Here is a 229,282-nt window from a genome sequence, read left to right as displayed (position 1 = left end):
CTTTCATTATGACTTGCCGATGGCGTCCGCCCAGGTCAAATCCGCGCTGTTGCTGGCAGGGCTTTACGCCCAGGGCGAGACAGCGGTGACGGAACCGGCGCCGACCCGCGATCACACCGAACGCATGCTCTCCGGTTTCGGTTATCCGGTGCGCAGTGAAGGGCCGCTACGCGCGGTCACCGGGGGCGGCGCCCTGCGCGCTTGTCATCTGGAAGTTCCGGCGGATATTTCTTCTTCCGCGTTCCTGCTGGTTGGCGCTTCCATCGCGGCGGGCAGTGACGTGCTGCTGCCTCATGTCGGCATCAACCCGACCCGTACCGGCGTGATCGATATCCTGCGTTTGATGGGGGCCGATATCACCCTGGAGAATCAACGTGACAGCGGCGGCGAGCCGGTGGCGGATCTGCGGGTCAGAAGCGCGCCGCTCAAGGGTATCGAGATTCCCGCCGAGCTGGTGCCGCTGGCCATTGATGAATTTCCGGCGATCTTTGTCGCCGCCGCCTGTGCTGAAGGCGACACCGTGCTGCACGGCGCCGAGGAACTGCGGGTGAAGGAGTCCGATCGCATTCAGGTGATGGCCGACGGCCTGAGCGCCCTGGGCGTGGATCTGGAGGTGTTCGAGGATGGCATCCGCATTACCGGCGGTGTTCTCGGTGGTGCCGAGGTGGAATCCCACGATGATCACCGGATCGCCATGAGCTTCGCCATTGCCGGGCTGCGCGCCACGGCGCCGATCACCATTCGCCATTGTGCCACTGTGGCCACCAGCTTCCCCGGGTTCGCCGACCTGATGCGGTCGCTGGGGCTGGGCCTGGAGGTTCGATGATTCCTATTATCGCCATTGACGGACCGGTTTCCTCCGGCAAGGGCACCGTGGCGCGGCGGGTAGCGTCCGCGCTGGGCTGGCATCTGCTTGATTCCGGCGCCCTGTACCGGGTGCTGGGGCTGCATGCGCGACACCAGGGGGTGGCCCTGGATAACAAGCTCGAGCTGGTGGACCTGGCGGAGAATCTGCCTGTCCGGTTCGTGGAGCGGGGCGGGGACACCCGCGTGGTGCTCGAGGAAACCGACGTCAGCGAGGAGATCCGCCAGGAAAGCGTGGGCGAACTGGCCAGCCAGGTGGCGGTGTTGCAGCCGGTTCGCGATGCCTTGTTCGCACGTCAGCGGGCGTTCGCCCAGGCGCCGGGATTGGTGGCGGACGGTCGTGACATGGGCACGGTGGTGTTTCGTGACGCCCCGCTGAAGATCTATTTGACCGCCAGCGCCGAGGAGCGCGCCCGGCGGCGCTACAATCAGTTGAAAGAAAAGGGGTTTGATGCTACCCTCGCGGCCCTTGTGGAGGATATTCGTACTCGTGATGAGCGGGATATGAAGCGCTCCGTGGCACCGCTGAAACCGGCGGAAGATGCCCTGGAGCTGGACTCCACGGACCTGACTGTGGATCAGGTGGTCGCGCGTATCCTCGATGAGGCAGCGGCCCGCTCACTGATCTGACGATCAGGCACAATTGGTTTTCAGAGCCCGAACCGGCTCTTTAAACGGCTTCGGACGCGCCCTGATTGCGGTGGTGCGGCTGGAGCCGTTGCTGCATAACGAACGCCAGCCCCTTACAGTAAACCAGCTTGGGGTGGTGATCGCTTTATCCATAACCCGCGTCTGCTGGCTGGCGCGTGTATCGTGAGACGTTTTTTCATGACTGAATCTTTTGCCGAACTTTTTGAAGAAAGCCTTAAGGACCTGGACGTTGCCCGTGGTTCCATCATCCGCGGCACCGTGGTCGCCATCGACAGCGACTGGGTGGTGGTCAACGCCGGTCTGAAATCCGAAGGCATCATCTCCCGCGACGAGTTCATCAGCGAGAGCGGTGAACTGGAAATCGCCGAAGGCGATGAGGTGGAAGTTGCCGTTGACGCCATCGATGATGGCATGGGCTTCACCCGCCTGTCCCGTGAGAAAGCCAAGCGCGCCGAAGTCTGGGGCGAACTGGAAGTGGCTTTCGACAAAGACGAGATCGTCAAAGGTCAGATCTCCGGCAAGGTCAAAGGTGGTTTCACCGTGGATATCGGTCCGATCCGCGCGTTCCTGCCAGGCTCCCTGGTGGATATCCGTCCGGTTCGCGATGTCACCCACCTGGAAGGCAAGGATCTGGACTTCAAAGTCATCAAGCTGGATCCGAAGCGCAACAACGTGGTGGTTTCCCGCCGCGCGGTCATGGAAGCGGAACACTCCGCCGAGCGCGAAGCTCTGCTGGAATCCCTGCAGGAAGGCATGGTGGTCAAGGGTATCGTGAAGAACCTGACCGACTACGGTGCGTTCGTGGATCTGGGCGGCATCGATGGCCTGCTGCACATTACCGACATGGCCTGGAAGCGCATCAAGCATCCCAGCGAAATCGTCGAAGTGGGCCAGGAAATCGAAGTCAAGGTACTCAAGTTCGACCGCGAGAAAATGCGTGTCTCCCTGGGCCTCAAGCAACTGGGCGAGGATCCGTGGCACGACATCGTGCAGAAGTACCCGGAAGGTGCCCGCGTCAAGGCGCGTGTTACCAACCTTACCGATTACGGCTGCTTCGCCGAGATCGAGGAAGGTGTGGAAGGCCTGGTTCACGTTTCCGAAATGGACTGGACCAACAAGAACATCCACCCGTCCAAAGTGGTAGAGATCGGCGACGAAGTGGAAGTGATGATCCTGGATATCGACGAAGATCGCCGTCGTATTTCCCTGGGCATCAAGCAGTGTCTGTCCAATCCGTGGGAAGCTTTCGCCACCAACTACCAGAAAGGCGACCGCATCTCCGGCAAGATCAAGTCCATCACTGACTTCGGCATCTTCATCGGCCTGGAAGGCGGTATCGACGGTCTGGTGCACCTTTCCGACATCTCCTGGGAAGAAGCCGGCGAAGACGCGGTACGCAACTTCAACAAGGGTGACGAGCTGGAAACCGTGGTTCTGTCCATCGATGCCGAGCGCGAAAGAATTTCCCTTGGAATCAAGCAGTTGACAGACGATCCGTTTGCTCAGTATGTTGCTGCAAACGAGAAGGGCAGCATCGTTAAGGGTACGGTCAAGGCCGTGGACGCCAAAGGCGCCACCGTCGAGCTGGCTGAAAACGTGGAAGGTTACCTGCGTGCCAGCGAGATCAGCCGTGATCGCGTTAACGACGCTTCCCAGGTTCTCAACGTGGGTGACGAGGTGGAAGGCCGGATCACCAACATCGACCGTAAGAACCGTTCCATCAATGTGTCCGTGCGTGCCAAGGATCAGGTTCAGGATCGCGAGGCCATGGACAACCTGCAAGGCCAGGAAGCCAATGCTCCGAAGACCATTGGTGACCTGATCAAGCAGCAAATGGAAAACAGCAACGAGTCATAACGGCTCCTCCCGGGGGCCGGCCACGAGGCCGGCCCCGCTGGGCAGGGAGCCCAGGGGAGTAGGTTGTAATGGCATCTGCGTTAACCAAGTCCAAACTCATCGCTCGGATCGCCAGAACTTACACCAGCAATGATCTCTCCACCAAGGACGTGGAACTCGCCATCAAAGCCCTGATCGACTACATGGCCGACGCCATGGTAGAAGGCGAACGCATCGAGATTCGGGGTTTCGGCAGCTTCTCCCTCCATTTCCGCGCCCCGCGCGTGGGCCGTAATCCAAAGACCGGCGCCAGCGTGGAGTTGCAAGGCAAATACGTTCCCCACTTCAAATGCGGCAAGGACCTGCGTGAACGGGTCAATCGTGCCATGCAGGACGATGACGGGGGCGACCATAACGAGCACCGGAGCGAGCGGCGCCACCATGCCAGCCACAGCGCCAAGGCCATCCGGGGCTGATACCGACGACACCGGGGCCTGACCGACATGCGAACTCTCTACCGTGCTCTGTTGATTCTGGTACTGCTGGCCATTTTCCTGGCCGCATTCTTCTTTGTTACCGCCAACACTCAAATGGTGACTCTGGATATGTTGATCCAGGGATGGCGCTGGCAGGTCAGCCTGGGCGTGCTTGCCGTGGGTCTGCTTGCCGTGGGCCTGTTGGCCGGGCTGCTCACCGGGCTGGGCTTTAAAGGACTGCGTGGGTTGTTTGGAAGCCGTTCATGAGTGAACCCCTATGGCTGATACCGCTGTTCTTCTTCGCCATCGCCATGGGGTTCTTCCTGGGGCGGCGTGAAGGCAAGCGGCGGCAACGGCGGCGCATGGCGTCGCTGTCCCAGGAATACGTGGCCGGGCTCAACTTCCTCCTCAACGAGGAGCCGGACAAGGCGGTGGAAGCCCTGCTCAGCAGTCTGGAAGTCAGCCCCCAGACCCTGGAAACCCACCTCAGCATGGCGCGCCTGTTTCGCAAAAGAGGCGAGTTCGACCGTGCCACCCTGATCCACTCCCACCTGCTGGAAAGCGGCGATTTGCCGCGGCCCACCCAGGAGCAGATCCAGCTTGAGCTGGCCGAGGATTATTTCGCCGGCGGGTTGTTCGACCGCGCCGAGGAAGTGCTGCTGGAAATGCTCGACCAGGATTGTGAGCAGCGCGAGCAGGTAACGCGTCAGCTGATGAAGCTCTATGAGCAGGAGCGTGACTGGCCCAATGCCATTGCCATGGGCGAGCGGCTGATCAAGGGCGACGCCAAGATCGCGCCGATTCTGGCCCAGTATTGCTGCGAGGAGGCGGAAGGGCAGGTGGCCCGTAGCGAACTGGGGCCGGCCCGCCGCACGTTGCGCCGCGCCCTGGGCTTCGATAAGGAGTGCGTGCGCGCCAGCGTCGATCTGGGGCGCCTGGAAATGCGCGAACAGAATTGGGAAGCGGCCATCGCCGCCTTCCGCCGCATCTGGGATCAGGACCGCGACTTCTTCGATGAATACCTGGACGATCTGCGTCAGTGCTATGAACAACTGGAGCAGGAAGAGGACTTCATCCGCATGCTCGCCGACTACAGCGCCGAGCATCCCAGCACCGCCCGGGTGCTGGTGCTGTCCGGTCAGCTCAAGGAGCGCTATGGCGATCGTGAAGCGGCCAAATTCATCGCCGAGTACATGCAGGCCAACCCCTCCGTTCGGGGGTTGGATCGCCTGATCGATATGAATCTGCAGGTGGCTGATCAAAGCGAAGCCCGTGAACAGCTCGAATTGCTCAAGCAATTGACGCAAAGGCTGATGAGCGACCGCACCATCTATCAATGCCGTCGTTGCGGCTTTACCACGCCGCTGTTGCAATGGCGCTGCCCGAGTTGCCGCCGCTGGGGCACCATCAAACCGCGATCCGAAGGAGACGCCAAATCGTGACCCCCAGCAGTCCCATTATCGTTGCTCTGGACTACCCTCGCGCCGAGGACGCCCTGGCCATGGCGGCGCGGCTGGACCCCGCCCGGGTACGGGTAAAAGTGGGCAAGGAGCTGTTTACCCGGGCCGGTCCCGATGTGGTGAGAGCGTTACAGGACCAGGGCTTTGACGTGTTTCTGGACCTCAAGTATCACGACATCCCCAACACCGTGGCCGGCGCCGTGCGTGCCGCCGCCGAATTGGGCGTGTGGATGGTCAATGTGCATGCCAGTGGCGGCAAGCGCATGATGAGCGCCGCCCGGGAAGCGCTGGAAGGTGCCGCCCGCCGGCCCTTGCTTACCGCGGTGACGGTATTGACCAGCCAGACCAGCGACGATCTGCGTGAAGTGGGCATTGCCCGTGCCGCCGAGGAGCAGGTGATGGCACTGGCGCGATTGACCGAGGAGAGCGGTCTGGATGGCGTGGTCTGTTCCGCCCTGGAAGCACCGGTGCTGCGTCGCGCCCGGGGCGAGAACTTCCTGCTGGTGACACCGGGCATTCGTCCCGAGGGCAGTACCAGTGACGATCAGCGCCGCATCATGACCCCGCGCCAGGCCCGCGAGCAGGGCGTCTCCTACATGGTTATCGGCCGCCCTATCACCCAGGCGGCGGAGCCGGCCGCGGTGGTGGACGAAATCCTACAGAGTTTGTCCTGAAACACTGACGATAACTGTCTGAAATGGCGGACAGCCTGCTCCGCGCGTCCCGTTTAGAGTGTCTTCTCCAACAACAAACCTTAAGGAGAAGGGAATGAAACTCTATCGTGCATTGTGTTTGGTGGCGGCGTTGCTGGGATCGGCGGTCTGGACCCAGACCGCCCAGGCAGCGGAGGATCCGGCGCTGGACAGTGCCACGGCTTCGGCGGTGGTGGAACAGACCATCAACCTGAATCAGGCCACGTCGGCGGAACTGCAATTGCTCAAGGGCGTCGGCCCGAAGACCGCCGAGGCGATCATTGCCTGGCGGGAACAGGAAGGGCCGTTTCAGGATGTGGAGCAGTTGCTGGCGATCAAGGGCATTGGTGAGAAAACCCTGCAGGCGATCCGCGACCGGCTGACGTTGTAAGTGAAACCCGGCTCCCGGCTTGTCCGGGAGCCATGGTAGTAACAGGTCTTTCGCTGCCCTGGCAGCGAATCAGCGCTGGATGTGCCGCCGTATAGGGCGGGCTGGCACCAGGATACGGATGGGGCTTACACCGGCCGCTGACTCCGCGGAAACTCGCACAGATCGGCGATGATGCATTCTCCGCACTTTGGCTTGCGAGCCACGCAGGTGTAACGCCCGTGCAGGATCAGCCAGTGGTGACAGTCACGCTTGAATTCCTCCGGGACGACCCGGAGCAAGCGTTGCTCCACTTCGTTGACGTTTTTCCCCGGTGCGATGCGGGTGCGATTGGACACGCGGAAAATATGGGTGTCCACGGCGATGGTGGGCTCACCGAAGGCGGTGTTGAGCACCACGTTGGCGGTTTTACGGCCGACGCCGGGCAGCGCCTCCAGAGCGGCGCGATCACGCGGCACTTCGCCACCATGAAAGGCGAGCAGCTGCTCGCACAGTTTAATGACGTTATTGGCCTTGGAATTAAACAGCCCAATGGTTTTGATGTATTCCTTCAAACCGTCCACGCCCAATGCCAGAATCGCTTCCGGCGTATTGGCCACCGGAAACAAGCGATCGGTGGCCTTGTTGACGCCGACATCGGTGGCCTGGGCGGACAGCACCACCGCCACCAGTAACTCAAAAGGGGTGTTGTAGTTCAGTTCCGTGGTGGGGTGAGGACGCTGTGCCCGCAGACGGCGGAAAATTTCCGTGCGTTTCTCGCGATTCATGCCTGCTCCTGAATCAGATCGCCGCAGTATAGCGAATCAGGGCGCTATCGCCACGTCGGAACGAACCGGACTTCCCCGCGTCAAAAACAGATTGCCCATGTCCCCGGTAAGAGGGCGAAGGAAAAGGGAGTGAGTATGCAGTTTTCCGCCATGGAAACCCTGATGGTGGCCCTCATCGTATTGGTAGTGGGGCAGTTATTGGTTCATCGGTTCCGTATTCTGTCCGACCTCAATATGCCGGAACCGGTGGTGGGCGGGCTGCTTGCCACGCTGCTGGTCACCGGTCTGCAGCTGGCGGGTGTATCGCTGGCCTTCGATGATGCTCTGAAAGGCCCCGCCATGCTGTTTTTCTTCGGCGCGGTGGGCCTGGCCGCGGATTTTCGTTTGCTGCGCCAGGGTGGCTGGCCGATGCTGGTGTTCGCGATTCTGGTGATCATCCTGGTATTTCTGCAGGACGTGGCCGGTGTCCTGATGGCCAAACTGCTGGGACTGTCACCGTTCTACGGCCTGCTGGGAGGCTCGATCACCATGACCGGCGGCCACGGCACGGGTATCGCCTGGGGCGAAGTCTTTGCCAATAACTTTGGTATTGACGGCGCCAGCGAACTGGCCGCGGCGTCCGCTACTTTTGGTCTGGTATTCGGGGCGCTACTGGGTGGGCCATTGGCAATGATGCTGATTCGGCGCTATAGGCTGCAGGTCCCCGCTGGCCGCGAGGATGGCGAATACGATGGCGCGGAAAAGCCCCGTCCCATTGCCGCCGCCAGTGTGGTGCGTATTCTCATGCTGTTGTCCATCGGTGTGGTGGTGGGTTCCGTGGCGGAACACTACTCCCAGCACTGGGTGCGCCTGCCGACCTTCGTCTGGGTGCTGTTCGTCTGCATTCTGCTGGGTAACCTGGCCCGCCGGCTGTGGCCGGTGAATGACGCCACCATCGAGATGGTGGGCAACACCTCGCTGAGCGTGTTTCTTGCCATCACGCTGATGAGTCTGCAGTTATTGCAATTGGTGGATCTGGCGCTGCCGATGCTGGCCATGCTGCTGGTTCAGGTGGCGCTGGCGGTCAGTTTTATTGTTTTTGTCACGTTCAGAGTGATGGGCCGGAACTACGATTCCGCGGTGCTGTGCGCCGGCCATTGCGGTTTCGCCATGGGTGCCACGCCCACCGCGGTGGCCAATATCCAGGCGGTGACGCAGCATCACGGTCCCTCGCCGTTGGCCTTCATCATCATTCCGGTGGTGGGCGGTTTCATCGTCGATATCGTCAACGCCACCATCATTCAGGGGTTCGTCACTGTACTCGGTGGCTGAAAGGCAGTTGACAGTTGATAGTGGACAGTTGACCGCGGAAAAATAAAAACAGGAATATTGCAAACACCTGAGCGACCCCCATTCGCTTGCAAGCAAGCTGCCCACAGCGGCTAAAGATCAGGCTGTTTTGTCTTTTCTTTGTCTTTTCGCTGTCAACTGAAAAAAAGGCCGCTGGAATCCTTTCCAGCGGCCTTTTTGATGGTGAGCGCTTTTTCGGTTTTGCGTCCTTACTGGGTGATGACGTGGCCGTCCTCAATACGCAGCCGGTCACCCGGTTTGTTGTCCATTTTGATGGTGTCTTTCTTACCGTCGAACACGTAAGTGACCTCGTAGCCCTCCACGGAGCTCTTGTTGTCCATTACCGTGTTACAACGCCGCTCGGTGGTGGTGACGGTGTTGTTTTGCTGCATTTTCTTCTGCGCCTGGTTGCCGGCGATACCGCCAACGATGGCACCACCCGCGGTGGCCGCGTCCTTGCCGCTGCCGCCACCGAACTGATGGCCGATCACGCCGCCGACCACGGCGCCAATGGCGCTACCGGTAATACGATGCTGATCCTTCACCGGAGCCTGACGTTGTACCGCCACGTCCTGACAGACCTCGCGGGGTTCCTGCCATTTCTTGACGATGGGTTCCACGTTCGTCACCTCGGCATAGCCGGACTGTTTCGGGGCTATTGCCTGGTAGGCGCCATATCCGATCCCGGCCACGGCAACGGTACCCACGACGGTCAAAGCGACAAGGGCTGCACTCTTCATGGGGGGTCTCCTTTTATTAAAGTTTGCCGTTGTATGAGCTTATTATCGTGGATTTTGGCCGACCCGTTGTATAACAGTAGTAAAATCGCGACTGGCGGCACACCAAATTTTTGGTTATCAGAGCGGCTTTTCAGGCGAAAGAAAGGTGAAACCGGCGTGACCCGCCGGTTCCGATCAACTGACTTTACCGGTGGTGCGGACGCGGCGGCTGCCGGAGGAGGAAGGGGCCTCTCGGCGCTGTTTGGCGGCTTTCATCCGTTTGTCGATGACATTCTTGCCGGCGATGATCAGACCCAGCCCCAGGAAGGCCCCGGGGGGAAGGACCGCGAGCAGGAAGCCGCCGTAGTTGGGGATGATCTCGATTCGCAGCTGTTCCGCCCAGGGGCCGAGCAGCAATTGCATATTGGCGAACAGGGTGCCGGCGCCAACCACTTCGCGCAGGGCGCCAAGAATCACCAGCACGATCAGAAAACCCAGGCCCATCATGAAACCGTCGGTCACCGCCGGCAGCAACGCGTGCTTGCTGGCGAAAGCGTCGGCGCGTCCGAGCACGGTGCAGTTGGTCACGATCAGAGGAATAAAGATCCCCAGAATCTGGTACAGCTCGAAGGTGAACGCCTGCATCAGCATCTCGATCACCGTCACCATGGCGGCGATGATCATGACAAAGGCGGGCAACCGTACGGCGTCGGTGACATAGTGACGGATCAGCGACACGGCGGCGTTGGACCCCATCAGCACCACCAGCGTGGCCAGGCCCAGACCAAGAGCATTGACCACAGAACCGGTCACCGCCAACAGTGGGCACAGGCCGAGAATCTGCACGGTGGCCGGATTGTTATTCCACAACCCATCGCGGGTGATCTTGCCGTAATCCACGTCAGCCATCACAGCTCTCCGTTGTCTGCGCTTGGGCGGGCGCTTTGAACACCTCATCTCCGTGCGCCTGATAGTAACGCAGGGCGCCATGCACGGCGCTTACCACCGCCCGGGGAGTGATGGTGGCACCGGTGAAACTGTCAAACCGGCCGCCGTCCTTCTTCACTGCCCATCCCGAAGCGGACGGCTGCTCGAGGGAAGTGCCGTTGAATCCCAGAATCCAATCGGATTTGCGGATTTCGATATTATCGCCCAGCCCCGGGGTTTCATTATGCGGTGGCACCACGCGCACGCCGAGTACGGTGCCGTCACGGTCGACGCCGACGATCAAACGGATATCACCACCGTAGCCGTCCGGCGCCACCGCTTCCAGTACCGCGCCGCTGGCCTCGCCGCCAAGACGGGCACGGTAGAGATGATGCTCGCCGTGGCCCAGTAAGGGGTCGGTAACGGTAATGCTGTCATCCAATAACGGATTGTCGTGCCGGGCCGGTGGCATCACCTGGGCCAGAGCGTCCGCCAGGGCGGCTTGCCGGTTGCACTCCACCCGCTGCCGGGTGGCTTGATTGGTCAGCGCCAGAGTGGCGGCGGTGCCGATGGCGAACAGACCGAGAATCACCGCGTTGCGGGTAATCGCCTGGCCAATCATGAGCCGGCTCCCCGCTTGGCGCGCTCGTGGCCATAGGTGCGCGGCCGGGTGTAGTAATCAATGAACGGGGCCGCCAGATTCAACAGCAGCACCGAGAACGCCACCGCGTCCGGATAGCCGCCATAGGTGCGGATCACCCAAATCAGTATTCCGATCAGCGCGCCGTAGATCAGACGCCCACGTGAGCTGGTGGCGGCGCTGACCGGATCGGTGGCGATGAAAAAGGCGCCAAGCATGGTGCCGCCGGAAAACAGATGAAACAGCGGATCGGCATAACGCAACGGGTCAATCTGCCAGGCGATCAGCGCCGGCAGGGCAAGGCCAGCGAGAAAGGCCAGCGGAATATGCCAGCCGATCACGCGACGGAACAGCAGGTATAGCCCGCCAAGCAGAAACGCCAGATTGACCCATTCCCAGCCGAGCCCGGCCCAGCGACCATGCAAAACAATCATGCGATCCAGCGCATCGGCGTTGCCGGCGAAGGTGCGAAAGGTGTCCAGAGGGGTTGCCCCGGAAAGGCCGTCAAGCGCGCCATGCCCGAGGAACTGGAATACGCTTTCCAGAACATCGGGAGTGCGATAGGGAGCGCCGCCGACCCAGTTGGTCATCGCTACCGGGAAGGAGATCAGTAGCAGCACGTAGCCGACCATGGCCGGGTTGAACGGATTCATGCCCAGGCCGCCGTACAGCTGCTTGGCGACGACAATGGCGAACGCCACACCGATAAACGTCAGCCACCAGGGCGCGGTGGGGGGCAGGGCCAGAGCCAGCAGCACGGCGGTGACCACGGCGCTGCCATCGCGCAAGTACAATGCAATGGGACGGCCGCGAGCACGCAGCATGGCCGCTTCACAGAGTACCGCCACCAGTATCGCCCAGACCACATTCAACAAAGTGCCGATGCCGAACAAAAGTGTCAGTATCGCCAGGCCGGGCAGGGTGGCGTAGATTACCTGGCGCATCACCATGCCGGTGTCGACGGGACCCCGGGTATGGGGCGATGAGGCGTTGATCAGCGCCATGTGCGTTGCGCTCCTGGTGTTCCGATAGGATTCATTCTTCCGTCAGCCCGTGTTCTTCCAGGGCCTGTTTCAGGGCCCGCCGCGCCAGATGAGCGTCGTGTTCCAGGGTGCCCAGCTCCGAGGTCAGTCGTTTCAGGGTGTCTTCGTCGGCGGTATCGCGCAGGCGTTTCAACTCGTCGCTCTTGTCCCGCAGCGCTGTTTCCGCGCGGGCGGCGTCCAGCTTGAGGGTTTTCAGATCCTTGCCGGTATGGGCGAGCAGCGATGCCTTGGTTTCGTCCATCAGGGCATCCAGGGCATCGCGGGTATGGTCGGCTTTGCTCTTGAGCTTCTCCACTCGGGCTTCCATCGCGGCCAGATCCACGGCGCCGTCGCGGCGGGCCCGGTCGAGGGCGGAATGGGCTTCCTTGTATTGCTTGTGCGCCATCTTGTAGGCGGTCTTCAAGGCATTCAGGCGTTTTTGCTGCTTGGCTGCTTCTTCGTCGCTTGCGGACGCTTGGCCACCGGCGCCGGCTGGTTCGGTTGTTGTCGGCGCGGCAGCGGCGGCCGGGGACGGCGCTGCTTTTGGCGTGGCGGGCGCCGCGGCCTTGGCGTCCCGCAGCTGTTGCTTGAGTTCGTCCGCCTTGGCCTTCAGGCGGTCGGCTTCGGCGCGCAACAGGGCCGCGTCATCGGCTTCGTTTTGTTCCGCCTCCTTGGTTGCCTTCACTGCCGCCTTGTAGGCGGACGAGGCTTCGGCCACTGCTTTTTTCAGTGCTTCCACCGGATCCGGGGCGGCCATGGGGGCGCTGGCGGGCTGACCGGCACGGGCATCACGCAGGGCGGCCTTGAGCCGGTCCGCCTCTGCTTTCAGGGTTTCCGCCCGGCTTTGCAGCGTGGCGGCATCCTCCCGCTCTTCCGCCAGCGCGGCCTTGGCTTCGCGCAGAGCGTTCTTGTAAGCGGCGGAGGCGTCGGCGACCTGCTTCTTGAGGTCCGCCTCGGCCTTGGGGTGGGTGTCGGTGGACGGCGGCGCGGCCTTGCCGGCGTCACGTACCGCCGCTTTGGCCTGATCCGCGGCGGTTTTCCGCTTCTCCACTTCGGCCTGATAGCGGGTCAGATCCGGATCACCCCGGTTTTCCGCTTCCTTGGCGGCCTTGACCGCTGCTTTATAGGCCTTGGAGGCGTCCAACGAGGCTTGCTTGAGGGCAGCGGCGTTGTCACCGGCGGCTGCGGGAGCGCGGTTGGCCTGTTGGCGCGCGCGGCGGCGTGCCTCTTTCTCGGCCTGCTCCTTTTCCACCCGGGCCTGGCGGGCCTCGAACCGCTCACGGGCGCGGTCCGCCTTGGCTCGCTCCGCCGCCTGGATACGGATCTCGCCCTTGGCATAGCGGTAGTACTGCACCAACGGAATATGGCTGGGGCAGACATAGGCGCAGGCGCCGCACTCGATACAGTCCATCAGGTTCTGCTGTTGAGCCCGCTCCAGGTCGTCGTTCTTGGCGTACCAGTACAGCTGTTGGGGTAACAGGCTGGCGGGGCAGGCATCGGCGCAGGCGCCGCAGCGGATACAGGCCTGCTCCGGCTCCGGCTCCGGCAACAGATCGGTGGATGCGGCGATCAGGCAGTTGCTGGTTTTCACCAGCGGGATCGCCGGATTATGCAGAGTGAAGCCCATCATCGGGCCACCCAGCACCAGCCGTTGCAGCCGGGTCTTGTCGACTCCGGCGTGCTGCAGCAATTCCGCCACCGGGGTGCCGAGCAGAATCTCATAGTTGCCGGGCCGTGCCACCGCGTCCCCGGTCACCGTGGTGATGCGGCTGATCAGCGGCTCGCCGTCGAACAAGGCCCGCTTCAGAGCGTAGGCGGTGCCCACGTTCTGGCACACCACGCCTACCTGGATCGGCAGGCCGCCGCTGCCCACTTCCTTGCCGGTGAGCAGCTGTATCAGCTGTTTTTCGCCGCCGGAGGGGTACTTGGTGGGCACCACGCGGACGTCGATATCGGCGCCGACGGCGGCAGCGCGCAAAGCGGCGGCGGCTTCCGGTTTATTGTCCTCGATGCCGAGCAGGGTCCGTTCCGGATTCAGCAAATACTGCAGTACCTGGATACCCTGGACGATATCCGCCGCTCTTTCGCGCATCAGGCGGTCGTCGGCGGTAATGAAGGGTTCGCACTCGACCCCGTTGACGATCAGTTCACGCACGCGCTGATGATCGCCCAGTGACACCTTCACCGAGGTGGGGAAACCGGCGCCGCCAAGGCCGACGATGCCGGCTTCGGCGATGCGCTCCAGCAATTCACCGGGGCTCAGCGCGAAAGGGTCATCCAGCGGCGCCCGGTCTCCCCAGCGGTCCTCGCCGTCCGGTTCCAATACCAGACATGGGGCGTCCATGCCGGAGGGGTGCTGGATCGGACGCGGTCCGATGGCAACGACGGTGCCGGACGTCGGTGCATGGACCGGGGCGCTGACGGCACCGTTGCCTTCGGCCAGATGCTGTCCCTTGAGCACCTTGTCACCAACCTGGACCAAGGGCCGGGCGGGGGCGCCGATATGCATGTTCAACGGCAATATCAGTTGCGAAGGAAGCGGGCCGGGGAGGATCGGCGTGGTGTTGGATTCGCTTTTGTGCTCCGGCGGATGAATGCCGCCGGGGAAGTCGAAAATTTCGCGGGTGCCGCCCCGGAACAGTCTCGCCAACATCACAGATTCACCACGTCGATGCGTTGTTCGGGGCTTTGGCCGGCGCCGGCCGGCCGCTGCCAGGTCCAGGTGCCCAGGGTCGGGGCCACCGGCACCATGTCGATGCAGTCCACCGGGCAGGGTTCCACGCACAGATCGCAGCCGGTGCACTCATCGACGATCACCGTGTGCATCAGTTTGGCGGCGCCAACGATGGCGTCCACCGGGCAGGCCTGGATGCACTTGGTACAGCCGATGCACTCGTCCTCGCGGATGTAGGCCACTTTCTTCACCGTGGCATCCTCGCTGCCGTCGTCGTCCAGCGGCAGCACTTCGCGGCCAAGCAGTTCGGCCAGCGCTTCCACCGTTACCTCGCCGCCGGGCGGGCAGCGGTTGTGTTCCTCGCCGTTGGCGATGGCTTCGGCATAGGGACGGCAGCCGGGATGGCCGCATTGGCCGCATTGGGTTTGCGGCAACAGGGCGTCGATCTGATCGACGATGGGATCACCCTCGACCTTGAATTTCTCCGAGGCGAAGCCCAGCGCGGCGCCGAACACGGCGGCCAGGGCCAGCAGCGCGGCGATGGCAATCAGGATCGTGGTCATGATCGCGCCTCCGGAGACGCCGGGCGCTTGGTATCCCGTCTCTTCATATCTTCACCAGCCCGGAAAACCCCATGAACGCCAGTGACATCAGACCGGCGGTGATCAGGCCGATACTGGGTCCGCGAAACGCTTCCGGCACGTCGGCGGCGGCGATCCGCTCACGCATGGCGGCGAACAGTATCAGCACCAGGGAAAAACCGAGGGCGGCGCCGAACCCATAGGTCAGTGAGGTCATGAAGGTGGCGTCTTCCTGGCGCACGTTCAGCAGCGCCACGCCAAGCACCGCGCAGTTGGAAGTGATCAGCGGCAGGAACACCCCCAGCACCCGATACAGCAGCGGGCTGGCTTTCTTGACGAACATTTCGGTGAATTGCACCGCCACCGCGATCACCAGAATGAAACTGATGGTACGCAGGTATTCCAGCGACAGCGGCTGGAGGATATAAGCCCAGGTGAGATAGGCGAGCACCGACGACAGCGTCAACACGAAAGTGGTGGCCAGGGACATGCCGATGGCGGTCTCCACTTTGTTGGAGACACCCATGAACGGGCAGAGGCCCAGGAACTGGACCAGCACGAAGTTATTCACCAGCACCGCGCTGACAAGAATGAGCAGGTAGTCGGTCATCACAGGAGCCCGTCCGGCCGCTCGACGCCAAGGCGCCGCGGGCCTGTTTTCTCACCAGTTTATGAAGGCGGCATAGTATGGGACAGGGAAATATGCCGAACAAGACGGTTTTGTTTACCCTACCCGGCGGTTTCGTTATAAGAAAGCGCCTCTCAGGCAGGATTATGCCGCGATGACCCGCTTCCGGGTTTGTTGTGGATCAAGCGGCACTCAGTCATCCGGCTCGAATTCGGCATCGCGGCCATCGGCGCCCAGATGCCGGATTCGCGCCGGAGCGCCGTCGGCATCCAGCCAGACCCGGCCAATGCCGGCACGGTTCAGCAGGCGCCGGCCGGCTTCATGGGGATCGGGCCGGTAGGGCGTGACCGCCAGCCGTCGGCGTTTGGTAAAGGCGTTAAGTGGCGACCAGGGGGCATAAAGCCAGCGGTTGAGCCGGTCGAACCATTCCAGCAGCCGCTCCGGGAAACGGTTGCGCAGGCCGCTGTCGGTGATCTGCCAGATGCGCGGGCCGCCGTCGCGGTGACGGATGCGGATCCGGTAGACGAAGGAATAGTGCACATCCCCGGACAGGATCACGTAGTTGGCCGGGGTGCGGGAGTGCCGAAAGATATTCAACAGAACCCGCGCGGCCCCCGGGTGCGCCATCCAGTTTTCGGCGTCCACCATCAACGGCTTGCCGATCAGAGTGAACAGCCGCTGCACGGTCTCGATCAATTTCACGCCGAACATTGGGGCCGGTGAAACCACCACCACGGCTTCCTCGCCGAGCAAGGCTTGTTGCAGTTCGGAGAGCGCCTCCCAATCCAACAGCCCGGAAGGACGGGTAGGGCGGCGCTCGCTGCGCCAGCGGCGGGTGCGGGTATCCAGTACGATCAGTTTGGGCGTGCCCGGCCATTGGTAATGCCAGCCATCAAAACGCAGCAGGCGGGTGATCAGCGCGTCCTGGGACGCCATCACCAGAGCGCCGGTGCCGTCGCCGAGCAGCGCGGCGGCGTCATCGATCAGAGGCGCCACCCGGTCCGGCGCGTTGCCCCAGCCCTGACAGAGCAGGTAGGCGATCAGGGCGTTGCCGATGATGCGGCGTGAAAAGGGCTGGCCGTAGGCGGTCAACTCCCAGTCGGCGGTCAGATTCCAATCGTCGGTGACATCGTGATCGTCGAAGATCATCAGCGTCGGCAGATGGGCCAAGGCCCTGGCCACCGCTGGCATCTGTTCCCGGAACGTGGCCAAGGCCCGCGCTTCGCGCTGATACTGTTCCTGGTCGGTGGCGTCCAGGAGAGGAGGGCGCGGCTCGGCCAGATGCCAGGGGGTCGGCGACCAGGCCAGCAGATACATGGCGATCACCTCGGCGAATGTGACCAGATGGCGGTCGGCGCTGGCGGTGGTGAAGATTGGCTTGCGCACGCCGCCGAAAAAGCGTTTGCGCAGGGCGCGGCCACTTTCCACCGCAGGTAGCAGGCGTTGCCGGTGGAAGCCGTCATGGTGTTGGTAAAGCGCCTGGCTGTCGCCAACGCGGGCGCCTTCCAGGGTTTCATCGATCAGCCCGAGCCGCTCAATCAGGGCGTGGACGGTGGCCAGCATCGGCATGGCCACGTCATCGGCATAGATCTGATCGCCGGTGAGCAACAACAGGTTAGGGCGCGTTTCGGGATCACCGAGCGAGTCCGCCACCACCTGATCCGCCCGCGCCAGCCCGTCCGGCCCGGGCTGGTGGGGCTTGCGGCAGGAGCCGTGCAGCAGATTGGTAAGACGCGGCCGCCATACCAGGCTGGGACGGCGCTGGCCGGCGTGCAGCAAATGGGGCGCCCAGTCCGCTACCGCCCCGTGGCCATGGACGATCAGGTCGTAGCCGACTTCCCGTCCCTCGGGCAATGAAGAGGTCAGTGGCAGATCGATCAGGTGCAGTACCGCCGCGGCGCCGACCGGCAGCCTGCGGCAGTTGTCGGCGTTCAGAGGCCATTGCCGGTCCGGTTGTGCGCCCTGCGGATCCGTTTCGAACAGGTGCAGATGCAAATCCAGATCGTGGGAAGCAACCAGCCACAGAACCAGGCGTCGTTCTTCCAATCGTCTCAGAATTGGTCCGGCCAGGACCGGCGGCAGCTCCGGGGTACTGGACATCAACCCTCCTTCTCATGCAGGGTAGCGAAGGCGCGAGAATCACGGATAGCGCCCGCCCCAGCGGCGGGCAGTTGATGTTGAACAAGCGTAAAAAGTGTCGTGTTTTCCATACCGCACCGCGTTTTTCCCGGGGGAATGAGATAGGGTACACGGCGTATCGGACCTGAAGATGAATTTCAATGGAGATGTTATGAAACTTTTTCGATTGCTCGGCGTGGCCCTGACCGCTTTGACTCTGAGCTTGCCGCTGGCCGCTCAGGCGCAGCAGGCTGGGCAGCCGGATGAAGTGGCGCAGCTGGCCAGTCTGGTCAATCTGACCGACGATCAGCAGAAGGAAATCCGTGGTCTGATTCAGTCCACCGATGCCGAGGTCCGCAAGCTCCAGGCGGAAGCTCGCAGCCTTCAGGAAAAGCTGCAAGGCGAAGTGAAGCCCGGTTACAGCGAGCGCAATATTACTCGCACGGCGAAGAAACTGGGTGAAGTGATGGGCGAGATCACCGGTAAAACGGTATTGCTGCAAGCTCAGGTGGAATCGGTAATGACCGAAGAGCAACGCGCCGAGCTGCAGAAGAAAATGGAAGAGCAGCAGCGCCAGATGCAGCAGCGTATGCAGCAGATGCAGCAACAGCAACAACAGCAGCAACGCTAAAGCGCGGTTGCCAGCCGATAAAAAAGCGGGCCCTATGGCCCGCTTTTTTTTGGGAGGGGAGACACATCGCGGAATAACGGGGTGAGTCTTCCCGCGGTGTTCAGCCCACTTCCATACCGGGTTCGGCGCCGCTGTCCGGAGACAGCAGGAAGATATCCTCGCCACCGGGGCCGGCGGCCAGAATCATGCCTTCGGAGACACCGAATTTCATCTTGCGTGGCGCCAGGTTGGCGACCAGCACCAGTAACCTGCCATTCAATTGTTCCGGGCTGTATTTGGCTTTGATGCCGGAAAACACAGTGCGCTCGCCAAGCGCGCCGACATCCAGCCGCAGACACAGCAGTTTATCGGCGCCTTCCACATGGGACGCTTCGATCACCCTGGCGACGCGCAGCTGCACCTTGCTGAAATCGCTGATATCAATGTGACCCTCGCTTTGCGCCGCCGCCCCGGCTGTTTTGTTGTCTTCCTTGTTCTTTGCCGCCGCCGGCGTGGAATCCTTGGATGCTTCCAGCATGGCTTCGATATGGGCCATATCCACCCGCGCCATCAGCGGAGTGAACTTGTTGATCGGGTGCTCCAGCAGCAGCTTATCGGCGTCCGCCCAGGTCATCGGCTCGACCGCCAGGAATTGCTCCGCCCGCTCCGCCAGACCCGGCAATACCGGCTTCAGATACAGCGTCAGCAGGCGGAACACGTTCAGGGCGGTGGTGCACACGGCCAGCACTTCCTGTTCCCGGCCTTCTTCCTTGGCCAGGGTCCAGGGGGCCTTGTCGGCGATATAGCCATTGGCGTGATCGGCCAACGCCATGATTTCCCGCATCGCCTTGCCGAATTCCCGTTGTTCATAGAACTCAGCGATGCGGGGCGCCGCTTCCTGGGCTTCCCGCACCAGCAATGGATTATCCAGCTGAGCACTCAGAGTGCCGCCGAATTTCTTGACGAAGTTACCGGTGCGGCTGGCGATGTTCACCACCTTGCCGACCAGATCGGTGTTCACTCGCTGGGCGAAGTCGGTCAGGTTGAGATCGAAGTCGTCCACCCGGTTGTTGAGTTTGGCGGCGAAGTAATAGCGCAGGTACTCCGGATTCAGATGCTCCAGATAGGTGCGTGCCTTGATGAAGGTGCCGCGCGACTTGGACATCTTGGCGCCGTTCACGGTGACAAAGCCATGGCTGAAGATGGCGGTGGGCTTGCGCAGCCCGGCGCCATCCAGCATCGCCGGCCAGAACAGGCCGTGAAAGTTGATGATGTCCTTGCCGATGAAATGATACAGCTCGGTCTTGGAGTCCGGCTGCCAGTATTCATCGAAATCCAGCCCTTCGCGCTCGCACAGGTTCTGGAAACTGGCCATGTAACCAATCGGGGCGTCCAGCCACACATAGAAGAATTTGCCCGGATAGCCGGGAATTTCAAAGCCGAAGTAGGGCGCCTCCCGGGAGATATCCCAGGGCTGCAGATCTTCCATCCATTCCTGAAGCTTATTGGCCACGCCTTCCTGGAGGGAGCCGGAGCGGGTCCATTCGCGCAGCAACGGTTCGAACTGAGGCAGGTCGAAGAATAACTGGGTGACCTCCTTTTCCACCGGAGTGGCGCCGCTGATGGCGGAATAGGGCTCGATCAGCTCCGCCGGCGAGTAGGTGGCGCCACACACCTCGCAGTTGTCGCCGTACTGATCCGGGGATTTGCATTTCGGGCAGGTGCCGCGTACGAAGCGGTCCGCCAGGAACATGCCCTTTTCCGGGTCATAAAGCTGGGTGATGGTCTTCTCGACGATGTAGCCGGCGTCCTTGTTCCGTTGGAACACCATTTCGGAGAGCGCTTTGTTCTCCGGACTGTGGGTGCTGTAGTAATTATCGAAGCGGATCAGAAAGTCGGCGAAATCCCGTTCGTGATCGGCTTTCACCTGGGCGATCTGCTGCTCCGGCGTGATGCCGTTTTCCTGCGCCTTGAGCATGATGGCGGTACCGTGAGCGTCGTCGGCGCAGACATAAAGGCAATTGACGCCACGCAGTTTCTGGAAGCGCACCCAGATGTCGGTCTGAATGTACTCCAGCAGATGACCCAGGTGGATCGGGCCATTGGCATAGGGCAGGGCGCTGGTAACCAGGATCTTACGGGTTTGGTCGCTCATGAAAGACTACATCGTGGACGGAATCGGACCGGCTATGATACTGGCCATGGCGGTTATTTTCACGCCCGATTCGGCCGCGCCCGCGGATACAAAACAGGGTTGGGGGGGACTCGCGGAAGAATCCCCTAAGGCGCGCTCAGATTGGCGATGGCCCGGTTGCGTTGCAGCGCCTCCATCACCTGGTCGCGAGAGACCGGTTTGCTGAGGTAGTCGTCCACGCCGGCTTCCCGAGCTTTCTGCACGTAGTCATTGGTGGCGTGGGCGGACAGCGCGATGATCCAGCTCGGGTCCACCTCCCGGTCCGCCTCGAACTGGCGGATCTCGCGGGTGGCCTGATAGCCATCCATGACCGGCATTTCGCAGTCCATGAAGATCACGTCCCAGCCCCCCGGCGTCTGCATCGCGTGCTCCAGCGCCTGGCCGCCGTGGTCGAGGAGGGTGGCGTGAATGCCCAGTGAACGCAGGATGGAGTCGATCACCAACTGGTTCACGGCATTGTCTTCCACCACCATGACGTTCAGCCGTGACAACGGTGAGCCGGTGCTGGCGGGACGCGGCCCTGTCTCGGGGGCGGCCGGTTGCTGCTGCCGCAGCAACTGGCCCAGGGTGCTCTTCAGGCCCCGGGACGACACCGGTGTTTCCAGCAGCAGCATGTCTTCCGGCAATTCGCCTTCCAGTTGGGCGCCAATGGTCTGCAGGATCATCAGGGGCGGATTGCCGAAGGCGCGTCGCGCGGCCAGCAGGTCGTCGCACAGCTGCAGGTTGTCCTCCGCCGCGATCAGGAGATCCACCTCAAGGTCCGCCGGGCGGGTGTTCAAGGCTTCGCGGGCATCGCTGTTCTCATACACTTGCAGGCCCCAGCGGGTGAGCAACTGGGACAGGCTCAACGACAGGGCCGCGTCCTGATTGAGCAACATGACCTTGCGGCCGGCCAGAGGCCGGTCCTGCCGTGGACCGCGCTGAACCCGCGTGGGCAGGGTCAACCAGAAGGTGGCACCGCGCCCCAGCGAGCTGGATACGCCGATCTCGCCGCCCATCAACTGCACCAGCCGTTTGCAGATGGTCAGACCAAGCCCGGCTCCCTGGGCCTTGTGGCGGGCGCCATGGGGGCTCTGGTTAAACACCTGGAACAGATTGCGCTGCTGCGCCTCGTCCAGGCCGATGCCGGTGTCCACCACTTCCATCATCAGCACACAATAGCCCTGATCGTCGGGTGGCTGACGCACGGTCAGGTGTAGCGCCACCTGGCCGCGATCGGTGAATTTGAAGGCGTTGCTGAGCAGATTGGTGAGAATTTGCTTCAGGCGGATCGGGTCGGCCTGGATGTACTGCGGCACCCGCGAGTCGATGTAGGTGTACAGAGGCAGCCGTTTTTCGTTGGCGCGGGCGGTGAACAGCCGCACGCAATCGTCCACCAGAGCCTCCAGGTCCACTTCCTGAAGCTCCAGTTCCAGCTTGCCGGATTCGATACGGGAGTAATCGAGAATGTCGTTGATGACCGTGACCAGGGATTGGGTGGACTGGTAGATGGTGTCCACATACTGACCCTGCTGGTGCGTCAGATCAGTACGCCGCAGCAAGTCGGTCATGCCGATGATGCCGTTCATGGGGGTGCGGATTTCGTGGCTCATGGTGGCCAGGAACTCGCTCTTGGCCTGGTTGCGGGCACCGGCCTTGAACGCTTCCATCTCGGCCACCGCCTTGTCGCGCACGGAATGGGCGTGGGCCTCCTTGAGCCGGGTGATACGCCGCGCCAGCGCCAGGGACAACAGCACCACGTCCAGGAACACGCCGATTTGCGCCAGATTCTCGGTGAGCGTGGTCCGTGGCAGTACACCGTACTTGTTCAGCGCCATGGTGGCGGCGCCGACCATGAAGCAGGTCCAGGCCAGCGTGAAAATACGCGCGTCGGGATCGCCGGCCAGAGCCCGGGCCACCGCCACCGCCATGATGCTGATATCCATGACCAGGATCGCCAGCACGCAGATCGGGATGAGCGTATCGCGGCTGATGAAGGGCGCCGCCAACAGCAGCACCACTCCCACCGTCACCAGCCCCCTGAGCAACTGGGCCAGCGGTGGTGCCCGCTCCGCCAGACTGAGGAAATTGAGGCTGAACAGCGATGGCATGATAACGATCAGTGGCAGCAGATAATGCACCGAGTATTGACTGATCAAAGCGGAACCCGGCCACAGATATTGCTGGCTGAACCCGTGTAACGTTGCCATGAACAGCGTCACCACCAGGGACCAGCAAACGTACAGCAGATAAACCCGCTCGCGGATGGTGAAGAACAGCACCAGATTGTAGAGAATCATCACCAGCATGCCGCCGAAGAACAGGCCTTGCAGCAGGGTCCTGTGCTGCAACTGCTGATGAAAATGTTCGGAACTGAGCAACTGCATGGGCAGTTGGATGCTGTGGGCGGAATCCACCAGCATCAATACGGTGCGCGGTTCGCCGGCGGGCAGGGTTAACGGGAACGCCGGCAGGGCGTGATGGTCCGGGCGCGCCTGGAAGGGCAGATCGATCCCGGCCCGGTACTCCGAGAGCAGCGCATTCTGCCCGTCCAGCACGTACACTTGTAGCCGCCCCAGCAGGCCGTAGGGGATTTCCAGGCGCCAGTCGGTGCGCGCCGGATCGCGGTTCTCCACCGCCAGCCGGAACCAGCAATGGTCCCGGGTGAAGCCGAGATTGGGGGCGTGCTCACCGGCAGGTTGCCAGGGCCAGCGTTGCAGATCGCGGGTCAGGGTGTCGCGGTCGGGCACCTGGTTGGCCGGAGCGCAGAAATAGCCGAGGTGGGAATAGGGCGAGAGGTCATCGTCGCCGTGGTTGATGACCACCGCTTCCGCGGCGTGCGCGCTTACCGACAGCAGCAAGATGAGCAAGCCGGAAAGTGCGAGCCAGATTGAGCGGTTTGCTGCGTCCTTGATCAAAATCGTTGTAACCCGATGAGGCGATCCATCTGGATAGTATTAATTAAGTATGGCGGCCTTGCCAGCTCGGAATAGAGAGGAAAAAATCGCCGGGAGCGATTTTTGACGTCGCCTTGGCGACGGCCCACAGGGTGACCGCCATGGACGGTGGTCACGAAAAATCGCCGGGAGCGATTTTGACGTCGCCTTGGCGACGGTCCGCGGGATGGCCGCCATGGATGGTGACCACGCAAAACAGGGGGAAATGTGAAAGTCCACTCATTTTCGGTGGGACCCGTGGTGGGAGCGGTAGCGCCACGGCGGGTGCGTATTTTGGGGGTGATGCCAAGCGCGTCGCTGGTGGCCGGGGAGAAAAAGGCACTGGGGCGGATTCGCTGGCGCCGCGAAGGGGAACACCATTGGCGCGGACCGAAGCATTTTCGTATCAACGGCAATTTCGACAGCAGCGGCGTGGTGGTGCTTTCGGAACTGGAACCGGGATGCCGTTACCAGTTCCAGGCCGGCTGGGTCAGTGACAGTGCCGTGGTCGATACAGCATTACAGTGGGACGGAGCCGACGAGGGGACCTTCCGTACCTCGCCGCTGGATGAAACAGCGCCGGCCCGGTTCCTGTTCGGCTCCTGTTGCTATCGCTTCGTCGGACCCGACCGGGAGGTGGAGGACGCCCGGGCCGACCGGGTGTTCGCCACCATGGCCGGTGTCGCCGAGCATGAGCCCACGGATTTCGTCATGTTTGGCGGCGATCAGGTCTATGCCGATGCCACCTGGCGGCTGTCGGCGGCGTCCACCCAGCAGCATTATTTCGACCTGTACCGGCAGAGTTTTGGTCAGCCCAACATCAAGCGGCTGATGGCCCGTTACAACCAGCACATGATCCTTGATGATCACGAGATCGAGAATAACTGGCCGGCGCGGGCGGACGCCGATCTCTGGACCAGCAAGTATCCGGCGGCGATCAAGGCCTATCAGATCTATCAGGCGTCGCATTCGCCAGCGGTGCCGCTGAACGACGCCGGTACCCGCCTGGACCGTGATCCGGATGCGCTCTGGTACCGCTTCCGCTGGGGGTGCGCGGACTTCTTCATGATGGACCTGCGTACGGAGCGAGTGCTGAGCCGCTGGCCATGGCAGAAGCGGATTACCTCCAAGGCACAGGAACAAGCGGTGCTGGAGTGGCTCAATACGGAACCTGACCGAATCAAATGCCTGGTGTCCTCGGTGCCGCTGTTCCCGGAACAGCGCTGGCCGTTTCGCGGCAACGACGCCTGGGAAGGGTTCCGGGGCCAGCGTCAGCGGCTGCTGGAGGGTATCCGTGATGCCGGCTGTCGACGGGTATTGGTACTCAGCGGCGATGTGCACGCCTCGCTTTACGCGCGCCTGGACGCCCGTGGCCGCGCGCCGGTGCATGCCTGGATCTGCTCCGGGCTGTTCTGGCCCACCGCGCTGATGGCGTTTCGCTGGTACCGGCCGATGATCCGTGATCAGCACAGCCTGCGCGGTTTGAGCCGGTTATCGATGGGCAAGGTGTCAGTGCCCGGCGAAGTGCATAGCCGTGATGCGTTCTCGCGGATCGTGCTCGATGACAACGGGGCATCGCTGACCGCCTATGACCGGCATGGCGATCCGCTGCCGCGGGTGGGCCGCGAAATCCAATGGTGACGGCGGTTTTGCCCCGCTCGTTACCTGGGCCATAATGGCGCCCCTTTTTTCGACCGGAGCCGTCATGACCGAGCCTTCCCCCGGCCAGGTATTGCGAGAAAAACTGAATCAGGAAACCGCTCCGATACGCTGGTCCGAGTTGCAACCGTTTTTCGCCCGGGGCCAGGTGGTGGCGGTGGCCGCCCACCTGGACCTGATCGATGTGGCGGCGGCGTTCGCCGAGGATCAGGCGGCGCAAATCGCCGCCTGGCGACACAGCGGCGAAGTGGATCTGGTCCAGGATGAGCAGGCCAGGGACTGGTTCGCGGCCGATCAGGAGTTATGGACCCTGGTGGTCAAACCCTGGGTGCTGGTCCAGCCGATACCGCTGCACTAACTCTTCCTCCGGCGCCATCCAAAGCGCTTGCGTTGGCTCTGATCTGTCCTGATAATACTGTTCAAAAGAACAGTATTTTGAGGGCGGATCATGGCCAACCAAGCTGGTAATCGGGGTACCCTGAGCGAATGCCCGGGTCGTTTCGCGGTAACCCGGATAGAACGGGACGAGCCTCCGACGGCGCGGCCCACTCGCTACCACCGGGAAATCGCCCGTTCCGTTATTACCCATAATCGCAGCCCGGATCTGCACTTTGACAGCAGTATCAATCCCTATCGGGGCTGCGAGCATGGCTGCATTTACTGTTTCGCCCGCCCCAATCACGCCTATGTGGATCTGTCCCCGGGGCAGGATTTTGAAAGCGAGATTTTTTGTAAGGACAACGCCGCCGAGGTGTTGCGTGATGCGCTGCGCAAGCCGGGCTACCGTTGCCGCCCGCTGGTGATCGGTACCGCCACCGATCCCTATCAACCGGTGGAACGGGAGCGGCGCATTACCCGGGAAATCCTGCAAGTGTTGTCCGATTGCGCGCACCCGTTCAGCCTGATCACCAAAAGCGCTCTGGTGCTGCGGGATCTGGATCTGATCGCGCCGATGGCACGGAACGGGCGGGCCAGCGTGGCGGTGTCGGTGACCACCCTGGACAATACGGTGAAGAATCAGTTGGAGCCACGTGCCACCGCCGGCCGCGAGCGGGTGCGGGTGGTGCGGGAGCTGGCCCGGGCCGGTGTGCCGGTGACGGTGCTGGTGGCGCCGTTGATTCCGTTCATCAATGATCACGAACTGGAAGATATTGTCGAGCAGGTGGCCGCCGCCGGCGCCCGCAGCGCCGGTTATGTGGTGCTGCGTCTGCCCCATGAACTGGGCGCTCTGTGGGAACAGTGGCTGCGGGAGCATTATCCGGATCGCGCCGGGCGGGTGATGGCGACGTTGCGGGAGCTGCATGGCGGCGCCGCTTATGACAGCCGTTGGTTCCATCGTCATCAGGGCAAGGGGCCTTGGGCGTCGTTGTTGTCCCAGCGGTTCCGCAACGCCTGCCAGCGTCACGGTCTGGCGCCCCGGGAAGGTTTCAAGCTGGATGTTTCCGGTTTTCGGCCTCCGGGCCTGGAAGGCCAGATGAGTCTGTGGGGGGATTAGAATTTCTCCGGCGTTCGCGGTCTGCGCCATTTTGAACAGGCTTTTACGAATCGACACTTAAATATGCAGTGAAAAAAGCGTTAACTGAGGGCATCTGAACCATCGACGGAGCGGGGTATGGAAGCGGTACTGATCACCGGCGCCAGTGCCGGTATTGGCGATGCTTTCGCCCGGCAATTGGCGGCGGAAGGGTACAACCTGGTGCTGGCGGCGCGGCGTTTGCCGGCCCTGCGGCGGCTGGGCGAGGAACTGGCGGCCTCGTTCAATATCGAGGTGGTGGCGCTGGAATGCGATCTGGCCAGACCCGATGCGGTATCGCGCCTGATACACGACCTGGATACCCGCGCCATTCGTCTGGTGGGGTTGATCAATAACGCCGGTTTCGGGGAGCGGGGGCCATTCAAGGATCTGCCGTTGTCACGGCAGATGAACATGATTCAGGTGAACGTCAATTCGCTGGTGGCGCTGACCTGGCAGGTGCTGCCGCAACTGAGCAATGCCCGCGATGCGTTCATTATCAACGTGGCCTCCACCGCCGCCTTTCAGGCCGGGCCGAACATGGCGGTTTACTACGCCACCAAGGCGTTTGTCCTGTCCTTCAGCGAAGCTCTGCATGAGGAATTGCGCGGGCAGGGTATTGAGGTCAGTACGCTTTGTCCTGGTGCCACCCGTACCGAATTCGCCGAGCAGGCCAACATGAGCGGGACCCGGCTGTTCAGGGCCGGTACCATGCAGCCCCGCGATGTGGTGCGTAAGGCTCTGGAGCACCGGCGGCGGGCCATCGTGGTAACCGGCTGGCGCAACCGGTTGCTGGTGTGGCTTGGTAAATTCTCCCCGCGCCTGGTGACCCGTCGTATGGCCGCCTGGTTGCAGGCCTGATGGTGAGGAGACCGATCGTTGTCGTTGTTGTGGAATCGGCCGGAGCGGCCAAAAGCTACCCTGGTGCTGGCCCACGGCGCCGGGGCGCCGATGGACAGTCCGTTTATGACCGGCATGGCGGAACTGCTGGCGGAGCGGGGTATTCAGGTGGCCCGCTTTGAATTCGATTATATGGACCGGCGGCGGCGCGAAGGCGTCAAGGCACCGCCGGACCGGGCCGGGAAATTGCTGGCGAGGTTCGATGCCGTTGTGGGCGAGGTGCTCAAGGAAAACAGCGCCGGACTGCCGCTGTGGATTGGCGGCAAATCCATGGGAGGCCGCATGGCAACGCTGCTGGCGGCGGACACCGGAGCGGTCGAACAGCCCTGGGCCGGCGTGGTGGCCCTGGGCTATCCATTCCATCCGCCGGGGAAGCCGGAGCGTACGCGCACCGAACACTTGCCGCTGTTGTCGCGGCCGACGCTGATCTGCCAGGGTGAGCGGGACCCGTTCGGCAAGCCGCCGGAGGTGGCCGGTTATGCGCTGGGCAACCGGGTGACGGTGACCTGGCTGCCCGATGGGGATCACGACCTGAAGCCGCGCAAATCGGCGCCGGTAAGCCATCAGGACAACCTGCGTGAGGCGGCGGACCGTATCGTTGAGTTCATCGATGCGCACTAGTGAAGTCAGGCGTCCCGGGCCGGTTTTTCGGTAACCCAGAGGTGAATGGTACCGGCCACCACGACGGTACCGTCGTCGCGACGGGCGGTGACGGTAACCGGCAGGTCCGGGCCGTTTTCCCAGGCATCGGCGTCCACTTCGGCGGTGGCGACGATGTCGCTGCTGGCCTTGGCCGTGTAGCGCACGTCCATGCCCTTGGGAATCCAGCGCAGGTGTTTGGGAATGGATGCCTCGGCCATGGCGCCCATGGCGGCTTCCAGGGCATTACAAATGGCGATGACATGAACCGTGCCGATGTGATTCTCCACTGCCTTGCGTTTTTTGATGTGAACTTCGCAGTAGTTGGGACGCAATTCGGCGATCAGGGGCCGGACGGTGCCGAAATAAGGCGCCTTGCGGCTGAAAATCAGGGAAAACAATTCCCGCCCCTTGGGAATCCGGCGGGTTTTGCGGTACAGACTAAGCAGATAATTGTCGCTCATGGGGGCTCTCCAGAAAGGAAGGCCCCGATTGTGCCGGCGCTGATTCCCGGCACAATGGCCGTGGAAACCTCGGCGGCGGTCTCGTCGTCGATAATTGAGCCGGGCCGGGGTTTGGCGGGCGGTATCGACAAAGGCTATCTCGGGACAGTAATAGTGCTCTCACGGACGCAAGGAACAGGAGACTGACATGGACACCCCATTACAGTGGTGGCGCCGCCAGGGCTGGGGCCGGCGTACGGTGGTGATCTGCCTTTTCCTCTACGTGTTGTATCTGGTGGTGGTGGGACTGATTCTGCCCGGCTGGCTGCGCGGCAAAGCGGAGGAGGAATTGTCCTCGTTGCTGGGTCGGACGGTAACGGTGGAAAAGGTCAGTCTCAATCCCTTTGTCTTATCGGCCACCGTGGAAGGGTTCGATATCGCCGACGACCGCACTGACACTCTGTTGGGGTTTCAGCGTCTGTTCGTCAATGCCCAGTTCTGGTCTTCGCTGTTCCATTGGCGCCCGTGGGTCAGGGAAATCAGCCTGGATGGGCTGGACGCGGGGCTGTGGCGGGGCAAGGGCGGCGAGCTGAGTATCGACGATATTCTTGCCAGGCTCTCACAACCGGCCGCCGATGCGGACAGCGCTGATACGGATAACGCCGATAAGAAGAGCCCCGATACCGTGGCGGACAGCGAACCGGAGCAGCAAGACGTCGCGCCAGAGCAGGAGCAACAGGAACCTCAAGAGCCACAGGAGCAGCCGGTAGCGGAAGAAACACCGGCCGGCGAGGCTGACGGGGCGCAACAACAGGAATCCCCGGTGCCGGCGCTGACAGTGGATGTGCTGCAATTGACCGCCGGCCAGGTGCGCTTCATCGACGCCACCGGCGAGGAACCGGTGACGCTGACGCTGCCGGTGGAATTCAAGGTCGAGGATCTCACTACCCGGACGCCGGAGCAGGAAGACAATCGCTATGCCCTGAATATCGAGGGGCCGGATGGTGGCACGCTGGAATGGAGCGGTCGCTTTAATCTCCTGCCGTTGAGCACCGATGGGCAGTTGAGCATGACCCAGGTGGATCTGGTGTCCTTTGCTCAGTTGCTGCGCTCCCAATTCGATTTCCGTATTCCGTCCGGCCATCTGGCGTTGAGCGCGGATTACCGGTTCTCGGCGGAACAGGGGCAGGGACTGACGGTGAGCAACGGTTCTTTGGAACTGGATAACCTGGTGATCCGCCGTGCCGGTCAGGAAGAGGCCAATCTGACCCTGCCACGCATCGCCGTCAACGGTGTAAGCCTGGATACCGTGGCCCGTGAGGTAACGGTGCCGGAAGTGCGCATCAGTGACGCGGTGGTGAAAGCGGAGCTGGATCAGGAAGGGCTTGATCTGGCCACCCTGTTCCTGCCGCGTAACGCGTCCGAAGAGGACGATGAAAACACCGAAGACAGTGCCGGCGCACCCTGGCGGGTAACCTTGCAAACGGTGGCGTTGGAACAAGCGCAACTGACACTGCTGGACAAAACCGTGAATCCAGCCACGCCAGTGGCGCTCACCAACACCAATCTGACCGTCACCGATGTGACCGTGGGCGACCAGATCAGCTGGCATTGGCAGGGCGACGCGCTGCTGGCGGAGAGTGGCCAGCTCAATCACAGCGGTGAAGGCAGTCTGTCGCCGCTGAACGTCTCCGCGGCGATCAAAGCGGACGCTATCCCGCTTCCGGCGTTCGCTCCCTGGGTGAAACAGGCGGTGCCGATCACCGTTCGCAGCGGCCAGGCCAGCGCGGACGTGAAGGTGGATGTGTCCGGCGAGCAACCGGTGGTGACTGTGTCCGGCGGCGCCGGATTGAACAACCTTGACCTGCTTGAAGGCAATGGCCAGAGCTTCGCCAAATTGGCGGCGATGCAGGCCAGTGGTGTGTCCGTCAACACCGCCGAGCATCGCGCCACGGTAGCGAATATTGATATCAGCGGCTTGGATCTGGTCAATCGCGTTGACGCCCAGGGCCGGGACCTGGTGTCGCGGCTTGGCACCGGCGGTGGTGGCGGTGACGCCGGCGGGCCGGCCTGGCGGGTCGGCCTGAAACAGGTCCGCGTGAAGAATTCGAAGCTGGCGCACAACGATGCGTCGCTGTCGAAACCGTTCGCCATTTCCCTGGAACAATGGAACAGCACGGTGCGCAACTTCGACACTGGCGGAGGCCGTGCGGCGATCACCCTGAACGGCAAGGTGAACGGCAACGCGCCTTTGAAAGCGGAAGGCACGGTGTCACCGGATCCGTTGTTCCTGGACCTGAAAATGGATTTCCAAAGCTATGGCATGGAAGGGCTGACCCCCTACACCGGGCGCTTTCTCGGCTACGCGGTGCGCCGCGGCCTGTTGAGCGTGAACTCCACGGTGAAGATCGAAAACAATCAGTTGGAAAGCCGCTCCACGGTGGCCGCCGACCGCTTTTTCCTGGGGGACCGGGTGCAGAGCGATGAAGCCGTGAATGCGCCGGTGCGGCTGGGTTTGTCGGTGCTGCGTGATTCCTCGGGCATGATCAATCTTCCGCTGAACGTGTCCGGAGACATGAACGACCCCAGTTTCAGTGTTACCGGGCTGGTCTTCACGGTGATCAAGAACGTCTTGGTGAAAGCCGCCACAGCGCCATTCTCGCTGTTGTCCAGTCTGGCCGGTGGCAAGGATCTGGAGCAGATCGCGTTTCCCGCCGGCGAAGCCATGCCCGGTGCGGAAACCCGGCAGAATCTGGCGACCCTGAATGACGTGCTCAGCAAAAGGCCGGGCCTGTCGGTGGCACTCAGCGGACAAACCAATGACGAGGACCGGGCCGCCTTTGCTCGCCAGGCCCTGGGCGAGCAATTGAGTGAAGGTCTGTTCCGCGGCGACTGGCCGGGGGAGCAGGCCGCTCTGGCCGATAGCCGTTGGGGCAAGCGCATCGTCAAGGAATTCGAAAGCCGATTCGATACCGACAGCGCCGAGTTGGGCGTCGAAGGCCGGGATGACGAGGCCGATGCCCGCCGTGCCCGGCTGGCCTGGGAGCGGCTGGTGGACGCCGCCGCCAAGGATGTCAACGCACAGACGCTGCGGACACTGGCGGCCCAGAGGGCGGAGAACGCGCGTAACGAACTGGTTGAGCAGCATGGGCTGGATGCGGGCCGCGTTCGTCTCGGCGAACCGGTCGTGGACGGTAAACTGGCTGGCATTCAACTTGGGCTGGGCAACGATTAAATGAGTCTGATCTGGGAGCAGCAGCACGACGGGGTGTGTTATCAGGTACGTCGCCGGCGAACCACTTTGGAGCTGTACGCCAATGGGGTGCAGCACTCCGAATTCCACCCCCGCCGTTTGGTCACCGGCAGTGTCTGGGATCTGTTGTGGTTGCCGGCGTTATTGGGAGAACCGGAACGGCTGCGGCGGGTGCTGGTGCTGGGTTTGGGAGGCGGCACGCTGATCCCGCCGCTGCGCCGGTTATTGAAACCGGAGTGTCTGGTGGCGGTGGAAATGGACCCGTTGCATCTGACCGTGGCGCGGGACGTGTTTCAGGTGATCGACGATGATATGGAAACCGTGGAAGGCGACGCGGTGCAATGGTTGCGTGATTACCAGGGGCCGCCTTTCGATTTGATCATCGAGGACCTGTTCGCGCCCAGTGACGAATCGGTAACGCGGGCGGTGGCGGCGGATCGCGACTGGTGCCACAGCTTGAGCCGGCATGTCTCCGAGCATGGCGTATTGGTGATGAACTTCGGTGATTATCGCGAATTTCGCGACAGCCACGCGGCCGGTTCCGCCGCCATGGCCGGTTGGGCCAGCCGTTTTCGTCTGTCCTGCGGGGATTGCCATAATGCGGTGGTGGCGTTTTCCCGATTGCCGGCGCGCAGCGTTCACTTGCGGCGCCGGGTGCAAGCGCATCCGGCGCTGGCCGCGTCCGTGCGCGACGGGCGCCTTAACTATCATATCCGCCAGTTGAACTAGGCTGCTTCCCACGGACCAGACCACGAAGCCACTGTAGGAGCTTGCCCGCAAGCGAATATCCCGAGAATGCCTGAGAAATACCCATTCGCTTGCAGGCAAGCTCCTACAGTAGCTTCGTAGCCCTTTTATTATTTCCTCGCCAGTGCCTCATCGCTTTGCAAAAGCGCCTGGGAATAGTCCACGTCGCGTTCCGCCGGGGTGGTCAAATGCACTTTCTCGTTTGGGGCGTGTAGACCGGCCAGCAGTACCCGGTAGGTGAGCACCGCCTGCACATACTCGCGGGTTTCGCGGAAGGGAATGGACTCGATCCACACATCCATCGGGCGGCTGTCGCTTCGTTCCGGCAGCCACTGCGGAATACGGCCCGGACCGGCGTTGTAGGCGGCCAGGGCCAGAATCCGGTTGCCATTGAACCGGTCCAGCATATCGGAGAGGTAGCGGCTGCCCAGATTGATATTGGTCCATGGATCAAAAACCTGATCACGGGATGGTGCCGGCTGCTCCTCATCCAACGCGACCTTGCGGGCGGTACCGGGCATCAGCTGCATCAGTCCCATGGCGCCGGCATGGGACTGGGCGCGGGGATTGAAGGCACTTTCGCGGCGGGAAATCGCCATCGCCAGCCACGGGTCCAGTTTGTGGCGAGCACTGGCGCGGGCGAATTCCTGGCTGTAGGCGGCGGGAAAGCGCCAGGCCAGCGTGTCCCAGGCCTTGGCCTGGATGGATGCCTGTACGGTCAGATCGTACCAGCCCTGCTCCAGCGCGTACTGGGCCAGGCGGTCCTGATGGGGGCGATCGTTGTGCAACATCAGCCAGTGCCATTCTTTCCAGGCGGCACCGTACTCTCCCATGTCACGCAGCAAACGCACACGGATCACGCCGGGGGGCAGGCTGACATTGGCATCGGGCTGGTAGGCCCGCTGATTGAAGCTGTAGGTCTGTCCGAGCTGGTCGGCGGCCAGAAAACCGTAGAAATTCCGTTGCTCGGCGGCCTGCTGCCATAGCGGTGTCGCTTGGTTCCGCTGGCCGTTTTCCCAGGCGGCGCGGCCGGCCCAGTAGCGCCAGCGGCTGTCGGCGGCTTCCTCGGCGGGTAACTGTTGAATCCAGCGCGTCACGGCAGACCAGTCCTGCTCGATGATGGCGCGGCGAATACGCTGGTCCAGCAGGGCGGTATCGGGGTGATCCGACAACCATTGGTCCAGCCAGTCCTGATTCTCGCGAACGCCACGGATCGTGGAGTAAAAAGCAATCCGGTCGCCAGCGGCGTTACGCAGCCGCGCATCAGTGAGCCCCCATCGTCTGGCTCTTTGTTCGAAGGCCTGGCGGGCGCCGCTGGTATTGGTATAGGCCATGCGCTGCAGCGCCGCGGAAACCAGCTCCTGACGCCGGATATCGGGTAGTGTCGCCGGCAACTCTCCGACCTTATCTGGATTGTGATAAAGCTGCTCCAGCCATTCACCGGCGGTTTGATAAGGTTCGTCCAGCATGCGCTTGAGGTAGCGCATCAAACCGGTGGCCCGCGCTTCGAACGCCAGCTGCATGCGTTGCCAGATTTCCTCCTGGCCGATGACGCCGGCGGCCTGGGCGGCTTCGAACAGCGGATCACAGGCGGAAGGGCGGGATTGGCCGGCCAGCCAGATTTCACGGGCGTCTTGCAGCGCCGCGTCGCGATCGCGGCGCAATTGCGCCCTTTGATAGTAACAGCGTGCTTCGATGGCGCTGGGAGGGGTGTCCATGGCCTCGGCGGCGGCGTCCCAGCGGCCTGCTTTGGCATAGGCGATCAAGGCAATCTGGCGGATGTCCGCTGGCAACGGGGAGCGGGGATAGCGGTTTTCGTAGTCGCGCAGACGCGATGGATTCAGTTCCGGCAGGTCCCTGCGCAGGTGGTGGAATTCGAGATAATCGCGCAGCGGATAATCCTGGGCGATGCGTGGTTCCAATTGCGCCAGTGTTTCCCAATCATTGTCGCGAGCTGCCCGCAGCGCGTCCTCGAAATTTGTGTTCACGGGTTGTGCGGCGCATGCCAGGGCGCTACAAGCGAAACTGAAAACCAGTACGGCGCGACGGATCATCCTGCCTCCATTCGTAGGGTGATCTCACCATTCTAGCGAGACGCGACCGCCGGGCGTGCGCGGCGAATGTAAAACTTGAGGTGGCGCCGCCGCCGGGGTTTATACTGTCGCCCCTTTTTTCGCCTGCCCTGACCGGTGACCGTGATGGAAAACAGCACAAAACTTTTGCAACGTCAGGCGTCCGCGCTGGCGGCTCGCCGGGCCGGGGTGGTGGAGGCCGATGACGCGGCCCTGGCCGATCTGCCTGCGGCCTCCCTGTGGCTGCATGCCGATGATTTTACCGTGGCGGCGGATCAGTGGCGGCCGTTGCCGGAAGTGGCCGAGGACACCGATTTGTTGATCCTGCCGTTGCCGAAGGCGGCGGACCGCATGACGCTGCTGTTGCGGCATCTGGCCGGCGTGATCCGCAAGCCGCTGCCGCTGTGGCTGGTGGGGCCGGCCAAGGGCGGAATCCGTGGCGGTGTTACCCGGCTCAAGGGCTTCGCCGATGACATCCAACTGCTCGACAGCGCCCGCCACTGCAAACTGTATGAGGCGCAACTGAGACCTGGGCCACCGCTATCCCTGGCGGAGCAGGCCGCGGTGATCGAGGTGCGCGGTGCACGGGTGACCAGTTACCCCGGCGTGTTCAGCCACGGCCGCCTCGACGAAGGCAGCGACTTGCTGCTGGATGCCCTGGAAGCCGCCGATGTCGGTGGTGGCAAGGCTTTGGATATCGGTTGCGGCGCCGGTGTGCTGACGGTCTGGCTGGCCCGGGCCGGCTGCCGGGTGCAGGCGTTGGATCCAAGTGCCACGGCGGTGGCCGCCGCTCGGGCCACTCTGGCCGATAACGGGTTGAGCGCCGAGATACAGGGCGGCGATCTGTTTGACGGCATCACTGGTCGCTTTGATCTGCTGGTGACCAACCCTCCGTTCCACGATGGCCGTGAGCGTACCACCCAGATCACTCGCCGTTTAATCCGGCAGGCGCCAGAGCATCTGCAAGCGGATGGGGAACTTTGGCTGGTGGCAAACCGGGAATTGCCCTATGCCCAGTGGCTGGACGACGCTTTCCGGCAAGTGACCGTGGTACGGGAAACCAATCGCTTCCGGGTTTATCGGGCCCGCCGCTGATCAGGCTCTCAGCATCCCTTCCGCGCGCATCCAGTCGATGCATCGACGCAGCATGACCTCCAGTGGTACCTGATCATCAAAGCCCAGCTCCCGTACCGCCTTGGCGCCACTGACCCTGCTGCGCGTGGAGACCAGCGCCACCTTTTCCGGCGTCAGACGGGGCTCGTTACCGGTAAAACGGGCGGCGATGGGAGACAACTGTCCCAGCAGGCCCAGTGCCCAACGCGGCGTCACTTTGCGGGGCGCCGGCCGGCCCAGCAATCGCCCGATGGTTTGCGCCAGTTCCAGAAAACTGGCCTCGACGCCGGCCAGGATGTAATTGTGTCCGTCCCGGCCCGCGTCCCACGCCGCCAGATGGGCACGCGCTACTTCCTCCACCGCGCCGAAATTGCCACCGCCAGGGGGAACACCGGGCAGGCGACGCTGGTCGATCAGGCCGATCATCTGCGACCAGTTGTGCGTATCGCCGGCGCCAATGATGGCGCAGGGGTTGAGGATCACCGTACTCAGGCCCTGACGGGCGCCATCACGGACTTCTTCTTCCGCCAGATATTTGGTGCGGTTGTAACCGATCCAGTCGTTGGCGGCGTTGGACGGAGTCTCCTCATGGATAATGCCATCCTGCTGGCCCCAGGCGGAAATCGAGGAGGTATGAATCAGCCTGCCCGCCTGGTTGCGCAGGGCGGCGGTGACCACCGCCCGGGTGCCCATGACATTGTCCTGATACTGCTGATCGCGGCGGCGGCGCCAGAGACTGGTGTTGCCGGCTACGTGGAATACCGCGTCCACCGCGGGCGGCATCACCAGCGTGAGCTCGGTAGCGTTGGTCAGCGGCGCGTGAACAATCTTCAGGCCCGCCTCCCGCAGCGCCTGGCCATCGCTGCCCGGGCGTAGCAGGGCGGTGACTTCCCAGCCTTGTTCCACCAACAGGCGGGCAAGATGGCCGCCGAGAAAGCCCCGGGCTCCGGTGATAAAGGCGCTGGGCATGGTGTCGCTCCCCGTTCATGATTTGTCTCCGGTTATCGCCTAGCGCGAGGAGCGTGTAAAGCCCGGACCTTCTTCGCGCAGGCGCAGGAAACTGGCGAACCGGGGCAGGCCGTGGCGGGTGTGGCCGTGATATTTGTAGGTGACAACGCTGCCAATGGCCGGAGGCCGTGCTCGCAATGCATCGCTGAATCCGGTGCCCAGACGGAAATGACGCCCGCCGGGCGTTTTCACCAGCAGCGCCCCCATCATTCCGGTGTACTTGCCTTCGCCGGGGATCACCGCGACTACTTCCGCTTCCGCGTCCAGGTAGGGTTTCACCTTGAGCAGATCGTCGTTGCGTTCGCCCCGGTAGGGCGCGCCGCCACGATGCAGCATCAGGCCTTCTCCGCCCGCCGCCGCCACCCGCTCCAGATCGCGCATCAGCGTGGCGTGGTCGCGTCCCCGGCGCTGGTCGACCATATGCAGGTGGGGCAGGGCGGCATCGTCGATCAGTTTGCGCAGGCGCGGCAGGCGCTGATCGAACGGGCCCGGGGATGAGGGCAGGTCGAACGCCATGAAATAAATGTGCCGCCAAGGCTCCGCCGACGGCGTGCGCCGGTTGAGTATCCCCACCAGCTGGCTGAAGGTGCCGCGCCCCATCCACAGCTCGCCGTCCAGGGGCTGCGTGGGAAAACCTTCGGTAAAGCCCGGTGGGGTATCGATCACGTTGCCGTTGCGTGACAACAACTGTTGGCCGTCCCAGAAAGCGCGCACGCCATCCAGTTTCTCGCTGACCCAGTAACCGGTCAGATCAATGCCTTCTTGATAAATATTCGCTTGCATCAGCGCCGGTGCTTTCGCCGCCCGGGCCGCCGCCGCCATTATCAGAGCAGCGGCGATCAGTAACGCGCCGATGAAGTACAAAATTGGGCGGGACATCCTTGTTCCTCCTGGTCATCCATTGACGGAGCCAGTGTAGAAGAAGGGGCCGGCCGGGAATGCAGGACCAGGCTGAAATACGTGTAGGACTATTACTGCCCGCCAATGGTGATTTGCCGACAAGACCGCGAAACAGGTGGCCGGCCGCCCCATAGAATTCCGGGCGACTAAGCCTTCCTGGGTTCTTGGCCCAGGTGTCTGTGCCCGGTTTGCTCGCCGGGGGGCGGACTGAACAATCGGGGAGCGCCGTGGTGGGGCTGATGAATCAGGTTCAGCCGGCTGCTGCGTGCCCGCCGCACGCTCAGCGATGATGGCGCGGACAAACTCACCAGGGTGCCGGCGCCGGCACGCACTGCTTTGTGGATCAATTCCAGGCCGCAACGGCTGGTGATGGCCAAAAAGCCGCTGCCGGGATCCAGACCCGCGCGGACGCAGGCGCCGATCAGCTTGTCCAGGGCGTTATGACGGCCGATGTCCTCGCGGCACAGACGCGTTTTACCAGCACCATCCACGTAAACCGCCGCGTGCATGGCGCCGCTGTCGCGGGCAAGAGCTTGTGTTGCCTGAAAGCGTTCATGTAACCCCGCCAAATGGGCCAGCGGCGGCAGTGGCGCCGTGTCCCGTACGGGCAGTGGCGGCAAGGCCTGATCCAGGGCTTCCACCCCGCACAGGCCGCAGCCGCCGCTGCCCGCCTGGCCGCGGCGTCGGTGTTTGAAGGCGGTGAAGGCTCGGCTGCTTAAAGTCACTTCAACCTGGATCGCGTCTTCCTGCGGCGTCAGATCGATGCCGTGGATCGCCAGGGGGCTATCCACCAGTCCCGCGGTCAGTGTGAAGCCGGTAACAAAATCCTCCATATCGTTGGGGGTCGCCATCATTACCGCGTGATTGATGCCGTTATAGCTGATCGCCACCGCTACTTCGGCGGCAAGCGGCTGATCGCCGGACACGGCGTGAGGGCTGTATTCCAGATAATCGTAACGGGGGGACGGATCCACCAGAGCAGAATCTTCATTGGAGGAACGCCCGGCGCCGGGCCGGGAAGACGTCATGGTCGCTACCTCATGCGTTCAGGACGTATCCTGCGTTGTTCTGTCATTCAGGCTCTCAGAATAGGCCGATTCGGACCCCGGGTCCAAAACGTCAGAGGCTTTGTTCAGAGCCGGTTATTGCTGCAGTTTGTCCAGCAGTTTCGCCAGAGTGGTTACCTCGGCGGCGGTCAGCCGCTGTCCCAGACATTCCTGGATAACCCGGCCATAGACCGGCCACATGCGTTGCAGCAGCCGGCGGCCGGAGCGGGTGATCAGAACCCGGTTGCCCCGGCCATCCTCCGGACTGGTCCGCCGGGTCACCAATGCCTCCTTTTCCAGGCGGTCAAGCAAGCGGGACAGGTTGTGCTTGGGCAGCAGCATGCGCTCGCCGATCTCGTACTGCCGCAGGCCGTGCCGTTTGCGATGCAGTTCCAGCAGCACGTCATACCATGCCAGGGGAGGCAGATCCGCTGCTTTCAGTGCCGATTGCACCTGTTCCTGCCATTGCGTATGAACGCGAAGCAGCCGGGCCCAGGCGGCAATCGTTTGTTCCGTGGGAGTCGTATTCATGTTCACCAGAGTAACGGCAAGTGGTTGCAAGTGCAACCGGTTGCGAGTAGGGTTGTTTTGGTTGCATTTGCAACCAAGTGAAAAGGAGTGAAACCATGAACGACAGCATTCAACGTGATGAACTGAAACGGCGTCTGGATAACGGTGACCCCATGGTGCTGGTGGAGGCCTTGCCGGAACGGCATTTCCATAGCGGTCATCTGCCCGGGGCGATCAATATCCCCCATGAGGAGGTGAGTGCCCTCGCCGGCACGGCACTACCGGACAAGGACGCCACCATCGTGGTGTATTGCGCCAATACCGGTTGCCAGAATTCGCGCATTGCCGCCGGTTTTCTGCGCGGTGCCGGTTACCGGAATGTATTGGAGTACGTGGAAGGCAAGGCGGACTGGCAGGAAGCGGGCTATCCACTGGAGACCTGACGCCGCCGGCAGGGGGAGGCGCCGCCGTGCTTTTGGCGGTGCCCCCTCGTTTTCCATCTCAGAGAGGTCATCGCTGTCGGCGTTTGAAGCCACCTTTGATCGACAAAAAGGGGTTGATTTTTGATCGCCGCTCCCTGATGTTGGATCAAGTCTGTTTACGGATCGGGGAGGGCCGGGCGGTGCAAACCAGAGCGGCGCCCCCGTGGAGAACGACACCAAAACCGATACTATTCGATAACAAAAGGTAGAGGCTAATGATGGATATCAGCACCACCCTGCTGGGGCAGATGGCGATCGCCTGGGCTGTGCTCTGTGCAGTGAGTTCCTATTTTCTGGCACGCAAGAAAGTTCGCGCACCGGTTCTTGCCGCCGTACTGGGACTGTTCATGTCCCTGGTCCCCCCATTCGCCTTGGTGTACATGGCGGTGTTGGCGTTCTTGCGGCCGGAGCCGCGGCACAGCCAGGTTTCCGCCTGACCTCCTGGTTGTCTGGGCTTCTCCACCAAAAGTGGGTGACGCCATGGCCGAGTTACCCTTGGTGACCCGGATACCCGCTTGGGCATTCGGGCAACAGAGCGCGCGCCTGTGGAAAATGCCGTGAGACAGTGGACATGGCATAAGGCGTTAATTATATTGCCGTTTCGCCAAGGCGGGTGTAGCTCAATGGTAGAGCAGAAGCTTCCCAAGCTTACGACGAGGGTTCGATTCCCTTCACCCGCTCCAAACTGAAAGGGTCGCCTTATGGCGGCCTTTTTGGTTTGGCGTGGCTGGAGGTCATGGATTGACCCCTCCGGTTCGACGTCTCGCCGTATACGGCGAGCGGACGTCGCCCTGGCGACGGTCCCGCGCTGGCGCGGGATGCCTCTGGCACATTCCCTTCACCCGCTCCAAATCTTCCTTTCTCCCGCAAATAACACCTCCGTCACCAGCAGGGTGGAACGAGCCTTGTCAGGATGCGGTATCCTCTCTTCCTGGAAAACGATTCTGAAGACCAACGGATGAAGGACGTGACATGAGGAAGTGGTTCTGGGGAGTGGCGGTGCTCTTCTTGCTCGCTGGTTGTGGTGGCGGCAATGATCTGACGGCGGTCACGCTGGACAAGTTCACGGTGATGTTGATCGACGGCAAGGAGAGGAAGGCCGCGATCTGCCTCAGGAAGCTCAATGCCCAGGGGGACGGCATGATTGCGGGTTGTGGTGAGTGGACGCCGATCGGCGTAGTGCATAAAACGCTTTAGTTAGGCGACTGGCGGTCTGGCCGAACTTCTTCGCCTGTTCTCTCTTTTCCATGTGTGTCTTCCTTATGGTAACAATTAAAGTTACGATAAGGCGAAACGGCGGCAAGGAATCTCCTGTGTCCTCTTTTTCCGATCCCGGGTCCGTTGCCCGGTACGCTGAAGGTCCGGTCAGACAGGTGCCGGGTTTCCATGCGCTGCAGAGAATGGCGGAGTTGCTGCTGGCGGAGCGCGTCCCCGAACAGGGGCATGTTCTGGTGTTGGGCGCTGGTGGTGGCCTGGAACTGAAGGCCTTCGCGCAAGCCCGGTCCGGATGGCGTTTTTTGGGCGTTGATCCCTCGGCGCGGATGCTGACGCTGGCGGTGGATACGCTGGGCCCGTTCGCGGACCGTGTGGAGCTTCTCGAGGGCTATATCGACCAGGCGCCGGACATGGCTTTCGACGGTGCCACCTGCCTGTTGACCTTGCACTTTCTATCGATGGAGCAGCGTCGGCACACGCTTGAAGCGCTGCGGTGCCGCTTGAAACCCGGGGCGCCGCTGGTGGTGGCCCATCACAGTTTTCCCCAGGACGAGGATGAGAAACTGCGCTGGCTGAAGCGTTATGCTGCTTTCGCGGCGTCGTCCGGGGTTGCCGGAGTTGATGCCGAAAGAGCCATCGAAGCCATTGGCGCCCGGCTGCCCTTGCTTGCCCCGGAGCAGGAGGAGGCTCTGTTGCGGGAAGCGGGCTTCGAAGGGTCTGAGCTGTTTTACGCCGGATTCACCTTCAAGGGCTGGGTTGCTTACGCTCCTTGAAGCCGGTTAGAGCCGGAATGCCTCCAGCCGTTCCACCTGCAAGCGCAGTCCGTCTTCACCCAGGTAGTGCGCGAGTTTGCCCTGTCTAACCTTTTCCAAACTCGTACGCAATGACGTCAACAGTGCTTGTTTTTGTTGCGGCAGGGTGGCGCGCTGCTGTACGGACAGCTGTTCGGCGATGCAGTGGGCGCTGTCGGGGACACCATGGAGGACGCAGCGCAGTGTTGCCTGTACCGAGGCCTGATCGGGGTGGGTCAGCAGGCGGGCCACCAACGCCTTGGGGACAGGACCGTTAACGTCGTCCAGCAGCCGTTCGGGGAGCGGTGGATTACGCTCAAGCAGGGCTTGAAAGACTGACCAGGCATTGTTGATAACAGCCAGGGAAAGCGGACCCATGTCGCCGCGTAACGGAATATCCAGCGCGACACCGCGCTCGAGCAATTGCCTGAGCAGGGCGGCATCGTCCTGTTGAATAGCGTGACTCAGAGCCAGCGTGGCAAGAAGAGGATTGTCGCTCAGGGTGCCGGTTTCCAGCGCGCCCCGCCAATCCAGCACGGCTTGCCGGTAAAAGTCGATGACCTTATCGGCCAGAGCGGCGGGCAAGTCATGGTCCTGCCGGCGGGAGTCCAGATACTCCAAGAATTCCAGACCGGTATCGGCGCTGTCGTCGGAGACCGGATCTTTTTCCAGTCCAAGGCATTGAAAAGCCTCCCGCAGAGTCGGTGCTATGGTGGCCAGGCCGTCCTCGTGCATGGCGTGGCGCCAGGCTGGCGGCAAGCCCATTTTCCAAGCCAGGGTGTGGCCGTAATCCAGGGCGTTATGGTCGGTGACCACATAGATGCGGTCGCAGTATTCGAAGCCACCGATGGGCAGGGCTTCAATTTTGCCGTCCCAATTATGTCCACGCGCCTCGGCGGCTTCTTCAGCAAGCGCCTGTTCGTGCTCGATCCAGCCGGGCAGATCACGATAGCCTTCGCTGTCGTGGTAGAACAGCTCGGCCCAGGAAATCGCTTCCTGATTGCCCTGCATGGTCAAGCGCAGATCGTAGTCCAAGCGGCCGCCAGCGGTGAGCCGCCAGAGCGACAGCAGGTCTTCGGGCAGGGAGCCACGAATGCGCTGGCGAATGTCCCGCAACGCATCCTCGCTGATGGGAGGCCGTGCTTCAAAGATGACGCGGTCGGCCCAGATCACGATATCGTGCTTACGCAGTTGCTGAAGTTCATCCTGGGTGAAGGTGTTGGAGAGATCCATTCCGGTTCGGTGCGGTGTCCAATGGGAAAGTCAGCTTACCATGACGCGGGCCAGGGTTTGCTGACCATGGCGGGGGGAGTTACAAGCCCATCAAAAAGCCGAAGCCCGCGCGAACACGGACTTCGGCTGTTCAGGCCGCCGCTCTGACAGAGGGCGGAACGGTTCAGCTGGTTTTCGGTTGCTTGACCATCCGCAGATAGGGCTTTTTCTCATCCCAGCCTTCGGGGAACAGCTTTTGTGCGTCCTCGTTGCTGAGCGAGGGAACGATGATGACGTCGTCGCCGTCGTTCCAGTTCACCGGCGTCGCCACTTTGTAGCCATCGGTGAGTTGCAGGCTGTCGATGACCCGCAGAATCTCGTCGAAGTTGCGGCCGGTGCTGGCCGGGTAGGTAATGGTGAGACGGATCTTCTTGTTCGGGTCGATGACAAACACGCTGCGCACGGTCAGGGTGTCGTTGGCGTTGGGATGGATCATGCCATACAGATTGGCGACCTTGCGGTCGGCGTCGGCCAGCAGCGGGAAGTTCAGAGCCTGTCCCTGAGTTTCCTCGATGTCGCCGCACCAGGCATTGTGATCATCGAGCGGGTCCACTGACAGACCGATGACCTTGGCGTTGCGTTTCTCGAATTCCGGTTTCAGCCGGGCCACTTCTCCCAGCTCGGTGGTGCACACCGGGGTGAAATCCTTGGGATGGGAAAACAGCACCACCCAGTTGTCCCCGGCCCATTGGTGGAAGGAAATCGGACCGTCGGTGGACTCCTGGTTGAAGTCCGGCGCGGTATCACCCAATTGCAGTGCCATGCTAAGCCTCCTTTTTGTTTGGCTGATAGCCATGTTGGCTGACAGTTATGTTGGTTGACAGCTCCAGAGAACATAGAGGTTCATGATGACGCTTTAAAGGGGGCGGCAAGACGGAATTGCGCTAAGCATCTTCTCCGTGCTTATTAGTGCTCTTAGTGCGACAGATCGTTGGCGCTGACGCGCCGGTGTTCCGGATCGTCGGGGGAATACGCCAGTTGCAACCGGTTGAGCGTGCGTTCCTCCAGTTGATCCAGCCGTTGGCGGCAGGCCAGGAAGGTCCGGCTGATACGGGTGGAGTTGCCGATCATGTCGAGTTTGGGCCAGGTGGTGCGTTCGCCCAGACTGATGAAGTTGCGCACATCGTCCATGCTGGGGTTGCGCAGTATGCGCAGCAGATTCAGCGGCTGGCGTGGCGGGATCAGATTGATGTCGCCGATGTAGCGTTGCTTGACCACGTTTTGCGCCTTGCTGATCAGCAGCCCCAGATCGTTGGAGCGCACCCGCCGCTGCGCCAGTTCCAGTGCGTAGTTCAGATTCATGGACAGGTTGCGCACGCCCCAATCGGCCAGGGTGCTGAAGCTGGAATCGGTGCTCTCGCTGCGTGACAGGAACGGCACTACGTGGGGATTGGTCTGGCTGACGATGGAGTGGTTGACGCCGAACAGGCGTGCCAGACGCCGCACCGGCAGGTCATCCTGGATCGAGCCGTCGACGAATTTGCGCCCGGGAATGTAAGGGACCCGCTCGCCGTCGATGTTCTTGGCCCACAGGCTCACCGGAGGGTAGATGCCGGGAATCGCGCAACTGGCCAGGGAAGCCTTGCGGATCAAAACGTTGGGTGAGGTGCGCCAGTTCAGCAGCCGACTATGCTGGTTGCGGTCATAGGGGCTGACGGTGATGTTGATCTCGCGGCCGGTCTTGCGATAGGCCTCCTCGAAGGTGAGGTCGGGAATGTTCTCTTCCAGGCAAGCTTCCAGATGATCGCCGTCCAGTACCGGCGTGCCGCGTACCAGGCCCTTCCAGCCGGCGGCGCGGAACGCTTCCAGATAAAGGTTCTCCGGGCGCAGTTTTTCCGCCAGTTCATCATTGCTGTGCGTGCCCACCACCGACGCGACGATACTGCCGGCGCTGGAGCCGGAGATCACGCACGGTAACAGGCCCTGTTCCCACAGGCTTTTCACCACGCCCACATGGAATAGCCCGAGGGCGGCGCCGCCGGACAGCATCAGGCCGCTCTGGCCGAACGCCTGGCCGGTGGTTTCGAAGAAATCCAGTTTCTGTTTCAGGCCAAATTGTTCGAAGGACTCGTCGCACAGATAGTTCAGGGCGGCGCAGACTTCGTCCAGGTAGCGCTCGATCAGATGCTTGGTACCGACCCGGCTGTGGCGGTACAGCGCCGGATTGGAAATGTTGCCGAGATTGCCGTGCAGGCCCTCGTGGAGGTGGAACACCAGCTTGTTGACATTGTGCCGCTCGCGGGCCTGGCGAATTTGCCAGAGCCGGTTGCGGATCAACTCGTAATCGTAGTGTGGGGAGCGGTCGATGTCCTTCCATTCATCGGCGCCGGATATCCGGTCGTGTTCCAGACTGGCTTCCAGCCACGCCTGATAGGTGGTGGCGTTGGCGATGTCGCGCTCGAGTTGCTTGAGCGTCCGATTCATGCGGATCTCCCTGGCTGACGACCGGCCCGTGGGCGGGCCGCCGATCTCGCTGCCGGCCCATGGGCGGACCGGAGATGTTTATTGTTGAGTACTTCGTGTTGAGTACTTCGTGTTGAGTGTTCCGTGGTTACGCCAATGCATGACTAGCACAACCGGATTGCGATTCAGTGTAGCCGTCCCTTCCGGCGGCATCGCTTCTGAATTGTCGGACAATACCGCAAAAAGTGACATTGACCGATGGCAGAGTGGCTGGCGGCGCGGAGGTCAGGCCGACAGTGAGTGTATTGGCGGGAAACAGGGTAACCACAGGGCCTCCACCATCTGGGGGGCCCTGCGGAAAAGAGGATCAGCGCAACTGGAAGGTAACCATGACCTGAGCGCTCAGGTCCTGCTCACCAGGGCGATAGCTTTCCTGTACCGCGTCCTTGGCCATGGCGGCACGCATCATCGGTACCGGATGGCTCTGGCTCTGCACATTGATGGTAATGGCCGGGCCGAGCTTGCGGTCCGCTGCCTTGGCGACGATTTCAGCCTTGGCGCGGGCATCTTCCACCGCTGCTTCCAGCGCCTGCTGGTTCAGCTCGGCGGCGTTGCTGATATCGGTGCCGGCCGGGGAAATGTCCTTCAGGCCCAGTTTGGTCAGGCCGTCGGCCAGTTCCGCATAGACCTCGATTCCCTTGACCTGGAAGCGCACTTCCCGCGCCACTTCATGGCCGATCAGCTTGCGTTCCGGCTGGTACTGCCACTGCGGGGTAACGCGAATATCGGTAGCGGTGACGTCTTTCTCCTCGATATCCAGGGAATCGGCCAGATCCAGCATGGCCTTGACCTGATCGTCCACGCGACCCTTCATGGTGGCGATGTCATCACCGGTTTCCCGGGCCGTTGCCTGCAGATTGAAAATATCCGGCTGACCGCTGACGTTACCCTCGCCGGACACGGTAATGGTGTCGCGCTCTCCGGTGGCGGTGCCGCTGTCCGTGCCGCAGGCGCTCAGCCCCAGAACGGCCAGAGCGACGACGAAAAGAGCCGGTTTGTTGCGCATTGTGATACTCCCTTATTCATTGGTTATGAGGTAATTCCGGTTGCGACCTTGGTTGTGTTACCGGGGAACTTTATCATTCCTGGTTCATCATCAGGAGGTTCCATGGCGGAAGTCGAACAGGCGGTTAGACAGGTTCTTGGCGATTTGATCCCGGAAGATTTGCAAACCGACCTGATCAGCGCCGGCGCCCTGTCGGCGCTGCGGGTGGATCAGGATCAGGTGCGGCTGGAGATTACCCTGGGCTACCCCTGCGCATCGGTGCTGCCGGCGCTGCGCGAGCGTATTCGTGCCGCGGTGGAGGAGGTGATCGAAGGGCGTCGTCTGCTGCTGGCGGTAACAGTGGCGATCAAGCCGCACCGCGCCCAGGGTGGCATGCCGGCCATGGCTCAGGTGACCAATGTGATCGCGGTGGCGTCCGGCAAGGGCGGGGTGGGCAAATCCACCACCGCGGTGAATCTGGCTCTGGCACTGAGCCGGGAAGGCGCCCGCGTCGGTATTCTCGACGCCGACATCTTCGGCCCCAGCCAGCCGCTGATGCTGGGGCTGCCGGAGGGCACGCGGCCACAGGTGCGTGACGGCAATCGGTTCGTGCCGGTGGAGGCCCTCGGCCTGCAAAGCATGTCCATGGGCTACCTGATCACCGAGCAGACACCGGTGGTCTGGCGTGGCCCCAAGGCCAGCGGCGCGCTGACGCAAATGATGCAGCAGACGTTGTGGCACCAACTGGATTATCTGATCGTCGATCTGCCGCCGGGCACCGGTGACATTGTGCTGACGCTGGCGCAGAAGGTGCCGGTGGCCGGCGCCGTGGTGGTGACCACCCCCCAGGATATAGCCTTGCTGGACGCCACCAAGGGGGTGGAGATGTTCCGCAAGGTGGATGTGCGGGTATTGGGCATCATCGAGAACATGGCGGTGCACGTGTGCAGCCAGTGCGGCCACCAGGAGCATGTGTTCGGGGAAGGTGGCGCGCGGCGGCTGGCGGACCGTTATCACACCGAGGTGCTGGGGGCATTGCCGTTGTCGCTGAAGATCCGCGAGCAGGCCGATAGTGGCCGGCCCACCGTGGCGGCCGAGCCCGACGGCCCGGAGGCCGCGCTGTATCTGGCGGCGGCCCGGCGTCTGGCGGCGCGGCTGTCGCTCACCGAGGAAGGCAAACGAGGTTTCCCGAAAGTGGTCACCCAGCATTGAGGCCGAAGGGACTCCTTCTGTACCATTGGCCGATTCACCCCATCACTGGACAAGGCTTGTCATGAGTATTAAATCCGATCGCTGGATCTCCCGCATGGCCCGCGAGCAGGGCATGATCGAACCGTTCGAGGCCGAGCAGGTGCGCGTCGACGGCGAGGGCAACAAGCTGATTTCCTATGGCGTGTCCAGTTATGGTTATGACGTGCGCTGCGCCGACGAATTCAAGGTCTTCACCAACATCCATTCGGCCACGGTGGACCCGAAGCACTTCGACGAGAAGAGCTTCGTCGATATCAAGGGCGATTCCTGCATTATTCCGCCCAACTCCTTCGCGCTGGCGCGGACTGTGGAGTATTTCCGCATTCCCCGTAACGTGCTGACCATCTGCCTGGGCAAATCCACCTATGCCCGTTGCGGCATCATCGTCAACGTCACGCCGCTGGAACCGGAATGGGAAGGGCACGTGACCCTGGAGTTTTCCAACACCACCACGCTGCCGGCGAAAATCTACGCCAATGAAGGGGTGGCGCAGATGCTGTTCCTGGAATCCGACGAGGAGTGCGCGGTGTCCTACATGGACCGCGGCGGCAAGTACCAGGGCCAGCGCGGCGTGACGCTGCCGAAGGCCTGATGTTTGAAGTTCACCCTTTCCCCTCAAGGGAGAGGGTGAAAAAACGGTCAAATCCGGCGGAGCCTCAATTCCCGTAGTCGATCATGATCAGCTCGCCGCGCAGTAGCGTGCTTTCAATATGGCGGGCTTTCACCACCATGTAGTCCTTGGCCGGTGCCACCCAGAACAGGGTGCGGCGTTTCTCCTTGCGGTCGCCTTTGCGGCGCTTCTCCACGATCAGCGTGTCCAGTTCCCCCATGGGGGTGTCCAGGGTTTCCCGGTCAATGACGATGAAATGATGCTGGCGGATACGATCGCCGTAGACGCTGGTGGCGGTGTATTCCTTGTCGCCGGTGGCGAACACGCAACGGGCCCGCAGTAACATGGTCAGCTCGTCCAGGGCATCGGCGGGGATATCGAAACTCTCCTTGCCCTCCTTACTGTCGCTGTTGACCGCTCTGGGCGGTGACCAGGAAAAATCGGTGTGGTGATAGCGGTGCTTGCCGAATCCCTGGAACTCATGCACGTAACGTTCGGTGCGCGGTTCACAGTCGTTCCATTCGAACCAGCTCTCCTCTGTATTGGTGAGCATGAAGGAGTCCGCTTCGAACAGCATGCGGTAACGATCTTCTCCCGGCGCGGGTTCCAGCACCAGGGTCGCCTTGATGGGCGTCGGAATCTTGTTGACGTGGATGCGGTATTCGGCGGCGAACGGTGCCAGCGGCTCGGCCAGAGCAGCACCGCCAGGTAATGCCAGAGCCAGTGCCAGGAGCGCGGCACGCATCATGGTAGCGCTCCCTGCAGGGTCATCACGTGGCGGCCGTCCTCGTTTTCCTGCACCAGTTGCACCAGCGTATAGCCGTATTCCGGTGCGAACCACAGCCAGGTCTGCCGGGGGCTGTTGCCGCTGCGGTCGCGGCGTACCTTGACCGTGGTGACAGGCTTGCCGTCGAGGCTCAGGGTTTCCTCGCCCTCGACCAGATAATGCTGGCTTTCCAGTTCCCGCTCATCGGCCACATGCAAGGTCAGATCCCGTTCGCCCCGGGCCAGCCGGCACTGCAGGGCCAGGGTCAGGGAAATTTTGTCAGTGACCGCCGCCGCCGGCACCGGGTATTGGCGATCCGCCTTGCCACTGCGCTTGGCGGTGGCGGTGGCGCCGCCGGCCGGGATACGGACTTCGGCTTCCTTGAGCTGGCCGAGTCCCTTGCGCCGGTAACCGTAGAAACGGCTCACCGGCGTGCACCCGTTCCAGACGAAACGGGAGGTCTCGCGAATTTCGCCGAGCACATTGCTGGCCACCACGTCCATCTGCCATTGTCCGTCGCCGAGGGCTTTCAGCGTCCGGTTGGCGGTGACCGCGAAGGGAATGCCCTGGGCCTTGAGCCGGTATTGCAGCTGGAACGGAGTGATTGGTGGTTCGGCGGCGATGGCCGGGACCGTCGCCAGGGTCAGCAGCGCCAGCAGGGCGCTAGTGAGAAGCCTCCGGCGCCCATTGCCGGCCTTGTGGGGGTAGGATTTCGCCATCCAGTGCCACTCCCTGTGTGGTCAGACGCAGACGACCGGCGGCCCGCCATTGCAGGACCTCCGGATAAAGTCCGTGCTCGTATTCCTGTACCCGTTTGGACAGGGTTTCCGGGGTATCGTTCGCCAGTATCGGTAAGCGCGCCTGAGCAATCAACGGGCCGCCATCCAGTTCCTCGGTGACGAAGTGGATCGAACAGCCGTGTTCACGATCGCCGGCTTCCAGCGCCCGGGCATGGGTGTGGAGCCCGCGGTGCAGTGGCAGCAGCGAAGGGTGGATGTTGATCAGCCGGCCGTCATAGTGCCGCACGAAGTCACTGGAAAGGATGCGCATGAAACCGGCGAGCGCCACGGTATCGGCGCCATGGGCATCCAGCTCGCGGATCATGGCGTGATCGAACGCGGGCCGGTCCGGGTAATCGCGATGATCGATCACCGCCGTGTCCACGCCAGCCTGGCGCGCCCGCTGCAGGCCGCCGGCATCGGCCCGGTTACTCAGCACCAGAGTAACGCGGGCCTCCAGGGAACCGGCGTCGATGGCGTCCAGAATGGCTTGCAGGTTGGTGCCGGAACCGCTGATCAGCACCGCCAGACGGTGGGTCACGGAGTGAGCCCCTCCATCACCACTTCCGGAGCGCCGTCGTGGGAACGGATGTCACCGATCAGAATCGGCTGTTCGCCGGCGGCTTCCAGCTCGGCCACCGCCTGATCCACGTGGTCGGCGGGCACCACCACCACCATGCCGATGCCGCAGTTGAAGGTGCGGTACATCTCCATTTCCGGCACTTGCCCTTGTTCCCGCAGCCACTGGAATACCGGCGGCCAGGTCCAGGTATTGGTGTCCACCACCGCGCGCGTGCCGTCCGGCAGCACCCGCGGCAGGTTTTCCGGCAGCCCGCCGCCGGTGATGTGCGCCAGAGCGTGCACCGGCACGGACTTGATCAGGGCCAGCAGGCTCTTCACGTAAATGCGGGTGGGTTCCAGCAGATGCTCGATCACCGGCTTGCCGTCCAGATCGGCGTTGGTGTCACCCTGTTCGAGAATGCGGCGTACCAGGGAGTAGCCATTGGAGTGAGGGCCGGAGCTGGCCAGACCGATCAGCTTGTCGCCGGCCTGGACGCGGCTGCCGTCGATGACGCCGTCGCGCTCCACCACGCCGACGCAAAAGCCGGCCAGGTCATAATCCTCGCCCTGGTACATGCCGGGCATTTCCGCGGTTTCGCCGCCCACCAGGGCGCAACCGGCCTGCACGCAGCCTTCGCCGATGCCTTCCACCACCCGGGCGGCGGTGTCCACATCGAGCTTGCCGGTGGCGTAGTAGTCAAGAAACATCAGCGGTTCGGCGCCGCCCACCACCAGATCATTCACGCACATCGCCACCAGGTCGATGCCGACGCTGTCATGGCGGTCGTGATCCATGGCCAGACGCAATTTGGTGCCGACGCCGTCGGTGCCGGCCACCAGCACCGGGTTCCGATACCCTTCCGGCAGAGCGCAAAGAGCGCCGAAGCCTCCCAGACCGCCCATCACTTCGGGCCGGCCGGTGCGCTTGGCCACCGGTTTGATTCGTTTTACCAGCTCATTGCCGGCATCGATGTCCACGCCGGCGTCGCGGTAGGTCAGCGGCCGTTTCTGTTCGCTCATGGGGCACTCCAGATGGTGAAGGCGCGTATTCTAGCAATCGCGGACCAGGAGTGGAAACGGGCCGACGGACGGTTCGCCAGCAGCGTTCGGATAGGGGATAATGGCGCGCCCAATCGAGGCCCGCTGGACCGAACTGATGACCCGATTACTGTGCTGCGTACTGTTATTGCTGGCCCTGGCGCCGGGCGCGGGGGCCGATACCCTGGGGCAGGTGTCGCTGCCCGTGAACGATGGGCCCGGTGGTGAGGCGCCCGGCGACGAGGCGCTCCGTGACGGACTGGAAAGACTGACCCGGCGCCTGACCGGCCGGGCCGAGGTGGCCGACCTGCCCGGCGTGGCCGGGGCTCTGGCCACACCGGATCGCTGGTTGCAGGCTTACCGCTATCAGCAGGAGGGCGATGCCACCCGGCTGGAACTGGAATTCGACGGCGCCGCCCTGCGCCGTTACCTGGCCAACCAGGGCGCGCCGGTGTGGCGGGGGGAGCCGCCCACGGTGCTGGTGTGGATGGTGGCGGGCAGCGGGCGTGGCAACGTGGTCAGCGCCGGTGATGATCTGGCCGATGCGATGACGGACGTGGCGGCGCAACGCGGCGTGACGCTGCGCTTCCCGGCTTGGGACGAACAGGACCGCGAAGGGCTCTCGGTGGCGGATATTCGTGGCCGTTTCGATGAGCCGGTGCTGGCGGCGTCGCGCCGTTACGGCAGTGATTGGGTAGCCACCGCGGTGCTGTACGACGGCCGCCAGGAGACTCTCAACTGGCGTTTGATGGAAGGCCGCGAAACGGTGACGCAGGATCGTGACAGTGGTGAACGCGGGGCCTTGCTCTCCGGCATGGTGACGGCGGTGGCCGATACCCTCAATGAGCGCTATGGCGATGAGATCCGCACCGCCGACGGCCAGCAAAAGGATCCGCCGACCGCGTTGCCCACCACGTCCGTTGGCACTGGGCCGGCGGTGGCCGGTGGCCCGGCGCCGTCCGCCACCGGGCCGGACAGTTTCGACGACATGACGTTGCTGGCGGTACGCGGTGTCAGCTCCCTGCGTGACCTGACCGCTTTGCGTCAGGCGCTGTCCCAGGCACCCGGCGTGGCGTCGGTGGAGGTTCGTTCCCTCGACGGCGATCAGGTGTTGATTCAATTGAGCCCCGCGGGGCTGGCGCCGGCCCGCGATGTGGCCGGCCTCAGCGAATGCGGGGAAAGTCAGGGGCGTGCCCTGTATTGCTGGCAACCATGACCAACCAGTTACCGCTGGCCCTGCAATTGCGCGAAGGGCATGACCTGGACAATTTTCACGCCGGTGATAACGGCCTCGCCCTGGCCTCGGTGAAAGCCGCGGCTCAGGGTGAGGAACATCAGGTATTGCTGTGGGGCGGCGAGGGCCAGGGCAAGAGCCATCTGTTGGAAGGCGCGGTGCGCCACGCTCAGGCGCTGGGCCGTTCCGCCTGTCTGCTGCCGGCCAAGGAGTTGTTGCCGCTGGTGCCCGATGTCTTTGACGGCATGGAACAATTCACTCTGCTGGCGCTGGACGACGTTGACCGTTTCGCCGGCCAGCCGCGCTGGGAAGAAGCCCTGTTCCACCTGTATAACCGCGTCATGGCCGGTGGCGGCGTGCTGCTGTTTACCGCTTCCGCTTCACCGGCGGCCACGCCCTGGCAACTGCCGGATCTGGCCACGCGGCTGGCGGCGGGACCGGTGATCCGGCTGCAACCTTTGGATGAACAGGCGCTGACGGAATTGGTGGTGCGGCGCGCCGGCGAGCGTGGTCTGCGAATCAACGGTGAAGCCGCCCGTTATCTGGCCATGCGCAGCGAGCGCTCACCTGCGGCGCTGCTGGAGCGGCTGGCCACGCTGGATCACATGGCGCTGGCCCGTCAGCGTGCGCTGACCATCCCTTTCATCAAGGATGTTTTTGATTGGTGACCCCGGCGGGGATCCGCCTTTTTTCCTATACTAGCGAAACAGCACCGAACACCCTCGCGTGATCTCGTGATCACCACCAAGTCGATAAGGAGACGCTATGGATATCAGTTCCGGTTGGGATCTAGTCATCATCGGCAGTGGACCGGCGGGGGAGGCGGCGGCGATGCAAGCGGCCAAGGGCGGACTGCGTGTTGCCATGATCGAGAGCCAGAACCGGGTTGGCGGTAACTGCACGCATTGGGGCACGATCCCCTCCAAGGCGCTGCGCCACCAGGTGCGTCAGGTGATCCGCTCGCAACGCAATCCGTTGCTGCGTGGTCTGATCAATCCGCGTCAGGTGCAGTGGCAGGACCTGATCCGCCGCAGCGGGGAAGTGATCGACTCCCAGGTGCAAGTGCGCACCGACTTCTATATTCGTAACCGGGTACGTTTATTTTCCGGGCTCGGTTATATCCAGGGGCCGGGCGAAGTGCGCGTGGACGATCCGGTTGGCCGTCAGTGGCTGTTGCGTACCCGCAATATTCTCATCGCCACCGGCTCGCGGCCTTATCATCCGGCGGACGTGGACTTCGACCATCCGCGCATATACGACTCCGACACCATCCTCAACATGGCGCATACACCCCGCAACATCATCGTCTATGGCGCTGGCGTGATCGGCTGCGAGTATGGCTGCATGTTCACCGGCCTGGGCATGCGCGTGGACCTGGTCAATAACCGGCAGCATCTGCTGGATTTCCTCGACACGGAAATTTCCGATGCGCTCAGCTACCACCTGCGGGATCAGGGGGCCACGATCCGTCACAGCGAGGAATACTCGCGGATCATCGCTGACGACGACGGCGTTACTCTGGAATTGCAGTCCGGTAAACGGCTGCGCGCGGATGCGCTGCTATGGTGTAACGGCCGCTCCGGCAACACCCAGGATCTGGGTATCGAGAATCTGGGGCTGGAAGCCAACAGCCGGGGGCAGTTGAGTGTGGATGAGCGCTACTGCACGGCGGCGGAGAACGTTTACGCGGTGGGTGATGTAGTCGGCTGGCCGTCCCTGGCCAGCGCCTCCTACGACCAGGGACGGTTCTGTGCCGAGGGTATCGTCACCGGCGGCCCGGTGAAGCAGGTGGAAAATGTGCCCACCGGTATTTACACCATCCCCGGTATCAGTTCGGTGGGGCAGACCGAGCAGGAACTGACGGAATCGAAGGTGCCCTACGAAGTGGGGCAGGCGTTCTTCAAGAATCTGGCCCGGGCGCAGATCACCGGTGAGCGGGTCGGCATGCTGAAAATTCTGTTCCACCGCGAGACCCTGGCGGTGTTGGGGATTCACTGTTTCGGTTACCAGGCGATGGAAATCGTGCATGTGGGGCAGGCGGTGATGCGCCAGCCGGCGCCGAACAACACCTTGCATTATTTCGTCGACACCACCTTCAACTATCCCACCATGGCCGAAGCCTACCGGGTGGCGGCGATCAACGGTTTGAACCGGGTAAGGCGGTGAAAAAAGCCGGAGGATTTTGGGGGGCTCATGGCGGTTTAGGCGGAACTGGCATTGCCCTCCATCGTGGACAGCGGAGCCGCTAAGCGCGGGAGTCGTGCCGACCGCTGGTATCTCACAATCGTTGTCCCGTTAAACCCCAAGCCTGTTGCGGGCTTTGGAGAGGTAAATTCGGAGGCCACTACGAAGCCGCTGTGGGAGCTTGCCTGCAAGCGAGTGGGCTTCCGGGCCCCAAGATTCGCTTGCAGGCAAGCTCCCACAGCGGCTTCGTAGCTCTTTCTGTGCCAGCGGTCGACCCGCCTACCTCTGCGCGCGGCTGCGCTCGTAGAAAAACTCCCGGTTTTTCTGTCGCGCGTCGCTGCTTTTCTTCAACAGCGCCAGGGTGACGCCGGCGCCGCCCTGATTCTGCGGCGCGCTATGGAAGGCCAGCACTTCCGGATACTCGGCCAGCCAGTGCAGCACGTAGCTTTTCAGCAGGCCGGGGCGTTCGCTGTGCTGGCCCTTGCCATGGCTGATTTGCACGGTGCGTAACCCCTGCGCCTGAGCCTCCTGGAGAAAGCGGAATACCTGCTCGCGGGCATCGAGCAAACGAACCCGGTGCAGGTCCAGATGGGCCTGAGTTTCGTACTTGCCCAACCGTAGTTTCCGGAACACCCCTTCCTGCACGCCGTTTTTCTTCTGCCCGACGATGTCGTGGGGGCCGGCTTCCCGAACAAACTCCGGCAAGGTTAGCGGATTGCCGTCCCGGGCGGCCCGGGCGGTGGCGGCGGCGCGGCGTTGCTGCTGGGCCAGGCTGGGGGGCTGAGGGCGGCTGAGACGCACGCGGCCATCGTCCTTGAGCGGTGCCACACCGGTCATTTCTTTGCGAAATAAGTCGTCGCGAAACAGATCGTCGTCATGGTCGTTCATGGCACCCTCCGGACACGGAACTTTATGGGGATAGTACACAAAGTAGGGGGCCGTGGCAGTGGCTGGATGGTCGTCGGCGATGGAGGCGCGTAGGGCGGAATTCGGGGAAAAGCACCACAGGGGGTATGCGAGCATACCCCTTGAGGACCGGGAGAAAAGGTCGATCAGTGCGAGGGACGCGGTGATCGGGGGCGACCGGGGGCTTCCAGAGCCTCGTCATCGGTTTGATGGCGATGCTTCTTGGCGTCCCGCTTGCGACGTTCCTTCGCTACCCGACTATGCTCTTCTTGCCATTCTTTGGCGTCGTAGTCATCAAAGTGGCGACGACTCATGTTCTGTACTCTCAAAAAAGATCCGTAATACAAACACTCGTAGTAACAGGCGCGGCAAAGCCGCAACACCTATATATCACTGAACCCGGCGGCGGAGAAGAGGCGCAACGCAATATTCATACGACCCTGTTCATACTGCCCGGGGCGCGGTATCGGGTTCCTGGTAGGCGTAATCCAGGTATTCCAGGATCGAAGCCGATTCATAACGCTCCTCGCCGGTGTTCGGATCCACCAGATACGGGATCGCCACCATGTCGGTGATGGTGATCAGACGCCGCCGGTTGCGCTGGCTGGGCCGGTAATTCAGGTTCAGGCGGTCGCGTACCGCCGGCAGCACCCAGTCCATCCACTGGTCCCGGCCGCACTGCCGGATCAGATACGGCAGTTGCATCTCACACAGCCGTTCCCGCACCAGGCGCGCGAACGGGCTGGCCTCGAAGGAGTACAACTCCAGCGGCCGTTCCGCCAAGCCCGCCGGGCGGGCGCGCAGTCCACGGCGGCCTCGGGGCACCGATGCGGTGAACGACGACACGAGTCGCAAGCGGGAGGCCAGCCCGCGCCCGGGCGGCAGGCGGTCGCCGTATTCCCGGTGCAGGTAATCGATAATGTCCTCGGACTCATAGAGCGCCGCGCCGGTGTTTGGATCCATCAGGAACGGGAAGCGGGTTTGTCCGCCGAGATTTTCCACCAGAGGCCGGTAACGGTTGCCGCCTTTGGGACAAGGGAAAATCAGTACGTCCAGATCCAGCTCGGTGAGCGTTTCACGCACCAGCCGGCAATAGGGACAGGCTTCGATGTCGTACAATTCCAAAGGCTCTTCCGGCTGCTTGTCACGCGGGCGGGTGGCAATGCCCCGGCCATTTTGCGCGGCGCTGGAAGCCAGTGAGCGGACGATATCCAGATATGACATAAGGCTCCTCCTTGTTCCGCTCTACCTTGGCCATGACGCCACGGCGGAACAATGGCCCTGGCGCCGGTAGGATCATGAACAGGCTAAGGGGCGCCAGGAGCGATGCCGCCATCAGGCCGATTGTTGCCGCGGTGCCTGGGTCAGCGCTTCTTCGTACAGCCGGTCCACGTAGGGCCAGTTGACCACTTTCCACCAGGCGTCGATGTAGTCCGGGCGCTTGTTCATGTAGGTGAGATAGTAGGCATGCTCCCACACATCACAACCCAGAATCGGCGCACCGCGCACCTCGGCGGTGTCCATCAGCGGGTTGTCCTGATTACCGGTGGCGCTGATCGCCAGGTCCCCCTCCCTGGTAACCAAAAGCCAGGCAAAACCGGAGCCGAACTGATTGATGCCGGCGTTGGCGAAAGCCGTTTTGAACTCGTCGAAGGAACCGTACTTGACCAGCAGAGCGTCTGCCAGCGCGCCCACCGGATCGCCGCCGCCATCCGGTGACATCACATTCCAGTACAGGGTGTGGTTGTAATAGCCGCCGCCGTTGTTGCGCACCGCCGGCGGGTGTTGGGAAACGCGGGCGAAAATGGTCTCCATTGGTTGTTGTTCCAGATCGCTGCCGCGAATGGCGGCAACGAACTTGTCGTAATAGGTGCGATGGTGGCGGGTGTGGTGCACGCGCATGGTGGTCTCGTCGATCACCGGCTCCAAGGCGTCGTAGGCGTATGGTAAGTCCGGAAACTCATGAATCATGGTAACTACCTTCTAACGTTAAAAGACGTGTGGCGTCCTCCAGTGCCCGCTGCTGATGTGGATCGAGCGGTCCGGCGCCGGATTGATGCAAAGCCAGCAACCGTATTCTCAACCGGCCAAACTCGCCCAGCGCGCAGCCGCCGATACCCCGTGACAACGCTCCGTTCATCCACAGGGCCAGATGCAGACAGCCTTCCAGCAGGACATCCCGGATCAACTCCGGCCGTTCGCGCCGGGCGTGGGTGTCCGCGAGGTTCTGAATGGCGATGGAATACAGAATCAGGGCGTGGGTGTCGGCGGGGCGCCGGCATTGGAGGGCGGTTGCCAGGACGCTGATGGCCTGGCGGTAGCGGTCCTGAGCTTCGGCGTAGCGTTGCGTGGCGAAGGCTTCGTTACCTAGCCGGAGCAGGGCTTTGCTGTCCATTCCATAAATAGTAATGCGAATTACTATCATTTAAAAGCATGAAGAAAAGCAAAATGCTGTCTTTTTCGCTCAGCATCCGTGATCGCTCCCGTCATTGTGGCCGTTCCGGCCCTCGGGCACTCTGTTCGCCTCAATATCTGTTCACCTCAATAATTATCGTTACCCCGGAACGCCGAGCCTGCTCAGGCCGCGAGGGCGAGAGGAACGCTTACATGACCGAAGCCTATATTTACGATGCCATCCGCACCCCCCGTGGGCGCGGCAAGAAGGATGGCTCCCTGCATACCGTCAAACCTCTGGATCTGGTGGTGGGGCTGATCGATGAATTGCGCGATCGCTTCCCCAACATGGACGTCAACCGCATCGACGATGTGTTGCTCGGCGTGGTCTCGCCGGTGGGGGACCAGGGCGCCTGTATCGCCAAAACCGCGGCCCTGGCCGCTGGTCTGCCGGAAACGGTGGCGGGCTATCAACTGAACCGGTTCTGTGCGTCCGGCCTGGAAGCGGTTAATACGGCGGCCCAGAAAGTGGCGTCCGGTTGGGATGATCTGATTCTGGCCGGCGGTGTTGAAGCCATGAGCCGGGTGCCGATGGGCTCCGACGGCGGCGCCTGGGCCATGGATCCGATCACCAACTACGAAACCGGCTTCGTGCCTCAGGGTATCGGCGCCGATCTGATCGCCACCATCGAAGGCTTTTCCCGTCGCGATGTGGACGAATTCGCCGCCGAATCCCAGGCCCGTGCCGCCAATGCCTGGGAAAAAGGCTATTTCCAGCGCTCCGTGGTGCCGGTGAAGGACCGCAATGGTCTGGTGGTGCTGGACCGGGACGAGCATGTGCGCGCGGGCACTACCGCCGATGTGCTTGGCAACTTGAATCCGTCGTTTGCCGTCATGGGCGAAATGGGCGGCTTCGACGCCGTGGCGCTGCAGAAATACCACTGGGTGGAGAAGATCGATCACGTGCACACCGGTGGCAACTCCTCCGGCATTGTCGATGGCGCTTCGCTGGTGGCCATCGGTAACGCCCAGGTGGGCAAGGATTTCGGCATGACGCCGAGAGGGCGGGTGGTGGCCACCGCCATTAGCGGCGCTGATCCCACCATCATGCTCACTGGCCCGGCGCCGGCCTGCCGCAAGGTACTGAAGAAAGCCGGCATGACCATCGATCAGATCGACCTGGTGGAAATCAACGAGGCCTTCGCCTCCGTGGCCATGCGTTTCATGAAGGACATGGGCCTGAGTCACGACAAAGTGAACGTCAACGGCGGTGCCATCGCCATGGGCCATCCGCTGGGGGCCACCGGTGCCATGATCATGGGCACCGTGCTGGATGAGCTGGAACGCCGTGACCAGAAGTACGGACTGTGCACCCTCTGCGTGGGCGGTGGCATGGGGATCGCCACCATCATCGAGCGCCTGTGAGCCGGACGGAGAGAAAAGAATCATGAATGAGCAAACCTCTAACGACAAAGAAAGCACCATCCGCTGGGAACAGGGCGCGGACAATATCGTCACCCTGGTCCTGGATGATCCCAAGCAATCCGCCAATACCATGAACGAGCGCTATATGCGTTCCATGGCCGCCACCGTCGAGCGGCTGGAAAAAGAAAAGGACAACATCACCGGGGTGATCATTACCTCGGCGAAGAGCACCTTCTTTGCCGGCGGCGATCTGAACGATCTGATCCAGGTAACGCCGGAGCGGGCGGCGGAATTTTCCGCCGGTGTGGAAACCGCCAAGGCACAGCTGCGCACCCTGGAAACGCTGGGGATTCCGGTGGTGGCCGCGTTGAACGGCACCGCCCTGGGCGGTGGTCTGGAAATCGCCCTGGCCTGTCATCGCCGTATCGCACTGAACAATCCGAAGGCGGTATTCGGGCTGCCGGAAGTCACTCTTGGGCTGCTGCCCGGCGGCGGCGGTGTGGTACGCACCGTGCGCATGCTGGGGATTCAGAACGCCCTGATGCAGGTTCTGCTGCAAGGCCAGCGCCACAAGGTGGACAAGGCCAAGGCACTGGGGCTGATCGACGAAGTCGTGGATACCCCGGAAGCGATGCTGGAACAGGCCCGTGCCTGGATCAAAGCCAATCCCAAAGCCAAACAACCCTGGGACGAGAAGGGCTACAAGATTCCCGGCGGGGCGCCGAACAACCCCGGTTTCGCGCAGAACCTGCCGGCGTTCCCCGCTAATCTGCGCAAGCAGCTCAAAGGCGCCAATTATCCGGCACCACGCAATATTCTGGCGGCGGCGGTGGAAGGCGCCCAGGTGGACTTCGACAACGCCATCAAGATCGAGGGCCGTTACTTCGTTGAGCTGGCTTGCGGTCAGGTGGCGAAGAACATGACCACCGCCTTTTTCTTCAATCTGCAGGCCATCAACGCCGGCGCCAGCCGTCCCAAGGATGTGCCGAAATACACAGCGCGGAAAGTGGCGGTGCTGGGTGCCGGCATGATGGGCGCGGGGATCGCCTACGTTACCGCCCGTTCCGGTGCCGAGGTGGTGCTCAAGGATGTCTCATTGGAGAACGCGGAGAAAGGCAAGGCGTACTCCGAGAAGCTGTTGGACAAGGCGGTAGCCAAGGGCAAGATGAGCAAGGAAAAGAAAGAAGAAATCCTTTCCCGTATTACGCCCTCCGCTGACGTTAAAGATCTGCAAGACGTGGACTTCGTTATCGAAGCGGTGTTTGAAAACACCGAACTGAAGCACAAGGTGTTCCAGGAAATCGAGGACGTGGTCAACGCGGACGCGGTACTGGGCTCCAACACTTCGACGCTGCCGATCACAGGCCTGGCGGAAGGGGTGAAGAAACAGGACAACTTTATCGGCATCCATTTCTTCAGCCCGGTGGACAAAATGCCGCTGGTGGAAATCATCCGTGGCGAGAACACCAGCGACGAAGTGCTGGCCAAGGTGTTCGACTACACGCTGCAAATCAACAAGACCCCGATCGTGGTCAACGATTCCCGTGGCTTCTTCACCAGCCGGGTGATCGGCACCTTCATCAACGAGGCCATCGCCATGGTCGGCGAAGGGCAGAACGCCAACTCCATCGAGCAGGCCGCCACCCAGGCAGGCTATCCGGTGGGCGCGCTCAAGCTGATCGATGAGATCAACATGAAACTGTCCCTGAAGATCGCCGGTGAGTACAAGCAGGCGGCGCAGGCGCAGGGTGACAGTCCCCAGGCTCATCCCGCGCTGGCGGTGATGGAGAAAATGGTCAACCAACTGGAGCGCCCCGGCAAGCTGGACGGCAAAGGGTTTTACGACTATCCGGAAAATGGCAAGGCGCATCTCTGGGCTGGTCTGAAGGAGCAGTTCCCGGCCCTAGAAGCGATTCCGTTCAAGGATATGCAGGAGCGGATGTTGTTCGCCGAAGCCCTGGAAACGGTCAAGTGCTTCCAGGAAGGGGTGATCGAGTCTGTTGGCGACACCAACATTGGTTCCATCTTCGGCATCGGTTTCCCGGCCTGGTCCGGCGGTGTGGTGCAGTATATGAACCAGTACGAGGGTGGCCTGCGCGGCTTCGTGGCCCGTGCCGAGGAACTGGCCGACCGCTACGGGGAGCGTTTCAATCCGCCGCCGCTGCTGGTGGAAAAAGCGGAGAAAGGTGAGATCTTCAAATAGCCCGCTTTTGCGTGAGACACCAAAGCCCGGGTCGTTTGATCCGGGCTTTTTGCGTTATGGGGGCGGCGGTGCGCTCGATAACCATTCTGGTTGCGATTCGTTTCTCTGCTACCTGTAATCTAACTCTTTGAATTAAATGAAAAAATCTTCGGCGGGGCTGGCGCGCCGCAACAGGGCGCGTCATACTGTGCGCGTATTCCGGCTAGCTGTAATTCGAGGAGTTTTCCATGAAAGGCCACCCTGATGTGATCAAGTGTTTGCAGGAGCTGCTGCGCGGTGAGCTGGCCGCCCGCGATCAGTATTTTCTGCATTCACGCCAGTACGAGGATCAGGGGTATGGCCGTCTCTATGAGCGCATCAACCACGAGATGCAGGAAGAGACCGAACACGCGGATGCCATTCTGCGGCGGCTGTTGTTCCTGGAAGGCGTACCGGATATGACGCCCCACGCCATGTCTCCGGGCCGTACCGTCATGGAGATGCTGGAGGCGGATCTGCGTCTCGAATACAAAGTGCGGGAGGATCTGGCCAAAGCCATGGCATTGTGCGAGTCGGTGGGGGATTACGTGACCCGCGAAATGCTGCGCCAGCAATTGCAGGACACGGAAGAGGATCACACCCACTGGCTGGAGCAACAGCTCCGTTTGATCAAGCACATCGGCGAGGAAAACTACCGCCAATCGCAGATGTCCTGATCCGGCGTCATCGGATCGCCGGGCGGTGCCACGGCGATCACTCGCTTCCTAATATTTGCACAAAGTCGGCACGGTGTTTGCGCATTACCGGCCCATCCTGGTTCCATCAAGAGGAAACAGGAGCCGACCATGAAAAGCCGCAAAACTCTCGCTCTCGCCCTTGTTGGCAGCTTGCTGCTGTCGTCTTCTCTGGCTTGGTCGCAGCCGGGTAAAGGACCTGATCAGCGGGCCCCCGCGGGCCATCACGGGCCGGCTAAGCAGGCCCATCAAGGTCCTTCCCATGGTGGTGAGCATCGTCCTCGCCATGCCGACTGGAAGGGAAAGCTGTTGCCCAAGCGCTACCGCGAACCTCGTTACGTGGTGAAGGAGTACGGCCGTTATGGACTGCCGGCACCGAAGCCGGGCCACCACTGGGTAAAAGTGGATAATGACTTTCTGCTCACCGCCATCGCTACCGGCGTCATTGTCTCCATCATCGCCGGCTCGTAAGGGCCGGTTTGTCACCACTCCCCTGTTAATGGAATGATGTTAGTATTGTTCCATTAACTTGTGCTGAGGGTGGAAAAGGATGGCGGCAGCAAGGAAACCCACGCGTCGTAAAAAGAGCAAAGCGGAAGAGATTTCCGGAACCAAATTGGAGTTGACGCTGGCGGCGGAGAAGGTTTTCGCCATGAATGGGGTGCAGGGGGCTTCTCTGCGCCAGATTCGTGAGGAAGCCGGGCAGAAAAACGAATCGGCGATCCACTATTACTTTGGTTCCCGGGAAGCGATCATTGAGTCCATTCTGGCGATGCGCTCCAAGCCGATAGACGCGGACCGCCATGCCATGTTCGAGGAGGCCCGCCGTCAGGCGGCCGGTAAGCCTCTGTCCACGGAACAGATTATGCGCTGCGGGATGATGCCCCTGGCCCGTTATTTGTTTGGCACACAGGAACCCGGATATTACCTGCGTTTTTTGGTGCAATTGCGCATGGAGCGGAGTACCTGGCTTCACTTTAACGAAATGTATGGCGCGGGTATGGAAAAGTGTCTGGATGCGCTTAAGGAGGCCAAACCCTATTTGCCCAAGGCGATCGTCGAGCAACGTTTCCTCAGTATGTTATTCATGCACACCAATGGCATGGCGACGATTGAGCGGATTCAGTCGGAAAAAGGCGAGAGCTTTCGTCGTGAGGAGGCTTGGATTCGGATTGAGGACATCATTGCCTGCAGCGCTGCCATGTACGATGCGCCGTTATCGCCGGAAACACTGGAAGCGATTCGTGGAGCCTCCGAGTTGTATGACCTGCCTTCCTATACGGACATCGCCATGATACAGAAAGCCGGCACCGGCGACGATCAATAACGCCGCCGGTATCCCTACCCGTCAACCAATACCAACCCGGCGGCCGGGATAACCCGGGTCACCATCGTCGCCCAGCGCCTTTAGTGAGGCATTGGCGGCATCGGTAAAAATGCCTCTGGCCATCAGCGAGGTCTCCGCTTTGGCCCGTTCCTGATTCACCGCCGCGCGAACCCGGTGAGCCTCCTGATTATCCGGTTCCGCGCGCACCGCCATTTCACTGAGGTGGCCGGCCAGGCGCAGATCACCCTGGTCAAGGTGTCTGGCCGCGGCCTGCGTCAGCGCCTGTGCTCCACCACAGAGCTCCGCCAGGGCGCCGCTTAACGTGTCCGGATGCGCTGGTTTCAGATGCGCCGGATTGCCATCATACCAACCGCCGTACAACCGCCAGACGTTGCGAATCAGAAACTCGGGGTCGTCGTAGGTGGGATGCAGGTAGGGTCTGTCAAGCAGACCCTCGGGCAGAGTGACCTGTTGCACGATATCGGCCAGGGGCAAGCCCTGGTTCATGCCCTCCAGAGTCTGGTCATGGATGGTCTCCAGGAAAGTGGCGGTGTCGTCCAGTAACGTGGCGACACGGTCGGCACCGAACACCGCCGGTCCGTGGCCGGGCACCAGCACTTCCGGCTTCTTTGCCGCCATGGCGCGCAACGCCTGCGCCCATTGGTGGGCAAAGCGCTGAACCTTTTGCGGGTTGCCGGCATTGGGTGCCGCCCAGATGATGAAATCCCCGGTGATAACGGTGCGATCTTGCGCAATCCAACTCCAGGTATGGTCGTCGGTTTCGCCCATGCCGTGGTTGAGTTCCACCTGGCAGTCGCCACATTCCAGAATCATCTGCTCTTCATAGAAGCGGTCCGGGTAGCGGTATTCTTCCGGCCAGTGGAAGCCCGCCACCTTGAACTGCCGGCCGTTGATGCGTGCATTCCATCCAGCGCTGTTCTGATAGCGCTCGAAACGGCGGCGGATGTTGGCCTGGCCGATGACCTCGGGTTTGGGTTCCCCGGCCTGTTGCGCTTCCTGGTCGAACAGTGGTGTGCCAAAGGCGTGGTCCAGATGGCCGTGGGTATAGACGACATGACGGATGGGCTGGTCCGACCAGGCGCGGATCGCCTTATGAATGGCGGCGGCGGTATTGCGGCTGCCGCTGTCGAACACCACCAGGCCCTTTCCGGTATTGAGAACGGTAACGTTGCCCACCACGCCTTTGGACGCGATGTAAGCCAGGTGGTCGTTGATCGGTATGACCTGACTGCCATGCAGATGACGGTTCCAGTCGCGGCCGAAATCAAACCGCTCCCAGCAGGCATCGCCGATGGTTCTTAGTTCTTCGTTGATCACTTGAGGTCTCCTCCGAGGGTGAAAATCAGGAACAGAGTGTTACCTAAAGTAATGCCGGAACATTAGAAAAGATAGACAGAATTCATGTTCCCACATTATTTTTTTGGAGGGACGGCTTCAATCCAAAGGATAAAGACATGAGTCGAGATGCCTTCGAGGTGTGATTTTACGCGCCGACACCTGTGCGTTACAGGTGTCTTGTTATGTGGTTAAAATCAATAAAAACAGATAGTTATGGTTCGAAGGAAATGAGAATTTACATCTTGAACGGCCGTTCACCGATTCCTGAGGGAGTAGAATAGGGCAATGAATAAATTGTCATTCTTTCTGCGGTGATAACGACTATCTAATTGACAGTCATTAATTGGGCATGATCTGATGAGCACACAACAAAACCAAGGCGGACTTCGATGTCCGCGGGAGAGGGAGAGTGCTCACAGATTCAAGTCGTCGGCTTGGCCTGGCGATTGCCGTGGCTCTGGCCGCCATCAGTATTTATACGTCTCTTTTCGGAATCTTTGATCCGAGCTATCAGCGTCCGTTGACGTTCGCTGCGTGTATTCTCGTCGCCGTACTGGTCAAGCCGCTGGTGGTGGTGAATCCGCCACGTACCGCATTGATTCGAACCTTGTTCTGGCTCATCGACCTGGTCCTGGTCGGTGCGATTCTGTTGGCGGTTGCCCGTTTCCTGGCCTTCGCCGGTGATATGGAAAACATGCTGGTTGACTACAGCCGCACCGATCAGTTGATCGCACTGGTGGGCGTAGTGGCGGTAATTGAACTGACCCGCCGGGAGTTCGGCCTCGGACTGTCCTTGTTCGCCGGTGTGACCTTGCTGTACTGCCTGTGGGGCGATCTGTTGCCTGACGCCTTGCGGCACGCCGGTTTCTCCCTGGATCAGATCATGCAGGGAATGTGGTACGGCTTCAGTGGTGTATTCGGCACGCCGGTGGCGGTGATGATCGAGTTGCTGTTCATCTACATCATCTTTGGCGTCATGCTCGAGGCTACCGGTGCTGGTCCGGCGCTGGTGCGTATGTCCATTCGTGTCACCGGCCGTCTGCCCGGTGGTCCGGCCCATGCCGCGATCTTCGCCAGCATGCTGTTCGGCACCATGTCCGGCAGTGTTACCGCCAACGTGGCGGGGACCGGCGCTTTCACCATTCCCATGATCAAGAAGCGTGGTTTCAGCCCGGCCTTCGCCGGTGCCGTTGAAGCCGCCGCTTCCACGGGTGGGCAGGTGATTCCACCGGTCATGGGCGCCGCCGCTTTCATGATGGCGCAGCTTACCGGCACGCCTTATCTGTTGATTTGCGTGGCGGCGTTATTGCCGGCGGCGTTCTACGTAATCGCTCTTTTCGCGGCCGTGTACTACGAGGCTCGCCGGCTTGGCATAAAGCCCACTCCGGAACATGAATTACCGGTGCTGACCAAGGACGATTGGCTGCGGTCGTTGATGTTCGTGGCGCCGGTGCTAACGGTGATTCTGGTGTTGGCCGCGGGCCGCTCACCGGCCATGGCCGGGGTGTGGGCGACGCTGGTGGCAATGGTCTTTGGCTTCCTCAATCCGGAGATCCGCCGCCGTCCCTGGGCATTGATTGGCGCCTTGGCAAAGGGGGGCGTGGCCGGCTCGCGCATCATGATCGCGGTGGGCGCCATTGGTATCGTCATCGCCGGCATGGATCTGACGGGTCTGGGGCTGAGCTTCGCACAGGCGGTGGCCGGACTGGGCGAGAGCAGTTTGCTGTTGAGTCTGATACTGACCGCGCTGGGCTGCCTGGTTCTTGGCATGGGCATGCCGACCTTGCCGGCCTATCTGATCATCGTTCTGGTCATGGGCCCCGCGCTGACCAGCTTTGATGTACCGCTGCTTTCCGTGCATCTGTTTGTTCTTTACTTCGGTGTGTTGTCCGCCATCACTCCGCCCGTGGCCCTGGCGGCCTTTGCAGCGGCGCCATTGGCCGAGGCCAACCCGATGAAAGTGGCCATGCTCTCCGTACGTCTGACTCTGGTCGGATTTCTGGTGCCGTTCCTGTTCGTATTCAATCCGTCGCTGCTGTTGATCGTGGAGGGCTTTGATCCATTGGATCTGGCCTGGGGCGTGGTGCGCCTGACTCTGGTGGTGTGGGCGGTAACCACGGGATTCGCAGGGTTTGGCGGTGAGCGGCTGGGCATGCTGGCGCGGATTCTGAGACTGGTGGTGGCGGCATTGCTGATGGCGCGCGGCACCTCGGTGGAACTGGTTGGTCTGGCTCTGGCGCTGCTTATCCTGTTGTTTGATTTCATGCCGCACCGCAGGCCGCGTTGGCTTGGTTGCGCACCGGCGGATAAGTGAAAGACAGATAAGTAGAAGAGAGAGGGGCTCGGAGTCCCTGGAAGTAAGGGGCTCAGCAGAGCCCCCAAAAGGAGAAAAGAATGTTTGGATTGAGAACGATAAAACGGGCGGCCTGTGTACTGACCGCCACCCTGGCGCTGGGCCAAGCCGCGCAGGCGCAGGAGAGCCATCTGCGTATGCAGACCGCCACGCCCGGCTCGGGATACTACGTTTTCTCCGTTACCTTGCAGTCGGTTCTGCAGAAGAAACTGCCGGTGAAGATCAATATGACGGCCGGCGTTACCGGGCCGCGTTCGCCGCTGGATGCGGCGCGCGGGCAGACGGATCTGTTTATCAGCAGCCCGTCCATCAATCATTTCATGCGCACCGGCACGGGTATGTTCGCCAAAATGAAAACGGCGCCAGAACTGTACAAGAACGTCAGACAGATCATGACGTTCCCGGCCGGTCCCTACCATATCGTGGTCCACGAAAAATCCGGTATTCGCTCCCTCGAGGACATCAAAGGGCGTCGTATCTTTCTCGGCGCGCCGGGTGGCGCGGCTACTCTGGTGGCCATCTCCATTGTCGAAGGCGCCACCGGCTATGAGGCTGGCACGGACTATGAGCTGGCAAAACTGGATTGGAACTCTGGTCTGCAGGCTTTCCAGGATGGACATGTGGACATGTTGGTAATGCCAACGCAGCTACCGTCCGCTTCGATGGAGCAGATGGCATTGCTTGAGAAAGTCCGTTTCCTGGGGATTCCCGATGACGCGTTCGAATCCGACCAGATGAAGAAAATCATGGCCCTTCCCGGGCGGACCCGGGCCACCATCCCCGCCGGTATTTACGGTGCAAATCAAACCAACGAGACGGACGTAAGAACCATCGGTTCCTGGGCTGGCCTGGGTACCCGCAAGGAGCTGGATGAAGAGCTGGTGTACCAGATCACCAAAACCTTGTTCGAGAACCTGTCTGCTTTCCATGGCGCCGCGAAGTTCATGGAAGAGATCACCCTGGAGAATGCTCTGACGGAGATGAGAACCCCGTTGCACGCCGGCGCGGTTCGTTATTACCGGGAGGCCGGCGTTGACCTTCCGGATCACTTGATTCCACCGGAGGCACGTTAATGAGCGCAGTATCAGAACACACTATCGAAGATCTGGATCGTCTGTTCCGGCCCCGCTCGGTGGCGGTCATCGGCGCCAGCGCCACGCCGACGAAAATCGGCGGCCTGCCGATCGCGTTCCTGCTCGCCCAAGGCTTCGAAGGGCCGATTTTCCCGATCAACCCGAAGGCCTCGGAAGTGCAGGGGCTTAAGGCCTACGCCCGCATCGGTGAAGTAGCCGGGCAAGTGGATCTGGCCATCGTCGCGGTGCCGGCGGCGCTGGTCGATCAGGCTGTGGACGAAGCCATTGCCGCCGACGTCAAAGGTATTGTCCTGTTTTCATCCGGCTTCGCGGAGATCAGCGAGGAAGGGCGCCTGGCACAGGAAGCCCTGATGGCTCGTGCCCGCGCGGCCGGTGTTCGTATTCTTGGACCGAACTGTCTCGGTTTCATGAATCTTTCCGAGAAAGTGTTCGCGACGTTCTCACCCGTGGTGGGGCAAGGCGTGACGCCAAAAGGGCGTATCGGCCTGATCAGTCAGAGCGGTGCCTATGGCGCCTATGCCTTTACCTTGGCCCGTCAACGCGGTTTGGGGTTGAGCTACTGGATCACCACCGGCAACGAAGGCAACGTGGATTTCGCCGATTGCCTGAGCTGGCTGGCGCGGGATCCGGACACCGATGTGATCCTGGGCTATATGGAAGGTTGCCGCGACGGCTGGAAACTGGAAGCCGCCCTGGCCGAGGCCCGCGCCGCTGGCAAGCCGGTGGTGATGACCAAAGTGGGGCGCACCGATATCGGTGCCCAGGCCGCCGCGTCTCATACCGCCGCGCTGGCCGGCGAAGATGCGGTCTTTGATGCGGTGTTCCGCCAGTACGGCGTGTATCGGGCTTATTCCATCGAAGAGTTTTTCGATGTGGGCTACGCCTTTTCCGTGGCGGGTATCCCGGGCGGGGAAAACCTCGGTGTGTTCACGGTGTCCGGCGGTGCCGGCGTGCTGATGGCGGACGCCGCCGCCGATGAAGGGCTGGCGCTGCCAGAGCTTAACCAAAAAGCTCAGGACCGCATCCGGGAATTGGTTCCGTTCGCCGCGCCACGTAATCCGGTGGACATCACCGGGCAGATCACCAACGACATCGGTCTGTTCGAGACCAGCCTCGACATCATGCTCGAGCAGGGTGATTACCACCTGGTCGCCGCCTTCCTGGCCGCGGCCGGTCAAGGTCCCATGGGGGAGCACATCGCCGAGCAGATCGGCCGGGTTCGCGACCGGTATCCGGATCGGGTGTTCTGTGCCGTATCGGTATTCAAGGAGCCGGTGCGCGCCTTGCTGGAACGTAATCGCTGTCTTGCCTTCGAGGACCCGACCCGTGCGATTCGCGCGCTGTCCGCCCTGGCCTGGTTTGCCCGGCAACAGCAAAAACCGGCGGTGCCGGTGGATTCGCGCGGGGCCAGCGTAACGTTGCGCACCGGCAGTTATTCGGAGGCGGACAGCTTCCAACTGCTGGCCGACTTCGGAGTGCCGGTGCCGGAATCCCATCTGGTCGCCGATGGGGCCGAGGCCCAGGTCCGTGTCGCACAAGACTCCCGCGTCTGGGTGGCGAAAATCGCTTCCCCCGACATTCTGCACAAATCCGACATCGGTGGTGTGCGCCTGAACCTGCGTGGCGCCGAGGCCGTTGGCCAGGCCAGCGATGAGGTGCTCGCCGCGGCTCGCCGTGCCTGCCCTGAGGCTCGCATCGATGGCGTGCTGCTCTCGCCAATGGAAGAACAGGGCGTGGAATGCATCGTCGGCGTGCAGCGGGATCCTGCCTTTGGGCCAGTGGTGATGCTGGGGCTCGGTGGCGTATTGGTGGAGGTGCTCAAGGACGTCAGCTTCCGCAGCGCGCCGCTGAACCGGGACATGGCCATGGACATGATCAACGAGCTGCGTGGCAAAGCGATTCTCGATGGCGTTCGCGGGCAGCCGCCGGCGGACATCGGTGCCCTGGCCGATCTGCTGGTGAACGTGTCGCGCTTTGCCGTGGCCGCAGGGGACGGCCTGGAAAGTCTGGACATCAACCCGGTGCGCGTGCGTGCCGAGGGGCGGGGCGTGGTGGCATTGGATGCCCTGGTCATAGGGCGCTGATATCGGGCGCTCGAAATCAAGTAACAGCTAGATAAAACAACAAATCGGGAGATTGGAATGAAACTTAAACATCCTTTGATCCGCTGGGCGAGTGGTCTGGTGCTCCTGGCAACCGTATCGCTGGCCAGCTACGCCAATGCTGATGCCAATCTGCGGATGCATACCGCTCAGCCAGGGTCGTCCCCTTATGTGTTTTCGGTGACGCTGCAGTCGGTGCTGCAAAAGCACTTGCCGGTTCGCATCAACATGACGTCCAGTATGGCGTCCACCCGTTCCACTCTGGACGCCGCCAAGGGGCAGGTGGATCTGTACATTGGCAGTCAATCGATCAATCACTTCATGAGCACCGGCACGGGCATGTTCAGCAAAATGTCCAGCGCGCCGGAGCTGTTCAAGAACATCCGCACCATCATGAGCTTCCCGCTCGGACCGTACCACATCATGGTGCACGAGAAATCGGGTATCCGTTCGCTCAAGGACATCAAGGATCGCCGTGTCTTCATTGGACCGCCAGGTGGGGCCGCGACCCTGGTTGCCTTGTCCATCATCGAAGGGGCCACCGGCTACAAGGCGGGTGAGGATTATGAGATGGCGAAGCTGGACTGGAACTCCGGGCAGCAGGCCTTCCAGGACGGTCAGGTGGATATGTATATCGGTCCGACCCAGTTGCCGTCGGCCTCCATCGAGCAAGTAGTGCTGCTGCAAAAGGTCCGTTTCCTGGGGATTCCCGAGGAGGCCTTCGATAGCGAGCCGATGAAGCAAGTGATGTCGTTGCCCGGCCGGACCATTGCGGAAATTCCCGCCGGTATCTATGGCGAGAACCAGACCAACGAAGGTCCGGTGAAAACCGTCGGTACCTGGGTAACCCTGGGTACACAGAAGGATTTGGACCCCGAACTGGGATATCAGATCACCAAAACCATCTTCGAGAATCTTCAGACGTTCCACGACGCCGCCAAGTTCATGGATTCCATAACGCTGGAGAACGCACTTAATCAGGTGAACACGCCGCTGCAGGCCGGGGCCTTGCGTTACTACCGGGAAATCGGCCTGGACGTGCCGGATGCGATGGTGCCGCCGGAAGCCCGTTAAGACACGCGGCAAAAATAACCTGGACATCCTCCCGGAGTCTTGCTGCCGGCATTGAGCCCGGGCGGTCTGGAGGTGCCCTTTGAAAAAGAGTAAGAGGAAGCAACATGAGCAGTGAATTTACGCCGGTGTCGCCGGCCGAGCTGAAGTCCGCCGCCAAGCGCGCGTACATCTACACGGTTCCGTTGGTGATCATGGAAACCACCCGTAAATGGCGCATGGGAGCCGGGGCCAACGTCTTCAACCATGCCCGCAAGCTGCTGACGCACCGCAGCCGCTGGGTAACCACGCCGAATAACGACACCCTGTACTCCGATGCCTGGCTGGATCTTTCCAAAGGGCCGGTAAAGATTACCGTGCCGGCCACCGGCGAGCGCTACTTCTCGCTGGCGTTCATGGACATGTACACCAACAACTTCGACATTCTCGGTACCCGTACCACCGGGAATAACGGCGGGGTTTATACCGTGGTCGGTCCACATCAGGCGGTGCCGGAGGATGCCACCAATGTGGTCCGCGCACCGACGCCCAGAGTTTGGGCGCTGGCGCGTATTCTGGTGGATGGCCCCGACGATCTGACAGCGGCCTGCGCCGTGCAGGACGGTTTGTTCGTCCATGAGGGCGCGCCCTCCGAGGATGTGGCACCGGGGGATCCGGTACAGCGTTCCGCCGGCTGGCGTGAGTATCTGGCCACCGCCAATCGCCTGTTGCGCCGTGAGCCGCCTCCGGTCACCGATGGCCTGATTCTGGAGCAGATTCGTGCTCTGGGTATCGGCCCGGACCAGGTGTTCGACGCGGAGGCTTTCGATCAGGAGCAGGCGGAAGCGATTGAACAGGGTGTGGACGAGGCCAAGAACTGGCTGGTTCAGATCCAGCGCGCGCGCCGCAGCGCCATTGACGGCTGGACTTATCCCAGCATGCGCAATGGTGATTATGGCCAGAATTATACGTTGCGCGCCGTGGTATCGGTGGGTGGCCTGGGCGCCTTACCGCTGGAAGAAGCCATCTATATGCGGGCCGAAGGGGATGCCGAAGAGGGGCTGTTCGATGGCAACCAGAACTACCGTCTGCATTTCCCCGCCGGCGCCATGCCGCCGTTGAATTCGTTCTGGTCCCTGACGCTGTACGAAGCCATGGACGACGGGCAGTTCTTTTTCGCCGATACCCCGTTGCGTCGTTACGCCGTGGGGGATCGTAGTCCCGGTCTGCAATACAACGAGGATGGCTCCCTGGATCTCTGGATCGGTGCGCGCAGTCCCGGCGCGGATCGCGAAAGCAACTGGCTGCCTGCCAACGAGGGGCCCTTCGCCCTGTTTTTCCGAGGTTACATGCCCAAGGCGGATCTGATGGAAGGCCGTTACAGGCTACCGCGCGTCGAGCGTCTGTAAACGCTGAATCACCAGTTTTCCCTTTTTCCAACGGCACCACCGGTGGCCGTTACGGGCGCCCCTGTGCCCGCCACCGGTGACAACGCAGGAGATATGTCATGACGGGCAACAGTAACAAGAAGGAATCGCCGATCCTTGGCGAATTTCTGCTCGCCAACAAGGACCTCAAGACGATCGCACCCGGTGTCCATTTGCTCGGAGGGCAGGGCAATAGTGTAGTGGTGGAAACCGCCAATGGCGTGGTGATCACGGACTCCGGCCCCGGCGGCAAGATCACCCGGGCGATGATCGAACACGTTCGCCAACTGACTGATAAGCCCGTGCTGGCCATTGTCTATAGCCACGGTCATCTGGGTTACAACCACGGTGCGCACAGCTGGCTGGCGGACGCCGCCGAGCGCGGTCATCCGCGGCCGAAAATGGTGGCTCAGGCCAACCTGCCGCGCCGCTATGACCGCTACCAGGAGACCTGGGGCTTGCAGGCGCATCTCAATGGGCTGCAGTTCAATTCCCAATTTCCGGAAACCGCGCCGGAAAAATGGTTCACCTATCCGGACATCACCTTCCGCGAACGCCACGTCATCGATGGTGGTGACCGTCAGGTGGAGATCCTGGAAGCGCCTTCGGAAACCGACGACGCCATGGCGTTGTGGTTGCCGGAGGAGAAGATCCTTTATGCCGGACCGGCCTTCATCAAATCCATTCCCAATATCGGCACACCCTTGCGCACGCTGCGTGATCCGGTGCGCTGGGCGGAAACCATGGAAAGGCTGCTGGCGCTGGAGCCGGAAATGCTGATTCCCGAATTCGGCAGGCCGATTGAAGGCCGGGAAGCCGTTCGTGAAGCCATGACCCTCACCATCAAAGCTTTGCGCTATCTGCGAGAGGAAACCGTGAAGCGGATGAATCGCGGTATGACCGAAGCGGAGATCCTGCACGACATCGCCTACCCGGATGAGATCTTTGGCCATCCGTTGATGAAGCCCAGCTACGGCATGCCGGAGTACATCGTGCGCGATATCTGGCGCTCCGAGAACGGCTGGTGGGACCGCAATGCCACCCAACTGCATCCGGGGGAGCCTGATGCGGTGGCGGCCGCGCTACGCGAGGCAATCAGTGACCCCGAACAGGTGCTGACGGTGGCACGGCGCAAGCGGGAGGAAGGCCAGCCGCAACTGGCTTTGCATGTACTGGATCTTCTGTCTCCGGAGCGTAGCCAGGACGAAATCGGAGCTCGTGCCCGCGCACTGAAGGCGGAAATTCTGGAACAGCTGGCGGAGGCCTCTCCGTCTTTTGTCTCCGCGCAAATCTATCGTTCGGTGGCGACGCGACTAAACGAGAGATAACCCCGGGTTTTGACCCGTACTAATGAAACAACAAACAAATCGCCGGGAGCGATTTTTGACGCCGCGCCAGCGGCGGCCCGCAGGGTGGTCGCCATGGACGGTGGACCACAAAAAACGATTCGAGGAGAAACTAATGACAATCCGTCCTCTTTTCACTGCGGCAGGCTCCGGTCTGCTGATGGCTTTGCTGCCACTGTCAGCACAGGCTGCGGATATTCAAGTTCTGGAAGACGTTATTCATCCGGAACAGGCGATTAAAAAGAAAATGGAGTTGTATGGGGCGCTGCGCATGTCGGTGGACTACGTGGACTCCGATGTCAGTGATGCGCAAGCGGACACCTCGCCGCTGCTTTCCGAAGGCGGAATCGGTGTCTCCAGCAACACCACGATGATTGGCTTTCGCGGTGAGGTGCCTTACAACGAGGATTATACGTTCCTCTGGCAGTACGAGCAGCAGGTTGACATGGATGACACCGACGGTAATGACGTCTGGACCACCCGTGACAGCTTTCTGGGATTGGGTACACCAGTAGGTACTTTCCTGGTGGGACGCATCAACACGCCATTCAAGAACCTGGGAGTGTCGTATCTCGGTTATTTCAACACCACGGTGGCTGACTCCCACGCTATTCTCGGCGCACCCTCGGCGGGCGCCGGCGGCCGACTGGATTTGTTCGGCGCTAACAGCCTGAACTGGAAGTTCCGCCTGGCTGGTGTCAACGTGGCTTTGCAGTATGCGGCTGATCAGGCCGGCTCTGTTAATGGCGCGGATGATAATGATCGCGACAGTTCAAGCATTTGGTTGGACTGGAAGGGGGGCGGACTGCAGTTGAGCAGTGCCTATATTCATTACTCCGATTTTGCGACCACGGGGAGCCTCGATGCTTGGCGTGTGTTCGCCAAATATAAATTCTCGGCTTTGACTCTTGGTGCTATCTACGAGGATATCAGTCCGGATGATTTCGCTTCTCTTGATCGTGAAGCCTATGGATTGCAAGCCCAATATACGGTAGTGCCACGTTGGAATCTGGCTGCGCAATGGAATCATGCTGAAGAGTCGGAGGCCGGAGACGATGAAGCGGATCAATACAGCGTTGGTGTATTCCATTCCCTCAGTGATTCGGTACTGCTGCATGCCATGTACACGGTGACTAAAAACGGTGACAACGCCGCCTACCGAGGCGTGGATTATGCCCACGGCGACAAAGTGGGCACGTTGGCCGGGCGAGATCCGTGGGCTTTGTCCATCGGCGCCCAGTTGAAGTTCTGAATGCCGTTGTCCACTGGATGCGGTGTGTTCTCCGGACATCCTCCACGTTGTCCGGGCGGTGTCGAGACTCTCCGGGGCGGACGCTCTCCCCATCGCCGGAGTAGTGTCGAATGTAGTGCCGATGATGACACCGCCTGCCGTGTCCTTTTTCGCGCCGGCCCTTGGCCGGCGTTTTTTTATGACCGCCGTCCGTGGCGGTCACCCTTCGGGCCGTCGCGGAGCAACGTTAAAAATTGCTCCCGGCAATTTTTAACCCTCCAGGGCAGACGGGGCAGTTCAGTGGCCCCAAACCCCGTAAACCATCAACAGGAGTGCTTGAAGATGACGGATCTGAGCCGATCGGAGGAAATCCGATTCCGACAGGAGATTCGCGAGTTCGTGGCCAGTGAAGTGCCAGAGTCTATTCGCCTGAAAGTGGCGCAGGGCAGGGACGTCAGCCGTGACGAGACGATCGCCTGGCAACGCAAGCTGGTTGCCAGGGGCTGGGGCGCGGTGCATTGGCCGAAACGCTGGGGTGGCACGGACTGGAGTCTGCAAAAGCGATTTGTCTTCGAGGAAGAGATGGCTTTGGCCGGAGCGCCATCCATACCGCCTTTCAATACCCGCATGCTGGGGCCGATCTTGCTGGAATACGGTACCGAGGAGCAGAAGGCGCGTTTTCTGCCCGGTGCCCTGAATATGGATCAATGGTGGTGTCAGGGGTATTCGGAACCTTCCGCTGGGTCGGATCTGGCGGCACTGCGGACCCGGGCGGTTCGTGAAGGGGACTACTATCGCGTTAACGGTGGCAAGATCTGGACCAGCTATGCCCACTATGCCGACTGGATGTTCTGTCTGGTTCGCACCGATCCCGAAGCCAAGAAGCAGAAAGGTATTTCCTTCCTGCTGCTGGATATGCGTAGCGAAGGGGTCAGTGTCGAGCCCATCCATCATTTCTATGGTGCGCACTTGCTCAATCAGGTGTTGCTGGAAGATGTAAAAGTGCCGGTGGAGCAACGTATCGGCGAGGAGAACACCGGTTGGACCACGGCCAAAGCTCTGCTGGAACACGAGCGGCTGGCCACCTCCCGCCACGCCGAGGCGCGGCGCAAGCTGGGGCGTCTGCTGGCGTTGGCCAAAGCCAACCAGGACGAATCCGGAGCGCTTTATCAAAGAGCTGATCTCAAAGCGCGCATCGCCGAGGTGGCGGTACAGGTGAAGGCTCTGGAATTCGCCACTCGCCGCGGTTTGGAAATGCTGATTCGCGATGGCCGTATTGGTGTCTTCGCCTCATCACTCAACCTGAAAGGGGTGGCCATTAACCAGGCGGTGGATGAAGCGATCATGGACATCGCCGGTATCGATGCGCTCGCCGCCGATGCCGCCTATGACGGCTTGCCCCGGGACCTGTTGAACGATGGCGGTGATGCCCGCTATGTGGCGGAGTCCCGCTACTACCTGCGAGGACCGGCCATCGCCGCCGGCTCCAATGAAGTGCAGCGCAATATCATCGCCAAGCACGTGCTCGATCTGTGAGGTATCCCATGGAATTTATGTTGACCGAAGAGCAGCAACTCATCGAAGACACGGTGGCACGGTTGCTGGAAAAGCAATGGGACCCGCGCCGGGATCAGGCGCTGCTGTCCGCCGACGTGGCCCGCCTGCCCTTGTGGCATGAGCTGGCTGAGTTGGGTCTGTTGGGGATCGCGCTACCCGAGGAGCACGGCGGTGGCGGCATGGGGCCGGTGGAGCTGACGGTGTTGTGCCGTCGTTTTGGCCGGGACCAACTGCGCTCGCCTTTTCTCTCGTCGTTGATTCTGGCCGGCACCGCGTTGACGTGCTCGCCGAGGGGTGCCTTGCGGGATCAATGGTTGCGACGGTTGGCCGCCGGCGAGGCAACTCTGACACTGGCCACATTGGAAGATGGGGCCGGGTATGACCACCATCACACGGCAATAGAGGGGCAGCGATGCCAGCCGGGCTATATGTTGAATGGCCGAAAAAGAGCGGTGATGGATGCCGCTGGTGCCGACGCGTTCATCGTTTCCTGCCGGTTGGATGGTGAGCTCGCGCTGGTGCTGCTGGCGCCGGAGACAGAAGGAATGGCGGTGGCGCCTTACGCGGCCTTTGACGGCAGCAGCCTGGCGACGCTCACCTTCAATGATGCTTTGCTACCGGAAGAGGCGGTGCTGGCCCGCGGGGCGGAGGCGCGGGCGGCGCTGGAAGCGGCGCTGGCGCAGGGTGCCCTGGCCGCGGCGGCGGAAACTCTGGGCGCGTGCGAGGGCGCCCTGGAACGTACTCTGGACTATCTGCGATTACGCGAACAGTTCGGGACCAAACTGGCCCGCTTTCAGGCTTTGCAACATCGTGCCAGCGATCTGCATGCGGATCTGGAAATGCTGCGCTCGCTGGTGTCCGGTGCGGCACAAAGTCTGATCCACGAACCGACCCACGCCGACGCCTTCGCGGCAATGGCGCTGGCGGTACCGGTGGGTGATCGCGTATGCCGGGAGGCGATTCAGATGCACGGCGGCATCGGCATGACACTGGAACTGGGGATCGGCCGTTATCTGTTACGCGTGAATGCACTGAGCCGGCTGCTCGGTGACGCCACGTATAACGGTCAGCTTTATCTCGAACGTATGGAGGCCTGAGACGATGACGGAACAAGCGGTATTGATGGAAACCCGGGAAGCAGTGGCGGTGGTCACCATCAACGCCTATGCCATGCGAAACTCCATGGGCGCGCCCGGCGTGCGTGAGGGACTGTTGGAAGCCATGGAGCGGTTTGAAAACGACGATAGCCTGCGCGTCATGGTGTTGACCGGGGCGGGGGGTGTGTTCTCCGCCGGCGGTAACCTGGATGCGCTGCGCCGTATCCGCGACGTGGAAAAAATCCGCCAGCGTCTGGAAGCGGGCGGCCCTTTGCTGCAACGCATATTGACGTCGGAGAAACTGTATATAGCAGCGGTGGAAGGTCCCGCTTTCGGTGCCGGTCTGGGGCTGGCCGCCTGTTGTGATTTGATGGTGGCCGCGGAGGGCGCCCGTTTCTGCGCCGCGCAGATTCGTGTTGGCGCGGCGCCGGATGGCGCCCTTTGGTGGGCGCTGCCTTTTCGCGTTGGCGCTGGTCGGGCGCGGAGGATTCTGCTCACCGGTGAGGAAGTGTCACTGGACGAAGCGATTCATATCGGTCTCGCTGACGTGCGCGTGGAGCAGGGCGCGGCTCTGGAAGCCGCACTGAAACACGCACGCCGTCTCGCCGCCGGGCCGCCGTTGGCTCAGGCCACGATCAAGCGGTTGTTCACCGCGCTGCCGGTGGATCTGGTGGAGCGCCTGCGGGTGGAGCGGGAAACCGCGGCGAAAACGTTCGCCTCCGAGGACTTCGTCGAAGGCGCCAGCGCCTTTCTGGAAAAACGCCGGCCTCACTTTAGAGGATGTTGAGCGGCTGGACGTGAAAGCATCGCGCCCCTTTCTCAATGTGAGGGGCCTCTATTTTTCCACAAAATTCGGGTGGCTTCGGTGTTTGCGCGCTGCATTCGCTGGCAAGTCAGCTTCCCACGGCGGCTCCGTAGCTCCAGCCTGTGGGAAGCTGCCTTGGCAGCGAATCGGCGTGCAAGCGGCTTGCTGCGCTGCCCTGAAAAGAAAAACCAGGCCTCCAGCCAGGGCGTGGCCGTTACCTTGCTTTGGGGTAGTGTCCTGTCTTTGACCCAGAGGTTCGCCAAACAACCAAGAACCTTCGACTTGACCTTTATAGCAACTGAGAATTATTCTCATATTCTGAATTGGCTATAGCGTACCAACGACGGAATCCCGCAGGGGAGGGGCGAACGGATGGGGGCGACGAGCTACCTGAAACGCGATCTGGTGGCGGTGCTGTACAGCGATCACCACGGCTGGCTGCTGGGTTGGTTGAGAAAGAAACTGGGCTGTTCACAGCACGCGGCGGATATGGCCCATGATACCTTCGTAAGAGTGCTGACCTCCTCCTCGGATCTGCAGGGGGTGCGTGAGCCTCGGGCCTTTCTTACCACCATCGCCGGCCGTCTGATCATCGACGATGCCCGGCGCAAAAAGGTGGAGCAGGCGTACCTGGAAACCTGGATGGCGCTGTATGGAGATTGCGCCGCGGCACCGTCGTCCGAGGAGCTGGCGACGGTGGTGGAGCTGCTCACGGAAGTGGCGGGCTGGTTGGAGAGCCTGCCGGAGAAGCCCCGTCAGGCCTTTATAATGAGCCGGCTGGACGGGCTGTCCCATGCGGAGATCGCCGAACGGCTCGGCGTCTCGGTGAGCATGGTGAAGAAATACGTGGCGCAGGCGTTATTGCACTGCCTGGCTCTGAACGAGACCGATTGAAGCGTGACCGTGGAAGACGAAGCGCCTTTTTTGCCTGAGGCGGCGGAATGGATCGCCACTTTGCACTCCGGGGCCGTCACCGAGGAAGAACGGGAAGCCTGCCGCCGCTGGCGTCGGGCCGACGTCCGTCATGAGCGTGCCTATGTGCGCGCCGAATCCCTGTGGCATCGTCTCGAACCGGTGTCCGGGCGGCATCGCCCGGAAGCCGGCCCGGTGCTGGGTAAAGTGCTGGGACCGGTGCGTCGCAACCGCCGCACTAGTTTGCTGGCGCTGGCCGGGCTGCTTGGGCTGGGTCTGGCCTGGTGGCCGCTATGGTCCTTGAATCTGACTTCCGATTACCACGCTGCCGTTGGGGAACAGCGTCAGGTGACCTTGCCGGACGGCAGTTCACTGATACTGAACAGCGGCGCCGCCGTTGATGTGGATTACGATGGCGACGAGCGTCGAGTGATTCTGCGCGATGGCGACGTCTACGCCACGGTGGCGCCAGACCCCGACAGACCCTTCGTGGTGGCCACCGGCCTGGGGTCGGCTCGTGCCCTGGGAACCCGTTATGCCGTCAGTTTGCGTGACCGGAACATGGCGGTGGTGGTGACCGAATCCAGCGTGCAGGTGTGTGCCGCCACACCGCCCCCGCCGGCCCGCCACGCCTGCGTCGATGCTCATGCGGGTCAGCGCACCGCCACCGACGGAAAGAGCATCAAATCACCGCGCGGCGTCGATGTACGCCTGGCCACCGCCTGGCTGGACCGGCGTCTGGTGGCCGACGACCAGCCTTTGACGACGGTGTTGGAGGAATTGGCGCGTTATCGATCCGGGCTGTTGCGATTCGACGATCTGGAATTGGCGGGGCTGCGTGTGTCCGGTGTCTTCCCGCTCGACGATACCGATCAGGCCTTGGCGCTGCTGGCCGACTACCTGCCGATTCAAGTGACCAACTACACCCGCTGGCTGACCGTGATCGGCCGTCGCTGAACGGCTTCGTAGTCCAGTCTGTGGGAAGCTGCCTGGGCAGCGAACTGGCGTGCCGAGGTGCCATTCCACAATTATGGGGCAGTGCTGGTCCGTGGACTGCTCGCGCAAAAAGGTCTGGCGTCCGAGCAAAATTTTCCCCAATCACTGTCCCTTTCCCGATCTCGCCCGTCATCACAGATGAACAAGGATGAGAATGGGAATTGATATTAATGCAGCGCTGTCTCCGACCCCGCTTCGCCATGGGCATCCTGGCGGCGGTCTTTCTGCTTGGCGGCCCCGGCCAGACCCGGGCGCAAGCCGAGGCGTCATCCGTGACGCAAAGGCACTATCAGATACCCGCTGGCGCGCTGGCACCGGCGTTGAATCGCTTCGCGCTGGAAGCCGGAGTGGTGATGTACTTCGATCCCGGTCTCACCGAGGGCAAACACACTCGCGGACTGCGCGGACACTATTCAGTGCCGGATGGCTTCGCCGCGCTGCTGCTCGGGACCGGTCTCAGCGCCGAGCCGGAAGCGCGAGGGCAATATGTATTGCGCCAGGAAGGCGGGGAGGGCGGCGACCACGCCAACCCGTTGCCGCGGGTGACCGTCACCGGTGAGCTGGACCCGCGCGGGCGGGCCTATCGCACGCCGGGGTCCATGACGATTATCTCCCGGGACCAGATCGACCGGATGCCGCCGCGCAATACCTCCGATGTGTTGGCGGCGGTGCCCGGCGTGCATACCTCGCAAAGCCGCCAGGATCCAGGGGTGTCGGTGAATATTCGCGGCCTGCAGGATTTCGGCCGCGTCAATGTGATGATCGACGGCACCCGGCAGAACTACCAGCAAAGCGGCCACGGCAGCAACGGCCAGGTGTACGTGGATCCGGAATTGCTGGCCGGCGTGGATATCAGCAAAGGCCCCAGCTCCGGCGCCGGCGGCGCGGCGGTGATCGGCGGCATGGTCAACTTCCGCACCCTGGACGTGGACGATCTGCTCGAGCCGGAGCAAAAGGCCGGCGGGCGCGTCAACGCCACCACCGGTGACAACGCCTACCATTTTTCCGGCAGTGTCGCCGGCGCCGTACGCGCCAGTGACAATGTGGATCTGATGGCGGCGGTGAGCCGCAAGAACGTGGGCGCGTTCAAAAAAGGCAAACGGGGCGGCAACAGCGGCGGCTACTGGCACGGCACCAGCCAGTTCACCGGTCAGGAACAGTGGTCCGCGTTGCTGAAAAGCACCTGGCGTTTCGCCGACAACCAGTCCCTGAAATTCAGCTACATCGGCCTGCGAGCGGATTTCGATGAAGGCAGCAATACTGCGCCCGGCAGTGACGCCACCGATGAAAACCAGATCCACTCCGACACCTTCCTGATCAACTATGCCTTCTACCCCGGCAGCCGCTGGTGGGACCTGGACGCCAGCCTCTATTACACCCGCACCCGCAACGATGAATATCGCCCGGACGATCCGGACGACGACTACGGCGAGTTTGATCTGCGCTACGAAACCAACACCGTCGGCGGCACCCTGGTGAACCACATGCAGGTGCCCGTCGGCGATTGGCGCGGCTCTCTGGACTTAACCTATGGCGGTGAGTTTTACCACGACTGGACCCGACCGGATAACAGCGGTGATGAGCGCGGCGCCGATTGGTTTGCCGGCCCGACGCCGGAAGGGGAGCGTTCCGTGATCAGCGCTTTCACTACCGCGCGCCTGGCCCATTATGACGGCTGGGAATTGACCGGCGGTGTGCGTTACGACTGGTTCCGGCTCGAAGGCGACGGCGAGATGTTTGTTGGGCGGCAGGAGAACGAAGACGGCGTGCGCCCGCCCTACACCCTTTTGTACAGCCAGTTTGATGTGGCCCGCCACGATGGTTTTGTCTCGCCGACGTTAAAAGCCGCCTGGCAGGTGGCCAACCCGCTGCAGTTGTTTGCCAGCTACGGCCAGGGCGTGCGGCCGCCGGCCATCACCGAGTCGATCATGTGGGGTGCTCATATCGGCAATACCTTTCCGTTCTTTCCCAATCCCGGTCTGGAACCGGAACGCTCCCGCACTTGGGAAGTGGGGGCCAATCTCAACTGGCAATCCTTGTTCAAGAACGGTGATCGCCTGCGCATGAAGACCGCCTGGTTCGACACCCGCGTCAAGAAATACATCACCCAGGGCTTGGTGGTCGGGCCCGCCTCCGAAAACGGGGAATCCCAATCCCTGGCCTTCGTCAATCTGCAAGATGAAGTGCGTTTCTACGGTCTGGAATGGCAGGCCGAGTATGACGCCGGCGGTTATTTCCTCGAAGCCAGCTGGACGCGGACCCTGCACGATTTGGGGCGAGGTGGTTACGACCCTTACCCGCTTGGCTGCTTCACCGGTTGTCCGCCGACCAGCCATGGCGACGCCAATGGCGGTGGCATGTTCTATCTGTTGCCGCCGGTGAAGAAAGGCACCTTGAGCGCCGGTCTGCGGCTGCTCGATCGCAAACTCACGCTCGGCGCCCGGGCCCGCTACGAAGACAACGATGGCCGCGGCGGCAGCGCCTACGAAGACGTGGTGGACTGGACCGTCTACGACGCCTGGGCCAGCTACCAGCCCAATGATCGCCTCACCCTGCGGCTCGCGGTGGACAACCTGCGCGACCGCAACTACGCCGAACTCAACGGCCTCTCTTACTGGATCGCGCCGGGCCGCACCGTTACCGGCACGGTCTCACTGAAATTTTGAAGGAAGGAGTGTTTTGATGACACCGCATTCATCACGAAAATTCCGGCCGGTTCTGGCCGGTGTCGGCGCCACGCTTTTATTGATGTCGTCTTCGCTGCTGGCGGCAGTGACCCCGGAAGTATTGCATCGGTTTTCCAATTCCTCCGGTATGAAGCCGGCGTCGCCGCCGGTCAGGGTGGAATCCGAGGATAGAGCCTGGTTGTTCGGTGTCTCCCCGCCCGGCTCGAGCCCTTTAGTGAGTTATTACACGTATCCACTAAGCGGAGCGGAAGATGACTTCGCGGCCGCAGACCTGCCTCTGACCGGGATGGGATCCCAACCTTCGCCGCTGGTGACGGATGGTGAAAGAGCGCTTTTCCTCATCAACCCAACATGCATGGGGGAAACGTGTCTCGGCGACCCGGACGTGTATGCGTGGCGCTCGGGGGAGGAGCCAGCATCCTTGATCACGTCACCGGAAAATCCGGCGGAAGAGTACGGATCGGATCTTAGGCCCCGTGGTGTGCCCGCGCTGGATGCGCAAGGCAATCTCTACTTCGGCGGTGGCGGAGGGAGCTCCGGTAACGGCCTGTTCCGGCTCTCTCCGGAAGGGCAACTGGTTGAGCTGGTGGACTTTGATAACCATACGGAAGGTCGCTATTACCCGCTTGGGCAGCGCCCAATCGCCTTGCTCATCGATCAGGAAGAGAACGTTCTTTACGGCCTGGCGGGACGAGACCAGTCCGACGGCGTTGGTGATTCCGAGGCGATTCCCGCGGACGACGAAAGTATGGGGACGTTGTTCTCCATTGATCTTGCCAATGTCGAGACCGACGGTTCCACCACGGTGACGCTGCTGCGCACCTTTGCCAGGGAGGCCGATGGATGTTCGGCAGCGAGTGTCGACAGCTGTTTCCACGGCAGCCATACCGCGCAGCACGCTTTGCTGCGGGTCGGGGCGTGGTTGTACGGCACGTCCTTCAACACGATATGGCGTTTCCAGCCTGATGACAGTGACAGCTTTGCCGTTGTGCATGCTTTCGGGGAAGAGGTTGGCGACGGCCGTGTGCCCTGGGGGCCATTGGTTCTGGCGGCGGACGGCAATCTTTACGGCACCACTCGCCGTACCGTGGCCGAGGCCGGCGCCGTGGAAGGGGCTGGGGTTCTGTTCCGTGTACGCATCGGACAAGCCGATGATCGTTCCGACGACGAGTATGAAGTACTGCATGTCTTTGACGTGGAAGCCGACGGCGCCTTGCCGGCGGGACTCAGCGCCGGTGCCGTCGATGGAACGGTGCAGACCTTGTACGGCGCCACCTCTCGGGGGGGGCAGGCTGGTAATACCGTTTCCGCCAATGACGCCGATGGCTTCGGCACTTTGTTCGCCGTTGATATCGATCTGCCCGTGCTCGCGGAGATCGAAATCAGCGCCGATCCGCAAACCCTCACCCTGGGCGAAAGCACCACCCTGACCTGGTCGGTGCGCAACGCTAATAACTGCTCGGGGGAAGACGACTGGGCGGGGGTGAAAGCCACCGAAGGCAGTGAAACCTATACCCCCTCCGTGGATCGCGAATACGTTCTCACCCTGGCCTGCATGGATGCCAATGACGAGCGGGTGGAAGCGAGTGTCACCGTGACCGTGGAGCCGGCGGAAGATGGCGGAGACGGCGATGGCGATAACGGCGATGACAGTGGCGGCGGCTCTTCCAGCGGCGGTGGAGGCGGCGCTTTGTCCCTGTTATGGCTGTCCGCTCTGGTGTTATTGACGGTACGCCACCGTCGCCGCTTCTCTCTCTGATTTTTGTCGGCGGGTGCGCCCCGCCGGCCAAGGAGCAGCCGAACGCCAGCCGCGCCGCCAGCCTCGGACGCCCCGCTGCAAAAGAACGCGGCGGGTCACCACCCCGTAACGGGGCACATTAAACAGAGCTAAAGGAGTACCTGTAATGAGCGTAACCGTAACTTACTCAGCAACGTTCGGTAATTATAGCGGCACTTATGGGCCTGACGGGATTAACGGTTGGAATGGTACCGATGGCCTTTTCACCGATGACTCCACGACAACGGTCTTCAGTGAAGAGAACGGCTTTCTTCCCGCTTTCAACCGCCTTTTCCAGATCGCCGATCACAGTGAAAACCCGGGTGCTTTTGCCGGTGATGAGGATCCTGATCCGATCGTGGATCTGGGCTTCTGGGGTTCTCTGGGCACTTTCTCGGGTACCCAGTATGCCTCTTCCGGCGAGTACGCAGGGCTGGATCTGGGCTTTATCGTCGAAGCGGCGGACGGTTCTTATCTGAACTACACCTTCTTCGCCAGCCCTTCCCACACGATCTATGGAGAAATCGGATCCATCACCTTCGGACTGGGCCTGCAGCAGGATAGCAACGGCCTGTACTACTTCGACGAGGAACTGGTGACCATCGATGATCTCGACACCGTTGGCCTCAACGGCGGCGTGGATGGCAACGGTGACGTCATCGACCGCGCCACTGGTCTCAACGATACCCACAACATCGTCAATGGCCTCAAGGATGGGGATGCTTCCGCGCTTTGGGCCGCGTTGGACGCGGCTGGTGTGAGTTCCTCCACGGCGGAGGTACTGGGCGTTTCCGAAACCACCGAAGCCGAACTGGAACTGGCCGCCTGAGTATAACGGCCTGATTGACCGGTGTTCGCTCTTTGGTGAGCGGACACCGTTTTTTATAGAGCAGGAATGAATACATGCGACGGTTAGGACTCTGTTTGCTCTCGCTTTGCGCCTTGGTACTGGCGGGCTCGCCGGCCAGTGCGCTGGAACCCACTATCCTGGCCGCCAACGGAGGTCCCAAACCGGACGGTTATGAAGGGGTGGGGCCACCCCGTGTGCCGCCATTGTTGGCGCGGAACGGGCGCCTTTATGGCATTGACGGCTACGATAATATTTTTTCGCTGGAAAATTACGTTAACCATTCCCGGCAGGTGGTCGACCTGACTGAGTTGGGGTTGGAGACGTTCAGCGGCGGCCTGGTGCAAGACAACCGGGAGGGGAAAGGGGAAATGTATGTGGCGGGCTTCCGTCCGGAAAGTCTCTTTAATGAGCTCGACAGCGGCCGACTGCTGCGTCTGGACTTTGATGGCAGCCACCCGCGTACAGTGGTGGAATTGCTGGAGCCCAACGGCATTCTGGTGATCGATGGTGGCCGTATCTATGGATTGGATAAAGGGCCGGAAGGCAACGGGCGCTTGTTCGCCGTCGATCTGGACGCGGCGCAGCCGACACTGGAGACCGTGCACATCTTTTCCGCCGGTCCTCAGGGACAACGCCAGTATCCCAACGGCATGATTCTGGGCTCCGACGGCTGGCTTTACGGAGTGACCGCCTATGTGCGGGGTGTGCCCTACGCTCCGGGAACGCCGTCTTCGCCCGCCACACCCACCGGCACGGTGTATCGAATCGATCCACGGCAAGGTACGGCGTCGTTCGAGGTGCTGCATACCTTTGTTCTTGATGATGGAGAAATCCCCTGGCAGACCCGCTACGGGGAAACCTACCATCGTATGGCCGTGAACAGTTCTAACTCTACTAGTTACATCCTCAGTGGGCTGGTGGAAGGGCCGGAGGGCTATGTGTACGGTAATCTTTCCCTTGGTATCTGTACCACCATGGGCACTCAGCCGGAAGGGCTGGGACACTTTCTGGAGGCGTTGCCATTATGCGATGGGCAGGAAGCCGCGGCGGATGACCGCCTGAAGTGGTACGCATCCGATCCGCCCCATTACGACGGCCCCAATCTCCATGGGTCGATCTACCGTGTTGCCATGAGCGGGGACGATTTCGCCATTGTGCATCGTTTCAGCGGCGGTGACGGCGGCAGCCAGCCGCGGGGACCCATGGTGCTGGCCGGGGACGGCAATATCTACGGCACTACTTATGCCGGCGGCCGTCTCAGCGGCCGCGGGGCTCCGCCGGGAGAGCCGGTGGATCCGCCGGCCGATGACGAATGGTTCCATGGCGGAACGATCTATCGCATCAATCCGGACCAGATCCGCATCGGCGACTCCGGGCAGGTGGAAAACGATGGATTCGAGCTGGTATATGCCTTTGTCGACGGCATGGATAAGCAAGGTAATGTGCGCTACGACGGTGTGCAGCCGGTGGGCCTGTCGCTGGGATCGGACGGCCGCATGTACGGAGGCAACCGAAGCGGGGGAGGTTATTTCCGCACGTCCATCAGTAACAAGGTGCTACGGCGCACCGGTACCCTTTACCGGCTCAGTCTCAATCCGGACGATGAGCAATCCCGCGTCACCATCACCGTCACCCCCGGCGAGATCGAGGAAGGCGGCACCGCCTTGCTGGAATGGAGCTCGGTGGACGCCTCCAATTGTACCGCCAGCGGCGGTACTGAAGGCGATGGCTGGGCGGGGCCCAAGGACGACACGGGTTATATTGAGGTTAGCCCCGAACCGGGTACCTATTATTACACTCTGACGTGTGAAAGCACGCTGACCGGCGGCCAGGTCGGCGACGTGGCCTCTCTCGGTGTCGGCGCGCAGGACCGCACCACCGACGAACAAACCCGAGAGTACGGCAACGGCGGTGGCAGCCCGTCCTGGTGGCTGCTTGCGGGCATGGCATTGGTGCTGGCGGCCCGTTCCAAGCGGAGCGCCCGGCGATGAAAAAGACCAGGGACGATCTGCGCGCGGCGCTGGCGTTGCAGCGCGGCACTTTCGTTTCCGTCGGCGTGTTCAGCGCGGTGATCAATCTGCTGATGCTGGTGCCGGCGCTGTATATGTTGCAGGTCTATGATCGGGTGCTGGCGTCCGGTAACGGCGTGACGTTACTGATGCTGACGGTGATCGCCCTGGGGCTGTACGCGCTGATGGCCGCGTTGGACTGGTTGCGTGGTTTGCTGGTGATTCGTGTCGGCGAAGCCCTGGACCAACAACTGGGCGAGCGTGTTTATGACGCTGCCGGCCGGCATGGTTTGCAGGGCGGCAATCTGTCCTCGGCCCAGGCGTTGTCGGATCTGAATCAGCTGCGCCAGTTCTTCGCCGGCAGTGCTTTGTTCGCTTTCTTCGACGCGCCCTGGGCGCCGCTCTATTTGATCGTGCTGTTTCTGTTTCATCCGCTACTGGGGGCCTTGGCGTTGCTGGGCGCTCTGGTATTGCTGGCGCTGGCGTTCGTCAATGAACGCTGGTCCCGGGCGCCGTTGAACGAAGCCAGCGCCTTGTCCATCAACGCCGGCCGTCTGGCGCAGGAGCATTGGCGCGGCGCCGCCACGATCAAGGCTCTGGGCATGGGAGGCCGTTTGCGCCGCCGTTGGCGTGAATTGCAGGATGGCTATGTGGACCATCAACACCTGGCCAGCGAACGCAGTGTGTTGATCAGCGCGGTGACGCGGGCGCTGCGGCTGGCTCTGCAATCGCTGATGCTCGGCGCCGGCGCCTGGCTGGCGATCCACGGCCAGATCAGCGCCGGCATGATGGTGGCCGGTTCGATTCTGGTGGGCCGGATGCTGGCGCCGGTGGAGCAGGTGGTGGGCGCTTGGCGTCAGTGGAGCGGTACACGCATCGCGGTGAATCGCTTGCAGGCTTTGTTGCAGGCGCATCCGAGGCCGGAGCGGGGGTTGAGTCTGCCGCGTCCGCAAGGCGCGCTGATGGTGGAAGGGCTGACACTGATGCCGCCCGGCGCGGAACGTCCCAGTCTGGCCAATGTGCGTTTCGAGCTGATGCCGGGAGAAGTGCTTGGCGTGGTCGGGCCCTCTGGCTCCGGCAAGTCGTCCCTGGCGCGGGCGCTGGTGGGATTATGGCCGCCGCGCGCCGGCAAGGTGCGCTTGGACGGAGCGGACCTGCACGGTTGGCCCGCGGACGAATTGGGGCCGGCGATCGGCTATCTGCCGCAGGAGGTGGATCTGTTCGCCGGCACCGTGGCGGAAAACATTGCCCGCTTTGGCGAACTGACCGGCGGCGCTCAGCAAGCGGTCATCGATGCGGCGCGTCGCGCTGGCGTGCATGACATGATCCTTCGTTTGCCTCAGGGCTATGACACCGTGCTTGGCGAGGATGGCGGCGGCTTGTCTGGCGGCCAGAAACAGCGGGTGGCGTTGGCGCGGGCGCTGTACGGCGAACCGGCGCTGTTGGTATTGGATGAACCCAACGCCAATCTCGATGATGTTGGCGAGGCGGCGCTGGCGGAAACCCTGAAAGCCTGGAAGGCGCGGGGCCGCACCGTGGTGTTGATCACCCACCGGGCGGCGGTGCTGGCGGTCACCGACAAGGTGCTGGTGCTCAAGGACGGCGTGATGCGGAAGTTCGGTGTTACCGCCGAGGTGATGGGGCAGCGCCGGCCGGCGGCGAAACCGGCACCCCGTGTGTCTTACAGTTTCGGCGCCGAAGGGGGTGGGGCATGACTGCGCGCATGGAGCCGCCGATCGAGGCCTTGCCGGGCGTGGGTTTGCGCCGCCGTGGTCAGCGCAAGCTGGTGTTATGGGGAGGCGTGATATTGCTGGGCGGGTTTGCCGCCTTTCTGCTGTGGGCGGTGTTGGCACCGTTGGATGCGGGTGTGGCACTGGAAGGCACGGTAACCGTGGATGGCTACCGCAAGCGCATTCAACATCCCGCCGGTGGTGTGGTGGCAGAGGTACCGGTGACGGAAGGAGAGAGCGTCAGCCAAGGTCAGACGTTGCTGAAACTGGACGCCCGGGTGGCGCGGGCGGAGCTGGATTCCGCGCGGTTGCATCAGGCCATGGCGGTGGCCGGTATCGCGCGCCTGGAAGCGGAAAGCCAAGGGCTTGAGACCCTGGCCCTCGATCCGGCTCTGACGCAACAGGTTACTTCCGATCCGATACTGGCCTCGGCGCTGGAGGCACAACGGCAGCTTTTCCGCAGCCGCCGTCTGGCGCTGCAAACAGAACGCGCCGGCCTTGAGCAGGCGATGGCCGGTGCCGAGGCGCGCTGGCGGGGTGAACAGGCACGGCAATCCAGTTTGCGGCAACGTCTGGTCTTGCTGGATCAAAGGCTGGCGGCGTTGCGGCCGTTGGCGGAGCAGGACTATGTACCTCGCAACCGGGTATTGGAACTGGAAGAGGAGCGGGCGCGCCTGAGTGGAGAGTTGGCCGCCAGCGACGCTGCGGCACGGGCGGCACGGGCCGGTTTGGGCGAAGCGCGGGCCAGGCTGGATGCTCTGCGTGACAACCAGAACCGTGACGTGGAGCAGGCGCTGGCCGAACACCGTTTACGGGCCGCCAGTGAAAGCGAGCGGCTGGCCAACGCCCGCTTCCAACTGGAGCACAGTGAGATCACCGCGCCGGTATCCGGCCGGGTGGTGAACCTGCAGGTGCTGACCCGGGGCTCGGTGATCCGTCCCGGTGACGTGGTGATGGAACTGCTGCCGGCGGACGAGCCGTTGTGGGTGGATGCCAGGGTGCCGGTGGATCGTATTGACTCGGTGCACGCCGGCCTGCCGGTGGAGTTGATGTTCACCGCCTTTAATCGCGCCAGCACACCCCGCATTCCCGCCACGGTGGCGCGGGTGTCACCGGACCGGCTGGAGGATCCGCACGACGGCCAGCCTTATTACGCCGCCCGCCTGCGGGTGGATCAGGAGGCTCGCGCCGCGCTCGGGGACCTGGTGGTGCAGCCGGGCATGCCGGTGCAGGCGTTCGTGCGTACCGGTGAGCGTTCGCTGATGAGCTATCTGTTCAAACCCCTGGTGGACCGTATTCCGCTGGCGCTGGAGGGGCAATGATCAAAACGCCAGTCCGTTCAGGCTCGACAGCTTCCCTCGGACAGAACCACGAAGCCACTGTAGGAGCTTGCCTTGCAAACGAATTGGGCCCTCGGCCCCGGCCAGAGATTCGCTTGCAGGCAAGCTCCCACAGCAACCTTGTAGCTGAACAGGGTTGGCTTCGGCGGGCCGGATGGCTGCTGCTTTTACTATGCATGAGCCCGCTGGCGTCGGCGCTAACGCTGGAGCAGGCGTTCGATGCGGCGCTACGCCATGAGCCGGAATTCCAGGCGGCGATTCACGACCGCCGCGCCGCCGGTGAGTTCAAGGTGCTGGGCCGGGCCAATCTGCTGCCGACCTTGGCCTACAGCTATTCCTGGGGCAAGAACTGGTCCGAGGTGGAACAGGATTCCCTGTTTGGGCCGGTAACGGAAGAGCGGGACTATCGCAGCTACAGCTCCTCGTTGAGACTGGAACAGCCACTGTTCGATTACAGTGCCTGGGTGGCGCGAGATATAGGCCGCCTGCGCGCGGCGCGGGCGGAACTGGAATTCGAGGCCCGCTTGCAGGAACTGGTGGTGAAGGTATCGCGGGCCTACACCGACACCCTGGTGGCCTGGTCGCGGCGCCGCTGGGCTCGGGAACAGACGTCGGTATTGAAGGCGTTGCTGGAGCGTAATGAGGCATTGCGGAAAGCCGGCGAAGGCACTCTGACCGAGGTACTGGAAACCCGCTCCCGCCTTGCTCTGGCCCGGGCCGAGCGGCTCGCCGCCGAGGAGCAGGCGAAGGTCGCCGAACGCCGTTTGACGCAACTGACCGGTGTGGATCTCAGCGGCTGGCAACCGCGGACGCAAGACGCGGTGTCGCCGTTGCCGCTGGACGGTGATCTGGCCCGCTGGCGCGAACAGGCCCTGCGTCACAGTCCGGTGCTGGCGGTGCGGCGTGAAGACGTGGCGTTGGCAGAGCGGGAAGTGGACCGCCAGAAAGCCGGCCATTGGCCCACGGTCAGTCTTTACGCCAGCACCCGGCGCACCGATTCCGACAGCGAGAACACCTACGGTCAGCACTACGATACCGACAGCGTCGGCGTGCAGGTGCAGGTGCCGCTGTACGCCGGCGGCGGTGTGGCGGCTGCTCGCCGTCAGGCCGCCGCCCGCCATGATGCCGAGCAGCAAAGGCTGCTCTCCGCCCGGCAGCAGCTGTTGTTGGCGGTGGAGCAACGCTTTCGTGACTGCCGCGGCGGTGCTTCCCGCCTGGAAGCACTGGCCGAGGCGGTGACCAGCGCCGAGCAATTGGTGGAAGCCACCCGCCAAAGTCTGCGCGGCGGTGAGCGGAACAACCAGGACCTGTTGGAAGCGCGCCGGCAATTGCACGAGGCTCGTCTGGAATGGCTCGGCGCCGGTTACGACTATCTCAACGCCTGGCTGGAACTGCATCAGCAAAGCGGGGTTCTGGGCGTGCGCGAACTGAAAACCGTGGACGGGGCACTGTCCTTTTCGCCGTCTCACTCGTCATAGCTTATAGAAGCCTCTTTTATCGGCACCCCTCATTGGCATCGCATATAGGAATCACCATGACTCAGGCCGACACCGTGGATATTATGGAAAAACCCCTGTCCTTGTGTCTCAAGGAAGGCACCCACCGGATCCATGAAAACCTGGATAACCGTTTGTCCGGCTTCGCGCCGTTCGCCGACGAACAAAGCTATCGCCGCTTCCTGCGCATGCAGTTGCGGCTGCAATGCGCCACCGCGCCGCTATATCAGGCGGAGGAACTGCAAAAGCTGTTCCCCGGCCTGGCGGCACGGTCGCGCTTGTTGGAAGTGGAAGCGGATTGCCGTGATCTGAACGTGAGCGATTCCGATCTGTCCTTCGATCGCCTGGCGGGTACCACCGCCTTGATCACCGGCATGCCGGCGGCGGTGGGTTGGTTATACACCAATGAAGGTTCCAACCTGGGCGCGGCTTTCCTGTTCAAACTGGCGCGGGACAAGCTGGGACTGAGCGAAAGCCATGGCGCCCGGCACCTGGCCGGCCATCCGGACGGGCGCGGCCTGCACTGGAAGCGCTTCAAGGCGCAACTGGATGCGCTGGCATTCACGGAAGAGGACAAAGCGCAAGCGGTGCGTGGTGCGCGGGATGCCTTCGCCTTCGTCAATTCGGCGGTGGAAGAGCTGATGGCGGATTTGCCGCGCCCGGCGTGAACAGCATGCGCATTCTGCTATGGCGGACGCTGGCGTTACTGGCGCTGGCCACCGCCATGCTGGGGGTAATACTGCCTGGCTTGCCGACGGTGGAGTTCCTGCTGCTGTCGGCCTGGGCCGCCGGGCGCGGCTGGCCGGCCCTGGAACGGTGGCTGCTGGCCCATCCCCGTTTCGGGCCGCCGATCCGCCGCTGGCGCGAATACGGCGCCATCTCCCGTCACGCCAAATGGATGGCGACGGTGAGTATGTCCATTGGGGTGATATTGATTCTGATCTCCTCGCTGCCGCACTGGGCCAAGGGTCTGCTGCCGCTGACCATGGCGGTGGTGCTGCTGTGGCTGTGGAGGCGACCGGAGCGGGGCGGCCCCGCTGCCTAGCTGATAGTGGACAGTTGACAGCAAAAAAACAAAAAATCGCCGGGAGCGATTTTTGACGTCGCCTTGGCGACGGCCCACAGGGTGGCCGCCATGGACGGGGGCCACAAAAAAGACATTCTTTAGCCGCTGTAGGAGCCTGCCCGCAGGCGAAGGCTTTTGGGGTCACCAACGTCGAAAATTCGCCTGCGGGCTGGCTCCTGCAGGGGGGCTTCGAATACGATTGTGAGAGCGATGTTCAGGACCAGGCCGGATCCGGCGCCAGCCCGGCAACGATACGCAGCGCTTCCGGCAGAGCCGCGCTGAACATGTCTCCGTGACCGAGCCCAGGATACAAGCGGCGGTGCACTTCGACTCGCGGGATGCGATCGAGGTTGTCGGCGAAGAGACGGAAAGCGGTATTGCCTTTGTTTTTCCGTTGCTGGATTTGCTCCGCGTTCATTGCCTTGGTGATACGCACTTCCTCATCTCCACGGCATATCCAGACGGCTGTGTTCCGCTCCGGCGGTTGGGCCGCCAGATGATCCAGGGAGTGTTGCAATAGATTATCCGCCCAACCCAGGGAAGGGCTTACCGGAAAATAACTACGAAAAGCCCGGGGCCGGGTGCATAGCGTGAACAGCGTGAAAAGACCACCGAAGGAATGACCCCAAAGCGCTTTGCGATTTGGATCCATTCGGGTCCTGCTGGCCACCCAGGGCGTGATCGCGGACTCGATCCGCTCGATAAAGGCCGCGGCACCGCCGCCTTCCCGTTGCGGTCTACGGGCGTCCCGCACCGAGTTCCGTCCGTTTGGCGCCGGTGTGTAGTCGTAGTGACGAGCATCGCCATCGAACAGCAGATCGGTGTCGTAACCGATCATCACCAGTACCGGTGGCGTGTCTGTGCCAAGCGTTGTCAGCCATTCGGGCCGTAGCCGGTTTAACACCGCATTGCCATCAAGCAGATACAGCGCCGGGAAACCGGCCGACGGCGGCGTTCCCTCGGGAATCGCCAGCCACACACGATGGTGGCGCCGACCTTCGGAGCCGGGGAAAACACGGCTTTCAAAGCGGTAACCGGGGACGCCGGTGTCCGCCAGCGTGGTACCCATGGTGCGGGTCATGTCCGGGCGCGCCGCCGCCGTGCCGGGTAGTACCAGCAGTCCGGCGGCGGCCAGCAGAGCCTGGGAAAGACGGCGTCGCTGCCGGTCCATCAGAAGTCCACCACCAGGCCGGCGGTATAACGGCGGCCATCGAGCACCATTTCATAGTCGGCGTTGGTGACTTGCCGATCCCCAACGTTGTAAACGCCGGCTTTCAGCGTGAGGTGTTCGCTGGCGCGGTAGTTCAGGCCCAGATCGACCATGGAATACCCGGGAGTGCCGTCGGCCATGCTGGTGCGCGACTGGTAGTCCGAAGCACGGCTGCGATGATTGACCCGTACCCAGCTTTGCAGGCGATCGGTGGTTTGCCAGTCGATACCGGCGTTGATCATGTGGCGCGGAATTTTATTCAGCGGCTCGCCTTTGAACTCGCCGGTCTTCTGCTCGGAGTCGGTGAAGGTGTAGCTGGCGTTCAGCAGCACCGCCGGTGTCAGATGCCAGGCCAGCGTTGCCTCCACGCCTTGCATTTGCGCTTCGTCCACGTTGATGCGGTCGCTGACGAACATATAGGTCTGGCCTTCGTAATCGCAACTCCAGGTACTGGGATCGTTGCGGTCGCCGCCGTTATCGCACTCACGGTATTCGGTGATCTTGTCCTTGAAGTCGGTCTGGAACAGCATCACGCTGGTAGCGAAGCCGGACGGCAGATCCAGTGCCAGGCCCATTTCATAGTTGATGCTGGTTTCCGGATCCAGGTCTGGATTGCCCTTGATGATGGCGCGCGGATGGCCGGCCGGGTAGCCGCCGCCACCGGTGATGCTGCCCCAGTCATCCGCCGCTTCACGCAGGGAGGGTTGCCGGTAACCGGTGGAGACGCCGCCCTTCAAGGTCAAGGCCGGATTCAGGTGGTACACCGCGTACAGCCGTGGTGACACATGATCGCCGAAATTTTCGTCCTGATTGAAGCGCAGTCCGCCGGTCAGCGACAGATCATTGGTCAGACGCCATTCGTCCTCGAGAAACACCGCGTACTGCCAGCGGCTGATCTCGGTGCTGCTGCTGGTGGGCAGACGGTTGGTGGCGTAGTCGGTGAGTTCCTCGTCCTTGTACTGCGCCCCGGCGGTGATGATATGGCGCTCGCCGAACCAGGTGGCCTGGGTGTTGGCGGTCAGAGTTTCCAGAGTGATGCCGTTACGCAGCTCACCGACGCGGTCCGGGTTCTCGGTTTTTTCATTCTGAATGTAGGAGTCGGTGCTCCAGTTACCGAAGTTGCCGTTGTGAGTGAGCGCCGCCACCTCTTTGTCGAAACGGCGATTGGAGGGCTCCGAACCTTCTTCGTAGTACTTGCCCGGTGAGCCGTTGCGCTCCTGGCGGGTTTCCTGATAGGACAATCCGATTTCGTTGCTCTGATCCGGAGTGAACACCAGCTTGGCGCCGCCGCCGCGCACTTTCTGTTCCTCGAAGCCTTCCAGGATCTCATCTTCATCACGGTGGCGAACCTGGCCGTTCACCTGCAGGCCGAGTTTGTCCTTCAGTAACGGGCCGGCGAGATAAAGATCGGACTGACGGGCATTACCGGACTTGGCATTGTCCTGCAGGGTGGCCTCCGCGCCGAAGGAACCGAGCCATTGTTCTGGCACTTTTCGGGTAATGATATTGATCACCCCACCCATGGCCTCGGAACCATAGAGGGAGGACATCGGCCCGCGAATCACCTCGATGCGTTCGATGGCGCGCAACGGCGGCAGATAGTTCTGCTCCAGACCACTGTCATTGCCGTTGGCGGTGGCCTCGCGGCCGGACAGCCGGCGGCCATCCACCAGAATCATGGTGTACTTCGGCGACATGCCGCGCAGACTGATGTCCTGGCGAGAGCCGCCGCCGGTGACGGTGACACCGGGAATGTCCTTCAAGGCATCGGTGACATCGGTGTAGCTCTTGGTTTCCAGTTGCTCCCGGTCGATCACCGAAATCGAGGCGGGGGCGTCGGCGATGTGCTGTTCGAAACCGGCGGCGGACACCACCGTCACGGCTTCCAGCACATGGGGGCTCTGTTCCTCGGCGAGGGCGTGATGGGCGACAAGGGTGGCGGTGCCGGCCAAAACGGCGCGGGGAAGGGCGCCCATAGAGAATCGAAGTGATGACAACACGGGCAAACCTCTCGAAAAAAATGACAAACCTGCGAATCGGGCGTTTTTTAATGTCACCTCTGTGACGGCCCGAAGGGTGGCCGCCATGAACGGCGACCATAAAAAAATGGCTCTCCCCTGTGGAAGGAGAGCCGGCGAAAGGGCCGGATGACGGCCTGATTGAATGCACTTTATATAGTAATGGTTCTCATTTGTAAATGAGGTTTAGTATCATATGTGATTCGAGATGCGTTGAAACGTGCCACCCGCACAGGTCGTTTTTGGCAATGGTCTTGATCGCGGGAATCGGCAATGCTGCTGCTTTCCATATGGCGGGAGGCATGACAGTGAGCCTGACTGACGACTTCAAGTGGGTGATGAATGCGCCGTTTCTCAAGCTGCTCGGCCTGGAAGCCGTTGGCGTGGAAAGCGGTAAGGTGGTTTCAAGATTGACCGTGCGCGAGGATCATCATCAGCAAAACGGCTACGTCCACGCTGGCGTGGTGGGTACCATGGCGGATCATACCGCCGGCGCCGCGTCCGCCACGGTGATGGAAGAAGGCTTCATGCCGCTGACCATAGAGTTCAAGGTCAACCTGTTGCGTCCGGCGGTGGGGCGGGCCCTGGTGTGTGAGGCCAATGTACTGAAAGCCGGCAAGGCAGTGACGGTGGCGGAATCGGAGGTGTTTGCCGAGGACGACAACGGCGAACACAAACTGGTGGCCAAGGCCACGGTCACCCTGGCGGTGGTGCCACGGCGGTAACCGGGAGCGGTAGGCTATGAAGCCGCCGTGGGAGCCAGCCTGCTGGCGAATGAGCCCTTCCGAACGATGGAAAATTTCGCCAGCGGGGTTGGCTGCCACAGGATGTTGCCCTGGTGTGCCAGCCAGGGCGTGGTATTCAATCCAGCCGTTTATGCACCCGCGCCACCGCGACAACCAGCAGGGCCGCGGCGAAGACGGCCAGCGCCAATAGCTCCGGCCACAGATCGTCAAGTCCGGCACCGCGCAGCATGATGCCCCGCGCCAGACGGATGAAGTGCGTCAGCGGCAGGACCTCGGCGATCCATTGCGCGGCCTTGGGCATGCCTTCATAGGGAAACATGAAGCCGGATAGCAAAATCTGCGGCAGGAAGGTGAAGATCGCCGCCTGGATCGCCTGGAATTGACTGCGTACCAGGGTGGAAATAAAGATGCCCAGCGCCAGGCTGGCGATGATGAACAGCAAGGCCGCCAGATAGAGTTCGAGCGGCGAGCCCCGCACCGGCACCTGGAAAATCCATTTGCCCAGCAGCAACACCAGTGAAGTCTGAATCAGGCCGATGGCGACGAAGGGCAGTACCTTGCCCAAGGTCAACTCCGCCGAGGACAGCGGCGTGGTGATGAGGAATTCCAGGTTGCCCTGTTCCCGTTCCCGCACCAGGGCGATGGCGGTGAACATGACCATGGTCATGGTCAGGATCACGCCGATCAGACCGGGCACGGTGTTCAGCGGCGCGTTGCGGTGTGGATTGTAGTAGGGCAGAACTTCCACCGAGGCTGTGGTAGTGGTGCCGCGCAAAGGGAATTGGGCGATTTGTCGGGCGGCTTGTTGTACCACCTGGTCGGAACCGTCGACGATCAGTTGCAGCGGCGGCCGTTGGCCTTGCAAACGGCGCTCGAAATCCGCCGGAATGATCAGCACCGCCTTCACTTCACCGCGCCGCAGCAGGGCTTCGCCGGTGGCCGGATGATGAAGGGCGCGATTGAAATTGAACACCCGCGATTGCTGCAGTTCCTCCACGACTTGCCGGCTTGTTTGTGTCTGTGCCTGGTCCACCACGGCGGCGGGCAGGTGGCGCACGTCCATATTGATGGCGTAGCCGAACAGGATCAGCTGCAGGGTGGGGATGCCGATGATCATGCCGTAGGTAAGGCGGTCCCGGCGCAGTTGGCGCAGTTCCTTGATCACCACCGCGAGCAGGCGCGCAAAGCTGAAACGATCGCTCACGATGCTCCCTCCGTGTGACCGTGGGTGGCGGCGACGAAGACGTCCTCCAAATTGACATCGGTGATGTCCACTTTCCCTTCGATACCTTCCTTCCGCAGCGCGTCGCGCACCGCTGGTAACTGATCCGGGGACGTCACCAGCACCCGCAGGCTGGCACCGATTTGCGCGCAGGAACGTACGCCATCCAATGCTTGCAGTACCGTTTGTGCCTTTCTTGGGGCCGCTGTCACCACCAGCAGAGGGGTGGCGCCGACATCGGCTTTCAACCGCTCGGGGCTGCCCTGGGCCATCAACCGGCCCCGTTGCAGAATCGCCAGTTGATGGCAGCGTTCCGCTTCGTCCATGTAATGGGTGGAGACCAGCAAGGTGGTGCCGGCGTCGGTGAGGGCGAACAGTTCGTCCCAGAAATCCCGCCGCGATTGCGGGTCCACGGCGCTGGTGGGCTCGTCCAGGAACAACAGCTCCGGTTGGTTCAGTACCGCCGTGGCCAGGGCCAGGCGCTGCTTCTGGCCGCCGCTGAGCGTACCCGCCAACTGGCTGGCCAACGCCTCCAGTTGATAGCGGTGGCAGAGCTCCTCCACGCGCTGCCGGGTGTGCTGGCGGCTCAACCCGAACAGGCGGGCGACGAATTCCAGGTTCTCGCGCACGGTCAGATCCCGGTACAGCGAGAACGTTTGCGTCATGTACCCGGCCCGGCGTTTCAGCGCCTCGGCCTGTTTCGGAATGTCCAGATCGAGCACGCGGATATCGCCCTCACTGGGCAACAGCAGGCCGCAAAGCATACGGATGGTGGTGGACTTGCCACAGCCATTGGGGCCGAGAAAGCCGTAGACCTGACCGCGCGGCACGCTGAGATTCAGGTGATCGACGGCGGTGAAGTCGCCGAACCGGCGGGTCAGATCGTGGGTTTCGATGGCGTTATCAGTGCTCATCGTCTTGCTCTGGCCAGACCTGGCAGGGGATTCCCGCCGGCAGGTCGCGGGCGGCATCTCCGTGCAGCGTCAGCTCCGCCATATAGGACAGCCGGGCGGCATCGTCGCCGCTGAGCGCGTAGTAGGGGGTGAAGGCGGGGTCCTGACGGATGCTGCGTACCTCGGCATCGAAGGGCGTGTCGATGCCATCCACGGCCACACGAAAGCGATCGCCGGGCTGGATCGCCGCCCGGCGCGGTTCCGGTATATAGACCCGCGCGTAAGGGGCCTCACCGCCGAGCAGGCTGACCAGTACCGCGCCCTGGGCGGGTTGGTCGCCAAGCCGGTGGGGCAGGGCGTCCACCCGGCCGGCGGTGGGGGCCACCACGTCCAGGCGCTGCCTCTGACGCCGCAGTTCCGCCACGGATGCCCGCGCGGCCTGTAAGGCAGCGCGGGCTTGATCCAGCTGTTCAGGGCGGGTGCCGGCGAGCAATTCGTCCAGTTGTGCCTGCCGGGCATCCACCTGAGCGCCGAGACTGTTCACCCGGGCGCGGGCGTCATCCAAATCGGCGCGGGCCACGCTGCCGCGTTCGAACAATGTTTGTGTCCGCCGCAGGTCCTGCCGCGCCAGAGTCTGCTCGCTGCGCGCCTGGGCGAGCCCGGCGCGGGCGGCGTCGATGGTTTCCCGCCGGGGGCCGCGCTGCAGCTCGGCGAGCCGCGCCCGTTGGCCGGCCAGATCCGCTTGCGCCGCATCCAGCCGTGCCTGGATCCGGGTCGGGTCCAGGCGCAGCAACGGCTGGCCCGAAGTGACTGCCTCACCTTCCCGTACCGACAGTTCGATAACCGGCTCCGAGGCTTCGGCCAGCACCGCCACGCGATCCCATTCGATGGTGCCGAGCAGCGGCTGGGGTTGGTCGCTGCAACTGAATAGCAGAAACAACAAAGGTGCGATAGCAACAGAACGCATCATGTGGACCTCGTCAGGGTTGCGTTCACGCCTTTATCCGCCGCTCAGACCGCTGCTCAGCAGTGCCCGGACATGGCGGATCAGGGTGGCGGTATCGATGTCCTGGTTGCCCGGAAAACGGGACCACAGGGACCGGGTGGCCAGAGCAAAGATAGTCAGACCAATCACCGATATTGGCACCAGGCGCGGTTCGATATCCGGATTCAACAGGCCTCGCCGCTGGTCCCGTTCGATCGCTTCGGTGATGGCGCCCGTGACCCGTGGAGCTACCTCCCGCATCAGCATCTCGCGCAGCTGGCCGCCTTCGGTCAACACTTCCCGCACCCACAGTGGCGGTAGCCAGGGGGCCGCCGACACGGTTTCCAGCACCGTGGCGACAAAGCGGTCCAGAAGGTGGCTGGCGCCGTCACCCGGGGAGGGTTGGGTAACGCTTTGCAGGGCCGGGGCCATCAATGCCAGCACGCGTTCGCGAACCACGGCATCGACCAACTGATCCTTGTTGCCGAAGTAATAGTGCAGCAAGGCGGGAGTGACCCGGGCTTCGCGGGCAATACGGCTCAGTGGTGTACCGCTGATGCCGTGTTCGCTGAACTGTTGCACCGCCACGTCCAGCAACTGCGAGCGCTGATCGGGGCCGGTGCTGTTTTCCGGGCGCCCGGGACGGCGGCCTCGGGAAGGACTCATGGCGGATCTCCCTGGTGTCGATGTTCTCTAATTTAATTAATGATTAATTTAATTACCAGCTTTATCGAAACGGCCTGCGTTTGGCGTTGAGGATGACGCTGCCGCACGCCGGGCCGGCGGGATCACCATGCCAATCGACGGCGCTTTTATTTATGATTGGGCCTTTCCCGGGGATGGCCGGGGCAGGCGGCTTTTTCCGTCGCGGCGCGAGCCGCCGTCCCCATGTTCAGGATCGCGGATGAATCAACGAAGAACCATCAATGTGCGGCGAGTGGTCAAGGTGCTGCAGGGGGCGGCGCGCAGCGGCGTGAGTATCCCCGAGTTGCTGGACCAGTGCGGTATCGAGCGGCGGGTTCTGGAGCAGCCGGACGCCCGCATCGAGCGGGACACCTTTATCCGGCTGATGCTGCTGGTGATGGAACAGACCCAGGATGAGTTCCTCGGCTTCGGCCAGGGCCGCAAGTCCAAGCCCGGCACCTTCTCGATGATGGCCCACGCGGTGATCAATTGCCCGACCCTGGATGCGGCGGTGCGCCGGGGAATCCGCTTCTATGAGCTGTTTGACCTCAACATGCGCACCTGGCTGCGGCGCGAAGGCGACCAGGCCCGGCTGATCACCGAAGTCGATCCGCGCCTGGATTTTCGTGATGTGATCATCGATGCCATGCTGTTTCTCAGCCTGCGCTTCATGAGCTGGCTGGTGGGCAAGGTGGTGGAGCCCCAGGCGGTTTACCTGGATTACCAGCCGCTCAAGGAGGACGATGAGCACCGCTTCATGTTCAACTGTCCGACCTATTACAATAGCGGCGTCAATCAGGTGGTGTTTCCCGTCCACTACCTGGATCTGCCTCTGGTGAGAAATGAGCTGTCATTGTCCCATTTCCTGCGCGAGTCGCTGGCGCAGTTGTTCGAGGGCAACGTGCATAACGTGGGTTTGCCGGCGCGTATTCGCGGCTTGTTGTCCGAGGATTACGGTGGCCATTTCCCGGACTTCGGTGAAGTCTGCCGGCGTTTGCAAATGACACCGCAGACCCTGCGCCGCCGTCTCAAGGATGACAACACCAGCTATCAGGAAATCAAGGACTCGATCCGCAAGGACGCCTCGGTGTATTACCTGTCCAAAGCGGAACTCAGTATTGACGAAATCGCCCTGTTGATGGGCTTCAGTGAAGCCAGCTCGTTTCACCGGGCGTTTAAGAAATGGACCAACATGACCCCGTCGGCGTACCGGCGGACCCACTTTGGAGAAACGAATGAGCACCCCTGACGCCGCCACCGCGCGGCTGCTGGTGACCTGCCCGGACCAGCCCGGCATCATCAGCGCGGTTTCCACCTTCTTCTACAATCACGGCGCCAATATCACCGACCTGGATCAGCATTCCAGTGATACCCAGGACGGAACCTTCTTTCTGCGCCTGGAATTCCAGACCCCGGATCTGGACTGTTCCCGGGATGCCCTGGAGAACAATTTCCGCAAGCGGGTGGCGGAACGGTACGGCATGCAATGGCACATCAGCTACGCCGCCGAGAAGAAGCGCATGGCGATCCTGGTATCCCGTCATGACCATGTGCTCATGGACCTGCTGTGGCGGGTCTCACGCGATGATCTGTCCGCCGACATCACCATGGTGATCAGTAACCATGACGATCTGCGCGCCGAAGTGGAGCGCTTCGACATTCCCTACCATCACATTCCGGTGACCCGGGAAAACAAGGCGGAAGCCGAGGCCCAGGCGCTGGCACTGCTGGAAGGCCAGGTGGACGTGATCGTGCTGGCCCGTTACATGCAGATTCTCAGCCCGGAGTTCGTCGCCCGGCATCCCCATCGCATCATCAATATTCACCATTCTTTCCTGCCCGCCTTCGTCGGCGCCAATCCCTACCAGCAGGCCTGGGACCGTGGCGTCAAACTGATCGGCGCCACCAGTCACTATGTCACCGAGGAGCTGGACCAGGGGCCGATCATCGAACAGAACGTGCAGCGCGTCTCCCACCGCCACTCGGCCAGCGAACTGCGCGCCCTGGGGCAGGACGTGGAGCGCCAGGTGATGCAGCGCGCGGTGCGCTGGCACCTGGAAGACCGGGTCATCGTCGACGGCAACAAGACGGTGGTGTTCGTCAAGTAAAGGCAATGAATAGTGGACAGTTAACAGGGAATAGTTAACAGGGAATAGTTGCGCGACAACCGCACGGAGTGATCCGCAATTCAGGAGGCCGCGCTCAAAACCTGGGTGCGGCATCTTTGTCCTGAAAAACGCCGCGGTTCAATTTGGCATCTGCTGATACGCAAACGGCTATTGCGAAACCGCAATCTGTTTTGACTTTCGCTGTTCACTATTCACTGTTAACTATTAACTGCTTTCCCGAGGGTTTATGGCTGAGCAACCACACCGCTACCTGGCCCTGTGCCGGCCCGGGTTTGAGTCGGATCTGGCGGCGGAGCTGTCGGATCGGGCCGCTGATCTGGGCGCCGCCGGTTATCCGCAGGCGCAACCGGACAGCGGCTGCGTGTTCTGGGAGAACCTGCAAGGGGATCCGGCGCCGATTCTGGAGAGCGGGCTGATTTTCGCGCGGACCTTCTATCCGCTGGTGGCGGCGTTCGACGATCTGCCGGAGCGGGACCGCATTGGCGCCTTGTGGCCGGAGCTGAAACGCAACGGCCCTTACACGGAGCTGTATCTGGAACACGCGGACACTAATGACCGCCGTGAACTGGCCGGTTTCCTGCGTGGCTTCCGCAAGGCCCTGGAGCCGCGTCTGCGCAAGGAAGGGTTGCTGCGCTCACATGCCGGTCAGCGTTTACACCTTTATTTCGACGATTCCCGCCACGGCCATATCGGCGTCAGCCCGGCCCGGCTGCCATTGCCGGAAGGGGGAATTCAGCGGCTGCGGCTGGCGCCGGAGGCGCCGAGCCGGTCGGCGCTGAAACTGGAGGAGGCGATGCTGCGTTTCCTCGGTCGCGGCCGGCCGGAGGGGCTGCACACGGCGGTGGACCTGGGCGCCGCTCCCGGCGGTTGGAGCTGGCAGCTGGCGCGTTTGGGCATCAAGGTCACCGGCATCGATCATGGCCGTCTTGATACCCGCCTGCTGGAGGAATACCCGGTACGGCACGTTTCCGCCGACGCCTTCACCTGGCGCCCGGAGCGGCCGGTGGACCTGGTGGTCTGCGATGTGGTGGACAAGCCGGCGCGAACGCAATCGCTGATGCTGAAATGGCTCACCCAGGGCTGGGCCCGGACGGCGTTGTTCAATCTGAAATTGCCGATGGCGCGCCGTTATCGTGAGTCGCGGGTGCTGTTGGAACGGTTGGCGGAAGGCCTGGAAAAACAAGGATTGGCCGCGCGCATCAACGCCGCCCATCTGTACTACGATCGCGAGGAAATCACCGTCTGGGTGGATACCCGTGCCCCCTGAGCGCGGTCCGGCCCCGGCATACGTGCTGCTGACCCTGGCCGGGCTCTATTTTCTGCAAGGTCTGCCCTCCGGGTTGCTGGCCAAGGCGGTGCCGGCGCTGGCCCGGGAAGCGGGACTGTCCACGCAATGGATTGGTCTGCTGGCTCTGGCGGCGTTGCCCTGGGCGCTGAAGTTTCTGTGGGCGCCCTGGGTGGATCCGGGGGCCGGTGCCCGCGCCGGCCACCGCCTGCGCTGGGTGGCGCGGGCACAGCTGCTGGTGATGGCACTGTTGCTGGTGCTGTCGTTGTTGGAGCGCCCGCTTTGGTTTGGCGAGGCGTTTCCGGTTCTGCTTTTGATCCTGTTCCTGATCAATCTGGCCAGTGCCACCCAGGACGTGGCCGCCGATGGCCTGGCGGTACGCTGGCTCAGGGGCGACCTGCGTGGCCTTGGTAATGGCATCCAGGTGTCCGGCTACAAGATCGGGCTGATTCTCAGCGGTGGTCTTTTTCTGATCGCCAACGACCTGATCGGCTGGCGCGGCTCGTTGTGGTTGCTGACCGTGATGATTGGCGTGCTGTTGATTGGAATCTTGCGTTTCCCTGAACCGGCGGAGGCCGCGGCGCCGTTTCCACGGCGGCGTGGGGGGCTGTGGTGGTGGCAGCGGTCACGTGACTTCTGGTGGCGGCCGGGGCTGCTGCTCTGGGCGGTGATCCTGCTCGGTTACAAGGTCGGTGACGGTTTTGGTACCCGCATGATCAAGCCCTATCTGGTGGATCAGGGCTGGACGCTTGCCGCCGTCGGACGGCTCGACCTGGTGGCCTCGCTGGTGGGACTGCTCAGTGCCTTGCTGGCCGGCGTGCTGATGCGCCGCTGGCATTATCGGCGGGCCCTGGTGGGGCTGGGTCTGTGGCAGGGGCTGGCGTTCGTGGGCTGGTGGTGGGTGGCTCGGGGCGATGCCGGCGTGCCGGCGATATGGGCGGTTTCCCTGTTCGAGCAGGCGGCGGACGGTGCCTCCACGGTGGCCTTGTTCGTGGTGATGATGGCCTATTGCCGGTCCGGCTCGGAAGGGGGGGATTACACGCTGCAAGCGTCGTTGCAACTGATGGCGGTGGGATTGTTCACGCTGGCCAGCGGGTTCAGCGCCGGTTACTTCGGCTATGCCGGCCATTTCCTGCTGGCGGCGCTGCTGGGCTGCGCGGTGGCCTTGCTGGCGCTGGCCTGGCGACCACCGCTTGGGCCCGGCGTGACGGGGCGTTATACTGGCGCGCCCGATCACTCCTGAATCTCCGCGGAAATACCATGTCCGACGCCATTGACGCCCAGCACCACCTCGACGCCACCGGTCTGCTATGCCCGGAGCCGGTGATGTTGCTGCACAGCAAAGTGCGTGACATGGCGCCGGGCGAGGTGCTGGAAGTCCGCGCCACTGATCCCTCCACCGAACGGGATATTCCCAAGTTCTGCCAGTTCCTGGGCCACACTCTGTTGGCCCGGCGGCGGGACGGCGAGCTGTTCCTTTATTGGATCGAGAAAAAGCGCTGAGAGTGCTCGTACGCAACATGCCAATCGCGGCCACGTGAAGTGGCGGCGATTTCCCTCGGAAGGAACTACGAAGCCGCTGTAACAGCAGGGCGCCGGGCGGCTTGCCTTGCAAGCGAATATCCTGCCGCAATCCCTTCGCTTGCAAGGCAAGCTCCTACAGCGGCCTTGTGCCGATTCTGATTATCCTGCCTGGCAAGAAAAACTCCATTCTGAGTATGTGGGTATTGCCATTTCCAAACGCCATTCCTCTCCGAATTTTTCCTTCATTTCAATGAATTTTTTGTTGTCCTTTGTTGAAAATGAGATCCTCATGACAACGAATAACCTCATAAAAAATAGTGCTTTGCGCGATTCAGCGGGTCCAGTTCCGATTTCATGACATTGCACTTGTTTTCTCTTTCTTGCCCTGGCTAGATGCTGTCATCGATTGTTCAGACGAATCGGTTAGAACAATAACCGTGACACCGGGAAGACGGTGAAGCTCGGGATACAAGCAGCTTATTACGCCAAGCATAACGTCAAATAAGTAACGCCAGATAAGGGACCATGGTTCCGGTTTGATGCCGGACGGGAATCGTCGTGCCACGGCGCGGCCAAGTGCACTATCAAGGATGGAGAAGGAACATGGCGGGTGATACCGGCAATACGTTGAAAACACGCTACGTACCCATCGAGCGGATCTCCTTCATCGACATGAAGGAGATGTACGGACTCTACGAAAAGTACTACCAGAACGTGTCCCTGGAGGTCTTCGTCAAGGATATGTCGGAGAAGAGCGGCGTCTTCATGGTGCGCCGGACCCTGGATCAGCAGGTGGTGGGCTTCTCGACACTGAAAACCGTGCCGATGAACGTCAGGGGGCGGGCGGCCACCGGGGTCTTCAGTGGTGACACCATCCTCGAGAAACAATACTGGGGGGATCGCTCCCTGCAGACCGCTTTCCTGCGTTGGATGGTGCGGGAAAAAATGAAACGCCCGACCAGGATGCTGGTGTGGCTGCTGATCTCCAAGGGCTACAAGACTTACTTGCTGCTGGCCAATAACTTCAAACGGTATTATCCCCATCCCGATGGCGAGCATCAGGATCTGGCGGAATACGTCGACCACTATTGCGAGCGGCTCTATTCCGGCAGCTATTGCTCCGAGCGCAAGCTGCTGGACTTCGGCGAAAACTACTCCGCGCTCAAGGGCGCGGTGGCGCCGATTTCCCAGGACATGCGCGACGGCAACGTCAAGATCCGCTTCTTCGAGGAGCGTAACCCGACCTGGGAACGGGGTACCGAACTGCCCTGTGTGGGTGTCTTTGATCGCGGCACGGTGCAGGCCTATCTGGCCAAACTATGGCGCAAGCGGCCGCGCCGCCTGCGTCTGGCCGTCCGTCCGGCAGCGTACGAATAAGGAGAGGGTATGCTCAGCCAACGGCTATTGCACCTGGGGGTGCTGCCCGCCGGACGGCGTTTCCGCACCGGCCTCTCCCATCTGGAGCACACCCAGCGCTTTCGTCATCGCCAGTTGATGCGGCAAGTGGCGGCGTCGCCGGCGGGGCGGGAGCAAGGGATCGGTGAGAACTGGTCCTGGGAGCGTTTCGCCGAACGGTTGCCGGTTACCGGCTACGAAGACTGGCGCGCCCGGGTGGAGCAGGGCCGGCGCGACGGTGTCAACCCACTGATCGCCTCACCCACCGCCCGTTACCAGCCAACCAGTGGTTCCACCTCGGCGATCAAATGGATTCCTTACAGCCGCGCCTTTCTCGGCGAACTGGACGGCGCCATCGGCCCCTGGCTGGCGGACCTTTATCAGCGTTATCCGAAGCTGCGGCACGGCCGGCATTATTGGTCGCTGTCCTGGATGCCCACCGCGCTGCGAGAGTCCCTCGGCGAGGAACTGAATGACGACCTGGCGTTGATGTCCTGGGGCAAGCGGTTGATCGCCGGTGCCACCCAGAGCGTGCCGTCCACGGTGGCTCTGGCCCGCACCTCCGACGATTCCCTGTTCGCCACCCTGGCTTACCTGGTCGCCGACCGCCGCCTGAGTCTGCTGTCGGTGTGGAGTCCCACCTTCGGTATCGGCCTGCTGGAAGGTCTGGCGAAGTGGCGCGAGGAACTGGCGGAAGTGTTGAACCAGGGGGACTGGGGATTGCGGCGAGCGGCGATGGCGGAGTCCGGGTGTCCGCGTTGTCCCCGTGCGGCCGCCCTGCTCAGGGCTTGGGATGGTGAGCTGGCGGCGGATTTTTTCCGTGTCCTGTGGCCGGCGCTGGCGTTGGTCAGCGCCTGGGATACCGCCGCGTCCGAACCTTGGGCACGGCGCCTGCAATCGCTGTTGCCGCACGCGGAGTTCCAGGGCAAGGGATTGTGGGCCACCGAAGGGGTGGTGACCTTTCCCTGTCAGGGCCGTTACCCGCTGGCGTATCGCAGCCACGTGTATGAGTTCCAGGATCCGGATGACGGTGCCATCTATGCCCCCTGGGAGCTGGAAGCCGGGCAGCGGGTGATGCCGTTGCTGAGTACCGGCAGCGGCTTGCTGCGCTACCGGCTCAATGACCTGGTGGAAGTGACCGAACATTGGCGCACGGTGCCTTGCCTGCGTTTCCTGGGACGGCGTGGCACCGTCGATCTGGTTGGCGAGAAGATGACCGGCGAGGCAGTCAACGACGCGTTCGCGCGGGCGCCATTGCCACCCGGCGTGACGCCGGTGGGCGTGGTGGCCTGTGATGATGCCGGTGACGGGAAACCCGGTTATCTGGCGCTGCTGGAAGGCTCGCCGCAAACGCCGGTGGCACCGCTGGCCGAGCATCTGGAGCAGGCCCTCGGCGGCCATTTCCATTATCGTCTCGCGCGCAATCTGCACCAGCTGGCGCCGCTGCGGTGTGTGGTGCTGGCGGACATGCGCGAACGTTATCTGGGCCATTGCCGGGACCAGGGCATGATCGAGGGCAACATCAAGATCGAGTCCCTGCGTGCCTGGCCGGGAACCGCGCCGGCTTTCCTCGCGCCATCGGCATCGCCGGTTTCAGTCTGAGGAGGGGCCATGCGTATCCGAAGAGCCACCAGTCAGGACAACCCGGCGATTCTGGCGTTGCTGGAAAACACGCCGCAGCCGGGGGCGATGTCATTGACGTTTGAACGGCGCCCGGATTATTTCCGCGGGGCCGCCATCACCTGTGAAGAACCGGAAGTCTGGGTGGCGGAGACTGACGGGCCCTCGCCGGAGCTGGGCGCCGTGTACAACGTGGGCCGTCGCCGCGTATGGGTGAATGGCGATTGCGTGCCAATCCGCTATGCGCATGATCTGCGTATCGCGCCCCGGCATCAGGGCAGCCGCTTGCTGTTTCGCCTGTTCCGCACTTTGAAAACCACTCTGCACGAAACGGAGTGGATGCAGACGGTGATCCTGCGCGATAACGGCGTATCACGGAATACCGTGGCCAGCGGCCGCGCCGGGCTGCCTGGCTATTATCCCTTTGGCACCATCGAGACCAGCGTGATCCATACCCGCCCGGGCCGCTTTCGGGCGCCGGCGGGGCTCACCGTGCGCGCCATGACCGGGGCGGATCGCGGCGCGCTGCTGGCGTTGCTGGAACGGGAAGGGCCGCGCAAGCAGTTTTTCCCCCGGCTGGACCTGAGTGAGCTGCATTCCTCTCCTTATTTTCATGGCCTGAGCCTGGGCGACTGGGTCGGCGTCTGGCAGGGGACGACACTGAAGGGGGTCCTGGGGAGCTGGAACCAGAGCGATATCAAGCAGACGCGGGTAAATGGCTATCGCGGCGCTCTGGAATGGCTGCGGCCGTTGCTTAATGCCACCCGCCCGTTGCATGGCGGTTTGCGGTTGCCGGCGCCGGGCGAGTGTTTGTCGTTTGTCACGCTGCACACCCTGGTGACCGAGAACAACGACCCGCAATGGCTGGTGCCGCTACTGGAGCACGCCGTGCACGCCCATCATCGCGATCACGGCGCGGTGGTGTGCGGCTTCTTCACGCAGGACCCGTTGCGCGACGCGGTGCGCGGCTTTCGCCGCCGTACTCTGTTCAGCGACCATTATCTGGTCAGTTATGGTGAAGACCCGCGTCCGCGATTGCAGCCGGACCGGATCCCTTACGTGGAAGTGGCCCGGCTATGACGGCGGCGGATAAGGATTATATCGGCATGTGGTATCGGGCACGGCGCCGCTGCGGCATCGACGATGCCATCCACTTCGCGGTGATCGATCCGGAGGGCGCTGGTGAGCGGCGCTATTCGATTCCCCATCGACATCACGATGGCATCGGCGGATTGCTGGTGTTGCTGCGGCAATGGGGAGTACCGTTGCCGCCGGTGCCACACAGCCGTCAGAGTTCGCCTCCTCCCTGGTGGCAATGGCTGCGGGCACCGGGGGCGCCGCCCGGACAGCCGCTTCCCTGGCGCCGTCTGCGTGGCCCCGAACCCCACGGCCAGGTGGAAACCACGTGTTTCGACCCCGAAGCCACGGCGGCGATCATGGCGCGGGCGAAGCAGGAGCACGGTTCGTTGAACAGTTTATTGCTGCATCGTCTGCATCGGGCGGTGGGCGAAACGCTGTTGGAGACGCCGTCCACCGGCAGTTGGTTATATCCGGTGAATATGCGCGGCGCGGTGAGCCGCCCCCGGGATGACATGAACCTGTCCAGTGGTTTTTATGTGCCGGTGGCGCCGGAGCAATCGGTGGCGGTGTTGTACGCCGCTTTGCGCGAGGGGCTGCGCCAGCAGCAGCACTGGCGTTTCTGGCACCTGGCGCATGTGGGCCGCTGGGTTGGTGAGCGCGGGGTGGATTGGTTATGCCGGCGTATGCTCGAGGGGCCCGGTCATCTCGGCTCGTTCAGCAACCTGGGGGTTTGGCGGCTCGATCTCGGTGCCGCCGGCTTTTCCGATTCCGCTTGTCTGGCGGTATGCGGGCCGGGCAGCCCCAATCATCCGGTCGCCAATGGCGCCATTATCGTCAACGGCCGGTTGACTCTGTCGCTGCGGGTGGACGCCTCATTGACGGCGGGGCGCCTGGCCACGCGAAAATGCCTGAATCTGTGGCGCCACTTTCTGTTGCAAGAGGACGCTTGATACCGGCTCTTATCCTGCATTCTCATCACCGGCCGGCGCTGCATTCTTGCGCCGCCCGGCGAACCATCCCGTCACATCGTCCATCACCATATAGAGCGTCGGGATCAGTACCAGCGTGATCAAAGTGGCGAAGACGATGCCGAAGGACAGTGATACCGCCATCGGCTTCACCACCTGTGCCTGCAGGCTGTATTCCAGGAACACGATCGGCACCAGCCCCAGAAAGGTGGTCAGCGACGTCAGGATGATCGGCCGGAACCGGGCCCGCGCCGCCTTGATCGCGGCTTCCACCAGAGGCTCGCCATCGCGGCGGTAGCGATTGACGAAATCCACCAGAATCAGACTGTCGTTCACCACCACCCCGGCCAGGGCGACGATGCCGAACATGGACAGCAGACTGAAGGGCATGCCCAGCATCAGGTGGCCGACCGCCGCGCCGATGGTGCCGAACGGAATCACCGACATGATCATCAGCGGCTGCACATAGGACTTCAACGGGATCGCCATCAGCGCATAAATCAGGAACAGGGCCAGGCCGGTGCCATAGAGCAGATCGACCATCATCTTTTCCTGATCCCGGGTGGCGCCGGTGACACGATAACTGACGCCGGGATGATGGCTGAGAATGTCCGGCAACTGGTGCTCGATCAGATCCTTGGTGATGCGGCCGGGTTCGGCCACGGCTTTGTCCACCCGGGCGGTGATGCTGATCGAACGCTGACGATCGAAGCGGCGGATGGTGGCCGGGCTGCTGCCCATGTCCAGATCGGCCACGGCGGAGAAGGGCACGGCCTGACCGTCGCCGGTGCGAATGCGCATGTCTTCCAGATAACCCTCGGACCGTCGCTCCGCTCTGGGATAGCGAACCATGACTTTCACTTCGTCCTGGCCTCGCTGGATGCGTTGCACTTCCTCGCCGTAGAACGCCTGGCGCACCTGCCGTGCCAGATCCCGCTGGCTCAGCCCGAGCAGCTCCGCTTCCGGTTTGATCCTGAGCTGGATTTCACGCACGCCGCTGTCATGGGAATTACGCAGGTCGTAAACGCCGTTGTAGTCCCGCAATCGTTGTTCCAGTTCGGCGCTGGCTGCCTCCAGATGGGCCTGATTCTGGCCAACCAGTTCCAGTGAGATATCGTTGTCGTCGGGGCCGCCCTCGCCACCTATGTGGAAAGTCCGGGCCCCGGGAATGCGGCCGACTTTCTCCCGCCAGCGCCGTGACAGCTCCGGCACCGACACCAGACTGTTCTCGCTCTTTACCAATTCCACCACGATGCCGCCGGTGGTGTCGCTTTCGGTCCAGGCCAGCTGGGTGCGCACCAGTGGCTCATTCAGTCCCAATTCCTGCTGGAGTTCCTGGTCCACTTCGGTGAGCGCTTTGCCGATGGTGTCCAGGTTGGTCTGGGTCACGTAGGCCGGCGTGCCTTTGTTCATTTCCAGTTCCACCTGAACGAAGTCGCCGCTCAGGTCGGGAATAAACACCACCCGCAACAGTCCGCCGACAATCAGGCCCACGGCCAGAATCAGCACGGAAAGGGCGCCGGCCAGTGCCAGATAACGATGACGCAGGATGCGCCGCAGCAGGGGCAGGTAGGTGTTGTCGACGAAACGGAACAGGCCGTCGGAGAAGCGCCGCTGGAAGCGGATCATCCGATTCGGTTTTGAGGTTTCCGCGGGAGCGTCGCGCATGTGCGCCAAATGGGCGGGCAGAATCAGTTTTGATTCGATCAGCGAATAGAACAGACAGATCACCACCACACCGCCAATGGAGGCGAAAAACTGCCCCCAGATACCGGAGACCAGCAGAATCGGCAGGAACGCGGCCATGGTGGTGAGCACGCCGAAGGTGGCGGGGCCGGCCACATCGAGCACACCCAGCACCACGTTGTTGGTGGAGTGGCCATCCCGTTGAATCCGGGTATAGGCGGATTCGCCGATAATGATGGCGTCGTCGACGACGATACCGAGCACCACCAGAAAGGCGAACAAACTGATCAGATTGATGGTGATGCCGAACAGCGGCAGCGTGAACAGGGTGCCGAGGAAGGCGGTGAGCAGCCCGGCCATGACCCAGAACGCCAGTTTCAGACGCAGGAACAACGACAGGATCAGGAACACCAGCACCGCGCCCATCAACAGGTTTTCCGACATCATGTTAAGCCGGCCTTCCAGGTAGTAGGACACGTCGATCATCCAGTTTACCTGGACACCGTCGGGCAGACTTTCCTGCATCCGGTCCACGTAGTCGCGGACTTCCCGGGAAAGCGCCAGCGCGTCCTGTTCGCCCAGGGCCAGTACACGGATGCCCACGGCGGGGCGGCCGTTATGGGTCAGGTAGTAGTTGTCCTCGACGAAGCCGTCGCGGATATCAGCGATGTCGCGGAGCAGTAGCCGGCTGCCGTCCGGGTTGGTGCGCACCACGATATCCTCGAAATCCCGGCCCACGTAGGCCTGGCCCACGGTGCGCACCAGAATATCGCCGCCGGCGGCCTGGATGCGGCCGCCGGGCAAATCCAGGGAGGAGCGGCCCACGGCGTCCGCCACTTCGGTCAGCGTCAGGCCGTAATTGCGCAGGGTTTCCTCGCTGACCTCGATGCCGATCTCATAGGGGCGGTCGCCGATCAGTTCGGTTTTGCTCACCGAGGGCAGGGCGGTGATGTCATCGCGCACCCGCCGCGCCACTTCCTTGAGGGTGCGGTCATCCACGTCGACGCTGGACACCGCCACCCAGATCACCTCGGTGCTCCAGACGTTGCGCTGGTATACCGGCCGCTCGGTCTCCGCCGGGAAAGTGGTGATCGAATCCACCCGCATCTTGATGTTGTCCATCACCTCGCGGATGTCGTAATCCGGAGCCACCTCCACTTGCACCGAACCGTTGCCTTCACTGGCGATGGAGACGATTTCCCTGATCCCTTCGAGGTCCTGGATCGCTTCCTCGATCTTGATCAGCACACCCTGTTCCACATCCGTGGGCGTGGCCCCCAGGTAGGGCACCGTGATGGTGACGTAATTGGTCTCCACCTGCGGCTGGATTTCCTTGGTGATGGTGAACGCGGTGATGGCGCCACCAATGATCAGGATCGCCATCAACAGGTTGGCGGCCACCGGGTTGTGGGTGAACCAGGCGATCAGACCGGTGTAAGCGTTCAGTCGTGGCGCACCGGACTGCCGGTGATCCGCATCAGGGGGTGACGACATGCGAGGCTCCCTGATCGTCAGCGGACTCGGCGCCGCCGTGTTCCCCCGGTGCCGTCATCGGTGCCGGGGCGGATGGCTCGCTGTCGTCCTGGTCCGCGTCCAGATCCCGGATTTTCAAGGCCATGCCCGGTATCGGTGTCTGAATCGCGGTGATCACCGCGCGATCGCCCGGACGAAACACGTCGTTGGTGTAGACCTGCTCCGGCGTACTGCGTACCACCTGGACCTGGCGTATGGCGAGCTTGTCGTCGCTGTCCGCCACATAGACCTGGTCGCCGTTGCGCAAGGCGACTCGTGGCAACACCACCAGTCCCTCGGCTGAGCGGCCCTGGATGCGGGCGCTGACAAAGGTGCCAATGGGCAGTGGCGGCTGCTCGTCGCCGCCTTCGAGATCGTACGGATCCTGCACCCGGGCCACCGCGTAGATCAGCCGGGTGCGCTCATCGACCACCCCTTCGGTACGGACGATTTCGCCGCGCCAGGTTACCGTTTGGCCGCCGATCCGCGCTTGCAGGGTCACTTGGGGCAGCGAGGGCGGCCGATAGCCCGGGCGAGGCAGATCAACGAAGGCGCTGTCCTGCTGGGATAACGGCAGCCGTATTTCCGCCTCCTTGACGCTGAAGGCGGTACCGAGTGGATTGCCGGCGGCCACGAACTGCCCCAGATCCACACTGCGCTCCTTGACCAGGCCGTCGTAGGGGAGATGGATGCGAGTCCGCTCCAGGTCCCGTTGCGCCTGTTGAACCAGGGCCTGCTGTGACTGGATCGCGGCCTGGGTCTGTTCCGCTTCCGATTGCCGCTGCTCCAGATCCGATTTCGATATGTTCTTGCGCTGATAAAGATTCTCGAACCGGTCCAGCTGTTGGCGGGCCAGGCGATGCGCCGCCCGCTGCCGTTTTAATTCCGCCTGCGCCTGGGCGAGGGTGTTGCGATAATTGCTGGGGTCTATTTCGATCAGTACCTGATCGGCCTGAAACAAACCGCCGGCGACGAACTCATCGGCGATGCGGATGACCTTGCCGGACACCTCCGCCACCAGTTGGGTTTCGATGCGCGGTTGCACGGTCCCCTGGGAGCGCAGCTGAAACTGGCTGTGGGCGGTTTCGATCGGCAGCACATCGACGATTTCCGCCATCGCCGGCCGCTCCTCCACCTCCGGTTGCGGGCGCATGGCCGCCAGTATGGCCACCACGGCCACGGCGCCGAGCACCATGGCGGCGGCGATCAATACGAGAGTGGTTTTTTTCATAAAAGTCCGATTAGACGCGTATCAATCCGTTGATGATTCCCTTGCCACACCGGCGCCCTGGCATCGTGTTCAAGCACGGGTTCGTTCAATAAAAGTGACAGACTAGCATTCCTGTTTTGCGCGGATATGACCGCCTGGCCCGGACGTCTCGCCAGTAAGCCACATGCTGGGTGTCACCGGTCTGACAGCCGGGAGAGTAAGCGGGTGTAGGAAAACTACAGGGTGTCGCAGGGGGCGTAAAGCACGTTCAACCGGCGAGGGCCACCGGTGGTCGGCGGAGCCGGCCACGGGGGCATCGGCGGTCCACCTGTCGCGGCGGACCGGGGAGCGATGTCGGCGTCAGTAACGGGCCGCCAGCATGGCGATGGCGGCCAGGGCTTCGGGGTCGTGTTCCTTGAGCCGGTTGGCGATGCCATGCTGGAAGAAATAGCGGAACCCTTCCTGTTGTTCGGCGGCGACCAGACTGGCGTCGCCGGGCAATACCGGAGTCTGTGTCACCGCCGCCTCGTCCGCCACCATGGCCTGGGGGGTACCGTCACCCTGCACGCGCCAGCTCACCACTTCCATCAACGACAGTGTCTCGAATTCGTCCTGGGAGAACACCGCGTGGGTGCCGATGGTGTCGGGAATTTCCTGGCAGCTGTGGTCGCCTGGTTTGCCGAAAAAACGCAGCGCCGCATCCAACTCCTGCACCTTGTGTTCCGGTGCGTCACGGAACAGGTAGTCGCTGTCGGGCAGGCGGTAACCTTCCCAGCGGCCATTGAGTGGATCGGACAAAGCACTGGCGGTGACCAGATCGCGCAGCCAGGGCACCAGCGCCTGAGTGGTGCCGTCCTCGAGACGTGCCCAGGCGAGAATTTTCAGGGAAAACAGGGTGTCGGGATGTTGATCGTTGGCATAGAGCAGCTCCATGCCGTCGTACTCCGGAGAGAGTCTGAGAATGGACGGCTTGCCGGAGCGCCGTCTCGGGGTGAAGGGGATGACGTTACTGCCGCGTGGATCCTGCCGGTTAGCCCGAACCATAAGCGCCTCCGCCCAAGAGAACCATGGAATACCCCTGCGTCGGCACCGATCCCGTGGCGGATCGTCCTCGCACGGGCTATTCCAGACTCTACGATTTTCACACTAGACGGTTGCGGGCGGAGGCGCAAGTCAGGCGGCGTGGTCCAGAGACTGATCGCCGTTACCGGCACGGGCGGCCAGCGGTTGCCGCAGACGCCAGCGCAGACGGATGCCGAGCAAAATGGCGGCGCAGGTGAGCCCGGCCACCAGACCGATCCAGAAGCCGCTGGGGCCCATGGCCGGCACCAGCAGGTCGGTGAGGGCGAGCGCATAGCCCAGCGGCAGGCCGATCCCCCAGTAAGCGAACAGGGTCATTACCATCGGCCAGGCGGTGTCCTCGAAACCGCGCAGGCAGCCGTTGGCCACCACCTGAATGGCGTCGGAGATCTGGTAAAGCGCGGCGAACAGCAACAGATGCGAGGCCAGGGCGATGACTTCCGGGTTGCGGGTATAGATCCAGGGAACCCAGTGCCGGATCAGCACCAGCAGGACCGCGGCGGCAACGCCGACCAGGCTGACCATGCGTATCGCGCTGCCCACCGCCAGATTCAAGTCATCGCGGTTGTGGCGGCCGCGAGCGTGGCCCACCCGCACCGTGGCGGCCAGGGAAAAACTGAGCGGCACCATGAAAATCAGCGAGGTGAAGTTGAGCGCGATCTGATGACCGGCGACGATTTCCGGCCCCAGGCTGCTGATCAGCAGGGCGATCACGGCGAAAATACTGACCTCGAAAAAGATCGATAACCCCACGGGCAGCCCCAGCCGCAGCATGTAAGCGAGACTGGCGAATTCCAGATGGCGCCGCCGCAGATTCAGACGTGCCGGCTGATAAACCGGATGGCGGCGGATGTACAGCCCCATCATCAGCGCCATGGACCACATCACCACGCTGGTGGCCCAGCCGCAGCCGACGCCGCCCATGGCCGGGAAGCCCAGTTTGCCGTAGATCAGGACGTAGTTGGTGGGAATATTGATCAGCAGACCGATGATGCTGATCCACAACACCGGACGGGTGTGGCGCATGGCTTCCGTGTAGCTGCGCATGGCCAGCATCAAGGCGGCGCCGGGCATGCCCCAACTGAGACCTTCCAGGTAACCCTGCACCAGAGGCAGCATGGCCGGGTCCACGTCCATGGCGTGCAGCACCGGTGACATGCTGCGCAAGGCCACGGCGGCGAACAGCCCCAATCCCAGCCCCAGCCACAGCGCCTGCTGGGCCAGCGGGTTGACCCGATGGTAAGCTTCGCCCCCCAGATGGCGGGATAAAATCGGTGTGGCGCTGGTCAGTACCCCGGTCATGAAAAGGAACAGCGGCACCCAGATGCTGGCACCCACCGCCACCGCGGCCAGATGCTCGGCGCCCACGCGACCGGCCATCATGGTATCGACGAAGCCGTTGGCGGTTTGCGCCAACTGACCACCCAGAATCGGCAGGGCGAGAGCGAGTTGAGCAGCGTATTCCTTACGGCGAATGGACATGATGCGGATCGGGAGCAGAGGCACGGGGCGGCTACCATACCGCAAAGCGCCCCCGGGATGTACCGCTCCCGGACCCTGGAAGAACTGTTTCGCGATACCTTTTACCGGCGCTATCACACCGTGCTGGAGGGGGGCGCCGAGGAGCCTGTTTATTTACCGGGCGAAGATGGAACGGGCACACCCCACCGTATTGTTTATACCCGTGACTATTTCCGCAGCGCCCTGCACGAGGTGGCGCATTGGTGCGTGGCCGGCCGCCACCGCCGCACCCTGGAGGATTACGGCTACTGGTACGCGCCGGATGGCCGCGATGCCACTCAGCAAAGCCTGTTTGCCCGGGTGGAGGAATCGCCACAGGCGCTTGAAGCCTTGTTCTGTGCCGCCTGCGGCCATGATTTCCGTGTCTCCATGGACAACCTCGATGGTGACGAAGCCGCCCGGCGGCTGGAGACCGCTTTCGCGGAGCAGGTGTACCGCCGGGCCCGGCGGTATCTCGAGGAGGGCCTGCCCGCGCGTCCGCTGGCCTGGTGCCAGGCTTTGGCGGATTGTTTCAATACCGGTTGGAATGGCGGCGCGGAAAGTCTGGATCGGATCTTTATCTTTCCCACCGACGTGACGGACTAAATCCGCCACGGCTTACAACTGATCGCCACGAAAGCTTACAGCCACCGCCGTGATGCCGGGTTAGGGTTCGTTCACCGGCTTCCGGCGTTTTCTGGAGCGCAGTTTCCAACTGCGCACCACCGCCACACGCCAGAATACTTTCACCGCCCCATAGGAAAGCAGCCCCGCCACCAGGGCCACGATCAGTGAGCCGATCCACAGGGGAACCAGCTGCTGCAGGAACCAGGCGGTGGTGATGCCTTCGCCGTGATGGGGAGGAAGGCCCATCAGCCAGGCACCGATACGATAGTTGAAATAGAACACTGGAACATAGGTGAGCGGATTGGACAGCCAGACCAGCATCATCGACAGCGGCAGGTTGCAGTGGAAACGTACCGCCAGGAAGGCCGCCACGCCCATCTGCATGGGAATGGGCAACAGTCCGGTAAACACACCGATGAAGGCGGCGCCGGCCAGGGAATGCCGATTTATGTGCCACAGGTTCGGATCCGACAGGATTTCACCAAGGAACTTCAGGGAACGATGTCCGCGAAGTTTCTCGGGGGAGGGCAGATATTTTCGGAATAACCGTTTCGGCATGGAAAGTCGAGAATCCGGTTCCAGGTGCGCGCATTATGCCGATGTGGGACGGTCGCGCCTAGTGCGCGTGAGTCCCGCCGTTCCGGCAGTGTAGAACAGGTAAGCTGAATGGAAGCTGTCAACATCAGAGGGTTGGCGGCGGGAGGCAAGGATGCCCTGGGGGCGTATGGCCGCGGCGATGACCGTGGCGGTGTGGTACGGCCTGCTATGGCCGGTGGCGGCGGGATTGGTGCTGGCGCTGCTGGCCCGGCGCCGGGGTGGATCCGCCGGGGCCTGGTTGTGGCCGGCGCTGACCTATCTTTACGCCGGTGTGATGCTGCAGCTGGCATTGGACGCCCGCTTGCCGGAACACCTCAACGGCGAGGAACTGGTGTTCGTCGGGCGGGTGGTGTCGTTACCGGAGACCCGCGGCGGCGTGCATTACGGGGAGGCCGGCATCAACCAGATCGCGCGGCTGGAAGGCCGGGTCAGCACGCCGCAGGGCCGTTGGCCGGGACGGCATCGGCTGCGGGTGAGTTACTGGAATCCCGACCCGCCGCTGCGTGCCGGCGAATGGATACGGGCACGGCTGCGTCCGCATGTGCCTCGCGGCACCTATAACGAAGCCGGCTTCGATGCGGAACGTTATTTCTTGGCCGAGGGCATCGACGCCCGCGCCACGGTGAGGGCCGTGGAGGCGCGCTGGGGAGGCGGCGGCCTGCCGGGCTGGCGGCAGGCAATCAGCGATCGGATCGCCGGTCATTTGGCGACCAGCCCTTATGGCGCGGCGGTAATACCGGCTTTGGTGGTGGCGGATCGCCGTGGCTTGCCGGCGCCGGTGTGGGACTTGTTCCGGGATACCGGCACGGCGCACTTGCTGGCCATCTCCGGGCTTCATCTGACCCTGGTGAGCGGCATGGTCTGGTGGCTGGGCAGGGTTCTGCTCGGCCCCCTTTGCCAGTGGTTGTGCGGCCCGTTGCGGCGGCTCCCGCTGGCGCTGCTGGCCTGGCCTCCGGCAGTGGCGGGGGCCTGGGGGTATGCGGCGCTGGCCGGTTTCAGCCTGCCCACCCAGCGCGCGGCCTTGATGATCTCGGTGTTGGCCCTGGCGGTATGTCGCCGCCGCCCACGGCCGCCGCTGGAGATCCTCGCCCTGGCTTTGTGCGTGGTGTTGTTGCGGGATCCGCTGGCGGCGTTGTCGGCCAGTCTGTGGCTGTCGTTCGGCGCGGTATTGGCGATCCTGCTGATAGCGCGGACGGGAGGGCCCTGGTTGTGGATCGGCCTGCCATTGATGATGGCGGTGATCAGCGCGGTGTTGTTTGACAGCTGGCACTGGACGTCGCCGGTGGCCAACGCCGTGCTGGTGCCTTTGTTCAGCCTTTTGATCGTGCCGCTGGCCTTGACTGGCGCTTTATTGGATTGGCCGGCGCTGTCATTGGCGGCCGCCACCGGGGTGGAAGGCGCGGTGGCGCTGATGACGGTGCTGACGCGGTTCACGCCGGGGACGCCGCCGCTGTTGACGGGGATGGCCGCGGCGGCGTTGTTGCTGGCGGTGGCGCTGGCGACGCTGAGAGCCTGGCCCTGGCCGCGCCGCATGCTGCCGTTGCTGATGGTGCCCTGGTTGTGGCCGCAGAGTAGCGCGCCCCCGCCCGGACAATTGCGCATGACGGTATTCGATGTGGGGCAGGGGCAGGCGGTGGCCCTGCGCACCCATGAGCACCTGGTCCTGTACGACACCGGCCCGGCCTGGCCCGGCGGTTCCGCCGGTTCCAGTGTGCTGGAGCCGTGGTTGCGCCGCCAGCGGTTGCGGCCATTGATCACCATTGTCAGCCATGGCGATCTGGATCACGCCGGTGGCTTGAGGGACCTGCGTGAGCCGGGCTTGCTGCTGTCCGGTGAACCGGACCGTAGCGCCGGCGCGGCGCCTTGCCAGGCCGGGCAGAGCTGGATCCTGGACGGTGTGACCTTCCGTTTTTTGTGGCCTCGCGATCGGGCCTGGCAAGGGAATGACGCCAGTTGTGTCCTGTGGGTGGAGGCCGGCCCTCACCGCGTGCTGCTGACCGGTGATATCACCCATCAGGTGGAGTACCGGTTATTGAATCAGGTGGCGCCGGTAACCGTTCTGGTGCTGTCCCATCATGGCAGTGGCACCGGCACGTCGCGGGCCTGGGTGTCGCGATTACAACCCCGTTGGGCGGTAGCCTCGGCCGGTTACGCCAACCGCTTCGGCCACCCGGCGCCAGCGGTCCTGGAGCGCCTGGAAGCGGCAGGCGTCACGGTTCTGCGCACCGACCGGGCTGGCATGATTGAGTTTCAATTGGGGGCCACCGATAATGCCGCGCCTATAACAAGGTGGCGTGACGATCACGGCCGGCCCTGGCATGGGCCCGGCGGTTTCTGGTAAGGGGGTTACCGGATTGGCCTGATGTCACGGCGCGCCACCGCAACTGAGCAAGGGGATAATAACGTGCAGGAATTGGTGCAGTCCGGGGGCTGGATGATGCTCCCGATCCTGATCTGTTCGGTGGTGGCGCTGGCCATCGTGGCGGAACGATTCTGGACTTTGCGTCCGTCCCGGCTGGCGCCGGCGGGCACCCTGGCGGAAGTACAGGGGTGGTTGAAGAAAGGGCAATTGTCTGATGAGCGGCTGGAAACCTTGAGATCGCAGTCCGCCCTCGGTGTGATTCTGGCGGCCGGGCTGGCCAACGCCCGCCATGGCCGTGAGATCATGAAGGAGAGCATTCAGGAAGCGGCCACCGGGGTGGTCCACGACCTGGAGAAGTATCTGGCGACGCTGGGCTCGGTCGCCGCCATCACGCCCTTGCTGGGCCTGCTTGGCACGGTGGTGGGTATGATCGACGTATTCGCCGCGATCATGATTCACGGCACCGGCGACGCGGCCCAGCTCGCCGGTGGTATTTCCCAGGCCCTGCTCACCACTGCCGGCGGCCTGGTGGTGGCGATTCCGGCGATTTTCTTCCACCGCTTCTTTGTGCGCCGGGTGGAGGAGATTACCGTCGGGCTGGAACAAAACGCGGTGCATCTGGTCGATCTGGTCCACGGTGACCGCGAGCCGGAGCAGGGGCAAGGAGCGAAGTCGTGAAATTCCCACGGCCCCGGCAGGAAGAAATCAGCGTCAACCTGACGCCGTTGATCGATGTGGTGTTCCTGCTGTTGATCTTTTTCATGGTCTCCACCACGTTCACCCGCGAAACGCAGTTATCGCTGACTCTGCCGGAAGCGCAGGGCACACCGCCGGAACAGGCGCCCCAGGCAGTGGAGATTCTGGTGTCGTCGGCGGGTGAGTATGTGATCAACGGCGAAAAACTGATCGATAACAGCGACGCCGGCCTGCGCTCCGCACTGTTGCGGCTGGGCCAGGACAAAACCGAGTGGCCCATGCTGATCACCGCCGACGCCTACGCCAGCTATCAGGCGGTGGTGACGGTGATGGACGTGGCGGGCCAGCTAGGCTTTGATAAGCTGTCGCTCACTACACGTGAAGCCGCTGAAGAGGGCCAATGAGCCAACAATCGGAAAGTGCCTGGCAAACGTATAAACGGCTGCTGGGCTATGTAAAACCTCACTGGTTGCTGTTACTCGCCAGTTTTCTCGGCTATGCCATCTATGCCGGCACCCAGGCCGCCGCCGCGCAACTGGCCGGCTACCTGGGTGAAACCGTGGTCGACCCGCAACCTCACCGGGTACTGGTGGTCTCCGTGGCGCCGCTGCTCATCGCCCTGGCTCAAGGGGTCGGGCAGTTCCTTGGTAGCTACACGCTGGCCTGGGTGGCCCAGGAAATCGTCTATTTCATGCGCAATGAAGTGTTTGGTCATGTGTTGCGGCTGCCTCAGTCGGAGTACAACAACAACGCTTCCGGCCGCATCATGTCCAAGATCATCTTTGATGCCCAGCAAGTGACCAGCGCCGGCACCGACGCGGTGATGGTGATTTTCCGGGAAGGATTGACGGTGATCGGACTGATGGCGTTCCTGTTCTATCAGAACTGGAAACTGACGCTGATTCTGCTGGTGGTGGCGCCGGTGATTGGCCTGGTGGTGAATGTCACCAGCAAACGGTTCCGCCATATCAGCCGCCGTATTCAGTCGTCCATGGGCAACATCACCCAGTTTCTTGGTGAAGCCATCGAGGGCAATCAGGCGGTGAAGATCTTCGGTGGGCAGAAGCTGGAAGGGGACCGCTTCCACAGTGTCAGCCGCCGGTTCGCGCGCCAGAACACCAAGCTCAATGCCAGTAAGATCGCTTCCACGGTGATCGTGCAGCTGTTCGTGGCGGTGGGTATTGGAGCCATCACTTATTTGTATATCACGATGATGGGTGAGCAGCTTACCGTGGGCGGTTTCCTGTCCTATATCGCCGCCGCCGGCATGGTGCAGAAGCCGCTCAAGCAGCTTACCGACGTCAACGTCAAGATTCAGCGCGGCGTTACCGGCGCCGCCTCCTTGTTTGAATTGATGGACCGTCCGGTGGAGCGGGACCTGGGACAATTGACGCTGCCGCGCACCGAAGGCAACGTGGAATTCCGTGATGTCACCTTCGGCTATGACCCGAATCAGCCGGTGCTGCGTAATCTCAGTTTCTCCATTCGCAGTGGTGAAACGGTGGCGCTGATTGGTCGCTCCGGCGCCGGCAAGAGCACCATCTCCGCCATGCTGCCCCGGTTCTTCGATCCCGACCAGGGCTCGGTGCTGCTGGATGGCGTGCCGCTACCGGATTACAGGCTGGCGGACCTGCGCCACCAGATCGCCATGGTGAGCCAGAAAGTGGTGCTGTTTAACGACACCGTGCGCAACAACATCGCCTATGGCGAGATGCGCGATGCCGACGAAGCAGCGGTGGAGCAGGCCGCCCGTAACGCCTATGCCTGGGATTTCATTCAGGGCCTGGACAAGGGCCTGGACACCATGGTCGGCCAGGACGGCGCTCAGCTTTCCGGTGGCCAGCGCCAGCGCGTGGCCATCGCCCGGGCGTTGCTCAAGGACGCTCCGATTCTGATTCTGGATGAGGCCACCAGCGCGCTGGACACGGAATCGGAGCACCATATCCAGAAGGCGCTGGAACGTCTGATGGAAGGCCGCACCACGCTGGTGATCGCGCACCGTCTGTCCACTATCGAGAAAGCGGACCGTATTCTGGTGCTGGATCAGGGCCAGTTGATTGAACAGGGCACCCACGCCGAGCTGTTGGAAAAGAATGGACTCTACACTCAACTCTACAAGATGGATTTCGCCGACGACGTTAATGACTGATTTCGCCCGCCGTGTGGAGCGGGGCTGGTATCAAGGCAGCCCCTGGCTGACGCCCCTGCGCCCTTTGGGCTGGCTGGTGGGGCGGGTGGCGGGGCGCCGTTTGGCCGCTTTCCGGCGGCAGCGGACCGCGCCGCCGGTGCCGGTGCTGGTGGTCGGCAATGTCACCGTCGGCGGCACCGGAAAAACCCCGCTGGTGGTGGCTCTGGCCCAGCGCGCCAGCGAGCGTGGCCTCAGCGTGGTGGTGATCTCCCGGGGCTATGGCGGCAAGGCCGGCCGATACCCGATGACCGTGACGCCCGCCAGCGACCCGGCGGTGGTCGGTGATGAACCCCTGTTGATCGTGCGCCGGGCCGGAGTGCCGGTGGTGCTGGATCCACGCCGCGACCGTGCCTTGAACTATGTGGTGCGTGAGCTGGCACCGGACCTGGTGATCAGTGACGATGGCCTGCAGCATTATGCCTTGCCCCGTTCCGCCGAAATCGTCGTGATCGACGCCCGCAGGGGGCTCGGCAATGGCCGCTGCCTGCCCGCCGGCCCCTTGCGCGAGCCGGCCAGCCGTCTTGAACAGGTGGACTTTCTGGTGGCCAACGGCGGCGTCTGGCCAGGGGCCGTCACCATGCATCTCAAACCCGGTAAACTGACCCGTCTGAGCGATGGTCTGACCCTGGACGGGGATGCGTTCCGGGAGCGCTTTGGCGCCGTGCACGGCGTTGCCGGTATTGGCAATCCGGAGCGTTTTTTTCGTTCCCTGGCGGTACTGGGGCTGGCGGTGACGCCGCATGCGTTTGCCGATCACCATGCTTTTAAACCCGAGGATCTGGCGTTCGCCGATGGTCGCCCGGTGGTGATGACCGAGAAAGACGCGGTGAAATGCCAGGGCTTCGACAATACCCGACTATGGATGCTGCCGGTGCGGGCCGCCTTGCCGGAAACGGTACTGGACGCCATGATCGACCGCGCATTGAATCCGGATTCGGCGCCGTCCGCAGCGGCGCTGGAATCCGTCGAGAAGGAGAGAGAATGAGTTTTTCCGTGGTGGTGCCGGCCCGCTATGCGTCGGAGCGTCTGCCGGGCAAGGCGTTGGCGGATCTGGCCGGTAAGCCGATGGTGTTGCGGGTGGCGGAACGTTGCCTGCTCAGCGCCGCCGGGCAGGTTTGGGTGGCCACCGATGATCAGCGTATCGCCGATGCCGTGGGCGAACGCTGTCCGGTGGTGATGACGCGGCCGGATCATCCTTCCGGTACCGATCGTTTGCAGGAAGTGGTGACGCAACTGGGGCTCGCCGACGATGACATCCTTGTCAATGTGCAGGGAGACGAGCCCCTGATTCCGCCGGAGGTGATCAATCAGGTGGCGGAAAATCTGGCCGCCAATCCGGATTGTCAGATGGCCACCTTATGCGAGCCGATCACCGCCGCCGGGGACCTGTTCAGCGCGGACATTTGCAAAGTGGTGTTCGACAACCGCGGCCGCGCCCTGTATTTCTCGCGGGCACCGATTCCCTGGGACCGCACCGCGTTCGCCAGGGATCGAGAGCGGCTTGGTGACGGGCAATGGTGGCGGCACATTGGTATCTATGCCTACCGTGCCGGTTTTCTGCACCAGTTCGTCAACTGGCCGCCGGCGCCGCTGGAGAAACTGGAATCCCTGGAGCAATTGCGGGCACTGGCCAATGGCGCGGCGATTCATGTGGCGCCGGCCTGCAAGGACGTGCCCGGCGGCGTGGACACGCCGGAGGATTTGGAACGCATGCGGGTTCTGCTGCGGGGAGGGGCGCATGACTGATGCTGATAAGCCGGCGGTGTTGTTCGTTTGTCTGGGCAATATCTGCCGTTCGCCCACCGCCGAGGCGGTATTCCGCCAGCGGGTGGCCGCGGCGGGGTTGAACGGCCGGCTGGAGATCGACAGCGCCGGCACCGGGGACTGGCACATCGGCCGTGCCCCGGACCGCCGTGCCGCCGCGGCCGCTGCCCGGCGCGGTTACGTCATGGATGAACTGCGCGCCCGCCAGATCACGGTGGATGACTTTCACCGTTTCGACCTCATCCTGTGCATGGACCACAGCAACTTCCACGATGTTTCCGAACTGGCGCCGGCCAGCGGCCGCGCACGGGTGGCCCGTTTCCTGGAAGTGCTGGGTGAGGGCGAACCGGAAGAAGTGCCGGACCCTTATTACGGTGGTGAAGACGGCTTCGATCAGGTGCTGGATCTGGTGGAACGGGCCAGCGAGCTGTGGCTGGAACAGTTGCGGGCATCGCTGTGATCGACACCGATGTGGATCTGAGTACGGCCAATACCCTGGCCCTGCCGGCCCGCGCCGAGCGGCTGGCCCGCCCCGCCGATGTGGATGAGCTGGCCCGGGTATTGACCGGGCGCGGGGCGGACCCGCTGTTCGTACTCGGCGGTGGCAGCAACCTGGTGCTGACCGGGGACTTGCCCGGCCTGACGGTGATGCCGGTTTTCGATGAGGTAAGCTACCGGCAGGTGGATGAGGGCCTGGCCCAGGTGCGGGTTGGCGCGGGCGTGGTCTGGGACCGGTTGGTGGCGGACACCGTCGCCGCCGGCTGGCAGGGGCTGGAGAATCTCTCCCTGATTCCCGGCAACGTCGGCGCGGCGCCATTCCAGAACATCGGTGCCTACGGCGTGGAACTGGCGGACGTGGTATCGACGGTGGAAGCGGTGTCGGTGGACGACGGCAGCAACATCAGCTTCGATGCCGATCAGTGCGAATTCGCCTACCGGGACAGTCTGTTCAAGAGCCGCTGCCGGGGTGAATTCATTATTACCCACCTGACATTGAATCTGCGCCGTGGCAGCGACTGCCGATTGGACTCTTTTCGATTGGGCTATGGCGGGCTGGCGGAGCGGCTGGAAGGCGGCGGGCCAGTGACCCCGGCACGGGTGCGCGAAGCCGTCATCGCGTTGCGCCAAAGCAAGCTGCCGGACCCGGCGAAGCTGCCCAATGCGGGCAGTTTCTTCAAGAATCCGGTGGTCTCGCTGACTCACTACCAGCGGTTGCTGGAGCGCTATCCGGATCTGGTTTCTTTCCCCGTGACCGGAGGCCGGAAACTGGCGGCGGGTTGGCTGATCGAGCGCAGCGGCTGGAAGGGCCGGCGTCTCGGCCCGGTGGGTATGCACGATCAGCAGGCACTGGTACTGGTGAATCATGGCGGCGCCACCGCCGTGGACGTCCTGGCGCTGGCGACGGCGGTGCGGGAAGACGTGCGGCAATGCTTCGGCGTGGAACTGGAGCAGGAGCCGGTGTTGATGCCGGGAGCCATTGGTGTCCCGTAATTTCAGGAGAGTCTGACGCTCTGGCTTGTGAATTTCTACAATGCCATATCGGCAGGTGCTGGGAACACTAATTCAGAGAGGGCCACGAAGCCACTGTGGGAGCTTGCCTGCAAGCGAATGGGCTTCCGGGCTCCAAGATTCGCTTGCAGGCAAGCTCCCACAGTGGCTTCGTAGCCAGGGTCACCGCCGTCCATGGCGGTCATAAAAAAGCCCTCGCCGGTAACCCGGCGAGGGCTTTTTCATGCCTGAAGGATCAGGGCATCAGGCGCCGGTGTCGGCGTCCTTGGTACTGTCCGCCGCGGCGGCCGCCTGCTGTTGTTGCTGGCGGCGGCGCAGGCGCGGGTCATTGCTGGCCCGGCCTTGCGGAGCGGCGGCCGGCGCTTGGGGCGCGGCTTCGGGGCCGCTGCCTTTGGCATCGCTCGCCGGTGCCGGCTGTTCCGGGCTGACCGCCGGCTTCGCCGCTTCCACCGGTTTGCTGTCTGCCTCCGGCTTGGTGTCGCCGCTGGGGGTCGTTTCGGCCTTCGCTTCCGCCTTCGGCTCGGCTACCGGTTTTTCTTTCGGTTCTGCTTTCGGTTCAGCCGCCGGAGTCTCCGGTTTCGGCTGCTCGGCCGGGGCCGGCTTGCTGGCCTCGGCTTTTTCCGCCGCTTTCTCCGCGGTCTTCGCTGGAGCAGGGGCGCGCTCAACCGCCGGTTGCGGTGTTTCCGTCGCCGGCTTTTCCTCTACCGGTTTGGCAACCTGTTCCGGCTGCGTGGCCGGGCCGCCGTTGGTTTTTTCCGGCTCGGGCGCTTGAGGCTTGGCCTCGGCCTGAGCCGCGGCCTGGCGGTTACGCTGGCGCGGATCGTTGCCGGCACGCCGTACCGGTTGCTCTTCCGCTTCGGCGGAGGCCGCCGGTTTCTCGTCCCGGGCCGGTGCTTCGGCGGCGGGCTTCGGTGCTTCCCGCTTGCTTTCCTGTTCCGGCTGTTGTGGCTTGCTCACCGGCTTGTCATGCTGCTGCCGGGAATGGTCGTTTTGTTGCTTCGCTGATTGTTGCTCCGCCGGAGCGTCTTTGGCATCGCCATCCTGGGCAGATTTGGCCTGAGCCGGTTTGGCCTGGACCGGTGCCTGCTCGGCTTGTGCATTGCCTTCGCCGCTTTCCTGGGCCGGAACCAGCTTGGCCTTGGGCGGACGGCTGTCGCCGCGTTCCTGATCGCGTCCCGGCGTATTGTCCTCGCTGGTCATCAGCGGCGGTTGAACCGGAGCGCCGCCCTTGCCGGCGTCCTGCTTGTTGTCCGCCTGGGGCTCGCCCCGGCCGGCGTTTTGCGGGCGCTGATCATTGCGGCGCTGGTCATTGTCCCGTTGCGCGGCGGTCTTGCCGCCATCGTTGCGGGACTCGTCCTTGCGTTGCTGAGTATCGCCACCCTTTTGCTGTTCAGCGTTTTGCTGCGGAGCGTCCTGTTGCTGAGCTTTGCGATCGTCCTGGCTCTTGCGCGGCCGTTCACGCTCGCGCAGCGGACGATCATCCTTGGCGTCCTGACGGCGGTTGGCTTTAGGGCCTTCGCCGCGGCGTTCCTGACGGCCCTGGCTCTCGTTGGCCTTGGCATCGCTGGACTTGGCGTCGCTGGATTTATTGTCCGTGCTCTTGTTGTCCGAGGACCGGTCGCCACCACGGTTGCGACCACGGCGATTATTGCCGCCGGCGTTGTCACCGTCGCGGCCATCCGCCTTGTTGCGGTTGCGATTCTGGTTGCCACGGTTACCACGACGGTTATCGTCCTGCTGCTCCGTGTCATCCCGCCGGTTACGAGTATTACGGTTGTTGCCCCGTTCCTGCTGACGGCGGCCACGTTCTTTGTCGCGGTTGCCGCGCTGGTCACGGTTCTGGGGCGTGCGTTCCTGCTGGCGGCGCCCGTCTTTCTGGCCGCCCTTGGATTGCTGTTTCTGTTCCTGCCCGGCACCGCCACCGAACACGGCGGCGAACCAGCCCAGCAGCCGGGCGAACAGGCCGGGCGTGCTTTCGGTTGCCGCAGCCGTGGCCGCCGCTGGTGCCGCGGCCGCCGGTTGCGCCTTGGGCGTTGGCGGGGCGGTGTCCGGAGTGATCAGCTTGACCGCCGGCTCCTGGGGTTTCGCTGGTGCTTCCTGGGTATTGGTGACGGGCTCCTCGGCGCTGTTGTCCACCAGCTCCAGCTCGTGACTGGTCTGCGATTTGACTTGATCGTCGCGGATCCGTTCGACCAGGAAGTGAGGTGTTTCCAGGTTCGGATTGGGGATCACCAGCACTCGGGCGTTGTGCGCGGTTTCGATATCGCGCAGCACGGGGCGTTTTTCGTTGAGCAGGAAGGTGCCCACGGCCACCGGCACCTGGGCCTGGATTTCGCCGGTGCGCTCCTTCATCACCTCTTCTTCGATCAGGCGCAGAATGCTCAGCGCCAGGGATTTCACATCGCGGATATGGCCCTGACCATTACAGCGCGGGCAGACGATGCTGGAGGTCTCGCCGAGGCTGGGACGCAGCCGCTGACGGGACAGTTCCAGCAGCCCGAAGCGCGAAATGCGGCCCAACTGAATTCGGGCGCGGTCCGCTTCCAGGGCGTCGCGCATGCGGTTTTCCACTTCGCGCTGGTTGCGGGCCGGCCCCATATCGATGAAGTCCACCACGATCAGGCCGCCGATATCCCGCAGCCGCAGTTGCCGGGCGATCTCGTCGGCGGCTTCCAGGTTGGTCTGCAGGGCGGTTTCCTCGATGTCCGCGCCCTTGGTGGCACGGGAGGAGTTGATGTCGATGGACACCAGTGCTTCGGTGGGATCGATAACGATGGAGCCGCCGGAAGGCAGTTTCACTTCCCGTTCGAACGCGGTCTCGATCTGGGATTCGATCTGGAAACGGGAGAACAGCGGGATCTCCTCGTTATAGAGTTTGATCTTGTGCTTGTAGTCAGCCATCACCTGCTGGACGAAGGCCTGGGCTTCCTCGAACACCTTTTCGGAGTCGATCAGCACCTCGCCGATGTCCTTGCGCAGGTAGTCGCGGATGGCGCGGATGATGACATTGGATTCCTGATAGATCAGGAACGGGGCTTTGCGGGACTGCGATGCTTCGGAAATGGAATCCCACAATTTGAGCAGGTAATCCAGGTCCCATTGCAGTTCCTCGGCGCCACGGCCAAGACCGGCGGTGCGCACGATCACGCCCATTTCGTCGGGCAGTTTGAGGCTGGCCAGAGCTTCCTTGAGCTGCTGCCGTTCCTCACCCTCGATACGGCGGGAAATGCCGCCGGCGCGTGGATTGTTGGGCATCAGCACCAGATACCGGCCGGCCAGGCTGATGAAGGTGGTCAGGGCGGCGCCTTTGTTGCCGCGCTCTTCCTTGTCCACCTGGATGATCACTTCCTGGCCTTCCTTGATCACATCCTTGATGTTGATGCGACCCTGGATGTCCTTGGGATCCTTGGTGAAGTACTGACGGGAAATTTCCTTCAGCGGCAGAAAACCATGGCGTTCGGCGCCGAAGTCCACGAAAGCGGCTTCAAGAGAGGGTTCAATGCGAGTGATCTTGCCTTTGTAGATATTGGCTTTTTTCTGCTCGCGGGAGCGGTGTTCGATATCCAGGTCATAAAGACGCTGGCCGTCCACCAGGGCCACCCGAACCTCTTCGGGATGGGCGGCGTTGATCAACATACGTTTCATTGTGCTACCACGTTGTTTCGTGGCGGCATGCAGCGGGCCGGCTTGGTGCCGGTATCAGACCCTGACCCTGAACGAGGAAAAGCCGCGCAGGCATTGACGTCACGTGTTTACGGCGCCTTGAGGCGCGGAGACGACGGTGATGATTCTGCCTGTTCGCTACTCTTTCTCCTCCGGATATAGGAAGTCGTTCCGTTGGTGTTGCGCCGGGGATGTCATGCCCCGTGGTTGTGCTTCACGCTGTGCCCGGCGCTCGGATTTGCTTGGCGCCGGACCGGGTAAACTTTGGTTTGTCTGTATACCGGTTCTCTGTCTTCAGCCTGGCTGCAGTCCGCCTGTTTAGGTTGTCGGCAACCTGCCGGGCATTGATGCGGCCCGGGAGGTCATGCTGCAGCGTCGCGCTCCGGTGGGAGTTCTCGCGACGTCATCATGGTCGGGCGGGGCGGGCGGTCTGATCTTGACGGCGAATGGTCGCTGCGCGTCGCCGTTGGCCTGCCGCGGCCGACATGAGTCTGTCATCAGCGTTCCGATCGCGCATCGGAGGCCATCTTTTCACGGTAACCGGGCGCAACGAGCGTCTCTGATTGGGTGGGCGGGCACGGGAAGCGGCAAGGATAAATGTTTCCGGGGGCGTCCTGACTTGACCCGATAGGGGAGCAGGGCGCCGGCCCGGGCCGCCCGTCATGCTCACGGGACCACCGGCTTCACTGTTCGCGCCCCGCTATCCGTAAATATGAGTAATGGGCGGACACAACGATCGTAAAGCTGTTGCCAGACAAGGCACTATAGCAACAAAACCGCAATAAGATCAATCTGATGGCGCTGTCGGGCTGGCGCGGCAATTGACCTGCGCGGGGGCTGAGGTCAGAATCCCCCGCATGTCCGAGACCCCCTCCGCCGACCGCGTATCCTTCGTCACCATTGATGAAGGGCGTGACGGTCAACGCCTGGATAATTTCCTCATCACGCACCTCAAGGGCGTGCCCCGTTCCCGTATCTACCGGATCATCCGGTCCGGCGAGGTGCGGGTGAACAAAAAGCGCGCCAAACAGACCACCCGTCTGGCGAATGGCGACATCGTGCGCATTCCGCCGATCCGCACCGCCGAGTCCGAGGCGCCGCCCAAAGTCAGCGACGCTCTGGCGGAGCGGCTTTCCCGCACCCTTATTTACGAAGACGAGCACCTGTTCATCTTCAACAAGCCGGCGGGCCTGGCGGTGCATGGCGGCAGCGGCGTCAGTCTCGGTTTGATCGAGGCGTTGCGAGTGCTTTATCCGGAGGAACGGGAACTGGAGCTGGTGCACCGGCTCGACCGGGATACCAGTGGCTGCATCATGGTGGCGCGACGGCGCAGCTTTTTGCGCCGATTGCAGCGGTTGATGCAGCAGGGCGGCGTGGAAAAGCGCTACTGGCTGTTGTGCCAGGGCTTCAAGGGCAAGGAACGCCGTATCGAGGCGCCGTTGCTCAAATTGATGCAGGGAAACGAGCGGGTGGTGCGCGTGTCCCGGGAGGGCAAGCCCTCGGTCACTGACTTCCGGCTGCTCGAACGGCTCGGCGGTGTCAGTTTGGTGGAGGCCACTCTGGGCACCGGACGCACCCACCAGATCCGCGTGCACAGTCAGTTCGGCGGATTCGCGCTGCTGGGCGATGACAAGTACGGCAACGATCAGGGGGATCGCCTGCTTGGGGAACTCGGCATGCGTCGTTTGTGTCTGCATGCCCATAGCCTGACCTTCCGGCATCCGCTCAGCGAGCGCCGGGTACGGGTGGAGGCCCCCCTGGACGAGGATTTCGAGTCGATTCTGGCGGCACTGCGGCGCCGGTCCCGATCCTGAAGTGGATTAATGCTACCCGAGGCGCTGGCAACATGAGCTACGATCTGGTGATTTTCGATTGGGACGGCACGGTGATGGACTCCACCGCCCGCATTGTCACCTGCATGCACGATGCCGCCCGCGATCTTGACCTGCCGGCGCTGGAGGATGAGGTGGTGCGCGGCATCATCGGCCTCGGCTTGCCGGAGGCGATCCTTACTTTGTACCCCTTTCTGGACGAAGTCATGGTGACCGCCATGCGCGAACGGTATGCTCATCATTTCGTATTGGCGGAGCGCTCCCCCAGTGTGCCTTATCCGGGTGCCCGCGATACCTTGCTGGCGCTGCGTGAGCAAGGTATGCAACTGGCCGTCGCCACCGGCAAGTCGCGCAAGGGGTTGGACCGGGTCTGGACCAACACCGGCCTGGGCGCCTTGTTTCACGCCTCCCGCTGCGCCGACGAAAGCCGCTCCAAACCGCATCCGGCCATGGTGCTGGAGCTGCTGGAGGAATTGAGAGTGGCGCCGGAACGGGCGCTGATGGTGGGAGACACTACCTTTGATCTGGATATGGCCGAGGCCGCCGGGGTTGACCGGGTGGCGGTCAGCTATGGCGCTCACACGCCGGAGCGCCTGCGCCAGCGGAGTCCGCGGGCGATGATTGATGCTTTGCCACAGTTGCTGCCCCTGATTGGGGTAGGGGTAACCACGCGAGGAGCAGATGTAGATGGATTCGAATCAACCGCCGTCCCAGCCGCAAGGCAGTGATAAAGAGTGGAAGCTGATCGAGAAGCTGCTGGGACAGGCCCAGGCGGAGCAGCGTAAAAGTCGCCGCTGGGGCATTTTCTTCAAGACGCTGACCTTTGTTTACCTGTTCGTCGTGCTGTTCATGTTGATCCCCGGCCGCGACGGCGCTTTGGCCGTTTCCGAGCCCCACGTGGCGGTGGTGGACGTGGACGGCGTCATCAGCGCCGACAGCGAGGCCTCGGCGGACCTGATCAGTGCCGGTCTGCGGGAAGCGTTCGAGGCGGACAACGCCAAGGCGGTGTTGCTGCGCATCAACAGTCCCGGCGGATCACCGGTGCAATCCAATCAGGTTTACAACGAGATCCGGTGGTTGCGCGAGAAGCATCCGGAGAAGAAAGTCTATGCGGCGATCACCGACACCGGTGCCTCCGGGGCCTACTATATTGCTTCGGCCGCTGATGATATCTACGCCGATCCGGCCAGCATCGTCGGCTCCATTGGCGTGATCATGGCCGGATTCGGCCTGCAGGAAGCGGCGGAGAAGCTGGGCGTGGAGCGCCGTGTCTACACCGCCGGCGAGAACAAGGATCTGATGGATCCGTTCGCGCCGGTCAATCCGGCCCATCGCCGGCACGTGCAGGAAATGCTGGATGAAATTCACCAGCAGTTTATTGCCGCGGTGAAACAGGGGCGCGGTGACCGCCTCAAGGTGGATGGCCACCCGGAATTGTTTTCCGGTCTGTTCTGGACCGGTGAGCGGGCTCTGGATTTGGGGCTGATCGACGGCCTCAAGAGCCCAGGCCAGGTGGCCCGCGATGTCATCGGGCTTGATAAGCTGGTGAACTACACTTACAGCCCGTCCCCGGTGGAGCAGCTGCTGCAGCGCTTTGGTGTTTCCATCGGCAAGGGGCTGGGTAGTAGCCTGGGGCTGGAGCAGTACGTGCCGGATTTACGTTAGATCGCGGTCCTTCTTAATTAAAGAAAGTCATATAGAGAAAGGACCGCGATTGCCTTCAGGGCAGGCTGACGCCTTCCGCCGCCAGGAAGTCGGTCAGTAGAATCAGCGGCAGCCCCACCAGGGCGTTGGGGTCCCGGCCTTCCAGCGCCTTGAACAGAACGATGCCCAGGCCTTCGGACTTGAAGCTGCCGGCGCAATTGAACGGTTTCTCATTGTCCACGTAGCGGCGGATGCGGTCCTGGCTCAAAGTGCGGAAATGCACGGTGAAGTTTTCGCAGCCGCTCTGATGGCGGCCGGTGGCGCTGTTGTACAGGCACAGACCGGTATGAAACACCACGCTGCGGCCGCTGGCGTTACTCAACTGATTGATGGCGTTGTCCCGGTCACCGGGTTTGCCGAGAATGGCGTCATCCAGGACGCACACCTGATCGGAACCGATGATCAGTGCGCCGGGATGGTCGGCGGCCAGGGCCTGGGCTTTCAGCCGGGCCAGGCGCAGTACCAGCTCGGTGGCGCTTTCGCCGGGCAGGGCGGATTCGTCGATATCCGGGCTGGCGGCGGTGAAAGGCAGCCCCAGTTTGCCCAGCAGCTCACGGCGAAACGGAGAGGAAGAGGCCAGAATCAGAGTCGGCTGAGTGTCGTTCACCATGGTCTCCTCGGTTTTCAAAGCAGCGAGTGTAAAAGAGGTGGGCATGGCAGTGCACGAAAAATCCAAATTTCTCAGATGGTTAGGCACCGGCCGCCGGCGTGATTTTCGCTTTGACAGCGCCGCGGCGCGGGCCTAGAATTGCGCGCTTATGTTTTCAGGGCAACTGCCACCGTACCTGGAACCGCGCAAGTTCGCGGACCAGGAGCGCGTCATCGAGGGCGAAGCCCGGGTTGGGGATCTGCCCCGGCTGCGGGAATATCGCGAGAGCCTGGACCAGCCGGTCCGGGTGTCGCTGGCTTTTGGCCGCGACGAGGACGGGCACCGGTGCGTTCGGGGCCAGGTGGAAACCACGCTGGTTTTGATTTGCCAGCGCTGCCTTGAACCCGTGCACCAGCGGATCCTCGCCAATGTGGACCTGACCATGGTCTGGAGCGAGGAGCAGGCAAAGGCATTGCCCGCGCACCTGGATCCTCTGCTGGTCACCGAGGAGCGTCTGCCGTTGGCGGATGTGCTCGAGGAAGAGCTGCTATTGGCAATGCCACTGGTGGCGCTGCACGATCAATGCCCGAATCCGCTGCCGGATACCCGCGACGATGGGGAAGACGGCGAGGGCCGGGACAAAGACAATCCGGATAACCCCTTTGCCGTGCTGGCCCAGCTCAAGGGTCGCCGCAAGTAACACGCCGAGGAGCTCGACAATGGCTGTTCAACAGAATCGCAAAACCCGTTCCAAGCGCGGTATGCGTCGTTCCCACGATGCGCTGTCCGCCGCCACGCTGACCGAAGACAGCAACACCGGTGAAGTGCATCGCCGTCACCACATCTCTCCGGACGGCATGTACCGCGGCCGCCAGGTTCTGCGTACCGCGGACCTGGACGAAGAAGAATAAGCCGAACGGCGCCCGTCACCCGGTTATATCCGGCGTCTGACGGGCGCCGTTTTTCGTTCTGGGGCACTGGCCCGTGTCCGGCCTTTACCTGGGCCGGATTAGGAGTATTCTGGGTGCCGCCATGCCTTTAAGGAATTGAGTGGTCATGTCAGACGTGACTCTGGCGGTGGACGCCATGGGGGGGGATCACGGGGTACCTGTCACCGTTCCCGCCGTCGGCCGTGTGCTTTCCCGTCATTCCAGTCTCCATATCATTCTGGTCGGTAATCCCGATGTTCTGGCGCCGGCGCTGGCCAAGGCCGGTCTCGAGGGCCATGCCCGTGTTTCCATTGAGCCCGCCTCCGAAGTGGTGGCCATGGATGATCCGGTGGCGGTGGCGCTGCGCCAGAAAAAAGATTCCTCCATGCGGGTGGCGATCAATCTGGTCAAGGAAGGCCGTGCCCAGGCCGCGGTCAGCGCCGGCAATACCGGTGCCCTGATGGCGGTCAGCCGCTTTGTGCTGAAAACCCTTCCTGGTATCGATCGTCCCGCCATTTGCACCGCCATTCCCTCCGCCAAGGGCCATTGCCACATGCTGGACCTGGGCGCCAATGTGGACTCCCAGCCCGAGCACCTGTTGCAGTTCGCGCAGATGGGGCAGGCCGTGGTCCGCGCCGTCGACGGGCTTAGCCAGCCGCGGGTGGCGTTGCTCAACATCGGCGAAGAGGACATCAAGGGCAACGAGCAGATCAAGGAGGCCGCTGCTCTGATGCAGGCCGCCGAGGACCTCAATTACGTGGGGTTCGTCGAAGGCAATGGCATCTTCCTCGGTGACGTGGACGTGGTGGTCTGCGATGGCTTCGTCGGTAACGTGTCATTGAAAACCATGGAAGGCGTGGCCACCATGATCGGCGGGATGATCCGTGAGGAGATAGGCCGTTCCTGGTGGCGCAAGCTCAGTGGCCTGTTTTCCCTGCCGGTGTTGAACGGCCTCAAACGCCGTATGGATCCAGAGCGCTACAATGGCGCCAGTCTGGTGGGACTTAACGGCGTGGTGGTGAAAAGCCATGGCGGCACCGGCGAAGCCGGCTTTACCAGTGCCCTGGAAGTGGCGCTGCTGGAAGCCCGCCGCAACGTGCCGGCACTGATCCGTGACGCCGTGGCACCGTTGGTCCGGGCCTCCGAGCAGCCCGCCTCCTGACGGATGCCGCGCCGGGGCCATTCATACTTTGTTGCAGCCCGGAACGGACAAGCCGGACGGGTAAAGGCATACTGCCGCCAAATCCAATAACCCGACGTCCGGGGCGGGCTCCCGCGGAGTTCCACCGGCCGTCCTTCGCGAATCAGGGAAACGCATGTCAAAAACCGCTTTCGTTTTTCCCGGTCAGGGCTCGCAGAGCCTGGGTATGCTGGCCGATTTCGCCGATCACACCGCCGTGCGCCAGGCTTTCCAGGAAGCTTCCGGCGCCCTCGACATGGATCTCTGGGAATTGGCCCAGAATGGCCCCGAGGCCGACCTCAATCGCACCGAGAATACTCAGCCGCTGCTGCTGACCGCCGGCGTCGCCCTGTGGAAGGAGTGGGAGCAGAGCGGCGGCCCGCGCCCGGCGCTGCTGGCCGGACACAGCCTGGGTGAATACACCGCGCTGACCTGCGCCGGAGTAATCAGTCTGGGTGATGCGGTGCGGTTGGTGCGCACCCGCGGCGAATTGATGCAACAGGCGGTGGCGGAAGGCGAGGGCGCCATGGCGGCGATCCTCGGTCTGGACGACGATCAGGTGCGCCAGGCCTGTGCCGAGGCCGCCGAAGGTGAAGTGGTGGAGGCGGTCAACCTCAACGCCCCCGGTCAGGTGGTGATCGCCGGCCAGGGTAGCGCGGTGGAACGCGCCATTGCTGCCTGCAAGGCCGCCGGTGCCAAGCGCGCCATGCCGCTGCCGGTGAGCGTGCCCTCTCACTGTGCGCTGATGAAGCCGGCCGCTGAAGCGCTGGCGGAACGCCTCGCCCAGGTCCGTTTTCATGCCCCGGAACTGCCGGTGATCAATAACGCGGACGTGGCCAGGGAAACCGACCCGGAAGCGATTCGCAGTGCTCTGATCCGGCAGTTGTACTCCCCGGTACGCTGGGTGGAAACAGTGCAGGCTCTGGCCGCCGATGGCGTGACCACCCTGTACGAATGTGGCCCCGGCAAGGTGCTGTGCGGCCTGGCCAAACGTATCGACCGGGGGCTGGATGCCAAGCCCCTGGAATCCCTGGACGCCTTTCAGGCGGCTTTGAACGGTTGAGGACGCCTCATGAGCGACGAACGTAAAGTGGCCCTGGTCACCGGTGCCAGTCGCGGCATCGGCAAAGCCATCGCCGAGAATCTGGTGAACGCCGGTTTCTTCGTGGTTGGTACCGCCACCAGCGAGAATGGTGCCAAGGCCATTGCCGACACTCTCGGAGAGAACGGTGACGGCGCGATGCTGAATGTGTCCGATGACGCTTCGGTGGAGACGGCGATCAAGGCCATTGTGGAAAAGCACGGCGCGCCGCTGGTGCTGGTGAACAACGCCGGCATCACCCGTGACAACATCATGTTGCGGATGAAGAGCGACGAATGGATGGATGTGATCAACACCAACCTGAATTCGCTGTACCGGGTCACCAAGGCCTGCATCAAGGGCATGACCAAGGCCCGCTGGGGCCGGGTGATCAATATCAGTTCCGTGGTGGGGACCATGGGCAACGCCGGCCAGGCCAACTATGCCGCGGCCAAAGGCGGTGTGGAGGGCTTTACCCGTGCCCTTGCCCGCGAGCTGGGCTCGCGTAACATCACGGTGAATTCGGTGGCGCCGGGCTTTATCCAGACCGACATGACCGATGTTCTGCCCGAGGCCCAGCGCGATGCGCTGCTGCGGGAGATCCCCCTGGGCCGCCTCGGCAGTCCCGATGAAGTGGCCAGCGCGGTGGCGTGGCTGGCCGGTGACGGTGGTGGCTATGTGACGGGTACCACGGTCCACGTTAACGGTGGCATGTTCACCGGGTAGGGACAAATCCTCCGGAAACCGCTAAGCTGCCGGTTCCGGTTGGAATGCGCCGGCCTCTCGGGGCTGGTTTATGCAATGGATTCGCCCGGGCCGCTGCTTCAGGGTGGCCCCCGTCGAGATGGTATTACCGTCTCCACGGTGGGTGGGGTTCAACATATTTGGAAACGTATCCGTGAAAACGGGCACCGGCGGCGGCTTGCAAGCGCAAATCGCGTTCACCTAGAATAGCCGCTCATAGGTGCTTGCACACCATTAATAGGAGAGTAATAGGATCATGAGCAGCATCGAAGAACGGGTCCAGAAGATCATTGTCGAGCAATTGGGCGTTAAGCCGGAAGACGTGAAATCCGAATCTTCCTTCGTGGAAGACCTGGGCGCCGATTCCCTGGACACCGTTGAACTGGTAATGGCCCTCGAGGAAGAATTCGAGACCGAAATCCCCGACGAAGAAGCTGAAAAGATCAGCACCGTACAAGCAGCCGTGGACTACATCAAAGCCCACAGCTGATTTCGGTCGTAACGCTGCGCTAAGGAAAACCGCAGGCTCTGTACGGGCTTGCGGTTTTTTTGTGATCACCATCCATGGTGATCACCCTGCGGGCCGTCGCTGGAGCGACGTCAAAAATCGCTCCGGGCGATTTGTTTGTGACCGCCGTCCGTGGCGGTCACCCTGCGGGCCGTCGCCGGGGCGACGTCAAAAATCGCTCCCGGCGATTTGTTTGTGACCACCATCCGTGGTGGTTGCGCTGCGTTTGTTAGTGTTGGAGATATGAAGTCGCGCTGTATTCGCGAGCAGGCTCGCTTCCCACGGAGAGCGCTACGGAGCTGCTGTGGGAGCTGCCCTGGCAGCGAATCGGTACGCTATAATCCGAGGGCGCCGGCGCTGACAGGTCCGGCCCCGGAATCGTCATTTTGGGAGGAATACAGGTGACACGACGTCGAGTAGTGGTAACCGGCCTGGGTATGCTCACGCCCCTGGGCGCCGATGTGAACAGTACCTGGGAGGGCATCAAGGCGGGCCGTAGCGGCATTCGCCCGATTGAGCACTTCGACACCTCGGATTTCTCCACCAAATTCGCCGGCCTGGTACCGGATTTTGAGCTGGGTGATTACTTGTCCGCCAAGGAAGGCCGGAAAATGGACCTGTTCGTCCAGTACGGCATGGTGGCGGCGATCCAGGCCATTGGTGACGCCGGTCTGGATATGGACAAGGAAGACGGCGAGCGCATTGGCGCCGCCATCGGTTCCGGCATCGGCGGTCTCACCAATATCGAAGAGAACCACCGCAAGTTGCTGGATTCCGGCCCGCGCAAGCTGTCTCCATTCTTCGTGCCCAGCACCATCATCAATATGATCGCCGGTAACCTGGCCATCATGTACGGCTTCAAGGGGCCAAACTTCGCCACCGTATCCGCTTGCACCACCGGTACTCATAACATCGGCTTCGCCGCCCAGCAGATCCAGTTGGGTGTGGCCGACGTGATGATCGCCGGCGGCGCGGAAAAAGGCTCCACGCCGCTGGGCATGGGCGGTTTTGCCGCGGCGCGGGCACTGTCTTCCCGTAACGACGAGCCCCAGGCGGCCAGCCGGCCCTGGGACCGCGAGCGTGACGGCTTCGTGCTCGGCGACGGCGCCGGCGCCGTGGTGTTGGAAGAATACGAACGGGCCAAGGCCCGCGGCGCCACTATTTACGCCGAACTGGTCGGCTACGGTATGAGCGATGACGCCTACCACATGACCGCGCCGTCAGAAAACGGCGCCGGTGCCGCGTTGTCCATGCGTAACGCTCTGCGTGATGCCGGGATGGACGCCGGCGAAGTGGATTACATCAATGCCCACGCCACCTCCACCAAGCTGGGTGATCTGGCCGAGTTGAACGCGGTGAAGCAGGTGTTCGGCGAGCACGCCGACAAGCTGGCGGTGAGCTCCACCAAGTCCATGATCGGCCACCTTCTGGGGGCCGCCGGTGCCGTGGAAGCGATCATGTGTCTGCTGGCCATGCGTGACAACGTGGCGCCGCCGACCATCAACCTGAACGATCCGGATGATGGTTGTGATCTGAATCTGGTGCCCAATCAGGCCCAGGACCGGCGGATCGACGTGGCCTTGTCCAACTCCTTCGGCTTCGGCGGCACTAACGGCACCCTGCTGTTCCGCCGCGTCTGAGCGGAGCACCATGCTGTCCCGCAGTGACCGCGGCCTGGCCTATGGGGATGGTCTGTTTGAAACCCTGAGGGTCGGCGCGGACGGCCGGGTGCCATTGTGGCCCCGGCACCGGGCGAGAATGCTGGCCGGCGCCCGCCGGCTGGCGATTCCGCTGGCGGCGGGGGAACTGGAACGGGCTCTGGCGGCGCAACTGCGCGATCACGGCGCGGAGGCCGGTGTGGTCAAACTGGTGTTGACCCGTGGCAGCGGTGGCCGTGGTTATTTGCCACCGGCGCGGCCTGAACCCACCTTGTTTGGCCAATGGTTCCCGCTGACAGCGGAACCGCGCGACCATCTCCTTCACGGGGTCGAAATCGGTCTCTGCGATACCGTGCTGCCGGACGATCCTTTTGCCGGACTCAAGCATCTCAACCGCTTGCCACAAGTGGCGGCGCGCGCCGAGGCCGGCCGCCATGGCTGGCGCGAGGGTCTGTTGCTGGACCGCCACCGATGCCCGGTGGAAGCCACTTCAATGAATCTGTTCGCCGTGTTCGGCGACTTGCTCTGGACGCCCTCCCTGGAGCGCGCCGGAGTCGCCGGCGTGGCACGCGACTGGCTGCTCGACATCGCCCGTGATCAGGGCTGGCGGGTGGAGGTAAGGGCGAGGCCCCTGTCACATCTGCGCCGGGCCGATGGCATTTTTCTTACCAACAGTATTGTCGGCCTGTTGCCGGTGCGTAAACTGGCGCAGTGGGCGTGGCCGATGAACCCGCATATTCTACGTTGGCAACAGCTCTGGCGGGCGCAGTTCAACGACTGAGCGCGCGCATAACCCCGATCCCGCTCCGTTGCCAGGGATCGTCAATACAGGCATTGAAATTCAATCCATGCGTCGAAAAATACGAGTTTTTGCTCTGCTACTGGTGTTCGTCATCGTGGCGATTCCGTTGGCGGGCTTTTGGGTAAGTGGGTATTTGCATCGACCCTTGCCGGTGACCGAGGCCCGCCTGGTGCAGGTGCCGGCCGGCACCGGCTTCAGCCATCTGATGAACCGACTGCAAGGGGAAGGCTTGCTGGGCGGTGAGCCCGAGTCCACGCTGCGCCGGGTAGCGGGACGTGTGTATAGCCGGTTCACCGGCGTCGAAGGGCGCATGCATGTGGGGGAATATCAATTGTTCCCGGGGGACTCTCTGTTGACGCTGCTCGAGCGTATCGACCGGGGGGAGGTGCTGCAGCGCAGTGTCACCCTGGTGGAGGGCTGGACCTTTCGCCAGTTTCGCGCCCGTCTGTCCGAACTGGAAGGGCTCACCGTCACGCTGGACGGCGTTGACGACGAGGAAGTGATGGCGCGACTGGGGATGCCGGACACCCACCCCGAAGGCTGGTTCGCCCCGGACACCTATTTCTACACCGCCGGCACCAGCGATATGGAGTTGCTGCGCCGGGCCCTTGAGCGTCAGCGCAAGATACTGGACGAAGCCTGGCTCGGCCGCGATGATAAGCTGCCCTATGACGACCCTTACCAGGCATTGATCATGGCCTCCATCGTGGAACGGGAAACCGGTGTACCCAAGGAACGCGGCCAGATCGCCGGAGTCTTCGTCAACCGCTTGCGTCTGGGAATGCGACTGCAAACCGACCCCACGGTGATCTATGGCATGGGCGAGCGCTACGCCGGCCGCATTGGCCGGGCCGATCTGCGTGAACCCACCCCTTACAACACCTATGTGATCAGCGGATTGCCGCCGACGCCCATCGCCATGCCCGGCCGCGATGCCATCTTCGCCGCCGTGCATCCGCAACAGACCAAGGCGTTGTATTTTGTCGCCCGTGGCGACGGCAGCCACACCTTCTCCAATACGCTGGCGGAGCACCGGCGCGCGGTACGCCAATACCAGCTCAACCGGCGTGATGATTACCGCTCAAGCCCGGGAGCGGCACCATGAGCGGCCGCTTCATCACTCTTGAAGGCGGTGAGGGCGCCGGCAAGAGCGTCAACCTGGAATGGGTGGCCGAACGCCTGCGTCAGCGCGGCAAGACGGTGCGTGTTACCCGGGAGCCTGGCGGTACCGAACTGGCGGAGCGCATCCGTCAGGTGCTGCTGGCGCCCAGCGAGGAGCCCATGGCCGATACCACCGAATTGCTGTTGGTGTTCGCCGCCCGTGCCCAGCACCTGGACGCTCTGATCCGGCCCGCCCTGGCCCGTGGCGAATGGGTGCTGTGCGACCGTTTCATGGACGCCACCTGGGCCTACCAGGGCGCCGGGCGCGGCCTGGACCGTGACGCCATCGCCATTCTCGAGCGGCTGGTGCTGGCCGGGGTGACGCCGGATCACACCTTGCTGTTCGACGTGCCGGTGGAAGTGGGGCTGGCCCGCGCCGGCAAACGGGGCGAGTTGGACCGCATTGAGCAGGAGAGCCGGGATTTTTTCCAGCGGGTGCGTGACTGCTATCTGCAACGGGCCCGCAATGAACCCGGCAGATTCGTGCGGCTGGACGCCACCCGGCCGCTGGAGCAGGTGCGCGAGCACCTGGGCGCCTGGGTGGATGCGATTACGGAGGGGGCATGAGCAAAGCGCCGGTACAGGTACCCTGTCCCTGGCATCAGGAGGAGATGGCGCGGCTGCTGGATCAGCACCAGCGTCAGCGTTTGCCCCATGCCCTGTTACTGGCCGGCCCCGAAGGCATCGGCAAATACCGGCTGGCGCAGTCGCTGATGCAGACGCTGTTGTGCCGGCAGCCCAGCGCCGGCGTGGCCTGTGGCCAGTGCGAGGCCTGCCACCTGAGCACCGCCGGCACCCATCCGGATATGCACGTGCTGACACCGGAAGGGGGCAGCCGGGCGATCAAGATCGATCAGGTGCGGCGTCTGGTGGAGTTCTGCTCCCGTACCGCCCAGTTCGGCGGCGGGCGGCTGGCGCTGTTATCCCCGGCGGAAGCGCTCAATCGCAGTGCGCAGAACGCGCTGCTCAAGACCCTGGAAGAGCCGGGGCCGGGCATGACCCTGATTCTGGTCAGCCACCAGCCCAGCCTGCTGCTGCCCACCGTGCGCAGCCGTTGCCAGCAACGATTGTTGCCGGTGCCCGCCGCCGATCAGGCGCTCTCCTGGTTGACGCCGCAGGTCGGGGAGGCGGCGCCGGCGTTGCTGGACGCGGCCCAGGGCGCGCCTTTGAAAGCGCTGGTGCTGCAGGACGCGGACTGGTTCAGCGATCGCCGCCGGCTTGCCGAACAGGTATTGAGAGTGGCCCAGGGGCGTCTGTCTCCAGCCCAGGGCGCACAGGCCCTGGCGGCGTTCGAGCCGGACACCATGGCGCGGATATTGTATGGTTGGCTGGCCAGGGCGACGCGGCTGGCGGCGCTTGGGGGCGCGGCCATACCCGCCGGCGAAGGCGATGCGCAACTGGAGCCGCTGCTGCGGCAGCTCGCCGATACCGTTCCGGTGGCGCGGTTGATGCGCGCCACCCAACGGATCCAGGAAGGCCGCCGGCAAATCCTGGCCGGGGCCAACCCGAACAAGGAATTGCTCATGGAGCAATGGATGCTGGTGCTGGTGGGCGTGGACGCCGCCTTGCAGTAATCGCCCACGGAATTGGCATGCACAACAATCACACGCAGTACCGCGACAGGGGGGTGGCATGAAGATGCCGGGGGGCCGTAGTGGCATTCTTTCGCTGAGTATCAAGGACAAGGCAGCGCTGTACGCTGCTTACATGCCGTTTATCGGCAACGGCGGCCTGTTCGTGCCGACCGAGAAAGCCTATCAGTTGGGGGAGGAGATCTTTCTCCTTCTCAGCATCATGGATGAGCCGGAGAAAATACCGGTGGCCGGCCGGGTGGTCTGGATCACGCCGCGAGGCGCCCAGGGCAATCGCAGTGCCGGCATCGGCGTGCAGTTCTCCGATCAGGACGACACCGCCCGGCGCACCATAGAAAATCACCTCGCCGGCTCGCTGCAATCGGACCGGCCCACGCACACGATGTAGCGCCTGTCGTCCGGCACCCGGGATCCCGTTTCATGTAGAATGCCCGCAGTTCAATACGGAGTGTTTCATGTCTACGGAGACCCTTGATCTGGTGGACTCCCATTGCCACCTGGACCGCCTCAATCTGGACGCCTACCAAGGTGATTTTCAGGCCCTGATGGACGCCACCCGCGCCGACGGCGTGGGCACCATGCTGTGCATCGGTGTCGATCTGGAAACCTTTCCACGGGTGCGGGAGATGGCCGAAACCCAGCCGGACGTGTTCGCCACCGTCGGTGTGCATCCACTTTACAAGGACGTGCATGAACCGGACGCGGCGGAGCTGATCGGCCTGGCGGACCATCCCAGAGTGGTGGGCATCGGTGAAACCGGCCTGGATTACTTCTACGCCAAGGAGCAACGGGAGTGGCAGCAGAAGCGTTTCGTTGAGCATATCCGTGCCGCTCGCGACACCGGTCTGCCGCTGGTGGTGCACACCCGTGGCGCCAAGGACGATACCCTGGCGCTGCTGCGCGAACACGGGGAAGGACGGGTGCGGGGTGTCCTGCACTGCTTCACCGAGGACCGTGACATGGCGGAGCAGGCCATCGAACTGGGTTTTTACATCTCCATTTCCGGTATCGTCACCTTCCGCAACGCGGAAGCGCTGCGTGAAACCGTTGCCGCGTTGCCGGTGGAACGTTTGCTGATCGAGACGGATGCCCCCTGGCTGGCGCCGGTGCCTTACCGGGGCAAACCCAACGAACCCCGTTTCGTCGCCAAGGTGGCGGAGTGCGTGGCGCAACTGAAAGGGCTGCCGGTGGCGGAGCTGGCGCGCATTACCCGCCATAACTTCTTCCAGCTGTTCAATAAGGCGGTACCGTGACGATGGCGACGTTTTGGTGGTGGCTGGCGGCCGCCGCCGTGGCCGCGGCGGTGATTGCCGCGCTGCTGGTCTGGCTGCCGATGCGGCGCCGCCGTGCCCTGTTGGAGCAGGAAGCGGAGCGGTTGGCGCTGCGGATCCAGGCGCTGGAACAGGAACGTGACGAGCTACGCCGGCACCTGGAACAGCAAGGTCAACAATGGCGCCAGACGGAGGAAAAACTGTCCGTTGCCCGCGCCGAACAGGCCCGTCTGGAGGAACGTCTGGCCGGCCAACAGGACAAGCTGCGCTTCGCCGAGGAGAGCCGGGAGCAGCTACGCAAGGAATTCGAATTGCTGGCCGGGCGCATCTTCGAGCAGCGCAGCCGTCAGTTCGAGGAGAAAAACCGCGAAGGCATCCATACCCTGCTGCAGCCGTTCCGCGAGCAGTTGACCGAATTCCGCCGCCGGGTTGACCAGATCCACGGTGATGATGCCCGGGCCCAGGCGGCGCTGACCGAGCAGCTCCAGCATCTCAAGAGTCTCAACCAGCAAATGCATCAGGACGCCCGGAATCTGACTGACGCCCTGCGTGGCCAGGTGAAGACCCAGGGCAACTGGGGCGAGATGATTCTGGAGCGGGTGCTGGAAAGTTCCGGCCTCACCAAAGGACGAGAATACGACACCCAAGTGGCGTTGCGCGGTGAGGACGGAGGCCGGCGGCTGCCGGACGCCATCGTCCATTTGCCCGAGGGCAAGGACGTGGTGATCGACGCCAAGGTCTCCCTGGTGGCCTATGAGCGCTTCACCAGCGCCGAGGATGAGGAGGAACGTCGCCAGGCCCGCGAGCAGCACCTGCAATCCCTGCGCGCCCATATCAAGGGGCTGGACACCAAGGATTACAGCCGTCTGGACGGGATTCGCAGTCTCGACTTCGTGCTGCTGTTCATTCCCGTGGAAGGGGCCTTCATGACCGCCATGGAAGCGGAACCGGGGCTCTATACCGAGGCCTACGAGCGCAACATCGTATTGGTCAGTCCCACGACCTTACTGGTGACCCTGCGCACCATCCAGAACATCTGGCGGTATGAGTATCAGAACCGCAATGCCCTGGATATCGCCGATCGCGCCGGCAGGATCTGTGATCAGGTGTCTCTGATCAGCGAATCCCTGGAGGATGTGGGAGACAAGCTCGGCAAAGCGCAACAGGCCTGGGAAACGTCCTACAAGCGGCTCACGGAAGGGCGTGGCAATCTGCTGGGGCAGGCGCATAAATTGCGGGATCTGGGGGCCAAGGCCCGGCGTAATCTGCCGCCTCCGGTGGAGGATGAGGAAGGCGAGGAAGGCGACGATCAATAAGCTGTTTTTTATAGTGCTATAAATTGTAGATAAAAAACTTAAATAGGCGCCAATCGTGTGGTTAACCCGCACGAAATGGCGCCTTTTTATTATTTTTGCACATATCGTTTTGTGATGTGTGTCACAGTAATATATCCGTACTCATACTCTAGGTAGAATTTCTCATTGCTCTGGGATTAATGTCCTGTCTCTTTGCGAAATTGCCTTGGTGGGTGTGGTGTGAATTTGCGTATCTTTGTTGCTTTCTCCTGTGTACTGCTTTGTCTGGCGCCCCTGGGAGGCCGGGCACAGAGCATGTCGCCACAGATTATCGGAGGAGAACCGGTTGCCGCGGTGCCGTCCTGGATGGCGGAGCTGGAGGTGAGCCGTTCCGGTGACCCGGAACAGGGCTCGTTTTTGTGCGGTTCGGTCCTGGTGGCGCCCCGCTGGGTGCTGACGGCGGCACACTGCGTGCGTGGTCAGAGCGGCAGTCAATTGAAGCCGGAGCAACTGTTCGTTGCTCTGGGCAGTGCCGATCGTGGCGGGGAGCCGGCGGAGCGCTGGCCGGTGCGGGCAGTGCATGTGCACCCGCGATTCGTCTACGGCGTCTTCCACAATGACCTGGCGTTACTGGAAATGCAGGGGGCGTCCGCCCTGGCCGCGCTCGACCTGGCCAAGAACCGGGAAATGCAGGCGTTGATCGACGGCGCCGCCGAGCGGGCTCTGACTGCCTACGGGTGGGGCACCACCGAGAGCGGAAGCGCCCCCCGGATGCTTCATCAGGTGGCGTTGGATTACATCACTCCGGAGCGCTGCGCGCGTCACTGGTCCAACCTTACTGATCGCCAACTGTGCGCCGGTGAGTTGCAAAGGCAGGGGGATTCGGGACGCGATACCTGCCGGGGAGACAGCGGCGGACCTCTGATCTATCACTATGACGGCCGCCCCTGGCTGGCCGGCATCACCAGCTATGGCCCACCCCAGTGCGCCACACCGGATGCGCCGGGTGTCTACACCCGGGTCAGTGATTACCTGGCGTGGCTGGAGAGCACCTCCGGCGATGCACTGGTGGACCTGCACAGCCGCCCGCTGGGTGGGCGCCGCTACGGCCTTCCGGGGGAAACTCTGACCTTGTCTTTGAGGCTGGAGAATCAGAGCCGGGTCAATGCGGCGCACCAAGTGGGCGCGCGCATCGATCATGACCAAGGGGTGCGGGTCAGTGCCGATGAGCTGGCCTGCAGTGACCATGACGGTTACAGCCTGTGCCGGGGGGATGCATCGCTGGAGCGCGGCGCCAGCAGCGGCGATTATCGCTTGCGGGTACAGTCCAGCACTGGTGCGACGGTGCAGTCCCGATTGTGGATCCGGCCGGACAGCGCCGCCCACGATTATTACCGGTTGGAACGGGATGCGGTGACGGCGATCTTCAGTGATCAGCCGGATCTGCTGATGGCCGGAACCCAGCGTCTCAACGGCGACACCGTCACCCTGGAAGCCCGGTTGACCAATCGCGCCACCCATTTTCCCGCCCGGGATGCCTGGTTGTCGTTCCGCATTCCGCAAGGCTGGTCCTGGAGGAGCCTGCCCGAGGGATGCAGTGGTGGCGCTGTGGTTCGGTGTCAATTGGGGGACCTGGCGGAAGGGGCTCAGGCCAGTCGGTTACTGGTGATCGAAGGAGAGGGCGAGGGCCGGGTCTATTTGGATGGTGGCTCTTCCAGCGGCGATTTCCCGGCCGGCGATACCCAATTGTCGTTCCTGCCATCCCAGGCGCGGGCGGAGACGCCTCGTGCCGAAGCTGGCGGCAGCGGCGGTGGTGGCGCCCTGGGATTGGGGTGGTGGGGGTTGCTACTGGTTGGAGCCTGTTTACGGTCTATTAGGTCGTAAACAGGCCCCTATGGGTTATCCACCAGGCTCAAGTGAGAGGCGCGCTGTTCCGAGGCCATGGCGCCGGCGTTCCCCTTCCACGGAATCGCCTGAAATCCGGCGGGGACCTGATCCAGCAGATAAGGAGCCTTGATCACATCGAAATAGGGCGAGTGATCGAAATCGGCGGCGTGGAACAGACGCGGCTGCAGGCGCAGCAACCGCGAGCCGTCGTCTTCCGGCCGTTTCACCAGCGGATAAACCGGGAATTGAATGAAAGCGAAGGCTTCGCCCACCAGACTGCCGCTGAGGGTGCGCAGCAGCTCGGTGGCCAGACGGTTGGCGAGGCGCCGGCGCCAGCCGCTTGGCAGCGTCCGCCAGGGAAACAGCCAGAGCAGCATCAACGTGCTCCAGGAGGTGGTGCTGCCGGTGCCGACCCGGCTGATGGCGTAACGCAGTGCGTCCTGACGCTCGTCGGTGGACAGATTCTGTGCACGGCAGACGCGCAGGTGCAGGCCGCTGAGCGTGCTCAATTCCCGCACCCGTAATCCTCTCTCCAGGCTGGCATCCAGCACCAGTTGGGTGTCCGGTTCGCAAGGCACGTAATCGGCCAGCAGGGCGCGCAGGGACGGATCGGCGACGTCGTGCAAACGGCCGATATAAAGCAGGGCACGGGAGAACCGGCTGCCGGTGAGCCGCCGCAGTCGCCGGTCCAGAGCGCTTTCGCTGTCCACCAGCAACACGTCGCAGGGCTGCAGCAGGACACGCTGATGATCCAGGCTGCTTTGCGGCCAATCCTTGCCGCCGTCCTGACGTTGCAGGCGCTCGCACAGCCATTGATAGAGTCGTTGCGTTCGCATGGGGCGCTATCCTACAACAGCGCCAGGGCGCGGTCGATGACTGACTGGTCAGTATGAAAGTGGGGCGAGAAGCGCACGCCGCCACCGCGCTGGGCGCAGACCACGCCGCCCTGACGCAGACGTTCAAAGGTAGATTGCGGTTCCTCGCCGGGCAGCCGGAAGGTGACGATGCCGGCGCGGCGGCGTGCCGCTTCCGGGGTCAGCAACTCCGCGCCGCGCGCCTTGAGCTCGCCGATCAGGACGGTCACGGTATCGGTCAGGCGCTGTTCCACCGCCGCCATGCCCACCTCTTCCAGTAACGACAGAGACGCGTTGAGCGCGTGGGCGCACAACAGGTTGGGGCTGCCGCACTCGAAACGACGGGCATCATCCGCCGGCCGCCAGTCCTGGCGGTCGTAATCACCGGATGCCGCCACCATGTGCCAGCCGAACTGACGCAGGCGCAGCCGGTCGCGGGCTTCCGGACGGGCGTAAAACAGCGCCAGCCCTTCCGGCCCCAGCATCCACTTATGGCCGTCGGCGACGACGAAATCCGCATTGATGCTTTCGGCGTCGAAGACGTGAGCCCCCAGACTCTGGATCGCGTCCACGCAGAACAGCACGCCCCGTTCCCGGCACGCGGCGCCGATCGGCGCCAGGTCCAGGCGGATGCCACTGGCATATTGCACCGATGACAGTGACACCAGGCGTACACGGGGGCCAAGCGCATCGATGACGCGCTGCTCGGCGTTGTCCCCGTCCACCGGCACCTGGATCACCTCCACACCCTGTTCGGCCAGGGCCTGCCAGGGAATGCGGTTGGAGGGGAACTCCTGATCGCTGATCAGCACCTGATCGCCGTCCCGCCAGGACAGCCCCTGGGCGATGACGGACAGCCCTTCGGAGGTGTTCTTGAGCAAGGCGATGTCTTCGTGCGGCACACCGCCGATCAGCGCGGCGAGGCGGCCGCGCAGAGTTTGCTCGGTGTCGAGCCAGCGCGGATAGTCCCGCGCCCCCACGGTGATGTTCTGCTCGGCGAAACGCACCACCGCGTCCCGGGTGCGTTTAGGCCACGGCGCCACGGCGGCGTGATTGAGATAAAGCACGTCGTTTTCAAGAGGGAATTCCGCGGACAGATCCAGAGCGCTGGTCATGTGATGATCGACTCCATTGTCATTGCCGGGCGGGTGGGTATCATCCTGCCCGAAAGGGGCATCGATAATTCGCCGGAACACATGACTCACAGCATGACCGATTGCCGTGGCAGGTCAACCTGGCCCGTGATGCATGGTGCCCGGGGGTGGGATAAACTGTGGTGAATCGCGGGATTCACCGGTCTTGGGAGTAAGGATGAATGGCTGATCTGGAAAAAGCGACGCGTAAGGCACAGGAATTCCGGCAACGGGAGCAACAAATCCTGGATACCGCTCTGGAATTATTCCTGGAGCAGGGAGAGGATCGTGTCACCGTGGAAATGATCGCCGACCGGGTGGGGATTGGCAAAGGCACCATCTATAAGCACTTCGAAACCAAGAACGAGATCTATCTGCTGCTGATGCTGCGTTACGAAGAGGATCTGGCGGCGGTGTTCAACAGTATTTCCGAGGACGACGACAAGGAAAAACTGACCCGCGAGTATTTTCGTTTCCGCATCAACGACCCGGCCCGCTACCAGCTGTTCGACCGGCTGGAAAACAAGGTGATCAAGGACCACGCGGTGCCGGAACTGGTGGAGAAACTGCACAACATCCGCGAAGCCAATTTCGAGCGCCTCAAGAGCATCGTCAAGGCGCGCATCAGTGAGGGCTCCCTGGAAGACGTGCCGCCGATTTATCACATTTGCGCGGCCTGGGCGCTGGCCCACGGCGCCGTGGCGCTGGTGCAATCGCCGTTCTATATGGGGCTGATCGACGAAAAGGAGGATTTCCTCGACTTCCTGATCGAAATTGGTATTCGCATGGGCAATAAAGGACAACGCCGAAAATGACTTCCGCCGATTCCCTGTTGGCCCTGCTGGAAAAGGCCGAACGGGACGAGCAGGGGCTGCCGCCGGTGCATCAGTGGCACCCGGAACATCAGGGCGAAAGCCGTATGCGCATTGCCCGTGACGGCACCTGGTATTACCAGGAATCGCCGATTGAACGAGAGCGTATGGTGCGATTGTTTTCCACCATTCTGTTACGTGAAGGCGATGACTACTTCCTGATTACGCCGGTGGAAAAACTGCGCATCGAGGTGGACGACGCGCCTTTTGTCGCCACCGACGTACAGCGTGTGAAGGACGATGGTGTCGACAAGCTGGTGTTCACCACCAATGTGGGAACTCACGTGGTGGCTGGTGAACGGCATCCATTGCGGATAGAACACGACCCGGACAGCGGGGAGCCGTCCCCTTATCTCCACGTGCGCGACAATCTGGAAGCGCTGATTTCCCGCAACATGTTTTATCAACTGGTGGAATGGGCCGGCCATGAAGAGCGGGACGGCGTGACCCACTTGTATATCGACAGCGACGGCGCCCGTTTCCCCCTCGGTTCCTTCTGATACACAACCAGACCGGACTACGAAGCCGCTGTGGGAGCTTGCCTTGCAAGCGAATCTTTTGCGCCGGAAGCCGAATTCGCTTGCAAGGCAAGCTCCTGCGGTGGCCTGGTAGCGACCTCCGATTGGATCTCTCTCAGGTTGTAGTGTCAGCAAACCGCCCCACAACCGTGCCCGTTTTTGTTCCAACATGGCGCACCATAATCTGCCTCGAAATGGGGCGCCCTTGCCCGCCGCTAAAGCGAGCGTCTCTTCCCTTGATCGTTCTTCATGGCCTTAAACCCATTTAAATCAAAGGGTTATGCACATGGCATGGGCTTTGCTTTCACCCTGTTCAACAGTTGGCAAGCTGAAACGGTGAAAGGGGACATTCCCATGACGAAACAAAAGGTGTTGCTGGTAGGCCACGGTATGGTGGGGCAGCGCTTTCTGGAGGCGCTGGCGGACCGTGGTGGTCTTGATCACTACGATGTGACGATCCTGTGCGCGGAGAGCCGGCCGGCCTATGACCGGGTTGGCTTGACCCGTTACTTTACCGAGCGCGATGCCGATGCTCTGTCGCTGGTGCCGGAGGGTTTCATGGCACAACCGGGGCTGACCCTGAAGCTGTCCACCCGGGTGCGCGAGATCGACCGGGACGCCAGGGTAGTGATCACCGAAGCGGGAGAGCGGCTGGATTACGACAAACTGGTGCTGGCCACCGGGTCCTATCCGTTCGTGCCGCCCATTGACGGTAACGACCGCCCGAACTGCTTTGTTTACCGCACCCTTGATGACCTGGACGAGATTATCGCCGCCGCGGATCAGGCCCGAGTCGGCACCGTGGTGGGCGGCGGCCTGCTCGGCCTGGAAGCGGCCAAGGCCCTGCACGATCTGGGACTGGAAACCCATGTGGTGGAGTTCGCGCCGCGTCTGATGGCGGTTCAGGTGGACGATCTCGGTGGCGGTTTGTTGAAGGACAAAATCGAAGCGCTGGGCGTGACGGTCCACACCAATACCGGCACCCGGGCCATCGTCGACGGCGAACAGCACCGCCATCGCATGGACTTTGGCGAGGACCGCCACCTGGAAACCGACATCATCGTGTTTTCCGCCGGCATTCGTCCGGAGGACAGCCTTGCCCGCGCCTGCGGGCTGGAGGTCGGTGAGCGCGGCGGGGTGGTGATTGACGATTACTGTGTCACCTCCGACCCGGATATTTTCGCCATCGGCGAGGTGGCGTTATGGCAGGGCCGGATCTTCGGGCTGGTGGCGCCGGGTTATCAAATGGCGGAGACCGCCGCCGCGCGCCTGTGCGCGGATTCCGAGCCGAGTTTCCAGGGTGCCGATATGAGCACCAAGCTGAAACTGATGGGTGTGGACGTGGCCTCGGTGGGGGATGCCCATGGCCAGACGCCTGGTGCCCGCAGCGCGGTGTTCTTCGACCAGAGCACCGGCGTGTACAAGAAAGTGGTGGTCAGCGAATGCGGCAAGAAACTATTGGGCGCGGTACTGGTGGGCGACGCCAAAGATTATGGCAACCTGCTGCAACTGTGCCTGAACCAGATCGACCTGCCCGGAGAAGCCGCCGCTCTGATCGCTCCGGCCGCCGGCGATGCCCCCATGCTCGGCGCCGATGCCTTGCCGGATAGTGCCCAGATCTGCTCCTGCAACAATGTTTCCAAAGGCGCGCTGTGCGCCGCCATCGATGATGGCGCCACCACCGTTGGTGATCTGAAAGCCTGCACCAAGGCCTCCGCCACCTGCGGCGGCTGCGCCGCTTTGGTCAAGCAGGTGCTGGACAGCGAGCTGGCCAAGCGCGGCGTGGAGGTGAATAACCACGTGTGCGAACACTTCCCGTATTCCCGCCAGGAGATCTATCACCTGGTGCGGGTGGGGGAAATCAAGACCTTCGACGAGTTGCTGGAAAAACACGGCAGTGGCGACGGCTGCGATATCTGTAAACCGCTGGCCGCTTCGGTGCTGGCGTCCTGCTGGAACGACTATGTGCTGAGCAAGCCCCACGCCGGTCTGCAGGACACCAACGATTATTTTCTCGGCAACATGCAACGTGACGGCACTTACTCCATCGTGCCCCGTGTACCCGGCGGTGAAATCACGCCGGACAAGCTCATCGTGCTGGGCGAAGTGGCGAAGAAATACGATTTGTACACCAAGATCACCGGCGGGCAGCGGGTGGATCTGTTCGGTGCCCGCGTCGATCAGCTGCCGGAAATCTGGAAGATTCTGGTGGACGCCGGTTTCGAGACCGGACACGCCTACGGTAAATCCCTGCGCACGGTGAAATCCTGCGTCGGCTCCACCTGGTGCCGATACGGTGTCAAGGATTCGGTGGGCACCGCCATTCAGGTGGAAGAACGCTACAAGGGGCTGCGCAGCCCGCACAAGATCAAGATGGCGGTGAGTGGCTGCACCCGCGAATGCGCCGAAGCGCAAAGCAAGGATGTGGGCGTGATCGCCACCGACAAGGGTTGGAACCTTTATGTCTGCGGCAACGGCGGCATGCGTCCCCGTCACGCGGATCTGCTCGCCTCCGACTTGTCCGATGAACAACTGATCAGAACCATCGACCGCTTTTTGATGTTCTACATCCGCACCGCCGACCGCCTGCAGCGCACCAGCGTGTGGTTGGAGAACCTGGAAGGCGGGCTGGATTACCTCAAGCAGGTGGTGCTGGAGGATTCGCTGGGTATCGGTGAAGAGCTGGAGGCGCAGATGCAACAGGTGATCGACACCTATCAATGCGAGTGGAAGACCACCGTGGAAGATCCCCAGGCGGTGAAACGCTTCAAGCACTTCGTTAACGATGATGTCGCCGATGACAATCTGCATTACGTCCGTGAGCGTGGTCAGCGTCGTCCGGCCTATGAGCATGAACGTATCGAGCTGGTGCAACAGGAGGGTTAAGGCATGAACAGTTCCGTTACTCTGGAATGGAAAGCGGTGTGCAAAGTGGATGAAATTCTGCCCGGTACCGGTGTCGGAGTGCGCCTGCCCGAGGGGCAGGCGGCGCTGTTCCGTACCCGCGACGGCCAGCTCCATGCGCTGGATAACATGGATCCGTTCAGCCGCGCCAATGTGATCAGCCGCGGTCTGCTGGGCTCCCTGGGGGGGACCAGAGTGGTGGCGTCACCGCTGTATAAACAGCACTTCTGTCTGGAAACCGGGAGGTGCCTGGAGGACGAGACGGTATCCCTGACCGTGTATCCGGTCCGGTTGCGCGGCGAGCTGGTGGAAGTCGCCGTCGGCTGATCAGGCCTCGTCGTCGCCGCCGGGCTTGGGCAAACCGGTACCGCATTGTTTGCAGAAGCGGGCGTCCGGATCATGGTCATGGCGGTGGCAATTGGGGCATTCCCGTTCATAGCGGCGGGCAATGTGCGCGGCGGAGATTTCCGCGGTGACGATGCCGGTGGGCACGGCGATGATGGCGTAGCCGGTGATCATCGCCAGGGACGCCACGGCCTGACCGATGGGCGTTTGTGGTGAGATGTCGCCGTAGCCCACCGTGGTCACGGTGACGATGGCCCAGTAGATGCTGCGCGGAATACTGGTGAAGCCATTGCTTGGCCCTTCGACCACGTAGATCAGACTGCCGAAAATGATGATCACCACCAGTACCGAGAACATGAAAATGCCGATCTTGCGGCGGGTGCGGACCAGCGCCAGGCCAAGCTGATTGGCCTCGCTCATCAGCGCCGCCAGTTTCATGATGCGGAAGATTCTCAGCACCCGCAGAGCGCGAATGGTAAGCAGATAGTTGGCGCCGGGCACCAGCAGGCTGATGTAAGTGGGGACCACGGAAAGCAGATCAACCACGCCGAAGAAACTGCGCGCATAGCGCAGCGGGCGGTCGCTGACCCAGAGGCGAACCAGGTACTCACCAGTGAACAGCAGGGTGAAGAACCATTCCACGCCATACAACCAGTCGCCGTAACGCTGGTGGATGCTTTGCACGCTGTCCAGCATGACGGCGACAACGCTGCTGAGGATGGCGATGATCAGCAAGAGGTCGAAACGCTGGCCGGCCGGGGTATCCGTGCCAAAGATAATGTGGCGCCAGCGCTCACGCTGGGATGGGGACTGGGACGACATCCTGTTGATTGCTCCGTTTCTGCCCATGCCGGACCGGACGGGCCCAATGAATCCGGTCATTCTGATTTGGCTAGGGTCTGTTCACACTATTTCCGTCGCGCCTGCTGGATGCCCTTTTTGCCTCCAGCCAGGCGGAGGGCGCGCGGTTTGGTCATTCCAAATGAGCAACCGACAACGACGCGGGAGGTAAAAAGGGCTCCAGCCCTTCGGGTTGCGGCTAAAACATCACCACTCTGCGTTACTCGTCGTTCATTTGGAATGACCAAACTTCTCTCCTCGTGCCTGGATTGGTGACGTTTTAGCCGCAACAGGCGCGGTGGAAATAGTGTGAACAGGCCCTAGGCTACATTCTCTCTTGTTAAACCTTTCGTGACCACCTAACTTGTCCCTTGTAACGTATACCGAAGCGTTGGGGAAAACGTTTCAGGGAAGACAAGCAATCACCTCCGATGGCGGCGGCCTGGCCCCGCGATCCGCATAATGATAGTCAACAATAGTCAGGGGGCGACAATGATCGGTATGGCATTGGCGCGGCGAGGGCGACGCAAGGGGACAGTGTCGCGGGCCGTGGTGGTGCCCACGGACGGGGTTGGAAAAGGGGAGGGCAAGCGGCACGTGATGAAACGGATCCGGGCTTTCCTGATTGCCATGCATCCACTGGTGGCCGCGGCGATCTGTTGCCATGCTTTCTGGATGGCGGTCTCTCAGCGTCACTGGATCTGGCTTGGCCCTCTGCTGGTCAACGCGCCGACCTTGTCGCTGGCGGTATGGCTGGTGCGGCGTGGCCGTTCCGGCTGCGGCTCGCAACTGCCTGTGGTGTTGTTGAGCGCCTGGCTCGGCAGCGCCTGGACCTTGCTCGGTACCCTGTCGCTGGATGATCCCCAGCCGCTGGCGTGGATCTACACGGCAATCGGCCTGGTCGGACTGGCGGCCTGCCTGCTTTGGTATTTCCCTCAATACCGGGAACGCGGCGATGGGCCCCGGCCCGGTCAGCGGTTGCCGGTGCTGACGTTTCAGGACTTGCGCGGCAATGCGGTATCCTCCACCTCATTGCGGGGCGCCCCGGCGGTACTGTTATTTCATCGCGGCGACTGGTGCCCGAAAAGCGTGGAGCTGTTGCGTCTGCTGGCGCGGCATCGTGGTGCCCTGGGGCGTCGCGGCGCCCGTATCGTCCTGATCAGCGCCGACAGCGATGCCCGCTCCTGCCGCATGGCGGATCGGCTGGGCGTACCGCTTGAACGTTGGATCGATCCGGATCTGACCGCTGCCCGGCAGCTGCAATTGCTGGATCCCGGCGGTACCCCTCTGGGGCTGGAGCTGCTGGGGCATCAATCCGACACCGTGGATCCCACGGTGATCATCATCGATAGCCTGGGTGATATTCGCTACGTGGACAAGGCCGGGAATTCCCGCTACCGATCCGAACCGGTGACCTTTCTCAGGGTGCTGGACAGCGCGGTGCCGGCGTCACGGTAGGAGGCCCTCGGCCGATGGCTACAAAGCCGCTGTAGGAGCTTGCCCGCAAGCGAATTCTTCAGACGCGGTGCAATTCGCTTGCAGCGGCCCGCCCCCGGACAAAGCCCCTACAGTTATGGACTCAGCGGTCGCGTTGCGGCAGCACGTCGCGGACCTTGTTGGCCAGCGCGCGTACGGCGTCCTCGGTGGTCTGCCAGCCGATACAACCGTCGGTGACGGAAACGCCGTATTGCAGATCATCCAGATTCTCGGGAATTTTCTGATTCCCTTCGTTGAGATGGGACTCGACCATCAGACCGACGATGGAGGTGTTGCCCTCGAGGATCTGATTGCCGATGTTTTCCATCACCAGCGGCTGCAGGCTCGGGTCCTTGTTGGAGTTGGCGTGGGAGCAGTCCACCATGATGTTGGTGGAAACGCCGGCCTTGTGCAGGGCGCTTTCCGCCAGGGCCACGGAGACCGAATCATAATTAGGCTTGCCACCGCCACCGCGCAGTACCACGTGGGCATAGGGGTTGCCACGGGTGGTGGTCAGCGCCACGCGGCCATCCGGGTCGATGCCCAGGAAGCGATGCGGGTGCTGTACGCTGAGCATGGCGTTCACCGCCACATCCAGGCTGCCATCGGTGCCGTTCTTGAAGCCCACCGGGCTGGACAGACCAGAGGACATTTCCCGGTGGGTCTGGGATTCGGTGGTGCGGGCGCCAATGGCGGACCAGGCAATCAAATCCTGCAGATACTGTGGCGTGGTCGGGTCCAGTGCCTCGGTGGCCGCCGGCAGGCCCAGTTCGGCCACGTCCAGCAGCAGACGGCGGGCGATATGCAGCCCTTCCTCCACCTTGAAGGAGTCGTTCATATACGGGTCGTTGATCAGGCCCTTCCAGCCCACGGTGGTGCGGGGCTTCTCGAAATAGACCCGCAATACCAGAAAGAGAGCATCGTCGACTTCCTCGGCCAGGGCCTTGAGGCGACTGGCGTATTCCAGAGCCGCTTTCGGATCATGGATGGAACAGGGCCCGATGACCACGAACAGACGCGGGTCCTTGCGGTCGAGAATGTCACGAATCACCTGCCGGCCGCCGACCACCGAGTCCCGGGCGGCGTCGCTCAGAGGCAACTTTTCCTTGAGCGCCCGTGGCGTGATCAACACCTGCTGGGACTCGATATTGAGATCGTCTACCTGTCGTATCTGGCTCATGATGCTGGATTGGCCTGTGTTTTCAGTCTCTGCGGACCCGGCAGTCTAGCCGAATCCGGATGACGAAGAAATAACACAGAGCCAGGGGGGCAGTTAATAGTGAATAGTTAACAGTGAATAGCGGCGCGGCCACCAGGGCTTCCCGTTACCTGCAACGGCGGCTCGCGTCGCTGTTCCCTGTTCCTTATTCACTGTTAGCTGCCTTAATCAGTTTTTCCACATATTCCGGCACCAGCTGCGTGGCGGGGCCGTGGTGGTGTTCGTGGAAGGCGTTGAGCTGCTCGGAGGGTTCCAGGTTCAGTTCCACCGTATGGGCGCCGTTGGCGCGGGCCTCGGCGACGAAGCCGGCGGCGGGGTAGACGTTGCCGCTGGTGCCGATGCTGATGAACCGCTCACAGCGGGCCAGCGCCGCGTAGATCCGGTCCATCTCCAGGGGCATCTCACCGAACCACACCACGTGGGGCCGCAGACAACCGGGCACCCCGCACAGCGGGCAGGCCAGCCCCGTGCTCAGCTCATCGTCCACGGTCACCAGGGCATCGGTGGTGCGGCAGCGGGCTTTGCACAGCTCTCCGTGCATATGGATCAGGTTGCGGCTGCCGGCGCGTTCGTGCAGGTTGTCCACGTTCTGGGTGACCAGCAGCACCTGACCGGGCAGGGCGGCTTCCAATCGGGCCAGGGCCCGATGCGCGAGATTGGGGGTAATGGCCGGACCGTGCAATTGCCGGCGCCGCTGATTGTAGAACTGATGCACTTTCACAGGGTCGCGTTGGAAGGCTTCCGGTGTCGCCACCTCCTCGATACGGTGTTCCTCCCACAGACCACCGTTGTCGCGAAAGGTGCGGATACCGGACTCCGCGGAGATTCCGGCACCGGTAAGTATTACAATCTTTTCCTGCATGTCTCTTACCCATGGAGAATTATGGACACCATTATTGCACAGCAGGAGATTGTGTCCCTGCCGCAGCGCGGCCGGGTCAATCTGTTGCATTTTCACCAGGGCATGGTGCTGCTGGTGGGGGCGGACGCCGTCGGTCTGTACCGTGATCGGGCCTCAGTGGACGACCCGCTGGCCAACGGGTTGATCGGTTATGAAACCATTCCCGATGAGCTGCGGCCGACTTTCCGTGAGGGCGCCGGCTACGTGACCGAGCAGGTTTCCGGTTATGTGGCCCTGCACTCCGGCGCGGTGTTGTTCATTCGTCCGGACGGCGTGGCGCTTTACCCTGACGGCCAGAATGCCCTGCGTGACCAGCATCGTTGCTGGCTGATTCCTTTTCCCCCCCTCAGTTGAGCGGAGATCGTCATGGCGGAAGAAAGCACCCGTTTGCGGCTGCGGCAGTTGACCACGGAAGATTACCCGGCGTTGGCCCGGCTGATGGACCAGGTTTACCACGACATTGGTGGCGCCTGGCCGGAAGACACCATCAAGGCCCTGATCCGCGTGTTCCCGGAAGGGCAATTGGTGATCGATGACAACGGTGAACTGGTGGCGGCGGCCCTGACCATCAAGGTGGACTACGACCGCTTTTCCAATCCGCACCGCTATGAAGACCTGATCACCGACGACAAGATCCGTTCCCACAGCCGCAAGGGGGACGCGTTATACGGCCTGGATGTGTTTGTGGATCCGGAATATCGCGGCTACCGGCTTGGCCGGCGTCTTTACGAAGCGCGCAAGGAATTGTGCCGTGACGAAAACCTGCGGGCGATTCTCGCCGGCGGACGGTTGCCCGGCTATAACGATCAGGCCGACAAGATGTCGGTGACCGAGTACATCTCCCAGGTGGAAAGCCGGGCCATCTATGACCCGATCCTGACTTTCCAGCTGTCCAATGGCTTCGACGTCAAGCGGCTGTTGACCAAGTACCTGCCCGAGGACGAAAGCTCCCGTGGCTACGCCACGTTACTGGAATGGGACAACATCCTCTATCAGCCGGACGAGGACGGGGAGTGGCCGCGACGTTCCACTGTGCGCATCGGCGTGGTGCAGCGTCGCATGCGCGCCGCCCGCTCGGTGGAGGATCTGCTCGGTCAGGTGGAGTTCTTCGTCGACTCATTGTCCGATTACCGTGCCGATTTCGCCGTCCTGCCGGAGTTTTTCAGCGCGCCGCTGATGGGACTGAAACCGGAACTCAACTCGGTGGAGGCGGTGCGGTACCTGGCCAGTTTTACCGATGAGGTCCGCGATGCCATGGCGGACATGGCGGTCAGTTACAACATCAATATCATCGGCGGCTCCATGCCGGTGGAAGAGAATGGCCGCATGTATAACGTGGCTTATCTGATGCGCCGCGATGGCTCCGTGGAAGAGCAGCGCAAGATCCACATTACCCCCCACGAACGCAAGGATTGGGCGATCCAGGGCGGCAATGAACTGCGCATCTTCGACACCGACGCCGGCCGTATCGGCATTCTGATCTGCTATGACGTGGAGTTCCCGGAGCTGGGCCGGTTGCTGGCGGAGCAGGGCATGGAAATTCTGTTCGTGCCATTCTGGACCGACACCAAGAACGGCTATCTGCGGGTGCGTCACTGCGCCCAGGCGCGGGCCATCGAGAACGAATGCTATGTGGCCATTTCCGGCAGCATCGGCAATCTGCCCCGAGTGGATAACGTGGACATTCAGTACGCTCAGTCGGCGGTGTTCTCTCCCAGCGATTTCTACTTTCCCCACGACGGCATCATCAGTGAGTCCGTGCCGAATACGGAAATGCTGTTGTTCGCCGATGTGGATCTGGAAAAGCTCAAGCTACTGCACAGCGAAGGTTCGGTGACCAACCTGCGCGACCGCCGTGGAGATCTGTACAACCTGACCTGGAAGGGGCTCAGAGCGCTGGATTAGCCCGGGAACTTAACGATAATCCCGAAACGCGGCTTTCACCTGCTCCGCCAGGGCATCGTGGGCGGGCCCAGCGGTGCCGCGCACCAACGCGATCTGGTAGTGACCCAGCTCCGGCAGAGCGGCCTCCTGGTCCAGTCGCCGTAATGGAGGTCTTACCAGGCTCTGCGGAAACGGCGCCACGGCCAGATCCGCCAGCATGGCGGCCTCCTGGCCGGCGCAATGTTCGCTGCTGTAGGCGATCCGGTAATCGATACCGGCATGATCCAGCGCCGCCAGGGCCACACGGCGCCAGGCACAGCCCTGATTGGCCAGGGATAAAGGCAAAGGCCGGCGCTGTACCGCCAGACCACCATCGCGACCGGCCCACACCAGCGGTTCGCTGTGCACCACTTCCCCCAACGTCGGCTCCAGGCCATCGTTCCCCACGGTCACCAGCGTCATGTCCAGATCACCGTCATTGAGCCGTTGCACCAGATCCACGCTGCGTCCCGCCAGCACATCCACCTGTACCGCCGGGTGGGTGCGGGCGAAACGTGCCAGCACCCGCGGCAGAATGCGGGTGCCGACATCGTCCGGCGAACCCAGCCGCACCTGGCCGGTCAGCGCCGGTTTGAGAAAGTGGCCGACGGTTTCCTCGTTGAGTTTCAGCAGCCGGCGGGCGTAACCGAGCAGCGCCTCGCCCTGGGGGGTGAGCCTCACCTGTCTTGCCTCGCGGATGAACAACGGCTGATCCAGCATTTCCTCCAGCCGCTTGATTTGCATGCTCAGGGCGGAGGGGGTGCGATGCACCGTCACCGCCGCGCGGCTGAAACCGCCACTTTCAGCGATGGCGACGAAACTCCGGATCACATCGATATCGAGCAAGGGCAGGTCCATTGGGGGGAACTCCGGGATGGATTGGTCACTTTTAATCTTTCAGTTTTATTGAAAGATGGATGAAGAGTAATTCGTTTGATTGATAAGTGGCAACTCCTCAGTCTGGCGTTGGCCATTCATTGACTGAGCACTCACCACAGGAGACCGCCATGACCTTCCATGATCCCGTGGAGCACCCCGCCACCGGACGCGACGATGACGGCCCGGTTCCCGAACCCCGGCTGGCCATGCCGGCGATGCCGCCGTTGCGGCTGATTGCCCGGGTCGAGCGGCTCTGGCGCCGCTGGCGCCAAGGGGTTGAGAGGAGAGCCGGACGGGCATAGGCTGACGAAACCGCCGTCTCACAAGGGATATCTCCCGGGAGGCACACCGTGGACGCGCCGCGTCCGGCGCGCGTGATCGCCGGACTGATCACCACCGTGACGCTGGAGGCCGGGGCCATGAATTGGCACCAGCCCCAGCCGTGGCGTGCCGATGCAGTAGTGCAGGGGCGCGATCAGGATTACAACAGTGAACGCTTTCTGCATGTGTTCAGTTATCGGCATCTGTCATCAATGGGGCCGCTGGAGGATGGCATTCGTGGCACCGCCGGCAGTGTCACCGGCGATCGTCTCTACCTGGACTTCCAATACCGGCAGACCTTTCCCTTCGATAATCCCGACCGGGCTTTTCTGCTCGACATACAGCGTGGCGAGGATTTCGACGGCGATTTCCAGCGTCAGGTGGTGGGCTTTCGCCAGATACTGGGCGGGCGCTGGCAACTCTCCCTGCGTGGTGACCTGTTTTCCGACAAGTCCCGGACTGATATCTATTTCGGAGTACGCCGGCTGCTGGCCGGTGGCGGCTGGCTGGAAGCCCAGTGGGTGCTGCCTGATGCCTACTTCAATGACAAGACCGGCGGCGACAGCGAGATGCGACGGCGGCCGCATACCCTGTTCCTGCAATGGCACCGGCCCCATGGCGACGGCGCCGTCACCACGGTGTCGCTCAACCATTCACCGCGCTCGGTACTGGATGATCGTGATGAGGGCGTCGAAGTGGCCAGTCGCCAGACCCGTCTGGCGCTCTCCCACGGGCGGCGCTGGGGAGGCTGGGGCTGGCGGCTGGATTTGGAAGCCGAGCGTACCCGGCGCGATCACGATCTGGACGAAGTGCCCGGCGGGATACCGTTCGAGCGGGACATGGAGGCGGTGACGCTGTCGGCCACCCAACTGCGGCATCGCTGGCAGCCGGAGCTGGGGGTGCGCTATCTGAGACTGGACGAGAGCGGTTGGTTCGGTCGGGAGGTGTAATCCCCCCATTTGTAACCGCCGGTTTGAGTAGAGGGTTAACCGGTTTGTAACAGGTGGGCTGGTGGCACGCCGCCAATAGCCGAGTTCGGTCGCTCGTGATTGTAATGCCAGAGCCACCGGGTCGCTAATAGCTGGGCGTGAGCAACGCTGGTGAACTCATGCAGATCCAACCACTCATGCCGTGCGGTCCGGTTGAACCGCTCAATATAAGCATTCTGAGTTGGTTTTCCTGGCTGGATATAGATCAGGGTTATCCTTTTCCGGTTGGCCCACTCGACCAGCGCCTGCGAGATATACTCCGGGCCGTTATCACAGCGCAGAGCGGCAGGCTTTCCCCGCCATTCGATGATGCGCTCCAGCGCACGTATCACGCGTTGTGCAGGCAGTGACAGGTCAACTTCAATACCAAGCCCTTCGCGATTGTAGTCGTCGATCACATTGAACGTTCTCAGCGACTTGCCGCTGACGAGCTGATCGCCCATGAAATCCATCGACCAGACTTGATTCGGCGCCGTCGGCACCGCCAATTCGCCCGGATAATCCCGCTTGATCCGGCGCCGGGGCTTGATCCGCAGATTCAGCTCCAGATCCCGATAGATCCGATACACACGCTTGTGATTCCAGGCATAGCCCTTCACGTTACGGAGATACAGAAAACACAGCCCGAAGCCCCAGCGCTTGTGGGCCTGCGTCAGTTTGAGTAGCCAATCCGCAATCAGGGCGTTTTCGCCATTGAGCTTTGCCTGGTAGCGGTAGCAAGTTTCACTAATGCCGTACACGACACAGGCCAGCCGGATACTGAGCCCGTGCTTGGCCACGCCCTTCATGGCCATCTCCCGGCGTTGAGACGGCCTTACAGCTTTCCCTCCAGGGCTTCCTGGCGCAGCTCCGCTTTGAGCCGTTCTTCCGCATACATCTTCTTCAGACGGGCGTTCTCCGCCTCCAGCTCCTTCAGTCGCTTCATCAGCGACGCGTCCATGCCGCCAAACTTCGAACGCCACTGATAGATCAGCGCCGTACTCACGTTGTGTTCGCGGGACAGTTCCGCCACCGGAACCCCGGCTTCGTGCTGCTTCAAAATCGCCAGGATCTGGCTGTCGGAAAATCGAGACTTCTTCATCGGTCGCTCCTTCTGCGATCAGTGTAAAAGTCTCTACTCAAAACTTCGATTACTTTTCGGGGGGATTACAGAGGTCAATGACGCCGGGCGGGTCAAGCGGCGCGAGCCATTGCTGTTTTCCAGCCTGAACATCCCTTTGAACGAACGCCACAGACTGCTGCCGGCGCTGTATGTGAGCCGGGCAGGGGTGGAGCAAGACGCTATCGGTGACTGGAGCGAACGGGATGACGATGACTGGATCGGCAAGTTGTCCGTGCCCTGGCAGATCGTGCTATCGCGGGAACAAGACGCGGTGTTGACCATTGCGCCCTCGGTACGGTTGCATCGCGCGGCGTTTGGTGGTGGCAACATTCAACTGCACTGGCCACTTTAGGGGGGCGTCGCGGATTAGCGGGAAATCGACTCTTTGTGATGGGAAGCCTTGGTGCTTCGTAGGCGGGTCTTGCGGGTATCCCGGGTGCCCATGACCCGCCGTGAATACATCCCCGTAGGCTTGCGTTCGGCGTCCTGTCTCACACAGTCATGGACACCCGAGGGACCCGCAAGACCCTCAGTCATAGCCAACCGAAGGGTTCTGTGTTCTTTCCACCCAACCTTGATTCGAAGTTGGGCGTTTCAGAACTCGCGGAGCGTCGCCGGTCAGGGCGTTCCAGGACCGTGTTTGGCCAGGGATGGCCAAACCCGAGCGCACACGGACGTGCTTGTAGCGTGTCCTGGAACGCCCTGACCGGCGACGCTCCCCCGCTAGAAAGAAAAATCGTAAGTCCGCTCTTTTAATCCTAGGCATCCCAATAAGAAAGGCGCCGTAGAGGCGCCTTTCTTGTCGTTACCAACGGACCGTTACATATTGGGATAGTTCGGGCCGCCGGTGCCTTCCGGGGCCACCCAGTTGATATTCTGGGTCGGGTCCTTGATGTCGCAGGTCTTGCAGTGCACACAGTTCTGCGCGTTGATCTGGAAGCGCTTCTCGCCCGAGTTCTCGTCCTCCACCACTTCGTACACACCGGCCGGGCAATAGCGTTGCGCCGGTTCGTCGTACTTGGGCAGGTTGTACTCGATCGGGATGCTCGGATCCTTCAACTGCAGATGGCAGGGCTGATCCTCTTCATGGTTGGTGTTGGAGAGGAACACCGAGTCCAGCTTATTGAAGGTGATCTTGCCGTCCGGTTTCGGGTAGTCGATCTTCTTGCACTGATCCGCCGGCTTCAGGGTGTCGTGATCCGGAGTGGTATCGCGCATGGTGATCGGCAGCTTGCCGTTGAACAGGTTGATGTCCACGAAGGCGAAGGCGGAACCGATGAGGTTGCCGAACTTGTGCTGAGCCGGTCCGAAGTTACGCTGCTGGTGCAGCTCTTCGTGAATCCAGCTGTTCTCGAAGGCGTCCTTGTAAGCCACCAGTTCATCGTGGCTCTGGCCGTTCTTGATCGCTTCGGCCAGCAGTTCGGCGGCGATCATGCCGGACTTCATGGCGGTGTGGGAGCCTTTGATCTTGGCGAAGTTCAGGGTGCCGGCGTCACAGCCCACCAGCAGACCGCCGGGGAAGGTCATCTTCGGCAGGGATTGCAGGCCGCCCTTGGCGATGGCGCGGGCGCCATAGCTGAGACGTTTGCCGCCTTCCAGGAATTTCTTGATTTCCGGATGGGTCTTCCAGCGCTGCATCTCATCGAACGGAGAGACATGCGGGTTGGAGTAGGCCAGATCGGTGATCAGACCCAGGGTGACCTGATTGTCCTCGAGGTGATAGAGGAAACCACCGCCCGGAGAACCGGACTCGGTCAGCGGCCAGCCGGCGGTGTGTACCACCAGGCCCTTGCGGTGCTTGGACGGATCGATTTCCCACAGCTCCTTGATGCCGATGCCGTAGTGCTGGGGATCCGTGCCTTCGCGCAGATTGAATTTTTCCATCAGCTGCTTGCCGAGATGGCCGCGGCAGCCTTCGGAGAAAACGGTGTACTTGGCGTGCAGCTCCATGCCCGGCATGTAGCTGTCTTTTTTCTCGCCATTGTGGTCGATGCCGAAATCGCCGGTGGCGATGCCTTTTACCGAACCATCTTCGTTATAAAGGATTTCGCTGGCGGCGAACCCCGGGAAGATCTCGATGCCCAGGCCCTCGGCCTGTTCCGCCAGCCAACGGCAGACGTTGCCCAGGGATACGACATAGTTGCCCTCGTTGTGCATGGTCTTCGGCACGAACAGGTTGGGCACTTTGGAGCCTTTCTCGGCACCGGTGAGATAGAAGATCTCATCATCGGTGACGGGAGCGTTCAGGGGCGCGCCCAGTTCCTTCCAATTGGGGAACAGTTCATTCAGGGCACGAGGTTCCAGTACCGCACCAGAAAGAATGTGCGCGCCGACTTCGGAACCTTTTTCCACTACGACCACACTGAGTTCCTGACCGCTTTCCTGGGCGATCTGACCCAGACGGCAGGCGGTTGCGAGACCGGACGGACCGGCGCCGACGATGACAACGTCGACTTCCATAGATTCGCGTTCCACAGCCTGTCTCCTAACTATCGGTTGCGTTACAGCCCTTCTGCTGGGGCCGGTCGGGAACCCCCGAGCCAGGCGCCACCTTGTTTGGTGCCGGGCTCGGCGCACATTGTTCCGGGCCTTGGTATGGCCGGCCAGTCGCTGCGAGCCTTATGGGCCGGCAAGACATAGAGCGCTGTTCAGAGGTTCGGGCGCCTGCATCCGCCACCGCATAAACCGGGCGGGGGCAGGCCTTAGGGTGCGCGGAGTATATAAGCATCAGCTATATTCCACCACTTTCGGAATGGTTTTCCACGTTAATTCAAACGAGCGTTTGGATTATCGTCGGATCAGTGGAAATGGGCAAGGGCGGGGGAGACGGAGCAAGCCGGCCGTTATTGCCGGGATGACCGCAAGGTCATGAAAAATGGGCGAAAATTGGTGTCTATTTGCAACAAAATCATCTGCTTACGATTTTCCGGCCTATTGACCTCGTTCCGGGCAGAGTTCAAGATAGCCGCTCTCTCGCGGGGGTGGACCCGGTAACGGCGTCGTCTCGCCTCCTTCTACAAGTCATCAGTGGAACATTCCGAGGATCCTATGAAGGTTCTTGTACCCATCAAGCGAGTCGTTGACTACAACGTTAAGGTTCGCGTGAAGGCAGACAACTCCGGTGTTGATCTCGCCAATGTGAAAATGGCCATGAACCCCTTCTGTGAAATCGCTGTGGAAGAAGCGGTACGGCTGAAGGAAAAAGGCGTGGTTACCGAGATCGTTGCCGTGTCCATCGGTCCCAAGGCCGCCCAGGAACAACTGCGTACCGCCATGGCGCTGGGCGCGGACCGTTCGATTCTGGTGGAAACCGACGAGGAAGTTCAGCCTCTGGGTATCGCCAAGGCCCTCAAAGCCATCGTTGATGAAGAAAAGCCGGAGTTGGTCATCCTCGGCAAGCAGGCCATCGACGGTGACAACAACCAGACCGGTCAGATGCTGGCGGCTCTGGCCGGCATGCCGCAAGGCACCTTCGCTTCCGAAGTGAACGTGGCCGACGGCAAGGTGAAAGTGACCCGTGAAATCGACGGCGGCCTGCAAACCGTTGAACTGAGCCTGCCGGCGGTGGTAACCACTGATCTGCGCCTCAACGAGCCGCGCTACGCTTCCCTGCCGAACATCATGAAAGCCAAGAAGAAGCCGCTGGACGTGAAAACCCCGGCTGATCTGGGCGTTGACCTGACTCCGCGCGTCACCACCGAGAAAGTGGAAATGCCGCCGGAACGCAGTGCCGGTGTCAAGGTGGGCTCCGTTGATGAGCTGGTGGATAAACTGAAAAACGAAGCGAAGGTGATCTGATGAGTGTTTTAGTCTACGCCGAACACGATAACGCTACGCTCAACAAGGTTACCCTGAGCGTGGTTGCCGCCGCCAAAGAGATCGGTGGCGACATCACCGTCCTGGTTGCTGGTAAAGGTTGTGGCGCCGTGGCTGAAGCGGCCGCCAAGGTTGATGGCGTAAGCAAGGTGCTGTGCGCCGACAACGACGCCTACGAGCACCAGCTGGCGGAAAACATCGCCGACCTGGTGGTTGAACTGGCCGGCGACTACAGCCACATCCTGGCCGCCGCCACCACCACCGGCAAGAACTTCGCGCCGCGCGTGGCTGCTCTGCTGGACGCTCCGCAGATCTCTGAAATCTCCGACGTGGTCGACGGCGACACCTTCAAGCGTCCGATCTACGCCGGTAACGCCATCGCCACCGTGAAATGCGCCGACGCCAAGAAAGTGCTCACCGTGCGCGGCACCTCCTTCGACGGCGTTGCCGAGGAAGGCGGTTCCGCCAGCGTTGAGAGCGTTGACGTGGTCAAGGACGCCGGTATCTCCTCCTTCGTGGGCGAGGAACTGGCCAAGTCCGACCGTCCGGAGCTGACCAGCGCCGACATCGTGATCTCCGGTGGGCGCGGCATGGGCAACGGCGACAACTTCGAAATCCTCTACAAAGTGGCCGACAAGCTTGGCGCCGCCGTGGGTGCGTCCCGCGCCGCCGTTGACGCCGGTTTCGTGCCGAACGACATGCAGGTGGGTCAGACCGGTAAGATCGTTGCCCCGAACCTGTACATCGCCGTCGGTATCTCCGGTGCCATCCAGCACTTGGCGGGCATGAAGGATTCCAAAGTGATCGTGGCCATCAACAAAGACGAAGAAGCCCCCATCTTCCAGGTGGCGGACTACGGTCTGGTGGCGGATCTGTTCGAAGCGGTACCGGAGCTCGACAGCAAGCTCTGAACACCCGCATTCGAAGATGCCCTGGAAAGCCCGGCCTAGTGCCGGGCTTTCTGCTTTTGGGACGAGGGAATCCATTGCCCTGCTGGCGAAGCCTTGTCGTGCCCCGATTTGGTGCCCCAAGGTCGGCCTGCTTCAGCATGGATCGCGGCCCTGCGCCATGCCGGGGCGGATGCCACTGAATCCTTTGCCCCCGAATTGGCATATCCCTTGCTGAGCCTGTTGCTATCCCCGTCGTTGGGGAGAGGGCCACAGGGAATAAAGCGCCATGCAGTCGATTACACCGCCGGCGGTGTCCGGCTTTGATGAGATGTTCGCCAGGGAAGGGGCGGTTCGCCCCCACTATTCCAGTTATCACGGCTGGTTGTTGGGGCAGTCCAAGGAGCTCCTGCACCGCAAGCGTCAGGAAGCCGAGCTGCTGTTCCACCGGGTTGGTATCACCTTCAATGTCTACGGCGAGGAGAGCGGCGCGGAGCGGCTGATTCCTTTTGACGTGGTTCCCCGCATTATTCCCGAGCAGGAATGGCGCCACCTGGAGCAGGGTACGGCCCAGCGAGTGAGGGCGCTGAACCAATTCCTCGATGATATTTACCACGGCCAGGAGATCATCCGTGCTGGCCGCATTCCCGCCGACCAGATCTATGGCAACGCCCATTACCAGCCCTGCATGCAGGATGTGGATCTGCCCAACCAGGTGTACAGCCACGTCAGCGGCGTGGACCTGATCCGTGACGGAGAGGGAACCTGGTACGTTCTGGAGGATAATCTGCGTACCCCCTCCGGGGTCAGCTACATGATCGAAAACCGGCGGGTGATGATGCGGTTGTTCCCGGAGTTGTTCGCCGGGCAATCGGTGGCGCCGGTGGAGCACTATCCATCGCTGTTGCTGGATACCCTGCAGCACAGCAGCGCCGTGCCCTATCCCACGGTGGTGCTGCTGACCCCGGGGCGTTTCAACAGCGCCTACTTCGAGCACGCCTTTCTGGCGCAGCAGATGGGGATCGAGTTGGTGGAGGGGGCGGATCTGTTCGTCAAGGATGGCTTCGTCTACATGCGCACCACCGCCGGGCCGCAACGGGTGGACGTGATTTATCGCCGTATTGATGACGATTTTCTCGACCCGCTGGCGTTCAATCCGGACTCCATGCTGGGGGTGCCCGGCCTGCTGTCGGTGTACCGGCAGGGTAAGGTGGTGCTGGCCAACGCCATCGGCTCCGGGGTCGGCGATGACAAGTCCATCTATCCTTATGTCCCCGAGATGATCCGCTTCTATCTGGGTGAGGAGCCGATTCTGGAGAATGTTCCGACCCGGCTGTGTCGCCGCCCGGAGGATCTCCAGTACGTATTGGAGCATCTGCCGGAGCTGGTGGTTAAGGAGGTCCACGGTGCCGGCGGTTACGGCATGCTGGTCGGGCCGGCGGCCAGCCGCGAGGAGATCGAGAGTTTTCGTCAGCGTCTGCGGGCACGGCCCGATAATTACATCGCCCAGCCGACCCTGTCGCTGTCCACCTGCCCGATCTTCGTCGAACAGGGTATCGCGCCACGGCATATCGACTTGCGCCCATTCGTGCTCAGTGACGGCCGTGCCACCCGCATGGTGCCGGGCGGTCTTACGCGGGTGGCGATGAATGCCGGTTCGCTGGTGGTGAATTCGTCCCAGGGGGGCGGTACCAAGGACACCTGGGTGGTGGAGGCGCCGTCATGCTGAGTCGCACCGCCTCCGACCTGTATTGGCTGTCCCGCCTGGTTGAGCGGGCCGAGAACACCGCTCGCATGCTCGACGTGGCCTGGAATCTGTCGATGATGCCGTTCGTCGCCAATCCCCGTGATGAGATGATGGCGCCGTTGATGATCTCGGGCTCGCATGAGCTGTATATGAGCCGGCACGATGACGTCCAGGTGCGCGAGGTCCTGCATTTCTTCACCCTGGATCAGGACAACCCCGGCAGTATTTTCAATTGCCTGCGTCTGGCGCGGGAAAACGGCCACGCGGTGCGTGGCAAGATCACCGCCGAGATGTGGGAAAGCATCAACAGCACCTGGCTGGAGTTGAAGGAGATTCGCCGCGGGGGCCTGGACCAATACGGCGCCAGCGCCTTTTTTGATTGGGTGAAAAAGCGCTCCCACCTGTTCCGTGGCGCCACCTACGGCACCATCATGCGCAATGATGCCTTCCGCTTTCTGCGCATTGGCACCTTCATCGAGCGGGCCGATAACACGGCCCGTATCCTGGATGTGAAATATCAGATCGGCACTCTTTACGGCGTTCCCTCCGGCGGTGACGCCATGGACTTCTATCGCTGGCACGCCTTGCTGCATTCGGTGGGGGCGTATGAGTCCTATCGCGAGCTTTACAGCGAGGCCATTAATGCCGACCGGGTGGCGGAGCTGCTGATTCTCGGCGCCGAGGTGCCACGCTCGCTGCGCTCCTGCATGCAGATGCTGTGTGAGTTGCTGCCGGCGATCGAGGGGCGGGCCGGGCAGACCGCCAAGCGCCTGGCGGCGGTGCAGTTCGCGCGGCTGCAATACGGTGATCTGGAGCATGTGCTGGACACCGGTTTGCACGATTACCTGACGGATTTTCTGCGCCGTATCAATGAGCTGGCGGATACCATCCGCGAGGAATATCTGGAGGTCGTATGAAACTGTCGATTCGACACAGCACCGAATACCGTTATTCCGAGCAAGTGCTGCACAGTACGCAGTATCTGCGGCTGACGCCGCGTCCATCGGCACGGCAGCGTATTCTGCACTGGCATCTGGACATGCCGGAGCCGGCCAGCGAGGCCTCCGATGGCTTCGGTAATATCCTGCACGTGCTGACCCTGGACCAGCCCCACGAGGCCATACGTCTCACCGCCACTGGCGAAGTGGAAATCGAGGGCGAGGACCGTGAGGACGATGACACCCGGATTTCCCCTCTGGTTTATTGCCGTTATTCTCCGTTTACCCGTCCGGATTCGTTGCTCCATGAACTGGCCCGGAACCATCAGTGCGCCGCCGGGACCCTGGCCAATCTTGAGAGGTTGAGCGAAACCATCCTGTCGAGAATGCCGTTTACGCCCGGCGTCACCGATGTGTCCAGCACCGCCGCCGAGGCATATCGGTTGAGGAAAGGGGTGTGTCAGGATCATACCCATGTATTTCTGTCCTGCTGCCGGGCCCTGGGGATTCCCGCCCGCTACGTCAGCGGCTATCTTTACAGCGATGATTCCGAGCACGTCGCCAGCCATGCCTGGGCCGAGGTCTGGTTCGATGAACGCTGGCACACTTTTGACGTGACCAATCAGACCCGCCGTCCGAGACGCCATCTGAAGCTGGCGGTGGGCTTCGATTATCTGGACGCCTGCCCGGTACGCGGCGTCCGTTACGGTGGTGGCGTGGAATCCCTGCGAGCGGCGGCCCTGGTGCGACAGACCGGCGCCGGGGATCAGTGATCGCCGGGAGAAACCGATGACCTATTGTGTCGCCATGCGCCTGGAACAAGGGCTGGTGTTCGCCGCGGATTCGCGGACCAACGCCGGCGTGGATCAGATCGCCACGTTTTGCAAGCTGCATACCTTCCAGGTGTCCGGGGAGCGTCTGGTGGTTCTGCTTAGCGCCGGTAACCTGGCCACCACTCAGAGCGTGGTCAGCCTGTTGCGCATGCGTCTGGACAGCGACCGGCCCAATCTCAACGGCGTCGGCTCGCTGTATGATGTGGCGGCCATTGTCGGTGCCACCAGCCGCGAAGTGCGTCAGCGCGACGCCGGTCAGACGCAGGGGTCGGTGGATTTCGGCAGCAGCTTCATCGTCGGGGGACAAATTCGCGGTGAAGCGCCGCGGCTGTTTCTGGTCTACCCGGAAGGCAATTTCATCGAATGCACGGCGGACACGCCGTACTTTCAGATCGGCGAGACCAAGTACGGCAAGCCGATCATCGACCGGGTGGTGGAATACCGTACCTCCCTGGACGATGGCATCAAGTGCGCCTTGCTGAGTATCGATTCCACCCTTCGTTCCAACCTGTCGGTGGGCTTGCCTCTGGATATTCTCAAGTATCCCCGCGACAGCTTTGATGACCATCTTCACTATGATGTGGATGAGCATCACGAGGGCTTCCGGGCGTTGGGCGAGGCCTGGTCTCAGGCTTTGCGTGGTGCCTTCCAGGCGATGCCGGACATGCAATGGTAGGGGCGACTCAGTACCGCCGAATCCGTTCCGCCAGCGCCAGAGCGGCGGTGAGTCCCGGTGACTCGATGCCCAGCAAGGCGATCAGCCCTGGCAGGCCGTGATCCTGCTCGTCGAGCAGGCAGAAATCCGCATGGGGTTCGCCGCGCAGGCGTAATTTGGGGCGGATGCCGGTGTAGTCCGGCAGCAGTGAGCCGGCTGGAAGGCCCGGCCAGTAGGCCCGCACCGCATCCTCGAATGCTGGCTCGCGCTGGAGATTGACGCGGTAATCCACCTCGTCGATCCATTCCACGTCCGGCCCGAAGCGCGCCTGGCCCGCCAGATCCACGGTCAGATGCACGCCCAGGCCGTGCCGTTCCGGCAGTGGGTAGACCAGGCGTCGGGTGGGGCTGGCGCCACGCAGGCGGAAATAATTACCCCGCGCCAGTCCCTGTTGCGGAGCCAGCTCCGCCGGCAGCCCGTGCAGACGTTGCAGCAACGGTACGCTGCCCAGTCCGGCGGCGATCACCAGTTGCTCGCAGTGCAACTGAAAGCCGCCATCCGGGCCGGTCACCTGTAACTCGAAACCGTGCCGGTCTCCGCCCAGGGCGGTCACACTGTGCCGCAGGCACAACAAAGCGCCGGCTTCTTCGGCGTCGGCGGCCAGAGCGGCCATCAGGCCGTGACTGTCGACGATGCCGGTGTGTTCGCTGGCCAGCGCCAGATCCGCCGCCAGCCAGGGCTCCTCATGTTGCAGAGCAGGGCGCCCCAGCCAGTGCAATCCGCTGGCGCCAGCGGCAATGGCGTTGTCGTACAAAGCCCGCAGTTGCCGGGCCTGCTCCTCGCCTCTTGCCACCACCCATTTGCCGCAACGGCGATGGGCTACCCGGCGGCGCTGGCAATACTCGTAGAGCAGGGCATTGCCGCGCAGGCAGGACATGGCTTTGAGGGAACCCGGTGGGTAATAAAGGCCGGCATGGATCACCTCGCTGTTGCGCGAGGACAGGTGCTCGCCAAAGTGCGCCTCCGCTTCCAGCAATACCGGTGCGCGGCCGGCCAGGGCCAGTTCCCGGGCAATGGCCAGGCCCACCACGCCGCCGCCGATGATCACTGTTCCCATGGATTCCATACTGATCACCCGGTGACACGGCGGATGGTGAGAACATGGGCGATGCGCTCACCATCCCAGATGTATTCATAGTGGGTGCTGGGAATTACTGACTCCACCAGATGTGGGGAAAACAGGGCAAAACACAGCGCCCCCGGATCGCGTACCGAGCTGTAGGCGAGGCCATGCTCGTCGGCTTCAAACAGACGCTGGCCGAGGCGGCGGGCGCCGCTGTAATCCTCGGGGTGATACCACTGATCGTCGTCGCGCGGCGGGTTGTGAATGTCGCGTAACTCGGCGGAAAAGCGAACCCGCAGACCGCGCATCACCACCCGGTCGTACTTCAGCCCAACGACCTGCTGGAAGTAGTGTTGCTGGTGATAACGGGTTTCGGCAATGGCGGTGGCCATGCGCTCGGCGCAGTAGAGCACGCCGAAGCCGCCGTCGGAGAAGCGCGAGCCGGCGGGATTGACGTGGACAAAAGGGGCCAGGGCGTAGCTGCAGCCCGGAATGCCCCAGGGACGGCGTTCCGGCGGTACCCGGTTCAGCTCTCCGATCTGGGTTTGCAGGCGGGGATTGGTCAGCGCCTGTACCGCGAAAAGGGCGCCGAAATCGCTCTCGTCGGCGACATCATCGAACAGATCAATGGGCGGGTATTTGCCGTTGACGAGACGGTACGCCTCCTGATGGTCAAAGGCACGCAGCGGCAGTTCACGATAGTCCGCTTCGTTCACCACTGGCCCCCGCGCAGGCTGTCCAGATGACGGAACACCTCGTAGAGGCTGGCGACCCGCCCGGTGCTCATGGCCTCCATGGGGCTGATGCCGTTGAAGTAGGGATTGTGGTTGGGCATGCGCACGAAGCCATAGACGTTCTCCCGGTTGCCGAACAGGGTGCGCAACGCCTGATGAATGTTGAGCAGATAGCTCAGGCGCTCCAGCAAATCATTGGAAATGCGGGCGCTTTCCGGGCGACTCTGGTACTTGTGCAGGGTGGAGCGGCCGACGCCGAGCAGCGCGGTCTTCTCCTTCTCAGTGCATTGCCACAAATCGAGCAGTTTGAGCACCGCGCGCAGGGCGGCATGGCGGGCCTGATCGTCCAGAGCGGGCAGATTCTGAGTGTCGTGGGCCGGTTGCATGGGGCACCTCCTGACGTTTTGTCCATATTAGGACATAAATATGTTATTTGTCCATAAATGGATGAAAGGGTAAGACTCTGTATAATCCGCCGAACCCCTGGCAGCTTCGCCGGTCAAGGAAGGCAGGACATCATGGAGGAAAGCAAATAATGCGATTTCTGGCCGTATTGGCGTTGCTGGCGAGCTCACCGCTGTGGGCAAAGGATGCTCATTACGAGGGGCGGTATGTGGACGCGCACCTGCATTACGTGGATTTCATGCAGGAAAGCGAAGGCATGGACGCCATGTTCAATGCCATGGACAAGGCCAGGGTGGAGCAGGCCTGGGTCTTTGGCCTGCCGGTGGTGAAAAAGTGGGAGCAAAGCGCGCCGCGCCGGCCCCGTTACTTCCTTGGCGACGAAGCACCGTTGTACTACTACAGCGCCACCGACGACCTGTTGGCCCAGGCCATCGCCGCATTGCCACAAGAGCGCCGGCGGCGGCTGGTGCCCTTTATCAGCGGTATCAATCCCACCGACCTCAACGCCGCCCGGCACGTGGAGGCGCTGATCGAGCGCTATCCGGGCCTGTGGCGCGGGATCGGTGAAGTAATCACTCGCCATGATGATCTCACCGCCCTGACCGAAGGGGAAACGCCGCGGGCCAATCACCCGGCGCTGATGAAGGTATACCGGGTGGCCGCCCGCCACGGTTTGCCGGTGCTGCTGCACAGCAATCTGACTTCGCTACGGGAGAAAACGCCGATCTATCTTGAGGAGCTGGAAGACGCGCTCAAGGAAAACCCGAAGACCCGCTTTATTCTTGCCCACGCTGGCACCAGTGGTGGGGTGGAAGCGCGGCAAGCGCCGTTGGAGACGCTGCCGGCTATTGTCCGCGCGCTGCTGGAGCGCTATGACAACCTCTACGTGGATCTGTCTTGGAGTGTGCGGGAGCACTACCTGCTGGATGATGACCGGCCGCGCGAGGTGTGGTTGACGCTGATCAATGATCATCCCGACCGCTTCACTCTGGGCACCGACCTGGTCGGGCATTTCGGCAGTATGAAGAAAATCCTCAACAGCTACCGGCCACTGCTGAACGCCCTGCCGGAAGAGGTGGCGCGACGGGTGGCCAGCGACAACGCCAAGGCGCTGGTGCCGGAAAAGGGCGCCGTGGCGAAATAGCTCTACGCCGCCGTGGGAGATTCCATGTTGCCTTGCAAGCTCACTGGTGCGGCGCGTCATTCGCCAGCAGGCTGGCTCCCACGGATCATGCAACGAAGCCGCTGTGGGAGCTTGCCTGCAAGCGAATTGTGCTTTCGGCCAACGGATCCGCTTGCGGGCAAACTCCCACAGCGGGTCACGATTCCCTGGTCAATCCCGCCGCCGTAACCGGCGCAGCAGACTGGACGTATCCCAACGGCCGCCGCCCATGGCCTGAATGTCCTTATAGAATTCGTTGATCTGCGCGGTCACCGGCAGGGGCGTGCCGGTGCGATTGGCCTCGGCCAGACAGATCATCAGATCCTTGCGCATCCAGTCCACGGCGAAGCCATGGTCGTACTCATCGGCGATCATGGTCTGGTGGCGGTTCAGCAATTGCCAGGAACTGCCGGCGCCGGCGCCGATCACCTGCATGGCTTTTTCCGCGTCCAACCCGGCATCCTGGGCAAAGGCAATGGCCTCGGCCACGCCCTGGATCGCCGCGCCGACGCAAATCTGGTTGGCCATTTTGGTGAGCTGGCCGCTGCCCGCCGGTCCCATCAGCACCACGCTCTTGCCATAGTGATCCAGCACCGGGGCGACACGCTCGAACACCGCTTCCTCGCCACCGCACATCACCGAAAGCTGGCCGTTCTCGGCGCCTTGCTGGCCACCGGAAACCGGTGCGTCGATGAAATGGGCGCCCTGTTCGCGGCAGGCGTCGTCGAGGGTGCGGGCCATGGTGGCGCTGGCGGTGGTGTGGTCCACCAGCACCGCGCCGGTGGCCAGAGTGCTCACCGCGCCGTCTTCGCCAAGGGTAACCTGATGCAGGTCCTGGTCATTGCCCACGCACAGGAACACCGCATCGGCGCCTTCGGCGGCCAGTGCCGGAGTGGCGGCATGGCGGCCGCCGTATTCCTTCACCCAGGCTTCGGCCTTGGCGCCGGTGCGATTGTAGACCGTTACTTCCAGGCCGGCACGGGCCAGGTGACCGGCCATGGGATAGCCCATAACACCAAGGCCGATAAATGCGACTCGGGAAATCATTGGGACTCCTCAAGGTTGTAGATGGCGAAGCTGTCGGCGGTGAGGCTGCCCAGCAGCAAGCGCTGGCCGACCTGCTCCACACTGGTGATGGGGGAAAACGCATCGTCACCGAGATACTGCAGGTTATGGGTGACGTTGCCGTCGGTATCCAGGCCTAGCACAAAGGCGTGATGGGCCGGTTGCGGCTGCATGAACTCGGGCAGACGAAAGACCACCTTGCGCAACAGGGGTTTGTCGGCCATGGCATCCAGAGCGGCGTTGCGTGGTGCGAACAGGGCCACCCAGAAAGTATCGGTGCCATTACCGGAGATGCCGTCGGGAATACCCGGCAAATTATCGATGAACACGTCGTTTTCACCGGCCCGTTCGCCACTGAGCCAATAACGCAGCACCCGGTAGCTGCCGGTTTCCACCACCAGCAGGTAGGACTCGTCCGGGGCCAGGGCCACGCCGTTGGCGAATTGCAGGCCGTCCAGCAGGACCGTGGTGGTGTCGTTTCGCGGATCGTACTTCAGCAGCCGGCCGTGGCCGCCATGTTCGATGATATCGTCCCGGGCTTTCATCGCCGGGCCGAATTTGCTTGAGGCATCGGTAAAGTAAATGACGCCGTCGCTGGCCACGTCCACGTCATCGGTGAATTTGAAGGGTACGCCGTTCGCCTCCTTGGTGAGCGCCGTGACCGCGCCGGATTGCGCATTGATGCGCAACAGGCCCTGATAGCCATCGGCCACCACCAGAGTGCCGTCCGGGGCGAAATCCAGCCCCAGCGGCCGGCCGCCGGTGTTGGCGATCAGGTCGGCGTCGCTGCCGTCGCCGCGGAAGCGGACGATGCGCCCGTCTTCATAACCGACATAGAGACGCCCCTCTTTATCCACCGCCACATCTTCCGGGCCCCGGCCTTCGCCCGCGGCCAAACGGTGTACCTGGCCGAGCTGGTCGTTTACTGCGTATGGGCCTTCCAGAGCCGGTGCTTCGGGAGCGTCCCAGGCCACCGGTTCCACCGGCACAGGCCAGAACAACAGGTAACCGGCCAGAACCAGGAGGATCAGGATCAACAGGGCTTTTTTCATTTTGTCTTCCTTACTCTTGAAGCCTCGAATGCGGAGCGCAATCCGTCCCGCCGGGGCATGATAGGCTATCATGCCAGTGGAAGATGGCGATGACCTTCCCGCGGGGATCGCGGAAAATCGCGGAAAGGGGCAGCGGAACGGGATCATGGAGCGGGACGCCGGCGCCGGGATAATAGTGGATAAGGACAGCAATATGAGCAACGTAAATCCGGAACAGGGCGGTTTGCAGGTGGCGGCGCCCGACGCGCTGGCGGCGGAATTGAATTCGGCCGTGCCAGTGGCGGAGGATGAAAGTCAGGCGCTGGCACAACGGGCTGATCAACTGGTGGAACAGTTACTGAGCGCGTCCGCCAGCGGTGACCCGGCCCCGGCGCGCGGCGCCGTGGAAAACATGGGGCGGGACGTTCAGGCGCGCGCCGCCCGTCAAAGCCGGTTGTTGGAGGAGCCGGTGCACCGGCTCGCCAGCCGCGCCGAGGACGGCGGACCCGTGGCCAACGCCCTGGTCGATCTGAAAGTCCAGGTAGAGTCACTGGACCCGGCGCGGGTGGATCTGTCCCCGGGCTGGTTTTCCCGGCTGGCTGGCTATCTGCCCTTCGTCGGCACGCCGCTGAAACGCTATTTTTCCCGCTATGAATCCGCGTCCACGGTGATCGCCGCCATTGTCGAATCACTGGAGCAAGGGCGTGAGCAGTTACGCCGGGACAACATCACCCTGCAGGCGGATCAGCAGGACATGCGCGAGAACGGTCGGCAGTTGAGCCGGGCTGTTGCCCTCGGCGAGCAGATCGATGCGCGTTTGTCCCGTGCCCTGGAGCGTGACATCGACCCCCAGGATCCGCGGCACCGGTTCGTCCAGGAGGAGTTGCTGTTTCCCTTGCGTCAGCGGATTCAGGATATGCAGCAGCAGTTGGCGGTGAATCAGCAGGGCGTACTCACCACCGAAGTGATCGTCCGCAATAACCGCGAGCTGATCCGCGGCGTGGACCGCGCCACCCAGGTTACCGTCAATGCGCTGCGCATCGCGGTGACCCTGGCCATGGCCCTGGCCAATCAGCGCATCGTGCTGGACAAGATCGACGCGGTGAACAAAACCACCGATACACTGATCGCCGGTACCGCCCAGCGGCTGCGTCAGCAGGGCGCGGAGATCCATACCCGCGCGGCGTCCACGCAGCTGGATATGGAGGTCCTGCGACAGGCGTTCGTTGATATCAATGCTTCCCTGGAAGACATCGCCCGGTTCCGCCGTGAAGCCCTGCCGGGCATGGCCGATTCGATTCAGAAAATGGCGGTGTTGACCCGCAAAGGGGATGACGCGCTGTCACAGTTGGAGCAAGCCGAGGCGTCCCGTTCGGCGCTCGCCATCGATCTCAATCCGTGATTCGCGGGAGGCAGTTATATTGCGTGCCATGACGCGTGGGTTGATCGCTTATTTCCGGGATTGTCTCGCCGAGGATGGCGGCGACCGCCTGATTACCGACCTGTTCGCCCAATCCGAGCGCGGCCATGTTTTTTTTCGTGCCGATGGGGAACAGGCTCCGGGGACCTACCGGTGGCCGATACCCGAGCAGGAGGTGCAACGGCTGCGTCATGAGCAGAGTGCTCAGCGCCAGGAGCGGCGTCTCATGGCGGGGCTGTTCGTGGTGAGCGTGGCGGTGGACGGAGAGGGCTCGCGGCGCGGTTACGTGCGCGCGCCCTTATTGATCGCCGAAGCGACGGTGAGCGACGAGCAAAGTGATCAGGCCGCCATCGCAGTGGATGGCTTTCGTTATAACAGCGCGGTGCTGGATGCCTTGGCGGAATCGACGCCATGGGTTGCCGAGTTGGACCCGGAACAGGTGGACGAGGACACCCTGACGCGTATTCTGGCGTCGATGGACAGCCGGGAATACGCCGATAACGCCCGGGGTTTTCCGCGGCCTCGCAATGGTGGCCGTCCACGCTGCACCCCGGCGGGCGTGGCCTGGTTGTCGGCCCGCTCGCCCTTGCAACGCAGTGTGCTGTTCGAGCTGGAGCGACTGGCGGAGGGAGAAGTTCCTTTGTCGCCGCCTTTGCGGCAGGTGCTGGGAGAGCCGGTGCCGGCGCCGGAACAGGTGCGGCCGGCCGAGCCGGACACCCTGCCGGCCAGTCTTACTCACGCCCAGCAACAGACCCTGCAAAACGCCGCCTCGCAAACGCTCAGCGTGATCAACGGCCCGCCCGGTACAGGTAAGACCTATACGCTCTCCTGCCTCACCGTGGACCGGGTAATGCGCGGGGAATCGGTGCTTATCGTATGCAGTAACGAGCATGCCGCGGATGTGGTGCGCGGCAAACTGGATGGCCTGTTCGGCGATGCCGGGGATCTGATCCTGCGTGCCGGCCGCGGTGACCATCGCAAGCTCTTGCTGGAGCGGCTGGATTACTGGCTGTCCGGGGAAATGGCGCTGGCGCCGGAGCCGCAACGGCCGGCCTTGCTAAAGCGGATGGACCAGGCGACCGTGGCCTACCGGGGGCTGGAGCGGCGATTCCGCCGGGATTTGCGCCGGGCGGAACGGGCCGGCGCGCGCGCTGGTGGGTTTTGGGCTCAACTGCGGCGCTGGTGGGCGAGCCGGCGCTTACTGGCGCAACCGATGCTGGCGCAACAATGGCAGCAGTTACAGGCGTCGGTGGAGGCGCACCAGGAACTGGCCCGGCATACTCTGGAAGCGGGGGGCAACGACAATCTGGCGACGCTGTTGCGTCAGCGCCGCAATCAACTGAGCACCTTGTCGCGGGCGTTGCGTTCCCGTAGTGGAGCGTTACGCCAGGACCGCTTCGACAAACTGGACTGGTCGCTGCTGACCAGCACTTTTCCGGTGTGGGTGGTGTCCGCTCATGCTCTGAGCCGAAGCCTGCCGGTCAATGAACCGCTGTTCGATCTGGTGGTGATGGACGAGGCCACCCAATGCAACCTGCCATTGGCGCTGCCGGCGCTGCAACGGGCCCGCCGGGCGGTGGTGGTGGGGGACCCCAAGCAGTTACGTCATTTCTCCTTTCTCGCCCGTGACCGCCAGCAGGCGCTGGCGATCCAGCACGGTGTCAGCGGGGCACCGCTGGATCTGGATTACCGGGAGCGCTCGCTGCTGGATTACGCCCTGGACGCGGTGGCCAGCCAGGAGGCGGTGGCGTTCCTTGATGAGCACTTCCGCAGCCATCCGGCGCTGATCCGCTTCAGCAATGCGGAATTCTATTCGGATCGGCTCAAGGTGCTGACCCGTCTGGATAATCGTGAGTCGGATCAGCCATTGCGGCTGGAGAGCTGTCCGGTGACGCTGAAGGACACCGTGAATCTGGCGGAAGTGGACCTGGTGATGGCGCGGTTGCGGGGGTTGGTCGAGGCGTGCCGGGACTTGCCGGATGACCGTTGCCCGCAAATCGGTGTGGTGGCGATGTCACGGGCGCTGGCCACGGTGCTGGAAAACCGGCTGCTGGACAGCTTCGAGCTGGCCACGCTGGGGCGTCACAATCTTCGCGTTGGCACGCCTTACGCCTTCCAAGGGGAAGAGCGGGATTTCATGCTGGTCGCCACCGGCGTTTATCCGGGCCGTTCGGCGGCGGCCTGGCGCTACCTGGAGCGGCCCGACGTGTTCAATGTGGCGGTGACCCGGGTGCGACACCGGCAATGGCTGTTTGTCGGCGAGGGGGCTCTGGATGAGCGGCCACAGGGATTGCTGGCCCGCTATGTGGCCACGGTGGCGCGGCAAAATGACATTGCCGTCAGCGCCTCGCCAGCGGTGGAAGCATTGCGGCGGGAATTGGTCGGTGTTCTGGAAGGGTGGGGGGTGCGTTGCGAGCTGGATTACGTGTTCGCCGGCCAATCCCTGGATCTGCTGGTGCGCCATGCCGGCGGCGCTCTGGCCATCGATGTGATCGGTGTGGGGGAGGCGGGCGAGGCGTGGCAGTGGCAGCGCTATCGACTGTTGGAACGGGCCGGGTTGGCGTTGTTTCCGGTCAGTGCCCTGGACTGGAGTCATCGCCGGGAAGGGGTGTTGGAACAGTTGCAGGCGCGTTTGGCGCTCTCCGATGCCGAGCCGGTGAGTGCCCGTCCTTATCATTCCCTTCGCTGGCGGCTGCAAGTGTTGGACGCACCGCGCTTGCGGCAGCTGCTGGGAGAATTGGAGCAGGTGCACGGCCAGGTGCTGCACTGGCTGGATCAGCGCTTTCTGCCCACCGAACTGACCTATCAGCGTTACCAGGAGGGGGTCGAGCGACTGCAGCGAGCGGCGCTCGCCGAGCTGGAAGGTGCCTGCGTGCTGCTGGAAGGGATTCGCGAGTTGGACGAGGACATTGACGCCGATATTGATGCGCGCCTGACGGCCTGCCGCGCGGCGGTGGAGGCATTGAGCCGGTTGGGGAAAGAGCTGGCGCTGCTGCGACAGGAGGATTCCGGTTTGCAGGGGGCGCTGGATGACGTGCTGAAACTGGCGGACAGAGTGTCGTTGTACCAGCGTTGAGCGCGGTCCGTGGACCGCTGCTGCCCGATAACTATTGCTGGCTTCGGGGTTGAGGCTCTAACCCTGAATTGTTCTGCCTTGGGGGTATGAATTCAGAGGTGGCTACGAAGCCGCTGTGGGAGCTTGTCCAGCAACAAAAACGCCGGCCCGAAGGCCGGCGTTCTTGTCTGACACCGAGGTGTCTCGAGATGCCTACTTGCGCTCGTTGAGCGGCACGAAGGAGCGCTCGGTCTCGCCGGTGTAGAGCTGGCGGGGACGACCGATCTTGTAGGGATTGGAGATCATTTCGTTCCAGTGCGCGATCCAGCCCACGGTACGGGACAGGGCGAAGATCACGGTGAACATGCTGGTCGGAATGCCAATCGCCTTGAGGATGATCCCGGAGTAGAAGTCCACGTTCGGGAACAGCTTCTTCTCTTTGAAGTACGGGTCGTTGAGGGCGATCTCCTCGAGCTTCATGGCAAGTTCGAGTTGCGGATCGTTGATGCCCAGTTCGGCCAGTACTTCGTGGCAGGATTCGCGCATCACCGTGGCACGCGGGTCGTAGTTCTTGTACACCCGGTGGCCAAAGCCCATCAGCTTGAACGGATCGTTCTTGTCCTTCGCCTTGGCGATGAACGTTTCGATCTGGGAAACGTCGCCGATTTCCTCCAGCATCTTCAGTACCGCTTCGTTGGCACCGCCGTGAGCCGGGCCCCACAGGGCGGAAATGCCGGCGGCGATACAAGCGAACGGGTTGGCACCGGAAGAACCGGCCAGACGCACGGTGGAAGTGGACGCGTTCTGTTCGTGATCGGCGTGGAGGATGAAGATGCGATCCATGGCGCGGGCCAGGGTCGGGCTGATCTTGCTGTCCTCGCAGGGGTTGCCGAACATCATGTGCAGGAAGTTTTCCGCATAACCCAGATCGTTGCGCGGGTACATCAGCGGCTGACCGAGACCGTACTTGTAGCACATGGCCGCGATGGTCGGCATCTTGGCGATGAGACGGAACGCGGTGACGTCACGATGGGTGGGGTTATTGATATCCAGCGAGTCGTGATAGAACGCGGACAGAGCCCCGACCACGCCGCACATGATCGCCATCGGATGGGCGTCACGGCGGAAGCCGTTGAAGAAGTTGCGAATCTGCTCGTGCACCATGGTGTGGTTCTTCACGGTGCTGACGAATTCCGCTTTCTGCTCGGCGCTCGGCAGTTCGCCGTTGAGCAGCAGGTAGCACACTTCAAGGTAGTCGGACTTGGAAGCCAGTTCCTCGATGGAATAGCCGCGGTGCAGCAGCTGGCCTTTCTCGCCGTCGATGTAAGTGATCTTGGATTCGCAGGACGCGGTGGACGTAAAGCCCGGGTCGAAGGTAAAGATGCCATTGGCGGTGAGGGAGGACACATCAATAACGTCCTGGCCCAGGGTCGGCGTATGGATCGGCAGTTCCAGATCCTCCCGGCCCTCTACCTTGAGAATGGCTTTCTTCTCGGTCATGGGAATTTCTCCTCGGTGTATAGAGGGAGCAGCAGCGGAACCTGTGGACAGCGTCCGGACGGCGATGCCGAGCAGCGGCTGTTCAGAGGTCCCCCAAGGTCCTCCAGAGCGCGGGGGACGTTAAAGTTTTGGCCTGTCTTTGTCAACGAAGAAGGGACCACGGGAAAAGGTGCCTTTTGCAGGGTAAACAGCTTGTTACGGCGTGCAATGCTGGCATTTTGCCCCGGAATGGCAAGGTGGTTGATGTAAAAGTGCCTATATAAAACAAAGCCTTAGCCTGTTTTCCGCCAGTTGGCGTTTGTTTTGCCGTCGGTGCGGCGATATACTGCCGCCCGCAAGGGGACCTCTGACCGAGTCCCTTGCGGCACAGCAAGGTGGTGGCGTGATGCCGAGCAGTATAAGCGCAATGACAGGCGCCGCCCCTTGATTCGGACGTTGTCAGGGAATACGCAACCGGCCACGCCGCCATCCTCTTTCGTGGATGACAGCGGTGGTGCCGCTAGTGCATTCCGGCGACCTCCGACCGCAACGGACTTGGTCATGGATTCCCGGAATACGGGCTTCACCCCGGCCCTGGTATCACCGCATTCGCCGCCAGTCTTCACCTTGAGACGACATCGGTGATGCCAAGTTCCCGACAACCGCTCCGGCCTGCCCGGAGCCCGGCAAAAGTGTAGGCTACCGTGAACGACAAAAGACCCGTCAATCTCGATCTATCGACGATCAAGTTCCCGGTCACCGCCATTGCGTCCATCACTCACCGGATTACCGGCGTCGCCATTTTCGTGGCGTTGCCGATATTGCTGTGGATGCTGGATCGTTCCGTGGCGTCCCCGGAGAGCTTTGCGGACCTGAAACAACTCCTTGATTCCCCCCTGGCCAAACTGGTCGTGTGGGCCATCCTCACTCCGATTCTGTATCACCTGGTGGCCGGTATCCGGCATCTGTTCATGGACGCCGGGATGGGTGAGACCCTGGAAGGTGGGCGGCGTGGCGCCAAGTCGGTGTTCATCATCACCGCCGTTCTCGTTGTACTGGTAGGAGCTTGGATATGGTAACCCGGGTAACCAGCGTCACCAGTCTGGGCCGTAATGGCCTGTACGACTGGCTGATTCAGCGCGTCAGCGCCGTTGTTATCGGCGTGTACTTCATCGGCATGTTGGCTTATCTGATCGCCCAGCCGAATCTCGACTATGGCACCTGGAAAGCCTTCATCGGCTCCGTGCCAATGCAAATCGCCACCACCTTGCTGGTACTTTCCGTGGCCGCCCACACCTGGGTCGGTCTGTGGGGTGTGACCACCGACTATCTCACCAGCCTGACCTTTGGCAAATCCGCCACCGGTGTGCGCCTCGTCGTGCAGATGGTGATTGCTCTGCTGCTGCTGGTCTACGTCCTTTGGGGCCTGGTAACGATTTGGGGAGGCGCTTGATCCATGTCCATTCGCACCATTACCTTTGATGCCATTGTGGTGGGTGGCGGCGGCGCCGGCATGCGCGCGTCCCTGCAAATGGCGCAGTCCGGTTTCAAGACCGCGCTGATTTCCAAAGTCTTTCCCACCCGTTCCCATACGGTGTCCGCCCAGGGCGGCATCACTTGTGCCATTGCCTCCGCCGATCCCAATGACGACTGGCGCTGGCACATGTACGACACGGTCAAGGGTTCCGATTACATCGGTGACCAGGACGCCATCGAATATATGTGCTCGGTCGGCCCGGAAGCGGTGTTCGAACTCGACCACATGGGGCTGCCGTTCTCCCGTACCGAGGAAGGCCGGATCTACCAGCGCCCGTTCGGCGGTCAGTCGAAGAATTTCGGCGAGGGCGGTCAGGCCGCCCGGACCTGTGCCGCCGCCGACCGTACCGGTCACGCGCTGCTGCACACCCTTTATCAGCAGAACCTGAAGAACGGCACCCAGGTGTACAGTGAGTGGTACGCCGCGGAGCTGGTGAAGGATGGTCAAGGCAATGTATGTGGCGTTATCGCCATCTGCATCGAAACCGGCGAAACGGTATTCTTCAAAGCCAAGGCGACGGTCTTCGCCACCGGCGGTTCCGGCCGTATCTACGCCTCCACCACCAATGCCCTGATCAACACCGGTGACGGTGTCGGCATGGCCCTGCGTGCCGGTTTGCCGGTGCAGGACATCGAGATGTGGCAATTCCACCCCACCGGTATCGCCGGTGCCGGGGTACTGGTGACCGAAGGTTGTCGGGGTGAGGGCGGTTATCTCATCAACAAGGACGGCGAGCGCTTCATGGAGCGCTATGCGCCCAACGCCAAGGACCTGGCGTCCCGTGACGTTGTCGCCCGTTCCATGATGATGGAAATCCTGGACGGCCGCGGCGCCGGTCCGGATGGCGATCACGTCTTCCTCAAGCTCGATCATCTGGGCGAGGAAGTGCTGCACAGCCGCCTGCCGGGTATCTGTGAGCTGGCCATCACCTTCGCCCACACCGATCCGGTGAAGGAACCGATTCCGGTGGTACCCACCTGTCACTACATGATGGGCGGTATCCCCACCAATGTGCATGGTCAGGCGATCAAACTGAGCGCTGGCCACGAAGGTCAGGACCAGTTCGTCAACGGCCTGTTCGCGGTGGGCGAGGTGGCCTGTGTGTCCGTGCACGGCGCCAACCGTCTCGGCGGCAACTCGCTGCTCGACCTGGTGGTGTTCGGCCGTGCCGCCGGTCTCTTCATTGAAGACGCTCTGCGTCAGGGCATGACCCAGTACGAGCCGAGCAATGACGATATCGACCAGGCCCTGAGCCGGGTGCGTCGCTGGGATGAGTCCCAGGGTGGCGAGTCCGTGGCCAGCTTGCGCAAAGAGCTGCAGAGCACCATGCAGAATCACTTCGGTGTATTCCGCAAGGGTGATCTCATGCACGAAGGCGTTTCCAAACTGGCTGAACTGCGTGAGCGTGTCGCCAAGGCTCATCTGGAGGACAAGAGCCAGTCCTTCAACACTGCCCGGGTCGAAGCGCTGGAGCTGGACAACCTGTTGGAAGTGGCTGAAGCCACCGCCATCGCCGCCGAAGGCCGTAAGGAAAGCCGCGGGGCTCATGCCCGCTACGACTTCCCGGACCGCGACGATGAGAACTGGCTGTGCCATTCCATCTACGATCCGCTCACCAAGCAATTGGGCAAGCGTGCGGTGAACTTCGAGCCGAAGACCGTGGATACCTTCCAGCCCAAGGCGCGGACCTACTAACGGAGAGCTGCAATGAAAGTCAGTATCTATCGCTACAACCCGGATACCGACCGCGAACCGACCATGAAAGAGTACGACGTGGACACTCAGGGCAAGGACCTGATGGTGCTCGACGTGCTCAACCTGGTGAAGGAGATGGACCCGTCCCTGGGCTTCCGTCGCTCCTGTCGCGAAGGCGTGTGCGGCTCCGACGGTATGAACATCAACGGCAAGAACGGTCTGGCCTGTATCACTTCGCTGTCTTCCGTGGCGCCTGGCGTTAAAGAAGGTAAAAAAGCGCTGGTGCTGCGGCCGCTGCCGGGATTGCCGGTGGTGCGCGATCTGGTGGTGGACATGACCATGTTCTACAACCAGTACGAGAAGGTGCAACCGTACCTGCAGAACAGCACGCCGGCACCGGCCATCGAGCGGCTGCAGTCCCCTGAGGAACGCGCCAAACTCGACGGCCTGTACGAGTGCATCCTGTGTGCCTGCTGCTCCACCAGCTGCCCGAGTTTCTGGTGGAACCCGGACAAGTTCCTGGGGCCGGCGGCGTTGTTGCAGGGCTATCGCTTCCTGGCGGACAGCCGTGACACCGCCACCGAAGAGCGCCTGGCGCGGCTGGATGACCCGTTCAGCCTGTTCCGGTGCCATGGCATCATGAACTGTGTCAGCGTGTGCCCGAAAGGGCTCAACCCGACCCGGGCCATCGGCCACATTCGTTCCATGCTGTTGGAACGGGGCATCTGACCCGGACCAAAAAAGGCGGCCTCTGGCCGCCTTTTTTGTGGGTGTGGTGTCCGGCGATTTTATGGCCACCGTCCATGGCGGCCACCCTGTCGGGCCATCGCTGGCGCGATGTCAAAAATCGTTCCAGACGATTTTTTGTATCTGAATGCGACCCCCGGGGGTCAATCCGGTGCGCTTCGGATAAGCTTGAAATCGCCGCGGCAGCCCCGATAACCAGACTCGACCTTGGTGGCATTGAAGTTCTTCCCCAAAAGGTCGATAAGTCGGACAGTGTCGGGGGGCTGAACAGGCCGGTTGGCAGGGTACGGGCCGCCGGTGAGCCCCAAACCGGCTCTAACAAAAGCCTCACAAACGTACTACACTATCGGCCGGTTCCGGAAACCCCGGAATCGGTGTACGCAGCAGGGTGGAGTGGCGCTTAAAAGGCAGCCGCTCCGGACACATTGAAAGCTCGGGAACAGGGTCATCCTCCCTGTGGTCACAGCACCATCTCATGCCACAGGCGTGACAGGCTCCCGGCTAAGGAACGAGCGACGATGCAAGACAGTTCCATGCAGCGCCAATGGCAATCCTCCCATCTCGGGGGTGCCAACATGGCCTATGTCGATGAACTGTACGAATCCTATCTGACAGATCCCAACTCCGTGCCGGAAGACTGGCGCGCTTACTTCGAAAAACTCCCCAGTGTTAACGGTGCCGTTGAGTCCGATGTTCCCCACGGACCGGTGCGTGAGTACTTTTTGCTGGAAGCCAAGAACCGCTCCCGAGTCCAGAAGATGGGCGCCGGCGCGGTCAGCAGCGAGCACGAACGCCGCCAGGTGCGGGTACTGCACCTGATCGCCGCTTACCGTAACCGTGGGCACCAGGTCGCCAGGCTGGACCCGCTGGGGCTGATGGAGCGGGAGCAGGTGGCGGATCTGGAACTGGCCCATCATGGTCTGAGCCAGTCCGACCTGGAAACCGTATTCCAGACCGGTAACCTGTTCATTGGCAAACCGGAAGCCAAACTCCGTGAAATCGTTGACTGCCTGAAGGGCGCTTACTGCTCCTCGGTCGGTGCCGAATACATGCACATCGTCAACACCGCGGAGAAGCGCTGGATTCAGCAGCGTCTGGAGAGTGTGCGCAGCCATCCGCAATATAATGCGGAGATCAAGCAACATATCCTGGAACGGCTGACCGCCGCCGAAGGGCTGGAGAAATACCTGGGCAGTCGCTACCCGGGTACCAAGCGTTTCGGTCTGGAAGGCGGTGAATCCCTGATTCCCCTGATGGACGAGATGATCCAGCGGGTCGGCAGCTACGGCGCCAAGGAAATGGTGCTCGGCATGGCCCACCGGGGCCGTCTGAACGTACTGGTGAACACTCTGGGCAAGAGCCCGCGGGATCTGTTCGGCGAATTCGAAGGCAAGAGCTTCAACGAGAACGGCTCCGGCGACGTGAAGTATCACCAGGGCTTCTCCTCCAACGTGCAGACCTCCGGCGGTGAAGTGCACCTGGCCATGGCCTTCAACCCCTCTCACCTGGAAATCGTCTCTCCGGTGGTGGAAGGGTCGGTGCGTGCCCGTCAGGATCGTCGCCAGGATCACGGTGGTGATCAGGTGGTGCCGATTCTGGTTCATGGTGACGCGGCTTTCGCCGGTCAGGGTGTGGTCATGGAAACCTTCCAGATGTCCCAGACCCGTGGTTTCAAAACCGGCGGCACCCTGCACGTGATCATCAATAACCAGGTGGGCTTCACCACCAGCCGCCAGGACGACGCCCGTTCCACCGAGTACTGCACCGATGTGGCGAAGATGGTCCAGGCGCCGATCTTCCACGTCAACGCGGATGATCCGGAAGCGGTGTACTTCGTCACCCAGCTGGCGGTGGACTACCGCATGCAGTTCAAGAAGGACGTGGTGATCGATCTGATCTGTTACCGTCGTCTGGGTCACAACGAGGCGGATGAGCCGTCCTCCACCCAGCCGCTGATGTACAAGAAGATCAAATCTCACCCGACCACCCGCACCCTCTACGCCGAGGCGTTGATCAGCCAGCAGGTGATCAGCGAACAGGACGCGCAGAAGATGGTGGACGATTACCGCGACGCGCTGGACGAGGGCAACCATGTGGTCAAGGCCCTGGTCCGCGAGCCCAACAAGGCGTTGTTCGTGGACTGGTCTCCCTACATCGGCCACGAAGTGGAAGATGATTGGGACACCGGCTACCCGCTGAAAAAGCTGCAGGACCTGGCCAGCCGTCTGGAAACCCTGCCGGAAGGCCTGGTGCTGCAACGCCAGGTCAAGAAGATCGTGGAGGACCGCCGCAAGATGACCGCCGGCGCCCAGCCGCTGAACTGGGGCTATGGGGAAACCCTGGCCTATGCCACGCTGCTGGATCAGGGGTTCGCGGTGCGTCTTACCGGCCAGGACTGCGGCCGCGGCACCTTCTCCCATCGCCACGCGGTGTTGCACAACCAGAAGAATGGCGAACAGTACGTTCCTCTGCAGCACCTCTATGAAGGGCAGCCTGAGTTCGATATCTACGACTCCCTGCTGTCCGAGGAAGCGGTGCTGGGCTTCGAGTATGGCTACGCCACCACCACGCCGAAGGCTCTGGTGCTGTGGGAAGCGCAGTTCGGCGATTTCGCCAACGGCGCTCAGGTGGTGATCGACCAGTTCATCTCTTCCGGCGAGGCCAAGTGGGGGCGGCTGTGCGGTTTGACGCTGCTGCTGCCGCACGGCTACGAAGGGCAGGGGCCGGAACACTCCTCCGCTCGTCTGGAACGCTTCCTGCAGCTCAGTGCCGAGCACAACATGCAGGTCTGCGTACCGTCGACTCCGGCGCAAATCTTCCACCTGCTGCGCCGCCAGGCGGTACGACCGCTGCGCAAGCCGCTGGTGGTGATGAGTCCGAAGAGTTTGCTGCGGCACAAACGGGCGATCTCGTCTCTGGAGGATCTCTCCGAGGGTCGTTTCCACACTGTGCTTGAGGATACCGCCGAGCTCGATAGCAAAGCGGTGAAGCGCGTGGTCATGTGTTCCGGCAAGGTCTACTACGACCTGCTGGAAAAACGTGAGTCCGACGACATCAAGGACACCGCTCTGGTCCGCATCGAGCAGCTCTATCCGTTCCCGGAGCAGCGGCTGCGCGAGATTCTGGAAAGCTATCCGAATCTCGAGCATGTGGTCTGGTGTCAGGAGGAGCCGATGAACCAGGGCGCCTGGTACTGCTCCCAACACCACATGTTCCGGGTGGCCCGCGCGGTCAATCCGAAACTGTACGTGCAATACGCGGGCCGTGACATGGCGGCGGCTCCGGCGGCGGGTTCGATGTCCCTGCACGTGGAACAGCAGCAGCGTCTGGTCGAAGACGCCTTCAACATCAAGTAGACAGCCTAACGAACTGGTTTAAGGAACAGGCATGGCGACAGATATCAAAGCCCCGCAATTTCCGGAATCCGTGGCCGATGGCACGGTAGCCACCTGGCACAAGAAAGAAGGCGAGGCGGTTAAACGTGACGAGCTGCTGGTGGACATCGAGACCGACAAGGTGGTTCTCGAGGTAGTGGCTCCGATGGACGGTGTTCTGACCAAGATCCTCAAAGGCGAAGACGCCACCGTGGAAAGTCAGGAAGTGCTCGGGCAGTTGGAAGCGGGTGCCAGCGCGTCCGTCTCCGCTCCCGCCGAGGAAAAACCGCAAGCCGAGGCTCCGGCCGCCGAAGCGCAAGGCGGTGACGATGACGGCGATGCTCAGGCCGGGCCGGCCGCGCGCAAGCTGATGAGCGAGCATGGTCTCAGTGCCGCCGACATCAAAGGCACCGGCGCCAAGGGCCGCATCACCAAGGAAGACGTGGAAAAGGCGCTGGCCAACAAGCAGCAAAGCCCGTCCTCCGCCAGCGCTCCGGCTCCGGCGGCCGCTCCGGCTCCGGCCGCGGGTGAGCGCGAGGAACGCCGCGTACCGATGACCCGCCTGCGCAAGCGCATCGCCGAACGTCTGGTGGCGGCGCAGCAGGACGCGGCCATGTTGACCACCTTCAACGAGGTCAACATGAAGCCGATCATGGACATGCGCAAGCACTATCAAAGCGAGTTCGAGAAGTCCCACGGTGTGCGCCTGGGCTTCATGAGCTTCTTTACCCGCGCCTGCGTGGAAGCGCTGAAGCGCTTCCCGGCGGTGAATGCGTCCATCGACGGTGACGACATCGTGTACCACGGTTACTACGACGTGGGCATGGCGGTATCCACCGAGCGTGGCCTGGTGGTGCCGGTAATGCGTGACGCCGACCAGAAAGGGCTGGCCGAAATCGAATCCCAGATCATCGAGTTCGGTACCAAGGCCCGTGACGGCAAACTGTCCATCGAGGAGATGACCGGCGGCACCTTCACCATCTCCAACGGCGGTATCTTCGGCTCACTGTTGTCCACGCCGATCCTCAACCCGCCGCAAACCGCCATCCTGGGGATGCACAAGATCCAGGAAAGACCGATGGCGGTGGATGGCGAAGTGAAGATTCTGCCAATGATGTATCTGGCGTTGTCCTACGACCACCGGATCATCGACGGCAAGGAAGCGGTGCAATTCCTGGTCGCCGTGAAGAACTTCATCGAGGATCCGGCACGGCTGCTGCTGGACATCTGATTCCCGGCGCCGGCCCGGGGCCCCGCGCCCCGCGCCGGTGGCCCCGACGCATATAGGGACTGGTTATGTCAGAGAAATACGATGTCATCGTCATCGGTGGCGGGCCCGGTGGCTATGTCGCCGCGATTCGCGCCGCGCAATTGGGTTACAAGACCGCCTGCATCGAGAAACGCATCAACAAGCAGGGCGATCCGGCTCTCGGCGGCACCTGCCTGAACGTGGGATGTATCCCCTCCAAGGCGCTGCTGGATTCCTCCTGGAAATACCATGAAGCCGAGGAAGCCTTCTCCGATCACGGTATCGGTGTTGGCAAGCTGAACCTGGACCTGGACACCATGCTGCAGCGCAAGGACAAGATCGTGCTGCAACTGACCGGTGGTATCGCCCAGTTGTTCAAGGCCAACAAAGTGGATTGGCTGCAAGGTACCGGCCAGCTCAAAGCCAACAAGCAGGTGACGTTCAAGCCGCTGGAAGGGGATGAACAGACCCTGGAAGCGGAAAACGTGGTACTGGCCGCCGGCTCCGTGCCGATCGACATTCCGGTGGCGGAGGTGGATCAGCAGATCATCGTCGACTCCACCGGCGCCTTGGAATTCACCAGCGTGCCCAAGAAACTGGGCGTGATCGGCGCCGGCGTGATCGGCCTGGAACTGGGCAGCGTATGGGCGCGCCTGGGCAGCCAGGTAACCGTGCTGGAAGCGGTGGACACCTTCCTGCCGGCGGTGGATCAGCAAATCGCCAAGGAAGCGATGAAGCAGTTCACCAAGCAGGGCCTGGACATTCACCTCGGTGCCCGGGTCACTGGCAGCAAGAAAAACAAAAATTCCGTTCGCGTTACCTATACCGATGGTGACGGCGAGCACGAAGAAACCTTCGATCGCTTGATCGTGGCCGTAGGCCGCCGTCCCTATACCGAAGGCCTGCTCAGCCAGGACGCCGGTGTGACCCTGGATGAGCGTAACTTCATTTACGTCGACAACCAGTGCCGTACCGACGTCCCCGGTGTGTACGCCATCGGTGATCTGGTGCGAGGTCCGGCCCTGGCTCACAAGGCCATTGAAGAAGGGGTCATGGTGGCGGAGGTGATCGCGGGTGAGCACACCCAGGTCAACTACGATGCCGTCCCCGGGGTGATTTATACCCACCCGGAAGTGGCGTGGGTTGGTAAAACCGAGGAAGAAGTGAAGGAATCCGGGGAGCCCTACAAAACCGGGGTGGTCCCCTTCGCCGCCAATGGGCGTGCTCTGGCCGCCGGTGAATCCGCCGGTATGGTGAAGTTCGTGGTGGACGAGAAAAGCGACCGCGTTCTGGGCATGCACGTGCTCGGTCCCCAGGCTTCAGAACTGGTGCAACAGGGCGTTATTTCCCTGGAATTCGGCGCCAGCATCGAAGACCTGCAATTGATGGTGTTCGGTCACCCGAGCCTGTCCGAAACCGTGCACGAAGCGGCTCTGGCCACGGATTACAAGGCCATCCACGTGGCGCAACGGCGCCGCAAGAAATAAGAGTCGGGCCCCGGCGTGCCGCGCTGACCGATACCGGACGTAGTGTGTTTGCACCGCCGCGCTCCCACGGGAGCCGTCGGCGCAAACGCGGAACTTCGTCGGTTGTTGGCGTGCCACGCCGCCCCGCCTTTTGATCTTTCATCAACGACGGAATTAATGGCATGAACCTCCACGAGTATCAGTCGAAACAGCTGTTTGCTGATTACGGCCTGCCGGTTTCCAAAGGCTTCGCCTGCGACACCCCCGAAGAGGTTGCCGCCAAGACGAAGGAAATTGGTGGTGACAAATGGGTCGTCAAGGCCCAGGTACACGCGGGCGGCCGTGGTAAGGCCGGTGGTGTGAAATTGGTGGACAGCGCGGAAGAAGCGGCTGAATTCGCCAAAAAATGGCTGGGCCAGCGTCTGGTCACCTTCCAGACCGACGAGCACGGCCAGCCGGTTTCCAAAATTCTGGTGGAAACCTGCACCGACATCGCCCGGGAACTGTACCTGAGCGCGGTATTGGATCGCGCCACCCGCCGGGTGGTGTTCATGGCGTCCACCGAGGGCGGCGTGGAAATCGAGAAAGTCGCCGAGGAAACCCCCGAGAAAATCCTCAAGGCGGAAGTGGATCCGCTGGTCGGCGCGCAGCCGTATCAGGCCCGTCAAATCGCGTTCCAGCTGGGCCTGGAAGGCAAGCAGGTCAACCAGTTCGCCAAGATCTTCACCGGCCTGGCCAAACTGTTCGACGACAAGGACCTGGCGCTGATCGAAGTCAACCCGCTGGTGGTCACCGAGCAGGGCGATCTGCACTGCCTGGACGCCAAGATCAACGTGGACGGCAGCGCGCTGTTCCGCCACCCGGACATCAAGGCGCTGGAAGATCCTTCCCAGGAAGACGAGCGTGAGCGTCGCGCCGCCGAGTGGGAACTCAACTACGTGGCCCTGGAAGGCAACATCGGCTGCATGGTGAACGGCGCCGGTCTGGCCATGGGCACCATGGATCTGGTCAAACTCAAAGGCGGCCAGCCCGCCAACTTCCTGGATGTGGGCGGCGGTGCCACCAAAGAGCGTGTCACCGAAGCGTTCAAGATCATCCTCTCCGACGACCAGGTACAAGCGGTTCTGGTGAACATCTTCGGCGGTATCGTCCGTTGTGACCTGATCGCCGAAGGCATCATTGGTGCCGTGGAAGAAGTGGGCGTCGAGGTGCCGGTGGTGGTGCGTCTGGAAGGCAACAACGCCGAGCTGGGTGCGCAGAAGCTGGCCGACAGCGGCATGAACATCATCGCCGCCAAGAGTTTTGATGACGCCGCCGAGCAGGTGGTGAAAGCGGCGGGAGGTGCCAAATGAGCGTATTGATCGACAAGAACACCAAAGTGATCTGCCAGGGTTTCACCGGCAGTCAGGGCACCTTCCACTCCGAGCAGGCGATCGAGTACGGTACCCAGATGGTCGGCGGCGTGACCCCGGGCAAGGGCGGTCAGACCCATCTGGGCCTGCCGGTCTTCAACACCGTGGCCGACGCGGTCAAGGAAACCGGCGCCACCGCCTCCGTGATCTACGTACCGGCACCGTTCTGCAAGGACTCCATTCTGGAAGCGGCCGACGCGGGTATCGAGCTGATCGTCTGCATCACCGAGGGCATTCCGGCTCTCGATATGCTGTACGTGAAGGAATACATCACCCGCAAGGGCGGTGTGCGTCTGATCGGCCCGAACTGCCCCGGCGTGATCACTCCGGGCGAGTGCAAGATCGGTATCATGCCCGGTCACATTCACAAGCCGGGTAAAGTGGGCATCGTCTCCCGTTCCGGTACCCTGACCTACGAAGCGGTCAACCAGACCACCAAGCTGGGTTACGGTCAGTCCACCTGTATCGGTATTGGTGGTGATCCGATTCCGGGCACCACCTTCATCGATGCGCTGGAAATGTTCCAGAACGATCCGCAGACCGAAGCCATCGTCATGGTGGGTGAGATCGGCGGTACCGCGGAAGATGAAGCCGCTGCCTACATCAAGGAGCACGTGACCAAGCCGGTGGTCAGCTACATCGCCGGTGTCACCGCGCCTCCGGGCAAGCGCATGGGGCACGCCGGTGCGATCATCGCTGGTGGCAAGGGCACCGCGGACGAAAAATTCGCTGCCCTGGAAGCCGCCGGTGTCGTCACCGTGCGCAACCCGGCGGAAATCGGCGAAGGCGTGAAGAAAGCCACTGGCTGGTAAGGCCAGGTGGTGCCGGACCTTGAGTCCGGCCGCCAGCGCCAATGTCATCGCGGCCCGTGGGCCGCTCCCGCAGGAGGTTTCGGCCTCTCGCGGGAGCGGCCCACGGGCCGCGATGCTTTTTGGGGTTCAGTCAATCAGCGCCTGATAGACCAGTGAGCGCAGGGTTTGCCGGATCGGTACCAGCGTGGACGGCATCATCTGGGCCATCTGGATGACGATCAGATCTTCACTGGGGTCGATCCAGAACTGGGTATTGGCCATGCCGGTCCAGAAATACTCGCCCACCGAACCCATGGTTTGAGCCAAGGCCGGATTGAGTACCACGCCAAAACCCAGACCGAATCCCAACCCGGCCCCCATGTGAGTATTGTTGAAACGGGGTTCGCCCATGTCGGCCATCGAGCCGGGCAGGTGATTGCTGTGCATCAATTCCACGGTCTTGCGGCCCAGCAGGCGTGCTCCGTTGAAGTTGCCACCATTGCGTAGCATCAGAGCGAAACGCAGGTAGTCGCCGGTGGTGGAGGTCAGACCACCGCCGCCGGAGAAAATTTTGGGTGGCTGAGTGAATTGCCGGCCACCGGACGCACCACTGACTTCCAGCGTGCCCCGCGGGTCAGGGGTGACTTCGGTGGGCTCGCCCTTGATGCGTGGCGGCGTGGCGCCGGCCAGGGTGTACATCTCCGCCAGCCGGTGCAATTTATCTTCGGCGACCCAGAAGGCGGTATCGTTCATGCCCAGAGGAGCAAAGATATGTTCCTCGAAATAGCGATCCAGTGATTGTCCGGAAATCACCTCCACCACCCGCCCCAGCACATCCGTGGAGATGCTGTAGTTCCACTTCGTGCCGGGATGGAAAAGCAGCGGCATTCGTGCCGCCTGCCGGGTCATTTCCGCCAGTGAACCGTGATGTCGGCTGAAGTTGATGCCGTGCTTGCGATACAGGGCATCCACCGGTGGAATGCTGGTGAAATCGTAGGCCAGCCCGGAAGTGTGTGTCAGCAGTTGCCGCATGGTGATCAGGCTGCGCGCCGGTTCCAGCTTGGGATTCTCCTCGTCCCCGCCCACACAGACCTGCATGTCGGTGAACTCAGGCAAAAATTTTGCTATCGGATCATCGAGCTGAAACAGGCCCTGCTCGTAGAGCATCATAGCGGCGACGCTGGTGATCGGCTTGGTCATCGAGTAGATACGAAAGAGGGTATCTTCGGCGATCTTTTGCTGCTGATCCGTTTTCAGGTGGCCTGCACCGCCAAACCAGGCGCAGTGCCCGCGCCGGTAAACCAGTACGCTGATACCGGCCAGCCGCCGCGATGCCACCAGCGTCCGCATCCAGTCGGCCACGCGCTCCAATCGATTGCTTGAGATTCCCACCAGCTCCGGTGTCACCAGATCGAACATATTGTTTTTCTCCAACTCATGACGACGGCGTGGCCATCGAGGAATTGCTGGCCGCGCTGGGGAATCAGCCGCCATCGTGCAAGCATTTTGCACGATATCGGCGTCGTGAAGATAGGGCGATAAGGCTGTCTCCATGCTTTTCAACGGGCGGTGGCGCACCCGTATTGTCTGTCGCGGCGGAACATGATTAGCTCAAGCTCCGGTTTTCAGGAGGAGTGGTTTGTGATGAAAAAGCACGCACAGGCTTTGATGGAAATGAAAGGGCGGACGCCCATCGCCATGTTGACCGCCTATACCTGCCCGGTGGCCCGGGCGGTGGAACGGGCATCGATTCCGGTGATCCTGGTGGGGGATACCGTGGGCATGGTGGAGATGGGCTTCGAGAGCACCCGTGACGTGACCATCGACCACATGACCTATCACGTCGGTGCCGTACGCCGTGGCGCGCCGGAAACCCACATCATCGGTGACTTGCCCTACCTGACCGACAAGGATCCGGACACCGCGCTGTGGAACGCCCGCCGCCTGATCGCCGCCGGCGCGGACAGCGTAAAACTGGAGGGCGCCAAGACCGAGGTGATCCGGCATCTGGTGGACAACGGTATCGCGGTGGTCGGACACACCGGCCTGACTCCGCAAACCGCCAAGAGCTTCACCAAGGTGGGACGCACGGAACAGGAAGCCAGGCAGGTGCTGGAGGATGCCATCGCCATCCAGGAGGCGGGTGCCTTCATGATCGTGCTGGAACACATTCCCTACGATCTGGGCGCGACGCTCACCGACACCCTGGGGATTCCCACCATCGGTATCGGTGCCGGTCCGGACTGCGACGGCCAGGTGCTGGTGATCAATGATGCCCTGGGGCTGGGCGATTACTGGCCGCCGTTCTCCAAGCAGTACGCTCACGTCAGCCGCACCATTTTGCAGGTGGCGGAGGACTTCGCCGGTGAGGTGGCCTCCCGTGAGTTCCCCAACAACATCATTGCTTTCCCCGGTTCAGGGAAAGCCTGAATTCGTTCCGGTCCGGCCCTAATGTCCTTGACAGGTCGGCATGACATACGGAAGGCGGTGGATCTGTACCGGATCGCGGAGAATGACGAACGGCTCAGCCGCTATTTCGTGGAGCAGGTGGAGCCGTTTTATCAGCGTCGCCGGGGATCCCGGCCGCGCATTTTTTTCAAGGCTGGAAACGCCTGAGAGAGACTATTGCCTCGGAGGGAGTGATGAAACAACCGGTTGCCGAACTGAACACCGAGCGTCTGCGTTTGCGCCAGTGGCGGCCCGCGGATCGTGCTCCGTTCGCGGCTATGAACGCGGACCCGGAAGTGATGCAATTCTTCCCCGAGACCATGAACGAGGCGCAGAGCCAGGCCATGGCGGATCATTGCGAGGCATTGATCGCCGAACGCGGCTGGGGCTTCTGGGCGCTGGAGCAACAGCAACAGAAGCGGTTTCTGGGCTTTGTTGGCCTCAATATTCCCAACGTCATGCTGCCATTCCAGCCGTGTGTGGAAATCGGCTGGCGTTTGCGCCGCGATGCCTGGGGCAATGGCTATGCCACGGAAGCCGCCAGAGCGGTGCTCGAGTTTGGTTTTGACAACCTGGAACTGGAGGAAATCGTTGCCTTCACCAGTGTGCTGAATTATCGCTCCCAGGCGGTGATGGAGCGGCTGGGCATGGAGCGGCAGGAGGAAACCTTTGACCATCCCAGCGTGCCGGAAGGCATGCCAATACGGGAGCACTGTCTTTACCGGCTGTCCGCTGAATACTGGCGCCGGCGCTAGCGAATATTGGATCAAAGAGAGAAGTAAGCGCGGAAAACAGGGGCGCTCGAAGTAGAGATGGTATTATTGGGCTGCTGTCTGAAATGGTCTTAGAGCGTGATTGGTGTTTGGTTTGAGGGCATCGGCGATGACATTTCGGGAAAAGGTGGCTGGTCTGCCAGATCCTTGAGAAAGTGAGACATCAGAATAGCTATGGCCTCACGGGAACTTCTCATACCGGGGTCCAGCAAAGGTGCCTTGAAGGCCTGTTCATTCACACGGTAGTGATACTGGCGAACGGTCGTGCCGTGTACCCGTGCTTCTGCGACAAGGGTGTAGTCAAAGTCGTGTTTGATCGGGAGTAGAAAGAGGAGAGCCGCGGATACGAACACGGCCGCCAGTCCCTCATTGTTGTGCGTGTCAAAGTTGATAATAAGTTGATTTTCCGGGCCAAGGCTTGAAAGAGAGCTGAACATGCCGGATGCGACCAGGGTCTTGTAGATCTCGACATCATAAGGGTAAGCGTTTCCGCTGCCTTGTGTTCCATCATCAATGTAGGCCGTGACGGGAGCGAACACCGGAGTTGAAGATGGGGGAAGCGCTGGCTCTACCGAATAATGGGAAGCGCAGCCATAGGTGGAGAGAAAAAGAAAAGTAATGAGTAACAAGCGCATTAGTACCCCCGTGAAAGCGATTGCCTTATTGTTTTAATGATATTAAACCCGGGGGGTATGAAAATGGCAACACAGCCACGGTTGCGGTGAGTTCCAGTCAACGTCGTGTACCACGGTGGGTTGCAGCCTCCGTGGTCGAGAGTCGAGGGTAAAGGGACATTGGCATCGGGAGTATTGCTTGGCAGAGTCGAACATCGTATTGGTCTATGACAAACAATGCCCCGCCTGCGACAACTATTGCCGCTGGGTTCGCCTGCGTGATGCGGTAGGCCCCCCGCAGCTGGTCGATGCGCGTGAGGACACTGATATCCTGCGCGAGATTACGGCCCGTGGCTGGGACATTGATCAGGGCATGGTGTTGAAGGTCGGGGATCAACTCTATTACGGTGCCGACGCCATCCACGCGCTGGCATTGATGGGCAGCCGTTCCGGGGTATTCAACCGCCTGAATTACTGGGTGTTCCGTTCGCCCAGGGTCGCGTCCGTGCTGTATCCGATGTTGCGCGCCCTGCGTAACCTGTTACTCAAGGCACTGAGGAAAAGCAAAATCAATAACCTCGGCAAAGCGAACAATGAACGCTTCTAGGTGACGTTTTCCCGTTTTTTTTGAAAAAAGAATAAAAAGATACCGGCGGGCTCCGTCAGCCCCGAAGGGTGACGGAGGCCGGTGAGGTTCAGTGCAGAGTATCGTCGTCTTCAAAATCAAGGAACTCGTACTCGCTAAGTTCCCGTTTCAGACGGCGCTCCTCCAGCCGATCCTCGATACGATGACGCATATCCATGTTGAAACTGCGAGCGCGGGCGCTGCGTTCCTCCTGGAGTTCCTCATCGTTGTCGTCATCGACAAGGTCAAAATCATCATTCATCAGCAGATCTTCCGATTCATAGTCACGGTCAGCGCGGCGGTTACTCATGGGGCCTCCTTTCGGTAACGAAAGCGCCGTAAACAACCGGGTGCCAAGGGGGACTCCGCGAACGAAACTCCCAACCCGACTACCTCAGCGCCTATATAACTTCTGTTTTTCCCCGATACAAGTATTTTTTTTGTTCATCGCGGATCAACCGAGGATGGGTCTCTCCATCGGGGGGGCGGGTCTGTACGGGGCCTTCTGGTGCCGGCGCTATGTGACCGTGGTCATAAGCCCGGAATCTCCATCCCCGGATGGCGGGGGAAACGCTGGCGGGCTCCGCAGAGGCTTTGTAAGCTGCCCTTTTGGGCGGCCGCGAGCGGCATGGACCCGGGATTGGGGAGATAAGAGACAATGGCGGATTGGCTGGTGGTAGTGGGCGTCAGCATGGCGGTCATGGCCACGGTGGGGCTGATCAGGCAGGCGGCCTGGCGTGGTCACAGCCTGGTCCTGTTCATATTGCCAGTGGCGGGTCTGCAGCAGGTGCAGGAGAACTGGGAGGCCTACGGCCGGCTTGCCTTGTTGCGGGTCGCGGGGCTGGCGATCACCCTGGCGGGCCTGGGACTGATGTACGTGGACTACCGCGAGAACGCAACGATTCCCTCGATGCCCGGTCAGGTGGTGAGCGGCGCCGCCAACATCACCAGCAGCCCCTTCGTGCGCTCCTCGGAAGCGGCCCTGCTGATGGCCCGTGGCGAGGGGCATCCGCTTAGCGGCCGGCTGCACGGTACCGATCTGACAACCCCCCAGGCGACTCTCGTCAATGGTGTGCTGACAGTGCACCAGGGAAACGGTGTATTACCGGAACTGTCCGTCAGCCTGTTGTTGAACTGGTCGGCGGAGGCCATCCGCGAACGCCGCACCTTGCTGGTGTCTCCCTGGGAGGAGCAGGCACCGGAAGTGCATCTTTCCTGGACCCCCGCCGGCCAGCAATATCCGGAAACGCGCATCATAAGTAACGGCTACCGTCTTGATCTGGCACTGGCGCCACGGGATCCCGGCGGTTTTAGCGGCACCATACAACTGGTCCTGCCGGATGAGAAAAACAGCTATCTGGTGGGGGACTTCACTGCCCGCACCAATCACTTGCGCTACCGGAACGGCAAGGTGGATGCCGCTTTCGATCACCCGGACACCCTGGCCTGGGTGGCGGAGCAGTATTTGCAGACCCAGTTTCCCGCCGGGGTACTGCAAAACGTGGACGTGGAAAACGTGATCCTGCGCCGTGCCGCCGGCGAGGGCCGGGTGGAGGTGCGCCTGATCCGCTCCGATGGCGCCAGTGAACGGCGTCAGCTCGGCCTGGAGAAGACTCCGGTGGGGTGGGCGGTGACGCCGGGTTCCATGACCGGTGGCCGCCAGCCGCCGCCGGAGCCGCCGGTTCAGCCGGAGCCGGTAAAACCAAGGGGGCCGGCCACCTCGGAGCCGCTGACCGACTTGCTGGCCCTGGCGCCGCTGACCGGCACCGAGCTGACGGTACGCGAAAGCAGTGGCCGCGAGCGCACCGGTGTGCTGACCCGGGTCGCCAGTGATCGGCTCTGGCTGCGTCTGGCGCTGGGTGCGGGCAACGCCGAGATCGCCGTGGACGGCGCCCACATCGACAGCCTGGGCAGCCGCGATGGCCGCCGCTGGCAAGTGGCGACGCCCACCATTTCCGATACGCCGCCGCCAGCGCGGCCGGGTGATGACCCGGTGGCGCCGGAGACGCCTTACCAGGCATTGCTGGGACGTCAGGTGCGAGTCACCACCGGGGATGGAAAAACCCAGGAGGGGCGCTTGCAGGCGGTGGAAGGCGGGCGTATTACTTTGACTGTGCCGGTGGGTGCCGGCACAGTGGAATACTTCCATGCATTACCCGATATCGTGTCCATGGAGGCGGTTCGGTGAATATTCTGATGACCGGCGGCACCGGTTTCATCGGTGGCGCCCTGGGACATCATCTGCACAGTCTCGGTCACCGGCTGGTGGTGCTCAGTCGCCAGAGCCAGCAACGGGCGCTGGCGTCGTGCCCGCCCGGCACCCGGATAATCGCCTCATTCGATGACATTGCCGATGACGAAGCGCTGGACGCGGTGGTCAATCTGGCCGGCGAAAGCCTGTTCAGCCGCCGCTGGAGCGCGGCGCGCAAACAGCGGTTGCTGGATTCCCGGGTCGGCGTTACCCACGAGTTGGTGGCGCTGATGCGCCGTCTGCGGCAGCCGCCGGCGGTGATGGTGAGCGGCTCCGCGGTGGGCTTCTACGGCGATGCCGGTGACGCCGAGCTGACCGAACGCAGCCCGGCCCGGCGCAAGGACTTCGGTTACCGGCTCTGCGACGCCTGGGAGCAGGCCGCCCGTGAAGTCTCAAATCTGGGCGTACGGTTGACGATCATCCGTACCGGTGTGGTGCTGGGCGCCAACGGTGGCATGCTGGCCAGCTTGTTGCCCGTTTACCGGTTCGGCCTGGGCATGCGTCTCGGCAACGGTGAACAGTGGTTGAGCTGGATCCACCGGGATGATCTGGTGGCGATTCTGACCCGGGCGCTGACCGCTCCCGGCGTCGAGGGGGTGTTCAACGGTACCGCGCCGGGGCCGGTGACCCAGCGCGAATTTCATCACACCCTGGCCCGGGCGGTGCGGCGGCCGGCGCCCTGGGTAATGCCGGCGCCGCTGCTGAGACTGGCACTGGGCGAAATGTCGCAGCTGATGCTCGGTGGGCAGCGCGCTTATCCCCGCCGGCTGGAAGAGCAGGGCTTCGTGTTCCGTTATCCGCACCTGGAGCAGGCCCTGGCCGATCTGGTTTGACCCCTTGAAATTCCCGCCGCCAACCCTATTTTTCTCCCATCCGAAAGCCGCACCCGACAACAAAACGGAGACCCCTCGATGAGCAGTGACCGCGAGACCCGTGGTTTTCAGGCGGAAGTGTCCCGCCTGTTGCATCTGATGATCCATTCCCTGTACAGCAACCGGGAAATTTTCCTGCGTGAGCTGGTATCCAACGCCTCCGACGCCTGTGACAAGCTGCGCTTCGCCGCGCTGGATCACCCGGAATGGCTGGAGGAAGATCCGGAGCCGGCCATCGATCTGGCGGTGGACGCCGACGCCGGCACTTTGACCATCAGTGATAACGGCATCGGCATGAACCGCGAGGAAGTGGTGGAGAATCTGGGCACCATCGCCCGTTCCGGCACTGAAAAATTCCTCGCCAGTCTCACCGGTGATCAGAAGAAGGACGCGCAACTGATCGGCCAGTTCGGCGTCGGTTTCTATTCCGCATTCATCGTCGCCGACAAGGTCACCGTGGAAAGCCGCCGGGCCGGAGAGAGCGCGGAGCAGGGCGTGCGCTGGGAAAGCGACGGTCAGGGCGAGTTCAGTGTGGAAACGCTGACGGTGCCGCGCCGTGGCACCCGTATTACCCTGCATTTGCGTGACGACGCCAAGGACTTCGTCGACACCGGCAAGTTGCGCGGCATAGTACGGCAGTATTCCGACCACGTGGCCTTCCCGATCCGCATGGCGGTGCCGTCCGGTGACGAGAAGGAGGAGGACGCCACCAAGCTGGAAACCCTCAATTCCGCCACCGCCCTGTGGCAGCGCCCCCGCCAGGAGATCAACGACGACGAATACAAGAGCTTCTATCGTCACGTCAGCCATGACTTCCAGGATCCACTGACCTGGAGTCACAACCGGGTGGAAGGCAACCTGGAGTACACCAGCCTGTTGTACGTACCGCCGCGGGCGCCGTTCGATCTGTACCACCGGGAAGCCAGCCGGGGGCTCAAGCTCTATGTTCAGCGCGTGTTCATCATGGACGACGCCGAACAGTTCCTGCCCCTGTATCTGCGTTTCATCAAAGGCGTGGTGGATGCGCCGGGCCTGCCGTTGAATGTCAGCCGTGAATTGCTGCAGGACTATGGTCCGGTGCGCAAGATCCGCGCGGCGCTGACCAAGCGGGTACTGCAGATGCTGCGCAAGCTGAGCGGTGACCAGGAAGCCTACGCCACGTTCTGGCAACAATTCGGCCAGGTGCTCAAGGAAGGGATCGGCGAGGACGGCGATAACCGTGAAGCCATCGCCGGTTTGCTGCGCTTTGCTTCTTCCACCTCGCCAACGCCGGGGAGCGTGGGGCTGGATGACTACATCGAACGTGCCGGCGAAGAGAACAAGCGGATTTACTACCTGCTGGGCGACAGCTTGAGCGCCGCGCAGAACAGCCCGCACCTGGAAGTGTTCCGCAAGAAAGGTGTCGAGGTGCTGCTGCTGGCCGAGCGGGTGGACGAATGGATGATGGGCTTCCTCACCGAGTACAAGGGGTACACCCTGGTCAACGCCGCGCGCGGTGAGCTGGACATGCCCGGCGATGACGACGACAAGGCGGAAGACCCGCGGCAGGATGCGCCGGTGCTGGGCCGTCTGGGCGAAGTGCTCAACGAGCAGGTGGAAGCGGTGCGCGCCACCGCCCGGCTGGTGGAATCCCCGGCCTGTCTGGTGCTCGGCGCCGACGAGCTGGGCCCGCAGATGCGCATGATGCTGGAAGCCGCCGGCCAGCCGGTGCCGGAGAGCAAGCCGACCCTGGAGGTGAATCTGTCCCATCCGCTGATGCAGCGCATGGCGGAGCTGGAGGACGGCGATACCTTTGCCGAACTGGCTCAGCTGCTGCTGGATCAGGCGCTGCTGGCTGAAGGCCAGTTGCCGAAGGATCCGGCGGCCACCGCCCGGCGCTTGAATCAACTGCTGCAGGATCGCGCCGAACGGGCTTGATAGGAAGGCCGGGCAACGGACCCGGAGCAGGAAAGTGGCGTAAGGTGGAAAGATCCGGCCCAGGCTCTTATGATGCCGGAAATTCGCGGCGCGGCCCCGGGGTCGTGCCGCCGGACAAAGGATGCCCTGCATGACGCAACATACCGCGGCCATTCTCGGTGGCGGCAGCTTCGGTACCGCCATGGCCAGTATCCTGGCGGAAAACGGTCACGGCACCCGGCTCTGGGTGCGCGATCCGGAAACCGCCGCGGCCATCAATGAAGACCGTGAGAACCCGCGCTATCTACCAGGGCAGGCCCTGCCGGCCGGCGTGGTGGCATCCGAGAGCCTGGAAGAGGTGCTCAAGGGCGCCGATCTGGTGTTCGTCGCGGTCCCCAGCAGCGCCTTCGTGGAGGTCCTCGGCCAGGCCCGCGATTGGGTGCCGGACGGCACCATCGTGGTCAGTTGCACCAAGGGCATCCTGGAAGACGGCTTCCTGCTGATGAGCCAGGTGTTGCAGCGCGAATGGCCGCACACCCGGGTCGGGGTGCTCAGCGGCCCCAATCTGGCGCGGGAGATCGTGGAACGCAAGTTCACCGGCACCGTCATCGCCAGTGGTGATGAAGAACTGCGCGCCACCATTCAGAAAGCCCTGAGCTGTGATTACTTTCGTGTCTACGACAACCCGGACCTGTATGGTGTGGAGCTGGGCGGGGCGCTCAAGAACATCTACGCGGTGGCGTCCGGGATGGCGGCGGCCATCGGCGTTGGCGAGAACAGCCGCAGCTTCATGCTGACCCGGGCCCTGGCGGAGATGAGCCGCTTCGCCGTGGGGTTGGGCGCCAATCCGCTGACCTTTCTGGGGCTGGCCGGGGTGGGCGACCTGATCGCCACCTGTTCCTCGTCGCTGTCCCGCAATTACCGGGTCGGTTACGAGCTGGGGCAGGGCAAGTCACTGGAACAGGCGGTGGCGGACCTGGGACAGACCGCGGAAGGGATCAACACCATCAAGCTGGTGGCGGAGCGGGCCAGGGAGCTGCAGGTCTATATGCCGCTGGCCACCGCCCTCTACGACATCATTTACGATCATCAGCCGCTGGACACCATGGTGATGAGGCTGATGAGTGGCGAACACAAACACGATGTGGAATTCAGCTTCCACGGAGCCTCATCTTGAGAGTTTACCTGTGCCGTCATGGTGAAGCGGTGGCCAAGGCCCCCACTGACGCGGAGCGCCCGCTGACCGAACGGGGCCGCGCGGAAGTGTTGTCCCTGTGGCAAACCTTGCGTGAGGAAGGGGTAAGCGTGGGCCGCCTGGTGGCCAGCCCCTACCGGCGCGCGCAGCAGACCGCGCTGTGCATCGCTCAGGCGTTCGGCGGCATGGAACAGGAATCCTGCGGTTACCTGGTGCCCGAGGCCCAGCCGGAGCGGTTTCTGGAGTGGTTGATGCTGCAGCCGGAGCAGGAAAACCTGGTCCTGGTCAGCCACATGCCGCTGGTGTCCTTGCTCACCGCCACCTGGATTGGTGAGCCGTGCTCCCGTCCGGCGTTCCGGGTCGGTTCGGTGGCGGCGCTGGATGTGGACGTGGCCGCCGCCAACGGTGCCCGCCTGTTATGGTTGCGCGGGCCGGAGCGGCCCTGCTGACAATTCGCTACCAAGGCAGCTTCCCACAGAGAAGGACAATGAAGCCCCTGTGAGAAGCCTGCTTGCAAGCGAATGTCGATCAACCAGGATTCGCTTCCATTATTGCCCGGCTTCCCGTTCGCGCCGTTGTCGGCGCGCTTTACGGGCCTCCTGCCGGCGCTTCTCCTCGAGCATGCGCTCATCCGCTTCCTCGTGCTTCCAGTGCTGCACGGCGATTTGCGCCTTCACTTCTTCGAGAATATCGAGCAGGGTTTCGCGAATCAGCGTGTTCAGTTGTTGTTGCTGGCCGCTGGTGGCGGTGTTGATCAGATCATTGATCAGACGATCCAGCCTTTCACGGTTGGCCGGCGCGCTGATGTCCTCCACCAATTGCTCCACCAGAGCGTCGCCGGCATCGCGCACGGTCTCGCCAAGCAGGGCGACGGCACGGGGGCCGGCCACCGGAATCGCCGCCAGCCGGCGGCCCGCCGGGGTGCGGTTCACCGCCTCGTTGGTGAGGTGGCCGAGATAATCGCCGAGCTGGTCCCGGTACTGGTCGTGACTGCGCCGGGTGGCATCGGCGATGCGTCCGCCGAGGTAGTCCACCAGCTCGTCACGGCGCGGTAGCAGCACGTCCTGCTCGATGCGATGCATCAACTGGCCGCCGCTGACGATCTCCCGCTGGGCGCCTTCCAGGATGTTGATCACCACCCGGTCGGAAATCTCCTCCACCAGGATCCGGTAATACTTGAGTACGGTGCGGCCCAGATAGGTCTCGGTGAAATCCACCACGCCCCGCTTCTGCAGCCGGTACATGAGGCTGATCACGCGCAGGATCCGCAGCCAGCGGAAACTGCCCACCGGAATACAGCCGAGCAGATCGTACCAGTGCGCGAACGGGTAGAAGAACCAGCGATGGTAGGTGCGCCGGCCGATGGCGAAGCCCCAGCGAATCACGAACTCGGTAAGGAAAACCGCCACGAACCAGAGGTCGATCTCGAGGAAATTGGCGTGCACGGTGTCCCGGTAGAAGCTGAAAAACGCCGGTGACAGCATGTGCAGAAAATCCTGCACGGCGGGGATGCGGAACAGCCAGTCGAACAGGATCAGTCCCAGATTGAGCAGGATCAGGCCGATCATCGCCAGATCGACCAGATAGCCCAGGCTGTCCAGATCCAGGCGCAGCCGTTTCAGGTTCAGGCGCACGTTCATGAGATCGGGTCGAAGCGGCTCCACACCGGGCAGTGGTCGGAGGGTTTCTCCATGGCGCGGATATCGTAATCCACGCCGCTGTCCCTGAGCTTGTCGAGCAACGGCCGGGTCGCCAGCAGGGTGTCGATGCGCAGGCCGCGGCGCGGATCACGATGGAAGCCCTTGGAGCGGTAATCGAACCAGGAGAACACGTCGTTGGTTTGCGGATTCAGGTGGCGGAAGGTGTCCACCAGCCCCCAGTCCAACAGCCGCTGCCACCATTCGCGCTCTTCCGGCAGGAAGCTGGTTTTGCCCTCGCGCAGCCAGCGTTTGCGATTGTCCTCGCCGATGCCGATGTCCAGATCGGTGGAGGAAATATTGAAATCGCCCATGATCACCAATTGTTCATCCGGCTTGTGTTCGCTTTCCAGGTACTGTTGCAGGTCCTCGTAGAACTTCTGCTTGGCCGGGAATTTGGTCGGGTGGGAACGGTTCTCGCCCTGCGGAAAGTAGCCGTTGAGTACCGTCACCGGAGCGCCATCGCGATCATGCAGACGACCGATGATCATGCGCTTTTGCGCTTCCTCGCCATCGCCGGGAAAGCCATAGCGAATATCCGCCAGCGGCTCACGGGTGATCAGGGCGACGCCGTAATGTCCCTTCTGGCCGAAATAATAGGGGTGATAACCCATATCCCGCACTGCCTGTTCGGGAAACTCGCTGTCCTGCACCTTGGTTTCCTGCAGACCGATCAGCGCCGGCTGGTACTTGTTGATCACCGCCTCCAACTGATGCAGACGGGCGCGAATACCGTTGATGTTGAAAGAAATCAGAGTCATGCCTTTTCCTCGGATCGTTACTCGGCCGCTGGCGGCCGTCGGCCATCGGGGCATTGTACACGAGCGGACCTGCGTTGCGTTGAGCGCCCGGCTGACCGAATTCGCCCCCCATGATGTCGTAATCGGTCCATGTGTTTCCCCGCCGGTGTGGCTATGATGTCCGCCTTTCCACGCTGGTTCTGAGGTTCATGCATGACGGATACCGATAACACCGGTGACGCCGGGCGCGAAACCACGCTCGCGTTCGCCCATGCCAACGGTGTGCCCGGTCACAGTTACGACACCTTTCTGGCGCCGCTGGCGGAGCACTATGATGTGCGGATTATGGAGTGTCTGGCGCACGATGCGCGTTTCCCGGTGGACGCCGACTGGAAAAGCCTGAGCCTGGAACTGGAAGAGTGGATGCGGGAGCTGCCCAAGCCGCTGATCGGCCTGGGCCATTCCATGGGCTCGGTGCTGATGTTTCACGTGGCCCAGCGCCACCCGGACTGGTTCAAGGCGCTGATCATGCTGGATCCACCCATGGCCAACGGATTCCGCGGCGTGGTCATGCGCGGCATCAAGGCGCTGGGCCTGCAGGACCGGTTCACCCCCGCCGGCCTCAGCAAAACCCGGCTCGATCATTGGGACAGCTGGGACGACGTGGAAAGCTACTTCGGCTCCCGTGGCTTCTTCAAGGCGTTCGATCCGCGCTGCCTGCGGGATTATCTGCGGGCCGGTCTGGAGCGTCACGGTGACGGCTGGCGGCTGCGCTTCCGCCCGGCAATCGAAGTGGCCATCTTCCGCGAAGTCCCCACCGGTCTCACGCGCATGCCCCGCCTCAAGGTACCCGGCGCCCTGGTCACCGGCCAGGACTCGCCGCCGCCGTTTCATCACAGCGGCGCACGGCACGCGCGCCGCCATCGTCTGCGCCGCCTGTTCTCGCCGGGAGGGCACATGTACCCGTTGCAATACCCGGAGCGCACCGCTGAAATGGTGCGGGAACTGATCGTGGAACTGACCGGAGCCGAGCATGTCCTCCCCGCCGACCAAAAGAGTGCCTGAAGAACGCCGCTTTTCCGCCTACGGACAGACCCTGGCGGCGCTGTATTGGGATGGGCCGCATGCGGAGGAAGAGCGCGAACCGATTCTGGCGCTGCATGGCTGGCTCGACAATGCCGCTTCTTTTCTGCCGCTGTCCGCGCATTTGAACCGGCCCATGGTGGCGCTGGACTTCGCCGGCCATGGACATTCCGAGCACCGCCCGGCGGAGCTGGCCACCCATTACGTGGACCATGTGCGCGACGTGCTCGCCGTGGCCGACCAATTGGGCTGGGACCGCTTCGTGTTGATGGGACATTCCATGGGGGCAGGGGTGGCCTGCCTGTTCGCCGCCACTTTCCCTGAGCGGGTCAGCAAGCTGGTGCTGATTGAAGGGCTGGGCCCGCCGGCCACGCCCGCCAATGAAGTGGCCAGCACGCTGCGCACGGCCATCGATCAGATGCACTCGCTGCCGGAGAAGCGCAAGCCGGTCTATGCCCACCAGGACGACGCGGTGGCGGTGCGCCGGCCCGCGCTTGGCGGCCTCGAAACCGAATCCGCGCGGCTGCTGTGCGAGCGGGGGCTGGTGGCGGTGGAAGGCGGCTGGACCTGGCGTACCGACATGCGTTTGCGGATTGCCTCCTCGGTTCGCTTCACCGAGGAACAGGTGGAAGGCTTTGTCCGTGCCATTGAAGCACCCACCTTGCTGATCCTGGGGGAGAATGGTCTCGCCGGCGAGGTGAAATTCGAGCACCGCTTCGACTGGCTCCGGGACGCCCGTCGGGTCATCCTGCCCGGACGTCATCATTTGCATATGGATACGCCCGAACCGGTGGCGGAGGAGATCCAGGGTTTTCTGGCCTCGTAAGGACGACCGAGACCGGCACCGGCGGCATTTCGGTGGCTCGACATTGTTGACAGTGACATTGATCGATGTAAATTAGATTCTATCTAGACAACGTCCAGATGGAATCCGACATGTCCACCGCCAAACAAAAAGCACAACAGCTGCATCGCGCGGCGGGCCATTCCTTGAAGGCCCGCCGTGTCCGCTTCGATTTCTCCGGGACGCCACTGCACTGGTTGCCGGAAGACCCGTTTTCCTCCTACATGATCAACGGCATCCATTTGCTGCTGCCTGCCGGGGAACTGTGGTTCTGTCGCGTCTATAACCAGGCCCTGCCGCTGATCAGCGATGACGCTTTGCGGGCCGAGGTGGAGGGCTTCATTCGCCAGGAAGCGATTCACTCTCGTGCCCACTCCGGCGCCCAGGAGTACCTGCGCCGCCACGGCTTGAGCGTGGAGGACTATGTGGCGCGGGTGGATTGGCTATTTGGCACTTTCCTGGGTGATACGCCGTTGGCGGTACCGATGTTTCGGCAGCGTCATCTGGAAAAGCCCTGGCTGGTGCTGCGGGTGGGCCTCATCGCCGCGATCGAACACTTCACGGGGGTACTCGGCCAATGGGCGATGGACAATACGTCCTGGGAAGAGCAGGGCGACGCCGCCATGGCGGACCTGTTCAAATGGCATCTGGCGGAGGAGGTCGAGCACCGCACCGTGGCTTTCGATCTGTTCGATCATCTGTGCCGCACCCAACTGGGGTTCTATGTCAGCCGACAGGCGTTGATGGCGTTGGTGTTTCCATTGTTCATTTACTTCATCTCCGAAGGCGCGCGCAGCCTGGCGCGCCAGGATCCGGATCCGCGCGTGCGCCGGATCGGCCGGCAGTGGATTCCGCGACTGTTATGGCGGTTGCAGCGCACCGGGCGCCGCACCGGCAATGTGCCCACCTTCAGCTTTCTGGTGGCGGCGACCCTGCGCTGGATTCACCCCGGCTTCCATCCGTTCTTTGAAGGAAACACCGAACAGGCGCTGGCGTACCTGGCGCGCTCTCCGGCGGCGCGGGCGGCGGTTTGAGTCTCTCTGGCACGCTGATTCGCTGCCAAGGCAGCTTCCCACGGGCCGAACCACGAAGCCGCTGTGGGAGCGGCCTTGGCAGCGAATACGCGACCATGCAAAAGCGTCAAGCCTCCGGCGTCTGGCGCTTTTGCACTTATGGGGCACTACTGGCTCACGGGCCCGCCATCAAGCTATCCGCTGGTCCGTTGAAGCTGCTCGAAACGGAGGCCGGCTTTGATCAGGCGCTCCAGCAACGGGTCCCCTAACGCCATCACCGGGGTGATGACACCGGTATCCTGGGGCTGGCCCGGATCCAGTGCCAGCGCCATGGCGGTTTCGGCGAGCATACAGGCGGTCTCGTCGTAGCCGGGATCGCCACCGGACACCTGGCACAGCACCTCACTGTCTCCACAGCGCCCGCGCAATCTCACCTGGAACCAGGAGCGGGCACGGGTGGCCGCGTCCGGGCCTTCGCCAGCGGGGCGTCGTTGCAACAGCCAGCGCCGCAGCGGGCCCACTTGCGCCGCGCCGATCAGCGCGCCGACGGCGGCGGCGCCCAGGCCCAGCTTGAGCGGATTGCCGCTGGCCAGGTAATGGCCATAGCGGAATTGCGGGCCATAGCGCTCCAGAGCGCGGGCGGAGCGCAGCACCACCATCGGGTCGATGGTTGGCAGCGGTGCCAGCCAGCCGCCCAGATCCGCGTCGCGCCGTGCGCGGAAGGGCACAGTGGCGACCTGTCTCGGATAGTCCCGGCGCAGTTGCTCGTTGGCCCGGCGCAGGCTGTCGCGATTGGCGCCGGGGCGGGCGAAGGCCTCCAGGGCGGAATGCCAGGTGCCGCCGGAAAACTCGGCGGAAGCGGTCAGCGCCCCTTCCACCGTTACCGGCTGGTCCAGCGGGCGGCCGTGGGCCTGGGTCAGCCGGTTGATGGTGAACAGCACGCCGGCATCGTAGGGAATGGAGTCAAAGCCGCAACTGTTGACGATGGCACAGCCGGCGTCGCGGGCGGCGGCATGGTGTTCCAGCAGCAGGCGATTGACGAACTCCGGCTCACCGGTGAGATCACAGTAGTGGGTACCCTGGCTGATGCAGGCCCGCACCAGCGGTTCACCATGACGGACATAGGGCCCCACCGTGCTGGCCAGTACCCGGGTCCTGGCGGCCATGGCATCGAGGCTGGTGTCGTCGTCGCTGCAGGCAATCAGCAGATCCGGACGGTGGCCGCGCTGTTCCAGGGCGGCGGCGATTTTCTCCAGACCATCACGGTGCCGTCCGGCGATGGCCCAGCGGACATCCCGGGGCAAATGACAGCTCAGGTAGCGGGCGGTGAGCCCGCCGGTGAAACCGGTGGCGCCGTATAACACCAAGGCATAGGGACGTGCGTCGCTCATGCTGCCCCCCGATCCTGTTCAGAACTGGTATTCCAGTGTACCTTCCCCGCCGTTTCTGGCCCATCATAGAGTTCTTTGCACACAGGCTTACTGGCCAATACGAAAAAACGTTCGGGAGACAACATGGAAATGACGGTGGAGCGCCGCTATCCGGTGGATGTGGAAACGTTGTACGCGATTCTGACCAGCAAGGCGTTTTTCGAGCAGCGTTATGCCTGGGGGAAGGTGGAGGATTATCGCTTTGATGCCTTTGAACAGACCGAGGACGGCGCGCTGATCCGCATCGTCCAGCCGATTACCATCCGCGCCGATAAAATTCCCGGTTTCGCCCGCCGCTTTTTGCCCACCCGGGCCGACCTGACCACGGAATTCCGTTGGCACCCGGCGCCGGAAGGCGGGTACCGCGCGGAATACCGCTTTGCCCTCGGCAATGTGCCGGTGAAAGTCAGCGGCACCATGACACTGCTACCCGGCAGCGATGGCGGCGGCGAATCCCGCCAGATCACCCAGGTGGCGGTGCGCTCCTCGGTGCCCCTGGTGGGCGGCAAACTGGAAAAACTGATTGGCCAGCGTTTCGACCAGGCGCTGGAAGGGGACTATCGGGCCACGCTGCGGTATATAAAAGAAAAGCAGTGAAGAGTTAATAGGGAACAGGGAAGAGTTAACAGTGAATAGTTAATAGTGAAAAGAAAGCGGCGTTGCGATGACGCAAAGGCCGTTTGCCGATCCGCAATAGTCCGCTTTTTTGTTTTTCCAATCAAAGAGGCCGCTCCCTGTCCCGGACGCGGCCTCTTTGATTTCAGTTACCGCCTTTCGTAGCACGCGCAACTATTCACTGTTCCCTATTCACTGTTAACCGCGTTTTTGCCATTTATGGAAAAAACGCACCGGATTGCGTCGCTTGCGGCGCCAGGCGCGGCGGGCTTCCGCTTGCGGGAAAATGTACAGCGGCCGTTTGGCGGTGGCGCCGAGGATTTCCCTGGCGACGGTGTCGACGTCATCGGCGGCGCGGCGCATGGCCCGCTCCAGGCGCGCCCGGCTGAGCGGGTCGGCACCGGTCAGCCGCTGATGCAGCGTGCTGGCGAAGAGGTCGGGACAGGCCACGCTGACGGCGATGCCAGTGCCGGCCAGCTCCGCCGCCAGCGCCTCGCTGAGCCGCACCAGGGCGCCGCTGCAGGCGGCGTAACTGCTCAATCCAGGTGGCCCGGTGATACCCGCCAGCGCCGAGATGTTGATCAGGTGGCCGCTGTTCTGGCGTTTCATCAGCGCCAGCGCCGCCCGGCACACATACACCGTGCCCATCACATTGGTCCGCCACAGTGTTTCCCAGCCGTGGTTGCCGAGTGCCTCGAACGGGCCGGTGTCGGCCACGCCGGCGTTGTTGATCACCACGTCCAGCCGTTCCCAGCGCCGCTGTATTCGTTCCATTGCCTGGCGGACCGCGCGTTCATCACTGACATCGGCATGCAGGAAGAGCACCTCACCGGTACGGCCGCGCAGAGTGTTGGCCAGGGTCTGCCCGGCCAATTCATCACGATCCAGCAGCGCCAGCCGGTAATCATCGACGGCCGCCCGGGCCAGGGCGGCGCCCAGACCGTGGGCGGCGCCGGTGATCAGCATCACGGGGCTGTTTTGACTCATGGCCGGCGCTCGTGCCGGAGGTTGGATCTACACCGCATGGCGTTGGCCATCCAGTTGGCGCATCGGGGTTTGCAGCACGTTTTCCTCGCCTTCACTGCGGGCCAGCAGGACGGCGCCGACGCTGTCGCCCCACACATTCACCGCGGTACGGCACATGTCGAGAATACGGTCGGTGACCAGAATCAAACCAATCGCCTCCGCCGGCAGGCCGATGATGCCGAGGATCACGGTGATCGCCACCAGGCTGGCGGCGGGGATGCTGGCGACGCCGATGGAAGTGATCAGAGCGGTGAAGACAATGGCGAACTGCATGCCGAAGGACAAATCCAGACCATAGGCCTGGGCGATAAAAATGGCGGCGGCGCATTCGTACAGCGCGGTGCCGTCCATGTTCACGGTGGCGCCCAGCGGCAGCACGAAACTGGCGGTGCGCTTGGAAACACCGGACCGCTTTTGCACGCAATCCATGGTCAACGGCAAGGTGGCGGCGGAGCTGGCCGAGGAGAACGCGGTCATCAGTGCCGGTGACATGGCCTGGAAATGGCGCCAGGGGGAGCGTTGCGCCAACACCCGGATCAGCAGTGGCATCACCACGAAGGCATGCAGGAACAGGGCGGCGAGAACCGTGAAGAAGAACCACAGCAGCGGTTCCAGAGCGTCCAGGCCGGTGCGGGTGACAGTGGCGGCGATCAGACCGAACACGCCCAGCGGGGCGAAACGGATAATCAGCATGGTGATGCTGACCATCACTTCGTAGAACCCCTCGACCATGTTGCGCAGGGTGTCGCCCGGTGCTCCGGCCAGCGTCCGCAGGAAAAAGCCGAACAGCAGCGAAAACACGATCAGCCCCAGCATCTGGCCATCGGCGGCGGCCTGCACCAGATTGGGCGGCAACATTTGCAGCAGAATCTGAGTGAATTCGCCGGCGCCCCGGCCCTCGATTTTTTGCAACACGTCCTGGGTGTTGGCGGCGAAGCCCAGCAGATCCCGGGCTGGCTCGCCGTCGATGATGCCCGGCGTGGTGATATTCACCAGCAACAAACCGATCAGAATGGCGATCAGGCTGGTGCTCATATAGAACAGCACGGTCTTGGCGCCCAGCCGGCCCAGGTTCTTGCCCTGGCCGACGTTGACCAGACCACTGATGATGGCGGTGGTGATCAGCGGCACCACCAGCATTTTCAAGGCATTGATGAACAACGTGCCGATCAGGTCATAGGCTTCGATAACGGCGATGCCCAATATCCGGGTATCTTCACTGGTCACCCAGCCCGCCAGCCCGCCCAAAATCATGGCGAGAAAAATCTGGTGATGCAGTTTCATAAAGTGCCCCACTGCGTTGTTTTTCTTACTTAAGCATACCGGAGGAAACGGTGGCGAGTGAAACCGCCTCCCTCCTGGTCAGGCCGCGCCCGTGGCGGACCGCGGCTCATCGGCTCCGCACAGCGCCAGAATCTGCTGGTACTGACGATCCGTTATCTGCTGGATCGACAGCCGTGGGCGGGTCACCAGCTCCATGTCGGCGAACTCCGCGTGATCACGGATGGTGGCCAGGGAGAGCGGTTGGGGAAAGTGGCGGTGGTAGCGTACATCCACCTGATACCAGCGGGGCTGGTCGGGGCGGCTGCGACTGTCCTCGCCGGGATGGCCGGCGCTGAACTGGGTGGGATCCGGATAGGCGTCGGAGACGACTTCCGCCTCGCCGACGATGGCGGGCACTTTGCAGCTGGAGTGGTAAATCAGAACGCGGTCGCCGTTGCTCACCTCATCGCGCAAGCGGTTGCGGGCCTGGTAGTTGCGTACGCCATCCCAGCCGGAGGTGCCGTCCGGAGCATCTTGCAAGTCGTCCAGGCTGAAGGCGTCGGGTTCGGTTTTGAATAACCAGATGCGCATGGCTTCCTCATCAGTGTCGGCGAAAAAAGAGGGCGTGATTATTATGGGCAGCGGCCACTTTTTCTTTACTACCTGCCTTTGATACTGGCGGCAAGGGTACTATCCCCCGCGTCGGCGGGAAGCTCGCTGAGCAGCCGGGTTCTCGCCTGTTCCAGCGATAACGCCGTGCTGACGGTGAATGCCGGCTTATTGAGCGTCAGCATCATGTGCGCGAAGGTTCGGTTAAGCGCGCTTTCCAGCACGATGACCTTGTGCGCGGTGATCCGCGCGAAATCGGCGCCGCAGGCAAAGCGCGCGGCACGCATGTCGAGGCTGCCGATATTACCGTAGTAGATCACGCGTTGACGCAGTTCTCCATGCGTGTGAAACAGCGCCAGCCGCTGACGGTAGATACGCCACTGCACCGCCGGATCCACATCAATGCCATCGGGCAGTTCGACCAGGGTCAGGGGGCCGTCCTGACGGACGGTGAGGGAGGGCATGGGGTTATCGCATCCTGCTTATTTTGGGCAATCTTATGAGAGTGGCGCAGGTGGGCCCGGGAAATCAATCCGGTGAAAGTGCTATGTGGGTGGCCGGCGGACCGTGATCCTCCATCCCGCGCCGTTCTATGCTAATCTTCCGCGCCCATTCGTGGAGGTCCTCAGGTGATCGACGAGATTCAGCAACAACAGGCCCTGGCCACCCTGCGCACGCCCCGGGATTGTCTGCGTTGGGGCGAGAGCTGCCTGCGTCGCGGCGGGGTGTTTCTGGGCCACGGCACCGACGACCATGGCGACGAGGCGCTGGCGCTGCTGCTGCATGTGCTGGCGCTGCCCCACGACACCGACCCCCGCATGCTCGATGCCCGTTTGCTGCCCCATGAACTGGAAGCCTTCGTGGCCCTGCTGGCGCGCCGCGTCAACGAGCGGGTGCCGACGCCGTATTTGACCGGCCAGGCCTGGTTTTGCGGTCTGCCGTTCCAGGTGGACGAGCGGGTGCTGATCCCCCGTTCGCCGATCGCCGAACTGATCGAAGCCGGTTTCCAGCCCTGGCTTGATCCGGACCAGCCGTTGCGTGCACTGGATTTGTGCACCGGGGGCGGCTGTATCGCCATTGCCATGGCCATGGCGATGGAAGACGCCGAGGTGGATGCCAGTGATATTTCCGCCGACGCCCTGGCGGTGTGCCAGGCCAATATCGATCACTACGGCCTTGGTGACCGGGTGCGGGCGGTGCTTTCGGATGGCTTTGACGGCTTGCGGGGGCGTTATGATCTGATCGTCTCCAACCCGCCTTACGTGGACGCCGCCGATCTCGCCGCCATGCCAGAGGAATTCCACCACGAGCCGGAACTGGCACTGGGCTCCGGCGCCGATGGTCTGGACTTCACCCGCCGTATTCTGGCCGAGGCCGCCGATTATCTGAGCGATGACGGTGTGCTGATCGTGGAGGTGGGCAACAGCGACCAGCACGTGATGGCGGCCTGGCCGGAGGTGCCGTTCCTGTGGCTGGAGTTCGAGCGCGGCGGCCATGGCGTTTTTCTGCTGACACGGCAACAATTGGTCGACCATCGTGAGTATTTCGCCGGCTGACCGGCGACCCCTGATCGAGGAGCACGAATGTCTGGGAACAGTTTTGGTGAACGGTTTCGGGTGACCACCTTTGGTGAGAGTCACGGCCCGGCGCTCGGGGCCATCGTCGACGGCTGCCCGCCGGGGCTGGCGTTGAGCGAGGAGGACCTGCAGGGTGAGCTGGATCGGCGTAAACCCGGCACCAGCCGTTACACCACCCAGCGACGCGAACCGGATCAGGTGCGCATCCTTTCCGGCGTGTTCGAAGGCAAGACCACCGGCACGCCGATCGGCTTGCTGATCGAAAACACCGATCAGAAGTCCAAGGATTACAGCGAGATCGCCAATACCTTCCGTCCCGGTCACGCCGACTACACCTACACCCAGAAGTACGGCTTCCGTGATTACCGCGGCGGCGGACGCTCCTCCGCCCGGGAAACCGCCATGCGCGTGGCCGCCGGCGCCATCGCCCGCAAATTTCTGGCCGAGCGGATCGGGGTGCGGATTTTCGGCGGCGTCGAGCAGATCGGCGATATCCGTGCCGAGCAGTTTGACTGGAGCACGGTCAACGATAATCCGTTCTTCTTTCCGGACGCCGCCAAAGTGCCGGAGCTGGAGGCGCTGATCAACGCCCTGCGCAAGGACGGATCTTCCATTGGCGCCCGGGTCACGGTGTTCGCCGACGGTGTGCCGCCGGGCTGGGGTGAGCCAGTGTTCGACCGCCTCGACGCGGATCTGGCCAAGGCTCTGATGTCGATCAACGCGGTGAAAGCGGTGGAAGTGGGCGACGGCTTCGAGGTGGTCAACCAGCGCGGCGAACAGCATCGCGACGAGATGACTCCGGAAGGCTTCGTCAGCAACCATGCCGGCGGCGTCCTCGGCGGCATCAGCTCCGGCCAGCGCCTGCGCGCCAGCATCGCCCTCAAGCCCACTTCCAGCATCCTGATCCCGGGCCGCAGCCTGACCCTGGACGGCCAGCCCACCGAAGTGGTCACCAAGGGCCGCCACGACCCCTGCGTCGGCGTGCGCGCCACCCCCATCGCCGAAGCCATGATGGCCCTGGTGCTGATGGACCACTACCTGCGCCACCGGGCGCAGAATGGGGATGTGGTGGCGCCCTTGTCGCCGGTGCCCGGCGACAAGGGCAGTGAATAGGGAACAATGAATAGTTAACAGTGAAAATCAAAAGCGCTGGTCTTTAGCCGCTGTGGGAAGCTTGCTTGCAAGCGAATGGCCCAACGCCGGAGGTCGGGATTCGCCAGCAGGCTGGCTCCCACAGCAAAGACACGAACTGTTTTTGACTTTCGCTATTCACTGTTAACTGTTAACTATTCACTGCCGTCATCGCTGTTAACTATTCACTATCGATTGCTTCAAGGAAGGCCCGTGCCGCATTGGACCGGCTCCGCCCGGGATGCGTCACCACGCCCAGTTTGCGTTCCGGCAGGGGGGTGTCCACCGCCAGTTCGATCACGCTTTGGTCCAGCATGGTGGCCGGCAGCACGCTCCAGCCCAGGCCGATGGAGACCATCATATGGATGGTCTCCAGATAATTGGTGGACATGGAGATGTTCAGCGCCAGGCCGTGTTCCTGGAACAGCCGCTCAACGATGCGGCGGGTGAAAGTGACTGGCGAGGGCAGGATGGCGCTGAAGCGGGTCAGGGTTTCCAGGGTGAGATCCGCTTGCCGGGCCAGCGGGTGTTCCGGCGCGCACATGAACACCAGCGGGTCGTCCCAGATCACCTGGCTGTGCAGGCGGGTATCCGGCTGCGGCGGCAGGGTCACCACCCCCATCTCCAGATCCCCGTGCAGCACCGCCTCCCAGGCTTCCTCGGAATCGATGAAATGGATGTCCAGGCGCACCTGTGGGTACTCCCGGGAGAAACGCCGCAGCACCGGTGGCAGGCGATGCAGGCCGATATGGTGGCTGGTGCCGATGCGCAGGGTGCCGCTGACTTCGCCGGTGAGGTTGTTGATGGCGCGGCCCATGTCCTCCAGTTCCTGAAGCACTTTCCGCGCCCGGGGTAACAGCGCCTCGCCGGCTTCGGTGAGGCGGATACGCCGTCCAACCCGGTCGAACAGGCGAGCCCCCAATTGCTGTTCCAGCACCGCGATGCGTTTGCTCACCGCCGGCTGGGTCAGGAACAGCCGCTCCGCCGCGCCGGAAAAGGAGCCGCTCTCGGCCACGGCCATGAAGGCTTGCAAGGATTGGGTATCCATGGGGTGGGGCTGCCTCCGGTATCGAGGAATTAGGGCGGGCAGGGCGGCGGTTCGGAGTCACCACAAACTACCCAGCCCTTCGGTCTCTTATCCTCTCAGATAACTCATGGGAATCCAAACCATAAAAAAGATGAATTGGATTTATCTTATGCCCCCGCGTAGGGTGTGGGCATTAACAGCCCGGATATCTCACCAGTTGGTGCGTAGCAGGCGAGTCATAAAGCGCAGCTGATGTTTCCGGGGCGCGCCGTGCCAGGCCGGGGCCTGGTCCAGCGGCTCGGGAACATCAGCTGCGCTTTAGGGCCGTCTGATGCGTGCCAAGCATAGCGGCGATATCTCTCTCATCGGTCCGATGTTAAGTGCGGACTGGTGAGATATCCGGGCTCAGCCCCCCAAGGCTCCAGGAGAAGCATCAATGGCAGGCAAGACCCTCTACGACAAGTTGTGGGACGCCCATCTCGTCGCCCAGCGGGAAGACGGATCGGCGTTGATCTACATCGATCGTCACATCATCCACGAAGTGACCTCGCCGCAGGCCTTCGAAGGTCTGCGTCTGGCCGGGCGGCAGCCCTGGCGGACCGGCGCGGCGGTGGCGACCATCGACCACAATGTGCCGACCACGCCGTTCAAGAGCGCCGCCGATATCACCGACGAGACCTCGCGCATTCAGGTGCAAACGCTGCAGGACAACACCCGCGAGTTCGGTATCACCGAGTTCGGTATCGGTGACGTGCGTCAGGGCATCGTGCACGTGATGGCGCCGGAGCAGGGCGCGGTGGTGCCGGGCATGACCGTGGTGTGTGGCGATTCCCACACCTCCACTAATGGCGCGCTGGCCTGTCTGGCTCACGGTATTGGCACCAGTGAGGTGGAGCATGTGCTCGCCACCCAGACCCTGGTGGCCAAAAAGATGAAAAACATGCAGGTGAAGGTGGAGGGCGACCTTGGCCCAGGCGTTACCGCCAAGGATGTGGTGTTGCACATCATCGGCGTGATCGGCACCGCCGGCGGTACCGGCCATGCCATCGAATTCGCCGGCAGCGCCATCCGCTCGCTGAGCATGGAAGGCCGCATGACGGTCTGCAACATGGCCATCGAGGCCGGCGCCCGCGCCGGCATGGTAGCGGTGGACGACATCACCGTGGATTACGTCAAGGGCCGTCCGATGGCGCCGACCGGTGAACAATGGGCACAGGCGGAAGCCTACTGGCGTACCCTGGTGTCCGATGACGACGCCCGATTCGATACCGTGGTGGAGATCGACGCCGCCGACATCCGCCCGCAGGTGTCCTGGGGCACCAGCCCGGAAATGGTAGTGGCGGTGGACGCCAGCCTGCCGGATCCGCAGGCGGAAAGCGATGAAGTGAAACGCTCCGGCATGTTGCGCGCCTACGAGTACATGGGCCTCAAGCCGGGCATCAAGGTCGGTGATATTCCCGTGGACCGGGTGTTCATCGGTTCCTGCACCAATTCGCGAATCGAGGATTTGCGCGCCGCCGCCGATGTGGCCAAGGGACGCAAGAAAGCGGATTCGGTGAAGCAGGTGCTGGTGGTGCCGGGTTCCGGTCTGGTGAAGAAGCAGGCGGAACAGGAAGGCCTCGACAAGATCTTCATCGAAGCCGGTTTTGAATGGCGCGAGCCCGGTTGCTCCATGTGTCTGGCGATGAACCCGGACCGTCTGCAACCCGGTGAGCACTGTGCCTCCACCTCCAACCGGAACTTCGAGGGCCGGCAGGGCAACGGCGGCCGCACCCATCTGGTGAGCCCGGCCATGGCCGCCGCCGCCGCGGTGGCCGGTCATTTCGTCGACGTGCGGGAATTGGGGTAAGCGATCATGGAAAAATTCGTCAAGCATGAAGGGCTGGTGGCGCCGTTGGATCGCGCCAACGTGGACACCGACCAGATCATTCCGAAGCAGTTTCTCAAATCGATCAAGCGCACCGGCTTTGGGCCGAACCTGTTCGATGAGTGGCGTTATCTGGACGAGGGCTACCCGGGCCAGGACAATAACGCACGGCCGAAGAACCCGGATTTCGTGTTGAATCAGCCGGTCTATCAGGGCGCTACTATTTTACTGGCCCGCCGCAACTTCGGTTGTGGCTCCAGCCGTGAGCACGCGCCCTGGGCGTTGATGGATTTCGGTTTTCGCGCGGTGATCGCGCCGAGCTTCGCCGATATCTTCTACAACAACTGTTTCAAGAACGGCTTGCTGCCCATCGTGCTCTCCGAGGGGCAGATGGAAGAACTGTTCCAGGCCGAGGCGGCCAATCCCGGCCTGCGTCTGACCGTGGACCTGGAAGCCCAGCAGGTGCGCACGCCGGACGGCAAGGCCTACGATTTCGACATTGATGAGTTCCGCAAACACTGCCTGCTCAACGGCCTCGATGAGATCGGCCTGACCCTGCAGGAAGCGGACACCATCCGCGCCTACGAGGAACGCCGCCGGGCCCGCGAGCCCTGGGTGTTCGCCGAGCACGCGAACCACTGATCAGGACAACACCACGGAAGCGAACCATGAGCCACATTCTGATTCTGCCGGGTGACGGCATCGGCCCGGAAATCGTCCAGGAAGCGGTGCGCGTGCTGCGCGCCGCCGAGCAGCGTTTCGGCCTCGACATCAGCCTGGACGAAGCGCCGGTGGGCGGCGCCGCCTATGACCTGCACGGTGACCCGCTGCCAGAGAGCACGCTGGACAAGGCGCGCGCCGCTGACGCCATTCTGTTCGGTTCCATCGGCGGTCCCAAGTGGGACACCATCGAACGGGACAAGCGCCCCGAGCGTGGCCTGCTGCGGCTGCGCTCCTCGCTGGGCCTGTTCGCCAATCTGCGCCCGGCGATTCTGTTCCCGCAACTGGCGGACGCCTCCTCGCTGAAACCGGAAGTGGTGTCGGGCCTGGATATTCTCATCGTCCGTGAACTGACCGGCGGCATCTACTTCGGTCAGCCGCGCGGTATCCGTGAGGAGAACGGCGAGCGGGTCGGCTTCAACACCGACGTCTATTCCGAATCGGAAATGCGCCGTATCGCCAAGGTGGCGTTCGAACTGGCCGGCCAGCGCAACAACAAGGTCTGCTCGGTGGACAAGGCCAATGTGCTGGAAGTCACCGAGCTGTGGAAAGAGGTGGTCACCGACGCCGCCAAGGACTACCCGAATATCGAACTGTCCCATATGTACGTGGACAACGCCGCCATGCAACTGGTACGCGCGCCGAAACAGTTCGACGTGATCGTCACCGGCAACCTGTTCGGTGACATTCTCTCCGATGAAGCCGCCATGCTCACCGGTTCCATCGGCATGCTGCCCTCCGCGTCCCTGGACGAAAACCGCAAGGGCCTGTACGAACCCTGCCACGGCTCGGCGCCGGACATCGCCGGCCAGGGCATCGCCAACCCGCTGGCCACCATCATGTCGCTGGCCATGCTGATGCGCTACAGTCTGGAGCGTGGCGACGTGGCGGATGCGATCCAGGCCGCGGTGGAGCAGGTTCTCGATCAGGGGCTGCGTACCGCGGATATTTACACCGAGGGCACGCGCAAAGTGAGCACCGAGGAAATGGGCGCCGCCGTGGCCGAAGCACTGGCTCGCGGTTGATCGGCGCCTGAACCCATAGATTGAGAAGGGGCAACCCCTTCGGGAGACAAGTCTCAATGAAGAAAGTCGGTTTTATCGGCTGGCGTGGCATGGTCGGTTCCGTATTGATGGACCGCATGCGTGAGGAAAACGATTTCCAGGACATCGAACCGGTGTTCTTCTCCACCTCCCAGGTCGGCCAGGCCGGCCCGGATGTGGGCAAGGAAATTCCGGCGCTGGGCGACGCCAAAAGCGTCGATGAGCTGAAAAAACTGGACGTCATTGTCACCTGCCAGGGCGGCGACTACACCAATGAGGTGTATCCCAAACTGCGTGAAGCCGGCTGGCGGGGCTACTGGATCGACGCCGCCTCCGCGCTGCGCATGCAGGACAACAGCGTCATCGTGCTGGACCCGGTGAACCGCAAGGTGATCGACCAGGCGCTGGACAACGGCGTCAAGGACTACGTCGGCGGCAATTGCACCGTGAGCCTGATGCTGATGGCCCTGGGCGGTTTGTTCAACGCCGATCTGGTGGAGTGGGCCAGCGCCCAGACCTACCAGGCGGCCTCCGGTGCCGGCGCCCAGAACATGCGCGAGCTGATCGCGCAGATGGGCACCATCCACGGTGCCGTGGCGGACAAACTGACGGATCCGGCCAGCGCCATTCTCGACATCGATCGTCAGGTGGCGGATACCATGCGCTCCAGTGATCTGCCGCAACAGCACTTCGGTGCGCCACTGGCCGGCTCGCTGCTGCCGTGGATCGACAAGGAAATGGAAAACGGCCAGAGCAAGGAAGAGTGGAAAGCCCAGGCCGAGACCAACAAAATCCTCGGTCGCGGCGACCAACCGATCCCGCTGGACGGCACCTGTGTGCGCATCGGCGCCATGCGCTGTCACGCCCAGGCGCTGACGGTGAAACTGAAGAAAGATGTGCCGCTGGATGAGATCTACGACCTGATCCGCAACGCCAATGACTGGGTGAAAGTGGTGCCCAACGAGAAAGAGGCGACGCTGCGTGATCTGACGCCGACGGCGGTAACCGGCACCTTGACCGTTCCGGTGGGGCGCCTGCGCAAGCTGAACATGGGCGGCGAATATCTCAACGCCTTCACCGTCGGCGATCAGTTGCTGTGGGGCGCCGCCGAGCCGCTGCGCCGCATGCTGCGGATTCTGCTGGAGCGGTGATCAAGAAGTCGAACGTCCGGCGCGGACGTCCGGCCCCAACGAACGGCACGAGTCCAGCGGGCTTGTGCCGTTTGTCTTTGTTCTGACGGAACGTTGTCCTGGAGGATAAACAATGTCGATGGAACCCGGATTGGCGGTGGTTGGTGCCACCGGCCTGGTGGGCGATGCCCTGCTGGAGCAACTGGCGCAGCGCAAGGTGCCTTACGGAGAACTGTTCCTGTTGGCCTCGGAAGAGAGCGAAGGCACGTCTTTGCGGGTGGGCGGCCGTTCGCTGACGGTGCAGCGGCTGGATGGCTTCGATTTCTCCCGCGT

At 62.3% G+C, this 229,282-nt stretch carries 208 protein-coding genes and 1 tRNA gene (2 of these 209 cut by a window edge); 140 read left to right on the top strand and 69 right to left on the bottom strand.

From position 1 onward, the window contains the following. From RYH70_RS13150 to RYH70_RS13115, 8 genes are all read left to right on the top strand, one after another. On the top strand, positions 1-826 hold the final stretch of the coding sequence (locus RYH70_RS13150) for a bifunctional prephenate dehydrogenase/3-phosphoshikimate 1-carboxyvinyltransferase (RefSeq protein WP_022996440.1). The gene continues 1,418 nt to the left of window position 1, outside the view; the window shows 826 of its 2,244 coding nt (coding positions 1,419-2,244); its start codon lies off the left edge, out of view; its stop codon occupies positions 824-826. After that, positions 823-1,494: a (d)CMP kinase gene (cmk, locus tag RYH70_RS13145; RefSeq protein ID WP_022996441.1), complete on the top strand. Its 672-nt coding sequence runs from the start codon at positions 823-825 to the stop codon at positions 1,492-1,494. Before RYH70_RS13150 ends, cmk begins: the two co-directional genes overlap by 4 nt. A 198-nt stretch (positions 1,495-1,692) precedes the next feature. Next, positions 1,693-3,372 carry a 30S ribosomal protein S1 gene (rpsA, locus tag RYH70_RS13140; protein WP_022996442.1) on the top strand — a complete coding sequence of 560 codons (1,680 nt, stop codon included), beginning with the start codon at positions 1,693-1,695 and terminating at the stop codon, positions 3,370-3,372. A 68-nt stretch (positions 3,373-3,440) separates the two neighbouring features. Then, complete coding sequence (ihfB, locus tag RYH70_RS13135) at positions 3,441-3,827, top strand: integration host factor subunit beta (RefSeq protein ID WP_014995307.1); 387 nt, start codon at positions 3,441-3,443, stop codon at positions 3,825-3,827. Positions 3,828-3,854: 27 nt separating this feature from the next. After that, a complete protein-coding gene (locus tag RYH70_RS13130; RefSeq protein ID WP_022996443.1) occupies positions 3,855-4,094 on the top strand; it encodes a lipopolysaccharide assembly protein LapA domain-containing protein in 240 nt (79 codons plus the stop codon). Continuing rightward, positions 4,091-5,269, top strand: a complete 1,179-nt coding sequence (lapB, locus tag RYH70_RS13125; protein WP_022996444.1) for a lipopolysaccharide assembly protein LapB — start codon at positions 4,091-4,093, stop codon at positions 5,267-5,269. The genes RYH70_RS13130 and lapB overlap by 4 nt, the downstream gene beginning before the upstream one ends. Then, positions 5,266-5,961, top strand: coding sequence for an orotidine-5'-phosphate decarboxylase (gene pyrF, locus RYH70_RS13120; protein WP_022996445.1), 696 nt, complete (start codon positions 5,266-5,268; stop codon positions 5,959-5,961). The genes lapB and pyrF overlap by 4 nt, the downstream gene beginning before the upstream one ends. 94 nt (positions 5,962-6,055) lie before the next feature. Continuing rightward, a complete protein-coding gene (locus RYH70_RS13115; RefSeq protein ID WP_063140719.1) occupies positions 6,056-6,370 on the top strand; it encodes a ComEA family DNA-binding protein in 315 nt (104 codons plus the stop codon). A gap of 125 nt (positions 6,371-6,495) precedes the next feature. On the opposite strand, the gene nth is transcribed toward RYH70_RS13115, so the two are convergent. Beyond that, entirely contained in the window at positions 6,496-7,134 is a 639-nt protein-coding gene (nth, locus tag RYH70_RS13110; protein ID WP_022996447.1) for an endonuclease III, read from the bottom strand. A gap of 135 nt (positions 7,135-7,269) precedes the next feature. Between nth and gltS the strand changes: the two genes are divergently transcribed. After that, entirely contained in the window at positions 7,270-8,445 is a 1,176-nt protein-coding gene (gltS, locus tag RYH70_RS13105; protein ID WP_116027247.1) for a sodium/glutamate symporter, read from the top strand. A gap of 227 nt (positions 8,446-8,672) precedes the next feature. Here gltS and RYH70_RS13100 read toward each other — a convergent pair whose 3' ends face one another. The 8 genes from RYH70_RS13100 to RYH70_RS13065 form a co-directional block, all read right to left on the bottom strand. Then, positions 8,673-9,203, bottom strand: coding sequence for a glycine zipper 2TM domain-containing protein (locus tag RYH70_RS13100; protein ID WP_022996449.1), 531 nt, complete (start codon positions 9,201-9,203; stop codon positions 8,673-8,675). A gap of 174 nt (positions 9,204-9,377) precedes the next feature. Beyond that, positions 9,378-10,091: an electron transport complex subunit E gene (locus RYH70_RS13095; RefSeq protein WP_063140721.1), complete on the bottom strand. Its 714-nt coding sequence runs from the start codon at positions 10,089-10,091 to the stop codon at positions 9,378-9,380. Then, on the bottom strand, positions 10,084-10,731 hold the full coding sequence (rsxG, locus tag RYH70_RS13090) for an electron transport complex subunit RsxG (RefSeq protein WP_022996451.1): 648 nt from the start codon (positions 10,729-10,731) through the stop codon (positions 10,084-10,086). Before rsxG ends, RYH70_RS13095 begins: the two co-directional genes overlap by 8 nt. Next, positions 10,728-11,753: an electron transport complex subunit RsxD gene (rsxD, locus tag RYH70_RS13085; protein WP_022996452.1), complete on the bottom strand. Its 1,026-nt coding sequence runs from the start codon at positions 11,751-11,753 to the stop codon at positions 10,728-10,730. Before rsxD ends, rsxG begins: the two co-directional genes overlap by 4 nt. 31 nt (positions 11,754-11,784) lie before the next feature. After that, on the bottom strand, positions 11,785-14,424 hold the full coding sequence (rsxC, locus tag RYH70_RS13080) for an electron transport complex subunit RsxC (RefSeq protein WP_317009244.1): 2,640 nt from the start codon (positions 14,422-14,424) through the stop codon (positions 11,785-11,787). After that, complete coding sequence (gene rsxB / locus RYH70_RS13075) at positions 14,424-15,008, bottom strand: electron transport complex subunit RsxB (RefSeq protein ID WP_014995295.1); 585 nt, start codon at positions 15,006-15,008, stop codon at positions 14,424-14,426. Before rsxB ends, rsxC begins: the two co-directional genes overlap by 1 nt. A gap of 43 nt (positions 15,009-15,051) precedes the next feature. Next, entirely contained in the window at positions 15,052-15,636 is a 585-nt protein-coding gene (gene rsxA, locus RYH70_RS13070; RefSeq protein WP_022996454.1) for an electron transport complex subunit RsxA, read from the bottom strand. A gap of 210 nt (positions 15,637-15,846) precedes the next feature. Then, entirely contained in the window at positions 15,847-17,754 is a 1,908-nt protein-coding gene (locus tag RYH70_RS13065; RefSeq protein WP_317009243.1) for a metallophosphoesterase family protein, read from the bottom strand. A gap of 190 nt (positions 17,755-17,944) precedes the next feature. Between RYH70_RS13065 and RYH70_RS13060 the strand changes: the two genes are divergently transcribed. After that, entirely contained in the window at positions 17,945-18,403 is a 459-nt protein-coding gene (locus RYH70_RS13060) for a Spy/CpxP family protein refolding chaperone (RefSeq protein WP_022996456.1), read from the top strand. Positions 18,404-18,503: 100 nt separating this feature from the next. Here the strand turns inward: RYH70_RS13060 and metG are convergent, their stop codons facing one another. Both metG and RYH70_RS13050 read right to left on the bottom strand, forming a co-directional pair. Continuing rightward, on the bottom strand, positions 18,504-20,537 hold the full coding sequence (gene metG / locus RYH70_RS13055) for a methionine--tRNA ligase (RefSeq protein WP_022996457.1): 2,034 nt from the start codon (positions 20,535-20,537) through the stop codon (positions 18,504-18,506). Between the two features lie 125 nt (positions 20,538-20,662). Next, complete coding sequence (locus RYH70_RS13050; RefSeq protein WP_231504718.1) at positions 20,663-23,425, bottom strand: hybrid sensor histidine kinase/response regulator; 2,763 nt, start codon at positions 23,423-23,425, stop codon at positions 20,663-20,665. Positions 23,426-23,719: 294 nt separating this feature from the next. Here RYH70_RS13050 and RYH70_RS13045 point away from each other — a divergent pair, with 294 nt between their 5' ends. The 5 genes from RYH70_RS13045 to RYH70_RS13025 all read left to right on the top strand — a co-directional run bounded on the left by RYH70_RS13045 (position 23,720) and on the right by RYH70_RS13025 (position 28,184). After that, positions 23,720-25,132 carry an alkaline phosphatase D family protein gene (locus RYH70_RS13045; protein WP_233925179.1) on the top strand — a complete coding sequence of 471 codons (1,413 nt, stop codon included), beginning with the start codon at positions 23,720-23,722 and terminating at the stop codon, positions 25,130-25,132. A 64-nt stretch (positions 25,133-25,196) separates the two neighbouring features. Next, the gene (locus RYH70_RS13040) at positions 25,197-25,508 is read left to right on the top strand and encodes a DUF2288 domain-containing protein (protein WP_022996462.1); all 312 of its coding nucleotides are present in this window, start codon (positions 25,197-25,199) and stop codon (positions 25,506-25,508) included. A 90-nt stretch (positions 25,509-25,598) separates the two neighbouring features. After that, positions 25,599-26,645 carry a PA0069 family radical SAM protein gene (locus RYH70_RS13035; RefSeq protein WP_022996463.1) on the top strand — a complete coding sequence of 349 codons (1,047 nt, stop codon included), beginning with the start codon at positions 25,599-25,601 and terminating at the stop codon, positions 26,643-26,645. 117 nt (positions 26,646-26,762) lie between these two features. Then, positions 26,763-27,524: an SDR family NAD(P)-dependent oxidoreductase gene (locus RYH70_RS13030; protein WP_317009242.1), complete on the top strand. Its 762-nt coding sequence runs from the start codon at positions 26,763-26,765 to the stop codon at positions 27,522-27,524. A gap of 18 nt (positions 27,525-27,542) precedes the next feature. Beyond that, positions 27,543-28,184 (top strand): alpha/beta family hydrolase, encoded by a 642-nt coding sequence (locus RYH70_RS13025; protein ID WP_317009241.1) that lies wholly within the window; start codon positions 27,543-27,545, stop codon positions 28,182-28,184. A gap of 5 nt (positions 28,185-28,189) precedes the next feature. On the opposite strand, the gene RYH70_RS13020 is transcribed toward RYH70_RS13025, so the two are convergent. Beyond that, on the bottom strand, positions 28,190-28,666 hold the full coding sequence (locus RYH70_RS13020; protein ID WP_022996466.1) for a hotdog fold domain-containing protein: 477 nt from the start codon (positions 28,664-28,666) through the stop codon (positions 28,190-28,192). A gap of 187 nt (positions 28,667-28,853) precedes the next feature. On the opposite strand from RYH70_RS13020, the gene RYH70_RS13015 reads away from it, so the two are divergent. Further along, positions 28,854-31,880 (top strand): DUF748 domain-containing protein, encoded by a 3,027-nt coding sequence (locus tag RYH70_RS13015; RefSeq protein ID WP_284456090.1) that lies wholly within the window; start codon positions 28,854-28,856, stop codon positions 31,878-31,880. Next, entirely contained in the window at positions 31,881-32,627 is a 747-nt protein-coding gene (locus RYH70_RS13010; protein ID WP_055099262.1) for a spermine/spermidine synthase domain-containing protein, read from the top strand. A 128-nt stretch (positions 32,628-32,755) separates the two neighbouring features. On the opposite strand, the gene RYH70_RS13005 is transcribed toward RYH70_RS13010, so the two are convergent. Then, positions 32,756-34,633, bottom strand: a complete 1,878-nt coding sequence (locus tag RYH70_RS13005; RefSeq protein WP_316308217.1) for a transglycosylase SLT domain-containing protein — start codon at positions 34,631-34,633, stop codon at positions 32,756-32,758. 210 nt (positions 34,634-34,843) lie between these two features. On the opposite strand from RYH70_RS13005, the gene RYH70_RS13000 reads away from it, so the two are divergent. Further along, positions 34,844-35,812, top strand: coding sequence for a methyltransferase (locus tag RYH70_RS13000; RefSeq protein WP_022996470.1), 969 nt, complete (start codon positions 34,844-34,846; stop codon positions 35,810-35,812). Here RYH70_RS13000 and RYH70_RS12995 read toward each other — a convergent pair whose 3' ends face one another. The 4 genes from RYH70_RS12995 to RYH70_RS12980 all read right to left on the bottom strand — a co-directional run bounded on the left by RYH70_RS12995 (position 35,813) and on the right by RYH70_RS12980 (position 39,315). After that, positions 35,813-36,799, bottom strand: coding sequence for an SDR family oxidoreductase (locus RYH70_RS12995; RefSeq protein ID WP_026949164.1), 987 nt, complete (start codon positions 36,797-36,799; stop codon positions 35,813-35,815). 39 nt (positions 36,800-36,838) lie between these two features. Beyond that, the gene (locus RYH70_RS12990; protein ID WP_284456093.1) at positions 36,839-37,717 is read right to left on the bottom strand and encodes a DNA ligase; all 879 of its coding nucleotides are present in this window, start codon (positions 37,715-37,717) and stop codon (positions 36,839-36,841) included. A gap of 167 nt (positions 37,718-37,884) precedes the next feature. After that, the gene (fdhD, locus tag RYH70_RS12985; RefSeq protein WP_317009240.1) at positions 37,885-38,766 is read right to left on the bottom strand and encodes a formate dehydrogenase accessory sulfurtransferase FdhD; all 882 of its coding nucleotides are present in this window, start codon (positions 38,764-38,766) and stop codon (positions 37,885-37,887) included. 114 nt (positions 38,767-38,880) lie between these two features. Next, a complete protein-coding gene (locus tag RYH70_RS12980; RefSeq protein ID WP_022996474.1) occupies positions 38,881-39,315 on the bottom strand; it encodes a MarR family winged helix-turn-helix transcriptional regulator in 435 nt (144 codons plus the stop codon). Positions 39,316-39,410: 95 nt separating this feature from the next. Between RYH70_RS12980 and RYH70_RS12975 the strand changes: the two genes are divergently transcribed. The 5 genes from RYH70_RS12975 to RYH70_RS12955 all read left to right on the top strand — a co-directional run bounded on the left by RYH70_RS12975 (position 39,411) and on the right by RYH70_RS12955 (position 41,764). Further along, positions 39,411-39,737: a rhodanese-like domain-containing protein gene (locus RYH70_RS12975; protein WP_022996475.1), complete on the top strand. Its 327-nt coding sequence runs from the start codon at positions 39,411-39,413 to the stop codon at positions 39,735-39,737. A 254-nt stretch (positions 39,738-39,991) separates the two neighbouring features. Beyond that, positions 39,992-40,213, top strand: a complete 222-nt coding sequence (locus tag RYH70_RS12970; protein ID WP_022996476.1) for a hypothetical protein — start codon at positions 39,992-39,994, stop codon at positions 40,211-40,213. A gap of 172 nt (positions 40,214-40,385) precedes the next feature. Further along, positions 40,386-40,459: transfer RNA gene (locus tag RYH70_RS12965), tRNA-Gly, on the top strand. Between the two features lie 289 nt (positions 40,460-40,748). Next, a complete protein-coding gene (locus tag RYH70_RS12960) occupies positions 40,749-40,973 on the top strand; it encodes a hypothetical protein (RefSeq protein ID WP_317009239.1) in 225 nt (74 codons plus the stop codon). 116 nt (positions 40,974-41,089) lie between these two features. Beyond that, positions 41,090-41,764: a class I SAM-dependent methyltransferase gene (locus RYH70_RS12955; RefSeq protein ID WP_063140746.1), complete on the top strand. Its 675-nt coding sequence runs from the start codon at positions 41,090-41,092 to the stop codon at positions 41,762-41,764. A 6-nt stretch (positions 41,765-41,770) separates the two neighbouring features. Here RYH70_RS12955 and RYH70_RS12950 read toward each other — a convergent pair whose 3' ends face one another. From RYH70_RS12950 to RYH70_RS12935, 4 genes are all read right to left on the bottom strand, one after another. Then, on the bottom strand, positions 41,771-43,015 hold the full coding sequence (locus RYH70_RS12950; RefSeq protein WP_233916633.1) for a hypothetical protein: 1,245 nt from the start codon (positions 43,013-43,015) through the stop codon (positions 41,771-41,773). Between the two features lie 163 nt (positions 43,016-43,178). After that, positions 43,179-43,817 (bottom strand): peroxiredoxin, encoded by a 639-nt coding sequence (locus tag RYH70_RS12945; protein WP_080531198.1) that lies wholly within the window; start codon positions 43,815-43,817, stop codon positions 43,179-43,181. A gap of 152 nt (positions 43,818-43,969) precedes the next feature. Next, a complete protein-coding gene (locus RYH70_RS12940; RefSeq protein ID WP_022996479.1) occupies positions 43,970-45,478 on the bottom strand; it encodes a DUF3336 domain-containing protein in 1,509 nt (502 codons plus the stop codon). A gap of 346 nt (positions 45,479-45,824) precedes the next feature. Then, entirely contained in the window at positions 45,825-46,523 is a 699-nt protein-coding gene (locus tag RYH70_RS12935) for an SIMPL domain-containing protein (protein ID WP_080531197.1), read from the bottom strand. Positions 46,524-46,625: 102 nt separating this feature from the next. On the opposite strand from RYH70_RS12935, the gene apbC reads away from it, so the two are divergent. Together apbC and dcd are read left to right on the top strand one after the other, a co-directional pair. Further along, positions 46,626-47,714: an iron-sulfur cluster carrier protein ApbC gene (gene apbC, locus RYH70_RS12930; protein ID WP_022996481.1), complete on the top strand. Its 1,089-nt coding sequence runs from the start codon at positions 46,626-46,628 to the stop codon at positions 47,712-47,714. A gap of 61 nt (positions 47,715-47,775) precedes the next feature. Next, positions 47,776-48,345 carry a dCTP deaminase gene (gene dcd / locus RYH70_RS12925; RefSeq protein ID WP_014995252.1) on the top strand — a complete coding sequence of 190 codons (570 nt, stop codon included), beginning with the start codon at positions 47,776-47,778 and terminating at the stop codon, positions 48,343-48,345. 64 nt (positions 48,346-48,409) lie between these two features. Here the strand turns inward: dcd and RYH70_RS12920 are convergent, their stop codons facing one another. The 4 genes from RYH70_RS12920 to purM are packed head-to-tail and all read right to left on the bottom strand — an operon-like array spanning position 48,410 to position 51,489. Then, positions 48,410-49,111 carry a DUF3108 domain-containing protein gene (locus RYH70_RS12920; protein ID WP_022996482.1) on the bottom strand — a complete coding sequence of 234 codons (702 nt, stop codon included), beginning with the start codon at positions 49,109-49,111 and terminating at the stop codon, positions 48,410-48,412. Then, positions 49,108-49,848: a DUF3108 domain-containing protein gene (locus RYH70_RS12915; protein WP_022996483.1), complete on the bottom strand. Its 741-nt coding sequence runs from the start codon at positions 49,846-49,848 to the stop codon at positions 49,108-49,110. The genes RYH70_RS12920 and RYH70_RS12915 overlap by 4 nt, the downstream gene beginning before the upstream one ends. Further along, positions 49,793-50,449 carry a phosphoribosylglycinamide formyltransferase gene (gene purN, locus RYH70_RS12910; RefSeq protein ID WP_317009238.1) on the bottom strand — a complete coding sequence of 219 codons (657 nt, stop codon included), beginning with the start codon at positions 50,447-50,449 and terminating at the stop codon, positions 49,793-49,795. The genes RYH70_RS12915 and purN overlap by 56 nt, the downstream gene beginning before the upstream one ends. After that, positions 50,446-51,489, bottom strand: coding sequence for a phosphoribosylformylglycinamidine cyclo-ligase (gene purM, locus RYH70_RS12905; RefSeq protein WP_063140753.1), 1,044 nt, complete (start codon positions 51,487-51,489; stop codon positions 50,446-50,448). Before purM ends, purN begins: the two co-directional genes overlap by 4 nt. A 100-nt stretch (positions 51,490-51,589) precedes the next feature. Here purM and RYH70_RS12900 point away from each other — a divergent pair, with 100 nt between their 5' ends. The 3 genes from RYH70_RS12900 (at position 51,590) to sthA (ending at position 54,907) form a co-directional block, all read left to right on the top strand. After that, entirely contained in the window at positions 51,590-52,723 is a 1,134-nt protein-coding gene (locus RYH70_RS12900; protein ID WP_317009237.1) for a DUF2066 domain-containing protein, read from the top strand. Continuing rightward, on the top strand, positions 52,720-53,409 hold the full coding sequence (gene hda, locus RYH70_RS12895) for a DnaA regulatory inactivator Hda (protein ID WP_022996487.1): 690 nt from the start codon (positions 52,720-52,722) through the stop codon (positions 53,407-53,409). Before RYH70_RS12900 ends, hda begins: the two co-directional genes overlap by 4 nt. A gap of 97 nt (positions 53,410-53,506) precedes the next feature. Continuing rightward, on the top strand, positions 53,507-54,907 hold the full coding sequence (gene sthA / locus RYH70_RS12890) for a Si-specific NAD(P)(+) transhydrogenase (protein WP_022996488.1): 1,401 nt from the start codon (positions 53,507-53,509) through the stop codon (positions 54,905-54,907). Between the two features lie 297 nt (positions 54,908-55,204). Here sthA and smrA read toward each other — a convergent pair whose 3' ends face one another. From smrA to RYH70_RS12865, 5 genes are all read right to left on the bottom strand, one after another. Beyond that, complete coding sequence (smrA, locus tag RYH70_RS12885) at positions 55,205-55,813, bottom strand: DNA endonuclease SmrA (protein WP_022996489.1); 609 nt, start codon at positions 55,811-55,813, stop codon at positions 55,205-55,207. Between the two features lie 164 nt (positions 55,814-55,977). Further along, complete coding sequence (locus tag RYH70_RS12880; RefSeq protein WP_155854813.1) at positions 55,978-56,145, bottom strand: hypothetical protein; 168 nt, start codon at positions 56,143-56,145, stop codon at positions 55,978-55,980. Between the two features lie 130 nt (positions 56,146-56,275). Continuing rightward, positions 56,276-57,055 (bottom strand): glutathione S-transferase N-terminal domain-containing protein, encoded by a 780-nt coding sequence (locus RYH70_RS12875; protein ID WP_035450928.1) that lies wholly within the window; start codon positions 57,053-57,055, stop codon positions 56,276-56,278. A gap of 111 nt (positions 57,056-57,166) precedes the next feature. Then, positions 57,167-57,802 (bottom strand): superoxide dismutase, encoded by a 636-nt coding sequence (locus RYH70_RS12870; RefSeq protein WP_284456098.1) that lies wholly within the window; start codon positions 57,800-57,802, stop codon positions 57,167-57,169. Beyond that, positions 57,792-58,256: a hypothetical protein gene (locus RYH70_RS12865; protein ID WP_317009236.1), complete on the bottom strand. Its 465-nt coding sequence runs from the start codon at positions 58,254-58,256 to the stop codon at positions 57,792-57,794. Before RYH70_RS12865 ends, RYH70_RS12870 begins: the two co-directional genes overlap by 11 nt. A gap of 182 nt (positions 58,257-58,438) precedes the next feature. Between RYH70_RS12865 and RYH70_RS12860 the strand changes: the two genes are divergently transcribed. From RYH70_RS12860 to RYH70_RS12840, 5 genes are all read left to right on the top strand, one after another. Then, positions 58,439-59,650: an acetyl-CoA C-acetyltransferase gene (locus RYH70_RS12860; RefSeq protein WP_022996494.1), complete on the top strand. Its 1,212-nt coding sequence runs from the start codon at positions 58,439-58,441 to the stop codon at positions 59,648-59,650. Between the two features lie 22 nt (positions 59,651-59,672). Beyond that, the gene (locus tag RYH70_RS12855; RefSeq protein ID WP_317009235.1) at positions 59,673-61,853 is read left to right on the top strand and encodes a 3-hydroxyacyl-CoA dehydrogenase NAD-binding domain-containing protein; all 2,181 of its coding nucleotides are present in this window, start codon (positions 59,673-59,675) and stop codon (positions 61,851-61,853) included. A 227-nt stretch (positions 61,854-62,080) separates the two neighbouring features. Beyond that, the gene (bfr, locus tag RYH70_RS12850) at positions 62,081-62,548 is read left to right on the top strand and encodes a bacterioferritin (RefSeq protein ID WP_022996496.1); all 468 of its coding nucleotides are present in this window, start codon (positions 62,081-62,083) and stop codon (positions 62,546-62,548) included. 129 nt (positions 62,549-62,677) lie between these two features. Then, positions 62,678-63,037, top strand: a complete 360-nt coding sequence (locus RYH70_RS12845) for an RcnB family protein (protein WP_317009234.1) — start codon at positions 62,678-62,680, stop codon at positions 63,035-63,037. 79 nt (positions 63,038-63,116) lie between these two features. Then, entirely contained in the window at positions 63,117-63,893 is a 777-nt protein-coding gene (locus RYH70_RS12840; RefSeq protein WP_055099290.1) for a TetR/AcrR family transcriptional regulator, read from the top strand. Between the two features lie 21 nt (positions 63,894-63,914). Here RYH70_RS12840 and RYH70_RS12835 read toward each other — a convergent pair whose 3' ends face one another. Beyond that, entirely contained in the window at positions 63,915-65,231 is a 1,317-nt protein-coding gene (locus RYH70_RS12835) for an alkyl sulfatase dimerization domain-containing protein (protein WP_233916641.1), read from the bottom strand. 430 nt (positions 65,232-65,661) lie between these two features. On the opposite strand from RYH70_RS12835, the gene RYH70_RS12830 reads away from it, so the two are divergent. From RYH70_RS12830 to RYH70_RS12730, 21 genes are all read left to right on the top strand, one after another. Continuing rightward, complete coding sequence (locus RYH70_RS12830) at positions 65,662-67,566, top strand: TRAP transporter permease (protein WP_097058152.1); 1,905 nt, start codon at positions 65,662-65,664, stop codon at positions 67,564-67,566. Positions 67,567-67,646: 80 nt separating this feature from the next. After that, the gene (locus RYH70_RS12825; protein WP_063140454.1) at positions 67,647-68,678 is read left to right on the top strand and encodes a TAXI family TRAP transporter solute-binding subunit; all 1,032 of its coding nucleotides are present in this window, start codon (positions 67,647-67,649) and stop codon (positions 68,676-68,678) included. Further along, the gene (locus RYH70_RS12820) at positions 68,678-70,783 is read left to right on the top strand and encodes an acetate--CoA ligase family protein (RefSeq protein WP_317009233.1); all 2,106 of its coding nucleotides are present in this window, start codon (positions 68,678-68,680) and stop codon (positions 70,781-70,783) included. The genes RYH70_RS12825 and RYH70_RS12820 overlap by 1 nt, the downstream gene beginning before the upstream one ends. A 57-nt stretch (positions 70,784-70,840) precedes the next feature. Then, on the top strand, positions 70,841-71,875 hold the full coding sequence (locus RYH70_RS12815; RefSeq protein ID WP_063140452.1) for a TAXI family TRAP transporter solute-binding subunit: 1,035 nt from the start codon (positions 70,841-70,843) through the stop codon (positions 71,873-71,875). Positions 71,876-71,979: 104 nt separating this feature from the next. Then, positions 71,980-73,260 carry a DUF1254 domain-containing protein gene (locus RYH70_RS12810; RefSeq protein ID WP_317009232.1) on the top strand — a complete coding sequence of 427 codons (1,281 nt, stop codon included), beginning with the start codon at positions 71,980-71,982 and terminating at the stop codon, positions 73,258-73,260. Between the two features lie 98 nt (positions 73,261-73,358). Next, entirely contained in the window at positions 73,359-74,606 is a 1,248-nt protein-coding gene (locus RYH70_RS12805) for an alkyl sulfatase dimerization domain-containing protein (protein ID WP_284456104.1), read from the top strand. Between the two features lie 133 nt (positions 74,607-74,739). Next, on the top strand, positions 74,740-75,876 hold the full coding sequence (locus RYH70_RS12800; RefSeq protein ID WP_063140449.1) for a porin: 1,137 nt from the start codon (positions 74,740-74,742) through the stop codon (positions 75,874-75,876). Positions 75,877-76,197: 321 nt separating this feature from the next. Continuing rightward, positions 76,198-77,391 carry an acyl-CoA dehydrogenase family protein gene (locus RYH70_RS12795; protein ID WP_179746516.1) on the top strand — a complete coding sequence of 398 codons (1,194 nt, stop codon included), beginning with the start codon at positions 76,198-76,200 and terminating at the stop codon, positions 77,389-77,391. A gap of 8 nt (positions 77,392-77,399) precedes the next feature. Further along, positions 77,400-78,509, top strand: coding sequence for an acyl-CoA dehydrogenase family protein (locus tag RYH70_RS12790; RefSeq protein ID WP_080531183.1), 1,110 nt, complete (start codon positions 77,400-77,402; stop codon positions 78,507-78,509). A gap of 4 nt (positions 78,510-78,513) precedes the next feature. Beyond that, complete coding sequence (locus RYH70_RS12785; protein WP_097058146.1) at positions 78,514-79,296, top strand: enoyl-CoA hydratase/isomerase family protein; 783 nt, start codon at positions 78,514-78,516, stop codon at positions 79,294-79,296. A gap of 390 nt (positions 79,297-79,686) precedes the next feature. Next, on the top strand, positions 79,687-80,208 hold the full coding sequence (locus RYH70_RS12780; RefSeq protein ID WP_063140444.1) for a sigma-70 family RNA polymerase sigma factor: 522 nt from the start codon (positions 79,687-79,689) through the stop codon (positions 80,206-80,208). A gap of 3 nt (positions 80,209-80,211) precedes the next feature. Next, entirely contained in the window at positions 80,212-81,183 is a 972-nt protein-coding gene (locus RYH70_RS12775; protein ID WP_316308194.1) for a FecR family protein, read from the top strand. A gap of 209 nt (positions 81,184-81,392) precedes the next feature. After that, positions 81,393-83,888, top strand: a complete 2,496-nt coding sequence (locus tag RYH70_RS12770; RefSeq protein WP_317009231.1) for a TonB-dependent receptor — start codon at positions 81,393-81,395, stop codon at positions 83,886-83,888. A 442-nt stretch (positions 83,889-84,330) separates the two neighbouring features. Continuing rightward, positions 84,331-85,668, top strand: coding sequence for a choice-of-anchor tandem repeat GloVer-containing protein (locus RYH70_RS12765; protein ID WP_317009230.1), 1,338 nt, complete (start codon positions 84,331-84,333; stop codon positions 85,666-85,668). Between the two features lie 145 nt (positions 85,669-85,813). Beyond that, positions 85,814-86,515 (top strand): heme acquisition protein HasA, encoded by a 702-nt coding sequence (locus tag RYH70_RS12760; RefSeq protein ID WP_317009229.1) that lies wholly within the window; start codon positions 85,814-85,816, stop codon positions 86,513-86,515. A 74-nt stretch (positions 86,516-86,589) separates the two neighbouring features. Next, positions 86,590-88,527, top strand: a complete 1,938-nt coding sequence (locus RYH70_RS12755) for a choice-of-anchor tandem repeat GloVer-containing protein (RefSeq protein ID WP_317009228.1) — start codon at positions 86,590-86,592, stop codon at positions 88,525-88,527. Further along, the gene (locus RYH70_RS12750) at positions 88,524-90,260 is read left to right on the top strand and encodes a type I secretion system permease/ATPase (RefSeq protein WP_317009227.1); all 1,737 of its coding nucleotides are present in this window, start codon (positions 88,524-88,526) and stop codon (positions 90,258-90,260) included. The genes RYH70_RS12755 and RYH70_RS12750 overlap by 4 nt, the downstream gene beginning before the upstream one ends. Next, positions 90,257-91,597 (top strand): HlyD family type I secretion periplasmic adaptor subunit, encoded by a 1,341-nt coding sequence (locus RYH70_RS12745; RefSeq protein WP_317009226.1) that lies wholly within the window; start codon positions 90,257-90,259, stop codon positions 91,595-91,597. The genes RYH70_RS12750 and RYH70_RS12745 overlap by 4 nt, the downstream gene beginning before the upstream one ends. A gap of 194 nt (positions 91,598-91,791) precedes the next feature. After that, positions 91,792-93,093 carry a TolC family outer membrane protein gene (locus RYH70_RS12740; protein ID WP_317009225.1) on the top strand — a complete coding sequence of 434 codons (1,302 nt, stop codon included), beginning with the start codon at positions 91,792-91,794 and terminating at the stop codon, positions 93,091-93,093. A gap of 56 nt (positions 93,094-93,149) precedes the next feature. After that, the gene (locus RYH70_RS12735; RefSeq protein ID WP_063140437.1) at positions 93,150-93,779 is read left to right on the top strand and encodes a biliverdin-producing heme oxygenase; all 630 of its coding nucleotides are present in this window, start codon (positions 93,150-93,152) and stop codon (positions 93,777-93,779) included. Positions 93,780-93,784: 5 nt separating this feature from the next. Further along, positions 93,785-94,156, top strand: a complete 372-nt coding sequence (locus RYH70_RS12730; protein WP_026949074.1) for a YbaN family protein — start codon at positions 93,785-93,787, stop codon at positions 94,154-94,156. A gap of 235 nt (positions 94,157-94,391) precedes the next feature. On the opposite strand, the gene RYH70_RS12725 is transcribed toward RYH70_RS12730, so the two are convergent. Continuing rightward, positions 94,392-95,348, bottom strand: coding sequence for an alpha/beta hydrolase (locus RYH70_RS12725; protein ID WP_035450924.1), 957 nt, complete (start codon positions 95,346-95,348; stop codon positions 94,392-94,394). Continuing rightward, on the bottom strand, positions 95,348-97,363 hold the full coding sequence (locus tag RYH70_RS12720; RefSeq protein WP_233925260.1) for a TonB-dependent receptor domain-containing protein: 2,016 nt from the start codon (positions 97,361-97,363) through the stop codon (positions 95,348-95,350). The genes RYH70_RS12725 and RYH70_RS12720 overlap by 1 nt, the downstream gene beginning before the upstream one ends. Positions 97,364-97,713: 350 nt before the next feature. Here RYH70_RS12720 and RYH70_RS12715 point away from each other — a divergent pair, with 350 nt between their 5' ends. After that, on the top strand, positions 97,714-98,130 hold the full coding sequence (locus RYH70_RS12715; RefSeq protein WP_080531173.1) for a PaaI family thioesterase: 417 nt from the start codon (positions 97,714-97,716) through the stop codon (positions 98,128-98,130). 136 nt (positions 98,131-98,266) lie between these two features. Here RYH70_RS12715 and RYH70_RS12710 read toward each other — a convergent pair whose 3' ends face one another. The 4 genes from RYH70_RS12710 to RYH70_RS12695 are packed head-to-tail and all read right to left on the bottom strand — an operon-like array spanning position 98,267 to position 101,917. Next, positions 98,267-99,355 carry an ABC transporter permease gene (locus RYH70_RS12710; RefSeq protein WP_022994577.1) on the bottom strand — a complete coding sequence of 363 codons (1,089 nt, stop codon included), beginning with the start codon at positions 99,353-99,355 and terminating at the stop codon, positions 98,267-98,269. Further along, positions 99,352-100,287 carry an ABC transporter ATP-binding protein gene (locus tag RYH70_RS12705; protein WP_233925262.1) on the bottom strand — a complete coding sequence of 312 codons (936 nt, stop codon included), beginning with the start codon at positions 100,285-100,287 and terminating at the stop codon, positions 99,352-99,354. Before RYH70_RS12705 ends, RYH70_RS12710 begins: the two co-directional genes overlap by 4 nt. Next, a complete protein-coding gene (locus RYH70_RS12700; RefSeq protein ID WP_317009224.1) occupies positions 100,277-101,236 on the bottom strand; it encodes an HlyD family secretion protein in 960 nt (319 codons plus the stop codon). Before RYH70_RS12700 ends, RYH70_RS12705 begins: the two co-directional genes overlap by 11 nt. Positions 101,237-101,266: 30 nt before the next feature. After that, positions 101,267-101,917 (bottom strand): TetR/AcrR family transcriptional regulator, encoded by a 651-nt coding sequence (locus RYH70_RS12695; RefSeq protein WP_233925300.1) that lies wholly within the window; start codon positions 101,915-101,917, stop codon positions 101,267-101,269. A gap of 238 nt (positions 101,918-102,155) precedes the next feature. Here RYH70_RS12695 and RYH70_RS12690 point away from each other — a divergent pair, with 238 nt between their 5' ends. The 10 genes from RYH70_RS12690 (at position 102,156) to RYH70_RS12645 (ending at position 111,918) form a co-directional block, all read left to right on the top strand. Further along, the gene (locus RYH70_RS12690) at positions 102,156-103,184 is read left to right on the top strand and encodes an AraC family transcriptional regulator (RefSeq protein WP_026949067.1); all 1,029 of its coding nucleotides are present in this window, start codon (positions 102,156-102,158) and stop codon (positions 103,182-103,184) included. Next, positions 103,171-104,043: a formyltetrahydrofolate deformylase gene (purU, locus tag RYH70_RS12685; protein WP_022994582.1), complete on the top strand. Its 873-nt coding sequence runs from the start codon at positions 103,171-103,173 to the stop codon at positions 104,041-104,043. The genes RYH70_RS12690 and purU overlap by 14 nt, the downstream gene beginning before the upstream one ends. 247 nt (positions 104,044-104,290) lie before the next feature. Beyond that, entirely contained in the window at positions 104,291-105,331 is a 1,041-nt protein-coding gene (rlmM, locus tag RYH70_RS12680) for a 23S rRNA (cytidine(2498)-2'-O)-methyltransferase RlmM (protein ID WP_022994583.1), read from the top strand. Continuing rightward, entirely contained in the window at positions 105,321-106,592 is a 1,272-nt protein-coding gene (locus RYH70_RS12675; RefSeq protein ID WP_317009223.1) for an MFS transporter, read from the top strand. Before rlmM ends, RYH70_RS12675 begins: the two co-directional genes overlap by 11 nt. 17 nt (positions 106,593-106,609) lie before the next feature. Beyond that, a complete protein-coding gene (gene tusA / locus RYH70_RS12670; protein WP_063140431.1) occupies positions 106,610-106,852 on the top strand; it encodes a sulfurtransferase TusA in 243 nt (80 codons plus the stop codon). A 106-nt stretch (positions 106,853-106,958) separates the two neighbouring features. Continuing rightward, positions 106,959-107,231 carry a hypothetical protein gene (locus RYH70_RS12665; RefSeq protein WP_317009222.1) on the top strand — a complete coding sequence of 91 codons (273 nt, stop codon included), beginning with the start codon at positions 106,959-106,961 and terminating at the stop codon, positions 107,229-107,231. A gap of 245 nt (positions 107,232-107,476) precedes the next feature. Further along, positions 107,477-108,250: a hypothetical protein gene (locus RYH70_RS12660; protein ID WP_022994586.1), complete on the top strand. Its 774-nt coding sequence runs from the start codon at positions 107,477-107,479 to the stop codon at positions 108,248-108,250. Positions 108,251-108,259: 9 nt separating this feature from the next. Then, positions 108,260-109,870: a GH3 family domain-containing protein gene (locus RYH70_RS12655; RefSeq protein WP_055099306.1), complete on the top strand. Its 1,611-nt coding sequence runs from the start codon at positions 108,260-108,262 to the stop codon at positions 109,868-109,870. Positions 109,871-109,879: 9 nt separating this feature from the next. Further along, positions 109,880-110,968, top strand: coding sequence for a GNAT family N-acetyltransferase (locus RYH70_RS12650; protein ID WP_317009221.1), 1,089 nt, complete (start codon positions 109,880-109,882; stop codon positions 110,966-110,968). Further along, positions 110,965-111,918, top strand: coding sequence for a hypothetical protein (locus RYH70_RS12645; RefSeq protein ID WP_026949061.1), 954 nt, complete (start codon positions 110,965-110,967; stop codon positions 111,916-111,918). Before RYH70_RS12650 ends, RYH70_RS12645 begins: the two co-directional genes overlap by 4 nt. A 9-nt stretch (positions 111,919-111,927) precedes the next feature. Here the strand turns inward: RYH70_RS12645 and RYH70_RS12640 are convergent, their stop codons facing one another. The 4 genes from RYH70_RS12640 to RYH70_RS12625 all read right to left on the bottom strand — a co-directional run bounded on the left by RYH70_RS12640 (position 111,928) and on the right by RYH70_RS12625 (position 118,906). Next, complete coding sequence (locus RYH70_RS12640) at positions 111,928-115,116, bottom strand: efflux RND transporter permease subunit (RefSeq protein WP_317009220.1); 3,189 nt, start codon at positions 115,114-115,116, stop codon at positions 111,928-111,930. Beyond that, the gene (locus RYH70_RS12635; RefSeq protein WP_317009219.1) at positions 115,100-116,365 is read right to left on the bottom strand and encodes an efflux RND transporter periplasmic adaptor subunit; all 1,266 of its coding nucleotides are present in this window, start codon (positions 116,363-116,365) and stop codon (positions 115,100-115,102) included. The genes RYH70_RS12640 and RYH70_RS12635 overlap by 17 nt, the downstream gene beginning before the upstream one ends. Before the next feature lie 339 nt (positions 116,366-116,704). Next, positions 116,705-117,388, bottom strand: coding sequence for a hypothetical protein (locus tag RYH70_RS12630; protein WP_026949059.1), 684 nt, complete (start codon positions 117,386-117,388; stop codon positions 116,705-116,707). Between the two features lie 129 nt (positions 117,389-117,517). Next, on the bottom strand, positions 117,518-118,906 hold the full coding sequence (locus RYH70_RS12625; protein ID WP_035450971.1) for an MATE family efflux transporter: 1,389 nt from the start codon (positions 118,904-118,906) through the stop codon (positions 117,518-117,520). A 57-nt stretch (positions 118,907-118,963) separates the two neighbouring features. Between RYH70_RS12625 and RYH70_RS12620 the strand changes: the two genes are divergently transcribed. Then, on the top strand, positions 118,964-119,530 hold the full coding sequence (locus RYH70_RS12620) for an elongation factor P hydroxylase (protein WP_317009218.1): 567 nt from the start codon (positions 118,964-118,966) through the stop codon (positions 119,528-119,530). Between the two features lie 60 nt (positions 119,531-119,590). Here RYH70_RS12620 and RYH70_RS12615 read toward each other — a convergent pair whose 3' ends face one another. Next, entirely contained in the window at positions 119,591-120,109 is a 519-nt protein-coding gene (locus tag RYH70_RS12615; protein ID WP_022994595.1) for a DUF2062 domain-containing protein, read from the bottom strand. A 151-nt stretch (positions 120,110-120,260) separates the two neighbouring features. Here RYH70_RS12615 and RYH70_RS12610 point away from each other — a divergent pair, with 151 nt between their 5' ends. The 8 genes from RYH70_RS12610 (at position 120,261) to murB (ending at position 128,649) form a co-directional block, all read left to right on the top strand. Further along, positions 120,261-122,489: a DNA internalization-related competence protein ComEC/Rec2 gene (locus tag RYH70_RS12610; RefSeq protein WP_317009217.1), complete on the top strand. Its 2,229-nt coding sequence runs from the start codon at positions 120,261-120,263 to the stop codon at positions 122,487-122,489. A gap of 63 nt (positions 122,490-122,552) precedes the next feature. Next, complete coding sequence (locus tag RYH70_RS12605) at positions 122,553-123,188, top strand: MotA/TolQ/ExbB proton channel family protein (RefSeq protein WP_026949056.1); 636 nt, start codon at positions 122,553-122,555, stop codon at positions 123,186-123,188. Continuing rightward, positions 123,185-123,610 (top strand): ExbD/TolR family protein, encoded by a 426-nt coding sequence (locus tag RYH70_RS12600; protein ID WP_022994598.1) that lies wholly within the window; start codon positions 123,185-123,187, stop codon positions 123,608-123,610. Before RYH70_RS12605 ends, RYH70_RS12600 begins: the two co-directional genes overlap by 4 nt. Next, on the top strand, positions 123,607-125,355 hold the full coding sequence (gene msbA, locus RYH70_RS12595; RefSeq protein WP_022994599.1) for a lipid A export permease/ATP-binding protein MsbA: 1,749 nt from the start codon (positions 123,607-123,609) through the stop codon (positions 125,353-125,355). The genes RYH70_RS12600 and msbA overlap by 4 nt, the downstream gene beginning before the upstream one ends. Further along, positions 125,348-126,379, top strand: a complete 1,032-nt coding sequence (lpxK, locus tag RYH70_RS12590) for a tetraacyldisaccharide 4'-kinase (RefSeq protein WP_055099312.1) — start codon at positions 125,348-125,350, stop codon at positions 126,377-126,379. Before msbA ends, lpxK begins: the two co-directional genes overlap by 8 nt. Further along, positions 126,376-127,140, top strand: a complete 765-nt coding sequence (gene kdsB / locus RYH70_RS12585) for a 3-deoxy-manno-octulosonate cytidylyltransferase (RefSeq protein WP_022994601.1) — start codon at positions 126,376-126,378, stop codon at positions 127,138-127,140. Before lpxK ends, kdsB begins: the two co-directional genes overlap by 4 nt. Continuing rightward, entirely contained in the window at positions 127,133-127,618 is a 486-nt protein-coding gene (locus RYH70_RS12580; protein WP_022994602.1) for a low molecular weight protein-tyrosine-phosphatase, read from the top strand. The genes kdsB and RYH70_RS12580 overlap by 8 nt, the downstream gene beginning before the upstream one ends. Next, positions 127,615-128,649, top strand: a complete 1,035-nt coding sequence (gene murB / locus RYH70_RS12575; protein WP_051414319.1) for a UDP-N-acetylmuramate dehydrogenase — start codon at positions 127,615-127,617, stop codon at positions 128,647-128,649. The genes RYH70_RS12580 and murB overlap by 4 nt, the downstream gene beginning before the upstream one ends. 261 nt (positions 128,650-128,910) lie before the next feature. Here the strand turns inward: murB and rne are convergent, their stop codons facing one another. Next, entirely contained in the window at positions 128,911-132,312 is a 3,402-nt protein-coding gene (rne, locus tag RYH70_RS12570) for a ribonuclease E (RefSeq protein ID WP_317009216.1), read from the bottom strand. A gap of 875 nt (positions 132,313-133,187) precedes the next feature. Here rne and RYH70_RS12565 point away from each other — a divergent pair. The 3 genes from RYH70_RS12565 to sppA are packed head-to-tail and all read left to right on the top strand — an operon-like array spanning position 133,188 to position 135,827. Continuing rightward, a complete protein-coding gene (locus RYH70_RS12565) occupies positions 133,188-134,144 on the top strand; it encodes an RluA family pseudouridine synthase (protein WP_022994605.1) in 957 nt (318 codons plus the stop codon). A gap of 32 nt (positions 134,145-134,176) precedes the next feature. Continuing rightward, positions 134,177-134,890, top strand: coding sequence for an HAD-IA family hydrolase (locus RYH70_RS12560; protein WP_022994606.1), 714 nt, complete (start codon positions 134,177-134,179; stop codon positions 134,888-134,890). Then, entirely contained in the window at positions 134,850-135,827 is a 978-nt protein-coding gene (gene sppA / locus RYH70_RS12555; protein ID WP_317009215.1) for a signal peptide peptidase SppA, read from the top strand. Before RYH70_RS12560 ends, sppA begins: the two co-directional genes overlap by 41 nt. 55 nt (positions 135,828-135,882) lie before the next feature. On the opposite strand, the gene RYH70_RS12550 is transcribed toward sppA, so the two are convergent. Further along, positions 135,883-136,476, bottom strand: coding sequence for a Maf family protein (locus tag RYH70_RS12550; RefSeq protein WP_097058731.1), 594 nt, complete (start codon positions 136,474-136,476; stop codon positions 135,883-135,885). Positions 136,477-136,624: 148 nt separating this feature from the next. On the opposite strand from RYH70_RS12550, the gene RYH70_RS12545 reads away from it, so the two are divergent. The 15 genes from RYH70_RS12545 to RYH70_RS12475 all read left to right on the top strand — a co-directional run bounded on the left by RYH70_RS12545 (position 136,625) and on the right by RYH70_RS12475 (position 150,560). Next, entirely contained in the window at positions 136,625-137,155 is a 531-nt protein-coding gene (locus RYH70_RS12545; protein WP_022994609.1) for a YceD family protein, read from the top strand. A gap of 19 nt (positions 137,156-137,174) precedes the next feature. After that, the gene (gene rpmF / locus RYH70_RS12540) at positions 137,175-137,366 is read left to right on the top strand and encodes a 50S ribosomal protein L32 (RefSeq protein ID WP_014995069.1); all 192 of its coding nucleotides are present in this window, start codon (positions 137,175-137,177) and stop codon (positions 137,364-137,366) included. Positions 137,367-137,511: 145 nt separating this feature from the next. Then, a complete protein-coding gene (gene plsX / locus RYH70_RS12535) occupies positions 137,512-138,546 on the top strand; it encodes a phosphate acyltransferase PlsX (RefSeq protein WP_022994610.1) in 1,035 nt (344 codons plus the stop codon). A 154-nt stretch (positions 138,547-138,700) separates the two neighbouring features. Next, complete coding sequence (gene fabD, locus RYH70_RS12530) at positions 138,701-139,627, top strand: ACP S-malonyltransferase (RefSeq protein ID WP_022994611.1); 927 nt, start codon at positions 138,701-138,703, stop codon at positions 139,625-139,627. A 9-nt stretch (positions 139,628-139,636) separates the two neighbouring features. Then, on the top strand, positions 139,637-140,371 hold the full coding sequence (gene fabG, locus RYH70_RS12525; RefSeq protein WP_317009214.1) for a 3-oxoacyl-ACP reductase FabG: 735 nt from the start codon (positions 139,637-139,639) through the stop codon (positions 140,369-140,371). A 274-nt stretch (positions 140,372-140,645) separates the two neighbouring features. Next, a complete protein-coding gene (gene acpP / locus RYH70_RS12520; RefSeq protein ID WP_014995065.1) occupies positions 140,646-140,879 on the top strand; it encodes an acyl carrier protein in 234 nt (77 codons plus the stop codon). Positions 140,880-141,298: 419 nt separating this feature from the next. Beyond that, positions 141,299-142,537: a beta-ketoacyl-ACP synthase II gene (fabF, locus tag RYH70_RS12515; RefSeq protein ID WP_031228205.1), complete on the top strand. Its 1,239-nt coding sequence runs from the start codon at positions 141,299-141,301 to the stop codon at positions 142,535-142,537. A 10-nt stretch (positions 142,538-142,547) separates the two neighbouring features. Further along, the gene (pabC, locus tag RYH70_RS12510; protein ID WP_026949047.1) at positions 142,548-143,336 is read left to right on the top strand and encodes an aminodeoxychorismate lyase; all 789 of its coding nucleotides are present in this window, start codon (positions 142,548-142,550) and stop codon (positions 143,334-143,336) included. A 67-nt stretch (positions 143,337-143,403) separates the two neighbouring features. After that, entirely contained in the window at positions 143,404-144,462 is a 1,059-nt protein-coding gene (gene mltG / locus RYH70_RS12505; RefSeq protein WP_022994615.1) for an endolytic transglycosylase MltG, read from the top strand. Then, positions 144,459-145,085 (top strand): dTMP kinase, encoded by a 627-nt coding sequence (tmk, locus tag RYH70_RS12500; protein ID WP_022994616.1) that lies wholly within the window; start codon positions 144,459-144,461, stop codon positions 145,083-145,085. Before mltG ends, tmk begins: the two co-directional genes overlap by 4 nt. Further along, on the top strand, positions 145,082-146,092 hold the full coding sequence (locus tag RYH70_RS12495) for a DNA polymerase III subunit delta' (RefSeq protein ID WP_022994617.1): 1,011 nt from the start codon (positions 145,082-145,084) through the stop codon (positions 146,090-146,092). Before tmk ends, RYH70_RS12495 begins: the two co-directional genes overlap by 4 nt. 58 nt (positions 146,093-146,150) lie before the next feature. Then, positions 146,151-146,498, top strand: a complete 348-nt coding sequence (locus RYH70_RS12490; protein WP_014995059.1) for a PilZ domain-containing protein — start codon at positions 146,151-146,153, stop codon at positions 146,496-146,498. Between the two features lie 67 nt (positions 146,499-146,565). After that, positions 146,566-147,363: a TatD family hydrolase gene (locus RYH70_RS12485; RefSeq protein ID WP_022994618.1), complete on the top strand. Its 798-nt coding sequence runs from the start codon at positions 146,566-146,568 to the stop codon at positions 147,361-147,363. Positions 147,364-147,365: 2 nt separating this feature from the next. Continuing rightward, a complete protein-coding gene (gene rmuC, locus RYH70_RS12480) occupies positions 147,366-148,697 on the top strand; it encodes a DNA recombination protein RmuC (protein WP_317009213.1) in 1,332 nt (443 codons plus the stop codon). 219 nt (positions 148,698-148,916) lie between these two features. Further along, positions 148,917-150,560 carry a S1 family peptidase gene (locus RYH70_RS12475; protein WP_317009212.1) on the top strand — a complete coding sequence of 548 codons (1,644 nt, stop codon included), beginning with the start codon at positions 148,917-148,919 and terminating at the stop codon, positions 150,558-150,560. Between the two features lie 8 nt (positions 150,561-150,568). Here the strand turns inward: RYH70_RS12475 and RYH70_RS12470 are convergent, their stop codons facing one another. After that, a complete protein-coding gene (locus RYH70_RS12470) occupies positions 150,569-151,399 on the bottom strand; it encodes a hypothetical protein (protein WP_022994621.1) in 831 nt (276 codons plus the stop codon). 11 nt (positions 151,400-151,410) lie between these two features. Then, on the bottom strand, positions 151,411-152,532 hold the full coding sequence (locus RYH70_RS12465; protein ID WP_026949045.1) for an aminotransferase class V-fold PLP-dependent enzyme: 1,122 nt from the start codon (positions 152,530-152,532) through the stop codon (positions 151,411-151,413). A 200-nt stretch (positions 152,533-152,732) separates the two neighbouring features. Here RYH70_RS12465 and RYH70_RS12460 point away from each other — a divergent pair, with 200 nt between their 5' ends. From RYH70_RS12460 to nirD, 4 genes are all read left to right on the top strand, one after another. Further along, complete coding sequence (locus RYH70_RS12460; protein ID WP_014995053.1) at positions 152,733-153,365, top strand: TetR/AcrR family transcriptional regulator; 633 nt, start codon at positions 152,733-152,735, stop codon at positions 153,363-153,365. Next, on the top strand, positions 153,362-153,922 hold the full coding sequence (locus RYH70_RS12455; RefSeq protein WP_063140485.1) for a DUF1285 domain-containing protein: 561 nt from the start codon (positions 153,362-153,364) through the stop codon (positions 153,920-153,922). Before RYH70_RS12460 ends, RYH70_RS12455 begins: the two co-directional genes overlap by 4 nt. Positions 153,923-154,294: 372 nt before the next feature. Beyond that, positions 154,295-156,826 carry a nitrite reductase large subunit NirB gene (nirB, locus tag RYH70_RS12450; protein WP_317009211.1) on the top strand — a complete coding sequence of 844 codons (2,532 nt, stop codon included), beginning with the start codon at positions 154,295-154,297 and terminating at the stop codon, positions 156,824-156,826. Between the two features lie 3 nt (positions 156,827-156,829). After that, positions 156,830-157,171 carry a nitrite reductase small subunit NirD gene (nirD, locus tag RYH70_RS12445; RefSeq protein ID WP_284456118.1) on the top strand — a complete coding sequence of 114 codons (342 nt, stop codon included), beginning with the start codon at positions 156,830-156,832 and terminating at the stop codon, positions 157,169-157,171. Here nirD and RYH70_RS12440 read toward each other — a convergent pair whose 3' ends face one another. Then, positions 157,172-158,011 (bottom strand): ion transporter, encoded by an 840-nt coding sequence (locus RYH70_RS12440; RefSeq protein WP_022994626.1) that lies wholly within the window; start codon positions 158,009-158,011, stop codon positions 157,172-157,174. A gap of 480 nt (positions 158,012-158,491) precedes the next feature. On the opposite strand from RYH70_RS12440, the gene RYH70_RS12435 reads away from it, so the two are divergent. After that, positions 158,492-159,487 (top strand): redoxin domain-containing protein, encoded by a 996-nt coding sequence (locus tag RYH70_RS12435; RefSeq protein ID WP_080531157.1) that lies wholly within the window; start codon positions 158,492-158,494, stop codon positions 159,485-159,487. A gap of 121 nt (positions 159,488-159,608) precedes the next feature. Here RYH70_RS12435 and RYH70_RS12430 read toward each other — a convergent pair whose 3' ends face one another. Together RYH70_RS12430 and cobB are read right to left on the bottom strand one after the other, a co-directional pair. Beyond that, positions 159,609-160,685 (bottom strand): 3-deoxy-7-phosphoheptulonate synthase, encoded by a 1,077-nt coding sequence (locus RYH70_RS12430; RefSeq protein WP_022994628.1) that lies wholly within the window; start codon positions 160,683-160,685, stop codon positions 159,609-159,611. 184 nt (positions 160,686-160,869) lie between these two features. Then, positions 160,870-161,586, bottom strand: coding sequence for a Sir2 family NAD+-dependent deacetylase (gene cobB, locus RYH70_RS12425; protein WP_022994629.1), 717 nt, complete (start codon positions 161,584-161,586; stop codon positions 160,870-160,872). Positions 161,587-161,607: 21 nt separating this feature from the next. On the opposite strand from cobB, the gene RYH70_RS12420 reads away from it, so the two are divergent. Further along, positions 161,608-161,979, top strand: coding sequence for a hypothetical protein (locus RYH70_RS12420; RefSeq protein ID WP_022994630.1), 372 nt, complete (start codon positions 161,608-161,610; stop codon positions 161,977-161,979). A 12-nt stretch (positions 161,980-161,991) separates the two neighbouring features. After that, positions 161,992-163,530, top strand: coding sequence for a bifunctional GNAT family N-acetyltransferase/carbon-nitrogen hydrolase family protein (locus RYH70_RS12415; RefSeq protein ID WP_022994631.1), 1,539 nt, complete (start codon positions 161,992-161,994; stop codon positions 163,528-163,530). Positions 163,531-163,539: 9 nt separating this feature from the next. On the opposite strand, the gene RYH70_RS12410 is transcribed toward RYH70_RS12415, so the two are convergent. Beyond that, positions 163,540-164,406 (bottom strand): LysR substrate-binding domain-containing protein, encoded by an 867-nt coding sequence (locus RYH70_RS12410; RefSeq protein WP_022994632.1) that lies wholly within the window; start codon positions 164,404-164,406, stop codon positions 163,540-163,542. 149 nt (positions 164,407-164,555) lie between these two features. Between RYH70_RS12410 and RYH70_RS12405 the strand changes: the two genes are divergently transcribed. Further along, positions 164,556-164,729, top strand: a complete 174-nt coding sequence (locus RYH70_RS12405) for a hypothetical protein (protein WP_155854841.1) — start codon at positions 164,556-164,558, stop codon at positions 164,727-164,729. Positions 164,730-164,777: 48 nt separating this feature from the next. Then, on the top strand, positions 164,778-165,698 hold the full coding sequence (locus RYH70_RS12400) for a hypothetical protein (RefSeq protein ID WP_317009210.1): 921 nt from the start codon (positions 164,778-164,780) through the stop codon (positions 165,696-165,698). A gap of 35 nt (positions 165,699-165,733) precedes the next feature. Here RYH70_RS12400 and RYH70_RS12395 read toward each other — a convergent pair. Beyond that, positions 165,734-166,818, bottom strand: a protein-coding gene (locus RYH70_RS12395; RefSeq protein WP_284455649.1) for an IS3 family transposase whose coding sequence is annotated in 2 segments (ribosomal slippage) — positions 165,734-166,569 and positions 166,569-166,818 — 1,086 coding nt in all. Because the reading frame shifts where the segments join, the coding sequence is not laid out codon by codon here. A gap of 136 nt (positions 166,819-166,954) precedes the next feature. Between RYH70_RS12395 and RYH70_RS12390 the strand changes: the two genes are divergently transcribed. After that, entirely contained in the window at positions 166,955-167,191 is a 237-nt protein-coding gene (locus tag RYH70_RS12390; protein WP_317009209.1) for a hypothetical protein, read from the top strand. A 467-nt stretch (positions 167,192-167,658) separates the two neighbouring features. Here the strand turns inward: RYH70_RS12390 and RYH70_RS12385 are convergent, their stop codons facing one another. Continuing rightward, positions 167,659-169,314 (bottom strand): electron transfer flavoprotein-ubiquinone oxidoreductase, encoded by a 1,656-nt coding sequence (locus tag RYH70_RS12385; protein ID WP_026949592.1) that lies wholly within the window; start codon positions 169,312-169,314, stop codon positions 167,659-167,661. Positions 169,315-169,887: 573 nt separating this feature from the next. Between RYH70_RS12385 and RYH70_RS12380 the strand changes: the two genes are divergently transcribed. From RYH70_RS12380 to RYH70_RS12355, 6 genes are all read left to right on the top strand, one after another. Beyond that, entirely contained in the window at positions 169,888-170,637 is a 750-nt protein-coding gene (locus tag RYH70_RS12380) for an electron transfer flavoprotein subunit beta/FixA family protein (protein WP_022994636.1), read from the top strand. After that, positions 170,637-171,566, top strand: a complete 930-nt coding sequence (locus RYH70_RS12375; RefSeq protein WP_022994637.1) for an electron transfer flavoprotein subunit alpha/FixB family protein — start codon at positions 170,637-170,639, stop codon at positions 171,564-171,566. Before RYH70_RS12380 ends, RYH70_RS12375 begins: the two co-directional genes overlap by 1 nt. Positions 171,567-171,831: 265 nt before the next feature. Beyond that, the gene (locus RYH70_RS12370; protein ID WP_022994638.1) at positions 171,832-173,271 is read left to right on the top strand and encodes a circularly permuted type 2 ATP-grasp protein; all 1,440 of its coding nucleotides are present in this window, start codon (positions 171,832-171,834) and stop codon (positions 173,269-173,271) included. After that, positions 173,265-174,206 (top strand): alpha-E domain-containing protein, encoded by a 942-nt coding sequence (locus RYH70_RS12365; RefSeq protein WP_022994639.1) that lies wholly within the window; start codon positions 173,265-173,267, stop codon positions 174,204-174,206. The genes RYH70_RS12370 and RYH70_RS12365 overlap by 7 nt, the downstream gene beginning before the upstream one ends. After that, positions 174,203-175,000: a transglutaminase family protein gene (locus RYH70_RS12360; RefSeq protein ID WP_022994640.1), complete on the top strand. Its 798-nt coding sequence runs from the start codon at positions 174,203-174,205 to the stop codon at positions 174,998-175,000. The genes RYH70_RS12365 and RYH70_RS12360 overlap by 4 nt, the downstream gene beginning before the upstream one ends. Positions 175,001-175,016: 16 nt before the next feature. Further along, positions 175,017-175,736, top strand: a complete 720-nt coding sequence (locus RYH70_RS12355; protein ID WP_317009208.1) for a proteasome-type protease — start codon at positions 175,017-175,019, stop codon at positions 175,734-175,736. Positions 175,737-175,743: 7 nt separating this feature from the next. On the opposite strand, the gene RYH70_RS12350 is transcribed toward RYH70_RS12355, so the two are convergent. The 3 genes from RYH70_RS12350 to RYH70_RS12340 are packed head-to-tail and all read right to left on the bottom strand — an operon-like array spanning position 175,744 to position 177,958. Beyond that, positions 175,744-176,841 (bottom strand): NAD(P)/FAD-dependent oxidoreductase, encoded by a 1,098-nt coding sequence (locus RYH70_RS12350; protein WP_317009207.1) that lies wholly within the window; start codon positions 176,839-176,841, stop codon positions 175,744-175,746. 5 nt (positions 176,842-176,846) lie between these two features. Then, positions 176,847-177,554 (bottom strand): RES family NAD+ phosphorylase, encoded by a 708-nt coding sequence (locus RYH70_RS12345; protein ID WP_051414481.1) that lies wholly within the window; start codon positions 177,552-177,554, stop codon positions 176,847-176,849. Then, positions 177,551-177,958, bottom strand: coding sequence for an MbcA/ParS/Xre antitoxin family protein (locus RYH70_RS12340; RefSeq protein ID WP_022994644.1), 408 nt, complete (start codon positions 177,956-177,958; stop codon positions 177,551-177,553). The genes RYH70_RS12345 and RYH70_RS12340 overlap by 4 nt, the downstream gene beginning before the upstream one ends. A gap of 149 nt (positions 177,959-178,107) precedes the next feature. Between RYH70_RS12340 and RYH70_RS12335 the strand changes: the two genes are divergently transcribed. Further along, positions 178,108-179,121 (top strand): amidohydrolase family protein, encoded by a 1,014-nt coding sequence (locus RYH70_RS12335; protein WP_317009206.1) that lies wholly within the window; start codon positions 178,108-178,110, stop codon positions 179,119-179,121. 189 nt (positions 179,122-179,310) lie between these two features. On the opposite strand, the gene RYH70_RS12330 is transcribed toward RYH70_RS12335, so the two are convergent. Next, entirely contained in the window at positions 179,311-180,186 is an 876-nt protein-coding gene (locus RYH70_RS12330) for an NAD(P)-dependent oxidoreductase (RefSeq protein ID WP_026949596.1), read from the bottom strand. After that, complete coding sequence (locus RYH70_RS12325; protein WP_317009205.1) at positions 180,183-181,256, bottom strand: SMP-30/gluconolactonase/LRE family protein; 1,074 nt, start codon at positions 181,254-181,256, stop codon at positions 180,183-180,185. The genes RYH70_RS12330 and RYH70_RS12325 overlap by 4 nt, the downstream gene beginning before the upstream one ends. A gap of 193 nt (positions 181,257-181,449) precedes the next feature. On the opposite strand from RYH70_RS12325, the gene RYH70_RS12320 reads away from it, so the two are divergent. Both RYH70_RS12320 and RYH70_RS12315 read left to right on the top strand, forming a co-directional pair. Continuing rightward, positions 181,450-182,637 (top strand): toxic anion resistance protein, encoded by a 1,188-nt coding sequence (locus tag RYH70_RS12320; RefSeq protein WP_167374850.1) that lies wholly within the window; start codon positions 181,450-181,452, stop codon positions 182,635-182,637. Between the two features lie 28 nt (positions 182,638-182,665). Beyond that, the gene (locus RYH70_RS12315) at positions 182,666-185,731 is read left to right on the top strand and encodes an AAA domain-containing protein (RefSeq protein ID WP_317010171.1); all 3,066 of its coding nucleotides are present in this window, start codon (positions 182,666-182,668) and stop codon (positions 185,729-185,731) included. 192 nt (positions 185,732-185,923) lie between these two features. Here RYH70_RS12315 and gltA read toward each other — a convergent pair whose 3' ends face one another. Beyond that, positions 185,924-187,210: a citrate synthase gene (gene gltA / locus RYH70_RS12310; protein ID WP_022994650.1), complete on the bottom strand. Its 1,287-nt coding sequence runs from the start codon at positions 187,208-187,210 to the stop codon at positions 185,924-185,926. Between the two features lie 683 nt (positions 187,211-187,893). Here gltA and sdhC point away from each other — a divergent pair. The 9 genes from sdhC (at position 187,894) to sucD (ending at position 199,481) form a co-directional block, all read left to right on the top strand. Then, positions 187,894-188,268 (top strand): succinate dehydrogenase, cytochrome b556 subunit, encoded by a 375-nt coding sequence (gene sdhC / locus RYH70_RS12305; protein WP_022994651.1) that lies wholly within the window; start codon positions 187,894-187,896, stop codon positions 188,266-188,268. Next, positions 188,262-188,642 (top strand): succinate dehydrogenase, hydrophobic membrane anchor protein, encoded by a 381-nt coding sequence (sdhD, locus tag RYH70_RS12300; RefSeq protein ID WP_022994652.1) that lies wholly within the window; start codon positions 188,262-188,264, stop codon positions 188,640-188,642. The genes sdhC and sdhD overlap by 7 nt, the downstream gene beginning before the upstream one ends. A 3-nt stretch (positions 188,643-188,645) precedes the next feature. Next, positions 188,646-190,421, top strand: a complete 1,776-nt coding sequence (gene sdhA, locus RYH70_RS12295; protein ID WP_022994653.1) for a succinate dehydrogenase flavoprotein subunit — start codon at positions 188,646-188,648, stop codon at positions 190,419-190,421. 12 nt (positions 190,422-190,433) lie between these two features. Further along, positions 190,434-191,150: a succinate dehydrogenase iron-sulfur subunit gene (locus tag RYH70_RS12290; protein WP_026949599.1), complete on the top strand. Its 717-nt coding sequence runs from the start codon at positions 190,434-190,436 to the stop codon at positions 191,148-191,150. Between the two features lie 536 nt (positions 191,151-191,686). Further along, positions 191,687-194,524, top strand: coding sequence for a 2-oxoglutarate dehydrogenase E1 component (locus RYH70_RS12285; protein ID WP_022994655.1), 2,838 nt, complete (start codon positions 191,687-191,689; stop codon positions 194,522-194,524). Between the two features lie 31 nt (positions 194,525-194,555). Further along, on the top strand, positions 194,556-195,773 hold the full coding sequence (gene odhB / locus RYH70_RS12280) for a 2-oxoglutarate dehydrogenase complex dihydrolipoyllysine-residue succinyltransferase (RefSeq protein WP_317009204.1): 1,218 nt from the start codon (positions 194,556-194,558) through the stop codon (positions 195,771-195,773). Between the two features lie 65 nt (positions 195,774-195,838). Continuing rightward, a complete protein-coding gene (gene lpdA, locus RYH70_RS12275) occupies positions 195,839-197,278 on the top strand; it encodes a dihydrolipoyl dehydrogenase (protein ID WP_317009203.1) in 1,440 nt (479 codons plus the stop codon). A 161-nt stretch (positions 197,279-197,439) separates the two neighbouring features. After that, positions 197,440-198,609, top strand: coding sequence for an ADP-forming succinate--CoA ligase subunit beta (sucC, locus tag RYH70_RS12270; RefSeq protein WP_014995016.1), 1,170 nt, complete (start codon positions 197,440-197,442; stop codon positions 198,607-198,609). Beyond that, on the top strand, positions 198,606-199,481 hold the full coding sequence (gene sucD, locus RYH70_RS12265) for a succinate--CoA ligase subunit alpha (RefSeq protein ID WP_014995015.1): 876 nt from the start codon (positions 198,606-198,608) through the stop codon (positions 199,479-199,481). Before sucC ends, sucD begins: the two co-directional genes overlap by 4 nt. A 126-nt stretch (positions 199,482-199,607) precedes the next feature. Here sucD and RYH70_RS12260 read toward each other — a convergent pair whose 3' ends face one another. Continuing rightward, positions 199,608-200,879 carry a serine hydrolase domain-containing protein gene (locus RYH70_RS12260; protein WP_014995014.1) on the bottom strand — a complete coding sequence of 424 codons (1,272 nt, stop codon included), beginning with the start codon at positions 200,877-200,879 and terminating at the stop codon, positions 199,608-199,610. A gap of 225 nt (positions 200,880-201,104) precedes the next feature. Here RYH70_RS12260 and panB point away from each other — a divergent pair, with 225 nt between their 5' ends. Genes panB through RYH70_RS12245 form a run of 3 tightly spaced genes read left to right on the top strand, consistent with a single transcriptional unit; the run spans position 201,105 to position 202,663 of the window. Beyond that, positions 201,105-201,890, top strand: a complete 786-nt coding sequence (gene panB, locus RYH70_RS12255; protein WP_022996014.1) for a 3-methyl-2-oxobutanoate hydroxymethyltransferase — start codon at positions 201,105-201,107, stop codon at positions 201,888-201,890. Between the two features lie 21 nt (positions 201,891-201,911). Continuing rightward, a complete protein-coding gene (locus RYH70_RS12250) occupies positions 201,912-202,076 on the top strand; it encodes a hypothetical protein (RefSeq protein WP_022996013.1) in 165 nt (54 codons plus the stop codon). Between the two features lie 26 nt (positions 202,077-202,102). Continuing rightward, positions 202,103-202,663, top strand: coding sequence for a GNAT family N-acetyltransferase (locus RYH70_RS12245; protein WP_080531149.1), 561 nt, complete (start codon positions 202,103-202,105; stop codon positions 202,661-202,663). An 89-nt stretch (positions 202,664-202,752) separates the two neighbouring features. On the opposite strand, the gene RYH70_RS12240 is transcribed toward RYH70_RS12245, so the two are convergent. After that, on the bottom strand, positions 202,753-203,316 hold the full coding sequence (locus RYH70_RS12240) for a hypothetical protein (protein WP_055099565.1): 564 nt from the start codon (positions 203,314-203,316) through the stop codon (positions 202,753-202,755). Between the two features lie 178 nt (positions 203,317-203,494). Between RYH70_RS12240 and RYH70_RS12235 the strand changes: the two genes are divergently transcribed. Beyond that, complete coding sequence (locus tag RYH70_RS12235) at positions 203,495-203,902, top strand: DCC1-like thiol-disulfide oxidoreductase family protein (protein WP_317009202.1); 408 nt, start codon at positions 203,495-203,497, stop codon at positions 203,900-203,902. Between the two features lie 88 nt (positions 203,903-203,990). Here the strand turns inward: RYH70_RS12235 and RYH70_RS12230 are convergent, their stop codons facing one another. Next, on the bottom strand, positions 203,991-204,230 hold the full coding sequence (locus tag RYH70_RS12230) for a PA3496 family putative envelope integrity protein (RefSeq protein ID WP_014995007.1): 240 nt from the start codon (positions 204,228-204,230) through the stop codon (positions 203,991-203,993). A gap of 348 nt (positions 204,231-204,578) precedes the next feature. On the opposite strand from RYH70_RS12230, the gene RYH70_RS12225 reads away from it, so the two are divergent. From RYH70_RS12225 to sixA, 5 genes are all read left to right on the top strand, one after another. After that, on the top strand, positions 204,579-206,108 hold the full coding sequence (locus RYH70_RS12225) for an LSm family protein (RefSeq protein ID WP_317009201.1): 1,530 nt from the start codon (positions 204,579-204,581) through the stop codon (positions 206,106-206,108). Further along, a complete protein-coding gene (locus RYH70_RS12220) occupies positions 206,105-207,004 on the top strand; it encodes a TIGR01777 family oxidoreductase (RefSeq protein ID WP_022996008.1) in 900 nt (299 codons plus the stop codon). Before RYH70_RS12225 ends, RYH70_RS12220 begins: the two co-directional genes overlap by 4 nt. A gap of 78 nt (positions 207,005-207,082) precedes the next feature. After that, a complete protein-coding gene (gene htpG / locus RYH70_RS12215) occupies positions 207,083-208,960 on the top strand; it encodes a molecular chaperone HtpG (protein ID WP_317009200.1) in 1,878 nt (625 codons plus the stop codon). A gap of 130 nt (positions 208,961-209,090) precedes the next feature. After that, complete coding sequence (locus RYH70_RS12210) at positions 209,091-210,116, top strand: NAD(P)H-dependent glycerol-3-phosphate dehydrogenase (protein WP_022996006.1); 1,026 nt, start codon at positions 209,091-209,093, stop codon at positions 210,114-210,116. Beyond that, positions 210,113-210,583 carry a phosphohistidine phosphatase SixA gene (gene sixA, locus RYH70_RS12205; RefSeq protein ID WP_022996005.1) on the top strand — a complete coding sequence of 157 codons (471 nt, stop codon included), beginning with the start codon at positions 210,113-210,115 and terminating at the stop codon, positions 210,581-210,583. The genes RYH70_RS12210 and sixA overlap by 4 nt, the downstream gene beginning before the upstream one ends. 99 nt (positions 210,584-210,682) lie before the next feature. On the opposite strand, the gene RYH70_RS12200 is transcribed toward sixA, so the two are convergent. Together RYH70_RS12200 and xthA are read right to left on the bottom strand one after the other, a co-directional pair. Continuing rightward, positions 210,683-211,774, bottom strand: a complete 1,092-nt coding sequence (locus tag RYH70_RS12200) for an ion transporter (protein WP_317009199.1) — start codon at positions 211,772-211,774, stop codon at positions 210,683-210,685. Then, positions 211,771-212,592 (bottom strand): exodeoxyribonuclease III, encoded by an 822-nt coding sequence (gene xthA, locus RYH70_RS12195; RefSeq protein WP_022996003.1) that lies wholly within the window; start codon positions 212,590-212,592, stop codon positions 211,771-211,773. The genes RYH70_RS12200 and xthA overlap by 4 nt, the downstream gene beginning before the upstream one ends. Positions 212,593-212,784: 192 nt before the next feature. Between xthA and RYH70_RS12190 the strand changes: the two genes are divergently transcribed. From RYH70_RS12190 to RYH70_RS12180, 3 genes are all read left to right on the top strand, one after another. Further along, entirely contained in the window at positions 212,785-213,636 is an 852-nt protein-coding gene (locus RYH70_RS12190; protein WP_022996002.1) for an alpha/beta fold hydrolase, read from the top strand. Continuing rightward, complete coding sequence (locus tag RYH70_RS12185; protein WP_317009198.1) at positions 213,605-214,480, top strand: alpha/beta fold hydrolase; 876 nt, start codon at positions 213,605-213,607, stop codon at positions 214,478-214,480. Before RYH70_RS12190 ends, RYH70_RS12185 begins: the two co-directional genes overlap by 32 nt. A gap of 110 nt (positions 214,481-214,590) precedes the next feature. Then, positions 214,591-215,532: a metal-dependent hydrolase gene (locus RYH70_RS12180; RefSeq protein ID WP_317009197.1), complete on the top strand. Its 942-nt coding sequence runs from the start codon at positions 214,591-214,593 to the stop codon at positions 215,530-215,532. 173 nt (positions 215,533-215,705) lie between these two features. Here the strand turns inward: RYH70_RS12180 and RYH70_RS12175 are convergent, their stop codons facing one another. Next, positions 215,706-216,902 (bottom strand): saccharopine dehydrogenase family protein, encoded by a 1,197-nt coding sequence (locus tag RYH70_RS12175; RefSeq protein WP_284456125.1) that lies wholly within the window; start codon positions 216,900-216,902, stop codon positions 215,706-215,708. A gap of 123 nt (positions 216,903-217,025) precedes the next feature. Here RYH70_RS12175 and RYH70_RS12170 point away from each other — a divergent pair, with 123 nt between their 5' ends. Next, complete coding sequence (locus RYH70_RS12170; RefSeq protein WP_022995990.1) at positions 217,026-217,538, top strand: DUF2505 domain-containing protein; 513 nt, start codon at positions 217,026-217,028, stop codon at positions 217,536-217,538. Positions 217,539-217,754: 216 nt separating this feature from the next. Here RYH70_RS12170 and RYH70_RS12165 read toward each other — a convergent pair whose 3' ends face one another. The 4 genes from RYH70_RS12165 to RYH70_RS12150 form a co-directional block, all read right to left on the bottom strand. Beyond that, complete coding sequence (locus RYH70_RS12165) at positions 217,755-218,543, bottom strand: SDR family NAD(P)-dependent oxidoreductase (RefSeq protein ID WP_055099575.1); 789 nt, start codon at positions 218,541-218,543, stop codon at positions 217,755-217,757. A 27-nt stretch (positions 218,544-218,570) separates the two neighbouring features. Further along, positions 218,571-219,866, bottom strand: coding sequence for a dicarboxylate/amino acid:cation symporter (locus RYH70_RS12160; RefSeq protein ID WP_022995988.1), 1,296 nt, complete (start codon positions 219,864-219,866; stop codon positions 218,571-218,573). A gap of 78 nt (positions 219,867-219,944) precedes the next feature. Next, positions 219,945-220,436: an EVE domain-containing protein gene (locus RYH70_RS12155; protein ID WP_026949618.1), complete on the bottom strand. Its 492-nt coding sequence runs from the start codon at positions 220,434-220,436 to the stop codon at positions 219,945-219,947. A gap of 68 nt (positions 220,437-220,504) precedes the next feature. Continuing rightward, on the bottom strand, positions 220,505-220,918 hold the full coding sequence (locus RYH70_RS12150) for a hypothetical protein (RefSeq protein WP_022995986.1): 414 nt from the start codon (positions 220,916-220,918) through the stop codon (positions 220,505-220,507). 165 nt (positions 220,919-221,083) lie between these two features. Between RYH70_RS12150 and prmB the strand changes: the two genes are divergently transcribed. Both prmB and aroC read left to right on the top strand, forming a co-directional pair. Continuing rightward, positions 221,084-222,010 carry a 50S ribosomal protein L3 N(5)-glutamine methyltransferase gene (prmB, locus tag RYH70_RS12145; protein ID WP_026949619.1) on the top strand — a complete coding sequence of 309 codons (927 nt, stop codon included), beginning with the start codon at positions 221,084-221,086 and terminating at the stop codon, positions 222,008-222,010. A gap of 27 nt (positions 222,011-222,037) precedes the next feature. Beyond that, complete coding sequence (aroC, locus tag RYH70_RS12140; protein ID WP_055099579.1) at positions 222,038-223,144, top strand: chorismate synthase; 1,107 nt, start codon at positions 222,038-222,040, stop codon at positions 223,142-223,144. A gap of 199 nt (positions 223,145-223,343) precedes the next feature. Here aroC and RYH70_RS12135 read toward each other — a convergent pair whose 3' ends face one another. Continuing rightward, complete coding sequence (locus RYH70_RS12135; protein ID WP_022995983.1) at positions 223,344-224,210, bottom strand: LysR family transcriptional regulator; 867 nt, start codon at positions 224,208-224,210, stop codon at positions 223,344-223,346. A 415-nt stretch (positions 224,211-224,625) separates the two neighbouring features. Here RYH70_RS12135 and leuC point away from each other — a divergent pair, with 415 nt between their 5' ends. The 5 genes from leuC to RYH70_RS12110 all read left to right on the top strand — a co-directional run. Continuing rightward, on the top strand, positions 224,626-226,038 hold the full coding sequence (leuC, locus tag RYH70_RS12130) for a 3-isopropylmalate dehydratase large subunit (protein WP_022995982.1): 1,413 nt from the start codon (positions 224,626-224,628) through the stop codon (positions 226,036-226,038). A 6-nt stretch (positions 226,039-226,044) separates the two neighbouring features. Further along, positions 226,045-226,698: a 3-isopropylmalate dehydratase small subunit gene (gene leuD, locus RYH70_RS12125; protein WP_317009196.1), complete on the top strand. Its 654-nt coding sequence runs from the start codon at positions 226,045-226,047 to the stop codon at positions 226,696-226,698. A gap of 26 nt (positions 226,699-226,724) precedes the next feature. After that, positions 226,725-227,801: a 3-isopropylmalate dehydrogenase gene (gene leuB, locus RYH70_RS12120; RefSeq protein ID WP_022995980.1), complete on the top strand. Its 1,077-nt coding sequence runs from the start codon at positions 226,725-226,727 to the stop codon at positions 227,799-227,801. A gap of 56 nt (positions 227,802-227,857) precedes the next feature. Next, positions 227,858-228,970, top strand: a complete 1,113-nt coding sequence (gene asd / locus RYH70_RS12115) for an aspartate-semialdehyde dehydrogenase (RefSeq protein WP_317009195.1) — start codon at positions 227,858-227,860, stop codon at positions 228,968-228,970. A gap of 112 nt (positions 228,971-229,082) precedes the next feature. Continuing rightward, positions 229,083-229,282 carry the beginning of an aspartate-semialdehyde dehydrogenase gene (locus tag RYH70_RS12110; RefSeq protein ID WP_022995978.1) on the top strand. 814 nt of this gene lie beyond the right edge of the window, so the window shows 200 of its 1,014 coding nt (coding positions 1-200); the start codon lies at positions 229,083-229,085; its stop codon lies off the right edge, out of view.

It is taken from the genome of Alloalcanivorax xenomutans (assembly GCF_032810065.1).
Classification (GTDB): domain Bacteria; phylum Pseudomonadota; class Gammaproteobacteria; order Pseudomonadales; family Alcanivoracaceae; genus Alloalcanivorax; species Alloalcanivorax xenomutans.
The sequence above is the reverse complement of the archived record's forward strand: the minus strand, read 5'-3'. Positions and strand labels throughout refer to the sequence as shown.

Excerpts from the sequence above, each read along its gene's own strand:
- RYH70_RS12620 (WP_317009218.1), top strand. The coding sequence starts at position 118,964 with ATGTACCGCTCCCGGACCCTGGAAGAACTGTTTCGCGATACCTTTTAC.
- RYH70_RS12485 (WP_022994618.1), top strand. The coding sequence starts at position 146,566 with ATGTCTACGGAGACCCTTGATCTGGTGGACTCCCATTGCCACCTGGAC.
- RYH70_RS12490 (WP_014995059.1), top strand. The coding sequence starts at position 146,151 with ATGAAGATGCCGGGGGGCCGTAGTGGCATTCTTTCGCTGAGTATCAAG.
- RYH70_RS12465 (WP_026949045.1), bottom strand. The coding sequence starts at position 152,532 with ATGACCAGCGCTCTGGATCTGTCCGCGGAATTCCCTCTTGAAAACGAC.
- RYH70_RS12380 (WP_022994636.1), top strand. The coding sequence starts at position 169,888 with ATGAAGGTTCTTGTACCCATCAAGCGAGTCGTTGACTACAACGTTAAG.
- purM (WP_063140753.1), bottom strand. The coding sequence starts at position 51,489 with ATGAGCGAACAGAAACGGCCGCTGACCTACCGCGACGCCGGCGTGGAC.
- RYH70_RS12350 (WP_317009207.1), bottom strand. The coding sequence starts at position 176,841 with ATGGAATCCATGGGAACAGTGATCATCGGCGGCGGCGTGGTGGGCCTG.
- RYH70_RS12695 (WP_233925300.1), bottom strand. The coding sequence starts at position 101,917 with ATGAGTCCTTCCCGAGGCCGCCGTCCCGGGCGCCCGGAAAACAGCACC.
- asd (WP_317009195.1), top strand. The coding sequence starts at position 227,858 with ATGAAGAAAGTCGGTTTTATCGGCTGGCGTGGCATGGTCGGTTCCGTA.
- RYH70_RS12135 (WP_022995983.1), bottom strand. The coding sequence starts at position 224,210 with ATGGATACCCAATCCTTGCAAGCCTTCATGGCCGTGGCCGAGAGCGGC.
- RYH70_RS12415 (WP_022994631.1), top strand. The coding sequence starts at position 161,992 with ATGGCGGAAGAAAGCACCCGTTTGCGGCTGCGGCAGTTGACCACGGAA.
- RYH70_RS12645 (WP_026949061.1), top strand. The coding sequence starts at position 110,965 with ATGACGGCGGCGGATAAGGATTATATCGGCATGTGGTATCGGGCACGG.
- RYH70_RS12855 (WP_317009235.1), top strand. The coding sequence starts at position 59,673 with ATGAATGAGCAAACCTCTAACGACAAAGAAAGCACCATCCGCTGGGAA.
- RYH70_RS12440 (WP_022994626.1), bottom strand. The coding sequence starts at position 158,011 with ATGTCGTCCCAGTCCCCATCCCAGCGTGAGCGCTGGCGCCACATTATC.
- bfr (WP_022996496.1), top strand. The coding sequence starts at position 62,081 with ATGAAAGGCCACCCTGATGTGATCAAGTGTTTGCAGGAGCTGCTGCGC.
- RYH70_RS12165 (WP_055099575.1), bottom strand. The coding sequence starts at position 218,543 with ATGAGTCAAAACAGCCCCGTGATGCTGATCACCGGCGCCGCCCACGGT.
- panB (WP_022996014.1), top strand. The coding sequence starts at position 201,105 with ATGAAAAAGCACGCACAGGCTTTGATGGAAATGAAAGGGCGGACGCCC.
- smrA (WP_022996489.1), bottom strand. The coding sequence starts at position 55,813 with ATGAACGACCATGACGACGATCTGTTTCGCGACGACTTATTTCGCAAA.
- fabG (WP_317009214.1), top strand. The coding sequence starts at position 139,637 with ATGAGCGACGAACGTAAAGTGGCCCTGGTCACCGGTGCCAGTCGCGGC.
- RYH70_RS13030 (WP_317009242.1), top strand. The coding sequence starts at position 26,763 with ATGGAAGCGGTACTGATCACCGGCGCCAGTGCCGGTATTGGCGATGCT.
- RYH70_RS12335 (WP_317009206.1), top strand. The coding sequence starts at position 178,108 with ATGCGATTTCTGGCCGTATTGGCGTTGCTGGCGAGCTCACCGCTGTGG.
- sthA (WP_022996488.1), top strand. The coding sequence starts at position 53,507 with ATGGATATCAGTTCCGGTTGGGATCTAGTCATCATCGGCAGTGGACCG.
- RYH70_RS12760 (WP_317009229.1), top strand. The coding sequence starts at position 85,814 with ATGAGCGTAACCGTAACTTACTCAGCAACGTTCGGTAATTATAGCGGC.
- rmuC (WP_317009213.1), top strand. The coding sequence starts at position 147,366 with ATGGCGACGTTTTGGTGGTGGCTGGCGGCCGCCGCCGTGGCCGCGGCG.
- RYH70_RS12980 (WP_022996474.1), bottom strand. The coding sequence starts at position 39,315 with ATGAATACGACTCCCACGGAACAAACGATTGCCGCCTGGGCCCGGCTG.
- RYH70_RS12795 (WP_179746516.1), top strand. The coding sequence starts at position 76,198 with ATGACGGATCTGAGCCGATCGGAGGAAATCCGATTCCGACAGGAGATT.
- RYH70_RS12315 (WP_317010171.1), top strand. The coding sequence starts at position 182,666 with ATGACGCGTGGGTTGATCGCTTATTTCCGGGATTGTCTCGCCGAGGAT.
- RYH70_RS12625 (WP_035450971.1), bottom strand. The coding sequence starts at position 118,906 with ATGTCCATTCGCCGTAAGGAATACGCTGCTCAACTCGCTCTCGCCCTG.
- rsxG (WP_022996451.1), bottom strand. The coding sequence starts at position 10,731 with ATGATTGGCCAGGCGATTACCCGCAACGCGGTGATTCTCGGTCTGTTC.
- metG (WP_022996457.1), bottom strand. The coding sequence starts at position 20,537 with ATGAGCGACCAAACCCGTAAGATCCTGGTTACCAGCGCCCTGCCCTAT.
- RYH70_RS12935 (WP_080531197.1), bottom strand. The coding sequence starts at position 46,523 with ATGCGCAACAAACCGGCTCTTTTCGTCGTCGCTCTGGCCGTTCTGGGG.
- dcd (WP_014995252.1), top strand. The coding sequence starts at position 47,776 with ATGAGTATTAAATCCGATCGCTGGATCTCCCGCATGGCCCGCGAGCAG.
- RYH70_RS12900 (WP_317009237.1), top strand. The coding sequence starts at position 51,590 with ATGGCGCGCCCAATCGAGGCCCGCTGGACCGAACTGATGACCCGATTA.
- sucD (WP_014995015.1), top strand. The coding sequence starts at position 198,606 with ATGAGCGTATTGATCGACAAGAACACCAAAGTGATCTGCCAGGGTTTC.
- fdhD (WP_317009240.1), bottom strand. The coding sequence starts at position 38,766 with ATGACGTCTTCCCGGCCCGGCGCCGGGCGTTCCTCCAATGAAGATTCT.
- RYH70_RS12950 (WP_233916633.1), bottom strand. The coding sequence starts at position 43,015 with ATGGATCTCTCCAACACCTTCACCCAGGATGAACTTCAGCAACTGCGT.
- cmk (WP_022996441.1), top strand. The coding sequence starts at position 823 with ATGATTCCTATTATCGCCATTGACGGACCGGTTTCCTCCGGCAAGGGC.
- RYH70_RS12210 (WP_022996006.1), top strand. The coding sequence starts at position 209,091 with ATGACGCAACATACCGCGGCCATTCTCGGTGGCGGCAGCTTCGGTACC.
- RYH70_RS12470 (WP_022994621.1), bottom strand. The coding sequence starts at position 151,399 with ATGCGAACGCAACGACTCTATCAATGGCTGTGCGAGCGCCTGCAACGT.
- tmk (WP_022994616.1), top strand. The coding sequence starts at position 144,459 with ATGAGCGGCCGCTTCATCACTCTTGAAGGCGGTGAGGGCGCCGGCAAG.
- RYH70_RS12565 (WP_022994605.1), top strand. The coding sequence starts at position 133,188 with ATGTCCGAGACCCCCTCCGCCGACCGCGTATCCTTCGTCACCATTGAT.
- RYH70_RS13040 (WP_022996462.1), top strand. The coding sequence starts at position 25,197 with ATGACCGAGCCTTCCCCCGGCCAGGTATTGCGAGAAAAACTGAATCAG.
- RYH70_RS12650 (WP_317009221.1), top strand. The coding sequence starts at position 109,880 with ATGCGTATCCGAAGAGCCACCAGTCAGGACAACCCGGCGATTCTGGCG.
- RYH70_RS12750 (WP_317009227.1), top strand. The coding sequence starts at position 88,524 with ATGAAAAAGACCAGGGACGATCTGCGCGCGGCGCTGGCGTTGCAGCGC.
- msbA (WP_022994599.1), top strand. The coding sequence starts at position 123,607 with ATGAGCCAACAATCGGAAAGTGCCTGGCAAACGTATAAACGGCTGCTG.
- RYH70_RS12340 (WP_022994644.1), bottom strand. The coding sequence starts at position 177,958 with ATGCAACCGGCCCACGACACTCAGAATCTGCCCGCTCTGGACGATCAG.
- gltS (WP_116027247.1), top strand. The coding sequence starts at position 7,270 with ATGCAGTTTTCCGCCATGGAAACCCTGATGGTGGCCCTCATCGTATTG.
- RYH70_RS12975 (WP_022996475.1), top strand. The coding sequence starts at position 39,411 with ATGAACGACAGCATTCAACGTGATGAACTGAAACGGCGTCTGGATAAC.
- RYH70_RS12880 (WP_155854813.1), bottom strand. The coding sequence starts at position 56,145 with ATGAGTCGTCGCCACTTTGATGACTACGACGCCAAAGAATGGCAAGAA.
- nth (WP_022996447.1), bottom strand. The coding sequence starts at position 7,134 with ATGAATCGCGAGAAACGCACGGAAATTTTCCGCCGTCTGCGGGCACAG.
- RYH70_RS12325 (WP_317009205.1), bottom strand. The coding sequence starts at position 181,256 with ATGAAAAAAGCCCTGTTGATCCTGATCCTCCTGGTTCTGGCCGGTTAC.
- RYH70_RS12230 (WP_014995007.1), bottom strand. The coding sequence starts at position 204,230 with ATGAGTAACCGCCGCGCTGACCGTGACTATGAATCGGAAGATCTGCTG.
- RYH70_RS12460 (WP_014995053.1), top strand. The coding sequence starts at position 152,733 with ATGGCTGATCTGGAAAAAGCGACGCGTAAGGCACAGGAATTCCGGCAA.
- RYH70_RS12845 (WP_317009234.1), top strand. The coding sequence starts at position 62,678 with ATGAAAAGCCGCAAAACTCTCGCTCTCGCCCTTGTTGGCAGCTTGCTG.
- RYH70_RS12720 (WP_233925260.1), bottom strand. The coding sequence starts at position 97,363 with ATGGGCGCCCTTCCCCGCGCCGTTTTGGCCGGCACCGCCACCCTTGTC.
- RYH70_RS12945 (WP_080531198.1), bottom strand. The coding sequence starts at position 43,817 with ATGGCACTGCAATTGGGTGATACCGCGCCGGACTTCAACCAGGAGTCC.
- RYH70_RS12410 (WP_022994632.1), bottom strand. The coding sequence starts at position 164,406 with ATGGACCTGCCCTTGCTCGATATCGATGTGATCCGGAGTTTCGTCGCC.
- RYH70_RS12225 (WP_317009201.1), top strand. The coding sequence starts at position 204,579 with ATGGCGGATTGGCTGGTGGTAGTGGGCGTCAGCATGGCGGTCATGGCC.
- rsxD (WP_022996452.1), bottom strand. The coding sequence starts at position 11,753 with ATGGCGCTGATCAACGCCTCATCGCCCCATACCCGGGGTCCCGTCGAC.
- RYH70_RS12150 (WP_022995986.1), bottom strand. The coding sequence starts at position 220,918 with ATGCCCTCCCTCACCGTCCGTCAGGACGGCCCCCTGACCCTGGTCGAA.
- RYH70_RS12705 (WP_233925262.1), bottom strand. The coding sequence starts at position 100,287 with ATGAGCACTGATAACGCCATCGAAACCCACGATCTGACCCGCCGGTTC.
- plsX (WP_022994610.1), top strand. The coding sequence starts at position 137,512 with ATGTCAGACGTGACTCTGGCGGTGGACGCCATGGGGGGGGATCACGGG.
- RYH70_RS13035 (WP_022996463.1), top strand. The coding sequence starts at position 25,599 with ATGGCCAACCAAGCTGGTAATCGGGGTACCCTGAGCGAATGCCCGGGT.
- RYH70_RS12430 (WP_022994628.1), bottom strand. The coding sequence starts at position 160,685 with ATGAGCCAGATACGACAGGTAGACGATCTCAATATCGAGTCCCAGCAG.
- RYH70_RS12545 (WP_022994609.1), top strand. The coding sequence starts at position 136,625 with ATGTTTTCAGGGCAACTGCCACCGTACCTGGAACCGCGCAAGTTCGCG.
- RYH70_RS12495 (WP_022994617.1), top strand. The coding sequence starts at position 145,082 with ATGAGCAAAGCGCCGGTACAGGTACCCTGTCCCTGGCATCAGGAGGAG.
- RYH70_RS12755 (WP_317009228.1), top strand. The coding sequence starts at position 86,590 with ATGCGACGGTTAGGACTCTGTTTGCTCTCGCTTTGCGCCTTGGTACTG.
- RYH70_RS12655 (WP_055099306.1), top strand. The coding sequence starts at position 108,260 with ATGCTCAGCCAACGGCTATTGCACCTGGGGGTGCTGCCCGCCGGACGG.
- RYH70_RS12970 (WP_022996476.1), top strand. The coding sequence starts at position 39,992 with ATGATGGATATCAGCACCACCCTGCTGGGGCAGATGGCGATCGCCTGG.
- RYH70_RS12790 (WP_080531183.1), top strand. The coding sequence starts at position 77,400 with ATGGAATTTATGTTGACCGAAGAGCAGCAACTCATCGAAGACACGGTG.
- rpmF (WP_014995069.1), top strand. The coding sequence starts at position 137,175 with ATGGCTGTTCAACAGAATCGCAAAACCCGTTCCAAGCGCGGTATGCGT.
- mltG (WP_022994615.1), top strand. The coding sequence starts at position 143,404 with ATGCGTCGAAAAATACGAGTTTTTGCTCTGCTACTGGTGTTCGTCATC.
- RYH70_RS12355 (WP_317009208.1), top strand. The coding sequence starts at position 175,017 with ATGACCTATTGTGTCGCCATGCGCCTGGAACAAGGGCTGGTGTTCGCC.
- RYH70_RS12995 (WP_026949164.1), bottom strand. The coding sequence starts at position 36,799 with ATGCCCAGCGCCTTTATCACCGGAGCCCGGGGCTTTCTCGGCGGCCAT.
- pabC (WP_026949047.1), top strand. The coding sequence starts at position 142,548 with ATGCTGTCCCGCAGTGACCGCGGCCTGGCCTATGGGGATGGTCTGTTT.
- RYH70_RS12815 (WP_063140452.1), top strand. The coding sequence starts at position 70,841 with ATGAAACTTAAACATCCTTTGATCCGCTGGGCGAGTGGTCTGGTGCTC.
- acpP (WP_014995065.1), top strand. The coding sequence starts at position 140,646 with ATGAGCAGCATCGAAGAACGGGTCCAGAAGATCATTGTCGAGCAATTG.
- RYH70_RS12615 (WP_022994595.1), bottom strand. The coding sequence starts at position 120,109 with ATGCCGAAACGGTTATTCCGAAAATATCTGCCCTCCCCCGAGAAACTT.
- htpG (WP_317009200.1), top strand. The coding sequence starts at position 207,083 with ATGAGCAGTGACCGCGAGACCCGTGGTTTTCAGGCGGAAGTGTCCCGC.
- RYH70_RS13000 (WP_022996470.1), top strand. The coding sequence starts at position 34,844 with ATGGAAAACAGCACAAAACTTTTGCAACGTCAGGCGTCCGCGCTGGCG.
- RYH70_RS12405 (WP_155854841.1), top strand. The coding sequence starts at position 164,556 with ATGACCTTCCATGATCCCGTGGAGCACCCCGCCACCGGACGCGACGAT.
- leuB (WP_022995980.1), top strand. The coding sequence starts at position 226,725 with ATGAGCCACATTCTGATTCTGCCGGGTGACGGCATCGGCCCGGAAATC.
- RYH70_RS12365 (WP_022994639.1), top strand. The coding sequence starts at position 173,265 with ATGCTGAGTCGCACCGCCTCCGACCTGTATTGGCTGTCCCGCCTGGTT.
- RYH70_RS12780 (WP_063140444.1), top strand. The coding sequence starts at position 79,687 with ATGGGGGCGACGAGCTACCTGAAACGCGATCTGGTGGCGGTGCTGTAC.
- hda (WP_022996487.1), top strand. The coding sequence starts at position 52,720 with ATGACCAACCAGTTACCGCTGGCCCTGCAATTGCGCGAAGGGCATGAC.
- xthA (WP_022996003.1), bottom strand. The coding sequence starts at position 212,592 with ATGACTCTGATTTCTTTCAACATCAACGGTATTCGCGCCCGTCTGCAT.
- leuC (WP_022995982.1), top strand. The coding sequence starts at position 224,626 with ATGGCAGGCAAGACCCTCTACGACAAGTTGTGGGACGCCCATCTCGTC.
- leuD (WP_317009196.1), top strand. The coding sequence starts at position 226,045 with ATGGAAAAATTCGTCAAGCATGAAGGGCTGGTGGCGCCGTTGGATCGC.
- RYH70_RS12865 (WP_317009236.1), bottom strand. The coding sequence starts at position 58,256 with ATGATAGTAATTCGCATTACTATTTATGGAATGGACAGCAAAGCCCTG.
- RYH70_RS12635 (WP_317009219.1), bottom strand. The coding sequence starts at position 116,365 with ATGAAAAAAACCACTCTCGTATTGATCGCCGCCGCCATGGTGCTCGGC.
- RYH70_RS12610 (WP_317009217.1), top strand. The coding sequence starts at position 120,261 with ATGCCCTGGGGGCGTATGGCCGCGGCGATGACCGTGGCGGTGTGGTAC.
- RYH70_RS12805 (WP_284456104.1), top strand. The coding sequence starts at position 73,359 with ATGACGGGCAACAGTAACAAGAAGGAATCGCCGATCCTTGGCGAATTT.
- RYH70_RS12915 (WP_022996483.1), bottom strand. The coding sequence starts at position 49,848 with ATGGCGAAATCCTACCCCCACAAGGCCGGCAATGGGCGCCGGAGGCTT.
- RYH70_RS12160 (WP_022995988.1), bottom strand. The coding sequence starts at position 219,866 with ATGAAACTGCATCACCAGATTTTTCTCGCCATGATTTTGGGCGGGCTG.
- nirB (WP_317009211.1), top strand. The coding sequence starts at position 154,295 with ATGACGAAACAAAAGGTGTTGCTGGTAGGCCACGGTATGGTGGGGCAG.
- rpsA (WP_022996442.1), top strand. The coding sequence starts at position 1,693 with ATGACTGAATCTTTTGCCGAACTTTTTGAAGAAAGCCTTAAGGACCTG.
- RYH70_RS12870 (WP_284456098.1), bottom strand. The coding sequence starts at position 57,802 with ATGATTCATGAGTTTCCGGACTTACCATACGCCTACGACGCCTTGGAG.
- RYH70_RS12820 (WP_317009233.1), top strand. The coding sequence starts at position 68,678 with ATGAGCGCAGTATCAGAACACACTATCGAAGATCTGGATCGTCTGTTC.
- RYH70_RS12290 (WP_026949599.1), top strand. The coding sequence starts at position 190,434 with ATGAAAGTCAGTATCTATCGCTACAACCCGGATACCGACCGCGAACCG.
- kdsB (WP_022994601.1), top strand. The coding sequence starts at position 126,376 with ATGAGTTTTTCCGTGGTGGTGCCGGCCCGCTATGCGTCGGAGCGTCTG.
- fabD (WP_022994611.1), top strand. The coding sequence starts at position 138,701 with ATGTCAAAAACCGCTTTCGTTTTTCCCGGTCAGGGCTCGCAGAGCCTG.
- RYH70_RS12920 (WP_022996482.1), bottom strand. The coding sequence starts at position 49,111 with ATGATGCGTGCCGCGCTCCTGGCACTGGCTCTGGCATTACCTGGCGGT.
- RYH70_RS12200 (WP_317009199.1), bottom strand. The coding sequence starts at position 211,774 with ATGAACGTGCGCCTGAACCTGAAACGGCTGCGCCTGGATCTGGACAGC.
- nirD (WP_284456118.1), top strand. The coding sequence starts at position 156,830 with ATGAACAGTTCCGTTACTCTGGAATGGAAAGCGGTGTGCAAAGTGGAT.
- RYH70_RS12875 (WP_035450928.1), bottom strand. The coding sequence starts at position 57,055 with ATGTCATATCTGGATATCGTCCGCTCACTGGCTTCCAGCGCCGCGCAA.
- rsxA (WP_022996454.1), bottom strand. The coding sequence starts at position 15,636 with ATGACCGACTACCTGCTCATTCTTGTCAGCGCGGTGCTGGTGAATAAC.
- sppA (WP_317009215.1), top strand. The coding sequence starts at position 134,850 with ATGGATTCGAATCAACCGCCGTCCCAGCCGCAAGGCAGTGATAAAGAG.
- RYH70_RS12435 (WP_080531157.1), top strand. The coding sequence starts at position 158,492 with ATGATAGTCAACAATAGTCAGGGGGCGACAATGATCGGTATGGCATTG.
- RYH70_RS12740 (WP_317009225.1), top strand. The coding sequence starts at position 91,792 with ATGAGCCCGCTGGCGTCGGCGCTAACGCTGGAGCAGGCGTTCGATGCG.
- RYH70_RS12860 (WP_022996494.1), top strand. The coding sequence starts at position 58,439 with ATGACCGAAGCCTATATTTACGATGCCATCCGCACCCCCCGTGGGCGC.
- RYH70_RS13100 (WP_022996449.1), bottom strand. The coding sequence starts at position 9,203 with ATGAAGAGTGCAGCCCTTGTCGCTTTGACCGTCGTGGGTACCGTTGCC.
- RYH70_RS12700 (WP_317009224.1), bottom strand. The coding sequence starts at position 101,236 with ATGATGCGTTCTGTTGCTATCGCACCTTTGTTGTTTCTGCTATTCAGT.
- rsxB (WP_014995295.1), bottom strand. The coding sequence starts at position 15,008 with ATGACCACGATCCTGATTGCCATCGCCGCGCTGCTGGCCCTGGCCGCC.
- sdhA (WP_022994653.1), top strand. The coding sequence starts at position 188,646 with ATGTCCATTCGCACCATTACCTTTGATGCCATTGTGGTGGGTGGCGGC.
- RYH70_RS12420 (WP_022994630.1), top strand. The coding sequence starts at position 161,608 with ATGGACACCATTATTGCACAGCAGGAGATTGTGTCCCTGCCGCAGCGC.
- RYH70_RS12770 (WP_317009231.1), top strand. The coding sequence starts at position 81,393 with ATGCAGCGCTGTCTCCGACCCCGCTTCGCCATGGGCATCCTGGCGGCG.
- RYH70_RS12940 (WP_022996479.1), bottom strand. The coding sequence starts at position 45,478 with ATGAATCGGACGCTCAAGCAACTCGAGCGCGACATCGCCAACGCCACC.
- RYH70_RS12175 (WP_284456125.1), bottom strand. The coding sequence starts at position 216,902 with ATGAGCGACGCACGTCCCTATGCCTTGGTGTTATACGGCGCCACCGGT.
- RYH70_RS13095 (WP_063140721.1), bottom strand. The coding sequence starts at position 10,091 with ATGGCTGACGTGGATTACGGCAAGATCACCCGCGATGGGTTGTGGAAT.
- lapB (WP_022996444.1), top strand. The coding sequence starts at position 4,091 with ATGAGTGAACCCCTATGGCTGATACCGCTGTTCTTCTTCGCCATCGCC.
- RYH70_RS12330 (WP_026949596.1), bottom strand. The coding sequence starts at position 180,186 with ATGATTTCCCGAGTCGCATTTATCGGCCTTGGTGTTATGGGCTATCCC.
- RYH70_RS12800 (WP_063140449.1), top strand. The coding sequence starts at position 74,740 with ATGACAATCCGTCCTCTTTTCACTGCGGCAGGCTCCGGTCTGCTGATG.
- sucC (WP_014995016.1), top strand. The coding sequence starts at position 197,440 with ATGAACCTCCACGAGTATCAGTCGAAACAGCTGTTTGCTGATTACGGC.
- RYH70_RS12690 (WP_026949067.1), top strand. The coding sequence starts at position 102,156 with ATGAATCAACGAAGAACCATCAATGTGCGGCGAGTGGTCAAGGTGCTG.
- RYH70_RS12580 (WP_022994602.1), top strand. The coding sequence starts at position 127,133 with ATGACTGATGCTGATAAGCCGGCGGTGTTGTTCGTTTGTCTGGGCAAT.
- RYH70_RS12560 (WP_022994606.1), top strand. The coding sequence starts at position 134,177 with ATGAGCTACGATCTGGTGATTTTCGATTGGGACGGCACGGTGATGGAC.
- apbC (WP_022996481.1), top strand. The coding sequence starts at position 46,626 with ATGGCGGAAGTCGAACAGGCGGTTAGACAGGTTCTTGGCGATTTGATC.
- tusA (WP_063140431.1), top strand. The coding sequence starts at position 106,610 with ATGTCCGACGCCATTGACGCCCAGCACCACCTCGACGCCACCGGTCTG.
- RYH70_RS12320 (WP_167374850.1), top strand. The coding sequence starts at position 181,450 with ATGAGCAACGTAAATCCGGAACAGGGCGGTTTGCAGGTGGCGGCGCCC.
- RYH70_RS12825 (WP_063140454.1), top strand. The coding sequence starts at position 67,647 with ATGTTTGGATTGAGAACGATAAAACGGGCGGCCTGTGTACTGACCGCC.
- RYH70_RS12990 (WP_284456093.1), bottom strand. The coding sequence starts at position 37,717 with ATGTCCCGCCCAATTTTGTACTTCATCGGCGCGTTACTGATCGCCGCT.
- RYH70_RS12245 (WP_080531149.1), top strand. The coding sequence starts at position 202,103 with ATGAAACAACCGGTTGCCGAACTGAACACCGAGCGTCTGCGTTTGCGC.
- RYH70_RS13060 (WP_022996456.1), top strand. The coding sequence starts at position 17,945 with ATGAAACTTTTTCGATTGCTCGGCGTGGCCCTGACCGCTTTGACTCTG.
- RYH70_RS12550 (WP_097058731.1), bottom strand. The coding sequence starts at position 136,476 with ATGGTGAACGACACTCAGCCGACTCTGATTCTGGCCTCTTCCTCTCCG.
- RYH70_RS12960 (WP_317009239.1), top strand. The coding sequence starts at position 40,749 with ATGAGGAAGTGGTTCTGGGGAGTGGCGGTGCTCTTCTTGCTCGCTGGT.
- RYH70_RS13015 (WP_284456090.1), top strand. The coding sequence starts at position 28,854 with ATGGACACCCCATTACAGTGGTGGCGCCGCCAGGGCTGGGGCCGGCGT.
- RYH70_RS13065 (WP_317009243.1), bottom strand. The coding sequence starts at position 17,754 with ATGTCCAGTACCCCGGAGCTGCCGCCGGTCCTGGCCGGACCAATTCTG.
- RYH70_RS12660 (WP_022994586.1), top strand. The coding sequence starts at position 107,477 with ATGGCGGGTGATACCGGCAATACGTTGAAAACACGCTACGTACCCATC.
- RYH70_RS12360 (WP_022994640.1), top strand. The coding sequence starts at position 174,203 with ATGAAACTGTCGATTCGACACAGCACCGAATACCGTTATTCCGAGCAA.
- RYH70_RS12810 (WP_317009232.1), top strand. The coding sequence starts at position 71,980 with ATGAGCAGTGAATTTACGCCGGTGTCGCCGGCCGAGCTGAAGTCCGCC.
- cobB (WP_022994629.1), bottom strand. The coding sequence starts at position 161,586 with ATGCAGGAAAAGATTGTAATACTTACCGGTGCCGGAATCTCCGCGGAG.
- RYH70_RS13010 (WP_055099262.1), top strand. The coding sequence starts at position 31,881 with ATGAGTCTGATCTGGGAGCAGCAGCACGACGGGGTGTGTTATCAGGTA.
- RYH70_RS12370 (WP_022994638.1), top strand. The coding sequence starts at position 171,832 with ATGCAGTCGATTACACCGCCGGCGGTGTCCGGCTTTGATGAGATGTTC.
- RYH70_RS13020 (WP_022996466.1), bottom strand. The coding sequence starts at position 28,666 with ATGAGCGACAATTATCTGCTTAGTCTGTACCGCAAAACCCGCCGGATT.
- RYH70_RS13115 (WP_063140719.1), top strand. The coding sequence starts at position 6,056 with ATGAAACTCTATCGTGCATTGTGTTTGGTGGCGGCGTTGCTGGGATCG.
- RYH70_RS12630 (WP_026949059.1), bottom strand. The coding sequence starts at position 117,388 with ATGGTTCGGGCTAACCGGCAGGATCCACGCGGCAGTAACGTCATCCCC.
- RYH70_RS12285 (WP_022994655.1), top strand. The coding sequence starts at position 191,687 with ATGCAAGACAGTTCCATGCAGCGCCAATGGCAATCCTCCCATCTCGGG.
- rlmM (WP_022994583.1), top strand. The coding sequence starts at position 104,291 with ATGGCTGAGCAACCACACCGCTACCTGGCCCTGTGCCGGCCCGGGTTT.
- lpxK (WP_055099312.1), top strand. The coding sequence starts at position 125,348 with ATGACTGATTTCGCCCGCCGTGTGGAGCGGGGCTGGTATCAAGGCAGC.
- odhB (WP_317009204.1), top strand. The coding sequence starts at position 194,556 with ATGGCGACAGATATCAAAGCCCCGCAATTTCCGGAATCCGTGGCCGAT.
- ihfB (WP_014995307.1), top strand. The coding sequence starts at position 3,441 with ATGGCATCTGCGTTAACCAAGTCCAAACTCATCGCTCGGATCGCCAGA.
- lpdA (WP_317009203.1), top strand. The coding sequence starts at position 195,839 with ATGTCAGAGAAATACGATGTCATCGTCATCGGTGGCGGGCCCGGTGGC.
- RYH70_RS12190 (WP_022996002.1), top strand. The coding sequence starts at position 212,785 with ATGACGGATACCGATAACACCGGTGACGCCGGGCGCGAAACCACGCTC.
- RYH70_RS12155 (WP_026949618.1), bottom strand. The coding sequence starts at position 220,436 with ATGCGCATCTGGTTATTCAAAACCGAACCCGACGCCTTCAGCCTGGAC.
- RYH70_RS12260 (WP_014995014.1), bottom strand. The coding sequence starts at position 200,879 with ATGTTCGATCTGGTGACACCGGAGCTGGTGGGAATCTCAAGCAATCGA.
- RYH70_RS12840 (WP_055099290.1), top strand. The coding sequence starts at position 63,117 with ATGGCGGCAGCAAGGAAACCCACGCGTCGTAAAAAGAGCAAAGCGGAA.
- RYH70_RS12640 (WP_317009220.1), bottom strand. The coding sequence starts at position 115,116 with ATGTCGTCACCCCCTGATGCGGATCACCGGCAGTCCGGTGCGCCACGA.
- gltA (WP_022994650.1), bottom strand. The coding sequence starts at position 187,210 with ATGACCGAGAAGAAAGCCATTCTCAAGGTAGAGGGCCGGGAGGATCTG.
- sdhD (WP_022994652.1), top strand. The coding sequence starts at position 188,262 with ATGGTAACCCGGGTAACCAGCGTCACCAGTCTGGGCCGTAATGGCCTG.
- RYH70_RS13130 (WP_022996443.1), top strand. The coding sequence starts at position 3,855 with ATGCGAACTCTCTACCGTGCTCTGTTGATTCTGGTACTGCTGGCCATT.
- aroC (WP_055099579.1), top strand. The coding sequence starts at position 222,038 with ATGTCTGGGAACAGTTTTGGTGAACGGTTTCGGGTGACCACCTTTGGT.
- RYH70_RS12785 (WP_097058146.1), top strand. The coding sequence starts at position 78,514 with ATGACGGAACAAGCGGTATTGATGGAAACCCGGGAAGCAGTGGCGGTG.
- RYH70_RS12375 (WP_022994637.1), top strand. The coding sequence starts at position 170,637 with ATGAGTGTTTTAGTCTACGCCGAACACGATAACGCTACGCTCAACAAG.
- RYH70_RS12170 (WP_022995990.1), top strand. The coding sequence starts at position 217,026 with ATGGAAATGACGGTGGAGCGCCGCTATCCGGTGGATGTGGAAACGTTG.
- rsxC (WP_317009244.1), bottom strand. The coding sequence starts at position 14,424 with ATGTTGGCGAGACTGTTCCGGGGCGGCACCCGCGAAATTTTCGACTTC.
- RYH70_RS12180 (WP_317009197.1), top strand. The coding sequence starts at position 214,591 with ATGTCCACCGCCAAACAAAAAGCACAACAGCTGCATCGCGCGGCGGGC.
- RYH70_RS12240 (WP_055099565.1), bottom strand. The coding sequence starts at position 203,316 with ATGCGCTTGTTACTCATTACTTTTCTTTTTCTCTCCACCTATGGCTGC.
- RYH70_RS12185 (WP_317009198.1), top strand. The coding sequence starts at position 213,605 with ATGTCCTCCCCGCCGACCAAAAGAGTGCCTGAAGAACGCCGCTTTTCC.
- RYH70_RS12725 (WP_035450924.1), bottom strand. The coding sequence starts at position 95,348 with ATGGACCGGCAGCGACGCCGTCTTTCCCAGGCTCTGCTGGCCGCCGCC.
- RYH70_RS12745 (WP_317009226.1), top strand. The coding sequence starts at position 90,257 with ATGACTGCGCGCATGGAGCCGCCGATCGAGGCCTTGCCGGGCGTGGGT.
- purU (WP_022994582.1), top strand. The coding sequence starts at position 103,171 with ATGAGCACCCCTGACGCCGCCACCGCGCGGCTGCTGGTGACCTGCCCG.
- RYH70_RS12455 (WP_063140485.1), top strand. The coding sequence starts at position 153,362 with ATGACTTCCGCCGATTCCCTGTTGGCCCTGCTGGAAAAGGCCGAACGG.
- rne (WP_317009216.1), bottom strand. The coding sequence starts at position 132,312 with ATGAAACGTATGTTGATCAACGCCGCCCATCCCGAAGAGGTTCGGGTG.
- RYH70_RS12730 (WP_026949074.1), top strand. The coding sequence starts at position 93,785 with ATGCGCATTCTGCTATGGCGGACGCTGGCGTTACTGGCGCTGGCCACC.
- RYH70_RS12735 (WP_063140437.1), top strand. The coding sequence starts at position 93,150 with ATGACTCAGGCCGACACCGTGGATATTATGGAAAAACCCCTGTCCTTG.
- RYH70_RS12250 (WP_022996013.1), top strand. The coding sequence starts at position 201,912 with ATGTCCTTGACAGGTCGGCATGACATACGGAAGGCGGTGGATCTGTAC.